Origin of the sequence: Xanthomonas fragariae (assembly GCF_900183975.1) — a bacterium.
In the GTDB taxonomy this organism is placed as follows: domain Bacteria; phylum Pseudomonadota; class Gammaproteobacteria; order Xanthomonadales; family Xanthomonadaceae; genus Xanthomonas; species Xanthomonas fragariae.
Map to the genome: position 1 here is coordinate 3,154,589 of NZ_LT853882.1, position 230,686 is coordinate 3,385,274.

Annotated in this window: 198 protein-coding genes, 5 tRNA genes, 4 other RNA genes, 24 pseudogenes and 1 riboswitch (2 of these 232 cut by a window edge); of the genes and pseudogenes, 94 read left to right on the plus strand and 137 right to left on the minus strand. The window is 62.9% G+C overall.

Annotated elements, in window-relative coordinates; translation table 11 throughout:
* The 17 genes from rplA to PD885_RS14775 form a co-directional block, all read right to left on the minus strand.
* On the minus strand, positions 1–180 hold the beginning of the coding sequence (rplA, locus tag PD885_RS14695; protein ID WP_002811721.1) for a 50S ribosomal protein L1. It extends 519 nt beyond the left edge of the window; 180 of the gene's 699 nt are visible here — the first part of the coding sequence; its start codon is at positions 178–180; its stop codon lies beyond the left edge, outside the window.
* A gap of 3 nt (positions 181–183) precedes the next feature.
* Complete coding sequence (gene rplK / locus PD885_RS14700; protein ID WP_002811722.1) at positions 184–612, minus strand: 50S ribosomal protein L11; 429 nt, start codon at positions 610–612, stop codon at positions 184–186.
* A gap of 199 nt (positions 613–811) precedes the next feature.
* Complete coding sequence (gene nusG, locus PD885_RS14705; protein ID WP_002811723.1) at positions 812–1,369, minus strand: transcription termination/antitermination protein NusG; 558 nt, start codon at positions 1,367–1,369, stop codon at positions 812–814.
* Positions 1,370–1,382: 13 nt separating this feature from the next.
* The gene (gene secE / locus PD885_RS14710; protein ID WP_002811724.1) at positions 1,383–1,793 is read right to left on the minus strand and encodes a preprotein translocase subunit SecE; all 411 of its coding nucleotides are present in this window, start codon (positions 1,791–1,793) and stop codon (positions 1,383–1,385) included.
* Between the two features lie 49 nt (positions 1,794–1,842).
* Positions 1,843–1,918: transfer RNA gene (locus tag PD885_RS14715), tRNA-Trp, on the minus strand.
* A 105-nt stretch (positions 1,919–2,023) separates the two neighbouring features.
* Positions 2,024–3,214, minus strand: a complete 1,191-nt coding sequence (gene tuf / locus PD885_RS14720) for an elongation factor Tu (RefSeq protein ID WP_002811703.1) — start codon at positions 3,212–3,214, stop codon at positions 2,024–2,026.
* Between the two features lie 46 nt (positions 3,215–3,260).
* Positions 3,261–3,336: transfer RNA gene (locus PD885_RS14725), tRNA-Thr, on the minus strand.
* Positions 3,337–3,370: 34 nt separating this feature from the next.
* Positions 3,371–3,444: transfer RNA gene (locus tag PD885_RS14730), tRNA-Gly, on the minus strand.
* Between the two features lie 29 nt (positions 3,445–3,473).
* Positions 3,474–3,559 (minus strand) — tRNA-Tyr (locus PD885_RS14735).
* Positions 3,560–3,715: 156 nt separating this feature from the next.
* On the minus strand, positions 3,716–4,807 hold the full coding sequence (gene ychF / locus PD885_RS14740) for a redox-regulated ATPase YchF (RefSeq protein WP_002811726.1): 1,092 nt from the start codon (positions 4,805–4,807) through the stop codon (positions 3,716–3,718).
* A gap of 74 nt (positions 4,808–4,881) precedes the next feature.
* Positions 4,882–5,466, minus strand: a complete 585-nt coding sequence (gene pth / locus PD885_RS14745) for an aminoacyl-tRNA hydrolase (protein ID WP_002811727.1) — start codon at positions 5,464–5,466, stop codon at positions 4,882–4,884.
* A gap of 51 nt (positions 5,467–5,517) precedes the next feature.
* Positions 5,518–6,150: a 50S ribosomal protein L25/general stress protein Ctc gene (locus PD885_RS14750; protein ID WP_002811728.1), complete on the minus strand. Its 633-nt coding sequence runs from the start codon at positions 6,148–6,150 to the stop codon at positions 5,518–5,520.
* Positions 6,151–6,260: 110 nt separating this feature from the next.
* The gene (locus tag PD885_RS14755) at positions 6,261–7,220 is read right to left on the minus strand and encodes a ribose-phosphate diphosphokinase (protein ID WP_002811729.1); all 960 of its coding nucleotides are present in this window, start codon (positions 7,218–7,220) and stop codon (positions 6,261–6,263) included.
* A 184-nt stretch (positions 7,221–7,404) separates the two neighbouring features.
* Positions 7,405–7,481: transfer RNA gene (locus PD885_RS14760), tRNA-Gln, on the minus strand.
* A 3-nt stretch (positions 7,482–7,484) separates the two neighbouring features.
* Complete coding sequence (ispE, locus tag PD885_RS14765; protein ID WP_002811730.1) at positions 7,485–8,372, minus strand: 4-(cytidine 5'-diphospho)-2-C-methyl-D-erythritol kinase; 888 nt, start codon at positions 8,370–8,372, stop codon at positions 7,485–7,487.
* On the minus strand, positions 8,354–9,007 hold the full coding sequence (lolB, locus tag PD885_RS14770) for a lipoprotein insertase outer membrane protein LolB (protein WP_002811731.1): 654 nt from the start codon (positions 9,005–9,007) through the stop codon (positions 8,354–8,356). The genes ispE and lolB overlap by 19 nt, the downstream gene beginning before the upstream one ends.
* Positions 9,004–10,692: a tetratricopeptide repeat protein gene (locus PD885_RS14775; RefSeq protein ID WP_040762903.1), complete on the minus strand. Its 1,689-nt coding sequence runs from the start codon at positions 10,690–10,692 to the stop codon at positions 9,004–9,006. Before PD885_RS14775 ends, lolB begins: the two co-directional genes overlap by 4 nt.
* A gap of 65 nt (positions 10,693–10,757) precedes the next feature.
* Here PD885_RS14775 and hemA point away from each other — a divergent pair, with 65 nt between their 5' ends.
* The 5 genes from hemA to ppk2 all read left to right on the plus strand — a co-directional run bounded on the left by hemA (position 10,758) and on the right by ppk2 (position 16,228).
* Positions 10,758–12,056 (plus strand): glutamyl-tRNA reductase, encoded by a 1,299-nt coding sequence (hemA, locus tag PD885_RS14780; RefSeq protein ID WP_002811736.1) that lies wholly within the window; start codon positions 10,758–10,760, stop codon positions 12,054–12,056.
* Positions 12,034–13,119, plus strand: a complete 1,086-nt coding sequence (gene prfA / locus PD885_RS14785) for a peptide chain release factor 1 (RefSeq protein WP_002811743.1) — start codon at positions 12,034–12,036, stop codon at positions 13,117–13,119. Before hemA ends, prfA begins: the two co-directional genes overlap by 23 nt.
* Positions 13,116–14,822 (plus strand): O-linked N-acetylglucosamine transferase, SPINDLY family protein, encoded by a 1,707-nt coding sequence (locus PD885_RS14790; protein ID WP_002811745.1) that lies wholly within the window; start codon positions 13,116–13,118, stop codon positions 14,820–14,822. Before prfA ends, PD885_RS14790 begins: the two co-directional genes overlap by 4 nt.
* A gap of 74 nt (positions 14,823–14,896) precedes the next feature.
* Positions 14,897–15,415, plus strand: a complete 519-nt coding sequence (moaB, locus tag PD885_RS14795) for a molybdenum cofactor biosynthesis protein B (protein WP_002811747.1) — start codon at positions 14,897–14,899, stop codon at positions 15,413–15,415.
* Between the two features lie 30 nt (positions 15,416–15,445).
* The gene (gene ppk2 / locus PD885_RS14800; RefSeq protein ID WP_002811749.1) at positions 15,446–16,228 is read left to right on the plus strand and encodes a polyphosphate kinase 2; all 783 of its coding nucleotides are present in this window, start codon (positions 15,446–15,448) and stop codon (positions 16,226–16,228) included.
* On the opposite strand, the gene PD885_RS14805 is transcribed toward ppk2, so the two are convergent.
* From PD885_RS14805 to PD885_RS14820, 4 genes and pseudogenes are all read right to left on the minus strand, one after another.
* The gene (locus PD885_RS14805; RefSeq protein ID WP_002811751.1) at positions 16,210–17,436 is read right to left on the minus strand and encodes a hypothetical protein; all 1,227 of its coding nucleotides are present in this window, start codon (positions 17,434–17,436) and stop codon (positions 16,210–16,212) included. The two genes, ppk2 and PD885_RS14805, sit on opposite strands and share 19 nt — an antisense overlap.
* An 84-nt stretch (positions 17,437–17,520) precedes the next feature.
* Positions 17,521–17,788: pseudogene (locus tag PD885_RS14810) on the minus strand (acylphosphatase).
* Entirely contained in the window at positions 17,788–18,399 is a 612-nt protein-coding gene (locus PD885_RS14815) for a TlpA family protein disulfide reductase (RefSeq protein ID WP_002811753.1), read from the minus strand. The pseudogene PD885_RS14810 and the gene PD885_RS14815 overlap by 1 nt, the downstream one beginning before the upstream one ends.
* A complete protein-coding gene (locus PD885_RS14820; RefSeq protein WP_002811755.1) occupies positions 18,396–19,673 on the minus strand; it encodes a YihY family inner membrane protein in 1,278 nt (425 codons plus the stop codon). Before PD885_RS14820 ends, PD885_RS14815 begins: the two co-directional genes overlap by 4 nt.
* A 51-nt stretch (positions 19,674–19,724) precedes the next feature.
* Between PD885_RS14820 and wrbA the strand changes: the two genes are divergently transcribed.
* From wrbA to ybaK, 4 genes and pseudogenes are all read left to right on the plus strand, one after another.
* A complete protein-coding gene (gene wrbA, locus PD885_RS14825; protein ID WP_172402129.1) occupies positions 19,725–20,381 on the plus strand; it encodes an NAD(P)H:quinone oxidoreductase in 657 nt (218 codons plus the stop codon).
* Positions 20,378–20,722: pseudogene (locus tag PD885_RS14830) on the plus strand (DUF2069 domain-containing protein). The gene wrbA and the pseudogene PD885_RS14830 overlap by 4 nt, the downstream one beginning before the upstream one ends.
* Positions 20,723–20,814: 92 nt before the next feature.
* Positions 20,815–21,300, plus strand: coding sequence for an asparaginase domain-containing protein (locus PD885_RS14835; RefSeq protein ID WP_002811764.1), 486 nt, complete (start codon positions 20,815–20,817; stop codon positions 21,298–21,300).
* A 4-nt stretch (positions 21,301–21,304) separates the two neighbouring features.
* The gene (gene ybaK, locus PD885_RS14840) at positions 21,305–21,778 is read left to right on the plus strand and encodes a Cys-tRNA(Pro) deacylase (RefSeq protein WP_002811766.1); all 474 of its coding nucleotides are present in this window, start codon (positions 21,305–21,307) and stop codon (positions 21,776–21,778) included.
* A 49-nt stretch (positions 21,779–21,827) separates the two neighbouring features.
* Here ybaK and PD885_RS14845 read toward each other — a convergent pair whose 3' ends face one another.
* Complete coding sequence (locus PD885_RS14845; protein WP_002811768.1) at positions 21,828–23,528, minus strand: S8 family peptidase; 1,701 nt, start codon at positions 23,526–23,528, stop codon at positions 21,828–21,830.
* 324 nt (positions 23,529–23,852) lie between these two features.
* Positions 23,853–24,599: a S8 family serine peptidase gene (locus PD885_RS22905; protein ID WP_002811770.1), complete on the minus strand. Its 747-nt coding sequence runs from the start codon at positions 24,597–24,599 to the stop codon at positions 23,853–23,855.
* Positions 24,600–25,404: 805 nt separating this feature from the next.
* Between PD885_RS22905 and PD885_RS14855 the strand changes: the two genes are divergently transcribed.
* Positions 25,405–26,203, plus strand: a protein-coding gene (locus PD885_RS14855) for an IS5 family transposase (RefSeq protein WP_088056738.1) whose coding sequence is annotated in 2 segments (ribosomal slippage) — positions 25,405–25,676 and positions 25,675–26,203 — 801 coding nt in all. Because the reading frame shifts where the segments join, the coding sequence is not laid out codon by codon here.
* Positions 26,204–26,211: 8 nt separating this feature from the next.
* Here the strand turns inward: PD885_RS14855 and PD885_RS14860 are convergent.
* Both PD885_RS14860 and sufT read right to left on the minus strand, forming a co-directional pair.
* Entirely contained in the window at positions 26,212–27,297 is a 1,086-nt protein-coding gene (locus tag PD885_RS14860; protein ID WP_002811774.1) for a branched-chain amino acid aminotransferase, read from the minus strand.
* Positions 27,298–27,361: 64 nt separating this feature from the next.
* Entirely contained in the window at positions 27,362–27,916 is a 555-nt protein-coding gene (gene sufT, locus PD885_RS14865) for a putative Fe-S cluster assembly protein SufT (RefSeq protein ID WP_002811777.1), read from the minus strand.
* Positions 27,917–28,100: 184 nt separating this feature from the next.
* Here sufT and PD885_RS14870 point away from each other — a divergent pair, with 184 nt between their 5' ends.
* Positions 28,101–28,520 carry a hypothetical protein gene (locus tag PD885_RS14870; protein WP_040762904.1) on the plus strand — a complete coding sequence of 140 codons (420 nt, stop codon included), beginning with the start codon at positions 28,101–28,103 and terminating at the stop codon, positions 28,518–28,520.
* A 206-nt stretch (positions 28,521–28,726) separates the two neighbouring features.
* On the opposite strand, the pseudogene PD885_RS14875 reads toward PD885_RS14870, so the two are convergent.
* Positions 28,727–28,849 (minus strand): annotated as a pseudogene (locus PD885_RS14875) (NAD(P)(+) transhydrogenase (Re/Si-specific) subunit beta); the annotation flags it as partial.
* Positions 28,850–29,004: 155 nt separating this feature from the next.
* On the opposite strand from PD885_RS14875, the gene PD885_RS14880 reads away from it, so the two are divergent.
* Genes PD885_RS14880 through PD885_RS14890 form a run of 3 tightly spaced genes read left to right on the plus strand, consistent with a single transcriptional unit; the run spans position 29,005 to position 30,394 of the window.
* Positions 29,005–29,568, plus strand: coding sequence for an RNA polymerase sigma factor (locus PD885_RS14880; RefSeq protein ID WP_002811785.1), 564 nt, complete (start codon positions 29,005–29,007; stop codon positions 29,566–29,568).
* Positions 29,565–29,915: a hypothetical protein gene (locus PD885_RS14885; protein WP_002811787.1), complete on the plus strand. Its 351-nt coding sequence runs from the start codon at positions 29,565–29,567 to the stop codon at positions 29,913–29,915. The genes PD885_RS14880 and PD885_RS14885 overlap by 4 nt, the downstream gene beginning before the upstream one ends.
* A 5-nt stretch (positions 29,916–29,920) precedes the next feature.
* Positions 29,921–30,394: a DUF3106 domain-containing protein gene (locus PD885_RS14890; protein WP_002811789.1), complete on the plus strand. Its 474-nt coding sequence runs from the start codon at positions 29,921–29,923 to the stop codon at positions 30,392–30,394.
* A 449-nt stretch (positions 30,395–30,843) separates the two neighbouring features.
* Here the strand turns inward: PD885_RS14890 and PD885_RS14895 are convergent, their stop codons facing one another.
* Together PD885_RS14895 and PD885_RS22145 are read right to left on the minus strand one after the other, a co-directional pair.
* A complete protein-coding gene (locus PD885_RS14895; RefSeq protein WP_002811791.1) occupies positions 30,844–33,198 on the minus strand; it encodes a DUF1631 domain-containing protein in 2,355 nt (784 codons plus the stop codon).
* A gap of 222 nt (positions 33,199–33,420) precedes the next feature.
* Positions 33,421–33,738: a hypothetical protein gene (locus PD885_RS22145; protein WP_231892715.1), complete on the minus strand. Its 318-nt coding sequence runs from the start codon at positions 33,736–33,738 to the stop codon at positions 33,421–33,423.
* A 97-nt stretch (positions 33,739–33,835) separates the two neighbouring features.
* Between PD885_RS22145 and PD885_RS14900 the strand changes: the two genes are divergently transcribed.
* The 4 genes from PD885_RS14900 to PD885_RS14915 are packed head-to-tail and all read left to right on the plus strand — an operon-like array spanning position 33,836 to position 36,747.
* The gene (locus PD885_RS14900; protein ID WP_002811794.1) at positions 33,836–34,411 is read left to right on the plus strand and encodes a nitroreductase family protein; all 576 of its coding nucleotides are present in this window, start codon (positions 33,836–33,838) and stop codon (positions 34,409–34,411) included.
* A 14-nt stretch (positions 34,412–34,425) separates the two neighbouring features.
* Complete coding sequence (locus PD885_RS14905) at positions 34,426–35,394, plus strand: 5'-3' exonuclease (RefSeq protein WP_087946501.1); 969 nt, start codon at positions 34,426–34,428, stop codon at positions 35,392–35,394.
* Complete coding sequence (locus tag PD885_RS14910) at positions 35,391–35,942, plus strand: NUDIX hydrolase (protein ID WP_002811798.1); 552 nt, start codon at positions 35,391–35,393, stop codon at positions 35,940–35,942. The genes PD885_RS14905 and PD885_RS14910 overlap by 4 nt, the downstream gene beginning before the upstream one ends.
* Positions 35,935–36,747, plus strand: coding sequence for an N-formylglutamate amidohydrolase (locus tag PD885_RS14915; RefSeq protein WP_002811799.1), 813 nt, complete (start codon positions 35,935–35,937; stop codon positions 36,745–36,747). The genes PD885_RS14910 and PD885_RS14915 overlap by 8 nt, the downstream gene beginning before the upstream one ends.
* Here PD885_RS14915 and PD885_RS21475 read toward each other — a convergent pair.
* From PD885_RS21475 to prmC, 3 genes are all read right to left on the minus strand, one after another.
* Positions 36,744–38,246 carry a HEPN domain-containing protein gene (locus PD885_RS21475; RefSeq protein WP_156775346.1) on the minus strand — a complete coding sequence of 501 codons (1,503 nt, stop codon included), beginning with the start codon at positions 38,244–38,246 and terminating at the stop codon, positions 36,744–36,746. The two genes, PD885_RS14915 and PD885_RS21475, sit on opposite strands and share 4 nt — an antisense overlap.
* An 8-nt stretch (positions 38,247–38,254) precedes the next feature.
* A complete protein-coding gene (gene pip / locus PD885_RS14930) occupies positions 38,255–39,196 on the minus strand; it encodes a prolyl aminopeptidase (RefSeq protein WP_002811802.1) in 942 nt (313 codons plus the stop codon).
* A gap of 93 nt (positions 39,197–39,289) precedes the next feature.
* A complete protein-coding gene (gene prmC, locus PD885_RS14935; protein WP_002811803.1) occupies positions 39,290–40,150 on the minus strand; it encodes a peptide chain release factor N(5)-glutamine methyltransferase in 861 nt (286 codons plus the stop codon).
* 198 nt (positions 40,151–40,348) lie between these two features.
* Between prmC and ahpC the strand changes: the two genes are divergently transcribed.
* From ahpC to PD885_RS14960, 5 genes are all read left to right on the plus strand, one after another.
* The gene (ahpC, locus tag PD885_RS14940; RefSeq protein WP_002811804.1) at positions 40,349–40,912 is read left to right on the plus strand and encodes an alkyl hydroperoxide reductase subunit C; all 564 of its coding nucleotides are present in this window, start codon (positions 40,349–40,351) and stop codon (positions 40,910–40,912) included.
* Positions 40,913–41,133: 221 nt separating this feature from the next.
* The gene (ahpF, locus tag PD885_RS14945) at positions 41,134–42,726 is read left to right on the plus strand and encodes an alkyl hydroperoxide reductase subunit F (protein WP_002811805.1); all 1,593 of its coding nucleotides are present in this window, start codon (positions 41,134–41,136) and stop codon (positions 42,724–42,726) included.
* A 90-nt stretch (positions 42,727–42,816) separates the two neighbouring features.
* Positions 42,817–43,758, plus strand: coding sequence for a LysR substrate-binding domain-containing protein (locus PD885_RS14950; RefSeq protein ID WP_002811807.1), 942 nt, complete (start codon positions 42,817–42,819; stop codon positions 43,756–43,758).
* A 187-nt stretch (positions 43,759–43,945) separates the two neighbouring features.
* On the plus strand, positions 43,946–44,377 hold the full coding sequence (gene rnk, locus PD885_RS14955; RefSeq protein ID WP_002811808.1) for a nucleoside diphosphate kinase regulator: 432 nt from the start codon (positions 43,946–43,948) through the stop codon (positions 44,375–44,377).
* 69 nt (positions 44,378–44,446) lie between these two features.
* Positions 44,447–45,415 (plus strand): transaldolase, encoded by a 969-nt coding sequence (locus tag PD885_RS14960; protein WP_088056959.1) that lies wholly within the window; start codon positions 44,447–44,449, stop codon positions 45,413–45,415.
* A gap of 140 nt (positions 45,416–45,555) precedes the next feature.
* Here PD885_RS14960 and msrA read toward each other — a convergent pair whose 3' ends face one another.
* Positions 45,556–46,206: a peptide-methionine (S)-S-oxide reductase MsrA gene (gene msrA / locus PD885_RS14965; protein ID WP_002811810.1), complete on the minus strand. Its 651-nt coding sequence runs from the start codon at positions 46,204–46,206 to the stop codon at positions 45,556–45,558.
* A 35-nt stretch (positions 46,207–46,241) separates the two neighbouring features.
* Here msrA and PD885_RS21480 point away from each other — a divergent pair, with 35 nt between their 5' ends.
* From PD885_RS21480 to PD885_RS14975, 3 genes and pseudogenes are all read left to right on the plus strand, one after another.
* The gene (locus tag PD885_RS21480; RefSeq protein WP_156775345.1) at positions 46,242–46,385 is read left to right on the plus strand and encodes a hypothetical protein; all 144 of its coding nucleotides are present in this window, start codon (positions 46,242–46,244) and stop codon (positions 46,383–46,385) included.
* Positions 46,386–46,491: 106 nt separating this feature from the next.
* Positions 46,492–47,199, plus strand: coding sequence for a response regulator transcription factor (locus PD885_RS14970; protein ID WP_002811812.1), 708 nt, complete (start codon positions 46,492–46,494; stop codon positions 47,197–47,199).
* Positions 47,196–47,597: pseudogene (locus tag PD885_RS14975) on the plus strand (histidine kinase dimerization/phospho-acceptor domain-containing protein); the annotation flags it as partial. The gene PD885_RS14970 and the pseudogene PD885_RS14975, both read left to right, overlap by 4 nt.
* A 168-nt stretch (positions 47,598–47,765) precedes the next feature.
* On the opposite strand, the gene PD885_RS14980 reads toward PD885_RS14975, so the two are convergent.
* Positions 47,766–47,996: a putative signal transducing protein gene (locus tag PD885_RS14980; protein ID WP_002811815.1), complete on the minus strand. Its 231-nt coding sequence runs from the start codon at positions 47,994–47,996 to the stop codon at positions 47,766–47,768.
* Position 47,997: 1 nt separating this feature from the next.
* Positions 47,998–48,639: a glutathione S-transferase family protein gene (locus PD885_RS14985; protein WP_088056960.1), complete on the minus strand. Its 642-nt coding sequence runs from the start codon at positions 48,637–48,639 to the stop codon at positions 47,998–48,000.
* A gap of 234 nt (positions 48,640–48,873) precedes the next feature.
* Here PD885_RS14985 and PD885_RS14990 point away from each other — a divergent pair, with 234 nt between their 5' ends.
* The 4 genes from PD885_RS14990 (at position 48,874) to rlmM (ending at position 52,782) form a co-directional block, all read left to right on the plus strand.
* Entirely contained in the window at positions 48,874–50,613 is a 1,740-nt protein-coding gene (locus tag PD885_RS14990; RefSeq protein WP_002811818.1) for a glutamine--tRNA ligase/YqeY domain fusion protein, read from the plus strand.
* Positions 50,614–50,749: 136 nt separating this feature from the next.
* Positions 50,750–51,142, plus strand: coding sequence for a hypothetical protein (locus tag PD885_RS14995; RefSeq protein WP_002811819.1), 393 nt, complete (start codon positions 50,750–50,752; stop codon positions 51,140–51,142).
* The gene (locus PD885_RS15000) at positions 51,142–51,702 is read left to right on the plus strand and encodes a nucleoside deaminase (protein ID WP_002811820.1); all 561 of its coding nucleotides are present in this window, start codon (positions 51,142–51,144) and stop codon (positions 51,700–51,702) included. Before PD885_RS14995 ends, PD885_RS15000 begins: the two co-directional genes overlap by 1 nt.
* 36 nt (positions 51,703–51,738) lie before the next feature.
* Positions 51,739–52,782: a 23S rRNA (cytidine(2498)-2'-O)-methyltransferase RlmM gene (gene rlmM, locus PD885_RS15005; RefSeq protein ID WP_002811821.1), complete on the plus strand. Its 1,044-nt coding sequence runs from the start codon at positions 51,739–51,741 to the stop codon at positions 52,780–52,782.
* 210 nt (positions 52,783–52,992) lie between these two features.
* Here rlmM and PD885_RS15010 read toward each other — a convergent pair whose 3' ends face one another.
* Positions 52,993–54,102, minus strand: a complete 1,110-nt coding sequence (locus PD885_RS15010) for a Gfo/Idh/MocA family protein (protein ID WP_002811822.1) — start codon at positions 54,100–54,102, stop codon at positions 52,993–52,995.
* A gap of 124 nt (positions 54,103–54,226) precedes the next feature.
* Here PD885_RS15010 and PD885_RS15015 point away from each other — a divergent pair, with 124 nt between their 5' ends.
* From PD885_RS15015 to PD885_RS22155, 5 genes and pseudogenes are all read left to right on the plus strand, one after another.
* Positions 54,227–55,129 (plus strand): SMP-30/gluconolactonase/LRE family protein, encoded by a 903-nt coding sequence (locus PD885_RS15015; RefSeq protein WP_002811823.1) that lies wholly within the window; start codon positions 54,227–54,229, stop codon positions 55,127–55,129.
* Between the two features lie 82 nt (positions 55,130–55,211).
* The gene (locus PD885_RS15020) at positions 55,212–55,934 is read left to right on the plus strand and encodes a hypothetical protein (protein WP_002811824.1); all 723 of its coding nucleotides are present in this window, start codon (positions 55,212–55,214) and stop codon (positions 55,932–55,934) included.
* A gap of 417 nt (positions 55,935–56,351) precedes the next feature.
* Positions 56,352–56,539: pseudogene (locus PD885_RS21740) on the plus strand (enoyl-CoA hydratase-related protein); the annotation flags it as partial.
* Positions 56,540–56,667: pseudogene (locus PD885_RS21490) on the plus strand (aldehyde dehydrogenase family protein); the annotation flags it as partial.
* Between the two features lie 26 nt (positions 56,668–56,693).
* Positions 56,694–56,977: pseudogene (locus PD885_RS22155) on the plus strand (AMP-binding enzyme); the annotation flags it as partial.
* A 169-nt stretch (positions 56,978–57,146) separates the two neighbouring features.
* On the opposite strand, the gene PD885_RS15035 reads toward PD885_RS22155, so the two are convergent.
* Together PD885_RS15035 and PD885_RS15040 are read right to left on the minus strand one after the other, a co-directional pair.
* Positions 57,147–58,148, minus strand: coding sequence for a LysR substrate-binding domain-containing protein (locus PD885_RS15035; RefSeq protein WP_002811827.1), 1,002 nt, complete (start codon positions 58,146–58,148; stop codon positions 57,147–57,149).
* Positions 58,149–58,159: 11 nt separating this feature from the next.
* Positions 58,160–58,542, minus strand: a pseudogene (locus PD885_RS15040) (protocatechuate 3,4-dioxygenase).
* A 253-nt stretch (positions 58,543–58,795) separates the two neighbouring features.
* Here PD885_RS15040 and PD885_RS15045 point away from each other — a divergent pair.
* Positions 58,796–59,471, plus strand: a pseudogene (locus tag PD885_RS15045) (GntR family transcriptional regulator).
* A gap of 264 nt (positions 59,472–59,735) precedes the next feature.
* Here the strand turns inward: PD885_RS15045 and PD885_RS15050 are convergent.
* Both PD885_RS15050 and ubiH read right to left on the minus strand, forming a co-directional pair.
* A complete protein-coding gene (locus PD885_RS15050; RefSeq protein ID WP_002811831.1) occupies positions 59,736–60,917 on the minus strand; it encodes a UbiH/UbiF family hydroxylase in 1,182 nt (393 codons plus the stop codon).
* Positions 60,914–62,122, minus strand: a complete 1,209-nt coding sequence (gene ubiH / locus PD885_RS15055; protein ID WP_002811833.1) for a 2-octaprenyl-6-methoxyphenyl hydroxylase — start codon at positions 62,120–62,122, stop codon at positions 60,914–60,916. The genes PD885_RS15050 and ubiH overlap by 4 nt, the downstream gene beginning before the upstream one ends.
* A 247-nt stretch (positions 62,123–62,369) precedes the next feature.
* Here ubiH and PD885_RS15060 point away from each other — a divergent pair, with 247 nt between their 5' ends.
* The 9 genes from PD885_RS15060 (at position 62,370) to PD885_RS15100 (ending at position 71,685) form a co-directional block, all read left to right on the plus strand.
* Positions 62,370–62,948 (plus strand): hypothetical protein, encoded by a 579-nt coding sequence (locus tag PD885_RS15060; protein WP_002811834.1) that lies wholly within the window; start codon positions 62,370–62,372, stop codon positions 62,946–62,948.
* A gap of 3 nt (positions 62,949–62,951) precedes the next feature.
* On the plus strand, positions 62,952–63,509 hold the full coding sequence (locus tag PD885_RS15065; protein WP_002811835.1) for a cob(I)yrinic acid a,c-diamide adenosyltransferase: 558 nt from the start codon (positions 62,952–62,954) through the stop codon (positions 63,507–63,509).
* 38 nt (positions 63,510–63,547) lie between these two features.
* Complete coding sequence (locus PD885_RS15070) at positions 63,548–64,456, plus strand: histone deacetylase family protein (protein WP_002811837.1); 909 nt, start codon at positions 63,548–63,550, stop codon at positions 64,454–64,456.
* A 128-nt stretch (positions 64,457–64,584) separates the two neighbouring features.
* Entirely contained in the window at positions 64,585–67,014 is a 2,430-nt protein-coding gene (lptD, locus tag PD885_RS15075; protein ID WP_002811838.1) for an LPS-assembly protein LptD, read from the plus strand.
* Complete coding sequence (locus PD885_RS15080; RefSeq protein ID WP_002811839.1) at positions 67,011–68,411, plus strand: peptidylprolyl isomerase; 1,401 nt, start codon at positions 67,011–67,013, stop codon at positions 68,409–68,411. Before lptD ends, PD885_RS15080 begins: the two co-directional genes overlap by 4 nt.
* A 4-nt stretch (positions 68,412–68,415) precedes the next feature.
* Positions 68,416–69,387: a 4-hydroxythreonine-4-phosphate dehydrogenase PdxA gene (pdxA, locus tag PD885_RS15085; protein ID WP_040762905.1), complete on the plus strand. Its 972-nt coding sequence runs from the start codon at positions 68,416–68,418 to the stop codon at positions 69,385–69,387.
* Between the two features lie 116 nt (positions 69,388–69,503).
* Positions 69,504–70,292 carry a 16S rRNA (adenine(1518)-N(6)/adenine(1519)-N(6))-dimethyltransferase RsmA gene (rsmA, locus tag PD885_RS15090; protein ID WP_002811841.1) on the plus strand — a complete coding sequence of 263 codons (789 nt, stop codon included), beginning with the start codon at positions 69,504–69,506 and terminating at the stop codon, positions 70,290–70,292.
* Between the two features lie 36 nt (positions 70,293–70,328).
* Positions 70,329–70,712: a Co2+/Mg2+ efflux protein ApaG gene (gene apaG / locus PD885_RS15095; protein ID WP_002811842.1), complete on the plus strand. Its 384-nt coding sequence runs from the start codon at positions 70,329–70,331 to the stop codon at positions 70,710–70,712.
* A 28-nt stretch (positions 70,713–70,740) separates the two neighbouring features.
* A complete protein-coding gene (locus PD885_RS15100; RefSeq protein ID WP_002811843.1) occupies positions 70,741–71,685 on the plus strand; it encodes a symmetrical bis(5'-nucleosyl)-tetraphosphatase in 945 nt (314 codons plus the stop codon).
* A gap of 52 nt (positions 71,686–71,737) precedes the next feature.
* On the opposite strand, the gene PD885_RS15105 is transcribed toward PD885_RS15100, so the two are convergent.
* The 8 genes from PD885_RS15105 to PD885_RS15140 form a co-directional block, all read right to left on the minus strand.
* Positions 71,738–72,232 (minus strand): dihydrofolate reductase, encoded by a 495-nt coding sequence (locus PD885_RS15105; protein ID WP_002811844.1) that lies wholly within the window; start codon positions 72,230–72,232, stop codon positions 71,738–71,740.
* Entirely contained in the window at positions 72,229–72,516 is a 288-nt protein-coding gene (locus tag PD885_RS15110; protein ID WP_002811845.1) for a hypothetical protein, read from the minus strand. Before PD885_RS15110 ends, PD885_RS15105 begins: the two co-directional genes overlap by 4 nt.
* Before the next feature lie 66 nt (positions 72,517–72,582).
* Positions 72,583–73,377: a thymidylate synthase gene (locus tag PD885_RS15115; RefSeq protein WP_002811846.1), complete on the minus strand. Its 795-nt coding sequence runs from the start codon at positions 73,375–73,377 to the stop codon at positions 72,583–72,585.
* Entirely contained in the window at positions 73,374–74,264 is an 891-nt protein-coding gene (lgt, locus tag PD885_RS15120) for a prolipoprotein diacylglyceryl transferase (RefSeq protein WP_002811847.1), read from the minus strand. The genes PD885_RS15115 and lgt overlap by 4 nt, the downstream gene beginning before the upstream one ends.
* Positions 74,265–74,317: 53 nt before the next feature.
* On the minus strand, positions 74,318–74,809 hold the full coding sequence (locus PD885_RS15125) for a TPM domain-containing protein (RefSeq protein WP_040762906.1): 492 nt from the start codon (positions 74,807–74,809) through the stop codon (positions 74,318–74,320).
* A complete protein-coding gene (locus tag PD885_RS15130) occupies positions 74,809–75,702 on the minus strand; it encodes a TPM domain-containing protein (protein WP_088056961.1) in 894 nt (297 codons plus the stop codon). The genes PD885_RS15125 and PD885_RS15130 overlap by 1 nt, the downstream gene beginning before the upstream one ends.
* A gap of 563 nt (positions 75,703–76,265) precedes the next feature.
* Entirely contained in the window at positions 76,266–77,222 is a 957-nt protein-coding gene (locus PD885_RS15135; protein ID WP_002811850.1) for a ribokinase, read from the minus strand.
* Between the two features lie 90 nt (positions 77,223–77,312).
* Positions 77,313–78,611, minus strand: coding sequence for a NupC/NupG family nucleoside CNT transporter (locus PD885_RS15140; RefSeq protein ID WP_002811851.1), 1,299 nt, complete (start codon positions 78,609–78,611; stop codon positions 77,313–77,315).
* A gap of 322 nt (positions 78,612–78,933) precedes the next feature.
* Here PD885_RS15140 and PD885_RS15145 point away from each other — a divergent pair, with 322 nt between their 5' ends.
* The 4 genes and pseudogenes from PD885_RS15145 to PD885_RS15160 all read left to right on the plus strand — a co-directional run bounded on the left by PD885_RS15145 (position 78,934) and on the right by PD885_RS15160 (position 81,222).
* Positions 78,934–79,902, plus strand: a complete 969-nt coding sequence (locus PD885_RS15145; protein ID WP_002811852.1) for a potassium channel beta subunit family protein — start codon at positions 78,934–78,936, stop codon at positions 79,900–79,902.
* 352 nt (positions 79,903–80,254) lie between these two features.
* Entirely contained in the window at positions 80,255–80,494 is a 240-nt protein-coding gene (hemP, locus tag PD885_RS15150; protein ID WP_172402130.1) for a hemin uptake protein HemP, read from the plus strand.
* A gap of 260 nt (positions 80,495–80,754) precedes the next feature.
* Positions 80,755–81,072: pseudogene (locus tag PD885_RS15155) on the plus strand (TonB-dependent hemoglobin/transferrin/lactoferrin family receptor); the annotation flags it as partial.
* Between the two features lie 74 nt (positions 81,073–81,146).
* Positions 81,147–81,222, plus strand: a non-coding RNA gene (locus PD885_RS15160) — sX9 sRNA.
* 102 nt (positions 81,223–81,324) lie between these two features.
* Here the strand turns inward: PD885_RS15160 and PD885_RS15165 are convergent.
* On the minus strand, positions 81,325–81,678 hold the full coding sequence (locus PD885_RS15165; protein ID WP_002811856.1) for a DMT family protein: 354 nt from the start codon (positions 81,676–81,678) through the stop codon (positions 81,325–81,327).
* An 86-nt stretch (positions 81,679–81,764) separates the two neighbouring features.
* A complete protein-coding gene (locus PD885_RS15170; protein WP_088056962.1) occupies positions 81,765–83,108 on the minus strand; it encodes an IS5 family transposase in 1,344 nt (447 codons plus the stop codon).
* Between the two features lie 227 nt (positions 83,109–83,335).
* Between PD885_RS15170 and PD885_RS20925 the strand changes: the two are divergent.
* Positions 83,336–83,474, plus strand: a pseudogene (locus PD885_RS20925) (IS5/IS1182 family transposase); the annotation flags it as partial.
* A 24-nt stretch (positions 83,475–83,498) separates the two neighbouring features.
* Here PD885_RS20925 and PD885_RS15175 read toward each other — a convergent pair.
* From PD885_RS15175 to PD885_RS15195, 6 genes and pseudogenes are all read right to left on the minus strand, one after another.
* Entirely contained in the window at positions 83,499–84,428 is a 930-nt protein-coding gene (locus PD885_RS15175) for a hypothetical protein (RefSeq protein WP_108772746.1), read from the minus strand.
* Positions 84,425–85,306 (minus strand): HEAT repeat domain-containing protein, encoded by an 882-nt coding sequence (locus PD885_RS15180; protein ID WP_088056963.1) that lies wholly within the window; start codon positions 85,304–85,306, stop codon positions 84,425–84,427. Before PD885_RS15180 ends, PD885_RS15175 begins: the two co-directional genes overlap by 4 nt.
* A gap of 59 nt (positions 85,307–85,365) precedes the next feature.
* A complete protein-coding gene (locus PD885_RS21495) occupies positions 85,366–85,509 on the minus strand; it encodes a hypothetical protein (RefSeq protein WP_159087645.1) in 144 nt (47 codons plus the stop codon).
* A 252-nt stretch (positions 85,510–85,761) separates the two neighbouring features.
* Positions 85,762–86,378, minus strand: a pseudogene (locus tag PD885_RS15185) (TauD/TfdA dioxygenase family protein); the annotation flags it as partial.
* Positions 86,379–86,548: 170 nt separating this feature from the next.
* Positions 86,549–89,032 (minus strand): ABC transporter permease, encoded by a 2,484-nt coding sequence (locus tag PD885_RS15190; protein WP_088056964.1) that lies wholly within the window; start codon positions 89,030–89,032, stop codon positions 86,549–86,551.
* Positions 89,029–89,628, minus strand: a complete 600-nt coding sequence (locus PD885_RS15195; protein WP_002811879.1) for an ABC transporter ATP-binding protein — start codon at positions 89,626–89,628, stop codon at positions 89,029–89,031. Before PD885_RS15195 ends, PD885_RS15190 begins: the two co-directional genes overlap by 4 nt.
* 109 nt (positions 89,629–89,737) lie before the next feature.
* Between PD885_RS15195 and PD885_RS15200 the strand changes: the two genes are divergently transcribed.
* The 3 genes from PD885_RS15200 to PD885_RS15210 all read left to right on the plus strand — a co-directional run bounded on the left by PD885_RS15200 (position 89,738) and on the right by PD885_RS15210 (position 92,630).
* On the plus strand, positions 89,738–90,406 hold the full coding sequence (locus PD885_RS15200; protein ID WP_002811881.1) for an arylesterase: 669 nt from the start codon (positions 89,738–89,740) through the stop codon (positions 90,404–90,406).
* A 92-nt stretch (positions 90,407–90,498) separates the two neighbouring features.
* Entirely contained in the window at positions 90,499–91,212 is a 714-nt protein-coding gene (locus tag PD885_RS15205; protein WP_002811889.1) for a response regulator transcription factor, read from the plus strand.
* Between the two features lie 146 nt (positions 91,213–91,358).
* Entirely contained in the window at positions 91,359–92,630 is a 1,272-nt protein-coding gene (locus PD885_RS15210; RefSeq protein ID WP_002811891.1) for a sensor histidine kinase, read from the plus strand.
* A 350-nt stretch (positions 92,631–92,980) separates the two neighbouring features.
* On the opposite strand, the pseudogene PD885_RS21500 reads toward PD885_RS15210, so the two are convergent.
* Positions 92,981–93,588 (minus strand): annotated as a pseudogene (locus PD885_RS21500) (SGNH/GDSL hydrolase family protein).
* A gap of 182 nt (positions 93,589–93,770) precedes the next feature.
* On the opposite strand from PD885_RS21500, the gene PD885_RS15220 reads away from it, so the two are divergent.
* Complete coding sequence (locus tag PD885_RS15220; protein ID WP_002811893.1) at positions 93,771–94,151, plus strand: diacylglycerol kinase; 381 nt, start codon at positions 93,771–93,773, stop codon at positions 94,149–94,151.
* A 198-nt stretch (positions 94,152–94,349) separates the two neighbouring features.
* The gene (locus PD885_RS15225; RefSeq protein WP_088056965.1) at positions 94,350–94,934 is read left to right on the plus strand and encodes a LemA family protein; all 585 of its coding nucleotides are present in this window, start codon (positions 94,350–94,352) and stop codon (positions 94,932–94,934) included.
* 206 nt (positions 94,935–95,140) lie between these two features.
* On the opposite strand, the pseudogene PD885_RS20930 reads toward PD885_RS15225, so the two are convergent.
* A pseudogene (locus PD885_RS20930) lies at positions 95,141–95,245 on the minus strand (IS110 family transposase); the annotation flags it as partial.
* Between the two features lie 113 nt (positions 95,246–95,358).
* Here PD885_RS20930 and dusB point away from each other — a divergent pair.
* A complete protein-coding gene (dusB, locus tag PD885_RS15230; protein WP_002811897.1) occupies positions 95,359–96,357 on the plus strand; it encodes a tRNA dihydrouridine synthase DusB in 999 nt (332 codons plus the stop codon).
* 28 nt (positions 96,358–96,385) lie between these two features.
* Positions 96,386–97,213: a class I SAM-dependent methyltransferase gene (locus PD885_RS15235; RefSeq protein WP_002811898.1), complete on the plus strand. Its 828-nt coding sequence runs from the start codon at positions 96,386–96,388 to the stop codon at positions 97,211–97,213.
* Here the strand turns inward: PD885_RS15235 and PD885_RS15240 are convergent.
* Complete coding sequence (locus PD885_RS15240; protein ID WP_002811899.1) at positions 97,207–98,307, minus strand: metal-dependent hydrolase; 1,101 nt, start codon at positions 98,305–98,307, stop codon at positions 97,207–97,209. The two genes, PD885_RS15235 and PD885_RS15240, sit on opposite strands and share 7 nt — an antisense overlap.
* A 231-nt stretch (positions 98,308–98,538) precedes the next feature.
* On the opposite strand from PD885_RS15240, the gene metK reads away from it, so the two are divergent.
* Entirely contained in the window at positions 98,539–99,750 is a 1,212-nt protein-coding gene (gene metK, locus PD885_RS15245) for a methionine adenosyltransferase (RefSeq protein ID WP_002811900.1), read from the plus strand.
* 420 nt (positions 99,751–100,170) lie between these two features.
* On the opposite strand, the gene PD885_RS15250 is transcribed toward metK, so the two are convergent.
* From PD885_RS15250 to PD885_RS15275, 7 genes and pseudogenes are all read right to left on the minus strand, one after another.
* A non-coding RNA gene (locus tag PD885_RS15250) (sX9 sRNA) lies at positions 100,171–100,237 on the minus strand.
* A gap of 71 nt (positions 100,238–100,308) precedes the next feature.
* Positions 100,309–100,455, minus strand: a pseudogene (locus tag PD885_RS20935) (histidine-type phosphatase); the annotation flags it as partial.
* A 184-nt stretch (positions 100,456–100,639) separates the two neighbouring features.
* A pseudogene (locus PD885_RS15255) lies at positions 100,640–100,846 on the minus strand (hypothetical protein); the annotation flags it as partial.
* 1 nt (position 100,847) lies between these two features.
* Positions 100,848–101,885 (minus strand): Lnb N-terminal periplasmic domain-containing protein, encoded by a 1,038-nt coding sequence (locus tag PD885_RS15260; RefSeq protein ID WP_002811902.1) that lies wholly within the window; start codon positions 101,883–101,885, stop codon positions 100,848–100,850.
* Complete coding sequence (locus tag PD885_RS15265; RefSeq protein ID WP_002811903.1) at positions 101,882–102,454, minus strand: TetR/AcrR family transcriptional regulator; 573 nt, start codon at positions 102,452–102,454, stop codon at positions 101,882–101,884. The genes PD885_RS15260 and PD885_RS15265 overlap by 4 nt, the downstream gene beginning before the upstream one ends.
* 80 nt (positions 102,455–102,534) lie before the next feature.
* A complete protein-coding gene (gene ppc / locus PD885_RS15270; RefSeq protein ID WP_002811904.1) occupies positions 102,535–105,249 on the minus strand; it encodes a phosphoenolpyruvate carboxylase in 2,715 nt (904 codons plus the stop codon).
* A gap of 107 nt (positions 105,250–105,356) precedes the next feature.
* Positions 105,357–105,596 (minus strand): annotated as a pseudogene (locus tag PD885_RS15275) (hypothetical protein); the annotation flags it as partial.
* Positions 105,597–105,755: 159 nt separating this feature from the next.
* Positions 105,756–105,869, plus strand: a riboswitch (S-adenosyl-L-homocysteine riboswitch).
* A gap of 31 nt (positions 105,870–105,900) precedes the next feature.
* Here PD885_RS15275 and ahcY point away from each other — a divergent pair.
* Complete coding sequence (ahcY, locus tag PD885_RS15280) at positions 105,901–107,343, plus strand: adenosylhomocysteinase (RefSeq protein ID WP_002811909.1); 1,443 nt, start codon at positions 105,901–105,903, stop codon at positions 107,341–107,343.
* A 719-nt stretch (positions 107,344–108,062) separates the two neighbouring features.
* Here ahcY and PD885_RS15285 read toward each other — a convergent pair.
* Entirely contained in the window at positions 108,063–109,022 is a 960-nt protein-coding gene (locus PD885_RS15285; RefSeq protein ID WP_002811911.1) for a sulfotransferase domain-containing protein, read from the minus strand.
* Between the two features lie 460 nt (positions 109,023–109,482).
* The gene (locus PD885_RS15290; protein WP_002811913.1) at positions 109,483–110,166 is read right to left on the minus strand and encodes a sulfotransferase family protein; all 684 of its coding nucleotides are present in this window, start codon (positions 110,164–110,166) and stop codon (positions 109,483–109,485) included.
* 487 nt (positions 110,167–110,653) lie between these two features.
* Between PD885_RS15290 and PD885_RS15295 the strand changes: the two genes are divergently transcribed.
* Positions 110,654–111,244 (plus strand): porin family protein, encoded by a 591-nt coding sequence (locus tag PD885_RS15295; protein ID WP_002811914.1) that lies wholly within the window; start codon positions 110,654–110,656, stop codon positions 111,242–111,244.
* 189 nt (positions 111,245–111,433) lie between these two features.
* Here the strand turns inward: PD885_RS15295 and PD885_RS15300 are convergent, their stop codons facing one another.
* Both PD885_RS15300 and PD885_RS15305 read right to left on the minus strand, forming a co-directional pair.
* The gene (locus tag PD885_RS15300; protein WP_002811915.1) at positions 111,434–111,991 is read right to left on the minus strand and encodes a DUF3228 family protein; all 558 of its coding nucleotides are present in this window, start codon (positions 111,989–111,991) and stop codon (positions 111,434–111,436) included.
* Between the two features lie 58 nt (positions 111,992–112,049).
* A complete protein-coding gene (locus tag PD885_RS15305) occupies positions 112,050–112,595 on the minus strand; it encodes a DUF2058 domain-containing protein (RefSeq protein ID WP_002811917.1) in 546 nt (181 codons plus the stop codon).
* Positions 112,596–112,933: 338 nt separating this feature from the next.
* On the opposite strand from PD885_RS15305, the gene PD885_RS21505 reads away from it, so the two are divergent.
* The 3 genes from PD885_RS21505 (at position 112,934) to PD885_RS15315 (ending at position 113,578) form a co-directional block, all read left to right on the plus strand.
* A complete protein-coding gene (locus PD885_RS21505) occupies positions 112,934–113,086 on the plus strand; it encodes a hypothetical protein (RefSeq protein WP_156775343.1) in 153 nt (50 codons plus the stop codon).
* Positions 113,076–113,207 (plus strand): hypothetical protein, encoded by a 132-nt coding sequence (locus PD885_RS22430; RefSeq protein ID WP_257784596.1) that lies wholly within the window; start codon positions 113,076–113,078, stop codon positions 113,205–113,207. Before PD885_RS21505 ends, PD885_RS22430 begins: the two co-directional genes overlap by 11 nt.
* A gap of 170 nt (positions 113,208–113,377) precedes the next feature.
* Complete coding sequence (locus PD885_RS15315) at positions 113,378–113,578, plus strand: hypothetical protein (protein ID WP_002811922.1); 201 nt, start codon at positions 113,378–113,380, stop codon at positions 113,576–113,578.
* Between the two features lie 189 nt (positions 113,579–113,767).
* Here PD885_RS15315 and PD885_RS15320 read toward each other — a convergent pair whose 3' ends face one another.
* The 3 genes from PD885_RS15320 to PD885_RS22160 all read right to left on the minus strand — a co-directional run bounded on the left by PD885_RS15320 (position 113,768) and on the right by PD885_RS22160 (position 116,523).
* Positions 113,768–114,703 carry a Gfo/Idh/MocA family protein gene (locus PD885_RS15320; protein WP_088056966.1) on the minus strand — a complete coding sequence of 312 codons (936 nt, stop codon included), beginning with the start codon at positions 114,701–114,703 and terminating at the stop codon, positions 113,768–113,770.
* Between the two features lie 433 nt (positions 114,704–115,136).
* Positions 115,137–116,105: an IS5 family transposase gene (locus PD885_RS15325; protein WP_002801490.1), complete on the minus strand. Its 969-nt coding sequence runs from the start codon at positions 116,103–116,105 to the stop codon at positions 115,137–115,139.
* 10 nt (positions 116,106–116,115) lie between these two features.
* On the minus strand, positions 116,116–116,523 hold the full coding sequence (locus PD885_RS22160) for a hypothetical protein (RefSeq protein ID WP_088079885.1): 408 nt from the start codon (positions 116,521–116,523) through the stop codon (positions 116,116–116,118).
* A 131-nt stretch (positions 116,524–116,654) separates the two neighbouring features.
* Here PD885_RS22160 and PD885_RS15335 point away from each other — a divergent pair, with 131 nt between their 5' ends.
* Positions 116,655–118,022 carry an IS5 family transposase gene (locus tag PD885_RS15335; protein WP_088056967.1) on the plus strand — a complete coding sequence of 456 codons (1,368 nt, stop codon included), beginning with the start codon at positions 116,655–116,657 and terminating at the stop codon, positions 118,020–118,022.
* Between the two features lie 32 nt (positions 118,023–118,054).
* Here the strand turns inward: PD885_RS15335 and PD885_RS15340 are convergent.
* The 6 genes from PD885_RS15340 to PD885_RS15365 form a co-directional block, all read right to left on the minus strand.
* Positions 118,055–118,853 (minus strand): IS5 family transposase gene (locus PD885_RS15340; RefSeq protein WP_088056968.1). Its coding sequence is split into 2 segments (ribosomal slippage): positions 118,055–118,583 and positions 118,582–118,853, totalling 801 coding nucleotides; the frame shifts between segments, so codons are not numbered across the junction.
* Positions 118,854–119,049: 196 nt separating this feature from the next.
* Positions 119,050–120,144: a bifunctional diaminohydroxyphosphoribosylaminopyrimidine deaminase/5-amino-6-(5-phosphoribosylamino)uracil reductase RibD gene (gene ribD, locus PD885_RS15345; RefSeq protein ID WP_002811925.1), complete on the minus strand. Its 1,095-nt coding sequence runs from the start codon at positions 120,142–120,144 to the stop codon at positions 119,050–119,052.
* Positions 120,141–120,617: a GNAT family N-acetyltransferase gene (locus tag PD885_RS15350; RefSeq protein WP_002811926.1), complete on the minus strand. Its 477-nt coding sequence runs from the start codon at positions 120,615–120,617 to the stop codon at positions 120,141–120,143. Before PD885_RS15350 ends, ribD begins: the two co-directional genes overlap by 4 nt.
* A 5-nt stretch (positions 120,618–120,622) precedes the next feature.
* Complete coding sequence (nrdR, locus tag PD885_RS15355) at positions 120,623–121,150, minus strand: transcriptional regulator NrdR (RefSeq protein WP_002811927.1); 528 nt, start codon at positions 121,148–121,150, stop codon at positions 120,623–120,625.
* A 101-nt stretch (positions 121,151–121,251) separates the two neighbouring features.
* Positions 121,252–122,505: a serine hydroxymethyltransferase gene (gene glyA, locus PD885_RS15360; RefSeq protein ID WP_002811929.1), complete on the minus strand. Its 1,254-nt coding sequence runs from the start codon at positions 122,503–122,505 to the stop codon at positions 121,252–121,254.
* A 196-nt stretch (positions 122,506–122,701) separates the two neighbouring features.
* Entirely contained in the window at positions 122,702–123,241 is a 540-nt protein-coding gene (locus PD885_RS15365) for an RcnB family protein (protein ID WP_002811932.1), read from the minus strand.
* Between the two features lie 224 nt (positions 123,242–123,465).
* Here PD885_RS15365 and ettA point away from each other — a divergent pair, with 224 nt between their 5' ends.
* Positions 123,466–125,127, plus strand: coding sequence for an energy-dependent translational throttle protein EttA (ettA, locus tag PD885_RS15370; protein WP_002811933.1), 1,662 nt, complete (start codon positions 123,466–123,468; stop codon positions 125,125–125,127).
* A gap of 137 nt (positions 125,128–125,264) precedes the next feature.
* On the opposite strand, the gene def is transcribed toward ettA, so the two are convergent.
* A complete protein-coding gene (gene def, locus PD885_RS15375) occupies positions 125,265–125,780 on the minus strand; it encodes a peptide deformylase (protein WP_088056969.1) in 516 nt (171 codons plus the stop codon).
* A gap of 91 nt (positions 125,781–125,871) precedes the next feature.
* The gene (locus PD885_RS15380) at positions 125,872–126,234 is read right to left on the minus strand and encodes an ArsC/Spx/MgsR family protein (RefSeq protein ID WP_002811937.1); all 363 of its coding nucleotides are present in this window, start codon (positions 126,232–126,234) and stop codon (positions 125,872–125,874) included.
* 631 nt (positions 126,235–126,865) lie between these two features.
* Between PD885_RS15380 and PD885_RS15385 the strand changes: the two genes are divergently transcribed.
* Together PD885_RS15385 and PD885_RS15390 are read left to right on the plus strand one after the other, a co-directional pair.
* Positions 126,866–127,282, plus strand: a complete 417-nt coding sequence (locus tag PD885_RS15385) for a post-PEP-CTERM-1 domain-containing protein (protein ID WP_040762912.1) — start codon at positions 126,866–126,868, stop codon at positions 127,280–127,282.
* On the plus strand, positions 127,275–128,933 hold the full coding sequence (locus PD885_RS15390) for a PA domain-containing protein (protein ID WP_040762913.1): 1,659 nt from the start codon (positions 127,275–127,277) through the stop codon (positions 128,931–128,933). The genes PD885_RS15385 and PD885_RS15390 overlap by 8 nt, the downstream gene beginning before the upstream one ends.
* Before the next feature lie 244 nt (positions 128,934–129,177).
* Here PD885_RS15390 and PD885_RS21510 read toward each other — a convergent pair.
* The 4 genes and pseudogenes from PD885_RS21510 to PD885_RS15405 form a co-directional block, all read right to left on the minus strand.
* A pseudogene (locus PD885_RS21510) lies at positions 129,178–129,458 on the minus strand (cellulose synthase subunit BcsC-related outer membrane protein); the annotation flags it as partial.
* Positions 129,456–129,680 (minus strand): annotated as a pseudogene (locus tag PD885_RS22805) (nicotinate phosphoribosyltransferase); the annotation flags it as partial. The pseudogenes PD885_RS21510 and PD885_RS22805, both read right to left, overlap by 3 nt.
* Positions 129,656–129,916, minus strand: coding sequence for a transposase (locus PD885_RS22170; protein WP_407078462.1), 261 nt, complete (start codon positions 129,914–129,916; stop codon positions 129,656–129,658). The gene PD885_RS22170 and the pseudogene PD885_RS22805, both read right to left, overlap by 25 nt.
* 126 nt (positions 129,917–130,042) lie before the next feature.
* A complete protein-coding gene (locus PD885_RS15405; RefSeq protein WP_002811948.1) occupies positions 130,043–130,882 on the minus strand; it encodes a glycosyltransferase family 2 protein in 840 nt (279 codons plus the stop codon).
* Between the two features lie 505 nt (positions 130,883–131,387).
* Here PD885_RS15405 and PD885_RS15410 point away from each other — a divergent pair.
* The 4 genes from PD885_RS15410 (at position 131,388) to PD885_RS15425 (ending at position 136,222) form a co-directional block, all read left to right on the plus strand.
* The gene (locus PD885_RS15410; protein WP_002811950.1) at positions 131,388–132,545 is read left to right on the plus strand and encodes a phosphotransferase enzyme family protein; all 1,158 of its coding nucleotides are present in this window, start codon (positions 131,388–131,390) and stop codon (positions 132,543–132,545) included.
* 32 nt (positions 132,546–132,577) lie between these two features.
* A complete protein-coding gene (locus tag PD885_RS15415; protein ID WP_002811952.1) occupies positions 132,578–134,740 on the plus strand; it encodes a TonB-dependent receptor in 2,163 nt (720 codons plus the stop codon).
* A gap of 47 nt (positions 134,741–134,787) precedes the next feature.
* On the plus strand, positions 134,788–135,378 hold the full coding sequence (gene pnuC, locus PD885_RS15420) for a nicotinamide riboside transporter PnuC (RefSeq protein WP_002811954.1): 591 nt from the start codon (positions 134,788–134,790) through the stop codon (positions 135,376–135,378).
* Between the two features lie 106 nt (positions 135,379–135,484).
* On the plus strand, positions 135,485–136,222 hold the full coding sequence (locus PD885_RS15425; protein ID WP_002811956.1) for a UTRA domain-containing protein: 738 nt from the start codon (positions 135,485–135,487) through the stop codon (positions 136,220–136,222).
* Positions 136,223–136,452: 230 nt separating this feature from the next.
* Here PD885_RS15425 and PD885_RS15430 read toward each other — a convergent pair whose 3' ends face one another.
* The 14 genes from PD885_RS15430 to PD885_RS15495 all read right to left on the minus strand — a co-directional run bounded on the left by PD885_RS15430 (position 136,453) and on the right by PD885_RS15495 (position 154,632).
* Entirely contained in the window at positions 136,453–137,277 is an 825-nt protein-coding gene (locus PD885_RS15430; RefSeq protein WP_002811958.1) for a glycosyltransferase, read from the minus strand.
* Between the two features lie 482 nt (positions 137,278–137,759).
* The gene (gene gspD, locus PD885_RS15435) at positions 137,760–140,066 is read right to left on the minus strand and encodes a type II secretion system secretin GspD (RefSeq protein ID WP_040762914.1); all 2,307 of its coding nucleotides are present in this window, start codon (positions 140,064–140,066) and stop codon (positions 137,760–137,762) included.
* Positions 140,063–140,851 carry a type II secretion system protein XpsN gene (gene xpsN / locus PD885_RS15440; protein ID WP_002811963.1) on the minus strand — a complete coding sequence of 263 codons (789 nt, stop codon included), beginning with the start codon at positions 140,849–140,851 and terminating at the stop codon, positions 140,063–140,065. Before xpsN ends, gspD begins: the two co-directional genes overlap by 4 nt.
* A complete protein-coding gene (gspM, locus tag PD885_RS15445) occupies positions 140,841–141,494 on the minus strand; it encodes a type II secretion system protein GspM (protein ID WP_002811966.1) in 654 nt (217 codons plus the stop codon). The genes xpsN and gspM overlap by 11 nt, the downstream gene beginning before the upstream one ends.
* The gene (locus PD885_RS15450) at positions 141,478–142,599 is read right to left on the minus strand and encodes a PilN domain-containing protein (protein ID WP_002811968.1); all 1,122 of its coding nucleotides are present in this window, start codon (positions 142,597–142,599) and stop codon (positions 141,478–141,480) included. The genes gspM and PD885_RS15450 overlap by 17 nt, the downstream gene beginning before the upstream one ends.
* Positions 142,596–143,447, minus strand: coding sequence for a type II secretion system minor pseudopilin (locus PD885_RS15455; protein ID WP_002811970.1), 852 nt, complete (start codon positions 143,445–143,447; stop codon positions 142,596–142,598). The genes PD885_RS15450 and PD885_RS15455 overlap by 4 nt, the downstream gene beginning before the upstream one ends.
* On the minus strand, positions 143,444–144,082 hold the full coding sequence (locus PD885_RS15460; protein ID WP_002811972.1) for a type II secretion system protein J: 639 nt from the start codon (positions 144,080–144,082) through the stop codon (positions 143,444–143,446). Before PD885_RS15460 ends, PD885_RS15455 begins: the two co-directional genes overlap by 4 nt.
* Positions 144,079–144,492 (minus strand): type II secretion system protein XpsI, encoded by a 414-nt coding sequence (gene xpsI, locus PD885_RS15465; RefSeq protein ID WP_002811974.1) that lies wholly within the window; start codon positions 144,490–144,492, stop codon positions 144,079–144,081. Before xpsI ends, PD885_RS15460 begins: the two co-directional genes overlap by 4 nt.
* Complete coding sequence (xpsH, locus tag PD885_RS15470) at positions 144,489–144,998, minus strand: type II secretion system protein XpsH (protein WP_002811976.1); 510 nt, start codon at positions 144,996–144,998, stop codon at positions 144,489–144,491. The genes xpsI and xpsH overlap by 4 nt, the downstream gene beginning before the upstream one ends.
* A gap of 9 nt (positions 144,999–145,007) precedes the next feature.
* The gene (gspG, locus tag PD885_RS15475; RefSeq protein WP_002811977.1) at positions 145,008–145,439 is read right to left on the minus strand and encodes a type II secretion system major pseudopilin GspG; all 432 of its coding nucleotides are present in this window, start codon (positions 145,437–145,439) and stop codon (positions 145,008–145,010) included.
* A gap of 270 nt (positions 145,440–145,709) precedes the next feature.
* Entirely contained in the window at positions 145,710–146,927 is a 1,218-nt protein-coding gene (xpsF, locus tag PD885_RS15480; RefSeq protein ID WP_002811978.1) for a type II secretion system protein XpsF, read from the minus strand.
* Between the two features lie 184 nt (positions 146,928–147,111).
* Positions 147,112–148,839, minus strand: a complete 1,728-nt coding sequence (gene gspE / locus PD885_RS15485; RefSeq protein ID WP_040762916.1) for a type II secretion system ATPase GspE — start codon at positions 148,837–148,839, stop codon at positions 147,112–147,114.
* 128 nt (positions 148,840–148,967) lie between these two features.
* The gene (locus PD885_RS15490) at positions 148,968–150,854 is read right to left on the minus strand and encodes a S8 family serine peptidase (protein WP_088056970.1); all 1,887 of its coding nucleotides are present in this window, start codon (positions 150,852–150,854) and stop codon (positions 148,968–148,970) included.
* 223 nt (positions 150,855–151,077) lie between these two features.
* The gene (locus tag PD885_RS15495; RefSeq protein WP_386270995.1) at positions 151,078–154,632 is read right to left on the minus strand and encodes a YadA-like family protein; all 3,555 of its coding nucleotides are present in this window, start codon (positions 154,630–154,632) and stop codon (positions 151,078–151,080) included.
* 31 nt (positions 154,633–154,663) lie between these two features.
* Between PD885_RS15495 and PD885_RS20950 the strand changes: the two genes are divergently transcribed.
* Positions 154,664–155,158 carry a hypothetical protein gene (locus PD885_RS20950; protein ID WP_145954045.1) on the plus strand — a complete coding sequence of 165 codons (495 nt, stop codon included), beginning with the start codon at positions 154,664–154,666 and terminating at the stop codon, positions 155,156–155,158.
* A 58-nt stretch (positions 155,159–155,216) separates the two neighbouring features.
* On the opposite strand, the pseudogene PD885_RS15500 reads toward PD885_RS20950, so the two are convergent.
* The 5 genes and pseudogenes from PD885_RS15500 to xerD all read right to left on the minus strand — a co-directional run bounded on the left by PD885_RS15500 (position 155,217) and on the right by xerD (position 163,780).
* Positions 155,217–156,977: pseudogene (locus PD885_RS15500) on the minus strand (S8 family peptidase).
* A gap of 186 nt (positions 156,978–157,163) precedes the next feature.
* Complete coding sequence (locus PD885_RS21515; protein ID WP_156775341.1) at positions 157,164–157,325, minus strand: hypothetical protein; 162 nt, start codon at positions 157,323–157,325, stop codon at positions 157,164–157,166.
* A gap of 116 nt (positions 157,326–157,441) precedes the next feature.
* Positions 157,442–161,437, minus strand: coding sequence for a phosphoribosylformylglycinamidine synthase (purL, locus tag PD885_RS15505; protein ID WP_002811984.1), 3,996 nt, complete (start codon positions 161,435–161,437; stop codon positions 157,442–157,444).
* 410 nt (positions 161,438–161,847) lie between these two features.
* Positions 161,848–162,648 carry a DsbC family protein gene (locus PD885_RS15510; protein WP_088056971.1) on the minus strand — a complete coding sequence of 267 codons (801 nt, stop codon included), beginning with the start codon at positions 162,646–162,648 and terminating at the stop codon, positions 161,848–161,850.
* A 160-nt stretch (positions 162,649–162,808) separates the two neighbouring features.
* Positions 162,809–163,780, minus strand: a complete 972-nt coding sequence (xerD, locus tag PD885_RS15515; protein WP_002811987.1) for a site-specific tyrosine recombinase XerD — start codon at positions 163,778–163,780, stop codon at positions 162,809–162,811.
* Between the two features lie 383 nt (positions 163,781–164,163).
* Between xerD and PD885_RS15520 the strand changes: the two genes are divergently transcribed.
* The gene (locus PD885_RS15520) at positions 164,164–164,631 is read left to right on the plus strand and encodes an RDD family protein (protein WP_002811988.1); all 468 of its coding nucleotides are present in this window, start codon (positions 164,164–164,166) and stop codon (positions 164,629–164,631) included.
* A gap of 68 nt (positions 164,632–164,699) precedes the next feature.
* Here the strand turns inward: PD885_RS15520 and PD885_RS15525 are convergent.
* The 3 genes from PD885_RS15525 to lptF form a co-directional block, all read right to left on the minus strand.
* Positions 164,700–164,779, minus strand: a non-coding RNA gene (locus PD885_RS15525) — sX9 sRNA.
* A gap of 60 nt (positions 164,780–164,839) precedes the next feature.
* Positions 164,840–165,946 carry an LPS export ABC transporter permease LptG gene (gene lptG / locus PD885_RS15530; protein WP_088056972.1) on the minus strand — a complete coding sequence of 369 codons (1,107 nt, stop codon included), beginning with the start codon at positions 165,944–165,946 and terminating at the stop codon, positions 164,840–164,842.
* The gene (gene lptF, locus PD885_RS15535; protein ID WP_088056973.1) at positions 165,943–167,025 is read right to left on the minus strand and encodes an LPS export ABC transporter permease LptF; all 1,083 of its coding nucleotides are present in this window, start codon (positions 167,023–167,025) and stop codon (positions 165,943–165,945) included. Before lptF ends, lptG begins: the two co-directional genes overlap by 4 nt.
* Before the next feature lie 107 nt (positions 167,026–167,132).
* Here lptF and PD885_RS15540 point away from each other — a divergent pair, with 107 nt between their 5' ends.
* From PD885_RS15540 to PD885_RS15550, 3 genes are all read left to right on the plus strand, one after another.
* Complete coding sequence (locus tag PD885_RS15540; RefSeq protein ID WP_088056974.1) at positions 167,133–168,614, plus strand: leucyl aminopeptidase; 1,482 nt, start codon at positions 167,133–167,135, stop codon at positions 168,612–168,614.
* A gap of 114 nt (positions 168,615–168,728) precedes the next feature.
* Complete coding sequence (locus tag PD885_RS15545) at positions 168,729–169,154, plus strand: DNA polymerase III subunit chi (protein WP_002811997.1); 426 nt, start codon at positions 168,729–168,731, stop codon at positions 169,152–169,154.
* Positions 169,155–169,354: 200 nt separating this feature from the next.
* Complete coding sequence (locus PD885_RS15550) at positions 169,355–172,276, plus strand: valine--tRNA ligase (RefSeq protein WP_088056975.1); 2,922 nt, start codon at positions 169,355–169,357, stop codon at positions 172,274–172,276.
* A 337-nt stretch (positions 172,277–172,613) separates the two neighbouring features.
* Here the strand turns inward: PD885_RS15550 and PD885_RS15555 are convergent.
* The 9 genes and pseudogenes from PD885_RS15555 to PD885_RS15580 form a co-directional block, all read right to left on the minus strand.
* Positions 172,614–173,757: pseudogene (locus tag PD885_RS15555) on the minus strand (IS3 family transposase).
* Between the two features lie 157 nt (positions 173,758–173,914).
* Positions 173,915–174,109, minus strand: coding sequence for a hypothetical protein (locus PD885_RS20960; RefSeq protein ID WP_134656621.1), 195 nt, complete (start codon positions 174,107–174,109; stop codon positions 173,915–173,917).
* Positions 174,110–174,162: 53 nt separating this feature from the next.
* Positions 174,163–174,348, minus strand: a complete 186-nt coding sequence (locus PD885_RS20965) for a hypothetical protein (protein ID WP_145953992.1) — start codon at positions 174,346–174,348, stop codon at positions 174,163–174,165.
* Between the two features lie 99 nt (positions 174,349–174,447).
* Positions 174,448–174,654 (minus strand): SMI1/KNR4 family protein, encoded by a 207-nt coding sequence (locus tag PD885_RS22810; protein WP_386270502.1) that lies wholly within the window; start codon positions 174,652–174,654, stop codon positions 174,448–174,450.
* 159 nt (positions 174,655–174,813) lie between these two features.
* A complete protein-coding gene (locus tag PD885_RS15560; RefSeq protein ID WP_088056976.1) occupies positions 174,814–175,284 on the minus strand; it encodes an SMI1/KNR4 family protein in 471 nt (156 codons plus the stop codon).
* Position 175,285: 1 nt separating this feature from the next.
* The gene (locus PD885_RS20970) at positions 175,286–177,034 is read right to left on the minus strand and encodes an HNH endonuclease (protein WP_159087648.1); all 1,749 of its coding nucleotides are present in this window, start codon (positions 177,032–177,034) and stop codon (positions 175,286–175,288) included.
* Positions 177,027–178,157, minus strand: a complete 1,131-nt coding sequence (locus PD885_RS15570) for a DUF2169 family type VI secretion system accessory protein (protein WP_088056977.1) — start codon at positions 178,155–178,157, stop codon at positions 177,027–177,029. Before PD885_RS15570 ends, PD885_RS20970 begins: the two co-directional genes overlap by 8 nt.
* 121 nt (positions 178,158–178,278) lie before the next feature.
* Positions 178,279–178,716, minus strand: coding sequence for a hypothetical protein (locus PD885_RS15575; RefSeq protein WP_088056978.1), 438 nt, complete (start codon positions 178,714–178,716; stop codon positions 178,279–178,281).
* Between the two features lie 79 nt (positions 178,717–178,795).
* Positions 178,796–181,747 carry a type VI secretion system Vgr family protein gene (locus PD885_RS15580; RefSeq protein ID WP_197685826.1) on the minus strand — a complete coding sequence of 984 codons (2,952 nt, stop codon included), beginning with the start codon at positions 181,745–181,747 and terminating at the stop codon, positions 178,796–178,798.
* Between the two features lie 439 nt (positions 181,748–182,186).
* On the opposite strand from PD885_RS15580, the gene PD885_RS15590 reads away from it, so the two are divergent.
* Complete coding sequence (locus PD885_RS15590) at positions 182,187–183,143, plus strand: IS30 family transposase (protein WP_088056981.1); 957 nt, start codon at positions 182,187–182,189, stop codon at positions 183,141–183,143.
* 37 nt (positions 183,144–183,180) lie between these two features.
* Here PD885_RS15590 and PD885_RS15595 read toward each other — a convergent pair whose 3' ends face one another.
* Complete coding sequence (locus tag PD885_RS15595; RefSeq protein WP_002812019.1) at positions 183,181–184,554, minus strand: alpha-L-fucosidase; 1,374 nt, start codon at positions 184,552–184,554, stop codon at positions 183,181–183,183.
* 111 nt (positions 184,555–184,665) lie between these two features.
* Between PD885_RS15595 and PD885_RS15600 the strand changes: the two are divergent.
* Positions 184,666–185,049: pseudogene (locus PD885_RS15600) on the plus strand (exo-alpha-sialidase); the annotation flags it as partial.
* Here the strand turns inward: PD885_RS15600 and PD885_RS20975 are convergent.
* On the minus strand, positions 184,986–185,309 hold the full coding sequence (locus PD885_RS20975) for a hypothetical protein (protein ID WP_002812024.1): 324 nt from the start codon (positions 185,307–185,309) through the stop codon (positions 184,986–184,988). The pseudogene PD885_RS15600 and the gene PD885_RS20975 overlap by 64 nt on opposite strands.
* On the opposite strand from PD885_RS20975, the gene PD885_RS15605 reads away from it, so the two are divergent.
* On the plus strand, positions 185,308–187,194 hold the full coding sequence (locus PD885_RS15605; protein ID WP_157276340.1) for a disease resistance family protein: 1,887 nt from the start codon (positions 185,308–185,310) through the stop codon (positions 187,192–187,194). The genes PD885_RS20975 and PD885_RS15605 overlap by 2 nt on opposite strands.
* A gap of 156 nt (positions 187,195–187,350) precedes the next feature.
* Here the strand turns inward: PD885_RS15605 and PD885_RS15610 are convergent, their stop codons facing one another.
* From PD885_RS15610 to pilG, 11 genes and pseudogenes are all read right to left on the minus strand, one after another.
* Entirely contained in the window at positions 187,351–188,082 is a 732-nt protein-coding gene (locus PD885_RS15610; protein WP_002812029.1) for a copper homeostasis protein CutC, read from the minus strand.
* Entirely contained in the window at positions 188,079–188,261 is a 183-nt protein-coding gene (locus PD885_RS21745; RefSeq protein ID WP_002812031.1) for a hypothetical protein, read from the minus strand. Before PD885_RS21745 ends, PD885_RS15610 begins: the two co-directional genes overlap by 4 nt.
* Before the next feature lie 310 nt (positions 188,262–188,571).
* A non-coding RNA gene (locus tag PD885_RS15620) (sX9 sRNA) lies at positions 188,572–188,647 on the minus strand.
* A 62-nt stretch (positions 188,648–188,709) separates the two neighbouring features.
* A complete protein-coding gene (locus tag PD885_RS15625) occupies positions 188,710–189,291 on the minus strand; it encodes a GNAT family N-acetyltransferase (protein WP_040762924.1) in 582 nt (193 codons plus the stop codon).
* A gap of 51 nt (positions 189,292–189,342) precedes the next feature.
* Positions 189,343–189,820: pseudogene (locus tag PD885_RS15630) on the minus strand (chemotaxis protein CheW).
* A 33-nt stretch (positions 189,821–189,853) separates the two neighbouring features.
* Positions 189,854–191,041 (minus strand): chemotaxis protein CheB, encoded by a 1,188-nt coding sequence (locus PD885_RS15635; protein ID WP_002812038.1) that lies wholly within the window; start codon positions 191,039–191,041, stop codon positions 189,854–189,856.
* Between the two features lie 7 nt (positions 191,042–191,048).
* Entirely contained in the window at positions 191,049–197,264 is a 6,216-nt protein-coding gene (locus tag PD885_RS15640) for a hybrid sensor histidine kinase/response regulator (RefSeq protein ID WP_002812039.1), read from the minus strand.
* Between the two features lie 115 nt (positions 197,265–197,379).
* Positions 197,380–199,416, minus strand: coding sequence for a methyl-accepting chemotaxis protein (locus PD885_RS15645; RefSeq protein WP_002812040.1), 2,037 nt, complete (start codon positions 199,414–199,416; stop codon positions 197,380–197,382).
* 39 nt (positions 199,417–199,455) lie between these two features.
* A complete protein-coding gene (locus PD885_RS15650; RefSeq protein ID WP_002812041.1) occupies positions 199,456–199,986 on the minus strand; it encodes a chemotaxis protein CheW in 531 nt (176 codons plus the stop codon).
* A complete protein-coding gene (locus PD885_RS15655; protein WP_002812042.1) occupies positions 199,986–200,348 on the minus strand; it encodes a response regulator in 363 nt (120 codons plus the stop codon). Before PD885_RS15655 ends, PD885_RS15650 begins: the two co-directional genes overlap by 1 nt.
* A 17-nt stretch (positions 200,349–200,365) precedes the next feature.
* Positions 200,366–200,767 (minus strand): twitching motility response regulator PilG, encoded by a 402-nt coding sequence (gene pilG, locus PD885_RS15660; RefSeq protein ID WP_002812043.1) that lies wholly within the window; start codon positions 200,765–200,767, stop codon positions 200,366–200,368.
* Between the two features lie 236 nt (positions 200,768–201,003).
* On the opposite strand from pilG, the gene gshB reads away from it, so the two are divergent.
* Positions 201,004–201,954 (plus strand): glutathione synthase, encoded by a 951-nt coding sequence (gshB, locus tag PD885_RS15665; protein WP_002812044.1) that lies wholly within the window; start codon positions 201,004–201,006, stop codon positions 201,952–201,954.
* Positions 201,951–202,817 (plus strand): cell envelope integrity protein TolA, encoded by an 867-nt coding sequence (gene tolA, locus PD885_RS15670; RefSeq protein ID WP_002812045.1) that lies wholly within the window; start codon positions 201,951–201,953, stop codon positions 202,815–202,817. The genes gshB and tolA overlap by 4 nt, the downstream gene beginning before the upstream one ends.
* 111 nt (positions 202,818–202,928) lie before the next feature.
* Here the strand turns inward: tolA and tsaB are convergent, their stop codons facing one another.
* The 4 genes from tsaB to mrcB all read right to left on the minus strand — a co-directional run bounded on the left by tsaB (position 202,929) and on the right by mrcB (position 209,158).
* Positions 202,929–203,648, minus strand: a complete 720-nt coding sequence (tsaB, locus tag PD885_RS15675) for a tRNA (adenosine(37)-N6)-threonylcarbamoyltransferase complex dimerization subunit type 1 TsaB (RefSeq protein ID WP_002812046.1) — start codon at positions 203,646–203,648, stop codon at positions 202,929–202,931.
* 321 nt (positions 203,649–203,969) lie between these two features.
* On the minus strand, positions 203,970–205,970 hold the full coding sequence (yoaA, locus tag PD885_RS15680) for a DNA repair helicase YoaA (RefSeq protein ID WP_002812047.1): 2,001 nt from the start codon (positions 205,968–205,970) through the stop codon (positions 203,970–203,972).
* 196 nt (positions 205,971–206,166) lie between these two features.
* Positions 206,167–206,700, minus strand: a complete 534-nt coding sequence (locus tag PD885_RS15685; RefSeq protein WP_002812048.1) for a tetratricopeptide repeat protein — start codon at positions 206,698–206,700, stop codon at positions 206,167–206,169.
* Positions 206,701–206,713: 13 nt separating this feature from the next.
* Complete coding sequence (gene mrcB, locus PD885_RS15690; RefSeq protein WP_002812049.1) at positions 206,714–209,158, minus strand: penicillin-binding protein 1B; 2,445 nt, start codon at positions 209,156–209,158, stop codon at positions 206,714–206,716.
* 239 nt (positions 209,159–209,397) lie between these two features.
* On the opposite strand from mrcB, the gene PD885_RS15695 reads away from it, so the two are divergent.
* Entirely contained in the window at positions 209,398–211,500 is a 2,103-nt protein-coding gene (locus PD885_RS15695) for a glycosyltransferase (protein ID WP_088056982.1), read from the plus strand.
* A gap of 56 nt (positions 211,501–211,556) precedes the next feature.
* Here PD885_RS15695 and PD885_RS15700 read toward each other — a convergent pair whose 3' ends face one another.
* Positions 211,557–213,074 carry a hypothetical protein gene (locus tag PD885_RS15700; RefSeq protein WP_088056983.1) on the minus strand — a complete coding sequence of 506 codons (1,518 nt, stop codon included), beginning with the start codon at positions 213,072–213,074 and terminating at the stop codon, positions 211,557–211,559.
* A gap of 181 nt (positions 213,075–213,255) precedes the next feature.
* Positions 213,256–215,439 (minus strand): RelA/SpoT family protein, encoded by a 2,184-nt coding sequence (locus PD885_RS15705; RefSeq protein ID WP_040762945.1) that lies wholly within the window; start codon positions 215,437–215,439, stop codon positions 213,256–213,258.
* Positions 215,440–215,530: 91 nt separating this feature from the next.
* Here PD885_RS15705 and PD885_RS20990 point away from each other — a divergent pair, with 91 nt between their 5' ends.
* The 6 genes from PD885_RS20990 to pqqE all read left to right on the plus strand — a co-directional run bounded on the left by PD885_RS20990 (position 215,531) and on the right by pqqE (position 218,925).
* Positions 215,531–215,761, plus strand: a complete 231-nt coding sequence (locus PD885_RS20990) for a hypothetical protein (protein ID WP_145953993.1) — start codon at positions 215,531–215,533, stop codon at positions 215,759–215,761.
* Positions 215,730–215,810, plus strand: coding sequence for a pyrroloquinoline quinone precursor peptide PqqA (gene pqqA / locus PD885_RS15710; RefSeq protein ID WP_002812057.1), 81 nt, complete (start codon positions 215,730–215,732; stop codon positions 215,808–215,810). Before PD885_RS20990 ends, pqqA begins: the two co-directional genes overlap by 32 nt.
* Before the next feature lie 67 nt (positions 215,811–215,877).
* On the plus strand, positions 215,878–216,777 hold the full coding sequence (pqqB, locus tag PD885_RS15715) for a pyrroloquinoline quinone biosynthesis protein PqqB (protein WP_002812058.1): 900 nt from the start codon (positions 215,878–215,880) through the stop codon (positions 216,775–216,777).
* Positions 216,774–217,526: a pyrroloquinoline-quinone synthase PqqC gene (pqqC, locus tag PD885_RS15720; protein WP_002812059.1), complete on the plus strand. Its 753-nt coding sequence runs from the start codon at positions 216,774–216,776 to the stop codon at positions 217,524–217,526. The genes pqqB and pqqC overlap by 4 nt, the downstream gene beginning before the upstream one ends.
* Positions 217,523–217,801 carry a pyrroloquinoline quinone biosynthesis peptide chaperone PqqD gene (pqqD, locus tag PD885_RS15725; RefSeq protein WP_002812060.1) on the plus strand — a complete coding sequence of 93 codons (279 nt, stop codon included), beginning with the start codon at positions 217,523–217,525 and terminating at the stop codon, positions 217,799–217,801. Before pqqC ends, pqqD begins: the two co-directional genes overlap by 4 nt.
* On the plus strand, positions 217,798–218,925 hold the full coding sequence (pqqE, locus tag PD885_RS15730) for a pyrroloquinoline quinone biosynthesis protein PqqE (protein WP_002812061.1): 1,128 nt from the start codon (positions 217,798–217,800) through the stop codon (positions 218,923–218,925). The genes pqqD and pqqE overlap by 4 nt, the downstream gene beginning before the upstream one ends.
* A gap of 189 nt (positions 218,926–219,114) precedes the next feature.
* Here pqqE and hrpA read toward each other — a convergent pair whose 3' ends face one another.
* A complete protein-coding gene (gene hrpA, locus PD885_RS15740; protein WP_088056984.1) occupies positions 219,115–223,236 on the minus strand; it encodes an ATP-dependent RNA helicase HrpA in 4,122 nt (1,373 codons plus the stop codon).
* A 90-nt stretch (positions 223,237–223,326) separates the two neighbouring features.
* On the opposite strand from hrpA, the gene PD885_RS15745 reads away from it, so the two are divergent.
* From PD885_RS15745 to PD885_RS15760, 4 genes are all read left to right on the plus strand, one after another.
* Positions 223,327–223,884, plus strand: coding sequence for a Dps family protein (locus tag PD885_RS15745; RefSeq protein ID WP_002812063.1), 558 nt, complete (start codon positions 223,327–223,329; stop codon positions 223,882–223,884).
* Between the two features lie 479 nt (positions 223,885–224,363).
* Entirely contained in the window at positions 224,364–226,166 is a 1,803-nt protein-coding gene (gene recQ / locus PD885_RS15750; protein ID WP_002812064.1) for a DNA helicase RecQ, read from the plus strand.
* A 138-nt stretch (positions 226,167–226,304) separates the two neighbouring features.
* The gene (locus PD885_RS15755) at positions 226,305–226,787 is read left to right on the plus strand and encodes a hypothetical protein (protein ID WP_002812070.1); all 483 of its coding nucleotides are present in this window, start codon (positions 226,305–226,307) and stop codon (positions 226,785–226,787) included.
* A gap of 78 nt (positions 226,788–226,865) precedes the next feature.
* Positions 226,866–227,270, plus strand: coding sequence for a response regulator (locus PD885_RS15760; protein WP_088056985.1), 405 nt, complete (start codon positions 226,866–226,868; stop codon positions 227,268–227,270).
* 1,021 nt (positions 227,271–228,291) lie between these two features.
* Here the strand turns inward: PD885_RS15760 and PD885_RS15770 are convergent.
* A complete protein-coding gene (locus PD885_RS15770) occupies positions 228,292–229,002 on the minus strand; it encodes an rRNA pseudouridine synthase (protein WP_002812083.1) in 711 nt (236 codons plus the stop codon).
* 251 nt (positions 229,003–229,253) lie between these two features.
* Here PD885_RS15770 and PD885_RS15775 point away from each other — a divergent pair, with 251 nt between their 5' ends.
* On the plus strand, positions 229,254–229,460 hold the full coding sequence (locus PD885_RS15775) for a hypothetical protein (RefSeq protein WP_002812086.1): 207 nt from the start codon (positions 229,254–229,256) through the stop codon (positions 229,458–229,460).
* 176 nt (positions 229,461–229,636) lie between these two features.
* Here PD885_RS15775 and PD885_RS15780 read toward each other — a convergent pair.
* Positions 229,637–230,236: pseudogene (locus PD885_RS15780) on the minus strand (PAS domain-containing protein); the annotation flags it as partial.
* A gap of 440 nt (positions 230,237–230,676) precedes the next feature.
* Between PD885_RS15780 and queC the strand changes: the two are divergent.
* Positions 230,677–230,686, plus strand: the start of a protein-coding gene (gene queC / locus PD885_RS15785) for a 7-cyano-7-deazaguanine synthase QueC (RefSeq protein WP_002812092.1). It continues 665 nt past the right edge of the window; 10 of the gene's 675 nt are visible here — the first part of the coding sequence; its start codon is at positions 230,677–230,679; its stop codon lies off the right edge, out of view.

The following is a 230,686-nucleotide window of genomic DNA, read 5'->3' on the forward strand; positions in this document are numbered from 1 at the left end:
GCCGCGCACCTGCTGGTCGGACTTCTTGGCGTCCACACCCAGGCGCACAGCAACGTCGATCGACTCGACAAACTTGACCTTGGCCACATTCTTTAGGATCTTGATTGCGTCTTCGAAGGCATAGGTCTTGCCCGGAACGACAGCAGCCGCAATGGCCTTAACGCGCTTGCTCTGTGCCATATCTTAGCCCTCCACCGTCAAACCCATGCTGCGGGCAGTGCCCGCAATCGTACGCACAGCCGCTTCCATCTCGGCAGCGGTCAGATCAGCCTCTTTCACCTTGACGATTTCCTCCAGCTGCTTGCGCGTCACTTTGCCCACCTTGTCAGTGTTGGGGCGCTTGGAGCCGGAAGCGATACCTGCTGCCTTCTTGAGCAACACGCTGGCAGGGGTGCTCTTGATAATGAAGGTGAAGGTACGGTCGGAATAGGCGGTAATGATCACCGGCGTCGGCAGACCCGGCTCCAGCTTCTGCGTGGCGGCATTGAACGCCTTGCAGAACTCCATGATGTTCAGACCGCGCTGACCCAGTGCAGGGCCGACCGGCGGCGCAGGATTGGCTTGGCCGGCCTTGACTTGTAAATTGATGTAGCCAACTACTTTCTTAGCCATTTCGATACTCTCCGGGTGCTAGCGCCTTAACTGCAGGCTCCCCATCGGACCGGGAAATCACGCGTCCCGGCTTCACGTTTTTGACCACACGCATATGGCCACCATGCGGCAGCCATTGTTTCCTTGCGATTTACCAAATCAATCAGCCGGGCACTATAACAGTATTTGGTACGGGCGCCTAGGCGGCACCCGACCTAGGTCAGCCCTTCTCGACCTGACCGAATTCGAGCTCCACCGGCGTGGAACGGCCAAAGATGAGCACGGCAACCCGCAGCCGGTTCTTCTCGTAATTGACTTCTTCCACTACGCCATTGAAGTCGTTGAACGGACCATCGGTGACACGCACCATCTGACCTGGCTCGAACAACACCTTTGGACGCGGCTTCTCAACGCCGTCCTGCACACGCTGAAGAATCGCATCAGCTTCTTCGTCACGAATCGGCAAAGGGCGATCAGCGGTGCCGCCAATAAAGCCCATCACCTTGGAAGTTTCCTTCACCAAGTGCCAGCTTTCATTGTCAATGCGCGGGATACCGGCCTCTTCGTGCGTCTCGATCTGCACCAGCACATAGCCGGGGAAAAACTTGCGCTCAGACCGGCGCTTTTGGCCGGCACGCATTTCGATGACCTCTTCTGTCGGCACCAGAACATCGCCGAAACGGTCTTCCATTTCGGTTCGCACGATTCGGTCGCGCAATGCCTGCGCAACGGATTTTTCGAAGCCTGAATAGGCGTGAACGACATACCAACGCTTCACTGCTTGATTCTCCTCACCGAACCAGGAACCACTGCGTGAGCTTCTGGATGACAAAGTCGAAGCCGCCCAACAGCAAACTCAGAATGATCACAACAACAATCACGACCCAGGTGGTGCGGATGGCTTCCTGGCGCGTTGGCCAGACCACCTTGCGAAGCTCGAACCTGGATTCGGACATGAATTCGCGGGTTTCCAGGCCTTTGCCGGTCCCCAAAAATACAAACACACCCGCCACCAGCCCCACGATCACGGCCAACGCACGCAATTGCGGCGTCCAGACCCCGAGCTGGCTGGCTCGCTCAGGTGCAGAAAACCAAAACCAGACAAACAACCCCGCAACCACCAGGAGCGCGGAGATGACGTATTTCACGATATCAGCGCTAGCAGCAGACGCGCTTTTAGAAGGTTCGATTTTGCTATTCATCCGGCTCTAGTTACCGATCTGACCCGAATCGCTGGGCCGGAAAGAGGAGTGGCACGCCAGGAGGGACTCGAACCCCCAACCTGCGGTTTTGGAGACCGCTGCTCTGCCAATTGAGCTACTGGCGTATGTACTCGTTTACCGCAAACCTTATTACAACGAAGGCGGACCGAGGTTCAGCCGGCCCGCCTTCGTTTGAATCCATCCGCCGGAAGGCGGCTGGAAGCAGTTGCTTACTTAAGGATCTTTGCAACCACGCCGGCGCCGACGGTACGACCGCCTTCACGAATTGCGAAACGCAGACCTTCGTCCATCGCGACCGGATTGATCAGGGTCACGACCATCTTCACGTTGTCGCCCGGCATCACCATCTCCACGCCTTCCGGCAGCTTGCAAGCGCCAGTGATGTCGGTGGTGCGGAAGAAGAACTGCGGACGGTAGCCATCGAAGAACGGTGTGTGACGGCCCCCCTCATCCTTGGAAAGTACGTAGACTTCGGCTTCAAACTCGGTGTGCGGCTTGATCGAACCCGGCTTGCACAGCACCTGCCCGCGCTCCAGGTCGTCACGCTTGGTGCCACGCAGCAGCAGACCGGCGTTGTCACCCGCCTGACCCTGGTCCAGCAGCTTGCGGAACATTTCCACGCCTGTGACCGTGGTCTTCTGCGTGGCGCGGATACCGACGATTTCGATTTCGTCGCCAACCTTGATGACGCCGCGCTCGATACGACCGGTCGCCACGGTGCCGCGGCCAGAGATCGAGAATACGTCTTCGACCGGCATTAGGAACGGACGATCAACGTCGCGAGTCGGCTCCGGGATGAAGGTGTCGAGGGCATCGACCAGCTTCAAAATCGCCGGCACGCCGATTTCGCTCTGATCGCCATCCAGTGCCAGACGCGCCGAACCGTGAATGATCGGAGTGTCGTCGCCTGGGAAGTCGTACTTGCTCAACAGCTCACGCACTTCCATTTCGACCAACTCAAGCAGCTCGGCGTCGTCGACCATGTCGGCCTTGTTCAGGAACACGACGATGTGCGGCACACCGACCTGACGCGAAAGCAGGATGTGCTCACGGGTCTGCGGCATCGGGCCGTCAGCAGCCGAACAGACCAAAATCGCACCGTCCATCTGCGCCGCACCAGTGATCATGTTCTTGACGTAGTCGGCGTGGCCGGGGCAGTCGACGTGCGCGTAGTGACGGTTCGGAGATTCGTATTCGACGTGTGCGGTCGAAATCGTGATGCCGCGCGCCTTCTCTTCCGGCGCCGCGTCGATCGCGTCGTACGCCTTAAACTCACCACCGAAACGCTCGGCACCGATCTTGGTCAGCGCAGCGGTCAACGTGGTCTTGCCATGGTCAACGTGACCGATGGTGCCGACGTTCACGTGCGGCTTGGTGCGCTCGAATTTAGTTTTTGCCATGGGTGCGTGTCTCGGTAATCGTTTGGAGTTGAAGACGATTGGGCAATGGTGCTCACGAAAGGAATCGAACCTTCGACCTCCTCCTTACCAAGGAGGTGCTCTACCGACTGAGCTACGTGAGCGTAGTTTTGTATTATGACACGCATTTGCGTTCAATGGAGCGGGAGACGGGAATCGAACCCGCACCATCAGCTTGGAAGGCTGAGGTTCTACCGTTGAACTACTCCCGCGCCGGGAACTGCGTGATACAACGTAAAACTGGTGGAGGGAGGTGGATTCGAACCACCGAAGGCGTAAGCCAGCAGATTTACAGTCTGCCCCCGTTGGCCGCTTGGGTATCCCTCCAGCTTTTACTACCGGACCGGTGCGCAGTGACGCGAATTCGGTTCAGGCTGAAGCAGCCCATTATTTTGTTGCGGGACACACCTAAGTGTCAACAAAAATCTTCAGCCAATCGTCACCGCTAGAAGACGCGCAACCGCAGGGACAACGCGCGACCGGTCAAACGTTGAAGCGGAAATGCAGCACATCGCCTTCCTGGACGCGGTATTCCTTGCCTTCCAGACGTAGACGCCCCGCATCGCGCGCACCGGCTTCACCACGGTACTTGATGAAGTCATCGAAGCCGATCGTCTCGGCGCGAATGAAGCCCTTTTCGAAATCGGTGTGGATCACTGCCGCAGCCTGCGGTGCGGTGGAACCGGCCTTGATCGTCCATGCGCGCACTTCCTTGACGCCTGCGGTGAAGTAGGTCTGCAGGCCAAGCAACCTGTAGGCAGCGCGAATGACGCGATTCAATCCCGGCTCGTCCAGACCCAGATCGGCCAGGAAGGCGTCACGGTCTTCGTCGTCGAGCTGGGACAGTTCTTCTTCGATCGCTGCCGAGACCGGCACCACTTCGGCACCTTCGGTTGCAGCGTGCGCGCGCACCGCGTCTAGATGCGGATTGTTTTCGAAGCCGTCCTCGAGCACATTAGCGATGTACATCACCGGCTTGAGTGTCAACAAGAACAGATCGCGCACCAACGCCTTTTCTTCCTCATCCAGACCGGCTGCGCGCCCTGCCTTGCCATCGGCCAGCGCAGCCTGCAACTTGGCCAGCACCGGCTTACGTGCTGCAGCTTCCTTGTCGCCGCCCTTCGCGCTGCGCTCGGCACGATTGAACGCCTTTTCCACGCTCTCCAGATCGGCCAGCGCCAACTCGGTATCGATGGTTTCGATATCGGCGATCGGGTCGATCTTGTTGTTCACATGGATGATGTCGTCGTTCTCGAAGCAACGCACCACGTGGGTGATCGCATCGACTTCGCGAATATGCGCCAGGAACTTGTTGCCCAGCCCTTCACCGCTCGCCGCACCGGCGACCAAACCGGCGATGTCGACGAACTCGACCGCAGTCGGGATCAACTTCTGCGGCTTGACGATCTCTGCCAGCTGATTGAGGCGCAGATCCGGCACCGGCACGATGCCGACGTTCGGCTCGATGGTGCAGAACGGGAAATTGGCCGCAGCGATGCCGGCCTTGGTTAGCGCATTGAACAGGGTCGACTTGCCGACGTTGGGCAGACCGACGATGCCGCATTTGATACCCATGGGTCACATCCGGGATTTGGGGTTCGGGATTGGAGATTCGTCACGCCGCGCGGCTGCAAATCCCCACTCCCCAATCACGCATTCCTGTTTGTGTGCAGGCGCTTCATCGCTTCATTGAAATTGCCATCCATCGCCAGTGGCAGTACGTCAATGGCAGCGTCCACTGCAGCGCCGATCGCTGCATCGTCGTCGCGCCCTGCCCGCCCCAGCACCCAGGGCACCACACGGTCCTTGTGGCCTGGATGACCGATACCGATGCGCAAACGGTGAAATTTGCCGTGCCCGAGCAGGCCAATGGTGTCGCGCAAGCCGTTTTGGCCACCGTGACCACCGTCGAACTTGAACCGCGCCGTACCCGGTGCCAGGTCCAGTTCGTCGTGTGCGACGAGCAGCTGCTCCGGCTCGATCTTCCAGAACCGCAACGCAGCGGTAATCGATTTGCCACTGAGATTCATGAAGGTGGCCGGCTTGAGCAGCCAGACCCGCCGTCCCGCGATGTCGACCCTGGCGGTCTCTCCGAACAACTTGCCGTCCAACGCCCAGCGCGCGCCGCTGCGCTCGACAATGGCATCGACGAAACGAAACCCGGCGTTGTGCCGGGTCTGCGCGTGTTCCGGACCGGGATTCCCGAGTCCGACGATCAGGCCAAGTGCAGACATGCCAGTCACCGCAGCCGATCCCTCGCGCAATGCGAGAGATCGGCCAACGGATTACTTGGTTTCGGTGCCTTCGCTGCCTTCTTCACCGGCAGCGTCTTCTTCAATGCGCACGTGCTTGGCGGCGACTACAGCCACGTCGTGCTCCTTACCCAGCTTCAGCTCCGGAATTTCAACGCCGGCCGGCAGCTTGAGCTCGGACAAGTGGATCACGTTACCCACTTCAAGAGCACCAAGGTCGACTTCGATGAACTCCGGCAGATCCTTCGGCAAGCAGACCACCTGGACTTCGTTGAGTTCATGGGTAACAACCACGTCGCTCGACTTGCCAGCCGGCGAGGTCGCTTCATTGATGAAATGTAGCGGCACGGCGGCGCTGAGCGTCTCGTTAGCGCTGACGCGCTGGAAGTCGATGTGGATGATCAGCTGCTTGAACGGATGGCGCTGCATGTCACGCAGCAGCACCTGCTGCATCTCGCCATTGAGGTTCAGGTCTAGGATAGACGAGTAAAACCACTCGTTCTGCTGGGCAAGCCAGATCTGCTCGTGGTTGAGCTGGATGCTGACCGGTTCGAGTTCGCCACCGTAAACGATGGCCGGAATGACGCCAGCGCGACGTAGGCGGCGGCTCGCACCCTTCCCCTCGTTCGCGCGGCGCTCGACCTTGATTTCATGTGTCTTTACCATTGAATTTGACTACCTGTTTTGGAATATCGCCTCGCGGCGATTAAACGTCTCACCCGCGACCAGGAGAGACAGATTGCAGCGCCTGGTAGATCCAGACGCCGAATGCGGCGTCAGTCGACGTAGAGCGAGCTCACCGACTCGCCGAAGGCGATACGGCGGATGGTCTCGGCTAGCAGCTCGGCCACGCTCAGCTGACGAATCTTGGCGCAGGTGCGCGCCGCTTCGTTCAGTGGAATCGTGTCGGTGACCACCAGCTCGTCGAGTTGCGAATTGTTGATGTTGTCCACCGCCGGGCCGGACAGCACCGGGTGGGTAATGTAGGCCACGACTTTGAGGGCGCCGCGCTGCTTGAGCGCTGCAGCGGCCGCACATAAAGTGCCGGCGGTATCGACCAGATCGTCGACCAGCACGCAGGTCTTGCCCTGCACGTCGCCGATGATGTTCATCACCGTGGCGACGTTGGCGCGCGGACGGCGCTTGTCGATGATGGCCAGATCCGCATCGTCCAGGCGCTTGGCGACGGCGCGCGCGCGCACCACGCCACCCACGTCCGGCGAGACCACGATCAGGTTGTCGGTGCCGTAGGCGCGCCAGATGTCGGCCAGCAGCAGCGGCGAGGCGTAGACGTTGTCGACCGGCACATCGAAGAAGCCCTGAATCTGGTCTGCGTGCAGATCAACCGTCAACACGCGGTCAGCCTCCATCGCGCAAATCATCTTGGCGGCGACCTTGGCGGTGATCGGCACACGCGAGGAACGCATGCGGCGGTCCTGACGCGAATAACCGAAATACGGGATCACCGCAGTGACCGACGCGGCGCTGGCGCGCTTGAGCGCGTCGATCAGCACCAATAGCTCCATCAGATTCTCGGCGCTCGGCGCGCAGGTCGGCTGAATGACGAACACTTCCTGCCGGCGCACGCTTTCTTCAATCTCGACCTGCACTTCGCCATCGGAAAAGCGCGTGACCAGCGCTTTGCCCATGCGAACGCCCAGCTCCTTGCAAATGCTCAGGGCAAGCGGCTTGTTGGCATTGCCGGAGAACACCAGCAGATTACGTTGGTCTTGCATGGGATCTCTCGGGCGCGGCTAAGAGCTGCGGGTCGATGGTGGAGCGGGTTAAAGCCAAACCAATGCCGGGCTTTTTGTTCAATCCCCGCATAGCTGGATGAGCGGATGTGCGGGGTTTTACAGAGGGAACTGCATTTACGGCTCTTGCAGAAAGATCTGCATCTACAGATCTGCATCAACAAACTGGCAGGGGCGGTAGGATTCGAACCTACGAATGCCAGGATCAAAACCTGGTGCCTTGGGCCTCTTGGCGACGCCCCTGCATCAAAACTTCATCGCGTCCAGTGTATCGAGCAATGGCGAGTGCGCTGCACCCTCCACCACCCACGCTCGCAGGCTATTCGGCAACTGCGCCAAGGCCTGCTCTGCAGCAGCGCGCGTGGCGAACTCGACGAAACACCCACTCCCTGACCCGGTCAAACGCGGCGTCCCGATCCGGGAAAGCGCCTGGAATACTGCCTCGACGGCAGGTTCGCGGCGCCTTAAGACCGGCTCGAACGCATTGTCGAGCAGGGAACCAGAAGCCAAGTCCGCTATTTTCACGGGCGCAGCATCCCGCGTCAATTCCTGTGATTGAAATAAGAACGACGTAGGCACGTGAACGCCCGGATCGACCAGCACGTAGGCCGCCTCTGGAAGGGCCATCGGGGTCAGCTGTTCGCCCACCCCTTCAGCCCAGGCATTGCGACCGCGCACGAACACCGGCACGTCGGCACCCAGCCGCAGGCCCAATTCGGCCAGTGCATCGACCGGCGAGCCCAGGCTCCATAAGGCATTGAGCGCGACTAGCGCGGTGGCCGCGTCCGAAGACCCGCCGCCGAAGCCGCCGCCAGCGGGGATGCGTTTGTCGACCCGGATGTCAGCGCCGGCCTGGCTACCGGTGCTGGATTGCAGCAGGCGCGCGGCGCGGATCACCAAGTCGTCGTCCTCGGCCACCCCCGGCACACTGCGGCCGACGCGCCGGATCAGGCCGTCGCTGCGCAAACGAAGATAAACGGTGTCCCCCCAGTCCAGCAGCCGGAACACGGTTTGCAGCAGGTGGTAGCCGTCGGCGCGGCGCCCGGTGATCTGCAGGAACAGATTGAGCTTGGCCGGCGCGGGCCACGCCGACCAGCTCGCTTGCGGTGCAGACATCAGGGCGAAACCGTCCATTGATCGACCAGCAGGCGCACCTTGGCGTCACCATTGCGGGCTTCGAGGCGCTGCGGCAGCTCCGGCCGACCGTTGTTGGCGGGCGCCCAGGCGAGAAAATCGATGGTCCAGCCGTCTTGTTGCACGGTGCGCGGGCGGCCTGCGGAGTCCAGATCGACACGCTCGGCGCCCGCGTCCGCGATCCGCAGCGCGCGAACCCAATCCGGCATCTGGTTGACCGGGATGGTCCAGCCGGTTGCTTCCAGCAATATCTGCTCGGCGTCGGGACCGCTGCGCGGACCGCCTTCCAGCCCCTCCAGGCGCCCGGCACCACTGGTGGTGTCGCCGGTAAGCACCCAGCTCTGCCTGGTCACCGGCGCGCTGAGTTGCACGCGGTAGCGCGGGCCGTCTTGTTGCCAGTCGATGTGGCCGCTGCCGCCATTGCGGTCCTTGCTGATCGCCACCCGCCCCTGGAACGACCAGTTCGGGTGCGCCTGCAGCCATACCTGGCGGGCGGTTTCGGCCTGGCGGGCGCTATCGGAGACCTGCTCAACCGCAGCCGCACCGCCGCCCTGCCCGCGCGGCATGCTGACGCAGGCCGATAGCCCGACGAGCACCAACCCGCTCAGGGCCAGTGCCCGGATCGCACTGCTCATAGGCCGAACTTTTCCGCGGCGCGTTGCAGCGCGCGGTTATCGGGATCGATGCGGCGCGCCTCATCGAAATAGCGCCGCGCCTCGTCCTGCTTGCCGCTGACCCACAGCACCTCGCCCACATGCGCGGCGATTTCCGGGTCCTTGACCAATGCCCAGGCGCGACGCAATTGCAGCAGTGCTTCCTTGGTGCGGCCCATGCGATACAGCACCCAGCCGTAGCTATCGACGATGGCCGGATTATCCGGGTCGGTGGTGCGGGCGCGGTCAATCAGCGCCAGCGCCTCCTCGTAGCGGGTGGTGCGATCGGCCAACGTGTAACCCAGCGCGTTGAGTGCTGCAACGTTTTCCGGCTCTGCAACCAGGATCTTGCGCAGATCGGCCTCGGCGCGCGCAACATCGTCGCGCCGCTCCCAGGCCAGCCCGCGGGCGTACAAAAGTGCGCTGTCGTCAGGGTAGGCAGCCAGGCCACGCTCGAAGGCATCCAGTTCGCCCCGGGCATCGTCGGCGCGCTGATGCAGTTCGGCTTCGAGCACGTAGGCATCGCGACGCGCGTCGTCGTCAGCGCTAGCGTCGCTTTGCAATGCACGGGCTTCGGCAAGCGCTTCGGGCTTGCGGCCCAGTTCGTACAGCGCACCGGCGGCACGCAAGCGCGCTTCGCTCATCTGCGGGCCGCCAGACACGCCGCGATACCACTCCACGGCTTCGCCGTAGCGCTTGAGGAACTCGGCGATCTTGCCGAGCAGTAGACGCCGGTCCGGGTCGGGCTTGGTCGCGCTGCTGTTGAGCTCGCCGTACAGCGCCTCCAGCGCGGTGCGATCCTTTTCCTTGGCAAGCATGGAGGCGCGCAACCCATAGGTCTGGGTGTCCTGGGGCCCGGTCGAAAGCACGTGCGCAGCGGCTTCGGTCTGGCCCATGGCGTCGTAGGCGAAGGCCAACGCGCCACGCAACTCGGAATCTTTCACCGCCCGCGGTTCAACATTCTTCAGCAGCGTCAGGGCTTGGTCGTTCTTGCCTTCCTGCTGCAGCTGGGTGGCATGCAACAGGGTCACGCGCGGTTCTTCGGGAAAGCGGCGCACCACTTCGTCGACGATGCGCTTGGCCAATGCCGGGCGCTCCATGCGCAGCGCGAGCCTGCCGAACTCCTGCCATGCCTCGATCTGGTTGGGGATGGCACCGGCCTTGACCAGGTCTTCGAGCACGTCGGCCGAGGCTTCCGGCTCGCGCCCGCCGTTGGCCAAGGCGATCAGTGCGAAGCGCCAGCCGCGCGGGCCGGGCTCCTTGAGCAGGCCAAGCAAATCGCGGCGGGCGGTGCGCAAATCGTTGCGACGCAGGGCCAGCGAGGCCTCGGTGCTGCGCATGGACATCGACGACGGCGCGCGGGAACGCCACAACGCCAGAGCTTCGATGGCACGCGGGTCGTCGTTTGCCAGCATGGCAATGCGGGCGGCACGTTCGGCCAGCCCCGCGTCGTCGGCTTCGGCCTTGGCGGCGTCCAGATAGGCGCGGGCGGCAGCGTCCAACTGCCCGGCCTGCAGGGCAAATTCGCCAGCGAGCACGGGTTCGAGCGACGTGGTGTCGGCGCTGCCTGGGGAAGGAGCGGGCAGTGCTTTTTTGGGTGCTGCGATGGAACTGGCGGAGACTGCTACCAGCAAAAGAACACTCAGGATGCGAATCGATACAGGCATCTGGGGCAACCGGGCCGTAAAATGGGGCCCTGAATGGCCGCCAGCTTATCGCAAGCAACTGAACAATGACGTTGTGGGTGCTCGGACTGAATCACCAGACCGCACCTGTGGACCTGCGCGAACGCGTGGCGTTCGCAGGTGACGCGTTGCCGCGCGCGCTTGAATCATTACGTGCGCTGCCGCAGGTGAGCGAGGTCGCGCTGCTGTCCACCTGCAACCGCACCGAACTGTATGCCATGGCCGATGACCCGCGCAGCCTGGTGATCTGGCTAGATACGCATGCGCCTGGATTGAGCGGTTATCTGTATCAGCACCAGGAAGCTGAGGCGGTGCGCCATCTGTTCCGCGTTGCCACGGGGCTGGATTCGATGGTGCTGGGCGAGCCGCAGATTCTGGGTCAGGTGAAAGATGCCTGGGCCGTGGCGCGTGCGCATGGCGCGCTGGGCAGTGGACTAGACCGGTTGTTCCAGCAGACATTCTCAGTGGCCAAGCGTGCACGTACCGACACACGCGTCGGCGCCAATCCGGTCTCGGTGGCGTCCACCGCAGTGCGACTGGCGCAGGAATCCTTCGCCCGGCTCAACGAATCCACAGTGCTGCTGATCGGCGCCGGCGAGACCATCGAGCTGGCCTCCAAGCATTTGAGCGAAGCCCGCGTGCACCGTTTGCTGTTCGCCAATCGCACGCTCGCGCATGCACAGACGCTGGCCAGCCAACACGGTGGCTATGCACTGCCACTGACCGATCTGGAACGCCATCTTGCCGAGGCCGACGTGGTGTTCTCGGCTACCGCTGCGCGCGGGCCGATCGTGACCCGGGTGCAGATGGTGCAGGCGCTGCGTGCGCGCAAACGCAAGCCGATGCTGTTGTTCGATCTGGCAGTGCCGCGCGATATCGAGGCCTCGGTGGCCGAACTGAGCGACGCCTACCTGTACACGGTGGACGATCTGGAACGTGCGGTCGAAGACAACTGCCGAGGCCGTCGTGAGGCGGCCGACCAAGCCGAGGCGATCATCGACCTGCAGGTGGCGCGCTATGTCGAAACCTTGCAAGCCAACGCGCGCCAGGCACCGCTCAAGCGGCTACGCGCGTTCGGCGACAGTACCCGCGACGAACTGCTGGCCAAAGCCCGCCAGCAATTGCATAGCGGCAAACCGGCCGACGAAGTACTTGAACAACTGGCGCATGCGCTGACCAACCGGTTGCTGCATCCGCCGACCGCCGCCCTGCGCGATGCGGCGCTCCACAACGACCTGGAATTGACCAACGCGGCCGACCGGCTATTCCCTGAAAAACCGGGTTACCAACATCCACCTTTAGCTACACCAATCGTGAGGACTGATGACGCCGACCCTGCGCCGTAAGCTCGAAGCGCTGGCCGAGCGCCGCGAAGAATTGCAGCACCTGCTCTCCGACCCCGACGTGGTCAACAACAACGACAAGTTCCGCACGTTGTCGCGCGAACTGTCGCAGCTGGAGCCGGTGGCCGTGGCACTGGAAGACGAAGCACGCGCCAAGGCCGATCTGAGCGCGGCCGACGCCATGCGCAATGACCCGGAGATGCGCGAGCTGGCAGAAGAAGAGATCGCCGCCGCACAGGCGCGTCTGGAAGAGCTCGATGCACAACTGGCACTGCTGCTGGTGCCACGTGACCCGCGCGACGACGGCAACCTGTTTCTGGAAGTGCGCGCCGGCACCGGTGGCGACGAAGCAGCAATCTTCGCCGGCGATCTGTTTCGCATGTACGCGCGCTACGCCGAGCGCCAGGGCTGGAAGGTGGAAATCGAATCCGACAGCCCCGGCGAGCACGGCGGCTACAAGGAAGTCGTGGCGCGGGTGGTCGGGCGCGGCGCGTACTCGCGGCTGAAGTTCGAGTCCGGCACTCACCGCGTGCAGCGCGTGCCGGCGACCGAATCGCAGGGCCGTATCCATACCTCGGCGGCCACGGTGGCGATCATTCCCGAAGCCGATGATGTGGAAGAGATCGTGATCAATCCAGCCGATCTGAAAGTCGACACGTTCCGCTCGTCCGGCGCTGGTGGTCAGCACGTCAACAAGACCGAGTCGGCGATCCGTATCACGCATGTGCCGAGCGGCGTGGTGGTGGAATGCCAGACCGAGCGCAGCCAGCATGCCAATCGCGACAAGGCGATGAAGAGGCTAAAGGCACAATTGGTGGAAGCCGAACGCAGCAAGGCCGCCGCCGCCGAAGCGCAGACGCGCAAACTGCAGGTGGGCAGCGGCGACCGCAGTCAGCGCATCCGCACCTATAACTTCCCGCAGGGCCGCATCACCGACCACCGTGTCGAAGGGCTTACGCTGTACGACCTGCCCAATATCATCGAAGGCGATCTGGATGCCTTGATCGCGAGGCTGCTGCACGAGCATCAGGCCGACGAACTGGCGCGGTTGAGCGATAGCCCGTGAGTGCGCAGGTTCCGCGCGAGCTGTTGCAGCTGCGCGAGGCGGTGCGACGGCAACCCGGCGATTTCGTGGCCTGGTTGATGCTGGCTGATGCCGAGTTGGGCATGGGCGCGATTGCTGCCGGCGAAGCTGCGGTGCAACGCGCACTGATGTTGCATCCGGGTCATCCGGAAGCGGTCGCACGGCTGGGTCGGGTGCGCTGGGCGCAGCAGCGGCATGCCGAAGCGGCTTTGTTGCTGCTGCGGGCATCCAATCTTGTGCCGCACCATCCAGGTATTGCGTTGTGGCTTGGGCATGCCTTGGAAGACGCAGGCCAAGCCGAAGAGGCGGCAGCCGCATATACACGCGCGCATCAGTTGCTGCCCGAGGAGCCGTACATCGCTGCGCAGTTGCTCAACTGGCAACGCCGTCTGTGCAACTGGCCTGGGCTGGATGCGCTCTCCGCGCAGGTGCGCGCTGCGGTGACGCAAGGCGCTGCGGCGGTGGAGCCGTTCGCCTTCTTGAGCGAAGACGCCAATGCCGCCGAACAACTGGCCTGTGCACGGACGCGTGCGCAGGCGATCGCCTCGGTTCTACGCCCGCTTTGGCCAACAACAGTGCGCCGCCAGGGTGCATTGCGGATCGGCTTCGTCTCCAATGGCTTCGGTGCGCATCCCACCGGCTTGCTGACGGTAGCGCTATTGGAAGCGCTGCAACGGCGTCAGCCGGAATTACAACTGCACCTGTTTGCGACCAGCCATGACGATCGCAGCGAGATTCGTACGCGCCTGGCGCAAGCCACGACCTTGCACGATGTCACTGCGCTGGGGCATCTGGCCACTGCGCACCACATCCGCGATCAGGGCATCGATCTATTGTTCGATCTGCGCGGCTGGGGCGGTGGCGGGCGTCCGGAAGTGTTTGCGTTACGGCCGGCGCCAGTACAGGTGAACTGGCTGGCGTATCCGGGCACTTCGGGTGCGCCGTGGATAGACTATGTGCTGGGCGATGGGTTTGCGTTGCCACCGTCGTTGGAGCCGTTTTACAGCGAAAAGGTGGTGCGCTTGAGCCGCGCGTTCCAGCCGTCGGATACCTCGCGCGTGGTTGCCGAACCACCCTCGCGCGTCGAGTGCGGCTTGCCTGAGCACGGTGTGGTGCTGTGCTGCTTCAACAATAGTTACAAGCTCAATCCACGCAGCATGACGCGCACGCTGGCGGTGTTGCGCGCGGTGCCGGACAGCGTGCTGTGGTTGTTGTCGGGGCCGGGTCAGGCCGATGCGCGGTTGCGTGCGGCGGCGCAGGCGCAAGGCGTAGAGGCGCAGCGGTTGGTGTTCATGCCGAAGTTGCCACATCCGCAGTATCTGGCGCGCTATCGGCATGCGGATCTATTTTTGGATACGCATCCGTACAACGCGCATACCACGGCATCGGATGCGTTGTGGGCGGGGTGTCCGGTGTTGACGACGCCAGGTGAAGCGTTTGCTGCGCGGGTGGCTGGGAGTTTGAATCACCATCTGGGGTTGGATGAGATGAATGTGGCTGATGACGTTGCGTTTGTTGCCAAAGCGGTGGAGGTGGCGGGTAATCTGCGGGCGTTGGTTGCGTTGCGGGAGCGGGTGGCGGAGCGTCGGCGCGAGTCGGGGTTGTTCGATATGGACGGGTTTGCGGACGATTTGGCGGAGTTGGTGGGTGAGGTGGCGCGGGAGCATGGTTGGTTGGGAGATTAGGAGTGGACTTGTTGCACCGGCGGTTTCACGCCGTTGTGCTGTACCCGATCGTCCAGGCTCGCTAGGCTGGCGGCATGCCTTCCAATCTCGACTTCATTCCCTTGCGACTGTGCGTGCTGACGGTGTCCGACAGCCGTACGCTGGCCGATGATCGTTCCGGCGATTATCTGGTCCAGGCCCTAATCCACGAAGGTCATGTTCTGCACGAGCGTGCGCTGTGTCCGGACGATCGTTACCGTATGCGGGCGATCGTTTCGGGCTGGATTGCCGATACGCAGGTCAACGGCATCCTGATAACGGGCGGCACTGGTTTCACTGGCCGCGACAGCACGCCAGAGGCAATCACGCCGTTGCTGGACAAGACCATGCCCGGCTTCGGCGAATTGTTCCGCGCCATCAGTGTGGAAGAAATCGGCACCTCATCACTGCAATCGCGTGCGTTTGCGGGGCTGGCCAATCACAGCTTTGTATTCTGCCTGCCCGGCTCCACGCCGGCCTGCCGCACAGCGTGGGAAAAGATCGTGCGTGCGCAATTAGATGCACGCACCAAGCCCTGCAATCTGGCGACATTGCGTCCACGCCTGGGCGAATAGCCTGCGCGTTCCATCGCTGTCGGAACGCCCATGTCGCACCTGAAACGCAAGGCTTACAAAAAGTTGCTGGAGCCGCTGCAGCTGGAACTGGTCGGCATGGCGCATTGGCTGCGCCACACCAATCAGCGCGCGCTGGTGCTGGTGGAAGGCCGCGACACCGCCGGCAAGGGCGGTGTGATCCAGACCATCGTCAGCCATCTCAATCCGCGCCAATGCCGGACGGTGGCGTTGCCCAAGCCCAGCGATCGCGAAAGCACGCAGTGGTATTTCCAGCGCTACGTGACGCATCTGCCGGCCGGCGGTGAATTGGTGCTGATGGATCGCAGCTGGTACAACCGCGCCGGCGTGGAGCGGGTGATGGGCTACTGTACCGACGCGCAGTACGCGGCGTTTTTGCAGCAGACGCCGCGTTTCGAACAGATGCTGGTCGACGATGGCATCCTGCTGTTCAAATACTGGTTATGCGTAGACCAGGCCGAGCAGGAAAAGCGCTTCGCCGAGCGCCACGAAGATCCGCTGAAGGGCTGGAAACTGTCGCCGGTCGATGTGCAGTCGCGCACCAGATACGACGACTACACCGCCGCGCGCGAACGCATGCTCGAAGTGACGCACACGCCCTATGCGCCGTGGACGCTGGTCGATTTCAACGATCAGAAGCGCGGCCGGCTGAGCCTGATCCGCGATCTGCTGGATCGGCTCCCGGACACCTCGATGCCCGAAGAGCTGGTGCAACTGCCGCCATTGCAAAGCGAGCTGCACAAAGAACAGTACGGCGTGCTGAAACCGATCGACGATTACGCCGGCCAGTCCTGAGAAACTCCGTCGCTGGCCGCGGTTGCACGCGGCAGTGGCTGCAGGCCGGCCTGACGTTCGGCCTGCTCCGCTTGCAGCACCAACTGACTCAGGCGCTCACTGAATAGCTGCATGAAACCGCGATGCAACGGACGCATTGCCTCCATGTAATCGACGTCGTCGGCCTGCGGCCCAAGCGGGCTGCAGGACGACAGCAGCATCTCGTCCAGACGCAACGCGCTGTCCGGCAGCCGCACCAGCGCGGCGCGACGCAACCAATCGCGCATGCCTTCGCGATATTCGGCGGCCAGGATGTAAGCCACTTCGACTTGGTCCAGGTCAACGTCCGGGTTCCATGCCAGCACCTGGATGACATGCGAGCGCTCGTCCAACGTGCGGCCTTCGGCGACCAGCGCATGCAGTTGCTGCAACAGGCGCCATTGCACGCTGGCGGCATCGCGCTGCGGGGCCGGCATGGCGCTAATGGCCAGCGCCAGACGGCGCGCGAACAACGCCGGCACGTCGGCCAGCACGATCGGGCCGGCATCGGCGCCGAGCAGAAAACGTTCGGTGCGCAGTTCCGCGGTGTCGGGCAGATAGCCATCCTGCAGCGGGCGCATCACGCCGTGGTCGAGCAAGGACAGCACCACATCCAGCCAGTAGCGACGCTCTTGCTGCAACGCGCGGTTGGCCGACGCGATCTGCCAGGCAGGGCGCAGCTCGTCCAGGCGGGCGATACATGCCTGAGCATCCAATCCATCCCAAGGTGCCCGGCTGGCGTCATTGGGGTCGAACATTTCTACGCTGAGCATGCCATCGCCGAAGCGGTGCCAGATCGCGCCACGTTGGGCGCCGGCCGGGTCAGGCTTGATCGCGACCGGTGCAGCGGTGGCCGGACGCAACAACGCCGCGTAGGCATCGGTCCACGAATCGGGCAAGCGTGCCGATAGGGGATAGCTCGCCGAGGACCGGCCCAGCCTCAGGCGCGCCAAACGCAAGCTCCACAGCAGCGCACCGATCACGATGCCGCCGAAGATCCAGGCCAGCAGCCAGCTGGTGGCCGCCTGCTTAGACTGTAAGACGCGGGTCTGCGGTTGCAAAAACAGCAACCAGCCGCTACCCAGCAGAACACTGAGATACAGCCACGGCGCGAACTGCGCCAACTGGCGATTGCCGCGATGTGCAGACTGGTCGTGCCCATTGTTGTGATCTTGCGTTGGAGCGGCCATTGCATTCCCCTGAACGCCTCATCGCGTTGACAATGATATCGGCGAGGCAACCCAACTCTGTTGCATTGCTGAGGTGACGCAAGCTCAGCCAGTTACAAAGTCTTCAGTCGACGGAACCATGCAGGGCGTGCGCATCACGGGCGCGACCTCAGCCGCTGGCGGGCCCTGCCAGCGGCCATGTTTCCAGTGCATCCAAGGCCGCCTCATTACCTGCGGCAAGCACTCCCACGCTGCCGTCCGTCTGGGTGTACGCATGCCCGCGCAAGCCTAATGCGACGGCGCGCTGGCGGGCGGAGGCCCGCTACTAAACGCCCTTTACCATTACGCCGACGATGAAACGCGCCGCCTGCATCAACCAGCCTTGCCGGTGATGCCGGCCGCGGTTTCGATGTCGTGCGCGGTGATAGGGCCGAGAAATTGTTTGGCGATCTTGCCGTCGGGGCCGATCAGATAGGTCATCGGCAGGCCACGCGGCGTGGCGAAGTCTTGCGGCGGCTGGTACGGGTCGAGAATCGCGATGGGATACGACACCGGGTGGTCTTTCAGGAAGGTCTGCATGTCGGCGCTGGTGATGTCTTCGTAGGCCAGGCCCACCACTTCGACGGTGTCGCGCATGGTGTGCAGCGCCGACAGCTCGGGCATCTCTTTCAGGCATGGCGCGCACCAGGTTGCCCAGAAATTGACTACGACCCACTTGCCGCGATGTGCGGCCAGGTCGTAGGTCTCGCCGGTCAGGGTCGGCAGCGAGAGCTTCGGCATTTCGGCGGTCTGCTGTACTACCGAGACGTTGGGCGCAGTTGCCGGGTTGGCGGCCGCAGCCGACCTGTCCGGCGCCTGGGTGGTCGCAGCGGGCGCAGCGGCATTGCTGGCGGCGGGCGCGCCCTCGCTGGTGGGCTTGCAGGCGGTCAGCAACGACAGCGGCAACAGCAGCGCACAGGCGCCGCGCACAAGACGCACAGTCATGGAGGATCTCCGGGAAGATGGGTGTAAAGTTCACCGACTGGTTGCGCCAGTACGCTGCGCAGCGTTTGCCGCAGTTGTTCCAGCGCCGCGGCGGCGGCATGGCCGTAGGCGTCGTCGCGGCACGGCAACGGGCGGTCTTCAATCGGCACGCGCAGTTGGCAGCTTTCGTAAAGTTCGGCCAGCGGCACCACGTCCAGATCGCGCGCCAGCAGCCATTGGCCACGCTCATCGCGACGCAGCAGGCGGATGCGTTTGAGCTCGCACAGCAACTCCTGCATCAGCGTGTCGGTGAGCATCGGTTCTAGCGCTAGGATGCGGTCTTCGTCGAGCCCGTTGCCGTCGATGCGCGCCTGGCGGAAACGTCCGAGCAGACGCAGCAACACGTAGATTTCAAAGCCCGGCGGTAAACGCATCGCTTCGGGCTGGTAGCGAAACGCCGCCATCGACGACGCCAACGACGCACCCAGCAGCACCGACACCCAACTCAGATAGATCCATAACAACAGGGTCGGCAATGCCGACAGCGCGCCGTAAATACGTTGATAGGTCTGGAAATTGCCGAGATAGAAGCCGAAGCCCCATTTCACGATTTCCATCAGGATCACCGCCATCAGCGCGCCCGGCAGTGCATGCCGCAGGCGCACCGCATGCTGGGGCACCACGCGATAGATCAGCACGATGCAAACGAATTCCACCGCCATCGGCGCCAGGCGCCAAGCCAATTCGGCCAGCCATTGGCCTTCGGTGGTACGGAACAGCGGCAACGCGAATACGTAGGCCGCCATCGCCATCGAGGCGGCAGCCAGCATCGTGCCCAGCGTCAGCACGGTCCAATAGATCAAAAAGCGCGTTACCTTCGGCCGTGCGGCGGCCACGCGCCAGATGCTGTTGAAGGTCTGTTCGATGCTGTGCAGGGTGATCAACAACGAAGCCACCAGCGCGACCATACCGGCCACGGTGAATTTGCCCAGATCTTCCAGCGAGCGATTGAGATAGTTCTGTACCGAGCGCGCCGCGCCAGGCACGAAATTGTTGAAGATGAAGTCGGTTAGCGCATCCTTCCACTGGTTGAAGGCCGGAAACGCCGACAACACGCCAAACACCACAATCGCCAATGGCACCAGCGCAAACACCGTGGTGTAAGCGAGCGAGGCCGCGGCCTGGAACAGCCTGTCATCGAGAAAGCGGCGCCAAAGAAAACGCCTGAAGCTCACCGCCCGCGCTCGGTCGCGCAGGCGTTCTTTCCATTGGTGGATTTTGTTCACACGCGCCATCGCGCAAGGGTACCCGAAGCGCCGTCATCACGGCCTAGCCGCAGGTGCGGCATGCAGCAACTCGCTTGCTTGGCCGATACTGTAGTAACTCTCACAGGGGGTAGATACGCGATGGCGGAGATTTTGGTGCTCTATTACAGCCGGGGCGGTTCGGTGGCGCGGCTGGCGCGACAGATCGCGCGCGGCATCGGTGAAGTGCCCGGCATGAGCGCGCGCCTGCGCACGGTGCCGCCAGTGGCCGCGGTGACCCAGACCAGTGCCCCGCCGGTGCCGGACGAAGGGGCGCCGTATGTGGACCGCGCCGATCTGGCCGACTGCAGCGGTGTTCTGCTGGGCAGCCCCACCCGCTTTGGCAACATGGCCGCGCCGATGAAGTATTTTCTCGACAGCCTGGGCGCCGAATGGGCCAGCGGTACCCTGGCCGGTAAGCCCGCAGGCGTGTTCACTTCCACAGCTTCGATGCACGGCGGCCAGGAATCCACCTTGTTGTCGATGCACCTGCCGTTGCTGCATCACGGCTGCCTGATCGTCGGCATCCCGTTTACCGAGGCCGCGCTGAGCCATACCACCAGCGGCGGCACGCCGTACGGCGCCAGCCATGTCTCCGGCGCCGGTGGCGACCCGCAGCCGAGCGAGGACGAGGCATTACTGGCGCGCGCGCTGGGCCGCCGGGTTGCCGATATAGCGCGCCGGCTAGCCATTCCGTGAGCCTGCGCGCCACGCATTGGCTGCTGACGGTCGCGCTGCTGGCGCTGACGGTGTTATTCGTGATCTGGTTTCACGACGACCCGCGCCGCACTGCGGCGCTGCTGGTGTTCGCACTGCCATCCGCGCTGACCGGCGTGCTGGCAGTGCGCAGCGCGCATGCACGTTTTTGAGCAGGCGTATTTGCATTGGGCTGGTTCAGTCATGGTGTGATGGTGGCTTGGAGTCAGCCCGATGCGAGCACGCTGGCCTGGCTGGAATTACTGCTCGCGCTGCTGGTGGTGGCGTTGGTAAGCGGCCCCGGCATGGCGGCGCGCTTGGGCAAGCACCGAACGCCGCGGTGACGACGGTGCGCTGCAGCGCCATCGCGCCGGGGTCGTATCATCATCACTGCCCCCGCGCGGCCTGCACCGTGCGCTTTAAGGAGATCGCAGCAGTGGAAGACCTCCTGATCGTTACCACCGGTGGCACGATCGACAAGATCTACTTCGACGACAAATCGGACTACCAGATCGGGGACCCGCAGATCGGCCAGATCCTCCAGGAACTGGGCGTTACCTTCCGCTTCTCGGTGATCCCGATCATTCGCAAGGACTCGCTGCACATCAACGATGCCGACCGCGAGCTGATCCGCGCCACCATCGCCGCGCAGCCAACGCGACATGTATTGATCACCCACGGCACCGATTCGATGGTGGAAACCGGCAAGGTACTGCAGTCGTTCGCCGACAAGACCATAGTGATGACCGGCGCGCTCAACCCGGCGCGCTTTCGCGGGTCGGATGCCGAATTTAATATCGGCTGCGCAGTCGGTGCGGTGCAGTCGTTGCCGGCCGGCGTGTATATCGCCATGAACGGGCGCATCTGGAATCCCCAAAAGGTGCGCAAGAACGTCGCCGCCAACCGCTTCGAGTCGGTTTGACGCGATGAGCAAAACCACTCGCGCAACCAAGGCATTGGACGCCGCTGGCGTGGCCTATGTGTTGCACCCGTACGAATACAAGGCCGATGCCGAGGCAAAAGGCTTGCAGGCTGCGCACGCGTTGGGACTGGCACCGCAGACCGTGCTGAAGACGTTAATGGCGTGGGTGGGTAACCAGGCAGTGTGCGTGGTGATCCCATGCGACCGCCGCGTGTCGTTGAAGAAACTGGCCAGGGCGCGCGGCGATAAATCGGCGCGCATGATGGACGTTGCCGATGCCGAACGTCGCACCGGTTACAAGGTCGGCGGCATCAGCCCGCTTGGCCAGCAACGGCAGACGCCGATGCTGATCGAAATAATTAAGTTTAAAGCGTCATCACTGTGGATCAACGCCGGCCAGCGCGGCCTGCTGCTGGAACTGCCCGCCGATCGCATCGGTGCGGTGTTGCAGGCGCGCGCTTGCAGTCTTTGCGAGTGAGTTCCGTGCGATTGCGTCCTGCGCTAGTCGCGCAGGACGCAACGGTCTCTCAATACGTCGCCACAAGATTGACCGCCGAGAACGCCAGCGTGGCCTTCACTCGCACGTAATACACACCCGGCGCGGGCGTGCTCAGCGTGCAACTGTCGGCATTGCCGATCGTAGCGGTACGACAGCTGTAGGCGGTCTCGGTCGGCAACGCACCGGCACGCAGCGACAGATCGGCGTTGCCGCTGCCACCGCTGAGCGCCACCCGCAAGCTACGTGTGCCCGCAGGCACGTTGATCTGGTAATACAGCGAGCCACCAGCCGCTGCAACCAGGCCACTGCGTGCTGCATTGCTGGTCAACGTGGTCGAGGCGATCACTGCAGCCACGGCGCCATCGGCGTTGAGCAGCCCTGCTCCGCAGCCTTGTGTGCACGCAACCGGCAGTTGGCGGGCGCTACTCTTTAGTATGGCTTCCACGCTGGCCGCACTGAGCGGATTGAGCGCCACCGATTGCATCAACGCAATTACGCCGGCCACATGCGGCGCCGCCATCGAGGTGCCGCTGTAGACCGCATAGTTCGCGTTGGCCGCTGCACCGGTCCCACTATTGAGCGTCGCCAGAATCGACTGCCCGGGTGCGGCAATATCCACGCCCTTGCCGAAGTTGGAGAAGCTGGCCTTGGCGCCGGCCGACGTGGTCGCCGCGACAGCAATAACGTTCGGGCAATTGGCCGGCACGCTGTTGGCTACGTCGACATTGCTGTTGCCCGCAGCAACCACCACGCTGGTGCCACGCGACACGGCGCTGGCGATCGCATTACTCAAGGTAGTGGAACAGGTGCCGGTGCCGCCCAGCGACAGGTTGATCACCTTGGCCGGGGTCGGATTGGCCGGCACACCGGACACCGTGCCACCGGACGCCCACACGATCGCATCGGCAATATCGGACAGATAACCACCGCAGCGGCCCAGCACGCGTACCGGCAACACCTTGGCGTTGAACGCCACCCCAGCAGTGCCGGCGCCATTGTTGGCTGCGGCCGCGACGATGCCGGCCACGTGTGTGCCGTGCCAACTGGAATTGGACGCGCTCGCACCGCTGCCACATTCATTGGCGGCGGCCGAGTCGCCGACATCGGCTGCATCGCTATCGCGAGCAGTTCCATCGTGGGCGATGAAGGCATCGCTAATGAAGTCGTAACCGGGCAGCACATTGGCTGACAGCTCCGGATGCACAGTGACGCCGGTATCGATTACCGCCACCACCACACCCTTGCCGGTCGCCTTGTCCCAAGCCGGCCGCACGTTGATGCCGGCGGCGGTCGTGCCCAGCGCCCACTGCTCGGACAGGCGGGTGTCGTTGGGCACCAGCGTCGGCTGCAGCACCATGTCCACTTCCACCCGCTTGACCGACGGGTCGGCCGCCAGCCGGCGCATCAGGGTTTCCGCATCGACCCGGTCCAACGCGCGGTCGGCCACCAGCAATTGCGGCCCGACCCCGAGCCAACGCGATGCCGACAACCCGAGGGCACGCCCGCTCCGCGCCGTCACCGCGCTAGCGATCTCGCGCAGAGAGCCACTCAGACGTCTGCCCTGGTTGCTGGCGGTGCTGTCCTTATAGCTGACGATGAAACGTTGGTGAGTCGATGCCGACCCCAGCCCCTGCAGGCTGACGTCGCCAGCGAATGCAGGTGCAGTGCCGCACAGCAGTGCACTGGCCAGTGCAATATGACTCAAACCGTAGAACCATACATGGCGCATTGAATCCCTCCCCAAGGATGTCGGTCTGCAACCAAAGGCGGGATATAGCCCCAGTTGCGATGAGGCACGCCGGCTGGCGTGGCTTCCCACCTGCAACGTTATCGACAGGGCACGTGCGAAGCTGAGCAGGGATCGGGAGCAACGCGTGGCGTGCCACCGCGTTCGTTAAGGATGGCAGTCGGACAGATAGGCGGTTGCCGCCGTGGCTGCACCGAAGTTATTGCCCGGCCTGGCACGCCGCACATCGCCTTTCCTTGCCTGAAACGACACTGCCCCGCCGAAACGGCGCACTGAGTATTAGCGGGCGTGACGCGGCAAACCGCATCACGCAGATCTGCGCAGCGTCAGCGGACGGGTTGCTGCCGACTGCACTAGCGCGACCACCCTGGCCACATGCGGGGCCGCCATCGGGGTGCCGTTGTACCAAGCGTAATTGGCAGTCCCCGGCGTGGTGGTGCCGCTGTTGCGCGTGGATAGGATCGCCGAGCCTGCGCCGCAGATGTCGATGCCGGCGCCGAAGTTGGAATAGCTGACCTTGGCGCCGGCCGAGGTGGTGGCCGCCACCGCGATCACGTTGGCGCAGTTGGCCGGCAGCGCGCCGGAGACGTTGGTGGAGCTGTCGCCGGCCGCCACCACCACCACCGTGGTACCACGCGAGACCGCACTGTTGATCGCAGTCTGCATGGTGGCCGAACAGGTGCCGCCGCCGCGCGGCATGTTGATCACTTCGGCCGGATTGGCGTTGGCGGGAAGGCAGCTGCCGCCGGACGTCGGACGCCTATACGACGGCATCGGAGATGTCCGACAACGCACCGCCGCAGCGGCCCAGTACACGGACCGGAACGACCTTGGCATTGAACGCGGTGTCGGCCATATGGGTGCCATGTCAGTTGGAATCGACACGGCGCAGCCGCTGTCCGAATGCCAGTCGCCGTCGTCGGCCGGATCGCCGTCGCGGCCATTGCCATCGCGCGCGGTTGCGGCGTCGCTGATGAAGTCGTAGCCGGCCAGAATGTTGACGTTGAGGTCCGGATGGCTGGTGATGCCGGTATCGATCACCGCAACGACCACGCCGGTACCGGTGGCCTTGTCCCAGGCCGGGCGGATATTGAGGCCGGCGTTGGTGGTGCCAAAGCCCCACTGCTCGGACAGGCGAGTGTCGTTGGGCTCAGGGTGCCGTGTAGGATCTGGTCGACTTCCATGTTCTGCAGGTTGGGTCGGCTGCCATTTGGCGCATCAGGGTTTCGGCTTCGGCGCGATCCTGCGCGCGGTCGGCCTCGACCAGCTCAGGCCCCAGTGCCACGCGGCGCACCGAGCTCAAGCCCAGCGGCTTGCCGGCCTTCGCGCGGCGGCGCTGAGAGAGCCGGTCAGCATGGTGGGATTGGACAGTGCAGTTCTGCCGTCCTTGTAGGTCACGATGAATTTTTGGGGGCCGGGGCGGTGGCAAGACCATCCAGATAGACCTCGCCAGCGAAGGCCGCAATCGCCAGCAGTAGGGAGGTAAGCGCGGTCACGCTCAGCACGGTGGGCGCGCGAGGACGCCTGCGGAAAGACTCGTTCGGCATTGAGGTCCCCGGATCAATCCCTTGTTATCGATCCGTCCATCGAACCTAGTCCACTAAAACCAGAATGAACAATAATATTTTTTGTCTTTTTAAACTTTATATTTTAAGTTTTTTTGACGCACCACTGGTCCGTTCAACCTGCTTCCTCCGCTTTTCTGCTTCCTCCGCTTTTTTTGACGGCGCCATCGCTTGCATGCTGCGTCGCAGGCCAAAAAAAACCCCCGCGCTAGCGCGCAGAGGCCTGTTTTTGAAGCGGTGGCGTTGACTCAGAACCTGTTCACGATCTTTCCTGATTGGTGCAGACTCTGCGGATGCGCCAAAAAACCTATCCGAGCGACATGAGCCGGGAGCGTTTCGAACACATCCTCCCGATCCTGGAACAAGCGCGCAAGCGCACCAAGCCACGCCGAGTGGATATGTATGAGGTGTGGTGCGCAGTGTTGTACGTGCTGCGAACCGGTTGCCAATGGCGAGCGCTACCCAGCGACTTTCCGAAGTGGCGGACCGTGCACGCGTACTTTGCCAAGTGGGGCGAGTGCGACGATGAAGGAGTGAGCCTGCTGGAGCGGGCGCTCAAAAAATCAGGTTGGCGTGGCCCGCCAGAAACAGGAGCGCAACATCTTCAGCAGGTTCTTGATCGTGGACGCGCAGAGCGTCAAGAACACGGACACAGCCGGGCAAAAGGGATATGACGCGGGCAAAAAGGTGTCGGGCATCAAGCGGCATATCGCTGTTGATACCCAGGGGTTGCCCCATGCCATCGCGGTGACGACGGCGGAGGTGACCGACCGCAAAGGTGCGCTGCAGGCGCTGGAGCGCTGTCAGTCAAACTTGACGCATGTACAAAGCCTGCTGTGCGACAGTGGTTACACCGGAGTACCGTTTGCCGAAGGCGTACGAGAGATTCTAGGCGAGCAGCTCACGGTGCAGATTGCCAAGCGCAGCGAACTGCACACCTTCAAGGTCATGCCCAAGCGCTGGATCGTCGAGCGCAGTTTTGCCTGGCTGGAGAAAAACCGAAGGCTGTGGAAGAACTGCGAGCGCAAACTCAACACCAGCTTGCAGTTCATCCATCTGGCCTTCTTGGCGCTTCTACTCAAAAGATCGTGAACAGGCTCTCAGAACAGGCGCACCAGCCATCCATGACGGTCCGGGACACGTCCGTACTGGATGTCGGTCAGTTCCTGACGTAGCGACATGGTCACATCGCCAGCCGGCGCCGGCAGATGGCCCACTGCAAAGCCATCGCCCTTCAACTCACCGATCGGAGTGATCACCGCCGCAGTGCCGCAGGCGAACACCTCGGTGATCTCACCCGAGGCCACGCCCTGCTTCCACTCGTCGATGGCGATCTTGCGCTCGACTACGCGCATACCGCGGTCGCGGGCCAACTGAAGGATGCTGTCGCGGGTGATGCCTTCCAGGATGCTGCCTGACAGTTCCGGCGTCACCAGACTGCCGTCGTTATAGACCAGGAACACATTCATACCGCCCAATTCTTCGATGTACTTGCCTTCCACCGGGTCCAGGAACAACACCTGCGAACAATCCTGCGCATGGGCTTGTTGCTGCGGCAGCAGCGAGGCGGCGTAGTTGCCACCGCACTTGGCGGCACCGGTGCCACCCTTCGCCGCACGCGCGTAGTCGGTGGACAGCCAGATCGACACCGGCGCCACGCCATTGGCGAAGTACGGGCCGGCAGGGCTGGCGATCACGTAGTACGCAGCCTTGTGCGCAGCACGCACGCCCAAAAACGCCTCGTCAGCGATCATGAAGGGGCGGAAATACAGGCTGGTCTCCGGCGCCGACGGCACCCAGCTCGCATCCATCGCCACCAATTGGCGCAGCGATTCGACGAACAGATCGACCGGCAATTCCGGCAACACCAGACGGCGCGCCGAACGCTGCAGACGCTCGCCGTTGGCCTGCGGGCGGAAGGTCCAGATCGAACCGTCCGCATGCCGGTAGGCCTTGATGCCTTCGAAGATTTCCTGGCCGTAATGCAGCACCGAGGCGGCCGGATCCAGCTGCAAAGGGCCATACGCGCGCACTTGCGCGTCGTGCCAGCCCTGCTCGTTGTTCCAGGCAATGGCGACCATATGGTCGGTGAAATGCAGCCCGAAACCGGGCGAGGCCAGGATTACGGACAGTTCGTCGGCACTGCGCGGCGACGAAGAACGGGTGGAAGCGAAGGACACGGACACCGGAAGATTCCTATAGGGCGGGCGAAAGGGCGCGGCGCCACCTCTTCGACATGGCGCCTGACGATCAGAGCATACCGGTCTCAAGACGGGCTGCCTCGGACATCATATGCCGGCCCCAAGGCGGGTCGAAGACCAGCTCGACGTCGGCTTCGGCAATCGTCGGGATCATCTCCACCTTGCTGCGCACGTCATCGACCAGGATCTCGCCCATGCCGCAACCGGGCGCGGTCAGCGTCATCTTGACCTCCACCCTGCGTTGATCGTCTTCCGCCCGATGGCTGACCACCGCCTCGTAGACTAGGCCCAGATCGACGATATTGAACGGGATTTCCGGGTCGAAGCAGGTGCGTAGTTGCTGCCACACCAGGGCTTCGACTTCCTCGTCGCCGGCGTTGGCGGGCAGTTCCAGCCCAGGCGGCGGCTCTTTGCCGATCGCATCGCCATCCTTGCCGGCAATGCGGAACAGATTGCCTTCCACAAAAACGGTGTAGCTGCCACCCAGCGCTTGAGTGATATAGCCGTAACTGCCTGCGGGCAGGGTCACCGAATCGCCCTGCGGCACCATGACGGCATCGCAATCGCGTTCGAACTGGACAGGTTCGCTGCTACGGGAGTACATGGGGGTGGATATGGGGCCGCGCCGGACGCGCGCAAGTCGGCCATTCTAGCCGACCGCCGCGGCGGCGGCCTCAACACCGAGCCTGTGACGATGCCGCATTCCATCTACTGCATGTCGTCTGAAGACGCAGTGCATCGCAAAGGGCAGCACGCGTTCTATCATGTGCGCACTGTCAGGAGCTCCAATGCCGCCCACCTCCGCGTCCGCCAGAACCACCCACTGGCTCTGGCCCCCGCTCCTGCTGCTGGGATGCGTCACCGCCCTCATCGCCTGGATACTCATCGCCCTCACCCTTGGCAATCAGGCCGGCTGGATGGCCGTGCTGGCGGCGCTGGAAATCGTCTGGATGCTGCGCCTGGGCACACTGGCAGCCGGCCCGTTGCGCATCGGCGTCGCCCTCGCGGCGACGGCGCTGATCATCGTCGGCGCCAACTGGGGCATCGCCTCGGCGCAACTGGGTGGATCACTTGGCCTGGACCTATCGAGCTCAGCGCAGAAGATGGGCACCGGCCTGGCCTGGACCCTGCTGCAACTGGCCAACAACGGCTTCGACCTGCTGTGTTATGCCGCCGCGCTGTTGCTGGCGTGGTGGGCAGCACGCTGAGTCAGGTGCGTTTTCTGGCAATACGCAAGCGCAGTGATCCTTCGACCATGACGTAGCACGCAACTGCGTAGCAACGTCATTTTTGGATTTTCGTTCCGCTGGCGCGGCAATATCAAAGAGCGGACCGCTAGCGCGCCAAACACCGAGCGCCAGCTGGTCACCACCGTGTTCTTCGGGTTGACCACCTCTAGGATCGGCATGCCCTAGATCGGACTGGCCGGGTCGGTCTTTGCGACCGGGTTGACCACATCCTTGGCGCCGATCACCAGCGACACATCGGTGCTGGCGCATTCGGGATCGATGTCGTCCATGTCGGCAATCGAGTCGTATAGATGTACAGCGCTACGGAACCTTTCGCTCATCGTCTTTCGCTCTACTGGCCGTGCGGCCCGCCGATCACACCCACGCCGTGCGCGCGCTGGCGCGTGTCAACCGAATCGTCGCTCGCCCGTTGACGTCGTATCGTTTCCACGGAAGCTACCCTGTGCTGGTGGGAACCCCTTCGGATCCGCAGCTCTCTGCACCGGCCGCCGCCGCACCGGTTTCGCTGGACGCCTTTCTGGCCGGCATTGGTCCGCGTGCGTTCCGTTTTGCAGAGGCCGGTTTGCGTCACCGCGAAGACGCACTGGATGCAGTGCAGGACGCCATGGTGCGCCTGCTCGGCTATCGCGAGCGGCCGGCTGAGGAATGGACGCCGCTGTTCTGGAGCATCCTGCGCAGCCGCATCGTCGATCTGCAGCGGCGGCGTACGTTTCGTCTGAAGTTCTGGGCACCGGCCGAGCGTTCCGATGACGAAGGCACCATCGAATGGGCCGACCCCGGCACCGGGCCGGTCGACGAACAACAGCATCAACAAGCCTACCTGCGCTTGGTTGAAGCTCTGCGCAGCCTGCCCGCCCGCCAGCGCGAAGCATTCACACTGCGTGTGCTCGAAGGCTTGGATGTGGCCACCACCGCCAAGGCGATGGGCTGCGCGGAAGGCTCGGTCAAGACTCACCTGTCGCGCGCGCGCGACGCGTTGCAAAAACAGTTCGAGGATTTCCTGTGAACCGCTCCCATGATCCGGCCCAATTGGATGCGCACCTGCGTCAACTGCATGCCACCGCGCTTGCCAGCCTGCCGCCGCAAACATTGGCGCGCCTGCGTCAGGCACGCCATGCCTCGGCAACCATGCGCGCACGGCGCGGCAACTGGTTGCTGGCGACCGCATGTTCGGGGTTGCTGGCGATCGGCATCGGCCTGCAGCTGCGCCCAAGCGAAACGGCACCGTCGGGCACCACACCGCTCCAGGCGATCGCCAGCAGCAACGCCACCGCCGATACCGACGACATGCTGACCCAGAACCCGGACCTATACGTCTGGCTCGGGTCCGACACTACCCTGGCCATGGATTAAGCACGATGACCCGCATCACCCGCCTGCTATTGACGCTGTTTATGTGCGCCGGGCCCTGCGCGTCGTTGTTGGCGCAAGACCACCCGCCGGGACCTCCGGTGCCACCGCCATCGGACGGCCCGGTCCCGCGCAACGAAACGCCGATGCCCGAATGGGACCGGCTGACCCAGCAACAGCGCCAGGTGCTGATCGATGCGCTGCGCGAACGCTGGAACGACGTGCCCGAAGAACGCCCGCGCATGTACCGGCACGCCAGCCGCTGGCTGGACATGACTCCGGATCAGCGCATGCAAGCCGAGGCCGGAATGGACCGCTTCCGCAACATGCGCCCCGACCAGCGTCGCGAAGCCAAAGCATTGTTCGAGCACATGCGCACGCTCAACCAACAACAACGTAATGAGCTGCAACACCGCTGGCAGAAGATGACCCCGGCCGAGCGCAGTATCTGGTTGCACGAGCATCCGCCGGTGGACGATTAAGTGCGCGCGCCGCGTTGAACGTGTGTTCTGTAGCAGTGAGCTGCGTGCTGATCGCCACATTGTTGGAATTGTCCGACAATGCACAGTGCCAGTTCCGCGCGTCCGGGATCGCGCCGGGCGCTTTTGCAGCGTTCGAAATCTAGCTGCATCAGCTGGCCGGAAAACGTATCGGGCGATGCGGTTCTTTGGCCCGGCGTCGGTTTGAAACGCTAGAACTCAGCATGGTTGCCGCGACCATCGCTACTGGCCAAGCGGCAAACGCAGCGTCGGCCGTTGGCGCCGAACACGGCCTACCTCAGGCAGAAACTGTAGCCAGGAATGCCTTTCTAACGACGACGCACCCTCGCTCGTCGCGACCTATCGGTTACCCCGCGCGTCTCCAAGATCAGTCGAGGAGTGTTCAACAACTGCGCCGCCTCATGGCGGCCCAGTTGTTGGTCGCATCGCGTTCAGTGCACCGTGCTGTTGTGCAGCGGATCCAGCCGATCGATCACGCCCTGCATCGCGCTATCGAAAGCGCCATCGTTGATGTGCTCGCGCAAACGGCCCAACCGCACCATCACTGCCAGCTCTTCCGGCGAGGCGACGCAGAAGCGCACGCCGCGGCGGTCGACGAACAACAGACGCTGCGAAATCGGGCTCACCCACGACAGTTTGCCGGCCTGCACCTTGCCGTCCTTGTCGACAAAATCCAGCCAGGTGCCGATATCCATCGCGCGGAAACGCTCGGCGTCGGCACTGTCGACGCCCTGCGCCACCGCTTCGGCTCCGAGCACCACGCCGACGCTTTTGGCAGCAGGCGGCGGAAGGTTGACCTGCGGCAGTTCCGGCAACGACTTTTCCAGTTCCGGGCGCGCCTCGGCGATCGCTTGCAAAGTGTCGTGCAGCGCACCGATCGCTACCACCACCGCATCGTCATGCAAACCGACGCTGGCAAACACACGATGCAGCGCCGGCCGCCAGACCTGCAGCCACGGCCTGCCGATGCTGTGGCGACGCGCTTGGGCCAGTTCTTCTAGCACGCCATCGGCCAGGGTCAGCGCCTCGACGATGCCCGGACCTTCGTCACCATCGCGCAGGATCGCCATGGTCAGATAGTGCAACCACGGTTGGCGCAGGAAATCTTCCACTGCCTTGGGCAAGGGTGCGCTGGCCAGCACACGCTGCTCCAGTTCGGACAGCGCGCGGCTGCGCGCCAGCTCGAGTTTTTCCTGACCACGCTGGGTCTCGGTGGCACGACGCTCGGCAATTTCCACCCGGCGCCGGTGCTGCGACAGGAAGTCGTGGAACTCTTCTTCCAGGGTCTGGAAGATCGCCAGGTTTTCGTTGAACTCGGCCACCAGGCGGTCGACGATTTCTTCGACCTTGCCCATCAGCACGCGCTCGGTCGCGCTGTTGCCGTTATTGCCTTCGCAGGCCTCGGCCAACGCATTAAGCAGCCGTCGCGCCGGATGGGTTTTCTGCACGAACATCGTGCGATCCAGTAGCGCGACCTTGACGAACGGCACCACCAAACGGCCGATCGTCTCGCGCGAACGGTTTTCCAGATCGCGTTCGTCCAGCATCACGTCGAACAGCATGCCGACCAGATCGATCGCATCCTCGTCCATCGGATCCAGCCGCGCGCTGGCCGGATCCACGCCTAGTCGCGTGGCGCTGGACAGCATCTCGTTCTTCAGCCGCCGCGCAAGCGACTTGTTGTCGTCGCCGATCGCCGTCTGCAGCGTCGTGCTTGGCGTGGCCTGCAGCAGGGACAGTACCGACATCATTTCGCGCTGGCTCAACGGGCGTTGCTGACCCACTGCAACTGTCGCCGCAGAGGCGGCGTTGTCGCGCACGCTGCGGGTCTGCTGCAGCAGCTCATGCAGCGCTTCGAGCAGCATGCCCTGACTGTCTCCAGGATGAGCGCCGTCGCCGTCCATGCCGTCAGCACTGCTGCCGTCGCCGTGACCCCGTTTGGTCGCCGCCTGCATGCGGCCACGGCTATGCGCCCAGCGGTCCAGAAAACGGTTGGCCCAGGCCGGCGCATTTCGATCGTTTTGATCGTTGCCACCCATATCGGCGTGCGCCCCCTGGCCATCGGCCTGCGCGCGTTCTTCCGGCATTTCGCCACGCGGTTGAATGCGCTGCGGCGTACGTTTGGCCTGCGAAATTTCCGGCATCACCCCGGCCTTGGCCAAGGTCTCGTCCAAGCGCGCATACAACCTGCCGATCGGTTCGGCCAGGTCGCGCTCGCACAGCTTGATCAGCACTAGGCGTACTTCCGGCGCCAAGTCGCAGGTGGCGAAGGCTTCGTGGATCGCCGCACCCAAATTTTCCGGGCCGACCGGATTGGTATCGGCCGTCAATTCCAGACCACCGGCGATCCAGCCCAGGCGGCGGTCGACGCGCGCCAGCACCTGCTTGAAGTCGCGCAGCAGCACGGTGGCCAGATGACGCACCGCCAGCCGAGATTCGAGCACGCGTTCGGGTACCAGACTCAGTGGGCGGGTGCCAATTTCGCCGGCCAATACCACTTCAGCAGACAATGGCATGCCCAGCACCAGTGCCTGCCAGCCGTCTTCCAGCTGCTGGCGAAACTGCGTGGCGACATCGTCGTGCTTGCGGCGCAATTCGCGCATGCCATCGAGAAACAGCAACTGAGACGCGCCAGCGGATTCGGCACGGTCGAACAGCACATCATCGAAATGTGCGACTGCAGCTGCAAATACCTGCACGAGCGCGGGTATAAACACGTCGTACGCCTGTTCGAGCAAGTGCTGGTCACGGCCCGGGTGTCCAGACGCACTGGGCTGAAAAGTCATGCGCAAAGGCTCCCTGCCTCTGCAGGCGTAAAAATTTTCATAAGGAGGAAAAACAGACACGGCCCGACATTCCGCCCTCGCATGGTAGTTTTTTCGCTTGTTGGTTAAGTGTGACGAATTCATCCCTTAAACCGTGACCGCCCTGGGTTTGCGTGTCAGGCCGCCATCATAGCTTGCAACGCCGCGGTGGGTTTGCCAACGCACGTCATAGGCCTGCGGGGGTTAAGAATTCAGCTTGGCGGGCAAGTCCAGGCCGTCGACCACAACTGGCATGCCGCCTATAAGAAAGTGTCGTCTTCGCGATGCAGATGCGGCCGATCCAGCCAGAGCATGATCGCCAGCTCCTCCAGCGAAGACACGCACAACCGCCTGATGCGTAAGGAACGTCCGCCGCGCGGAAATCGGGCTGATCCTGGACAGCTTGCCGGGTTGCACGCCGCCCTTGCGGTCGAAGAAACGCAGGCGGGTGCCGATCGCCATGACCCGGGACAAATCTGCAGTGATGCGATCGAAACGCTCAGAGCGCGCACGGGAGGTCAATCGCAGATGGCAGATGTCGCCTGGCCGGCCAATGATGCGGCGGGCGTTGGGAAGGGCCCGTCTATAATTGTCGTTTCGTTGCTCCGACTCGGAAATTATGCACTCACCGTATTCGCTCCAGGCGCTGGACGCCCGCCGCTCGGTCCCCTCCAAACAACTTGGCGAGCCCGGGCCGGATGAAGACACCCTACTGCGCATGCTCACCTCGGCGGTGCGCGTGCCCGACCACGGCAAGCTGGCGCCGTTCCGCTTCCTGCGTATCAGCGGGGACGCGCGCCAGGCATTGGGCGATTTCCTGGCTGAGCGCACCCAGGCTACCGACCCGCTGGCATCAGCCGCAGCGATCGCAAAAGAGCGCGGACGCTTCAATGATGCGCCACTGGTGATCGTGGTGATCGCCTCGCTGCGCCCCGAACACAAGGTGCCCGAGCAGGAACAACTACTCACCGCCGGCTGCGTGTGTTTTGCGCTGCTGCAGGCCGCGCAGGCGCAGGGCTTCGGCGCGCAGTGGCTGAGTGCCTGGGTGGCTTACGACCCGGCAGTGACCGGCTATCTGGGTCTGCAGAAAAACGAGCGCATCGCTGGCTTCATCCATATCGGCACGCCCCGCATGCAGGTGCCCGAGCGCGAGCGCCCGGATCCGCGTGCGCTGCTGCGCGACTGGACCCCGTGACCACGCACACCACCATGCTCGAAGGTGCGCCGCTTGCGATCCAGCGCCCGACCCCGCTATATCTGGTCGATGCCAGCCTGTATGTGTTCCGTGCCTGGCATTCCATCCCGGACGAATTTCACGACGCGCAAGGCTGGCCGACCAATGCGGTGCACGGCTTTGCGCGCTTTCTGCTCGACCTGCTCGAACGCGAGCGCCCCGCGCACATCACGATTGCCTTCGACGAGGCGCTGGACAGCTGCTTTCGTCATGCAATCTACCCGGCTTACAAAGGCAATCGCACTCCCGCGCCGGATGCGTTGCGCCGTCAGTTCGCGCACTGCAAAGCGCTATGCGCAGCACTCGGATTGAGCGTGCTCGCCCACCGCGATTACGAGGCCGACGATCTGATCGGCAGCGCCTTGCACAGCATGCGCACGCACGGCTTGCGTGGTGTGATCGTATCGGCCGACAAGGATCTGTCGCAGTTGTTGTTCGAACACGACGAGCAATGGGATTACGCGCGCAACGTGCGGTGGGGCATAGAGGGGGTCAAGGCGCGGCACGGCGTGCACGCGCACCAGATCGCCGACTACCTGGCGCTATGCGGCGATGCGATCGACAACATTCCAGGCGTCACCGGCATCGGCGCCAAATCGGCCGCAGTCTTGCTGTCGCATTTCGGCAGCCTGGATGCGCTGCTGGAGCGTATCGACGAAATCCCGTTCCTGCGCCTGCGTGGCGCTGCGCAAATGGCAGTGCGATTGCGCGAACAACGCGAACACGCGTTGCTGTGGCGCCAGCTCACCACCATCGCACTTGACGCGCCGTTGGCGCTGACCAACGCGGGTTTCACGCGAGCGCAAGCAGACCCGGACATGCTGACCGGGTTGTGCGAGAGCCTGCGCTTGGGGCCGCTCACGCGGCGCCGGCTGCTGGACGCGAGCGCAGGCGCGCCCGCACCGCTCCCTCCCGTTTCCCTGGAACAAGGTCTGCACCCATGAACCGACACGACACCCCACCCACCGTGGTTTACGAAGGCAAATATCAGCGCATGGTCGTGCGCGGAACTTGGGAATATTCCGAGCGCGTGCATGCCGGGGGCCTGGCCGCGATCATCGTGGCGGTAACGCCGGACGATGCGATGTTGTTTGTCGAACAGTTCCGTGTGCCGTTGCAGGCGCGCACCATCGAAATGCCGGCCGGCCTGGTCGGCGATGTGCATGCCGATGAATCGATCGAACTGTCGGCCATTCGCGAACTGGAAGAAGAGACCGGCTGGACCGCCGAGCACGCCGAAGTGCTGATGATCGGCCCCACCTCGGCCGGCGCCAGCAGCGAGAAGATCGCCTTCGTGCGCGCCACCGGCTTGCGCAAGGCCGGCGAAGGCGGCGGCGATGCCAGCGAAGACATCACAGTGCACGAAATCCCGCGCGCGCAGGTCGGCGCCTGGCTGGTGCAGAAGATTGCCGAGGGCTATCAGATGGACCCCAAGCTGTGGGCCGGCCTGTATCTGGTCGATCACGCACTGGACGGTACCCCGCGTGGCTGAAGCGACCACCTATCACCTGCTCGGCGCCGAAGATCCCGTACCGTTCAGGGTGCACAACGCACAGGCCGCATCACCGTGGCTGTTGATCGCCGACCACGCCGGCCAACGCGTGCCGGCGCGGCTGAGCAATCTTGGTTTGCCGCAGCACGAACTGGACCGCCATATTGGCTGGGATATCGGCATCGCCGAAGTCACCCGCTTATTGGCCGATGCGCTGGATGCAACCGCCATCACTCAGACTTATTCGCGCCTGGTGATCGACTGCAACCGCCCGCATGGCGCCGCCAGCCTGATGCCGGAAATCAGCGACGGCACGCCGATTCCCGGCAACCTGAAATTGACGCTCACCGATCGGCAGCAGCGTATCAACGAGATCTTTGCGCCGTACCACGCACGCATCTCGGCAGAACTCGATGCACGTGCACAGAGCGATCGACCGACACTACTGGTCTCGATGCATAGCTTCACCCCGATCATGGCTGGCACCGCGCGGCCCTGGCACGCAGGCGTGCTGTACAACCGCGACACGCGGCTGGCGCATCGCCTGTTGCAGGCCCTGCGCGCCGAACCGGAGCTGGTAGTCGGCGACAACCAGCCGTATGCGGTCAGCGATACCACCGACTACGCGATACCGGTCTATGGCGAAGGCCGCGGGTTACTGCATGTGGAACTGGAACTGCGCCAGGATCTGATTGCCGATGCCGCCGGGCAACAGGCGTGGGCACAGCGGTTAGCGCGCATTTTACCGCAGCTGGCTAGCTTTCAGAAGACAAGCAAATACGTTTATAGCAAAGAATGTACCTAACGAATTTTCAGCAGTTTCCTCTCATACTCACTCACAATCCATTCAACTCCATCGACCTGCACTTTGCTTAGAAGCTTTTCAAGAAGTTCGGAAGAAATATTCCCATAGCAGCAAAGAAGCATCGGATAGAGATGAGAGATACAGTGCAAACACAATCTCGCGATATCTTCAGCCTCCTCCGCTACCCTCTTTAAACCAGCATCTCTATGAGAAATCTCACCATGCAGAATGGCAGAACGTGCAGCATATAAACGACTTGCCCGATCACCTATATTAGATGAACCGTCACATTCAAACCCTTCATATAAAGCTTGCAAACGCTTCATAAATGTCACTCGCGTACCCGCTTGGCGGCCAGCAATTATGACACGCTCAATAGCGGAGACATATTTAACAATCTTCGCAGCTGACTCCATATCAGTTGAAGCATCACCAAACCAAGTAACCGAATCGATTAACCGCTGCTGGATATGAGAAACATCCCGCCCTTCAGCCAACGCGAATAAGCTTGAGCCAAAGCTGGTCAAGTAAGGCAAGAATGGCGGTCTAAGAACCTCCTCCCAGTCCATGAGCGCAACCACACCTTTCACGCGAATTGAAAGCTTAACTCTCATGTATCCATTGGAATCAAACCATAAATTAGCATCACGATGAGGCGTAGTGGGAGACCAAGCCACCCCCAAACCAGATGTCACACCAGCCCCAATCACTAGTCGGAGCACATGAATCGCCAAGTTAACAATACGAATAGCCAGCTGCTCGGCGACATCATCCACGTGATGATGAATTTTTACGCAACCCACCCAACGATAGCCTCGGTAAATTCTTATAGCTTTAGCATACATAGCTCGACCATACGCGCGGAATTCGGCCTCATCCTTCATCTGATCAGGCGAGTAGCCTTTAGCTACCCACTCATCTTTTTTTATAAGACCCTCACGAACACCTGCATCAATCCCGCTTTTGAGCGAAATCTTACGCTCTCGAAAAAAAAGCTGTCTACGCATGAACTCAACGGGGCCAACCTGAAATTTTTCAACAAAACCCGCGGCAAAAAGATCGCAAGGGATGCTGTGCTCACTATCTCTTATGGATTTTCCTGCCTCACCACAAGCAAATTCAAGAAGCTCTTTTGCAAGCAAGTTACTTATAGGCTTTCCGAGATCAAGCACTAGACTGACATAACCTCTTTTAATAGCCTTATGCAGAGCTGGACGACCAACTCTTCTTGCGAACTCGGGGCGCTCACTACAAATCAAATCAACCAAATGCGTGAATTTCGCCCATGCAGCTGCCCCACAAACTATTGGGTTTCCTTTGTTCGGATGCTCAAGCTCACACCACATATCTGCTTTGCAGCTACGCATGTGCGACGTCAATTGTTTGAAGCTTAACTTCTCAAATTGTGCGATTTGCTTGCCTATGAATTGGAGGTCGCGAACGGCCTCCCGTAGAGTCTTTGCACCAAATTCTTGTATCTCTTCAGACTGGACAAACATGCCGAAACTCAGGCAAACCCATCGGTCGCACGCACCAGCGCATCGACGTTTTCCGGCTCGAAGCCCGAATGGCCGGATGCCGGGCTGATCTGCAGTGTCGACTTCGGCCACACCTTGTGCAGATCCCATGCGCTTTGCAGCGGGCACACCACATCGTAGCGGCCGTGCACGATCACGCCGGGGATGTCGGCGATGCGGTGCGCGTCGCGCAGCAGCTGATCTTCGACGTCGAAAAAACCGCCGTTGACGAAGTAGTGGTTTTCGATGCGCGCGAACGCCAATGCGAAGTGCGCGTGCTCATGCCCGGTGACGAAATCGTCGTCCACATGCAGGAAGCTGGTGGCGCCTTCCCACACGCTCCACGCCTTGGCCGCAACCAGCCGCGTGGCTTGGTCGTCGCTGGTCAGGCGGCGATGGAACGCGGAGATCAGATCGGCGCGCTCCACTGGCGGAATCGCATTGACATAATGCTCCCAGGCATCCGGGAACAAGCGGCTGGCGCCTTCCTGGTAGAACCATTCCAGTTCGAAGCGACGCAGCAGGAAGATGCCGCGCAGCACCAGCTCGGTGACCTGTTGCGGATGGGTCTGCGCATAGGCCAACGCCAGCGTCGAGCCCCAACTGCCGCCGAAGACTTGCCAGCGCCCGATGCCCAGATGCGCACGCAGCCGTTCGATATCGGCGACCAGATCCCAGGTGGTGTTGTCCACCAGATCGGCATGCGGGGTGGAGCGGCCCGCGCCGCGCTGATCGAACAGCACGATGCGGTACCTGGCCGGGTCGTGGAAGCGACGCATCTTGTTATTGCAGCCGCCGCCGGGGCCGCCGTGCAGCAGGACCACCGGCTTACCCTGCGGATTGCCGCATTGCTCGAAATACAGGGTGTGGCGGTCGTCGACCTGGAGCGTGCCGTGGTCGTACGGCGTGATCTCGGGATAGAGCGTGCGCATGGGTCGGTCCTGCCGGAAATTGCGCATTGTATCGGCAGCCATCGTGAGCACGGGCCGGCCGGCCGCGTCAGCCGAAGGCCGGATAGCGAATGCTCAATCCGTTGCGTGCGACCACCGCGCCAAGCTCACCCGATCGCGCTGTTCCAGATCCTGATGCGTGGCCACCGCATCGAAACCGCGCGCCAGCAATAGCTCGACCACCGCTGCGCCCTGGTCCCAACCGTGTTCGAGCAGCAGCCAGGCTCCCGGTAGCAGATGCGCAGGCGCCTCGGCCACGATCAGGCGGATGTCTTCCAATCCATCCGTGCCCGAGGCCAATGCACTGGCTGGTTCATAGCGCAGATCGCCCTGCTGCAGATGTGGATCGTGCGTTGCGATATACGGGGGGTTGCTGGCGATTAGATTGAAATACTCGCCGGCCAGCGGCGCAAACCAGTTGCCCAGCCGACATTCCACGTTGCGCAACCCGTGGCTGTCGGCATTGCGCCGGGCCACGGCCAGCGCCGCAGCGCTGGCATCGGTAGCGATCACCTGCGCCTGCGGCCGCTCGCTGGCGATGGACAGCGCAATTGCGCCGCTGCCTGTGCCCAGATCGGCAGCGCGACGACCTGGCAGAGTGTCGAAACGCTCCAGGGCAAGCTCGACCAGCACCTCGGTATCGGCGCGTGGAATCAGCGTTGCGGTCGAAACCGCCAGATCCAGCGTCCAGAACCCACGCGACCCGGTCAGGTACGCCACCGGTTCGCCGGCTTGGCGCCGCTCCACCAGTGCCTCGAACGTCTCGACCACCGATCGAGGCACCGGATCGCGACCGTGGGCAAACAACCAGGCGCGGTCGCGGCCCAGTGCGTGTAGCAACAAAGGTTCGGCATCGCGGCGTTCGATCCGCTCGGCTGCCTGCCGCAGTAGTTGATTGGCGGGAATGGCAGAAATGGCGGTGAGATCCTCGGACATACAGGCTGTTCACTTATGCGCAACATCGGCTGACCAGTATCGGCGACGGAATGAAGACGCTGGCGCTAGACGCCGACTGCAGCGTTGATAGCCCAAATCTATCTATACAATTCCACCAATCGATTTGAGAAATCTATCAATCCTGCATACCATAGCGGCCGTTCCATCCCACACCCCTTCACCGCAAGAGGAAACTCAATGTCTCTCATCAACACTCAGGTCCAGCCGTTCAAGGCGAATGCGTACCACAACGGCAACTTCATCGAAGTCACCGAAGCCAGCCTGAAGGGCAAGTGGTCGGTGCTGATCTTCATGCCGGCTGCCTTCACCTTCAACTGCCCGACCGAGGTGGAAGACGCTGCCGACAACTATGCAGCCTTTCAGAAGGCTGGTGCCGAGGTGTACATCGTCACCACCGATACGCACTTCTCGCACAAGGTGTGGCACGAAACCTCCCCGGCCGTGGGCAAGGCGCAGTTCCCGCTGATCGGCGACCCGACCCACACGCTGACCCGCACTTTTGGCGTACACATTGAAGAAGAAGGCCTGGCCCGGCGTGGCACCTTCATCATCAATCCGGAAGGCGTGATCAAGACCCTGGAAATCCACGACAACTCCATCGCTCGCGACGTCACCGAGACGCTGCGCAAGCTGGCCGCAGCGCAGTTCGTGGCCAACAATCCAGGCCAGGTTTGCCCGGCCAAGTGGAAGGAGGGCGCCAAGACCCTGGCTCCGTCGCTGGACCTGGTCGGCAAGATCTAAGTTGACTGTTACCTCCGACCTATTGCCAGGTTGGAGTATCTACGGCCCGGCAACGGGCCGGAGGTGAACCTGAGCCGGTGCCGGCTACCCGCCAGCATGCCAGCCATCGCCAGCACGCACTCCGACCTCAACGCCGGCTACGGTTCACCTCCTTCTTCCCCAGCGACCTGCCTTGCCGCAGCGACGCCACACCTCCCCTTGCCCATCCCCAGGAGTTTTCCATGTTGGATGCCACGCTCAAGACCCAGCTGACTGCCTACCTGGAACGGGTCACGCGACCGATCCAGATCGATGCCTCGATCGACGACACGCCCCAGGCCCGCGAAATGCTCGACCTGCTTGAGGATCTGCTGTTGCTGTCGGACAAGATCAGCCTGGATATCCACCGTGACGACAACCAGCGCAAACCTTCGTTCGCACTGACCACGCCGGGCCAGGATATCTCGCTGCGCTTTGCCGGCCTGCCGATGGGCCATGAGTTCACCTCGCTGGTGCTGGCACTGCTACAGGTCGGCGGTCACCCGTCCAAGGCCACTGCCGAGCTGATCGAGCAGGTGCAGCAGCTGGATGGCGACTACCAGTTCGAGACCTATTTCTCGCTGTCGTGCCAGAACTGCCCGGACGTGGTGCAGGCGCTGAATCTTGCCGCCGTGCTCAACCCGCGCATCAAGCACGTCGCCATAGACGGTGCGCTGTTCCAGGACGAAGTCGAAACCCGCCAGATCATGTCGGTGCCGACCGTGTACTTGAACGGCAAGCTGTTCGACCAGGGCCGCATGACGCTGGAGCAGATCGTCGCCAAGCTCGACACCAACGCCGCAAAGCGAGAAGCCGCCAGGATCGCGGCCAAGGACGCGTTCGAGGTGCTGGTCGTCGGCGGTGGTCCGGCCGGTTCGGCAGCGGCGGTGTATGCCGCGCGCAAGGGCATCCGCACCGGCGTGGCCGCCGAGCGTTTCGGTGGTCAGGTGCTGGACACCATGTCGATCGAGAACTTCATCTCGGTGCCGGAAACCGAAGGCCCGAAGATGGCCGCCGCATTGGAACAGCACGTGCGCCAGTACGACGTGGACATCATGAATCTACAGCGCGCCGAGCAGCTGATCCCGGCCGGTGCCGATGGCCTGATCGAAATCAAGCTGGCCAATGGCGCATCGCTCAAGAGCAAGACCGTGATCCTGTCCACCGGTGCACGCTGGAGGCAGATGAATGTGCCGGGCGAAGACCAGTACAAGAACAAGGGCGTGGCCTATTGCCCGCATTGTGACGGCCCGCTGTTCAAGGGCAAGCGCGTTGCGGTGATCGGCGGCGGCAACTCGGGCGTGGAAGCGGCGATCGATCTGGCCGGTGTCGTGGCGCATGTCACGCTGGTGGAATTCGACGACAAGCTGCGCGCCGATGAAGTATTGCAACGCAAGCTGCGCAGCCTGCACAACGTGCGCATCATCACCAGCGCACAGACTACAGAAGTGCTTGGCGATGGCCAGAAAGTGACAGGCCTGGTCTACAAGGACCGCACCGGTGGCGATATCCAGCATGTCGAGTTGGAAGGCGTGTTCGTGCAGATCGGCTTGCTGCCCAACACCGAATTCCTCAAGGGATCGGTGGCGTTGTCGCCACGCGGTGAGATCATCGTCGACGACCGTGGCCAGACCAACGTACCCGGCGTGTTCGCCGCGGGCGACGCCACCACGGTGCCGTACAAGCAGATCGTGATCGCGATGGGCGAAGGTTCCAAAGCGGCACTGAGCGCGTTCGATTACTTGATCCGCTCCAGCGCCCCGATCAGCGCCGACAAGGTGGCCAAAGCTGCGTAAGCGTACCCAAGCAACCGCCCGGCCAAGCCGGGCGTTAAGCTCGCACCAAGCTTCAGTCGTTCCCCGTCATCGCAATGAAGGCTGCTGCATATGAATCTGCGTGACCTGAAATATCTGGTGGCCCTGGCCGACCACAAGCATTTCGGCCGTGCTGCAACGGCCTGTTTTGTCAGTCAGCCAACACTGTCCACGCAGATCAAGAAACTCGAAGACGAGCTCGGCGTGTCGCTGGTGGAGCGCGCACCACGCAAGGTGATGCTGACCCCGGCCGGACGCGAAGCCGCGGTGCGCGCGCGCAGCATCGTGGCCGAAGTGGAACAGATGAAAGAAGCTGCACGCCGCAGCCAGGACCCCGAAGCGGGCACCGCGCGGCTGGGCATCTTCCCCACATTGGCACCGTATCTGCTACCGCATGTGGTGCCACGCATCCGCGAGCGCTTTCCGCGCCTGGAACTGTTGCTGATCGAAGAAAAGAGCGATCAGCTGGTGCATCAGTTGCGCGAAGGTCGCCTGGATGCGGCGCTGCTTGCGCTGCCGTTGCAGGACGACCAACTGCATACCGAATTCCTGTTCGAAGAACCGTTCGTGCTGGCCGTACCGGAAGGCCACCCGCTGTCGCGCCACGACAGCGTGACGCTGGACGATCTATCCGAGCAGCGCTTGTTGCTGTTGGAAGACGGCCATTGCCTGCGCGAACAGGCGTTGGATGTGTGCCATCTTGCCGGCGCGCTGGAGAAATCCGAATTCCAGGCCACCAGCCTGGAAACCCTGCGCCAAATGGTGGCCGCCAATGTCGGTGTGACCTTGTTGCCGCTGCTGGCGGTCAAACCGCCGGTTGCACGCTCGGACAATATCTGTCTGATCCGTTTTCGCGAAGACAAGCAGCCCAGCCGTCGCATCGCCATGGCTTGGCGTCGCAGCTCGGCGATGACGGCGTTTCTAGAGCAACTCTCGCAGTTGTTCAAGGAATTGCCGGACAGCTTGTTCACACCGGATCAGCCGGCCATCAGCCCCAAGGCCGTCGCTGCCTAAGCGCAGCCACTGCCGCGGCCGCTCGCCGCACAGGTCAACCGATCCAAAGACAGCGCGAGCGTCAGCCCCGATAGACGGGTAAGGCAGCAACCGCATGCATCGCTGCATTGCGATCGCTGCGCATCGCCCTCATCTGTATGAGTGCCGCTCGCACTGTCTGTGAGCTGTTCTTTGTCAGGAGATTGCCATGACCTTGCAACACCACAGCGGCTTGCTGCCTTCCGTCCTTGTCTCCAGCCACGACCTTGCCCGGCTTGAGGCATTGCTCGATTCCCCAGCGTTCAGCAAGCAGACCGCCGCCACCGCGCTGAGCGACACATTGGGCCGCGCACGCGTGGTGCCACCCGACCAGGTTCCCGGCGATGTTGTCACCATGCACTCACGCATCGAATGCGAAGACGAGCTGCATGGCGAACGGCATACGCTCACCCTGGTATATCCGCATGAGGCCGATGTGCTGCACAGCCGCATCTCGGTGCTTGCGCCGGTCGGCAGTGCGCTGCTCGGCCTGTCGGTCGGTCAGAGCAGTGACTGGCGCACGCCCGACGGACGCAATTTGCGCCTGCGCGTGACTGCCGTGCACGCTCAACCCGCAGCTGCGGGCGACCTGCAACGCTGAGCCCGCTAACGCAGAGCGCTGCGTCCTATCCTCGACCCACGACCCGTTCCACGATTCGAGAGAAACCACATGACTGCATCCCCCTCCAAGCTTGCCCAGCTGCGCGAATTGTCCGTCGTCGTTGCCGACACCGGCGACTACGACGCAATCAAGCGGCTGAAGCCGGTCGACTGCACCACCAACCCCACTCTGGTCAAAAAAGCGCTGGACTTGCCGGTCTATTCGGACCTGCTCGAACGCGAACTGGCCTGGGGCCGCGAACACGGCGGCGAAAATCGCACCAGCACCTTCAATGAAGTAGCCGACCGCCTCACCATCGGCGTGGGCGTCAAGCTGTCCGAACTGGTGCCCGGCCGCGTCTCCACCGAGGTCGATGCCGACCTGGCCTACGACACCCAGGCCACCATCGCCAAGGCGCGCAAGTTTGTCGCGATGTATGCCGAGCGCGGTGTACCTAAGGACAAGATCCTGATCAAGATCGCAGCGACCTGGGAAGGTATCGAAGCGGCCCGTCAGCTGCAGTTGGACGGCATCGATTGCAACCTGACGCTGATCTTCAACCGCTCGCAGGCGCTTGCCTGTGCAGAGGCCGGCGCGTTCCTGATCTCACCGTTCGTGGGCCGTATCCTGGATTACTACGTGGCACAGGGGCAGACCCCGGCAAGCATCGACGAAGATCCTGGCGTAGTGTTTGTGCGCACCGTCTACAACACGTTCAAACAGCGCGGCTCGTCCACCGTGGTAATGGGCGCCTCGTTCCGCTCCACCGCGCAGATTGAAGCGCTGGCCGGTTGCGATCGTCTGACCATCTCGCCGGAACTGCTGGAAAAGCTCGAAGCCGAACAGGGCAACCTGCCACGCAAGCTCTCGCCTGCGAAAGCCGACAACGCCCAGGTCACCTCGATCGACGGCGACAGCTTCGCCGCCGACCTGGCCGCCGATGCGATGGCCACCGACAAACTGGCCAGCGGCATCGACACCTTCGCCAAGGACCTGCAGGCACTGCGCAAGACCATCGCCGACAAACTCGCCAGCTGATCGCAACATCGCAGTCACCTGACACCGACGCCTGCAGCCTTGCTGACTGCGGGCGTGATAACGCCGCCGGTCACTGTTGGCTATCGGCACGCTGCCATAATCATATGGATGAGCGCGTTGCAACCCGGTCCGCATTTTTGTCAGGCATCCAGCCCGATCGGGCAACTCACTCCCGTTCCGCCAAGCCCGCAATAACCATTGGGATGCTTGGCGAGATATTGCTGGTGATCGTCTTCGGCGTAATAAAACGTGGGCGCCGGGAAACGGATCTCCGTGGTGATTGCGCCATATCCTGCGGCGTCCAGCTGCTGCTGGTACGCATCGCGGCTTGCAAGCGCGGCGTCGTATTGCGCCTGTGCCTTGCAATAGATCGCCGAACGGTATTGCGTGCCGACATCGTTGCCTTGCTGCATGCCCTGGGTAGGGTCGTGGCTTTCCCAGAAAGTGCGCAGCAATTGCGCGAACGACACCGACTGTTCGTCGTAGACCACCAACACTGCTTCGGTATGGCCGGTCTGTCCGGAACATACTTCGGCATACGTCGCATTGGGTGTTTCGCCACCGGCATACCCCACCGCCGTGGTGTACACCCCAGGCACGTTCCAGAACTTGCGTTCCGCGCCCCAGAAGCAGCCAAGCCCGAATTGCACCTGGGCCATGCCGATGAAGTCCCCGCGCAACGGATGGCCGTTGATCAGGTGCGTGTTGTGCAGCGGCAGCGCTTGCTCACGGCCTGGCAGAGCTTCGCCTGGACGTGGCAGGCGTTGTTTGAAGGCGCCGATTCCCAGCATGGGGCAACTCCGCAATCGTGAGGATTGCCTGATGGATGGCGCCGGCCGGCGCGGCTTTCAAGCCTGCACGGCCGGTCAGTAGCGGCTTCGCCTTGGCTTACGCAACCGCTGCACGCGTAGCCACTTCCGGCATCGCCGAGCTATTCAGCGTGCGACGCATGGAGAACCTGCGCGTGTGATTGATGGGGTCCATCAGCGCGCGAGCTCGGTATCGAAATCGAGCAGCCCCGAAAATTAGGCCGAGTGGCATATTCTAAAATACGCTGATCAGCTTAGAGCGACCTTATGGAAACCTCGACCACTGCTGGCGATGGGCGCCTGACCTTACGGCGTGAAGCGTCCGACAGCGCGCGTTGGCAGGCGCTGTCGGACGCCGCGGTGGCGCTGCGTCAGGCGCAGACACCCGAGCAGGCCTGCGATGCAGTGTTGGGGCGCGTGCTGCTGTTGCTGGGTCTGGAACATGGCGCGGTGCTGGCGCAACGCGGGCCACGCGCCCAGGTGCTGGCCAGCCGCGGCCGCGCATTGCCGCCTGGCACCAGTGCAGCCGGCGACAGTCATGAGGCGGTCTGGCTGATGCCGCCGCGCCCGACCGATATGCGCGAGGTCAAGGTGCCGATCCATGCACTGGGCACCACCCATGGCAGGGTGTGCGTGGCCTGGAACGATAGCCGCCCCGCACCCGGCAACGACGATGTACAGGCGGTGCAGGCGTTCGCCTTGCTGCTGCCGGCGATGGTGGCCGAACCGGCCAAACCGATCGCCACGCGCCGGCGCAAACCGGTGCAGGACGATCGCCTCAGCGCGCTGAGTAAACGCGAAAAACAGGTGCTGTCGCTGCTGCCACGCGGGCTGACCAATGCCACGCTCGCAGCTGAACTGGGGATTTCGCCCGGCACTGTGAAAGTACATGTGGAGCGAATCCTGCAGAAACTTGAGGTAAAAGATCGCACCCAGGCTGCGGTGTACGCAGTCCAAGCCGGACTCGCGCCATGACTGCCTTGGTGAAGCACGACATCCTGCGCGCCAAATTGCGCAGATTGCGCAGATTGCGCAGTTACGAAACCACGCACTTGCAGGTCCGCACCACCAGAGCGCAGGGGGCTGCGTTAGCGCAACCTCATCATCCCCTTGAGCGCGGCGATGCTTGGCGGCCTGGGCGCGGTGTTTGCGGTAGCGTGGCTTGCCTCGGCGTTGCGCGCACGCCGTTCAATGCAATCCGGGGCTATGTGCAGGCGCTGGAAATGGGCCTGGCCGAGCCTGGGCATCGCCGTCATTTGCAGCACATTCTCGGCGCCGGTCGGCATCTGTTTGGGCTGGTCGCCGAGCTGCTGGACATCACGCGCATCGAAGCCGTTCAAGGATCGATCGATCAGCCTCGATCGGTTGCCGCCAACCGATTACCGTCAATCACTGCGGTATCGGCGACCGACGCACCTAAAGACCGCACTCTGCGGTGATGCGATCCACAAAGCCATCGCGCGCCCGGCGACTAGCGGTCTGATATTCCTGCACACATGCGTGCCTTGCAGCACAGGTTCCGCAGGTCCGCGGACCGCGCCTCACACCGCGCGCGTGACCTGCCCGCACAAGCCAATCTGCGCAAGCACCGCCTGTGCCTGGCTCAGATGCATGTCGGCCACACAGACCTGCAGCACGCCGAATGCAGGCAATTCGCCTGCACCGCCCAACAGCGATTCGCCGAACACGAACGCGGTGATACCGGCATCTTCCAGCGCGTGCTTGGCCAGATGGGCGTCGATGATGTGACTGGCGCGATAGGCGATCTGCATGTCAGCCGCGGCCCAGACGCTCGCGCTCAGCGCCTTGCTTCCACTCGCACAAGGCGGGCAACGCATCAAGTGCGGCCAGGTAATGGCCCGCGGCTTCGAACAGCGGCACGCCGTAGCTGGCCAAGCGCAGCGCGACCGGGGCGAACATCGCGTCGACGATGCCGAACTCGCCGCACAGGAAATTGCCTGCATGCCCATGTTCAGCGCGCAGGCTGGCCCATAGCGCCTGGATCCGGGTGATGTCGCGCTCGGCAGCTGCGTCCCAGTGTGCGGAGCCGGGTTGGCGGGCGAGATTCATCGGCAGCTGGCTGCGCAAGGCGGTAAAGCCCGAATGCACTTCCGCCGCAGCGGCGCGCGCCTGCGCCCGCACGGCTAGGTCGGCCGGCCGGCCACGACCATCGAGCCAGCGCTCGTTGACGTATTCGTAGATCGCCAGCGAATCCCACACATGCAGGGCGTCGTCCCACAACACCGGCACTTGGCGGGTCGGCGAATAGCCGGCGATGCGCGCCTGGAATTGAGGCGTATTGAGCTGCAGCGCGACCTCCTGGAACGGCACCTGGAAGTGCCGCAACAGCAGCCACGGCCGCAACGACCAGCAGGGCAGAGTCTTGTCACCGATCACTAGGCGGGGCAGTGGCATGCGTGGCGCGCTCCAAAGGGGGTCGCCGCAGCGTAAGCGCCGCGACCGGCGTCGACCAGCCCGCAGTCTGATCGCAACGCGCCCTGCCCTGCCCGCAGAGTGCCCGCCGGCATCACCTGCACGCGGCCAGGGACGTGCGCATGCAGGCAAACCCCGGCACGCCACCCGCACGCCGCCTACCCCTAACCGATGCCCACCGCCTAAACTTGTGGTTTACCTATTGCTGATGCGCGCATGTCCCAGACCCTAGCTACCGATGCCACCGCCCCGGCGGAGAAGAAAGACTTCATCCGTCAGATCGTCCGCGAGGATCTGGCCAGCGGCAAGCACACGGTCATCCGCACCCGCTTCCCGCCCGAGCCCAATGGCTATCTGCACATCGGCCACGCCAAGGCGATCTGCCTGGATTTCGGCCTGGCTGCCGAGTTCGGCGGGCTGTGCAACCTGCGCCTGGACGACACCAACCCAGCCAAGGAAGATCCCGAGTTCGTGGTCGCCATTCAGGACGACGTGCGTTGGCTAGGCTTCGAGTGGGCGCAGCTGCGGCATGCCTCGGACTACTTCGAGGTGTATTACCTGGCCGCGGAAAAACTGATCCGCGACGGTCATGCGTTTGTCTGCGACCTGTCCGCAGAACAGGTGCGCCAGTACCGCGGCACGCTGACCGAACCCGGCCGCAATTCGCCATTCCGCGAGCGCAGCGTTGACGCAAACCTGGACCTGTTCCGGCGCATGCGCGCCGGCGAATTCCCCGATGGCGCGCGCACGCTGCGCGCCAAGATCGACATGGGCAGCGGCAACATCAACCTGCGCGATCCGGCGCTGTACCGCATCAAGCACGTCGAGCACCAGAACACCGGCAACGCATGGCCGATCTACCCGATGTACGACTTCGCACATTCGCTGGGCGATGCGGTGGAAGGCATCACCCATTCGCTGTGCACGCTGGAATTCGAAGACCACCGCCCGCTGTACGACTGGTGCGTTGACAAGGTGGATCTGGCCGCGCATCCGGAGTTGCTGCAGCCGCTGCTGGACAAGGGCCTGCCACGCGAGGCGGCCAAGCCGCGCCAGATCGAGTTCTCGCGCCTGAACATCAACTACACGGTGATGAGCAAGCGCAAGCTCACCGCGCTGGTGGAAGAGCAGCTGGTAGCCGGCTGGGACGACCCGCGCATGTACACGCTGCAGGGCCTGCGCCGTCGCGGCTATACGCCAGCGGCGATGCGTTTGTTCGTAGACCGTGTGGGTATCAGCAAGCAGAACTCGTTGATTGATTTCTCGGTATTAGAAGGCTGCCTGCGCGAAGATCTGGACGCCGCCGCCGCACGCCGCATGGCAGTGATCGACCCGCTCAAGCTGGTGCTGACCAATCTGCCGCAAGGCCACAGCGAAACACTGAGTTTTTCCAATCATCCCAAGGACCAGAGCTTTGGCACGCGCGAGGTACCGTTCTCGCGCGCGTTGTGGATCGAGCGCGAGGATTTTGCCGAAGTCCCCCCCAAGGGCTGGAAGCGCCTGGTGCCCGGTGGTGAGATTCGCCTGCGCGGTGCCGGCATTGCGCGCGTTGATGAGGTGATCAAGAGCGTTACCGGCGAGATCGTCGAGCTGCGTGGCTGGCTGGATCCGGAATCGCGTCCGGGCATGGAAGGCGCCAACCGCAAGGTTAAGGGCACCATTCACTGGGTCAGCGCCGCGCATGCGGTGGAAGCGGAAATTCGCTTATACGACCGTCTGTTTGCGGTCGAGAGGCCCGACGACGAATCCGAAGGCAAGACCTACCGTGACTATCTCAACCCCGAGTCCAAGCGCAGCGTGCGCGGCTATGTGGAGCCGAGTGCGGCGCAGGCCGCGCCCGAGCAGTCCTTCCAGTTCGAGCGCACCGGCTACTTCGTTGCCGATCGCCACGACCACAGCGCTGCCACGCCGGTTTTCAATCGCAGCGTGACCCTGCGGGACACCTGGGCCAAGTGAGTCAGGTCCGCATCGGACCTCAGCCAGGACGCGAAGGTCGATCCGGGCGCCGCACCGCCGGGCATACTAGCCTGGCCACGCCCCGCACAGCGCGGGCTTACCATGGCAGCTCATATGTTCTGATCGGAGCAGCCGCATGTCCCGTCTTTTGTACTGGTGTTTGAGCAGCCTGTTGTTGATGGCGTGTCTTGTGTCAATCGGCTGTGTGGCCGCACCACCGACCGAGGCGGCCACACCGCCTGCGGGGACCGGCAAACCGCTCACCGTCACCACCACCTGCCGCACCGATGCCGATTGCACGGTGAAGAACGTCGGCAACTGTTGCGGTGCGTTTCCGGCCTGCGTCAACGTCAACAGTGCCACCGACCCCAAGGGTGTGATGGCGCAGTGCCAGGCCGGCGGCAAGATGAGCGTGTGCGGCTTCCGCGAGATCAGCGCCTGCCAGTGCGTGACCGGGCAATGTGCCGCGAAGGACGCGCAGGCCGATACACTGCGCCCCGCCCCTCCCTCTACAGAAACGGTCCACTGATGCTTTCTGTGCAAGTCCACCTCACGCTACCCGACTGGATCCACGCACATGTCGACGACAGCCGTGCCTATCCCGGCGATGAGTACAAGGTGGCACTGGCGATCGAGCTGTCGCGGATGAACGTGCAGGCGCGCAGCGGCGGACCCTTCGGCGCGGTGGTGTTCGGCCCGGACCACCACATCATCGCCGCAGCAGTAAACTGCGTGGTGCGGCAGACCACCTCGCTGGCGCACGCCGAAAACATGGCCTACATGCTCGCCCAGCAACGCCTGCGGACGCCGCGCTTGAACGATGCGCTGTCGCCGGTGACGCTGGCCACCTCCGCGCAATCGTGCTGCCAGTGCTACGGCGCCACCGTGTGGGCGGGCATCGACCGCCTGTTGATCGGCGCACGCGCCGAAGACGTGATGGCACTGACCGAATTCGATGAAGGCCCATTGCCTGCCGACTGGGTGGGCGAGCTCACCCGCCGCGGCATCGACGTGGTGCGCGATGTGCATCGCGAACAGGCCTGTGCGGTGCTGCGCAACTACAACGAGGGCGGCGGTGCCCATTATTGATCTCGCGCGGACTGATTGCGCACACCGGGCGCAACGATGAGCGGCCTGCTGTGTTATTGCCGCCAGGGCTTCGAGCCCGAGCTGGCTGCAGAATTGAGCGCGCGCGCCGCATTCATCGGCATCGCCGGTTATGCGCGCACCCAACGTCACGATGGCTATGTGCTGTTCGTCTGCGACGAGGCCGCACAACTTGCCGCCAAGTTGCACTGGCGCGAGCTGATCTTCGCGCGGCAGAAGTTGGTAGTGATTGCAGAGCTGAAGGGCATCGACCCCAAGGACCGCATCACGCCAATCCTGGCCGCGCTGGAAGGGCAACAGCGCTTCGGCGATCTGTGGGTCGAGCATCCGGATTCGGATGCGGGCAAGCCGTTGGCAGGCTTGGCGCGCAGCTTCGGCAATGCGCTGCGTCCGGCGTTGCGCAAGGCCGGCCTGCTCACCGACAAACCGCAGCTGCGCCAACCGCGTCTGCATCTGTGTTTTCTCGATGGCGACCACGCGTTGCTCGCGGTTGCCGACAGCACCGACAGCGCACCGTGGCCGCTCGGCATTCCACGCTTGAAGCTATTGCCCGATGCGCCGTCGCGTTCTGCGCTCAAGCTCGACGAAGCACTGCTCACCCTGCTCACTGCGGAAGAACGCGCAGCGCTGATCAAACCCGGCATGCGCGTAGCCGATCTGGGCGCCGCGCCCGGTGGCTGGACCTGGGTACTCACACGTCAACATGTGCATGTCACCAGCGTCGACAACGGCCCGCTACGCGAGCATGTCCTAGACACCGGCCTGGTCGAGCATCTGCGTGCCGACGGGTTCCATTGGAAGCCCGCGCAGCCGCTGGACTGGATGGTCTGCGACATGGTCGAACAGCCGCGCCGTGTGGCCGAACGCATGGCCACCTGGGTGCGCGAGGGCTGGTGCCGCAACACCATCTTCAACCTCAAGTTGCCGATGAAAAAGCGTTTGGACGAGACCCGGCTGTGCCTGGATCTCTTCGAGCAAAAGGCGGAGAAATCGCTGATCGTGCGCGCCAAGCAGCTGTATCACGATCGCGAAGAGATCACCGTACTGGCGATGCGCGGCTGATGTGAGGGAACAGGGATTGGGGAATCGCACAAGTGGGTAACTGGCGGCGGCAACGATGTGGTCGCTGGCGCAGCAGCGTCGCAGCGGCAGTCCGGTGTGGCTGCATCGCAACTGCTCCACCGTCGACTGCACAGCTTCTTCGTGATCGTTGCTGGTGGCTGGCGCAAGCCAGCCTGCTCTCTCTGCTCAGTTCGCCGCAGCGGGCTGAATTCACAGCACGATCCGCTTGCTACCCTCGCGTGCCGAGCGGTAGATCGCGTCGACAATCCTAATATCGCGCAGGCCTTCTTCGCCGGGTGCACGCAGCGGCGTGCCATTGATGATCGCAAGCGCGTCTTCGTCCATCTGTAGCGCCTGCTGGTTCAGCACCCTGGCGTCAAATACACGCCCGTCGCTAGCCTTGCCGGTCACGCCCTGGTAGCTCTGGAACGGCGACAACTCGTACCAGCCACGCTCGCATTCGGCGCGCAGCACATTCATATTTTTTCCGAAACTGGTCTTGCACTCGGCACGCACCGCATTCGGAAATTCCAGGGCGAAGTCCATATGCTCGTCGACTTCATCGAATAGGTCAGGGCGATCGGTCCAGCGCCTGGCCGTCACCGCCAGCGGCTCGGTGCCCACGGTGTAACGCGCTGCGTTGAGCGGATAGACACCCATGTCGTACATCGCCCCGCCACCGAATTGCGAACGCAACCGCCACGGACGGGCTGCCTTGGTCGCACCGTGATAGCCGTTGTAACCAGCCTCTGCAAGCACGCGCTGCATCGCACCGAACGGCTTCTCGCTGGTCATCGAGATCAGACGACGGGTATTGGGCTCGTGCTGCATGCGGTAACCGATCGTCAGCGCCACCTTGTTGCGCTTGCACGCGGCGATCATGGCTTCGCACTCGCCGGCATGCAGGGCCATCGGCTTTTCGCACCACACATGCTTGCCAGCGGCAGCAGCACGCAAGGTCAGCGGCGCATGCAGATAGGTCGGGGTCACGACATACACCACATCGATGTCGTCGTTGTCGGCAATGCGATGGAAATTTTCGTAGTTGTAGACGTTGCGATCGGCAATGCCGTACTTGACCTGCCACTGCCGAATCTTGGATGGCGTGCCGGTAACGATACCGGCCAGCTTGCAGTGCTTGGTCAATGCCAGGCCCGGCGCGAGTTGTTCGCTGGCATAACTGCCCAGTCCCGCCAATGCCACATTGAGGGGTTTTCCAGGCTTTTTCTTCGGCAGCGCCCAGGTGGGTGCCGCGAGCAGGACGCCTGCACCACCGAAGGCGGCAAGCAAGCGGCGACGTGTCAACGATTCCGCGGGCATGCAAAGCTCCTTTGCGAGATTGGGGCGTGCTGCTCGCGCACCTTACTTGATCGCAGGTGATTACCGCCATGGTGACTGCGCATGTTCTGGCACACTGCTAGCGATCCCATCTGGAACGTGCCGCATGAGTGCTGTTGTCCGTCTTCGTTTTTTGCCATTGACGTTACTGTTGTCCAGTTCGCTGGCGAGTGCTGCCGATGCTACGTTCGTTGCGCGCGACCTGGTCGGCGATGGCGCATTCACCAATAATGCCGAAGGTCCTGCCGCTGGACCGGATGGGGCGATTTACGCAGTGAATCTTGGCAAAGACGGCACTATCGGGCGCCTCACGCTGCAAGCGGACGGCAGCGCGAAGGCAGAGGTCTTTGTCACCTTGCCGAAAGGCAGCACCGGCAATGGCATCCGCTTTCGTGACGGGGTGATGTATGTGGCCGATTACACCGGCCACAAAATCCTGCAGGTGAATCTGCAAACCCGAGCGGTCAGCACGTTCGCTTCGCTGCCAGGGTCCGATGGGCCGAACGATCTTGCGCTTGCGCCCGATGGCAGCTTCTACGCAAGCGACCCAAACTGGAACGACAACAGTGGCCGCCTGTGGCACGTCAGCCACGATGGTGAGGTGCACTTGCTGGAAGCCGGCATGACCACCCCCAACGGACTGGATGTCAGTCCCGACGGCAAACATTTGTACGTCAACGAAAGCATGTCGCGCAGAGTATGGGTGTACGACCGCATCGATGGGGGCGTGCGCAACAAGCGTCTGTTGATCGCCTTCTCTGACTTCGGCATGGACGGCATGCGTTGCGATGCCGACGGCAACCTCTACATCGCCCGCTACGGCGCTGGGCAGATTGCCGTGGTGTCGCCGCAAGGCACATTGCTGCGCACGGTCGCGCTGACCGGCCGCAAGGCCAGCAACGTCGCTTTCGGTGGCAAAGATGGTAAACAGGTGTTCGTCACGCTGCAGGATCGCGGCGCAGTCGAAACGTTCAGGTCCGATCGCGCCGGGCGCGAAACCGGGCACTGAAACTGCTGCGCGCGTCGCACTGGTTCTCAGGCCGCCCACCAGCGTCCTGGCATCCTGCAGGTCACCTGTTGAGGAACTCCTCATGCAACCGATCGAACTGAATGATGCGGCCGCCTTTGGCAGCGAATTCCTGCGGCTGACCCTGTTGCAGGGATTTCAGTCGTTGACCAAACGCGACCTGGAATTGCTGATCTTCGTGTTGCTTGAACGCGACGGCGCCATCTCGCGTAATAGCTCCAACGCGCTGGTCGCGCTGCAACTGCGGGTGACCTCGGCCAAGGTCAAGGCACTACGTCGCGACGGCTATGCGCGCTGGCGCTCGCTGGTGCCAGAAGAAGGCGACGCGGCGATGCAGCGCATCGTCGCCACCGTGCTCACCGAAGACAATCTGCGCTCCGGTGCCAAGCACGTCAGCGAACGCAAACGTAAAGAAGGGTATCTGGCGGTGCGCATCGAACACCCCGATGACGCGCAACAATTCGAGCAGGCCATTCTCGATGTAGGCGCGCTGCCGGTGTTCGAGCGCAACCGCGAAGTGGTGGCGGTGCGTTTCGATACGCTGCTGCAAATTGCCGAGCGCTGGGGGTATCTGCAGCAGGATGCGCAAGCCACCGTACGCGAGCTGCAAAAGCTCACGCCCACTGCGGAAGAAGTGGTGGATCTGTTGAAGAAGGACATCGCACAGCTGCGTTGGGACGATGTACGTCGCACGCTCAACAGTCTCGGCGCCAAGGCCGTGGCCAGCACCGCCGAGGGCGGCTTGAAGGGCTTGTTGAGGATCGTGTTTCCCTTCATCCCTGGCTGAGGGAAGGCGCCATCGACAGCAGAGTGCAGTTGCAGGCGTTGCTGCCCTACGCTGGCTGATCTGGCGGCCAGCCTGGGCAACGCGCAAGCCTTATCGCCACACGCCAAAGCCCGTGGCACGCAGCTCAACGTGCCCGACACGCTCTATGCGTGCCGGGGGTTCCACATCAGGGGGGACCTGATGACTACCGTTCGTATGACCTGGTTCTCCGTGTTGCCTGCTGCTCGGCAGCAACGCATTCGCGCAACAGTCGCCTACCCCGGCTGGCAACATGCCGCTGACCGACGTGTCCAGCGTGATTCGCACCCAGCCGCCGCCCAGCGCGAGGTCACCCATCAAGCCCAGTTGGAGCGCACGCGCCGCCGGCATGAAGATCGCCAGTGCGTTGGCCGAGCGAGCCTTGATCGAACGTCTGGATTCGCGTGCGATCTGGCGATTGCCGCCGACGAGGCGCAGTTCGGCCTGTCGGAGGTCAACTAGGGCATTCTATCCTGCCCGGCAGTGGCGTCGCCAAAGTCGCAGTGGAATTGCTGACCATGCGCGGGGCGATGTGGATGACGCCGACCGGCGAAATGGTGGACGGCAAGAAGGCCCCGGAATGGCGTTCGGCGGCCATCGTGCTCGACGATGCCGACGTCGTCCAGGTGCTGCCCAACCTGTGCCCTACTCCATGCCGATCGCCGGACAGGTGCGCCTTTCGCTGACCCGCGTCTTGGCGCCGGCACAGCGGCGCTACGCACCGAGCCCGGTTTCGATGCGGCATCGCTTGCCTTGCAGCCGCGCGTGGTCGATGGCAATGGCGATGACTGTCCGGTTGGCGTAGCTTGCGAACTGCTATTGCGCCGCCCCAATCAATGGGGAGAAGTGTGGGGTATCTGGCAATCGTGCCCGTCGATGAGACGCCGGACCTGGAGCAGATCCGCAGCTATCTGATCACCCGCCTGACCGAGTATGAGGCACCCAAATACCAGCGCGTGGTTGACGCATTGCCGCGCACCGCAACCGGTAAATTGCAGAAACGGATTTTGAGGGATGCATTATCTCGCTTTGAATCGGCCAGGCACTGCATCGCACCTACTCGACCCTCAGCCCTCGACCTATTGACGCACCCTCCCGCCCGAAATCGAACGGGCAGCCTAAGCTGCCCGTTATTCAATTGCGCTGGACCGACAGCACACCACGTCGCCGACGAAGCATTCGGCCATCAAGCCATCACGCAGACTCGTCCAGCAGGATGTCGTCTTCGCCGATCTGGTCATCCACCCACACCGCACCCTGCTCGGCCATGACCGCCAACTGGCGTTCCAGCTCGCGCATCAGCAGCCGCACGCCGGGCTTGTGAACGGCACTGCCATCGCGATAGATCACCCCACCTGCGCGCGCCTGTGAAGGCTGCTGCAGTTGGAAGGCGCGTAACTCGCCGCGCGCGATATCGCCGGCCACCATCATGCTCGGCATCACTGCGATGCTGTCGGTGCCGAGCAAAATCTCGCGAGTGAAACAGGCCGAGCTGGAACGCAATTGGTCGCGCGTGGCCAACCCGTGCTCACGCATCACCTGCGCCACGTCACGTTCCACATGCTGGCTCAGCGTCGGCAGTACCTGCCGGTACGCAGCCGCTTCGCCAATGCGCACCGGGCCGTTAGCGAACAACGGATGGTCGCTCCGCGCCACCAGCGCAATCGGATCCTGATACAACACTTTGCGGATCAATGCATCGTAGCGGGCCAGCGGATACAACCGACCTACGACGAGATCGATTTCGTTGCCGGCCAACTTCGGTAGCAGCTCGTCGGTACGGCCGTGCAACAGGCGCACCCGCAACGTCGGCTCGGCACGGTACAACCCGGCCAGCACAGCCGGCAGCAATCCGCTTGCCGCCACCGGCAGTGCGCCCACATTGATCGTGAGCGCATCGTTCTGCAGCAGGCCTTCGAAGGTGTCCTGTGCACGACGCAGCTGGCCAAGCACGACGTGCGCAGTCTGCACCAGCACCTCGCCCATCGCGTTGGGGCGCACGCCGCGCGAATGACGCTCAAACAACGGTGCCCCGACAATCTCTTCGATCTCCTGCAAGGCACGCGTGAGTGCGGGCTGGGTGACATTCAATACGCGTGAGGCGCGGAGCAGGCTTTTCTGCCGGTCCAGCGCCTCGATGACACGCAGATGCCGGACCTTGATGCGGTGTTCGAAGAACACGGAGGACATGGTCATGGGGGTGGACCTTACGTTGGGAAGTCGGGTAACACAGCGATACGGCATATGGTCGATGCGATCAGACGGCGTGCATCCGGCTCACACCGCGTCTGCGTGAAGTCTTCAAAGGATTCGCCGCGCATGATCGCGTAGACCTGCAGATTGGTCGCCCGCACCACGCGGGCGATTTTTCGATGACGAAGAATTTGACGCCGTATTGAACCAGACCAAGCAAGTCGCGCGTACGGATCAGCGCCTTTTCGTACTTGGTGAGTTCGGCTTTCTGCATCAACACTTCCGCATCCGGCAAACAGCGCTCGCGCAAAGGGGCGCGGATCATGTGCCAGAAAAAACGGTTGATACGCAGCGCACGATTGCTGGTGCGGAGATCGAATAGACAGATACCGTCGATATTGGATGCTTGCCATGCTGCACTCCTACGGTGCGGGCCGGCCACTTTTTTTGGGGGCCGAACGCGCATCATTAATTGAGTCGGGATCAGCGATGCGAGGGATCCCAACAAATGACGACCAACGGCTCAGGATCGCCAAAACGGTATCCTTGGGATCCAAATTGCCATCAAGCGATCTCATCTGCAAGGCTTTTATTCAGGTATTGCGAGTTTTCCCTTCCGAGGAACGTGCGCCGCGGTACGGCGCGAGAGAATGGAGCCAATGGCGAACAACCACCGATTGCAAGCGGTCCAACAGCTGCGCGAATTAATCCTGTGCGGCACCTTCGCCCCTGGCGAGCGCATCACCGAGGCAGCATTGGCCGAGCGCCTGTCGATCTCGCGCACGCCCATCCGCCAGGCCCTGCCGGCGCTGTGCCAGGAAGGTTTGCTGGTGCAAGCAGGCAGTCGAGGCTACGCAGTGCGGCGTTTCAGTCAGCAGGAAAGCCTGGATGCACTGGCAGTGCGCGCCTTGATGGAAGGTATGGCCGCGCGCGCGGTCGCCGAACAGGGCGCCTCGTGCGCATTGCTCGCCACCTTGTAAGGCTCTCTCGGCGAAGGTGACCGGATCCTGGCAAAGCGCAGCCTCGGTGCTGACGATGAACAAGCCTATGGCGCCATGAATGCCCGTTTTCCATCGCGCCATTGTGGTGGCGGCCGACAAACCAATCCTCACCGAGACCGTGGACCGCTGCACACTGGTGCCTTTCGTCAGCCCGATCAATGTCGTGTTCGGTCAACGCTCGGCCACCCTGGCCTACGACGATTTGTATTACGGACATCGGCAACATGGCGTCATCGTCTCGGCGATCGAACAACGCGATGGCGCACGTGCAGAGCTGTTGTTTCACGAACACGCTAATACCCAGCGGCATAGCATGGGAATTTGATGGCATCGGTTGCAACGCTTGGCGAGTCGTGTGAGGTAGCGGTAGTGACAACGCTGCGCAATCGCAACGGACTATCGGCCGCAGATACGGTGCCGTAATTGAGCCCCAGCACGATGGCATTGAAGCGCAACGAACTGTCTTTACAGGTCTAGGGCGTGAAGTAGATCAGCTGCGTCAATACTGCCGCTGCCCCTACTGTCGAGTTGCGGCAATGCCGGGCAATCGTTGCCGCGCGCGTGTTTGATCGCATTGGAATGATGTCGATCACATGCCGCCGGAGGCGCGCTTCCATAGCACATCGACCAACGGCGGCACCTTGCCGGCCAGGCCGAGTACCGACCCGCGCAGCAAGGTCAGATGCATCTGGTCGTTGGAGAACACCGTATTGATCGCATCCAAGCCGTAAGCGGCCAAGGTGTTTTCGCTGCGTCGGGTGCGTGCCCAGCGCTGCAGCCGATGCGGGGCCGCCCACTCCGCACGTTTGGCGAGCGCGTTGCGCACCTCATCGCGCAGCGCAGCGACATCGCGCAGGCCCAGGTTGACGCCCTGCCCGGCCAGCGGATGCACTACGTGCGCAGCATCGCCCAAGGTCAGCACGCGGCCGCTGACGTATTGCTCCACCAACTGCCGCTGCAGCGGGAATGCCGCACGCGTCGATACCACGCGCGCTTGGCCTAGTCGCGCCGCAAAGGCCTGGGTCAGCTCGCGCGAAAATGCAGCATCATCGAGTGCCAGCACGCGCTCGGCCTCCGCGTCCGGCAAGGTCCACACGATCGAACTGCGGCCATCGGCAAACGGCAGAAATGCCAATGGACCGGTGGTCAAAAACCGTTGCCAGGCAGTGGACTGATGCGGCTGCTCGGTCTCCACGAACGCGACAACGCCACGCTGTGCATACGCATGCCGCGAGACCGGCAGCCCGGTGAGTTCGCGCAAGGTGGAAGCCGCACCATCGGCGGCGATCGCGACCGACGCCTCCAGCCGGCTGCCATCGTCCAGGCGCAAGCGTACGTAATCGGCGTCCTGTTCCAGTTCGACCACGCGCGCCGGGCAATGCACTTCGATGCCGGCGGCGTGCACGGCAGCCCACAGGCGGTCGACCAGCGCATCGTTTTCGACGATCCAGCCGAGTTGTTCGCGACCCAGCGTATCGGCATCGAAGCTCAGCTCGCCGCCACCGCCTGCATCCCACACCCGCATGCGCCGATATGGCTGCACGCGCGCGGCCCGCACAGCCTTCCATACACCCAGGCTGTCCAGCAGCGCAGCGTTGTCGGCGGCGAAGGCATACACGCGCAAATCGGGTTTGTCGGCACGCCAACGTGCGGGCTCACGCCCTTCCACCAAGGCAACGCTCAGGCCGGCATCGGCCAGGGCCAGTGCGCAAGCGGCACCGACGACGCCGCCACCGACGATCAACCCGTCGCGCGTACTGCGGCGGCTCATGCGATCCCCCGGCACAACTGCGGCACGTCGCCATGGAAGCCCATTGCCCCGCCCACCAACAGCGATTGCAACGGCACTGCCTGTGAGGTTGCGAACAAACCGAGGCTGCGCAATGGCCGCAGCAACGACGCCGGATTGCCGGTGAGCCGCGCCAATCCGCTGGAAAAACCGATCGTTTGTTCGCGGTCCACGCGGCGCCGTGCCAGATACTCGGCCAGCAACGCACTTGCTCCGGCATCGCTGCGATCGTGTTCGATCAATTCGGCCAGCGTCAGTGCATCGCGCAGCCCCAGATTGAAGCCTTGCGCGCCGATCGGATGCAGCGTTTGCGCGGCGTTGCCGAGCAGTATCACGCGCTCGGCGACCAGGCTGTTCGCCAACACCTGCACCAGCGGATAGGCACTGCGCTCGCCGCTGGCGATAAAGCGCCCGGCGCGCCATCCGGCTGCACGCTGTAGCCGCGCAAGCCAACCGGCGTCGTCGAGCGCAGCCACTGCCTCGGCATCGGAACGCGCCACGCAGTGGATCGCGCCGTAATGGCGATCACCCCGCGGCAGCAGCGCGGTCGGACCGTGTTCGCCAAAACGCTCCCATGCAGTGCCGTCCGGTGGCCGCGACGCACGCACCCTCGCTACGAACAACGTCTGCAAAAAGTCATGTTCGTCGGTACCGATATGCAGCAGCTCGCGCACTGCGCTATGGCTGCCGTCGGCGCCGACCACCAGCTTGGCATGCACGACTTGCTCGCCCTGGTCGGTAGCGATCCGCAGCGCGCGCGCGCCGTCCTGCGCTGGTCCGACTCCGATGCAACGCGCCGGGCGATAGCGGCGCAGATGGGTCAGCTCGCCCAGCCGTGCCTGCAACGCCTCACCGAAGTCGCGCGCCACCACCACTTGGCCGAAACTGTCGCGACCGTAGTCTGTAGCGTCGAGCTGCACCCGGCCAAAGTCGCCGGCGCGGCTGACATGGATGCGCCGGATCGGCCCGGGCGGGCTGCGCAGCTTGTCCATCACCCCAAGCACGCCGAGCGCGTTGACGGTAGCGGCGGCAAAACTCAGATTACGTTGGTCGAACACCGCAGGCGGTGTACCGGTCGGGGCGGCTTCCACCAGCCCGACATCCAGGCCGAGGCGGTCCAGCGCAATCACCAGGCTGGAGCCGACCAGGCCGCCGCCAACGATCAGAACATCATGTGGGTGTGTCATTGCCACATGATAATCCTTCGGCCCTGGCCCGTTGGAGCGATCGGGAGGACAGCTTGCCGCGCCCTGACCGCATGGCACCGCCGCTCTCTCAGCCGGCGCGAGTGTCCTCCAACGTCGCGTCCGGGGCGGCGGAACCGTGCGCAAAGCGATTACCCGGGGCAGCCGAGTCCCCAAACGCCCACAACGGCGTGGGCATGCTCAAGTTCCACGCTACACTCGACGGCTTGTGACACGGCAACCTTCGCACATGACTGCTCGTTCGCACGACACCCTGATTCTGAGCTTGCTGGCCCTCCTGATGGCGGCCACACGGATCAATCACTTAGCGCCGGTCCCGGACGCGTCCTGGGCGGTGTTCTTCATCGGCGGCTTTCACCTGGCTGCGCGCACCAAGCTGGCGTTTCCATTGCTGATGGTGCTGGCGGTAGCGGTGGACTGGCTGGTGATCACCCAGCAGGGCCTGAGCTTTTGGCAGCACTACTGCGTATCCCCGGCGTACTGGTGCCTGATCCCGGCGTACTTCGCGCTGTGGGCCGGTGGGGTCTGGCTGCGCCGGCACTATCACGGCGCGCGATGGAGCGCGCTGGCCAGGCTGGTGCCCGCGTTTTTGATCTCCGTGGCGCTGTGCCAGCTGATCGCCCAGGGCAGCTTCTACTGGATCAGTGCCAGCGTGGCCGAGCCGACCGTGGCCGGCTGGTTCAAGAACTACACCGACTGGCTGGGGCCTTACCTGCGCAGCGCCGCGATGTATCTTGCAGCAGCCGCCATGATCCAGGTCGCTGCCGAGCGGCTGACCAGCTCGCACGGCCAGACGCAGGCCGGCTGAACGATGGGCAATCGGCTCTCACGCATCTATACGCGCACCGGCGACGACGGCAGCACCGGTCTGGGCGACGGCAGCCGCACCGGCAAGGACGCACAGCGCGTCGATGCCTACGGCACCGTCGACGAAGCCAATTCGGCCATTGGCGTGCTGCTGGCCGCGCCCGGTGTGCCGGAGTCGATCGCCGAACTGCTGACCACCGTGCAACACCAGTTGTTCGATCTGGGCGGCGAGCTGTGCATCCCCGGCCATGCGGCCATAGACCCCGCAGACATCGACGCGCTGGAGCGCCAGTTGGATCACTTCAACGACACGCTGCCGCCATTGAAGGAGTTCATTCTCCCTGCCGGTGGCGAAGCCGCCGCACGCTGCCATCTGGCCCGCACCATCGTGCGCCGGGCCGAGCGCGAGACCGTTGCGTTGTCGCGCCAGGAAGCGGTGCGCAGCGAGGCGATCGGTTACCTGAATCGGCTGTCCGACCTGCTATTCGTGTTGGCGCGCGTGCTGGCGCGCGTCGATGGCGGGCAGGAAGTGCTGTGGCGGCACGACCGCCGCCGCGGTTGAACATGCGTTCGGCACGGCGCAGAGGCTAGATTTGCCCCATGTTGGTCTTCACCCATTCCGCCTGCCTCGGCCACAACGCCGGCCCAGAGCATCCCGAGAGCCCCGCCCGCCTGGAAGCGGTGGTCCAAGCCCTACGCGCCGCATTCCCGGACCTGGACTGGCGCGAAGCGCCGCTGGCCAAGCTCGGCGACCTGTACCGGGTGCACGAGCGTGAACAAGTGGATGCGGTGCTGGAAACCGTTGTGGAAGGCCATCACCGGCTGGACGTGGACACCGTGATGTCGCCCGGCTCGCGCGCGGCAGCATTGCGCGCGGCTGGTGCCGGCATCGCAGCGGTGGACGCAGTGATGCAGAACCTCAGCCGCACGGCCTTTTGCGCTGTCCGCCCGCCCGGCCACCACGCTACTGCGCAGGTGTCGATGGGCTTTTGCTTGTTCAACAACATCGCCGTGGCCGCCGCCCACGCGCGCGACCGGCACGGGCTGGAGCGGATCACCATCGTCGATTTCGACGTGCACCACGGCAACGGCACCCAGGCTATCTTCGAGCGCGACCCGACCGTGCAGTACCTGAGCACCCACCAGTCCGGGCTCTATCCGCACTCGGGCAGCGTTCACGAACGCGGCACCGGCAACATCCACAACCTGCTGCTGCCACCAGGCTGCGAAGGGCTGCGCTTCCGCAATGTGTGGGAAGACCAGATGCTGCCGCTGATCGATGCCTTCCGCCCACAACTGATCCTGATATCCGCCGGCTTCGATGCGCATTTGCGCGATCCGCTGGCCGATCTGATGCTCGATGACGTCGATTTCGCCTGGCTGACCAGCGCGCTACGCGCCCTGGCAGATCGGCATGCGCGTGGCCGCGTGGTGTCCATGCTGGAAGGCGGCTACGACCTGCAGGCGTTGCGCGAGAGCAGTGTGGCGCACGTGGCTGCACTGCGTTGAACCCCGACGGCGCGCCAGTCGCGCTGCCGGTTGCGATGAACCTCACCCTTACCTACGCCAAAGCTCTTCATTGCCCCTATGCGGGGTATGCGGCAAGCTAGTTGCCATTTTATTGGTTGAACCCACGCGTGCTCCGAGCTCTCCGCCTGTTCCCCCTGCCTTTGAGCATTGCCATCTGCCTCCCGGCCATGGCTGCCGACAAGCCGCTGAACTGGGGATTGTGCCCGGCCGTGGACCCGCTGCCCGGTTTCGACGGCGCCCCCGACGCCGACGCCAAGGCTGCCGAGATACGCCAGCAGTTGCCGACCGACATCGAAGGCGACCAGTTGTCCGGCACCAACACCACCCCGCAATACCAGGGTAACGTGGCCCTCAAGCGTGGCGACCAGTTCCTGGGCGCGGACAACCTGCGCATGGACACCGAGACCGGCAACTACATCGCTGAAGGCAATGTCCGCTACCAGGACACCTCCTTCCGCATGGTCGCCGACCGCGCCGAGGGCAATCAGGACACCGATGCCCACAAGGTCACCAACATCCGGTACCAGTTGGTGGACCGACGCGGCAATGGTGCAGCCGAATCGGTAGACCTGCAGGGCCAGGTCGGGCAGATGCATCGCTCGACCTACACCACCTGCGATCCCGCGCAACCGATCTGGCGCGTACGCGCACCGGAGATCGACGTCGACAACGAAGAAGGCTTTGGTACTGCACGCAACGCCGTGCTGCAGATCGGCAAGGTGCCGGTGCTGTATTTCCCCTGGTTCAAGTTCCCGATCGACGATCGTCGCCAGACCGGTTTACTGTTTCCGCAGTTCGGCCTGTCCGGCCGTAACGGCTTCGATTATCTGCAACCGATCTACCTGAACTTGGCGCCGAACTACGACGCCACCTTGTTGCCGCGCTACATGAGCAAGCGCGGATTGATGTTCGGCACTGAGTTCCGCTATCTGTACGAGGGCGGTCGCGGCGAAATCACCGCTAACTACCTACCCAATGACAAGCTGCGCGACAAGGACCGCGGCAGCGTCTTCTACAGCGGCTATCACAACCTCAACGACCACTGGCAGGCGCGTAGCAGCATCTCCTGGGTCAGCGATACGCGCTACGTAGAAGATTTCACCAGCCGCCTGAACGGCATGGGCTCGGCCTCCAGCCTGCAGAGTACCGTGGGCATCTACGGCACCGGCGAGACGTGGACCGCCGGCCTGATGGCCGACCGCTGGCAGCTCACCGATTACACCCTGGATGAGCAGGCGCTGCCCTACAACCGGCAGCCGCGCGCGTATTTCACCTGGGAAAAGCCGTTGGGCATTTTCGAGGCGGGCGTGTACGCCGAAGCGGTGCGATTTACGCATGACGACTCCTACTTCGTCCAGCCCCCCAGGGGCGGAAATACTAACGAGGACGATGGAGACGATTACGTCCGCACCAACACGCGCAACAAGGAATACGGTAGTGGCGCGCGCCTGGACATCAAGCCCTATATCTCGATGCCGTTGTCGGGCGCGGCGTGGTTCGTGACTCCCACCGTGGCATGGCGCTACACCGCGTATCAGCTGGATTCGACGTTGGCCAACACCGCGCCGCTGACCGGCGATCGTTCGCCCTCGCGCAGCCTGCCGATCGCCTCGCTGGATGCCGGTCTGTATTTCGACCGCGAGACCTCGGTATTTGGCACCAACTATCTCAATACGTTGGAGCCGCGCATGTACTATCTGTACGTGCCGTACCGCGACCAGAACGACCTGCCGGTGTTCGACACCCGCCCGTTCACTTTCAGCTATGGGCAGCTGTTCCGCGACACGCGCTATACCGGTGCCGACCGTCAGAACGATGCCAACCAGCTGACTCTGGCGGTGACCTCGCGCTGGCTGCGCCAGGACGATGGCCGCGAGAAATTGTCTTTGAGTGCGGGCCAGATCCTGTACTTCAACGATTCGCTGGTGACCATCAACAACAGCACCAATTCCGCTGCCGGCAGCGAGCAGCCCATCGCACAGGGCAAGTCCGCCTGGGTGGCCGACGCCAATTACATGATCAACGACCGCTGGTCGATGGGCGCCACGTACCAGTGGAACCCAAACTCGCGCAAGGAAGATCTGGCCAGCCTGCGCACGCGCTACCTGCTCAACAACGACGGCATTATCAATCTGGCGTATCGCTACCGTCGCAACCTCATTAACGGCAGCGACCAGCTCAAGCAGGCCGACTTCTCGTTCCTGTATCCGATCAATCCCACCTGGAGTGCGGTCGGTCGGTACTACTATTCGCTGCTGGACCGTAAGCCGCTGGAAATCATCGGTGGCGTGCAGTGGGACAGCTGCTGCCTAGCCGTGCGCGCGTTGGTACGCCGGTTCGTACGCAACCGCGATGGCGAGTTGGATAACTCCATCCAGTTCGAGTTCGTGCTGAAGGGCTTGAGCTCGTTCGGTCAGAACACGGACCGCACTTTGCGCCGTGCTATTCTCGGCTATTACCGTGACGACCTGTACCTGGTCCGGCCCAGCAACACCACGACCAATCCGGACGATTACGATCCGAACCTGATTCCATGACCAAGCCTTTTTCTGTTCTTCTTGCCTCGTTGCTGGTTATCACCAGCACGGTTTCGCCGTTGGCCTCGGCACAGCAATCCCAGCCTCTGGATCGCATCGTCGCAATTGTCGACGAAGACGTGGTGCTGCAGAGCGAGCTTGATCGCGCCGTGCGCAACGTCAAGTCGCAGTACGCCGGTCGCGAAAACCAGCTGCCGCCGGACGATGTCCTGCGGCGGCAGGTGCTTGAGCGTGTGGTGCTGGTCAAGCTGCAGGTCGGCCGCGCCGATGGCAGCGGTATCCGCGTCAGTGACGAGGAACTCAACCGCGCCATCGCCAGCATCGCCCAGCAGAACGGCACTACTGTAGATGGCCTGCGCCAGAAGCTGGCGGCCGACGGCATGGGTTACGGCGATTTCCGTGCATCGGTGCGCGATGAAATCGTCGTGCAGCGTCTGCGCCAGAGCTTTGCGCTAAGCCGCATCAGCGTGAGCGAAGGCGAAGTGGATACCGCGCTAGCCCAGCAGGCCAATACCGGTAGTCAATATCACCTCGCGCACATTCTGGTCGGTTTGCCGGAAGGCGCCACTGCCGAGCAGATCGCCACTGGTCAGAAGAAGGTCGATGGCGTCAAAGCCTTGATCGACAAGGGCGAGCTGGACTTCTCAGCGGCCGCAGTGCGTTATTCGGATAGCCCCAATGCATTGGAAGGCGGCGACCTGGGCTGGCGCAGTCTGGACGAAATTCCAAACGCTTTCGCCCAGCTGATTCGTGACATGCATCCGGGCCAGGTTGCAGGACCGCTGCGTGGTCCGAGCGGTTTCCAGCTGCTCAAGCTGGTGGAAATGCGTGACGCCAATGCCGTCGGCGAGAAGAAGGTCGTCACCGAGTACAACGCACGCCACATCCTGGTGCGTGTAGGCGACAACCAGACCGAAGCGCAGGCCAAGGCCAAGATTGACACGCTGCGTGCGCGCATCGCCGGCGGCTCCGACTTCCAGGCAACAGCCAAGGAGTCCTCCGAGGACGCCAACACCCGCAGTCAGGGTGGCGATCTGGGCTGGTTCCCGGCCGACGCATTTGGCCCGGACTTCGGCAAACAAGTCCAAGGGCTGGCCGATGGCGCGGTGTCCGAGCCGTTCCGTACCCAGGCAGGCTGGCACATCGTGCAGCGTGTCGGCAGCCGCCAGACCGACGTCAGTGCAGAAAATCAGCGTGCGCAGATCCGTGAAACGATCGGTCGTCGCAAGCTGGAAGAAGAATACAACCGCTACCTGCAGGAACTGCGTGGCGAAGCATATGTGAGCTACCGCACCGGCGACCGTGCCGATGGCACTGCCGCACCGGCCAAGTCGGCGCAACCTGCTACGGCTACGCCTGCGGCACCGACTCCGCCGCCTGCAAAGCCGACACCCTGAGTCGATGATGGTCCCGTCGCTCGCGCTGGTGCCGGGCGAGCCGGCTGGGATCGGGCCGGAACTCTGCGTTCGGCTCGCCCAACAGCCGCGCGCCGATGCGCACCTGATCGCCTACGCCGATCCGGACACCCTGCGCAGCGCCGCAAAGGCGTTGTCGCTGTCTGTGCGCTTGCTCGATCCCGATCAGCCTGCGCGTGCACCGGGCAATCTGCCACTGCATCCGGTTCGCCAAGCCGTGCCCACCCGCTTTGGCATACCCGATCCTACCAATGCAGCAGCGGTGATTACGGGCTTGCTTGGTGCAGCTGGTGACTGCCTGGCCGGCCGGCTGCAGGGGATCGTTACCGGCCCCGTGCACAAGGCAGTCATCAACGCCGGCGGCATCCCCTACACCGGCACCACCGAGTTGCTGGCCGAGCAGGCCGGCTGCCCGGTAGTGATGATGCTGGCCAATACGATCGTGCGGGTCGCACTGGTGACCACCCATCTGCCATTGCGCGCGGTGGCCGATGCGATCACGGCCGAGGCTGTCGCGCGTTGCCTGCGTATCACCGACGCGGCGATGCGTCGCGACTTCGATCTGGAACATCCGCGCATTGCCGTGCTTGGCCTCAATCCGCATGCCGGCGAAGACGGGCATCTTGGGCGTGAGGAACTGGACATCATCATTCCGGTGCTGGAGCAACTGCGCGGCGAAGGCATGCGGCTGATCGGCCCGTTGCCGGCCGACACGGCGTTCCTGCCGCAGAAATTGACCGGTTTCGACGTGGTGGTGGCGATGTATCACGACCAGGGCCTGCCGGTGCTCAAATACAGCGGCTTCGAGCAGGCGGTGAACATCACCCTCGGCCTGCCCTATCCGCGTGTGGCAGTGGACCATGGTACTGCGCTGGAACTTGCCGGACGCGGGATTGCCGACCCGTCCAGCCTGATGGCGGCCACTGACGTGTGTGCGCACCTGGCGGCACGCGACTGAGCGACACGTTATTGCGTGCGATGGGGTCGCCGCATCGTACACGCCGCCCACCTGCCGAACCATCAGCGCGTGGAAACGACGCCGCGTGTAAGCGCCGCCTCCGTTAAACTGCGCGGATGAATTCTTCTTTCAGCGCACCGGCCAAGAAATCGCTTGGCCAGCACTTCCTTGCCGACCGGTATTACATTGACCGCATCGTACAGGCAGTGGACCTGCGCGCCGGCCAGCACTTGGTCGAAATCGGCCCTGGCCAAGGCGCGATCACCTTCCCGCTGCTGCGCAAGCACGGCGCATTGACCGTCATCGAGTTCGACCGCGATTTGATCGCGCCATTGACCGAGGCCGCTGCACCAATCGGCGAACTTAGCATCATCCATCGCGATGTGCTCAGCGTGGACTTCACCGCACTGGCCAATGACACGCCGATCCGCCTTGTCGGCAACCTGCCCTACAACATTTCTTCACCGATCCTGTTCCATGCGCTGGACCATGCCGCCGCCGTAGTCGACATGCACTTCATGCTGCAAAAAGAAGTCGTCGACCGCATGGCCGCCGGCCCCGGCAGCAAGGTCTACGGGCGGTTGAGCGTGATGCTGCAGGCGTATTGCGAGGTGACTGCGTTATTCATGGTGCCGCCGGGTGCGTTCCGGCCGCCGCCGAAGGTGGATTCTGCGCTGGTGCGGCTGGTGCCACGCGACCCGGCCACCGTGCTGATCAAGGATCGCCGCCGCTTCGCCGATGTGGTGCGCGCCGGCTTCGGGCAGCGTCGCAAGACCTTGCGCAATGCCTTGTCCCACGTCTGCGAGCCGGCCCATTTCGAAGCCGCGCAGGTGCGCCCGGACATGCGCGCCGAACAGCTCGAGGTCGCGGATTTTATCCGTCTGGCCAATGTCGAGCTGGCTTGAGCGCCGCTCCCACACGCTTTTATCTAGACTTTTGCCATGCAAGATGATCCGCGCTATCGGGTCGAGGTCGAGGTGTCGCCCCGCTTCCTCGCTCATCAATCCACACCGGACAAAGGCCGTTATGCCTTTGCCTACAGCATCCGCATCCAGAATGCGGGCGCCTTGCCTGCGCGCCTGATCGCGCGTCATTGGCAGATCACCGACGCCAACGGCCGCACCGAGCAGGTCGACGGCGAAGGCGTGGTTGGTGAACAGCCATGGCTGCGACCGGGCGAGGTCTTCCATTACACCTCCGGCGTGCTGCTGGAGACCGAGCAGGGACAGATGCAAGGCCACTACGACATGGTGGCCGACGATGGCACCGAATTCACCGCCCTGATCGCCGCCTTCGTGCTGAGCGTACCCAGGACGCTGCACTGATGGATGTTGGATTGATGGAGCGCGCGCAATGAGCGTCTGGGCAATCGGCGACCTGCAAGGGTGCTACGACATCACCCAGCGGCTGCTGCAAAAAATCAATTTCGATCCCGCACAGGACACGCTGTGGTTCTGCGGCGACCTGGTCAACCGCGGCGGTCAATCGCTGGAAACGCTGCGCCTGGTGCATTCGCTGCGCGACCACAGCGTGGTGGTGCTGGGCAATCACGATCTGTCGCTGCTGGCGATCGGCGCACGTTCGGAAGAAGAACAGCGCAAGGTCAATCCGGATCTGCTGCGCATCGTGCTGGCCGAAGATCGCGACGTGCTGCTCGACTGGCTACGCATGCAGAAGCTGGCGCATGTGGATCGCTCGTTGGGCTGGATGATGATCCATGCCGGGCTGGCACCGAAGTGGACCACGCAACTGGCCGAGAAGCATGCACGCGAGGTCGAGCAGCAACTGCAGGGCGGCGGCTATCGCAAACTGCTACGCAATATGTACGGCGATCAGCCGGGCTGGTCGCCGGGCCTGAACGGTTACGACCGCAGCCGCGCAATCATCAATCTGTTCACGCGCATGCGCTATTGCACGCCGCGCGGGCGCATCGCCACCGACGACAAGGGCACGCCGGGCACGCAGGCGCAGGGTCTGTACCCGTGGTTCGAAGTGCCGGGCCGGGTCGAGCGCGATCTGAAGATCGTCTGCGGGCATTGGTCCGCGCTCGGGCTGACCATCACCCAGGGAGTGCATGCCATCGATACCGGCGCGGTGTGGGGCGGCAAACTCACTGCCTTGCAGCTGGATATCGACGAATTGCGGGTGGTGCAGGTGCCGGGACGCGAGGTAACCGGGCCGGCGCCTGTAGCACGCGCGCCAGGTGGTCCACGCGAGCGCCAGGGGCGGCAGCGCTCACGCGGCAACCGTGGCAATGCCAATAACGCCGCACCACCAGCCGACGCGTCACAGGAATGATCGGCATGTCGCCCAAGCCCGCGCTGACGGTGGACTTGGCGGCATGCATTGCTCAGCGGCGCAGGTAATCGATGAACGAAAACGCAAACGCATGTCGGTCATCGGCAGGATGCAGTTCGCGATTGGTTGGCACCCACACGGCCGGGTCGATCGGCGGAAAATGCGTGTCGGCACCATCCACTGCGGTAGCCACCTCGGTGACGGCCAGCAGATCTGCACGCTCCATCGCCAGCCGATACACCTCACCGCCGCCGATGACACACAGTTCCTGCGTGCCATCCTGCTCAGCGCGTTCGATTGCCTGCTCCAGCGACGCCACCGGCTGCATGCCTTCGAACGGCACCTGCCCGGAACGGGTCAGCACCAGATTCAACCGCCCGGCCAATGCACGCCCCAACGACTGCGCGGTCTTGCGCCCCATCAGGATCGGCTTGCCCATGCTCAGCGCCTTGAAGCGCTTGAGATCGTCCGGCAATTTCCACGGCAAGTCGTTATCGCGACCGATGGCGTTGTTATGGTCGAAGGCGACGATGAGGGTGATTTTCATGCGTCAGCATAAAGGCTGTTATAAATTTTTATAGCAGCGCGCCGGCCAAGCATTACAAAGAAAAGGGTTGCGAGATAGCAAACAAAAATGCCCCCCATAGCAACAGACGAATTTTCACCGAAAAAATTCATCAGATCCAAACGTTCGCCTTTGTAAATCGAAACACTGAAAAATCCGATCGGTGCAATCAGAACGACGCTTGTCACATTGACAAATAGACTTGCCTGCATCGCCATCAGCGAGTCAGCCAATTTTTCTCGTGCTTTGATCGAATTCTTAGCCATGACACGTCCTCTCTCAAGTGAAGGTCAGCGTGCCATGCTCACGTCTCACTAATCGAGATGAGTCGTTCACACCGCCACCGGTGCCTTGATCGCCGGATGCGGGTCATAGCCCTCGATGGCAATGTCGCCGAAGCGGAACGAAAACAGATCGGTCACGTCCGGATTCAAACGCAGGGTCGGCAGCGCACGCGGGGTGCGTGTCAGCTGTTCGCGCGCCTGTTCGAAGTGATTTGAATAAAGATGTGCGTCGCCCAGCGTGTGCACAAAATCGCCTACCCCCAGGCCGGTCGCCTGCGCCACCATATGGGTCAGCAGCGCGTAGCTGGCGATGTTGAATGGCACGCCGAGAAAGATGTCGCCGCTGCGCTGATAGAGCTGGCAACTGAGCTTGCCGTTGACCACATAGAACTGAAACAAGCTGTGGCATGGCATCAATGCCATCTGCGGCAGGTCGCCAACGTTCCAGGCGCTGATCACCAGCCGGCGCGAATCGGGATTGCGCTTGATCTCGTCCACCAACCATTGCATTTGGTCGATCTCGAAGCCGTCCGGGCCGGTCCAGCGCCGCCACTGCTTGCCGTAAACAGGGCCGAGATTGCCATCGGCATCGGCCCACTCGTCCCAGATGCGGACCTGGTTGTCCTTGAGATAACCGATATTGGTGTCGCCCTGCAAAAACCACAGCAACTCGTGAATGATCGAGCGCAGATGCAGCTTCTTGGTGGTGACCAGCGGAAAACCTGCGTTGAGGTCGAAGCGCATTTGCCAGCCGAACACGCTGCGCGTGCCGGTGCCGGTGCGGTCGGCCTTGTCTGCACCGTGTTCCAGCACATGCCGCAACAAGTCCAGATACGGCTTCACTTCGCGGCCTCCGCCATGGCTGCGTCTACCACGACCGGCTGCAACACCGGCGCGCGGCGCGACAGTGCCAGCAACACCAGGCCACCGATGATCAGCGGCAAGCTCAGAATCTGCCCCATCGTCAGCCAATTGAAGGCCAGGTAGCCGATCGGCGCATCAGGCACGCGGACGAATTCCACGCTGAAACGAAATGCGCCATACAGCAGCGCAAACACCCCCGACACCGCATAGCGCGCACGCGGCTGCATTGAGAACGCCCACAACACCACGAACATCACCACGCCTTCGAGCGCGGCTTCGTACAGCTGCGAGGGGTGACGCGCGAACTGGTCTAGCGCACCGGCCGCGTACAGCGCCTGGAGTTGTGCCGGCGATTGGTCCGCCAATTCCGGCGCATGCGGAAAGATCACGCCCCAACCGGCCTGGGTGAACTGGCCCCACAACTCGCCGCCGACGAAATTGCCGAGCCTCCCGAAGCCCAGGCCCATCGGCACCAATGGCGCGACAAAATCCATGACGTCGAAGAAGTGCAGCCGATGCTTGCGCGCCCACAGCCAGCAGGCGAACAACACGCCAAGCAGACCGCCGTGGAAACTCATACCGCCTTCCCACACCTTGAACAGGATCAGCGGATTGGCCAGCAAGCTGTCGAACGCATAGAACAACATGTAGCCGATGCGCCCGCCCAGCACCACGCCGAGCATGCCGTAGAACAGCAGGTCGGAGAATCCGTCCATGTCCACACTGGGCAGGCGACCGCGCAGGATGCGCGAGCGGCCCAGCGCCCAGGCGGAGAAGAAGGCCGCCAAATACATCAGGCCGTACCAATGCACCTGCACCGGGCCAAGCGAGAAAGCGATGGGGTCGATGGCGTGCAGATAGATCATGCGGACCGCGGATCAAAAAAAACGAGGCAGCTATTCTGACACCTCGCGCGCGCTCAGCCTAAGCGCTGTGGACGATCGGGCAGCTCGTCTTCATGCTGCGCGCAGGCATCGGCAGGGAAATGCTCGGTCAACAGCTCAGTCACCGCCTCGATCCCGGCCAATACCGCCGCTTCGTTTTGGCCATTGCGCAGGAACTGCTGCATGCGCCGGCACACCTCGGCCCAATGGGTGTCCAGGACACGACTGCGCAGGCCACGGTCGGCGACCACTTCGATGGCTTGATCGGCCAGCAGCAGGTAGATCAATACGCCGTTATTGGCTTCGGTGTCCCAGGTGCGCAATTGCGCGAAGGCCTGTTCTGCGCGCTGGCGGGCGGTCTGCCCGTGCCAGAGCGGGCCCAGCGGCAGATCGGCTTCCACCGCGACCATAATTTGACCGGTATGGGCCCGCTCGCTGACAGTCACCGCCGCTGCGATGGCCGCCATGCAGGGGGCTGGAAAACTGCGCTGCGCCGACGGCGCGAAAACATGCCTGAGCCACCGCATTACCAGCTCCCCGAGGCGCCACCGCCTCCCGATAATCCCCCACCCCCACCCCAGCCGCCGCCCCCACGGCCACCGCCTCCAAACCCACCGAACCCACCACCGCCCCAGCCACCGCCGCCGACAAAGCGCCCCGGCGAACCGGAAGCCAGGCCCGCCAGCAAGCCGATCACTGCCGAACCAACGCTGGCAAACAGCAACGATGTAAACAGAAAGGCGACGCCACCGGCAGCAATGCCGGTCAGCAACGCGCGCAACGGGCGCGGCAAGGCGCCCAAAATACCGCGCGCCACCATCGAGACCACAAACCCAATGAACAAGGCAATGATCCAGCCGCCTGCGCCACTGCCCAAACCTCCACCGGCATGCCCACTGACCGGCTCCGGCAAGGCCTCGCCTTCGATAAGGCCAGCCAGGGTCGCTGTCGCATCGCGGATGCCGCCGCCGTAGTCGCCCTCACGGAAGCGCGGCGCAAGATACTCCTGGATGATGCGGTTGGCCACGATGTCAGGGATCGCACCTTCCAGGCCGTAACCGGGTTGGATCCGCACCCGGCGATCATCCTTGGCCACCAGCAGCAGCACGCCATCATCCACGCCTTTGCGGCCGATCTTCCACTGGTCGAACACGCGCTGGGTGTACTGCTCGATCGCCTCAGGCTGCGTCGTTGGCACGATCAAAATCTGCAACTGCGCGCCCTTGCGTTGCTGCAAGGCCAGCGCTTGCTGTTCCAGCTGCTGGATCTGCGCCGCATCCAGCGTGCCGGTGACGTCGACCACCGGCGAGCGCAGCGGCGGAATGGCTGCCAGGTCCTGCGCCAGCAACGAGGCCGGGAGCAGAAGCAGAAGCAGAAGCAGCACCATCATCCACAACACCCAGCTGTGCTTTTGTCGCATTACAAAACTCCTAGTTGATTGGCAACGACATGCAGCTGTTTCTTCTCCCTCTGGGACCGTGGCCCCCTTCATGGGAAGAAGGTGCCCCGTAGGAGCAGAGTAAGGGTTACGAGCGAAGCTCGTGCAGTTGGAACGACGCGAGAGCTACGCCCCATACCCTCCCCCAACCCCTTGTCTGTTGGCGATGTGCCAGATGGGTGCGTCGAGAGCCGGCGTGGTCGACCGACGATCCACTGGTCTGAGCGACTGCGGGAGAGCGAGGTCGCCACGCCGGACTCCCCAGGCAAACTCCCGAACAGTTGCTGGAGTTGGCACGCGTAACGATCAGGCTGGGCAGCCGCAGGAGAACTCTCGACCCTTCGAGCATAGCGGAGTTTTTTATGCCTCACGGTGTTGGGATCGATGTCAGCAAGCAATGGATCGCCCGACAGGTGACTGTGCGTGCCGAGCGGGATGTGCTGTGAATCAGGCCAAGTGCGTCGGCTATGCGGGCCACACCCTCGACGCAGAAGGCGACCGCATGGCTGCGACCGCCTTCGTCGATGAACTAACGCATTTGCGTATCAGACTGCTGCGTCAGGCAGCAAGCGCGGCATCGACGATGCAGCGCCTTCCACTTCGGTGGTGCGTGCAGCATAGCGGGTGGCAAAGCGCACATGGGTGATGAAGCTGGCGTTGGCCGATTGCGCCAGCGAGGCCACCAGCGCGCCGTTGAATGCATCGCCAGCACCGGTGGTGTCCACCGTCTGCGCGCTTTCCGCACCCACGCGGTAATGCGCCGCGGTATCGCCACGCAGCTGTTCTTCGGCGTGCGAAATAAAGGCGCCTACCGCGCCCAGCGTCACCACCACGGTGCCGCCTGGCAGTAACTTGCGGCACAACGAGTGCAGCGTGTTGCCGTCCAGCGCTGCTACATCATCGGCATTGATGCGCTCGCCGACATGGCGACCGAGCAGTGCGGCGAATTCGGTTTCGTTGGGCGTCAACACATTCGACAGCTTGAGCAAACCGATCGAGGTCGGTGCATTGGCCGGCGCTGCGTTTAGTACGGTCAGCACGCCGCATTCGCGCGCCAGTGCCAGGGCCGACTCGACGGTTTCTGCCGGCGATTCCAACTGCGCCAGCAGTACGCGTGCCGAGGCAACCAGCGCGCGTTGGTTGTCGACAAAGCCCGGGCTCAGCACCGAATTGGCGCCGGCACCGATCACGATGGTGTTGCGTCCGTGCCCATCGACGTAGATGCCACCGGTGCCGGTCGGCTCATTGCTGGGCTCGGCGATCAGCGCGAACCCATCCTGCGCGGCCAGCGAACGCGCCAGCGCACCGCCGGCATCATCGCCCAGCGCGCACAGGAAGTGCGTCTTGGCGCCAGCACGTGCAGCCGCGACTGCCTGGTTAAACCCCTTGCCGCCTGGACCGGTGCTATAGCGACCGGCGATGGTGGCGCCCGGGGCGGGCAGGACATCACAGCGCCACACGTGATCGACATTGAAGGACCCGACAACGACGACCGAACTCATAAATACCCTTGCTTGAATGACTGACTTGAATGAATGGAAGAAACGTGGCGTGCGGCGATTAGACCGTCACACCGATGAACCCGCGCCGCTTTAACCGAACTGCGAGAGGACGCCGGCAATGGTAGCGGTCATGAAGGTGGCGATCGAACCGCCGAGCACCGCACGCAGACCGAACTTGGCCAGATCGTGACGACGTTCCGGCGCCAGCCCGCCGATGCCGCCGATCTGGATCGCAATCGAGCTGAAGTTGGCGAAGCCGCACAGGGCATACGTGGCGATCAACCGGCCTTCAGCGCTCAGGCCCACGCCTGGCGCTTCGCCCTTCACGATCCGCGACAACTCGCTGTAAGCGACAAACTCGTTGACCACCACCTTCTGGCCAATCAACGAACCGACTGTCGTCGCATCCACCCACGGTGTGCCGATCACCCAAGCGATCGGCGCCAGCACGTAACCGAAGATCGTCGACAGGTTGGTCGGACGGCCCAGCACTGCGGCGGCGCCCGTGATCTCGCCCAGCCAGGTCAGCGGTGCGTTGATCAATGCGATCAGCGCGATGAAGGCCAGCAGCATCGCGCCGATGTTCAGTGCCAGGCGCAGACCATCGCCAGCACCGGCCGCAGCCGCATCGATGACATTGCTGGTGGTCCTTTCGACTTCCATCTTGACCGTGCCGCGGGTCAACGGGGCGCCGGTTTCCGGCACCAGCAGTTTGGCGACCACGAGCGTGGCGGGCGCGGCCATGATGCTGGCGGCAAGCAGATGCTTGGCATAGAACGCCTGCTGCGCCGGATCGCTGCCGCCGAGCATGCCCACGTACGCGGCGAGCACACCGCCGGCGATGTGCGCCATGCCGCCGATCATCATCGTCAGCAGTTCGGATTGGGTCATCTTTGGGATGTACGGGCGCACCGTCAGCGGCGCTTCGGTCTGGCCGATAAACACGCTGGCGCACACGCTGGTGGTTTCCGCACCGGACACGCGCATCACCTTGGTGATCGCCCACGCCATCGTACGCACCACCAGCTGCATCACGCCCAGGTGGTAAAGCACGCCCATCAGCGCGGAGAAAAAGATGATGGTAGGCAGCACCTGGAACGCAAAAATAAAGCCGTAGCTGTCGATGTTCATCAGGTTGCCGAAAATGAAGTTAGACCCCTCATTGACGAAGCTCAGCACCTTGACGAAACCCCTGCCCAGCGAGTCGAACGCATCGCGTCCACCCGGCACCAGCAGCACCAGTGCGGCGAATGAAATCTGCAACGCCAGACCAGTGGCGACCAGCTTCCAATCGATCGCGCGGCGGTTGGTCGAAAACAGCCAGGAGATGCCGATAAGCACCGCCAGACCGAACAGGCCGAAACCGATCCGTCCCAAACCTTCGACCATTCCAATCCCCGGCGACTACTGACGACAAAACGGCAAGCCTAGAGCAGGGGGTGACAGCGGGCAAGGCGACCAGTATTCAGAAGCTCGCCATCGGCCCGCGGCCGAAATGCGGCGAGGGCTACGTGCGGCGTGTCCCGTGCCGGTACACGTGCAAGCGCCCTCAGTGACCGAAGCATTCGCACAACATCGGCAGACATCGTGCATGGGGTTGGTCTGTGGTCGGTGCCGCACACACCACGCCCTGTCGCCCCGGCAACGCGACGTCCTACACTGCGTACGCCGATCCGTGGCAGGGCGCCGCGGAGGTTGTTGGAGTCTGCCAATGCACTACCGTCGTCTGGGTTCCACCGGGCTGCAACTGTCGGCTTTGTCGTTCGGGGCCTGGGTCACCTTCGGCGAGCAGATCGGGCGCAGCGAAGCGCGCAACCTGATCGCCGCCGCTTGGGACAACGGCATCAATTTCTTCGACAATGCCGAGGTCTATGCACGCGGTCGCGCTGAAGAAGTCATGGGCGATGTGATCGCCGATCTGCGCTTGCCGCGCGACGGCTATTGCGTGTCGAGCAAAGTATTTTTCGGTGCGGTGGACAGCCCACGCCCGACCCAGCGTGGGCTCTCGCGCAAGCATGTCACCGACGCCTGCCATGCCGCGCTTAAGCGCCTGCGGGTGGACTATCTGGATCTGTACTTCTGTCACCGGCCGGATCCGGACACGCCTATACAGGAAACCGTGCGCGCCATGGATGCGCTGATCCGCCAGGGCAAGGTGCTGTACTGGGGAACTTCCGAATGGAGTGCAGATCAGTTGCGCGCCGCCATCGCCATCGCCGAGCAGGAACACTTGCATGCGCCAGCGATGGAGCAGCCGCAGTACAACCTGCTCCACCGCGAGCGGCTGGAACAGGAATACGCGCCGCTGTGCGAGAACGGGCTGGGCACCACGATCTGGTCGCCGCTGTCCTCGGGCCTGTTAACCGGCAAGTACAACGCCGGCGTGGATGCCGATAGCCGGCTGGGTCAACCGGGCAATCAATGGCTGCAGGACGAAGTCCTTGGCGCACCGGAAGCGCGCCGGCTCGAACGCGCCCGCACGTTCTGCACGCTAGCTGCCGAACTTGGCCAGTCGCCGGCACGTCTGGCCATCGCCTGGTGCTTACGCAATCGGCATGTATCCACGGTGATCCTCGGCGCCAGCCGAGTGGCCCGGTTGGAAGAAAACCTGGGCGCACTGAAGACGTTGAGCCAGGTCGATGAAGCTAGCTGGGCGCGGGTGGAGGCTGCAACGCGCTGATCGAGCGCACTTCGGGTCGGCTACGCCGGAGGAAGCTTGTGCCCGATGGCAGTCTTGTCGGCCATTGCGCGCAGATTGTCTGCTGGGTGTTACACGCACGCCTGAGCGTAGAGGCATCCAAAGCGTGGCATTGCGATGCGCTGCTGCCTTGCCAGCAGTTGTCTCTAAGAGGCCGGGCAAGTCTGGATTACGCGACGCTTCGGCTAGAGGCAAGGCCCTGACGCTTTGCGCGCGCTGGACAACGTCAGCATCACAGGCGCGACGGATCAATTGATCACACGAATCGAAAACTATTGTTCCATCCAGAGATTCAGCGAATTAAGTGAGAATAGCTCTTGATCAATAAATGAGAATGGTTATGATTTATATCGCCAACCGACTGGAGATCACGATCATGACCGCTCAACCCGTGCTGCTTCGCTCCGAACCGGTGAACCTGCGCGACCGCGCTATTGCACGTGCTGTCCCCGCAGAAGACCTCATCAGCAGCGAGGCGCTGCTCAAGGGCCGTCGCGAAGTGCTAATCCAGCATGGCGACCGCATCTATCGCCTGCGCAATACCAGCAACGACAAGCTCATCCTCACCAAGTAACCCAGCGAAAAGAACGGTTGCGCGCCGCCAAGCGGGCGTGGCCGCTGCTGAGGTCGGCGCCTCTCGCGTGAATGACCGCCCTTTTCGCATTGCCCGCGCGCAACGTTCTGCCAGCCACTGCGAGCCTTACGGCCGATAGTGCGCCAAGCGCAGGTGTCCGCTGTCTGCCACGGGCACGGCCGCCCAACTCTCCACCCTGGGCTGCCGCGCGGTCCGTGCCGCAATGCGCGCAGCCGGGATTTTTGCTTCAAAGGTTTCCGATGATTCGCCTGCATCCGCTGGTTGGTCGTGTTGTCGCTGGCGCTGCCGGCTGTTCCGTTGTTAACCCATGCTGCCGTACCCGATGCAGGCGGCAATACTGCCCGGTGCACGACTTGGACCGGCTGCAGGTCACCGCCACGCGCACTCAGCGCGCGTTGGTCGATGTGCCGAGCACGCTGGATGTGATCGACCGCGAACAGCTCGACAACCAACTGGTGCGCGAGCTCAAGGACCCGTTCCGCCATACGCCGGGCATGTCGGTGACCAGTAACAGCGGCCGCTTCACCGGTGCCGGGCGCACTGCTTTGGCCAGTCTGGCCGCTAGAGTAGCTAACAAAATTACTGCGCAGTCGCCAGGTGCGCGAGACCGGTGCTCGGAATCGGAATCGGAATTTATCGAGCTTACACTGTGGTTCCTCCGCACCGTCCGCACCCAACTGGTGACTGCTCGCTACTTTTTGTTAGCCACTCTAAACAGATCGCCTGATGTGTAGAAGCGCACTGGCCCGCGGTGAAGCGTTACCGGTAACGCCTCATCGCACGCCAGCGCGCTTCTACAGAAGATGCAGTTATTCCTTGAACATCAAGAACGCCGCCACCAGAATCAACCCGAATGCAGCCCAGTGATTCCACTTTAACGACTGCCCCAGGTAAAACGTGGAGAAGCCGGCGAACACCAGCAGCGTGATCACTTCCTGCATGCCCTTGAGCTGCGGCGCGGAGTAAACCGCGCTGCCCAGTCGGTTGCCTGGTACCTGCAGGCAATATTCGAAGAACGCGATGCCCCAGCTGACCAGGATCGCAATCATCAGCGGCGTACTTTTGTACTTCAGATGCCCGTACCAAGCGAATGTCATGAATACGTTACTGGCGAGCAGCAGCAGGAGCGGATACAGGTAAGCGGTGAAGGGTGCGGTGGGCATGACGGCGGAAGACAGGTAAGGAGCAGGCAGCATAAGCTAGCCCCGGTAGAGCGTGTTATGTACTTTGGGATGAGATGCGCTGGTGGTCAGCGGTGCGGAGCGAAGGATGGCCCTGCCATCGCCCGCATCCAGGCACGCAAAAACGCGATCCAGCGCAGCAGCCAGCGCAGGTTGTAGCCGGCGGCGCAGCCGAGCACGTGCAGCGCATCGCCTTGGGCACCTTTCAGCCTGCAGCGACGCAACCTGCAGTCGTCTTTCAGATGTCCGATCACCGGCTCCACCGCCTGCCGTCGCTTGATCCAGCGCCATTGCCGTCGCGTCAGCGTCTTGGCCTTGCCGCGATGCAGGACCTGCACGCCATCGACCTCGCGCCCGCGATCGCCCAGGTCCACGATCGCCACCGTCGGTTCTACGCTCACATCCTGCAGCAACCCGCGTGTCTGCTCCAGCTGCTCGGCCAAGGTATCGCCGTCGTACGGGTTGCCCGGGAAGCTGCGCGCACCCACGACCAATCCCTTGCAGGCGGTGACCGCAATGCCGACCTTGACGCCGAATTCGTACGCTTGACGCGCCTTGCCCTTGCCGATGCATTCCACTTCCGGGGCATGCAATGCGTAGAGTTTTTGTTTGTCCTTCGGACGCTGCGTGTACAGCCGTTGCGCACGTTCCAGCCAGACAGCGATGCGCTCGCGCACGCCGGGTTCCACCTGGTCCAGCTTGCGCTCGATATCGCGCAACACCCGCCCCAATACCGTGCGTTGACGTCGCAGCACGCGCTGCATGCGCTTGAACTGGCGCGCATGCGCATACCGACCTGCCTTGCGGCTCAGGGCCAGGCCTTGCCGCGCGTAGCTCTGCCGCAATCCGATGCCGTGCCGCTTGGCCAGTAACACCAGCTTCTTGCGTGCCACCTCCAGCAAACGGCTGTCGGTCGGATAGGCGATCGCCTTTTCCTGCACCGTGGTGCCCACGATCACCCGCGACAACTCGCGTGCGTCCACCGCCTGCATCGCATGCGCGGCGTTGATGGTGTGCGCCAGCAGCTCTTCCATCCCGGCCTCACCCAGGCGCTGCCGCCAGCGCGTCAGCGAGCTGGCATCGCTCGGCAAGCGCGTCTGGAACACGACCTCACCGGTGAAGAACTGCCAGTACGGATTCTCCAGCCAACGCTCGCACACCGCTTCATCGGACAGGTCGTAGGCGTGTTTGAGGTAGAGCAAACCGGCAATCAGCCGCACCGGCAATGCCGGCCGACCGCCACCGGCCTGGGTGGCCGGCAAGCGCGATGAAAGTGCTTGCTCCAACGCCGTCCACGGCATCCGTTGGCTCAGCCGCGCCAGCGGATGACGCAGATCGATCTGGTTCTCCAGCCGCGAACGAAACAACTCGTCGGCAGGCATGTGCTCGGCAGCAGGACGGCGTGTACGCATGACTGAAAATTGCCAGAAACCAGCCTTCAGCGTAGCGAACACCGGTAGTTTTGGCACGCCGGTGCAGACATCAAGGCCTTGCGGTCGTTGGGTGGTTGGGGTTTTTCAGGGGCGACTAATTGCAACAAACCAGGCCTCAGCGTAGCGAAAACCGGCAGTTCTGGCACGCCTGTGCGGCCTATAAAGCGTTGCGGTGATTGGGTGTTGAGGGTTTTTCAAGGATGACTAGTTGGTTCAACCGATTCCGCAAACTGCTCGTGCGCTTCGAAAAAACGCGAACGCAGTCTCCTCGCACTCAACCATCTCGCCGCGGCGATCATCGCGTTCCGCAAGGTGCCTTTGAGCGTTAATATAATTTACGGATGATTTATAAGTAGCAATCGACGCTGGTCAGAGGACTTTTAATGCATGCTTCATAAGCGGAGAAAGTTTCCGATTACGGTGGTTAATCGCTTCATACTCGATTCCGAGTTGCTTGAACCATCCCAGCAGAATGAGCAGACTAGGCTCGTTCTGATCGACACGGTCAAGCAATCTTCGATAAAGATCCAGCATTATCTGCATGGTATTCGCATTCGCAAACGATCCGCATATATTGATGAGGTTTTGGGTTGCCGTTAAATTTAATTGGGATGTATAGTGGATGGACTTTATTCTTAGCCTTTGAGAATCAATCCTGTCGAATATATACTGCCTGGTGAGGGATGAATGAGGTTGAAAAATCAGGTTGAGCGAAACGGAAGGCTCTTCGGGGGGTAGCTGCGTGTGAATTGTCTTGTTCTTTTCCATAAACAGAGCGCTTTCCCGCGTCAGCTGAAGTACTTGGTATGCTGACGTATCTACCTCTTCATCTCTTAACCCGACGCAGGTATTGAAATCGTACTCGCAGATTTCGGTTCTGTACCCTGGTCCAAGTAAGCCTGCGGTAAGCAGATGAAAGGAATGGTCATGCAACAAATCTTCGGCGAAGAGATTTTTCCCAGCATTCTTTCGTAAGGAATCTGTTACCGGCAGCCAAACATTTGCTCTCACTAAAAATAAGAAGGGTTTCGATCTTTTTCCCAGTGGCTTTCGTTCAAGAACGAATGAATTTGATGTATATGAATTTCCATAAACATCATCGCTTTCGAAGTTACTCTTGAGTTGCTGGTTAAGGTATTCCAAAAACCATTGGGGATTCACACATAAGCCCTGCAACATGTGGCTCATTGACTTTATAGACTCGACGTTCAAGTCATCTTCCGTGGCCTTTACGATCTCGGATAATTCTTCCAGCGAAATCTCCCTATGCGCTTTTGCTTTAAAAAATTTCGTACTCATGCGCATTCGTGCCTTTTCATGAGTTTTTCACATGCCTCACGGATATCTTTATTGTCATCACAGGCGCCTTTCTGAAGATAGACATTTTTTTTCTTCGGATCCAGGCGAATCATTGCTCTGAGGGCAAGCCAGCGAATCGTATGACGGCCATCTTCTGACGCGGCCATGAGGGCTGGCAGAGACGATGTATTGCCATATTTTTCCAATATCCGAATTGCTTTTTCCTTTCTGCTTATTTTAGGTTCGAATTCTGAGATGCGAGAAAGCTGTCCGGTCTCCTTCTTGAAGTGATATTGGTAATTTGATTTTTTTTTTGGATTGCAAATTACCAGTGCTACTGATGGAGAAATCTCATCCCGCACGATAATCGTATCTCGCCGGTCTTGTACCAGGATATCACCCGCTTTTAATGTCTTACATTCGGGTGCCGACAAACGAAGTTCTTCATAGATGTCGCGACTTCTGATTTGACTGGGGAAATCAATGTTTGACTTGTATCGCGTATGCGAGAGGTTGCCCTGTAGCACCTTGCTGACGGTCGAAAAATTGGATGTCGAGACGGTTTTCTTAGAGTTGTGAAAATCTGTCGTGCCATGCGGCAGACCGAGGTGTAGCAGGCTGGAAGAGATGGTTCCGGTAAAAATAAGGCAAACGAACGGTTCCCTGTAATTTTCCCCTGTCACGAGAGGTATCGCGCGCTGCGTCACCAGGGAATTTAAGCCGGCGCTGGCCTTAATTTCAGCAGCGGTATCTGAGACCAACTGCCAGTGGTCTATATTCCCAAGAGAATCAAATTTATAATTACAGTAATCAATGAACGCAGAGTCGTCTTCACAGACGTCCAAGATCTCATCTTTGATTGCTAGAAGCGGGGACATATCTTCTCCACTAAAAGAGGCGGACGAATCTACGTTCGTCCGCCTCGATCAACCATCACTCAGCCGTGGGTGGCAGCATATATAATTACCGCTGGAGTAATGATCACAGGGGAACCCGAGTCACAGCTGTCAACAGCTGAATCAATCTCGATATTCTCAATTTCATCTGTGGCACTCATAATCGATTCTTCAGTAATATTCATGATTATCCTTTAATTTTAGAAATTTATTATTTATAGCCCAAGAAATAAATTCATTAGGGCGATTCGACGGTATCATGCTTGCCTTTAAAAAAATCCCATGCGTTGCGAGGGTAAGGATCGTTATGCGAATTTTTTTGTGTCGCCTACGAGCTTTCTCGCAAATCTGCCGGTTCCAGGCGCCAACTGCGTGATTTTTGAAAAATTTGTCTTGTGGCTGCACCCGTGGGCTGGAAAAGCTGCCGGGTCAACCGTATCGCCTTCGATGGTGATACGGTTGACCCGGCGGCGCAGGTAGTCGGGCGTGCCGGCGGCAAGATGCATGACCGAGCGGTTGTCCCAGAACACCATGTCATGCAGCTGCCAACGATGCCGATACACCAGCGCCTCGCGCATGCTGTGCTCGAACATCGTCTGTAGCAATGCCCGGCTTTCGTCATCGGGCAAGCCACTATGCGGGTGGTGAAATGCTTGCTGACGAACAGCGCCTTCTGGCCGGTTTCCGGACACGTGCGCATGATCGGGTGCTGCACCGGCTTCACTTCGGCAATCTGTTCCGGCTTCAGTGCCAGGCGCCACGGATCGCGCGCACGCAGCTGCTCGAACTTGGCCAGATTGCTGTGTTCGGCACGCATGTTCTGCACAGTGCGCTTGAGCGCGTCGGGCAGGGTCTGCCATGCAAGATGCTGATTGGCGAACAAAGGTGTCGCTGCCTTCACCGAGGGAGTTCCTGGGCATGCAGCAGCGAGCCAAGGCTGGGCGTTGCCTTGTACGAATGGTCTGAGCCAGTAGTGGCCGGCATCGCCCAGGCCGATCGGTTCAACGTTCCCCTTGATGTTGGATACCACCAGCGCTTCCGGATGCCCGCGCAGCTAGAAATTAAGCAACACGGAATCTGCAGCGGGGCAGCGAATGGCACAATCTGAACGCCCTGAAAGCCGAAAGTTTTCACGGCCGAAGTCGCGTCGCGCGGCGCTGCGGCAGTGACGCTGGCCATAACGGTGGCGCCTCGACGGCAACGAAAGGCCGCCTAGGCCCGCGCTTACTCCGTACGCAACGCCAACGCCGGCGGCGTGGACAGAATGCGCCGCGTCCCCGACCAGCCCGCAAGCAGACTCAACGCCACTCCGAATGCACCGCCGATCAGCAAGCGCGGCCAATCCGGCGTCAACACCATTTCGAAGGCTTGCCGCCCGACCACCGCGCCGATTACGGCCGCGGCGCTCACCGCCAACATCGCTGCGAGCAAGCCGAGCGCACCGAATTCCACCAGCATCGCGCCACGCAATTGGCCGCGCCGCGCACCCAGCGTGCGCAACACCGCGCTGTCGTAGCGCCGCTCGCCCGCAGTGGCCTGCAAGGCCGCCAGCAACACCAGCACACCGGCCAGCAGGCTGAAGCCCATCACCAACTGCACCGCCTGCGCCACCTGGTCGATCACCTCGCGCACGCGGCCGAGGATGGCGTCGATATCCAGCACCGAAATGTTGGGGTAATCGCGGCTCAACGACGCCAGCTTGGGCGCATTGCCGGGCGGCAGGTGGAAGCTGGAAATCAGGTTATACGGTGCATCGCCGACTGACCCCTGGTTGAGCAGCAGGAAGAAGTTGACCCGGAACGAATCCCAGTCGGCCTTGCGGATGCTGGTGACGGTGAAGCTGCGCTGTTGTTCGCCCAGCAGCAAGGTGATGCGATCGCCGAGTTTGAGCTGATAGCGCTGCGCCCAGCCTTCTTCCACCGATGCCTCCGGTGCAATGCTGTCGGCTGGCCAGAATTTGCCCTGCAGCAAGGTATTTGCCGGGGGGAATGCATGCCGCCAGGAGAAATTGACCGGGCGGTTGTCGCCGTCGCCATCGTCGGCCGGATCACGGTCACCGCGCACCGGCCGCTTGTCGTTAATGGCGACTAGTCGCCCGGTCGAAAATGGCTCCGCCGCCGCACCTTGCACGCCCCATCCCCGCAGTGTCTGTAGCACCGGTTCGGTTTGTTCGGGCTGGATGTTCATCAGGAAGTAGTTGGGCGTATCCACCGGCAGGCGCTCGCGCCACTGGCCAAGCAGGCCCGGGCCGACCACGGCCAGCAGCAACAGCGCGCATAACGACAACGACAGGCCGACCAACTGCACCACGCTCAGCGCGCGCCGCCGCGTCAGCGAGGCCAGACCCAACTTCCATGAGCCGCGCAGGCGATGCTGGATTGGCCGCAGCAAGGCCAGCAGGCTCAGTCCCAAGGCCATCGCGACCAGTGCCAACGCGGCCAGGCCGCCCAGTACCCAGCCGGCGAGCACAAGGTTGCCGGTGGCGTACACGGTCAGTGCCAGTGTGGCGACCAACGCTGCGGCGTAGACCAGCAAGGAACTCGGCGGCACCGTGGCAAAGCTGCGGTTGAGCACGCGCATTGGCGGCACGTTGCGCAGCCGCAGCAGCGGCGGCAGGCCGAAGCCCAGCAACAGCACCAGCCCGATACCCGCGCCTGCCAGGGCCGGGACGGCTTGCGGCAACGGCAACCGGCTCGGGATCAAGCTGCCTAGCGCCTGTACCAAACCTTCCTGCGCAAGCATGCCCAGTCCGACTCCGACCAGGCAGGCCGGGATGGCGGTCAGCAGCAGTTGCAGCGACAACATCGCAAGGATGTCGCGCTGGCGTGCCCCCAAGCAGCGCAACACCGCCACAGTGTCGATGCGGCGCATTGCAAACCGGTTCGCCGCCAACGCGGTCGCCACGCCGGACAGCAGCACCGCCAACAATGCCGACAGGGCCAGAAAGCGTCCCGCGCGATCGAACGCCGAACGCGTGCCGCGCTGGGTGTCTTGGATGCCAACCAGGCGGTATTCGCTGGCGCGCGGTTTCAGCCAGGCGCGCAGATCTGCGATGGCGTCCGGCGCACCGGCGAACATCAGCCGGTATGAGGCACGACTGCCGGGACCGAGCAGGCCGGCGCGATCGATATCGGCGCGGTTGACCAGCAATGGCGGCGACAGTTGCATTAGCTCACCGGCGGCATCCGGCTCGGCGCGCAGCACGCCGGTGATGGTGAGATGGCCGGCACCCAATTCCAGTTGATCGCCCAGCCCAAGGCCCAAGGTTTCGAGCAGACGCGGGTCGGCATAAACCTGGCCCGGCGGCGGTGCGCTGGCAGGCTTGCCGTCCGCGCCCGCGCTGTCTTTGGACACCAGCAATTGACCACGTAGCGGATAGCCAGCGCCGACGCCGCGGATATTGGCCATCTGGCTGGCGTCACCATGGAACAGCACGCTGGGGAAGCTGACCATGCGCGTGCTCTGCAAGCCGCGTCGTTGCGCTTGCTCGGCGAAGTCGGCCGGAATGTCCTGCCGGCCGGTCACGCCCAGGTCGCCGCCGAGCACGTCGGCCGCGCTGGAGGTCAGTGCCAGCGTCACCCGATCGACCAGCGTGCCTACTGCCGTCATAGCCGCCACGCCCAACACCAACGCGGCGAACACGGTCAGCAGATCGCCGGCCAGGCACTCGCGGCGCACCGCACGCGCGGCTTGTCGCAGCACGTTCATGCCGCCGGACCGGTTTGTGCGTGCAGGCGGCCGCTGTCGATGCGGTAGATGCGATGGCAGCGCTGCGCCAGCGTCGTGTCGTGCGTGACCAGCACCAGCGTGGTGTCGCTGGTGGCATTGAGCGCGAACAGCAGGTCGCTGATCTGCGCGCCGGTGGTCTGGTCGAGGCTACCGGTGGGTTCGTCGGCAAACAGGATGCGCGGCTTGGCCACGAATGCGCGCGCCAGCGCCACACGTTGCTGCTCGCCACCGGAAAGCTGCCGCGGATAGTGGCGCGCACGTGCGCTCAGCCCCACCGCCTCCAGCACCTCGCGTACCCGCGCCGGATCTTCGCGCCCGGTCAGCTCAAGCGGCAGCGCGATATTTTCTTCGGCGGTCAGCGCCGGCAACAGATGGAAGCTTTGGAACACGAAACCAACCTCGCGTGCGCGCAAGGTGGCACGGGCTTCTTCATCCAACTGGCCCAAATCCTGGCCGGACAGCGCAATGCTGCCGCGGCTGGGTAGATCCAGCCCGGCAAGCAGACCGAGCAAGGTGGTCTTGCCCGAACCGGACGCGCCGACAATGGCGATGCTGTCGCCTTCACTGACCGTCAAGCTCACGTTGTCGAGGATGTGGAGCGTGCCCTCCGGTCCACTGACGGACTTGCCGACCTCACGGACGTCGATGGCGGTGCGGGTGCTGGAGCGAGGGGCCGGACTGTCGATGAGGAATCTCCGAATGCGTGAAAGAACACTGCGATATGCCGCGCTGGTGCTGTGGCTGCTGGCACTGCCCCTGCTTGCGCCGGGAATTGCCTCTGCCAAAGGCCCGGTGTCGACTGCACCGATTCTGGTCGTCGGCGACAGCTTGAGCGCTGCGCATAACATCCCGGTGCAGTCCGGCTGGGTGACTCTGCTGGACCAACGTCTCAAGCGTGACATGGCGACGCCACCGGCAGTCGTCAATGCCAGCATCAGCGGCGAAACCACTTCCGGCGCGTTGACCCGGCTGCCTGGCCTGCTGGAAAAGCACCGGCCTGGCGTGGTGGTGATCGAGCTCGGTGGCAACGATGCGCTGCGCGGCCTGACCCCTGCCCAGCTCAGGGGCAATCTGGAAAAGATGATCCAGCTCAGCCAGCAGGCCGGCGCCAAGATGCTGCTGCTCGGGATCGATGTGCCACCGAACTACGGCCCGGCCTACCGCCAGCGCCTCAGGGCGACCTATGCCGACCTGTCCAAACAGTACAAGACTGCGCTGGTTCCGTTTTTTCTGGAAAACGTCGCGCTGCAACCGGGCCTGATGCAGGCCGACGGTTTACACCCGACTGCCGCAGCGCAGCCCAAGGTGCTGGAAACGGTCTGGCCGGCGTTGCGTCCGCTGCTCAGGCGCTAGGGCGCAGTGGTCACACAACGTTAGAGCGGTCTTCACACCCTTTCCACCGTCGATCGGGCATGTTTCACAAAGCTGAAGACCGAGGAAAGTCCATGCGTCAGACCAAGGAAACGTCCGGCCTCGTGCTGGTCGTCGAAGACAATCGCAATATTTCCGAAATGATCGGCGAGTACTTGGAAGGCCGTGGCTTCGAGGTCGACTATGCGCAGGACGGGCTCGACGGTTACCGTCTGGCCGCCGAGAACAGCTACGACGTGGTCGTGCTGGACCTCATGTTGCCACGTCTGGACGGGATCGAAGTATGTCGCCGCCTGCGTAACGACGCACGCAAGTCCACCCCGGTGTTGATGCTGACCGCTCGCGACACGCTGGACGACAAGCTCACCGGCTTGGGCTTCGGCGCCGACGATTACCTGACCAAGCCGTTTGCCATTCAGGAACTGGAAGCGCGTCTGCGTGCTTTGATCCGCCGCGAGCGTCGCCAGGTGGGTTCGGAAGTGCTCAAGGTCGCCGACCTGGTGCTCGATCCGGTAAGCATGCGCGCCACCCGTGCCGGCACCGAGCTGCAGCTTTCGCCCATCGGCCTGCGTCTGCTCACCATCCTGATGCGCGAATCGCCGCGTGTGGTGACCCGCCAGGAAATCGAGCGCGAGATCTGGGGTAATGGATTGCCGGATTCGGACACCCTGCGCAGCCATCTGTACAACCTGCGCAAGATCATCGACAAGCCGTTCGACCGCCCGCTGCTGCATACCGTGCAGAGCGCCGGCTATCGCATCGCCGACATCGCCCAACCGATGGCCTGATGTTATGGGCTGGTCGCCTTCTGGCGGCCGGCCGGTCCCGTAGGCGCCCACGCGCCGCTCGTTATCGCGTGCTGCCGGCTGGTTACACAATCAATGGACTCACGGAAGCGTTGCCTATAATCCGGCGCTCTCCCCTGGATGCAGCAATGCCACACGGGCTACCCCGAAAAATACGTCTTGCCTTCCTGCTGCAGGTCGCGCTGGCGAGCCTGACCATCGTGCTTGCCGGCTATCTGGTCTCCCTCGTCATCAGGTACAGCTTGGTGCGCACCGTGCTCGCCGACGAGGCCGTGCATTTCTGGCGCCTGCAAGCGAGCGTGCCGGACAATCGGCCGCCGAACACACGTAATATCCAGGGCTATTTCTCGCCTGCCGGAAGCGGCAACGACAACGTACCGGTCGCGCTGCGGCAGGCGTCGCTGGGTTTCAGCGAAGTGGCTGCCGCAGACGCGCTGGTCTATGTCGATCAACGTCCGGAAGGGCGGTTGTATCTGGTGTTTCCACGCTCGCGGGCCGCGCATCTGACGCTGTGGTTCGGGGTGGTGCCGGCGATCATCGTGTTGCTGGCAATCTACGGTGTTTCCTGGTTCACCTATCGCGTTTCCAAACGTCTGGTATCGCCGATCAGCTGGCTGGCGCGGCGCGTGTCGCAATGGGATCCGCGCAACCCGGATGTGGACGAACTGGCACCGGAGCGATTGCCGGTAGAGTTGCAGGGCGATACGCGTCAGCTGGCCGCTGCCTTGCACGCACTGGCGCAACGGGTCAGCGACCACGTTGCACGCGAGCGCAACTTCACCCGCGATGCCAGCCATGAATTACGCACGCCGCTGACTGTGATCCGTGTCGCCAGCGACATGGCCCTGGCTGACGACGAATTGTCGCCACGCACGCAACGCAGCCTGCGCCGCATCCAGCGTGCCGGCCATGACATGGAAGCGGTGATCGACGCGTTTTTGATCCTGGCGCGCGAAGCCGAGATCGACCCACAAAGCGAAACCTTCGATGCCGCCGAACTGGTCAGCGAAGAAGTCGAAAGCGCTCGCGAATTGCTAGGCGACAAGCCGGTGTCACTGCAAATGTTGGGCGAGCGCAGCCTGCAGATGTTCGCGCCGCCACGGGTGATGCGGGTGGTACTCAGCAATCTGTTGCGCAACGCCTGCGCTTACACCGATACCGGAAGTATTGAGGTCGAAGTCACCCAAGACCGCATTGTGGTGCGCGACACCGGCATCGGCATGAGCGAAGAAGCTCGTGCGCGCGCCTTCGAGCCATTTTTCCGTGCCGATCCGACCCGCCCGCAAGGCACCGGCCTGGGCTTATCGATCGTGCGCCGGCTATGCGACCGCTTCGGTTGGCGGATCGAATTGCATAGCCAGACCGATGTCGGTACTTCCGTTGCGGTGGTGGTGGCCTGAGGCTGAGGACGGTGGCCTGGCACGCGCTGAAGCGCGCTTCGCCGCTGGCTACGCGGCCATGACAGCAGGTGTCTGGAATTACTCGCGAACACCGCTGCTGCGTGCCGCTGGCACCTGACTGATCACTCCGGCGTTGATAACTCTGCGCAGCGTTCTGTAAGCCGCTCTCGATGCGACTGAGCGTTACTGCTCGCGCCGCCGTATCTCACGTACCGCAGCAGTAGATAGACGACCACTTCATTCACGCGCGATAGCGACGGCAGCGTATTGCCCTCGCGCATGAATGCGCGTGTGCCGATGCAGCGACGGCACACGCATCACTTGCAAGTTGATCGATCCGGCAATCGAGATCAGCGGATCGGTTCCGTAACGTCCTGGTCCTGCTCCAACACCGGTGCCACGAGCTTGCGCCAAATGGCGTAACCATCGGCGGTCATATGCAGCCTGTCTTTGCGGAACAGTTCCGCGCGGCTTGCCGGTGGCATCGAGCATCGGCGTGTAGACGTCCACGTAGTCGACCTTCGCCAGGGGTGCGAGTGCGTCCTTGATCAAACGATTGGCGCTGATGACAGCCGGCAGCAACTGCGCGCGCGACGGGCTCGGTTTGATCGACAGATACCTGATGCGTGCGTTAAACAGATCGCGACGGATGCGCGTCACGAACGCCAGCACATCGTCACCTACCTGTATTAATCACGGGTTTGCCTGGGAAATCCTGCGCCAGCGTGTCCCAGAAGCGGATCGACGAACTGCCGACGAACACGATCCCATGGATCCCATGCCTGGGCGGTGGCTGGCGCGCATCCCTGGCGGCGAAGCGCTGCATGTCCTCTTCCCGCGCGGCGTTGCAGACCTGCGCCAGCACGACAGGCGCAGTGCGCGGAGTGTCGGCGTCGACTTGGTTGGAGACAGCATGTACGAGGGTGCACAGCAATGTGCGCAAGTACTGTCTGGTCATACGCGAACCTGCAGCAATGGAACGAGCAGCCATGGTGCGGCAGGCTGCAAGTTGAGGGCAAACCGCCTGGCAACTGGCGGCGCACTCCATCACGGTGCAAGATTCGCACTTTCCTCAGCAGCGACCATGCCATGCGTTCGATGTGTCCCCGCACACGCCCATGCGAACGGAAGCCCTGACGCATGGCCGATCAACTGGGACACGTGCCGCGCGGTCCGCGCCGCATGCTCAAGGCGGCGATCTGGTCGTGGCAGGGGTTACGTGCGGCATGGCTGCATGAATCGTCGTTTCGACTTGAAGTCTGCCTGGCTGTGATGCTGGCGCCGCTCGGGCTATGGCTCGGCCGGTCCGGCCTGGAGCGCATCGCGCTGATTGCACCGCTGCTGATCGTGCTGGCCGCCGAGCTGTTGAATTCGGCGATCGAAGCAGTGATCGAACGCTATGGTCCGGAGCACCACGTGTTGGCCGGGCGTGCCAAAGACATGGGCTCGGCAGCTGTATTCTTGCTACTGCTCAATGTGCTGCTGTGCTGGGGACTGATTCTGCTGCCGCGTTTGTTTTGAGAGTTGCCGCCGGGTGGGTTTGTAGGCCGCTTTGCACACCACCAGTGAGTGCGGTTTGGTATGCGTGCGGCAATGCAGATGCACGGGGTGATCCTGGTGTGTGCGTGTCGGGCACGACATGACAGGCGGACGCATGTGCATGCGCGCTTGACCTGGCACATGGCATGCTGTGGCTCTCTATTCAACGGAATCGCCTGCATGCCTGTCCTGATTCGCGCCGTGGTGTTGCTGATTCTGACCGCCTCGCTGTCCGGTTGCGGCTATAACGCGATTCAGCAGAAGGAGGAGGGAGTGAAGGCCGGCTGGTCAGAGGTGCTGAACCAATATCAGCGCCGCGCCGATCTGATTCCCAATCTTGTTCGCACCGTGCAGGGCTACGCCCAGCAGGAGCGTCAGGTGCTGACCGAAGTGACCAATGCGCGCTCGCGCGTCGGCCAGATTCAAGTAAATGCCGACGACGAAGCATCGCTGAAGCAATTCCAGCAAGCGCAGGGCGAACTGGGTAGCGCGCTGTCGCGCTTGTTGGTGGTCAGCGAGAATTACCCGCAGCTGAAATCCGACCAGTCGTTCCGCGATCTGCAAGTGCAGCTGGAAGGCACCGAGAACCGCATTACAGTGGCGCGTGGCCGTTATATCCAGACCGTACAGGACTACAACACCTACCTCCGTTCGTTCCCGCAGGTGATCACCGCCAAGATCTTTGGCTATCAGCCCAAGCCGAATTTCAGCGTCGAAAACGAAGCGCAGATCTCGCGCGCACCGCAGGTGGATTTCGGCACTTAGCAGGTGCCGCAACAACAGTCACAGCCTGCGCGGTAATGCGGTAATCAGGTACTGCCTGGCGCACTGTAAGGTCATGCCGAGGCAAATGAATTGGTGGGCCATGTCAAACACCTTCATGGCGTACTGGATACGTACAGCGCTGTTGGCACTCGCGCCAGCTAACGGCGCCAGCCTTCCAGCGGCTGGTCGAGCGTCATTGGCAATAGCGCATCCAGAGTATCGGTCTTGGCCAGTTGACCGGCGGCCTTGGCCACGTCGCGCGCCTGCCGTGGGTTGACGCCCACAACAAGCAAGCCGGCCGCGTGCAGCGCATCCAATGCGGCCAGAGTGTTCGGACGTTTACCAGGAGAGTCCGGCGTAACGACCTCGCTCCCCCGCAAACGCTCTTGCGATTCCCGATTCCCGCCCCAGCTACAATGATGCCATGCATATTGGCCCCTACTGCATCGCCCCAAGGGTGATCCTCGCCCCGATGGCGGGCGTCACCGACAAGCCGTTCCGGCTTTTGTGCAAGCGGCTGGGCGCCGGGTTGGCGGTGTCAGAGATGACCATTTCCGATCCGCGCTTCTGGGGCACGCGCAAATCGCTGCACCGCATGGATCATGCCGGCGAGCCGGACCCGATCAGCGTGCAGATCGCTGGCACCGAGCCGCAGCAGTTGGCAGAGGCGGCGCGCTACAACGTCGACCATGGCGCGCAGCTGATCGACATCAATATGGGCTGCCCGGCCAAGAAGGTCTGCAACGCCTGGGCAGGTTCGGCGCTGATGCGCGACGAAGAGCTGGTGGCGCGCATCCTGCGTGCGGTGGTGCGGGCCGTTGATGTGCCGGTGACGCTGAAGATCCGCACCGGTTGGGATTGCGATCATCGCAACGGCCCGACCATCGCGCGCATCGCGCAGGACTGCGGTATCGCCGCACTCGCCGTGCACGGCCGCACCCGCGATCAGCATTACACCGGCACCGCCGAGTACGCCACGATTGCCGAGATCAAGGCAGCGCTGCAGATTCCGGTGATCGCCAACGGCGACATCGATTCACCGCAGAAGGCTGCGCAGGTGCTGCACGACGCCGGCGTGGATGCGGTGATGATCGGCCGCGCCGCGCAAGGGCGCCCCTGGATCTTCGGCGAAGTGGCGCATTACCTGTCCACCGGCCAGCTGTTGCCGCCACCGTCGCTGGCCTTTGTGCGCGACACCTTGCTGGGTCATCTGGAAGCCCTGCATGCGTTCTACGGGCAGCCGCAGGGCGTGCGCATCGCGCGCAAACATCTGGGCTGGTACGCCAAGGATCATCCGCAAAGCGCCGACTTTCGCGTGGTGGTCAATCGCGCCGAAACACCGGAGACGCAGCTGGCGTTGACCCGCGATTATTTCGACGCCTTGATTGCCGGCATGCCGCCGCCGCTGTCGAGTGCCGCTTGAGTTTTCTTGAAGTGTCGGAGCTGCACACATGCGCACACCCAGCGATACCCCTACCTACCTGCACGGGTTCTCGCCCACCGAACAGGCGCGCCTGCTCAGACAAGCAAGACTGCTCGAAGCCACCTTGTTCAATCAGATCGACTACAGCGGCGCGCGGCGGTTGCTGGAAGTCGGCAGCGGCGTCGGCGCACAGACCGAGATCCTGCTGCGTCGTTTCCCCGACCTGCATGTCACCGGCGTGGATCTGAGCGAAGCGCAGTTGGGGGCAGCGCGGGCAAATCTCGAACGCCTGGCGTGGTGCCGCGAGCGTTACACGCTGCAGCAGGCCGATGCGACCGATCTCCCGTTCGAGGCGCCTCAGTTCGATGCAGCGTTTCTGTGCTGGGTGCTCGAACACGTACCCTCGCCCGCACGCGTGCTCAACGAAGTACGGCGCGTGCTGCTGCCCGGCTCGCCGGTGTACGTGACCGAGGTGATGAATGCTTCGTTCCTGCTGCACCCGTACTCGCCGAATCTGTGGCGCTACTGGATGGCGTTCAACGACTTCCAGCACGACCAGGGCGGCGACCCGTTCGTCGGTGCCAAGCTGGGCAATCTGCTGCTGGCCGGCGGTTTCCACGATGTGCACACCAAGATCAAGACCCTGCATCTGGACAACCGCGAGCCGGGCCGGCGCAAGACCATGATCGGATTCTGGGAAGAAGTGCTGCTCTCGGCGGCCGACCAATTGCTGCAGGCCGGGGCGGTCAACGCGGAAACCGTGGACGGCATGCGTCGCGAACTGGCGCAGGTGCACAGTGACCCGAACGCGGTGTTCTTCTATTCGTTCGTGCAGGCGCGCGCAATGGTCTATTGAGTTACGGGGGCAGGCGCAGGTGCGGATGTGCCGGCATGTTCCAGATCGCCAGTCAGCACGGTACCGCTCGGCTCGTGCCAGATGCGCTGCCACATCTGCGCCAGCACTGCACCGATCTGATCGCGTGCCACCGGCGCGCGGTAGGCGGCCTGGATCTGCCGCGGCGCGATCGGCTGCCACTGCCCGTCTTCGCGGCGGGCAACGACGAAGTTGAAGTTGTAATCCGGCTCCAGACCCATGCGCAGGTCGCTGAGCATCAATTCGTCATCGACCAGACGTGCGCGCATGAACCCGCGATTGAACCAGGTCAGCCGGCGTACCGCGTCGAAGGTCGCCACTTCGCCCAAGGCCTGGGTGTTGCTGGAATAACCACGGAAATGCATCGGGCCTTTGTCGGCCACCAGCGAGCGCTCGCCGATCACATAGCCGTTGGGTGTCATCGCCACCACCCGCCACAGCAAGGTGTTGAGCGGCATCGGCACCGAGAAGCGTGGCGCGTCGCCCAGGCCAAGTGCGGCCAATGCACGATCGGCCTCGCGATCGACCAGATGCTTGGCCAGCAACGACCAGCCCAGGTAAGCGGAACTGACGACCAGGCCAATCACCAGTACGTGTTGCGCGATCGGGCGCGCGCGCGCAAACCACGCCACCGCACATGCCAACAACAGCCACAGCGTGTAGGCCGGGTCGATGATGAAGACGCTCGACCACATCACCGGATGCGGCTGCAGCGGCCACCATAGCTGGGTGCCGTACACAGTGAACGCATCCAGCAGCGGGTGAGTGATCAGAGCCAGCTGGATCGCCCAGAACCAGCGTTTGGGCGCACTGGCCACACGCCCACTGCCATAGCGACGGAACAGCCACCAGATCAGCCAACCAAGCAACGGCAGCACGAACAACGAATGGCTGACGCTGCGATGCACCGTCATCAGCGTGACCGGATCGTCGGTCAGCGGCAGTAATACCACTGCATCGAGATCGGGCAAAGTGCCCAATACCGCGCCGGCCAACAAGGCGGCGCGCCGCTGTCCGGGCGGCGCGATGGCGGCAGCGATGGCGCTGCCAAGAACGATCTGGGTTAATGAATCCATCGGCCGATGCTAGCAGGCCGGACATGCACGGGCGGGTATCTTTTCAGATGCGTTTAACGTGCTGCCGTCGGCGTCTCAGCGGGCAGTTGATCGCCTGGCATCGCGCCCGACCGGCGCCCCCCGACATCGACTAACCCCAAAGCGGTCCGTTCAGGCGCGCGATACAATCGGCACCCGCGGCGTGTATCATCCGCAGCCATCTTTTCATCCGAATAAAGGGATATAAGCCTGATGTCCAGCTACCTGTTCACCTCCGAATCGGTCTCCGAAGGCCATCCGGACAAGATCGCCGACCAGATCTCCGACGCAGTGCTGGATGCCATCCTGGCCCAGGACAAGCGCGCCCGCGTGGCATGCGAGACGATGGTCAAGACGGGCGTTGCGATCGTGGCTGGCGAAGTGACCACCAGTGCCTGGATAGACCTGGAAGCGCTGACCCGCAAGGTCATCCTGGACATCGGCTACAACAGCTCCGACGTCGGCTTCGACGGCGAGACCTGTGGCGTGCTCAACCTGATCGGCAAGCAGTCGCCGGACATCAACCAGGGCGTTGATCGCAAGAATCCCGAACAGCAGGGGGCTGGCGACCAGGGCCTGATGTTCGGTTATGCCACCAACGAGACCGACAGCCACATGCCGGCTGCGATCCACCTGGCGCACCGTCTGGTCGAGCAGCAGGCCAAGATCCGCAAGAAGAAGAACTCGGCGCTGTCCTGGCTGCGTCCGGATGCCAAGTCGCAGGTCACCCTGCGTTACGAAGACGGCGTTGCGACCGCGATCGACGCGGTGGTGTTGTCGACCCAGCACGATCCGGGCATCAAGCAGAAAGATCTCGTCGAAGCCGTGCGCGAGGAAATTCTCAAACCAGTGCTGCCGGCCAAGTGGCTGCACAAGGGCACCAAGTTTCACATCAACCCGACCGGCAAGTTCGTCATCGGCGGCCCGGTGGGCGATTGCGGCCTGACCGGTCGCAAGATCATCGTCGATACCTACGGCGGCTGGGCGCGTCACGGTGGCGGCGCGTTCTCGGGCAAGGATCCGTCCAAGGTCGATCGTTCCGCAGCGTATGCCGCGCGCTATGTGGCCAAGAACGTCGTGGCTGCCGGTCTGGCCGACCGTTGCGAAGTGCAGGTCTCCTACGCCATCGGCGTGGCCGAGCCGACCTCGATTTCGGTCACTACCTTCGGCACCGGCAACATTGCCGACGAGCAGATTGAAAAGCTGATCCGCAAACATTTCGACCTGCGCCCATTCGGCATCATCCAGATGCTCGACCTGATCCACCCGATGTACCAGCAGACCGCGTCCTACGGTCACTTCGGCCGCAAGCCGAAGGACTTTACCTACACCGACGCGACCGGCGCGCAACACAACGCCACCGCGTTCTCGTGGGAAAAGACCGACCGCGCCGACGCACTGCGCGCCGATGCAAAGCTGAAGTAAGCCAGCCCCGCTCCCGCGAGCGTGCATGGTGAGTTGCGACTGGGCCGCTGACGCGGCCCAGTCGCGTTTTGGCGGAATGGACGCCGCCGGCGAAACTGCATGGATGGATTCACGAAGTGTCCCGACACCGGATGCGGTGCCGCGCAAGCATCCACCCCGCGCACCACGACATCTACCGGTTTTGTGCGGATACTCCGGTCATCTGATGGCGCTTGCACGCGTGCCGGCGCGGGATACGCCGCACATACGTCCATGCAGGCTCTTATGCGGCATCCATGCCGCATAAGGTTCCACGCCTGGACGCGCACAAGCATTACTCGCTGCCGACGAACACCGAGACTTTGTCGTGTCTGCGCGTCGCCGAAACTTTGCAGCACTTCGCGCACCAGCGGTGCGCCCGAACGCGAGACCATTTAGAGGCGCTAACAAAACGTAGCGAGCAGTCGTCAGGTGGGCGCAGAGGAACCGGAGTGTACGCGTGGTACATGCCGATTCCGAGCACCGGCCGCGCCCGCCTGGCGGCGGCGCAGTAGTTTTGTTAGCCGCTCTTAGTGCGGTCTTGTTTAGATATCGAACAGCAATGCGTGCAGCCGCGGCACCTGCGCCAAGCGCTCTGGCGTGGCCCCAGCCGACCTGCGACAACGACAGGCCTTCGGCGTATTGCAGCAGCAAGACCTGGCCGGTACCGGAAGTCAGATCGACAGGCGTACGCGGCGTGCAACCGATGAACAACAGCGCGGCGAACGCAATTGCGGGCATCGCCCATCGCTGCCGAAGCACTGTCTTCAACGGCTGCGTGACACCGGCATGCGATGGTCTGCCCCTCTCGCGCGACGGCAACAACCCGATCCCCATCGCGTCGCTGCCGTCATTGCCTGCACGCGACCTTTCACTCCCCTGCCCCGTTCACATTACGCGCCAAGAACACATACTTTGCAGTCACCAGACTGGTCATGCTGGAATCGACGATATCGGAGATCGCATCGGTGTCGTGACCCACATGCGCCCGGTCACTGTGCTGCTTGGTCGGATTGGCAACGGACAGATCCAGCCACAGGTGATCGGTCGGCGCATCGCCCAGACGCAGGTCGACGCGGTTACCGCGGTGCGTTCGTCATCGCGCCGGGCGCCGGAGCCTGCGGCATGCCGGCACGGATACGCTTGGAGAAATCCGCTGCTTTATCGGCTGCAATCGCGCGTGCAGTGAAGTGCCCGCGCTGCTTCAAGGTGGCGAAATCGTAGCCGGGCATCAGGCCTTGATGATCGTAGGCATATTCGTCTGCGTAACCGGATAGCAGCAGGCGGTGATCCCGCGGCAGCGCCGGCTGCAATTGCCGCACCAGCGCAAACACAATCATGTTGAAGTTGCTGGCGAGCGTGTTGTAAAACGCCGGCGCGCGATTGAGATCGTTGGCCAGCCCCACATACCCCATGAACATACGGCGCAGCCCGGCTTTTGGAATTGCCAGGCGATACAAATACATGTCTTCGCCGCGCACGTTCGTGCGCACGCGCAGGATGTCGCGCTCGTCGGCAGCCACCAGGGTTTCTTCGAAGCTGCGGAAGAAACCGCCCAATGCGGAAAACGACTCGCTGCGCTCTTTGCGAATTTCCAGCGAGAAAACCACGTGGGAGCCGTCTTCAAAACCGAATGACACCAACGTGTGCGCGATCGCCGGACCCATCCAATACGACAGTGCCAGATCCGCGCTGACCAGCCGGTCCAGATCGTAGCGGCGGGTTTCCCAATGCGGGACGTAATCGGTTTCGCTATGCCAGTCGAAATTGCGCACGTTGCGCAGGGTGACGATATTGCCTTGCACCTGCGGCTGCAGGCGCTGGGCGACATCGTCGGCCCAGTCGCGGTCCTGGCTGGGCGGCATCATCCACCACGACACCGCCAGCACCGCAAATGCGGCACTGAAGATCCCCACCAACGCCCAATTCTCGCGGCCACGACGCAAACCCCACAACGCCGCGAGGGCCATCGCGCACCACGAACCCACCCATGCCGCACGCACGAATGCATTGCCGGTGAGCGCGAAGTAGATCGCCAGCCCCCCCCACAGCGCGGCTAGCACCAGCGCAGCGCGCAAAGCCCAACGACCAATGCAGGCGCGCGTGGCCGGTTTCATCGCATGCCGCCTTCCGGCACCGGCATGCCCAATGCGTGCATCAACAGATCGGCCGAGCGATGCGCCAAGCGTTTGCGTTCGGACTCATCACTGCCACGCAGGCAACTGCCCAGCATGTCGATCACCAGCACCAATTGCTCGTCGTCCAGATCGGCTCGGCACAGACCGGCGGCCTTGGCGCGCTGCACGAATGGCAGAAAGATGCGCGCCACGCGATGATCGGCTGCCTGCACGGACGGGTGCGCGCGTTCGATCGAGCGCCAGAAATCCACCATAGGTGCAGACTGGGCGATATGTTCGGCCAAATCGTGCAGTAGCACGGCAAGGCCATCTGGACGCGCGTCCAGATCAGCCGCCAGCCGCTCCAGTCCATCCAGCCCGCGCTCGATCAGTGCGATCATCAACGCCACCCGATCCGGGAAATGTCGGTACAGCGTGGCGCGCCCCAGGCCAGCGCGATCGACCACCAGTTCCAGCGGCGCATTGACGCCATGTTCGCTAAACACTTCGTCGGCGGCATCGAGAATCTGCCGGCGGCGCAGCGCGGCATCGGGGCGGGAGGTCGTCATTGCGGCATTATTGGACAGATTTGTCCGGTAATGCCAGAGTCCGCTTGAAGATTCCACGCCCTCTCCGACAAACGGTCGGATCAGCCGGTGTTCTGCACGCCTTGCGAGACGCCGTTGACGCAGGCCACCAGCGCCCGCAGCAGCTCCTCGTCTTCGCCATCGGTGGCACGCCAGCGTTGCAGCAAATCCACCTGCAGCACGCTGATCGGGTCGATGTACGGGTTACGCAAGCGGATCGACAACGCCAGCCGCGGGTCGTGCTGCAATAGCGACTGCTGCCCGGTCAACGCCTTCACCCAGCCCTTGGTTAAGGCCAGTTCGTCGCGAATGCCCGGGAAAAACCGCGTATGCAGGTCGCCCGACAGCCGCGAAAACAGCTCGGCGATCGTGAGGTCGCCCTTGGACAACACCATTGCGACGTCGTCCAGGAAGGTGCGGAAGAACGGCCAGTCCCGCGCCATCTCGCGCAAGCTGTCTTCATGCCCGGCGTCCACCGCCGCCTGCAGACCACTGCCCACGCCGTACCAGCCGGGGATCACCGCACGTGCCTGGCTCCATGCAAACACCCACGGAATCGCGCGCAAGTTGGACAACGCCGCGTCCTGGCCCAAGCGCCGCGACGGGCGCGAGCCCAGCGTCATGCGTTCGATCACATCGATCGGGGTAGCCAGCCGGAAGTACTGCATGAAATCCGGCGCACCCACAAACGCGCGATATGCGACCGTGCTTCGTTCGGCGACAAGATCCATCACCGGCCGCCAACGATCCTCGCGCGGCTCAGGAGCACGCGGGCGCAGGCTGGACAACAGCACCGCACCAGTCATCTGTTCCAGCGAGCGCAGCGCCAAGGCACGGATGCCGTACTTGCGATGGATCACCTCGCCCTGCTCGGTGACGCGCAGGCGGCCATCGACGCTGCCGCGCGGGGCGGCATCCAGCGCACGACTGGTCTTGCCGCCGCCACGGGCGATGGAGCCGCCACGGCCGTGGAAGAAGGTCAGCCGCACGCCAAGCTCGGCGGCCGCTTCCAGCAGTTCGACTTGCGCGCGCTGCAGACCCCAACGCGAGGCTGCGATGCCGCCGTCCTTGCCGCTGTCCGAATACCCCAGCATGACCATCTGGGTGTCGCCGCGTGCGGCCAGATGTTGGCGATATACCGGGTCGGCGAGCAGGTCCTGCACGGTACCGGTGCCGCCACGCAGATCGGCCACGGTTTCAAACAACGGCACGATATCCAGCGGTACTGCGCCGGCGTCATCGACCAGCCCCCCGCGCCGCGCCAGTGCGAGCACGGTTAGCACGTCGGCGCGGTTGTGCGCCATCGAGATGATATAGCTGCCCAGCGCATCGGCGCCGTGGCAGGTGCGCGCATCGGCGAGCGCGGCGAACACCGCATCCAGCCGCGCATTGCCTTCGTCCTGCACGCGCGGCAAGGCCTGCTCGCCGGATGCATAGGGGCCGAGCAATGCTGCGCGTTGTTTGGCGTCCTGCGCGTTCCAATCAGCTTGACCCAATGCATCAGCCACCGCGCACGCATGCACGCTCGATTCCTGGCGCACATCCAACCGTGCCAGATGGAAACCGAAAGTCCGCACCCGCCACAACAGACGGCGCACCGCGAACCAACCGGCGTGCAATCCCTTGTTGGCCTGCAGGCTGTCCAGAATCAGTTGCAGATCGTGTTCCAGCTGCGAGGGAGCGCCGTAGGCGCCCTCGGCATCGTCCAGCGTGGCCTGCAGGCGCGCGCGCATCAGGTCGTTGAGCAGGCGGTATGGCATGTCTCCATGGCGCGGACGCGAGCGGGCGGCGGCATCGGGCAGCAAGGTGCGATAGCGCTCCAGCTGCTCGCTCAATGCCGGGCTGACCGCCACCAGCGTGGTCGACTGACTGAGCAGGCTGGCCAGTTGCCAGAGTTCTTTTCGATACCGGTCCAGCACCGCGCGCCGTTGCGCATCCAGCGTGCCGGCAATGGTGGCGGCATCCACGTTGGGATTGCCGTCCATGTCGCCACCTACCCAGGTACCGAAGCGCAGCAGGCGCGGCAAGGCCCGCACGCTGCCGTAGGTTTCTTCGATGGCGTGTTCGAGGGTCTCGTACACCACCGGAACCACGCGGTAGAGCACCTGGGTGAGATAGAAACCCACATGCTCGCGCTCGTCCTCCACGGTGGGGCGCACCGGCGAGGAATCGGCGGTCTGCCAGGACGCGGTCAAGGCCATGCGGAAGCGCGCCGCGTCGGTGGCGCTCTCGTTGGGCGTGCGCATGCCATCCAGATTGGCGACCAGGCTGGCGACCATCAGCTGTTCTTTTTCCAGCAACGCGCGTCGCACCGCTTCGGTGGGATGCGCAGTGAATACCGGCTCCACGTCGATGCGCGGCAGCCAGTCGCTGAGTTCTTGCAGCGTCACGCCCTGCGCCATGAGCCGACGCAACGCATCGTGCAAGCCGTCCGGCTGCGGCGTGTCGGTGCTGCTGCGCTGGTATTGGCGGCGGCGGCGGATGCGATGCACGCGCTCGGCGATGTTGACCACCTGAAAATAAGTGCTGAAGGCCCGCACCAGCGCCTCGGCCTGCCGTGGCTCGCGCCCGCTCAGCTGCGCGCTCAGCGTGGACGGCGGCGCATCGCTCTCGCGCCGCGAGATCGCGGTGGTGCGGACGCGTTCGATCTCTTCGAGAAATTCCATAGAAACCTGCTCGGCGAGCAGATCACCGACAAGTGCACCGAGCCGACGCACATCGTCGCGCAGGGGAAGGTCGGGGGTAGCGAACACAAGACTGCTGCGGTATTCGTTCATCGGAAACGCCCCCCCTCTTCAAGCGCAAAGTCGTCGAAGACTAACCCAAAAGAATTAGATGATCGCGACATGCACCACTGTTTCATCACCAACCATCGCGCGTAGAAATAGTGGGCCGGCTCCTCGGACGATTCGCGACTGAGCAGCAATCGCGTGCCCTGCGCATCCAGCAACGCCAGGGTCGCGGAATACGTCAGCTCCTGCCAATGGAACAGGCATGTGGCGCGTTTGCTCTGAAGATCAAAGCGATCCACGAACGGGCTGGCGCCGTCCGGCGATGCACCCTTGCCGAGCAGCAACAGGCTGTTGCCGTTGCGACTGGTCTGCAGCAGCGGGCCGCTGCCATCGGGTTACCAGCGCAGATCATCGTTGACGCTGGTGTTCGAGCCAGCGGCCTCGATCGACCCTGGACCATAGCAGTCGCTCGTCGGCTGGTCCCCTGCAGTTGATTGGGGATGGGCACCAAATTCATGCCGGACGGGGGTGCTGCCGCTATACTCGGCGCTCTCGTCGAGGGGCGCTGCGACCGGCATGGCGGACTGATCTGTCAACTGCACCGAATGTGCAGGCACTACGGCCAGGCTCGACCAGCATTCACCGTTCAACGGCGCCCGGAACTGCAGACATTTGTTTGCCTACCGGAGCAATTGCATGAATGCTGTCACGAAAATCGCCTCACATACCGATTACAAGATTGCCGACCTCTCGCTGGCCGATTGGGGCCGCAAGGAGCTGGACATCGCCGAGCACGAAATGCCAGGCCTGATGTCGATCCGCCGCAAGCACTTGCAGACCAAGCCGCTCAAAGATGTGCGCATCACCGGCTCGCTGCACATGACCATCCAGACCGCTGTGCTGATCGAAACGCTCAAGGATATCGGCGCCAATGTGCGCTGGGCCTCGTGCAACATCTTTTCGACCCAGGACCACGCCGCCGCCGCCATGGCCGCGGCCGGTACGCCCGTGTTCGCCTGGAAGGGCGAGACGTTGGAAGAGTATTGGGATTGCACTCTGGACGCACTGACCTTCACCCTGCCCGACGGTACCCAAACCGGCCCGGAGCTAGTGGTGGACGACGGCGGCGACGTCACCCTGCTGATCCACAAGGGCTATGAGCTCGAAAACGGCAGCACCTGGGTCGACGAACCGGCGTCTTCACACGAAGAAGGCGTGATCAAGGCGTTGCTCAAGCGCGTGGCGGTCGAGCGCCCAGGTTACTGGACCCGCGTGGTCAAAGATTGGAAGGGCGTCTCCGAAGAGACCACCACCGGCGTGCACCGTCTATATCAGATCGCCGACGCTGGAAAGCTGCTGATCCCGGCCATCAACGTCAACGACTCGGTCACCAAGAGCAAGTTCGACAACCTCTATGGCTGCCGCGAGTCGCTGGCCGATGGCCTCAAGCGCGCGATGGACGTGATGCTGGCCGGCAAAGTTGCGGTGGTCTGCGGCTACGGCGACGTCGGCAAGGGCAGCGCGGCATCGCTGCGTGCCTACGGTGCCCGCGTCGTCGTCACCGAAATCGACCCGATCTGCGCCCTGCAGGCGTCGATGGAAGGCTTCGAGGTCAATACCATCGAATCCACGCTGGGTCGCGGCGACATCTATGTCACCACCACCGGCAACAAGGACATCATCACCGTCGAGCACATGCAGGCGATGAAGGATCAGGCCATCGTCTGCAACATCGGCCACTTCGACAACGAGATCCAGGTCGATGCGCTGAATGCATTGAAGGACGTGCAGAAGATCAACATCAAGCCGCAGGTCGACAAATACGTGTTCGGCAACGGCAATGCGATCTTCCTGCTGGCCGACGGCCGTCTGGTCAACCTGGGCTGCGCCACCGGCCACCCAAGCTTTGTCATGTCCAACTCCTTCGCTAACCAGACTCTGGCGCAGATCGACCTGTGGGAGAAGCGCGACAGCTACGAGAAGAAGGTCTACATCCTGCCCAAGCACCTGGACGAAGAAGTCGCGCGTTTGCACCTAGAAAAGATCGGCGTCAAGCTGACCACCCTCACCAAGGATCAAGCCGACTACCTCGGCGTGGACGTGGCCGGCCCGTACAAGCCGGATCATTACCGGTACTGAGTCTTTTTACAAAATCGTCGCAACAAAGAATTACGACAACGGGTGCCGCAAGGTGCCCGTTGTCGTTTATGCCTTCGGCATCGCTGCGCCAGAATCACGTTACCCCTTCGCCGACCAGCGCCCTGCTTCCAGTCGGACCAGCGGGCCTGCACTTTAGGGCCAGCAATTCAAGACCGCACTATACGCCATCAAATCCATTTCAGAGGGCCAGACGTAGCGGTAGCGGTCGTTGAAGATCCGTGGTCCCGTTTCGTCGATCGCTGCGATGCGCTGGTCGACAAGTCCAAGGGCGACATCATGGTCTGAATAATAAACATCCCTGAATGTGCCGGTCGCTGGCGTACAGCAATTAAACAACGCACTTGCTGGCTCTTCTCAAGCAAATAGCGAAAGAGAGTATGAAATAGATCAGCTCGGACGGTCCTGACAAGGGCGAAACCAAAAAATTGTCACACAACAACGCCAGACGCTCAGACCCGGACTTGACCTTCAGCCTGTCCAGCATCGCCTCCGATTAATCGACGCCAAAAGCCGTCGCGCCGCACCGCTATCCGCCAGCGGCAACGCAATGGGCCGCGTACCGAATCCTGTGGTGCCGGAGCCAACCCATGCAGCAAATGCGTCCGCACAGTGAGTCCCGTAGCCCACCGCGTAATGGTCTTGCAACTAATCGTAATACTGTACAACGAGATTATCATCGCGCACGGCAGTCTGTTGCATCATCGCGCCACGAAAGGAACAGGAGGTTCAATGGCGCAGACCAGGTTCGAGCGCTGCCCATGCGGCCACTCCGCAGTGGCAAGCCACCGTGCGCAATCTGGACCGAGTTCTTTTTCAGCACGCTGCAGATAGCGATCGTTTGCCGATGCAGAAAGCACTGCTTGCCAGCGCCCGTTTTGACCTCGATTGAAGAACGCTCTTCCACCATCACGCCAGAAGCCAGCACCCTGAGGAACATAGCGCGCAGCATGCTCGCGCATGTACTCGAAACTGCAATGCTCCAACACTGCAGCCCGGCGCGACTCGGGCAACGAGATATCAAGGAATCTGCAGATACGGCGCACTTGCGCCGGTAAATCGCCCAGCAGCTGTGAAAAATGTACAAACAGCACATTAGGAAAATCGCGCAACGCCCACCACGAACGCGCTCCTTCCCAGAAAGGCCAAAGGGGAGTGCCATCGCGCTCCAGCCAGGTATCGAAATACTCTGTCACCGTACAGGTTGGAGGCGGCATGACCTTTAGACGGCTGCCATTTTGTGTCTGTGCGTCGAGCCGCGCCTGCGCGTCCGCGCTCACCCCTCGTTGATGATCATAAAGACTCCATACGATATCTCGTCCATCGCGCCCTACATAAATGTAGCGTGCCTGTTGGCTAAGCACCAGCGCATCCGCAGGCAGATGCGTTTTCAAGAAGCGCCGATGCGTTTGACCAGACAACAATTGATATTTTGACGTTTTGTCGGGATACACCGAATCGACCCAGGGCGAAAGCCTGGCGACTTCCGTCTCCGGCTCGCCCGCAAAGAACAGTTGCGCAACAATCTGCTGCATCCAGGTCGTCCCTGCCTTCGCGTAACTGGCAATAACAACGTCGCCCGGGCGATAGATAAATTCATTCCATACCGTCGAGTCAAAAAAACGGTTGGCGTACTCCCGCTGCTTGATAGGCATTTCCACTGAATAGCTCCTGTCGAAAATCGCCGGGGCACGAGCAAATCATCTGACTTACGGAGCTGCAGCCTACTCAACTACCCACCAACTCCCGTAGTCACTCTGCGTCACCCCTATCGCTAGAAATTTTGCACACAAGAGTTGCAGCATCTTTTAACCAGAAGAAAGCGAAAAAATAAATCAACGAAAGCAGTGACGTGGAGGCATACGCCCCCACGCTCTTCGCAAGAGCCGCTGAGATTATGGTATGTAGATGTAAGCGACACCACGGGCACCGCGCAGCTTCAGGAAACGAGAAAACAGACGAATGATTACCGCGGAAATTTTCATGACAATCTCCTAGTTGGTTACGCATTCATGAAACATTGTGACCCCACGGGGATGGAGTCACATTCAACGTAGCGAATCCAATCGCCGAAATCAACAAGAAAAGAGTAAAGCAAACATAAGACATTCTTTAGATTATTTATTTTAAAGTATTACGAAGATGATTAATATAATTATGAATAATTTTTTCACGCGACTCGATCTCCTTCGGCAAGGGTAAGCCACGAGTGAACCAGCGCAATTTTGGCCGAGCATGGAAGTGCGGGTATGTCTGAGCAGGAACGTCTACGCCAAGAAAAGTACACAAGGGTTCCCAACCATCGGTGGAAGCAAACACCAACAATCGCTCTGGCGGTACCGTGTCGATCACTCGCTGATTCCAGCGATTGAAGAAATCGGTCATGAAGGCGCGATCGTCCATATGATCGACGAAATGCTGCTTCAGGAAGCTACTGAACGTTTCACCCTCCGGGCCAAGAAACGTGCTTTTGCGATTGGGTGCCAGGATCGTATGAGTTACCGAATCGAACCAGCTATCGGGATCACGCACAGTCAGGATCACCTTGGCTTGGTCGTAAACATCCATCAGCTGTTGCCAGTAATAGCAGCCTGGATGATCGGTGGTCGATCGATAGCCAGCGAAAATAGCCTTCCAGTCAGGCACTCCGCGTTCGGCTGCGTTCCACAGCGGCACCGACCTTCGCATGGTCGCGGCAACCTCGGTCGCGTGGTAGCAGGGACCGAACCCCAGATGTTCGAGCGCGAACTTCAACGACAAAGTGCCGGTTCGACCAAGGCCGGCGCCGATGACTTGCAAGCTCATGTGATTCTCCTGTTTCAATGCTCGCTCACAGTGCGACCCGATACATCGCTTCTCTCCAGGGAAGCTCTGAACAACGCTTGCATGAGCTTTCGATCAACAACTCAGACAATCGCCACTATGCATAAGCGCTTGAGTTTCAGCATGGACGGTTGTCGCGTTTGAGCAACATTCTGAGTTCACTCGCCACGTCGTGAGTTGTTCAGCGCTTCCCTAAAGCCTTGTGCAACTGCTCTATACCTACCGCCATCCCAGATGAAATTGTACTCCCTGCGACGCAGAGCGCAGCTGTATGCGTAGCGGCGAAGCAACCGGCCAGGGCGCTCCCACCCAAAGACATTTTTGAGGACACCGGCTGCCCAGCGCCCGTGACTGCGCCTAATAACTTTCCAAACTCAGCTGGATAACGTTCCGTCGCCACGCTCATCCTCTGTCATCGGATACCTGCGTGCATCACTCCCCGTACTCGCACACTCATAGAGAAATGCTCATGAAGAACACCATGGTCGCGTTGGCCCTTTCGGCGCTGGCAATGACGGCAGCACCCGATGTGTTTGCACAGACCTACGGCGACGGTGCAGGTTGGTTCGTCAACGGTGGCGCCGGCCGTACGTCGCTCAAGAGCGGAGCCTACGATGGAGGCGATACCGGTTACAGCATTTCTGCCGGTTATCGCTGGAACGTTTTATTTCCGTGGTTGTCGATCGGCATTGAGGCAGGTTACAACGATCTGGGCAATATCCAGGCAAGCAATCTCTTCAACGGCGGCTCGGTGATCGAGGATGAAAGCGAGCTTCATGGCTGGACCGTTGGCCTGAACCAGCGATTCGCACTGGGAGACAAGTGGTACGCCGGCATACGCGGCGGACTCTACGGCTGGAAGGGCCATGGCCTGAGCGAGGACACAGTGTCCGATCGCTCCGATCTGGACAAGCTGTCGTGGTATGCGGGCGCAGGCGTCGGCTACAACCTGGGCGAGCATTTCAGCCTCGGCGTGAACTACGACCATTACAACGCCAAGAAATTCGATGTAGACCTGAGCACCGATATGGCGTCGGTGAATGCCGAATATCGGTTCTAGAAAGCCGGCCAAATTACGATCTGCACCGGTGTGGTCCGGGAACAAGCGACACGCCTCCCGGCTCTTCGCTGCGACCTGTACTCTCGCTGCAGCAACACGGCACCGCACTGCGTCGCTGTGCAGGTGAGCGCCGGCAAGCACCTCGCTCACTGCGCGAGAAAACTGCGCGGGGAGCCAGACGCATACCGGCTACGGCCGCCAATTCGCGTTGCGCTCCCAAAACGCCACGCTGCGCCGATACGCCTCACGATCCAGTGGAACGCCGGAGCCGCCTTCTTCCACCCCCAATGCATTACGCAACATGGTGATCGGCGCCATCGGGATTTCGTCCGGCTCGGCGGTGTAGAGACAGCCGACCACGCCCCACTCCGCAGCGATGGGGGAGCCTTCCTTGGCCAACTGATCGCGACTGTAGAGGATGGGCAGCAGGTATCCGGCCACCGGGGGCTCGACACCTTCGAACCAACGCACCAGCACCGGCAATTCCTGGCTGCTGCGCGCTTCATAACCGGAACGCAACAGGTGCCGATTGTCGTCGGTGATGGGCGCAGTGAGGCAGCGGGTCGGGGTCCAGTTACGGTGCACATGCAACTGGCAAAACGGTGCATAGCCTTCGATCACGCGCAGCGGCATTTCGTCATTGAGCCGCTGGACGAATTGCTCGGGCGTGCAATCCTGGATGGCAGTGCGACGGCCATCGCGCGGAAACAAACGGGTACGGGCGAACGGCGTAAGAACGATCGACATAACCAGATGAGTAGTGACAAAGAACGCCAGGGTAGCGCGCAGCTTGACGCGCGGCCACTTACCAGATCAGATCGTCCGGCACCTTGAACTGGCTGTAATAGTCGTCGTCGCTGTCCGCCAATGTCGGCGCGCTGTTGCGGCCATGATCCAGCACCACGGTCTCTGCATCGCGGCTATAGACCTTGTCTGCGGCCGCGCGCGGGATCAGCTCGAAGCCATCGCCGTGACGCACGATCACCAATGCGCCACCGGCCAACTGGCTGCGCAGCGTGGGGTTGACCAACACGCTGCGGATGACGCTGCCGTCGTTGAAGCGGTAGGCGATCTCGCCTTCGCGCTTGACCTTGCTGGTCTCCACGATCTGTCGAACCTGGGCCAACGCTTCCTGACGGCGCAACTGGACATTGCGCTCTTCGGCCAGCGCACGATCGCGTTCGGCGCGTTCGGCCTGCAGACGCGCCGCATCGACCTTGTCCGCGTCCGCAGGCTCCACCGCCGCACCCTTGGCATGACGCTGCTTTACCTGCTCGCGCGCGACCTTGTCCACCTGGGCTTTTTTGACCAGCCCAGCCTTGAGCAGCTGTTCTTGCAGTAGATTGCGCATGAGCATCAGTGACCGGTGGGTGTGCGCTCAGTTTAGCGGCCCGCGCGCGATCCTGGCGTGCTGGCTGAGCTCGCGCATCGTCCAGTACGCAGAGCGCAGAGACGACGACAGATGCACAGTCGTTTCACCGCTCATCCGCCAAGCTACTGCATCGGCTGTCGTGCGCTTGCAGCCTGAATGCCGCTCGGCAACACTGGCATCGCACATGCATCCGCGACGACACACCGCTTCAACATCCAACCAGGCATACGTTTATGCGCTTTTCCGCAGTGAATACGTATGCACATCACCGATGTTGCGGTGCGATACGCGCCTGGCATCACCGCGCGCTGCACGCCATGCGCGCGTTGTACGGGACCAAGCACATCACCTTCGATCATCTCAATCGCATCTTCGATGCAGGCATCCGCTCCGGGGTGTATGCGTTCGGCCAAGTGATCACCGGCGGCGACACCGATAGCGGCGATGACGATCAGTTCCTTGCGCCGTAGATGCCAACCCGATGACGAACACTGGATGGGCGTCTACGCGCGCTGCAAGCGCTTTGACGACAGCGTGCTGGCGCCGCTGGATCGGCAAGGCAGGCAGGTTTTGGTGGTGGCGCACAAGTAAATCGTCGAGGTGTTTGCGTTGATCGCCTCCGGGCTGCCGCCAGCCCACTACATCGACTTCCGCTTGGCCAATGCGTGACTGCTGTCTCGGGATAAACTCAAACGCATGACCGCGCGCAGCCCTTCGCGCATGAACGACCTTGGTGAGCAGACCGAGATCCGCCTACTGCCGTGGATGCCGATCGCCGCGATAGGCGACTTTGCGCTGTCGTGCCCGGCACCTTTGCGCATGTGCCGACGCTGGTGGCTGACAACTTGCTTGGCTTTTTTGTCTTTGCACTGCTGGACGAGGCCTGGCTGGTGACGCGCTCTCGCGCGCAGATCGCGCCGGCATTGCGCCACTCAGGCCAGTCAGCCCACCGCGGCCGGTGATGTCAGCGCTCCGATCATTGTTGTACAGAAGGAGCTGGCCCTGGAAAGCCGCTGATGCAGGTCGGCAGCCACCGCCTCGATCGCAGACGGTGGCGTTGCAACGCGTTGTTGGGGGCGCAGGCTCGTCAAAAAAACACAAGCGTAACGCCAGTATTTTCAATGCCGTGGTGACCTGGATCGATCAACACCCTACCAGGCAAACGGTGCCGTGACCGTGCGTGCGCCGAGCAAAAATGCATCGGCCACATGCACGAACGGCGCAACATCCACCTCCGACTCGCCAGCGCGCACCAGCTGCACAAAGCGCCGATACAGGCCATCGTATTCGCTGGAAGCAGGTAGCGTTTGCGGTTGCCCATTGATACGCAGCTTGGCACCGCCTTCGCTAAGCGTGAGCAAGCCGCCGGTGGTTTCCACTTCGATCTCCCAGCGCTGATCGTCGGTCTGCAGGAAGTCGAATTCGGCGGTCACCGGCACGCCGGCGGTGTCTACAAAAGCGAGCTTGGCATACAGCGGAGCTTGACGATTTTCCGGCGTGTGCAGTTCCGCTTCGCGCAGTGCAAACGTACGCGGCAGCAGATGAGTGACGATAGAGAGCGCATTGATGCCAGGATCGAACACGCCCATGCCACCGGGTTCGAGAATCCAGTCCTGTCCCGGATGCCAATGGCGAATGTCTTCTTTCCAAGTGATGTGCGCACGCAGGATTTGCTTGTGGGCCAGCCATTGCCGTGCCGGCTGCACACCGGCTGCGCAACGCGAATGCCAACTGGTAAACAGGCTACGTTGCGCACGTTGCGCCACATTGCGCAGATCGTGGATTTCAGCGAGCGTTGCCGTCGGTGGCTTTTCTAGAAACACGTGGCGACCGGCACTCAGCGCAGTCTGCGCCAGCGCATGCCGCCCGACCGGCGGCGTGCACAATGCCACCGCCTGGATCTGCGGCTGCGTAGCAAATGCCTCTTCCAAGGTCTGATAGGCGGCCACACCTTCGACCGTGCCATGTCGGCTCACGGTAGCCACCAGCTGCACGTCATCGCGCGCGGCGATGGTGGGCACGTGCTGGTCGCAGGCGATCTTGCCGATACCGACAAGGGCAATACGCAATGCGTCTGGATGCTTCATCGAAACCTTCGTACTGATAAGGGAGTAACTGCCCGGCACGGTCCCCCGATGAGGCGCGCGCCAGGCCAACGCAGCAGTGCGCGATGCAGGAGCGCACGCGACGGCGCAGTGTACGGTCAGGGCCAGGCCCGCCGCGAGACATCGCGCTTGCTTGTTTTGCTATACCTTTGCGTCAACCGACAGGTGCGAAGCCCGTCTTGACGGCATCACCGTAACGCGATGGGATGGATCGCTTTCTACAACTGCCAAACGCTGAAGATGATGACCCCGGATGCGGCCTATGCCGCTACAACAACCGCCTGACCTAAGGAAGGTCTGAACAACGCACCAGACCTCTAAAATTCGAGCCTGCTGCGTGCCAATAGCGCACAGAGTTGATGCGTACGATACGATTTCTACGGTTTCTTGCGGCGTTGGCTGGCGCCAGGCAGCATTATCCCCTGGCCGGCAGCAACTGCCGGCGCACCATCCACAGATTGGATAGTGCGAACAGGGTCAGCACATGCGCGGTGTTCTTGGCCAAGCCGCGATAGCGGACCTTGGTGTAGCCAAACTGGCGTTTGATCACGCGGAATGGATGCTCCACCTTCGCACGCACACTTGCTTTGAAGTATTCCCAACGTTCTTCCTGGCGGCGCTCGCGTTTGTTGCCAATGGCTTGAATCGTCGAACGCTTGGCGGCAATGAAAAAACCAGCCTTGCAGGTCTGCAGTTCTTCGCGTTTGTCCGCACCGGTGTAGCCGCTGTCGCCGAACACACTGTCTTCTTTGCCGTGCAGCAATGCGTGGGTCACCGTGACATCGGCCACATTGGCAGCCGTACAACGGACGTGGTGCACCAGCCCGGAAAACTCATCCACGCCGATGGGTGCCTTCATCCCGAAATACCACTGATTGCCTTTCTTGGTCTGATGCATTTCAGGGTCGCGCGCGCGGTCGGTGTTCTTGGTCGAACTGGGCGCAGCGATCAGGGTTGCATCGACGATCGTGCCGGACCGCAGGCTCTGACCCTTGCGCACCAGATCCGCGTTGACGGCCTCCAGCATCCGCGCTGCAAGGCCATGGGTTTCCAGCAAGCGGCGAAAGTTGAGAATCGTGGTCTCGTCGGGAACATTGTCCAAACCGCCGAGCCGGGCAAAACGGCGCAAGGTCGGGATCTGGTGCAACGCTTCTTCCATCGCCGGATCGCTCAACGCATACCACTGCTGCAGCAAATGAATCCGCAACATCGTCGCCAGTGCGTACGGCTGTCGACCAGGCCGCCCCGACACCGGATAGTGCGGCGCGATCAGTCCGAGCAAATGCCTCCACGGAACCACCTGCTCCATCTCGGCCAGGAAGATCTCGCGGCGAGTCTGCTTGCGCTTGCCCAAACCTTCAGCGTCACCGAACGTCAGTTGCATGGATGACTCCTCAACGTAGGTGTGTAGTGTCGCGCATTTGAAGTGCGTTGTTCAGAGGTTCCTTAGAGCCTTCATCGTAAGCATCGGTCGCTATGCGGCCACCGAACCTATTGGTGAACTCCGAGCTCCCAGCAGCACGATCGAACGTTGAGATCGCGAACTCACTAGAATCGAGCTGACCCAAAGCTTGAGAATTGAGGAGCCCGTCAACGCGAAGGCGTGTTAATAGCTTGTAAGTTCCGGTGTCTTCAAACCTAGCTTGTTGCATCGGCGACCAAGCACTTCTACCAGCCCCTTCAAGCGCACCAGTGTGCTTGAGGCGGATAAATGGACGAGCTTCTTCTCGTGATTCAGCGAGCGCAACGTCAATTCGCGCCGAAATCTCGTCGATCGGATATTCGTTTCGGAGCGCATGCATCCGACGATTTAATGAGTCGCCCCTGAAAAACCCCAACCACCCAACGACCGCAAGGCCTTGATGTCTGCACCGGCGTGCCAAAACTACCAGTGTTCGCTACGCTGAAGGCTGGTTTCTTGCAATTTCCGCCCATGCGTACACGCCGTCCTGCTGCCGAAGACAGACCCGCCGACGAGTTGTTTCGTTCGCGGCTGGAGAACCAGATCGATCTGCGTCATCCGCTGGCGCGGCTGAGCCAACGGATGCCGTGGACGGCGTTGGAGCAAGCACTTTCATCGCGCTTGCCGGCCACCCAGGCCGGTGGCGGTCGGCCGGCATTGCCGGTGCGGCTGATTGCCGGTTTGCTCTACCTCAAACACGCCTACGACCTGTCCGATGAAACGGTGTGCGAGCGTTGGCTGGAGAATCCGTACTGGCAGTTCTTCACCGGTGAGGTCGTGTTCCAGACGCGTTTGCCGTGCGATGCCAGCTCGCTGACGCGCTGGCGGCAGCGCCTGGGTGAGGCCGGGATGGAAGAGCTGCTGGCGCACACCATCAACGCCGCGCATGCGATGCAGGCGGTGGACGCACGCGAGTTGTCGCGGGTGATCGTGGACACCACGGTGCAGGAAAAGGCGATCGCCTATCCGACCGACAGCCGTTTGCTGGAGGTGGCACGCAAGAAGCTGGTGTTACTGGCCAAGCGGCACGGCATCGGATTGCGGCAGAGCTACGCGCGGCAAGGCCCGGCCCTGAGCCGCAAGGCAGGTCGGTATGCGCATGCGCGCCAGTTCAAGCGGATGCGGCGCGTCCTGCGACGTCAACGCACAGTGCTGGGACGGCTCATGCGCGACATCCAACGCAAACTCGATCAGGTAAACACCGGCGTGCGCGAGCGCATCGTTGTCTGGCTGGAACGTGCGCAACGGCTGTACACGCAGCGTCCGAAGGACAAACAAAAACTCTACGCATTGCATGCCCCGGAAGTGGAATGCATCGGCAAGGGCAAGGCGCGTCAAGCGTACGAATTCGGCGTCAAGGTCGGCATTGCGGTCACCGCCTGCAAGGGATTGGTCGTGGGTGCGCACAGCTTCCCGGGCAACCCGTACGACGGCGATACCTTGGCCGAGCAGTTGGAGCAGACACGCGGGTTGCTGCAGGATGTGAGCGTAGAACCGACGGTGGCGATCGTGGACCTGAGCGATCGCGGGCGCGAAGTCGATGGCGTGCAGGTCCTGCATCGCGGCAAGGCCAAGACGCTGACGCGACGGCAATGGCGCTGGATCAAGCGACGGCAGGCGGTGGAGCCGGTGATCGGACATCTGAAAGACGACTGCCGGTTGCGTCGCTGCAGGCTGAAAGGTGCCCAAGGCGATGCGCTGCACGTGCTCGGCTGCGCCGCCGGCTACAACCTGCGCTGGCTGCTGCGCTGGATCGCGTTTTTGCGTGCCTGGATGCGGGCGATGGGATGGTCATCCTTGAGTACCGCGCCGCTGTCACCGACGGCACTTGGCGCTTGAAGGGGATTTTTCAGGGACGACTAAGAGCCTGTTCACGATCTTTTGAGTAGAAGCGCCAAGAAGGCCAAATGGATGAACTGCAAGCTGGTGTTGAGTTTGCGCTCGCAGTTCTTCCACAGCCTTCGGTTTTTCTCCAGCCAGGCAAAACTGCGCTCGACGATCCAGCGCTTGGGCATGACCTTGAAGGTGTGCAATTCGCTGTGCTTGGCAATCTGCACCGTGAGCTGCTCGCCTAGAATCTCTCGTACGCCTTCGGCAAACAGTACTCCGGTGTAACCACTGTCGCACAGCAGGCTTTGTACATGCGTCAAGTTTGACTGACAGCGCTCCAGCGCCCGCAGCGCACCTTTGCGGTCGGTCACCTCCGCCGTCGTCACCGCGATGGCATGGGGCAACCCCTGGGTATCAACAGCGATATGCCGCTTGATGCCCGACACCTTTTTGCCCGCGTCATATCCCTTTTGCCCGGCTGTGTCCGTGTTCTTGACGCTCTGCGCGTCCACGATCAAGAACCTGCTGAAGATGTTGCGCTCCTGTTTCTGGCGGGCCACGCCAACCTGATTTTTTGAGCGCCCGCTCCAGCAGGCTCACTCCTTCATCGTCGCACTCGCTCCACTTGGCAAAGTACGCGTGCACGGTCCGCCACTTCGGAAAGTCGCTGGGTAGCGCTCGCCATTGGCAACCGGTTCGCAGCACGTACAACACTGCGCACCACACCTCATACATATCCACTCGGCGTGGCTTGGTGCGCTTGCGCGCTTGTTCCAGGATCGGGAGGATGTGTTCGAAACGCTCCCGGCTCATGTCGCTCGGATAGGTTTTTTGGCGCATCCGCAGAGTCTGCACCAATCAGGAAAGATCGTGAACAGGTTCTCAGCTGTCCGGGTGCAGGGACGGGGCAAGCACTACGGCAGTGCTTCCGCGTTGAGCTGCGGTCAGCAGATCAGCAGTTGGCATGCGCCGTAGAAACGCTGTACCCACCCAAATGGAGGGCTACTGGGCGGGTGCGCCATCATGGCGCCAGCGCTCACACAACCGCTAGTGGTGCGTAACGCAAGCGCAGGTCCTGCCCCAGTTGCCGCACCTCGAGCAGTTGCAAGGCATGGCGCTGCGCCATCGTCTCGATGCCGAGCCCGGCCAGCAGCGGTCTGGCCGTATCGCCTAGTAACACCGGGGCCATGTAGACCAGCAGTTCGTCGACCAGGCCCGCCTGCAATAGCGCGCCGCTCAACGTTGCGCCTGCTTCCACATGCACCTCGTTGATGCCGCGCTCGGCCAGCAGCGCCAGAACGGCCGTGAGATCGAAGCGACCCGCATGCAGCGGCATGCCAACCGATTGCGCAGCGTCCAGCACTGGCGGCGTCACATCGTTGCCATGCAGATACAGCGTGGGCGCATCGCCCTGACGAATGTTCTCGCACGCCAGCGTGCGCAATCCGGCATCGAGCACCACACGCATTGGCGGTACGAACGGGGCGTCGTTTTCCAGCCGCACCGTCATGGAGGGGTTATCGGCGAGTACCGTACCTGCGGCGGTGAGGATCGCACCGGCACGTGCACGCCAACGCTGCACATCCGCGCGCGCATCCGCGCAGGTGATCCACTTGGATTCGCCGCTGGCCAGCGCGGTCCGCCCATCCAGACTGGCGCCCAGCTTGACCCGCACCCATGGACGGCCACGCTCCACCCGCGACAGAAATCCCTGATTGAGCGCGCGCGCCTGCGCTTGCATAACACCGCTGTGCACGTCGATGCCCGCATCACGCAGCAGCGCGAAGCCACCGCCATTGACCTGCGGAAACGGGTCGGCCATTGCCGCGACCACACGCGTCACGCCAGCCTCGATCAAGGCCAACACACACGGCGGCGTGCGCCCGTAATGCGCGCACGGCTCCAATGTCACATAGGCCGTCGCACCACGTGCGAGTTCGCCGGCTGCGCGCAGCGCAAACACTTCCGCATGCGGTCCACCAGCGCGCTGGTGGAAGCCTTCGCCCACGCAGACGCCATTGCGCACGATCACGCAGCCGACCATCGGATTCGGCCGCGTGGTGTAGGCGCCACGCTCGGCCAGGCGCAGCGCCTGCGCCATCCAGCGATGATCGTCGGCGGTGACGTTCATTGCGGTGCCGCTCCCGGGTTGATGCACATCACCACGATCCGCATCGGCCCAAGCAACAACGCGGCGTGCGTGTGCCAACCCAGCCGCCGATAGAACGGCGCCAGCATCGGCTGGCAATAGAGATACAGGGCATCCACGCGCCATTGCGCGGCGACCTGCACGCAATGCGCCACCAGTGCTTCGCCAATCCCCTGCCCGCGCGCCTGCGGTTGCACATACAACGAGGCCAACCAGGGCGACCATTGCCGAATGCGGGTGTCGTCGTTTTCCAGCAGGCTCACTGAACCGATCCACTGTGTCTGGTCGAGCGCCACCCATGTCATCGGGATCACGCCATCGCGCGTGTGGCTATGCAATTCGCTCAACGCCTGATGGACGTTCCATTCCGGCAGCAACGTGCCGAAGGCCTGCAAATGCGCCTGCGCGATGGCAGGAAGATGCTCCGGCGCGTCAGCCACGCAGGCGATCCGCATCGCCTTCAACGCTTGTTGGGCTTGCTGCCGGCACGTTCTAACGCCGCTTCCAGCAGTGGCAGTTGATCACTGCCAACCGGGAGTTCGCGCTCGAGTTTTTCGATTTCCTCGCGAAAATCGGCCACGTCCTGAAAACTGCGGTACACCGAGGCAAAGCGCACATAGCCGACATGGTCGAGCTTGCGCAGCTCGACCATGACGTACTCGCCCACCCGCAGCGAGCCCACTTCGCGCTCGCCGGACATGCGCAGCTGATGCACCACCGCACGCACTGCCGCCTCGATCTGTTCTTCGGAGACGGGGCGCTTCTGCAGCGCGCGGTCGAAACTGGTGCGCAACTTGCGCGCATCGAATGCCTCGCGCCCACCGTCGCTCTTGACCACGGCCGGCAGCTTGAGCTCGATTGTCTCCAAGGTGCTGAAACGCTCGCCGCACGCCTCGCACTCGCGGCGCCGACGGATTGTCGTGCCGTCTTCGGACACGCGCGAATCGATCACGCGGGTGTCGTTGTGCTGGCAGAAGGGGCAGTGCATCAGGCGGCCGGGAATAAGGAGATGGGAATAGGGAATCGGAACAGCAGAGCTATCAAAGCGTTATTTTTACCATTCTCGTCTCCCTATTCCCCATTCCCGCATCAGCCATACACCGGATATTTCCTGCACTGCGCAGTCACCGCATCGCGCACCTTCGACAGCACCGCTTCGTCGGTCGGGGCGTCGAGGACGTCGGCGATCCAGTTGGCGAGGTCGATGCTATCCTGCTCCAGATACCCACGCGTAGTGATGGCAGGAGTGCCTAGACGCAGGCCGGAAGTGACGAACGGCGAGCGCGGGTCGTTCGGCACCGCATTCTTGTTGACGGTGATGTGCGCCTTGCCGAGGGCGGCTTCGGCGTCCTTGCCGGAGACGTCGCGGCCGATCATGTCGACCAGCATCAGGTGGTTTTCGGTGCCGCCGGAGACGATCTTGTAGCCGCGCGCGATCAGCGTGTTGGCCATCGCCTGGGCGTTCTTGACCACCTGCTGCTGGTAGGTCTTGAACTCCGGCTCCAGCGCTTCCTTGAAGGCGACCGCCTTGGCAGCGATGACGTGCATCAGCGGGCCGCCCTGGATACCCGGGAACACGATCGACTGCAGCTTCTTCTGCAGCTCTTCGCTGGCGCCCTTGGCCAGGATGATGCCGCCGCGCGGGCCGCGCAGGGTCTTGTGGGTGGTCGAGGTGACCACGTGCGCATGCTCGATCGGACTCGGGTACACACTGGTAGCCACCAGGCCCGCAACGTGCGCCATATCGACGAACAGATACGCACCGACGCTATCGGCAATGGCGCGGAAGCGTGCCCAATCGATCTTCTGCGAATAGGCAGAGAAACCGGCGATGACCATCTTCGGCTTGTGCTCGGTGGCCAGGCGTTGCACTTCTTCGTAATCGATCAGGCCCTGCGCGTTGACACCGTACTGCACCGCGTTGAACAGCTTGCCGGAGGCATTGACCTTGGCCCCGTGGGTCAGGTGACCGCCGTGCGCCAAGCTCATGCCCAGAATGGTGTCGCCCGGCTGCAGCAACGCCAGATACACCGCTTGGTTGGCCTGCGAACCGCTATGCGGCTGCACGTTTGCGTAGTCGGCTCCAAACACCTGCTTGATGCGGTCGATCGCCAATCGTTCGGCAATGTCAACGAATTCGCAGCCGCCGTAGTAGCGCTTGCCCGGATAGCCTTCGGCGTATTTGTTGGTCAGCTGACTGCCCTGCGCCTCCATCACCAGTGCACTGCAATAGTTCTCGCTGGCGATCAGTTCGACGTGATCCTCCTGGCGGCCGACTTCAGCGGCGATGGCCTTGGCCAGTTCGGGGTCGTAGGTTTCCAGTCGGACGTCACGCGAGAACATGCAGAGCTCCGGGGCAGCTGTGGCTAGTAGGGGCGCAGATTGTAAGCCCCCGCGTACACAGGTGACCAATCGCCATGCTGTCGAGGGCGGCATGCGCTTCATCGATGCCCATGCGCGCGCAACAAAGGCGCACCGAAGTGCGCCTTTATGTGATAGCCGGCGCGATGCCCAACCAAGCCAAGCAGATATGCGCCGCTTAGTGGTGGAGCACCAGGTCGGCAATGACGCCGGTGGCGATGGCGACCAGCAGCAGATTGCCGGCGTCGTCACGCTGCCAGCGGTAGCCATACGGCGGACGACGCAGGTTGTAGCGGTCGTAATCGTTGATCACGTAGTCCGGGCCGTGGTAGCGCTGACCACGCGCCCAGTAGGGGGGCGGCGGCGGGCCGGGACGGTAGACCGGCGCCGGGTAGTAGGCATAGCCCCGGCCGCGATCGTCATAACGCTCCTGATGGCGCGCCTCGCGATAGCCCTCGCGGTAGCCATTGCTGTAGTAATGACGGTCCTCACGCCACTCGCGACGGTCGGCCCGGCGTTCGTCTCGCCATTCGCGACGATCATCACGCCATTCGCGGCGGTCATCATGGCGACCGTTGCGCCAGTCGCCGCGCTGATCGCGGTCAGGGCCGCGGCGATCGTGGTCGCGGTCCCAATCCCCGGCGAATGCCGCCGGTGCGAAGGACCCCAGCGCAAGGATGGAGGAAAGCACAACGGTAACGATGCGTTTGCGGTTCATGACAGTTCCTGTTTGCGAGGTCGCGTTTTCATTAGTGCGCTAATCGCCTTAACGCATTCTGGCTGGAATCGATTACGAAAATACCTATTCAGGTGACTAGTAAGCTGCCGTTTAGCTGCAGCGTCGCCGACGCGGTGCAAGTCAGTTGCCCGTATAATCTGCGTCATCCCTTTTCCGCTGCCTCCGGCTTCGACCGGCGGGCTGCCTGCGTCCACGGAGCACCCATGTCGCAATATATCTACACCATGAACCGCGTCAGCAAGGTGGTCCCGCCCAAGCGGCAGATCATCAAGGACATCTCGCTGAGCTTCTTCCCGGGCGCCAAGATCGGCCTGCTCGGCCTGAACGGCGCGGGCAAGTCCACGGTGCTGAAGATCATGGCCGGCGTGGACACCGATTTCGAAGGCGAAGCCCGCCCGCAGGCCGGCATCAAGGTCGGCTACCTGGCGCAGGAACCGCAGCTCGACCCCCAACACACCGTGCGCGAAGCGGTCGAAGAAGGCGTTGGCGACGTACTGCAGGCCCAGGCCGCGCTAGACGCGGTGTATCTGGCCTATGCCGAAGAAGGCGCCGATTTCGACGCACTGGCCAAGGAACAGGAACGTCTGGAAGCGATTCTGGCTGCGGGCGATGCGCACACGTTGGAAAACCAGCTGGATGTGGCAGCCGATGCGCTGCGCCTGCCGCCGTGGGATGCAGTGGTCGGCAAGCTCTCCGGTGGCGAGAAGCGCCGCGTCGCGCTGTGCCGCCTGCTGCTGCAGAAGCCGGACATGCTGCTGCTTGACGAACCGACCAACCACTTGGACGCCGAGTCGGTGGAGTGGCTGGAGCAGTTTCTGGCGCGCTACACCGGCACCGTGGTGGCGGTCACGCATGATCGCTACTTCCTCGACAACGCGGCCGAGTGGATCCTGGAACTGGATCGCGGCCGCGGTATTCCGTGGAAGGGCAACTACACCGACTGGCTGACCCAGAAGGACGAGCGCCTCAAGCAGGAAGACAATCAGGAAAAGTCACGCCAGAAGGCGATCCAGAAAGAACTGGAATGGTCGCGCCAGAACGCCAAGGGCGGCCGCACCAAGGGCAAGGCCCGTCTGGCCCGCCTGGAAGAGCTGCAGTCGGTTGACTACCAGCGGCGTAACGAGACCAACGAAATCTTCATCCCGCCGGGCGAGCGCCTGGGCAATGCGGTGATGGAGTTCAAGAACGTCTCCAAGAAGTTCGGGGACCGCCTGCTGATCGATAACCTATCGATGATCGTGCCGCCGGGTGCCATCGTCGGCATCATCGGCCCCAATGGTGCCGGTAAGTCGACCCTGTTCAAGATGATCACCGGTCAGGAAAAGCCCGATTCCGGCGAAATCGTGGTCGGCCCGACCGTGCAGCTGTCGTATGTGGACCAGAGCCGCGACAAGCTGGAAGGCAACCACAACGTGTTCCAGGAAATCGCTGGTGGCCTGGACATCCTCAACATCAACGGTGTTGAGATCCAGTCGCGCGCCTATATCGGCCGCTTCAACTTCAAGGGCCAAGACCAGCAGAAGATGGTCGGCTCGCTGTCCGGTGGTGAACGTGGTCGTCTGCACATGGCCAAGACCCTGCTACAGGGCGGCAACGTGCTGCTGCTCGACGAACCGTCCAACGACCTGGACATTGAAACACTGCGTGCGCTGGAAGACGCGTTGCTGGAGTTCCCGGGCAACACGTTCGTGATTTCGCATGACCGCTGGTTCCTCGATCGCATCGCCACGCACATCCTGTCGTTCGAAGGCGACTCGCACGTGGAGTTTTTCCAGGGCAACTACCGCGAGTACGAAGAAGACAAGCGCCGCCGCATGGGCGATGACGCAGGTCCAAAGCGTCTGCGCTTCAAGGCGCTGAAGTAAGCACGACAAGGGCGCCGAAAGGCGTCCTTGTTGCATGCATGTTCCGTTACCGGTTTGCGTCTTTCGTCCAGCGTGCTTGTCTCGATGCGGTGGGGTCTCTGGCGATGAACGCGGCATGCAATCGCGTGAGAGGTGCGCTACAGGTCGTATGACAACACGTCTTCAAAGCCGAAAGTGTCGAAGTTTTCGATGCGAGAGGGATACAGACGGCCGACCAGATGGTCGTATTCATGCTGGACCACACGTGCGTGGAAGCCCTCGGCCTCGCACTCGATCGGGCTGCCGTCCGGCGCGAAGCCGCGGTAACGAATAAAGCGATAGCGTGGAATGACTGCGCGCAGGCCGGGAATGGACAGACAGCCTTCCCAGCCGTTTTCCATCTCGTCCGATAACGGTTCGATCTGCACATTCGCCAACGCGGTGCGCGGCACCGCCGGCGCTTCAGGATAACGCGCGCTGGCTTCGAAACCGAACACCATCAGTTGCAGATCCACCGCAATCTGCGGTGCGGCCAAACCGACGCCGCGCGCATCGTCCATGGTCTCGAACATGTCGACCACCAGTGTGTGCAACTCGGGGCTGCCCAGGTTGGTCACCGGTGGCGCCACGCGCAACAGACGCTTGTCGCCCATGCGGATAATCTCGCGAATCATACGGGTACTCCTGGAAACATTGGGCTGATCTTAGGGCGCTGTGGACAGATGCGCACTGCGGGCCGAGCAGATGACCTGCAATGACGCGCTTTCAGCGCAGATAGCACGGTTGAGTTGGAGCGATTAACCAAAAAACTGCGCTGCGGCCAGGCGGGAACCTCAGTCGCCGACACGCTGCCCGGTGTCGTCCAGCACGCGTTGACCATGCGCTCAGCAGGCTCGCGTCGTCCAGAGCGGGATCGTCGAGTCCGAGCTCCACATACGGGGTGCCCTTTTGGCGGATGGCATCGCGTACCGAGATGCAGGCGGCGGCAATCAGTGCCTGCAGCGTTTGGCGTGTTGGTGGGTGCTGAAGGTAATCGATGATGTGCGGTTCGATGCCTACGTGGCGGATCAGGGCCAGGGTGTTGCGGGAGGTGCCGCAAGCGGGGTTGTGGTAGATAACGGCGTGCATGGCTGACCTGGTGTTTGGTTCGGCTGAGAGTGACTCACAACGCGTAGCTGGCACAGTGCCAGGCATGTGGGGGGGGCTACCGCACCGCCGCGTATGGGGACTCGCGAAGCAGAAAGCAGAAACAATCTTTGAGTATGGGAGCACGGCTGCTCATAACAGTTTTCCAGCCTTTGAACGAGGCTACTCGCAATGCCTTTCGTTGTTTACAGCCCAGCCAGCTGAGCACTTGAACGCACGAACCCCTTTCCTGTGGAAGAGGGGTTGGGGCGAGGAGACGGGGCGAAGCCACCTCGCGTATTGGATGTCACCAGGCTTCGCTCGTACCTTTATCCAGCGCTACGCGCCACCGGTTTCACAAAACAATAGCGGCCTCGCCCATCAGCCCGACCCGCACCAAGAATCTGACCAATCCGTGCGACCAGCCGCCGCGCATACGCAGAAAAATGGTCCAGCACAAGCGCGACGACGACTTTTTCAGGTTACTGCTTCGTGTTCATCGGCCCATGTCAAAAGACCGACACAAGTCACTGATTCATGGCTGAGTCATAAACAGACTAAGCGGAACAGTTCTCCCGAACGCTGGTGTCAACACGGCGTTTTTCACCCAGTTGGACTCAAGGAAACCCGAACGATGATGAGCTTTCGCAAGCCAGAATGGATGTTGCCCGGTGTTTTATGTGTCCTCTGCCTGCCGGCATTGGCAGCGGCGCAGGAGGTTGCCACCAGCAGTTCCAAGGTCGCTATCGATCCCAGCACCGGCAAGCTGCGCCCGCTGACTGACGCCGAAAGCGCGGCGCTGGATCAGCAGGCCACCTCGGCGGCCCGCAGCAGCGGCGCGCGTACCAAGGTTCCGCAGACCGAGGCGGCCGCACGCGCCACCGAGCGTCGCCTGCCCAATGGCACCGTGGCGCGCAAGTTGCCGGCCACGCAAATGAGCTCGTTGGTTGCGACTCGTCAAGCCGACGGCCGCATCGTCATCGAGCACAGCGAGGACGCCGATGCCGGCCAAACCGCCGACGCCGAGCAGGGAACGCTGCCGCATGAATAAGCCCATGTTTCTGTTGTCTCTGGCCGTGGCGGGCGCATTGGCACCGCTGCATGCATCGGCTGCCAATGTCACGCTGATCAATGGCGATGCCGGCACCGTGCTCGGCTTGAACGATCCGACGCCCGCCGCACCGTTGGGCGGCAATCCGGGCCGTTCGGTCGGCGAACAACGCCGGATCGCTTACCAGTACGCGATGGATCTGTGGGGCGCGGTGTTGCAGAGCAATGTTGAGATCAAGGTGTCTGCCTCGTTCGCGCCCCTGCCCTGCAGCGCCACCGCCGGCGTGCTAGGCCAGGCCGGCCCGAACTGGATCGTCAACGACTTCCCCGGTTCCAAGCCCAATACGCTGTATCCGTCTGCATTGGGCGATGCGATCGTCGGGCAGGATCTGGTGCCGGATCCGAGCGATCCAGCCGATGTGTCTTCGCAGTTCAACGGCGATCTGGGCAAGGACGATTGCTTGGCCGGTTCGAGCTGGTATCTGGGCCTGGATGGCAAAACGCCAGAGGGCCAGGTCAATTTCCTCAACACCGTGATGCACGAGCTGAGCCACGGTTTGGGAGTAGCGGGTTTGCTTGACGAGACCACCGGTGTACTCGGTTCGGGTAGCAACCTGACCGATGTCTATACCGCGCAGGCCTTCGACAACGTACAGAACAAGCGTTTTGACGATCCGGCCATGACCAATGCCTTGCGCGCCAAAGCTATGCGCACGCCGGGTCGCACGGTGTGGGCCGGGGAGCGCGTCAATCGCGAGGCGGCGCTAATCCTGGATCCGCGCACCTTGTTGCAGGTGACTGCGCCGTCCAGCGCGGCAGGTAAGTTCGACGTGGGCTTTGCCAGCTTCGGGCCACTGGCCACCGCGGCCAACTTCCCGGCCCGCTCGGTGGTGACGGTCAACGATGGCGTGGCTGCATCGTCGACCAGCGATGGCTGCGAAACGCCGTTCGCCAATGCGGCTGCCTTGGCCGGCAACGTGGCAATCATCGACCGCGGCAGCTGTGCGTATGCGATAAAGGTGAAGAACGCTCAGCTCAATGGTGCGGTAGGCGTGATCGTTGCCAACAACGCCGCTGGCGTGCAGACGATGGGCAACACGACACCGCCAGTCACCGGCATCACCATCCCGGCCATCATGGTGTCGCAGGCCGACGGCGTGCGTCTGAAGCGCAGCACTGCAGTGGTGGCGGGGTTGTACCAAGATCCGCAACTGCTGCAAGGTACCGACAGCGCAGGCCGTACGCGGTTGTATGCACCAAGCGTGGTGGCCGGGGGTTCGACGTTCTCGCACTTCGATAGCGATCTGCAGCCGAACGCGTTGATGGAACCGTTCGCCACACCGGAGGTGCAGGCGCATCTGAACGTCGACCTGACCCCGGCGCTATTTGCTGATATCGGTTGGACCTTGAACAGCGCGCCGGCCAAGTTGGGCAGCTGCAACACGCTGGTGCCGACCGTGGAGAGCGGCGGTTTGATTCCCGGTGCGAATATCTCGGCTGAAAGCAGCCTGTGCAAGAGGCAAAATGCTGGCAACCGTCTCGGCTACCTGACCTGCATGAACGAGCACGCGCGCGAGCTGCAAAGCCAGGGCGCGATCAGCCGCATTCAACAGGCGGCGGTCTTCATCTGCGCGACCAAGGTACGGCCTTAAGCGAGGATTGTTGTGTGTAGATCTAGGTCATGCGAACGGCGCCGAAAGGCGCCGTTCGCTTTCTCCGCAATTGCGTTGTTCGAAGCAGACCAAACGATCTGCACTGCGTCAGAGCGCCTCGTCCAACGTCGCTGGCAATCGTTGCTGGTACGGGACGGCATGCAGATTCGGATGTACGCGTTCCAGGCCACTGCGCGCACCTGCTGCTTGCCGTGTTGGCAACGCAGCAAGCGCTCCATACGCCTCAATGATCCACAGCGTATGGCGAGGTCAGCACCTGCGGCGCGCGAACCAACGCAGCGCCCAAGCGATCCATCACCAAGCGCAGCTAGAAATTGCTGCTGAACTGGTTGTCGTTGCGCGCATTGTTGAAGGTCATGCGCCCGCCCAGCAACAAACGCCACGCAGTGCGGCCAGCGATGCGGCATCGTAGGCTGCCTGCTGCAAGGCCAGGTCGGTGGGGAAATACGGCGAAACATCGGTGGTGAAGTGCTCCACGCCGATACTGGCGTCTACCTTCCAATCCGGGATCGGCGGCAGACCGAACACATCGCGCAGATAGCGCAGATAGCCGATGTCTTCGCACATGCTCTTGCCGCGTGAGTCGCTGAGTTTTGCCACCAGCTGACCATTGCAGCGGACCATCTTGCGGCGGTCCGTTGTTCGGGGCTTTCCCACGGCGCGGCCAGACTGCCGCGCGCCGAATACAGACCTGGAGCGTGTTATAAACTTTGGAGAAGTGCGGAGGCGTTGCCGCGCATGAAGATGGCAAAAACGATGCAATGCAGTCCGGATAATGTTTCCGGCAAGCGCTTATCGTCGTGTGTGAGGTGTCGGAAACGATTGGCCCATCCGAAGCTGCGCTGGACCACCCAGCGATGCGGCAGCAACACAAAGGCTTTCTTCGCCTCCTGCAGCTTGATCACGTGGAGCTCGATACTTTTTTCCTGGCCGCTTGCGCAGGTTCCTGCCCGGTGTCGCACTGATCAGCGAACGCCACTTTCCCCGTTTCGCCAGCGACATGTTGAACCTCTTGCGCGAGCGATCGCACTTGCGCGCGCTCCTGTTCGTTGGCAGGCGCGACCTGCACAGCGAGCACGCGGCAAATGTCACTTCTTCTGCAACAACCGCGGTACCTGAGCGGCGGCATGGGTCCAGATCGCCAGCCATACACCGAGCCGAGTGATCGCCCCCCGCTGGCTCGCCTCGAACTTGCGGAAATAGCGCCACAGACCGCGGTGTTTATGCCATTCCACGAAGAACGGCCGCGCGCGGCTGGACACCCCGCGCACGTGCACCACCTGCAAATCGTTGGCCACCGCGACCAGCGCGCCGGCCTGGCGCGCTCGCCGGCACAGGTCAAGATCTTCGGCATGCAGCCGGTAGCCCCCGTCCCAGCCATCGAGCCGGTCGAACAGGCTGCGCTGCATCAACATCAACGCGCCGGAAATGGCATCCACCGGCTGCAGGGCCAGCGACAAGTCGGCCGGCACCGCCAACTGCGCGGCGGCGCGCGGCGCCCGCAGCATCGCGGCAAAGTCCGGGTCGCGGCGGCGCACCGCTGCATCTGGCCGGCCCTGCTCGTCCACCTGCTCCACCCCGAGCAGCACCGCCGCATGTCCAGCCGCGCGTGCGCATAACTGCAGCAAGGTGTCGCGCTCGACCAGCAGGTCCGGGTTGATGAAGACCAGCCAGGGCGCCTGCGAATCGCGCGCGCCCTGGTTGCAGGCAGTGGCGAAACCGGGGTTTTCCGGATTGGCGATGAAGTGCAGCCGCGCATCGGCCAATGCATGCCGTTGCACCAGCTCCAGGGTGTCGTCGCTGGAGGCGTTGTCGACCACCCGGATCTCGCTGATGCCCTCGGCCGCACGCAATCGCGACAGGCACGCATCGATGGTGCTGCTGCTCTGGTAAGTCACGACGACGGCGGCGATCTGGACGGGATTCATCCGGTCATTATCCGGTGCCAAGGCAGCGCAGCGCTATCTCAGGCAAGACGCTCTGGGCTCTGGGTGAAGGCGAAGCGCCGCCACGGCTGCGATAAACGCGCGCAGTGGCGCAACGGCGCACCTCAGGAACAGCGCGATTGCGCCGATTGCAGGCCTGTGCAATATCGCGCCCGCCAGAACCGGCATGACGAGCGGTGGCCGCAGAGGGCATACTGCAGCCTGGACTGCGCGCCCGGAGCCGCCAAGCGGCCTTTCGTTGGCGCCGCCCACGGCGCACCCCCACACCTGATCTTTGAGATGACGGCCAGCGACCTTTCGGTTTCGCGCTGCCCTTCCATTCCATGCGTCGCGACCGCCTGATGGTGCCTGCGACGCTGCGACGGCCCGGCAGCGCCGTCTTTGGTTTTGCTGGCGCGCGCGCCGGGTCCCTGGCATCGACCTCGGCCGCTTGGTCTATACCACCCACTTACACAGCGGGCCGCGCGGGCTTGCCGAACGTGCGTCCATGAGTGTGCCGCACCAGGTGCATGGCATGAGCCTGGAGCTGGCGCTGCCGGACTGGCCGGTGTTGACCGCCGACGAGATCTTTCGCGTGTTGCGGCACTTTCCTGCCCTCGGCCAATGCACCGCAGTGCGCTGGCACAGCGCGCGTCCGTTTTCCGCAGCCGCATGCGTGGACACCGCCACCGGCCCCACGATCATCAAACGCCACCACTGCAGCGTGCGCAGTGTCGCTGCGCTGCGCGAGGAACACAGCTACATGGCGCATCTGCGCTGGGCAGGTGCGCCCGTGGTCGAGGTGCTGCACGATGCACAGGGCCGCACTGCATTGGCTCAAGGCGATTGGGTCTACGAAGTGCAACGCGTCGGCACCGGGCATGATCACTACCGCGATGCGTTGTCGTGGACACCGTTCGTGGACGTCGCACATGCGCATGCCGCAGGTGCCGCATTGGCGCAACTGCACCGCGCCGAGCAGAGCTTCGATGCGCCCGCACGCACCACCAGCGTGCTGGTGGCCAACCTGCGGCTGTTCGCACAAGCCGACCCGGTGCAGGCATTGCAAGACGTGCTGCCAACCCGTCCGCGCTTGGCCGCGGCCTTGCAACACCGCCCCTGGCGACGCGACCTGGCCACCCATGTGCTGCCATGGCATGCGCATGCATGGCCGCTGCTGTCGGCGCCGGGCGCCATGCCGCCGCTGTGGACCCATGGCGACTGGCATGCCTCCAACCTGCTTTGGGAAACCCGCTACGGGTACATCCAGGTCAGTGCGATCTTCGATTTCGGATTGAGCGATTGCAACAGCGCGCTGTTCGACCTGGCCACCGCGATCGAACGCAACCTGATCCCGTGGTTGCGACTGGACACTGGCGCGCGCGCGCAGGCCGAGCTTAGCCAGCTTGATGCCCTACTGGACGGCTACACGCTGCATCGCCCGCTGGACGCGACCCAATTGCGCTGCTTGGCCGCACTGTTGCCCATCGTGCATACCGACTTCGCCCTGAGCGAAATCGAATACTTCGCCGGCATCACCCACTCGCCTGCAAATGCCGACATCGCCTATCACCGTTATCTGCTTGGTCACGCGGACTGGTTTGGCAGCGCCGATGGCCAGCGCTTGCTTGAGCATCTGCACGCGCGTGCGCGCCATCTGCCGTGAGCGTTTACGTCTGCACTTTTGGAGTCTTGCGCATGCCTGTCTCTGCCACCACCCTGCTCTCCCGCCGCGCGCTCGCGCTGGCGCTGTGCTGCGCCACTCCTGCGTTTGCCCAGCAGCAACCCGATGCCGATGCGGTGGAACTGGATGCGGTCAATGTGCGTGGCGAGCGCAGCGATGCCAACACGGCTTTGACTGGATTTGGCGCAACGCGCCTGCTGGATGCGCCCGCCTCGATTGCCGTCATCGATCGACAGCAATTGCTCGACCGTCAAGCGCGCGTGCTCAGCGAGGTGCTGCGTGCGGATGCGTCAGCGGGCGATGCGTACGCGCCGATCGGCTATTACGAAAATTTCGTGGTGCGCGGGTACTCGCTCAATGCCGCCAATAGCTATCGCATCAATGGCATGAGCGCGGTGGGTGAGCAATCGATCGCGCTGGAAAACAAGCAGCAAGTGCAGATCCTCAAAGGCTTGGCCGGGCTGCAGTCCGGCGTCAACGAGCCGGCCGGATTGATCGACTACCGCGCCAAGCGGCCCGAGCATGTGCGCAGCGTGATTCTGGGCACCGACGCGCAAGGCGCGCGCTATGCCGCCGCCGATCTGGGCGACTGGTTCGGTGCCGGGCGCACGCTGGGCCTGCGCGTCAACGCCGCGCGCGAAGACATCAACAGCTACGTCGACCACGCCGATGGCTATCGCAATTTCCTCTCCCTGGCAGGCGACTGGAAGATCACGCCGCACTCGCTGCTGCAGCTAGACGTGGACTACCAGCATCGGCAACAACGCTCGGTGCCTGGTTATCAATTGCTGGGCGGCACACAGGTTCCGCGCGATATCGATGTGCATCGCCTGCTCGGCTATCAGCCTTGGTCGCGGCCGTTGGAGATGGATTCGATCAACGCGCAGCTGCGTTACGCCTACCAATTCAACGACGACTGGCATGCCACCGCCGACGCCTCGCGTAGCCGTTCGGTGATCAACGACTTCTCTGCGTTTGCGTGGGGTTGTTATGGCGCGACGAGTTGCGCTGACATCGCCACACCCAACTTTTTCAGCGCGCAGGGCGAGTACGACGTCTACGACTACCGCAGCCCCGACGACACCCGCGTGCACGATCAAGTGCGCGCCACGCTGGAAGGCCATGTGGTCACCGGCGCGCTGGCGCATCACCTGAGCATCGGCGGCGATTGGCTACGCCGCACTATCGACCGTTTCGGCTCGGTCAACGCATTCGTCGGCAGCGGCAGGATCGACCGCGACCCGGAGGTGTTCGCGCAAACCGACGTCGCACTGGAGCCGAAACAACGCCGTCTGGACAGCCGTCAGCGCGCCTTGGTGTTGGCCGACCGCATTGGCTTGGGGTCGCAATGGGAGGTGTCGCTGGGCGCACGCTATGTACGCCTGGACGAGCGTGCGTTCGATCGCGATGGCGTGCTGGAACGTCGCACGCGCAAGAACGCCGTGCTGCCGCAGGCCGCGCTGCTGTTCAAACCGCAACAGCAGACGTCGGTGTATGCCAGCTACGCCAAGAGCCTGGCCGCTGGCGGCACCGCACCGTGGTTTGCCGACAACGCCGACGCGATCCTGCCACCTACCCACGCGTATCAGCTGGAAACCGGCGCAAAAATCGAGCTGGATGGCCTGCGTCTGGGCGCGGCGTTGTTCGACATCCGCCAGGCCTACCAGTTCACTCAACCGCAGGCCGATGGTGGCTTGCTTTATGTGCAGCAAGGCCGCCTGCATGACCGTGGTCTGGAGCTGTCTGCCGATGGCGCAGCGACCGAACAGCTCCGCATTTTCGCCAGCGTCGCGGCGATCCGCGCACGCGCCGAAGACACCGACATTGCCGAGTATGAAGGCCACCAGGCGATCAACGTGCCCAAGTTGCGCGCCAGCGTGCAGGCCGATTACAACCTGCCCGGTGTCGATGGCTTGGCGCTGTTGGCCGGCGTGCAGTACAGTGGGCGCAAGTACGCCGACCAACGCGGCAATGCCAGCGTGCCGGCGTATACGGTGGCCAACCTGGGCGCGCGTTATGCCACTGCACCGGGCGGTCTTGCGACCACCTGGCGCTTGAACGTGGACAACATCTTCGACCAACGCTACTGGCGCGATGCCGGCCAATACCTGGGCGATGCGTACCTGTTCCCCGGCGCGCCGCGTACGGCGCGTTTGACGGTGCAAGTGGATTTCTGACCCCTGCGCCTACCGCTCGTTTCCAGCACTTTCCCTCCAGGCATTCCATGTCACTGCTCGAATCCATCGCCGTCGTGATCAACCTGCTTGGCGTGTGGCTGACTGCGCGGCGTATTTACTGGTGCTGGCCGGTCGGTATCGTGGCGGTGGCGCTGTATGCCTGGCTGTTCTATCGGTGGAAGCTGTACTCGGATATGCTGTTGCAAGGCGTCTACGTGCTGACCCAGCTCTACGGCTGGTGGCACTGGCAACCTGGGACAGCTGCAGACGGCACAGCTGCAGACATGCGAATTCGCCCGTTGCCGATACCACGCGCTGAGCTCTGGGTCTGGCTATGTATCGGCGCTGCGTTTGCCGCCGCACTCGGGACCTACATGCATCACCGCACCGACGCGGCGCTGCCGTGGCTAGATGCGGCGTTAGCCAGCTTCAGCCTGGTAGCCAGCGTGTGGGCTGCGCGCAAACGCATCGCCAATTGGGTGCTGTGGATCGTGCTCGATTGCATTTACGTGGGCGTGTTCGCCAGCAAGGGCCTGTATCCCACCGCCCTGCTCTACGCGGGCTTCGTGCTGCTGGCAGTGTATGGATGGCGCAGCTGGAAGACCCGACAGAACCGGAACCTGGCGGGTGCCAGCTGAGCCAGGCGCTGTTTGCGCACGCGTTCTTCTTTACCATCGCCCCCATGCACCTCTTTGCCCTCACTGCCTCGTCCATCGTTCGCGTCGTGCGTCGGCGGTTGTCGGCATGAGCGTCTCGCGCCAACACGCCATCACCGAAGTGATTTCCGCGCAGATCGCCGCTGGCGAATGGGGTCCGGACCAACGCCTGCCGGTGGAACGCGCGCTTGCCGAGCGTTTCGGGTGCACCCGCATCACCTTGCGCGAGGCCTTGCAGCTGCTGGAAGCCGAAGGCCGTATCTACCGCGAGAACCGCCGCGGCTGGTTCGTCAGCGCACCGCGCGTGCGCTACGACCCCACCAGCATCGCCGGTTTCATGCAGTACGTAGCCGCACAGGGACGTAAGCCACGCACCGAATTATTGAGCGCTACCCGGCAACCTGCGGGCGCTGCCTACGCTGCGGCGTTGCGATTGGATAGCCCGCATCAAAACGTGTTCGTCTTGCAACGTCGGCGCTGGATCGATCGTCGCTCAGTCTTGCTGGAAACCAACGTGGTGCTCGCGGCGTGGGCGCCGGGCCTGCTCGAACACGATCTGGCTGGGTCGCTGTCGAGCGTGTTCAACCAGAAACTCGGGTTGTTCCTGAGCCGCGCGAAGGTGTCGATGCATCCGGCCGGGCTGGATGCCGCGCAAGCCATGCTGCTGCAATCTACCCCCGGCACGCCATGCTTCCGTCTGCAGCGGATCAGCTTTGCCGAAGACGGCCGCGCCGTGGAGCTGGATATCGAATCCTGGCGTCACGATGCGCTAGAGGTAGTGGTGCGGACCGAGGCGCCGACGCGCGCGGCGTCGCAGAGCCGCTGACAAACGACTGCGCGGCGATCAGGCGAGCGCTGCTGTGCCCGGAGCGGTAAAGCACCGCGCATGCGCTGCGGCGTTGAGCGCGGCGCCCCATGAACCTCTGGACCACTCACCACGTGGCGAGTGAGCTTAGAATTTTGCTCAAACGCGACGTTCGTACATGCTGAAAATCAGGCATTTACGCATCCTCAGTTGTTGATCGAAAGCGCTTGGAAACGTTGTCCAGAGCTTCCCTAACCGAACAAGGCCCGCTGCGGATCCGGCGGCGGCAGCTCGGCCAGCAATTGCGCCAGATGATCGCGCTGCGCACGCAGCGGGTCGTGCATCAGGAACTTGGCAAGGCGCGCATGCCAGGCCGGCCAACGGGTAGCCAGCGCATCCATGTCGCCATCGGCAGGCTGGCCTTCGCGTGGCGAGGCAACAAAGGCGGTGTCGCAGAGGACATTTCGCCACCCCAGCCCGCCCATACGCAGACTCAGATCGACCAATGCGGCGTGCCACGAGCCATAACTGCTGGCATCCAGACCACCGGCCTTGCGCCGGGCACTGCCGCGTAGCAATACCGCGTGACCGATCGCCGATGGCAGCTCCGGATGCAGCGGCGCCATTGCCGCACATGCGGCTGCGAGCCGCTCCGGCGCGTCGGGCATCGGATTGAGTTCGCCCAGCCGCGGCCAGGCGCAGGCTTCGCCCATATTGCTCCACGGCGTGGCAGTGGCAATCGCGGCATCGCGCGCAAAGCACGCGTCGAGTTGGCTCAACCAGCCCGGCAACGGGCAGGCATCCGCACCCAGCACCACTACGTCGGCATCGCCGCACGCACCGAGCATTTCGTCCAGATGCGCCACTTCGCCGAGCATGCGTTGGCGACGTGTGTGATGCGCCTGCAGCTGCGTGCGCGCCAGCCAGTGTTCGATGATGGCGCGACCGCGCGGGCCGGCCTGTGCGTCGTCGGCCAACCACACCCGCGTGCCTGCGGGTGTGGCTGCATCCAATGCGGCCAGACAGGCATCCAGTGCCTCGTCGTCGGTGCCAACCGGCACCAGCACGACGGGCAAGTTTATTTCCGTAACCAGTTTTGCAACACCTTGGACATAAGCATCGACCCTACTAGCCAATCATCTAACATAACCATTATATAGATAAAACTCAGATGGAACGACTGCGAGCTCACCAATACTATTGACGTAACTAGAGATATAGCCAGAGAAAGTGAGTTCAACCTAACTTATCGGCATATTTTGAAAAATCAGCACCTGCTTGGCCTGATGCAACGCTCCATACCCAACGGCTAACAGGCCTGCCGAAGCTTCCGTTCACAACTTGGCAGAACGCATTAAAACGAGAAAATCATGCATATGCAAGCTATAAATGACGAATATACCTTCTTGCACATGGCACCACCCTCACAAGAAATAGTCGGATTATAAAAAATCTTAAATTCCAATTAAAGCACACTACGCTACCGTGCCACTCCCATCGAGAGGAGTGGGAAAATGAAAATAGTCACACATTTTTTAATTAATCATAATGAGCCAAATCACTTACCAATTGACTTTTTAATGGGCGCCATCGATTCAAACCGCCGACCATATTCATCTGTCAGATTTCGTGCCTCTAGCGGATTTCGGACGATGCTGGGCGTCAATAAAACGATTACTTCGCTGCGCCTCTTACTTTGATTCTTTAGCCCAAACAAAGAACCTACAACTGGAAGCTTACTTAGAAACGGAACACCGTCTGAACCGTCGCCGGTGCTGTCTTCAATAAGGCCAGCCAGCATGATCGTGTCGCCACTTTGAATTGCTGCCTCCGTCTTAATACGGCGAGTATTTATGTCCACATTACAGGCAACCGCGTTGACCGTCGTCGTTGCGGACGTGCAAGCAGCTGGTCTATCACTTGGACTGCTTACTTCCTGCACGATATCCAGGAACACCATGCCGTCTTTAGTAACGCGTGGACGCACCTTTAAGATGACCCCAGTATCAATATACTGCACCGAGGAATAGCTGCTATCGCTACCTAAGCCAGTATTGATAGATGTGGAGTTGATCGGGATGCGCGACCCCACATTTAATGTCGCCTCTGCGTTGTTACGCACGAATACCGACGGTGTTTGTAGCAAGCGCACATTGCTCACATGATCCAGAGCGGTGATGATCGCAGCGGCGTTCTTGCCTAGGAAGCTCCAGGCAAGCCCTCCGCTGCCCACTTTGCCAGCGATATCACCCCAGATGTTGCGACCCGCGGCGCTAGCCAACCCAGCTCCCCCATCAAAGCCAGGCCCATTACTCGTCGAATCAGTTGCAGCATTGACCGCATTTTCAAAGTACCAGTTCACGCCATACTCAAGCTCACCACTCAAATTCACCTCAGCCACCTGCGCTTCGATATGCACCTGCATCGGCATCACATCGAGCTTTTCAATGACGTCGCGAATCGAATTCCACGACTGCGGCGTGGAGCGCACCAGCAAGGTATTGGTTTCAGCCACTGCCGATACGCCGACCTTGTCGCCTTCCACTTCCAGCGTTACCGCGCCATTGCCATTGCTGCGCGGCGAGAGCTGCAGGCTGCCGTTGCCCAAGCCTCCACTGCTGCCGCTGCCACTGCCACTGCCGCTACTGCCACCTAACGAGCTGCCATCGCTGCTCTCGCCGAGGCTGCCGCCAGTCATGCCCGAGCTGCCGCCCATGCTGCTGTCGCGATTGCCCATTGCTCCACCCAGCACGCTGGTTTCCGACCCCGGTGCCAGCGAGGCATTGGAGTCGTTGCCATTGCCACGCCCGCCGAACACTTCCGACAAGCGATCGGCCAGCTCCTTGGCCTTGATGTACTTCAACTCGTACGAGAACAAACGCACGCCGCCGCCGGCGCTATCGATGCGGTCCAGCCACTGCTGGATCTGGTCCAGATAGCGTGGCTGCGGGGTGATCACCAGCACTGCGTTGGCGTTTTCCAGCGGCATGAAACGGAACATGCCGGCGCTGGGCGTCTTGCTCTGTTCGCCGAAGACTTTGTCCAGATCGGCTGCGACTTTCTCGGCCTTGCCGGACTGGATCGGAAACACGCCCACCGACATGCCCGACAACCAATCCACGTCGAAGATCTGCACCGTGCGCAGGTAGTTTTCCAACTCGGCGCGGGTGCCGCCCAGGGTGATCACGTTGCGCGCGGGGTCGGTGCCGACGATAGCGTTGGGCCGCGCGTAGGGCTCCAAGACCTTCTTCATTTCGCTGGCGGAAATGAACTTCAACGGCACCACGCGCACTTCAAAACCGCGGGCGGCCGACGGCGATGCGTTGCTGGGCGCGACGGTGCCGGCCAGCGCCTGGTCGGCCGGCACGATGTTGTAGCGGCCACCGTTGAACACCATGCGCGCGTTGTTCCAGCCCAGTACCATTTCCAGCAGGTTCAAGGCCTGCGCCGGCGACACCGGCTTGGGCGTGGCCAGAGTCACGGTGCCTTGCACGCCGGGGGCGATGACGTAGTTCTGGCCGAGCATGTCGCCCAGGATCGCCTTGACCACGGCCTGCACCGATTCGCCTTCGAAATTGAAGGTGGCGCTGCCGCTACTGGCCATGCCGAGCGTGGGCGACGGTGCGGCAGCCGCGCTCTGGTTGATCATGGTGCCGCTGCCGCGACGGATCACCGGGCTGGGCTTGGCGCTGGTGTTGCCGTCCGTGCGCTGCTCGGCAGTGCTCTGGGTGGCGCCGGCAGCGCCGACGTGCGGGTCCAGGCGCGCGTCGCGGCGCACCTCCGGCGGTGGAGTGGTGGCGCAACCGGCCAGCAGGCCAATCAGCAGGGACACGGGAAACAGGCGCGGGGTCATGCATTCACTCACTGGGTCTGACCGGGGGTAGAGCCGCTCTGGCGCTGCTGTTGCAGCTGGCGGCGTCGGGCTTCGATGCGTTCGCGGATGGCACGCATCTGATCGTCGGAGGGGCGTGGAGCTTCCTGGGCGCCGTCGCTGCGCTGCGGCGGCACCGTCGGCGCTGCCTGCCCATCGAGCTGCTGTGGCGGCGCGGCGGGCTGGGTCTGCGGCGGCGGCACCAGCGCAGCGGCAGCGTCGGCCGGCGGTGGCGGTGGGGTGGCGCCGGGGGCGCCGGGAGCGACCGCATTGGCGGTCGGCGGTTGTCCGCCCTGGCCGTTGAACACCTGCAGCTCCAGTGTCTGAGTGCCGCCAGGGCCTTCGATGGTTGCGCTGCGCGGCTGCAGCGCGAGCAACCGCCAGCCCTTGACCGCCTCGCCGCCCAGTTGTACACGCACCGAGTCCTGCGGGTCCAGGGTCAGCGTAGCCATCTTGAAGTTGGGTGTGAGCAGCACGCCGGTCAGGCGTACCGTCGATACGGCGCTGCTGGCATCGTTGCCGGACAGGAAGAACGGATGCGGCAGGCGGTCTTCGGCGAAGGCCGGATGCGCGGCGATTTCAGAATACTTCTCGAACGCTCCCAAACGTTCCGGTGCCGGTGCCGACAGCGTGGGCAGACGCTGCACCAGTGCCGGGTCGTCGGGCAGCAGCTCGACGCGCTTGCCCAGACCGGCGACGGCCAGCACGCACACCAGCAACGCCCAGCCGACCACAGTTGCCAACAACCAGGTGCGCAGGCCGATCATGTCAAGGCGCATTGCTGGCCTCCGCGGCGGCAGGAGCAGCGGGCGCGGCGTCGGTGTTCAGCGGTGCGGCACTGGCGCCCGGCCGCAGATAACCTGCCAGTTCGAAGGCGATGTCCAGGCCGTTGCCGCTTTCGTTGGGCGAGAGTTGGTAGCGCTGGGCCATCACGTTGAGGTTGTCCACGAACAGCCGCGGCGTGCCGTTTTCCAGGCTGTACAACACCGAGGCTAATTCCGGCGTGCCGCAGCGCAAACGCACCTGTACCGCGACGCGGGTGAAGCGGTCCTTGCTTTCCGGCTGCAACGGCGAGCGGTTGCTGATGGCGCAGCTGCGGTTGCCGGGACTGCCCTCCACCACCGCGCGCTCCAGACGCTGCACCAAACCTGCCGAAGCCAGTTCGGCGGACGTTTCCGGCAAAAAACCTGGGCGGCTTTCCAATGTCTGGCGCGCCTGGCGCAGCCTTTGGCTGACCTGCGGGGCCTGCTGCAACTGCACGCGCACGCGCAACTCGCGCTCGCGCAGCGATTGAAGATCGTCCTGCACCGCAATCATCGGTTGGGTAAACCACGGGTGCACCAGCACCAGATAGGCCACACCGGTCACCAGCAACAACAGGCCCAAAGCGATCCAGCGATCACGCTTAACGCTGCGTGGCATCAGCCGCCTCCTTGGCGTCGGGGCCGACCAGCTCAGCGGTGATGGTGAAGCGGTCGACGTTGCGGCCGGAATCGCTCTGCAACACGCCGGTCAGCGACGGTGTGCGCCACAGCGGCGAGCCTTCCAGACGACGCACCAGCGATGAGGCTTCGTTGCTCAATCCAATCAACTGCAATTGCCCGCCTTCGACCGAGAATTTTTCCAGATAGGTGCCTCCAGGAAGACGCCGGCTCAGCTCGTCCCAGATTTCCACAGAGGTCGGGCGGGTGGTGCGTTGCTGCTGGAAGAACGTCGCACCTTCGACCAGATCCAGCAATTGCTGGCGTTCGGCGGCGACCTGCCGCGCGCGCGCGGCATTGGCCTGCACCTTGGCACGCAGGTCGTCGGCGGCCTGCCGACGATTGTCGAGCAGCAGCCAACCGGCCACCGCCAGCAAGACGAGCGCGGCGGCAGTGAGCAACAGATTCCAGCGCTGCATCGGGTCGCTGCGACGCAGACGCCGCGCAGGCGGCAGCAGGTTCACGCCCAACGGCAGGCCGTGCGCATCGGCGACATCGATGCCCGACAACGCAGTGCTCCACACCTCTGGCACACCGGCCAAGCCATCGATCATGCGCCGCGGCACCACCACCAGTTCGGCATCGAGTTGGCCGTCTTCGCGCACGTCGAGCACGCGTGCGTCGAAATACACCTGGTCGGCAGTGAACGGGGTTTGCCGATCGATCTCGAAGCGCGCCACGTCCTGCAAGCGCGCCGCTGCCGCTGCGGGCAGGCGCAACGGCCGGCGCAATGCATGCGCCGCTGGCAACAGCCAATGCCGCGGCAGCCCTTCAAGCGCGGGCGGTAGCACGGCATTCACTTCCTGCGGTTGCACCGGCCACGGCAGACTTGCGATGGTGTCGCTGCTGTGATCGCGCTGGCGCAGCAACTGCAACGCATCACCATCGGGTTGCAACAACAGGCGTGCCTGCGACAAGCCCAACTGCCACTGCCAACGCTGCGGCAACCAGGCCAGCAGCGATTGTTGCCACCAACGCCAAAAGCCACCGGCTCCCGGCATGGCGCGTAAGCCGATGCGACCCAAGGTATCCCGCCATGCGGTCATTGCACTGCTGCTCCCTCTTCCCAACGCAATACGGTGTAGGCCGACCCTGGTAATGGGGACGCGCTGGTGGACACGACCGCCCGCAACACCGCCTCGCGCCCCTGACTAAGTCGTGCCCGGCTCTCGATACTATAAGTGTCCGAGCCACCCACCGTCGCCTCGCTGCCCGGCAAACCCGGCGGCGCGTCACGCTGCGCCATCAGTTGCTGCGCATCCAGGCCCATCGCGGTCAACACCGGGCCCGGCGCAAAGCGCGCTTCCGGCCGCGAACGTCCGCTGTACAGCGTGAGATTGGGCAACAGCTTGCCATACAGTTCGCCATTCATACCCAACACCAGTCGCAGCTCGCCCTGGGTTTCGAACGGGCTGTCTTTTGCGCCGTACGGCAGCCCGGCATCGGCATAATCGCGGTCTTCCGCGCCGCCGCCCGGCTGGCTCAGCGAATCGCCATCGCGCCAATCGACGATGGCCCCGGCAATGCGCGCGGCGCTGGCCTGATCGCCGCCGACCGCGCGTACCAGGCCGGCCAGCAAGTTGGGCTCGGCCATGTTCAGGTCCACCTTGCCGCTTTCGTCGGTGATGCGAATTTCCACGGTGGCATCGTCCATCTGCCAACGATAGCGTCGACCGTCTGCGCGCCAGCGTGCCTGCGTATCAGTGCTTCGCAATCGAGACAGCGCATACTCCAGGCCAGACCGCGCATACTCCTGCGCTTGCGCGCCATTGCGCAGCATGCTGCCTTGCAACGCTTCCACGCGCGCGGTCAACGCGTACGCACCGATCATCACGGTGAGCAGTGCGATCAACCACAACACCAATACCAAAGCAGCGCCGCGCATCTGGCTCATTGCCCCATCGCCCCAGCGTTGCTGGATTGCGGCAGCGCCACCACCAGCGGCGGCCAAGCAGCATCGCCGCTGCGGATCTCGATGCGCACCAACAAGGGCAGGCGGTCATGCCATTCCCATCGCGGCAACCAACCGCTCAGACGGCCGCTTTGTGGATCCATGCCGCGATAACGAAAGCCCACCTGCTGCACGCCCTCGGCGAGCTTTTCCGGCGGCAGCGTGGTGCCCTCTTCGATCGACTTGCCCGATTGCAGCATGGTCAGCGCGATCAGCACATTGCGCTGCTCGCCATCGCCGGCCACAGAGAGGTCATGCAGATACGGTCCGCCACGACCCAGATAATCCGGCACATCGGCAGTAAAGCGCATGCGCTGCGACTCACCGACGAACAACATCGGCTGCTGGCTCTGCGGGTCGATGCCCATCGCAATCGGCAATGCGGCCGCCAAACGCCGCCGCAGGAACTCTTCCACCGCACGCACGCGCTCGCTGCGCTGGGCGATTGCTTCGCCGCGCTGACTGACCACACTGGCCGAGCGCAGCGTAGCGAATGCCAATGCGAGCCCGCCGACCAGCAACATCGTGGCCAGCAGCACTTCGATCAATGTGAAACCCGCGCTGCGCGAACGGCTCACGGGGCGCTGCCTTGGGTTGCAGCTACCAGCCGCAAGGTGCGCCATCGCAGCATCTGATTGGGCTGCTCACCCCAGCGCACTACCAGGGTCAGTTGCAGCAGCGTAAGCGCGCCAGGCGACAGCGGCGCCTGGGGATTGCGTCGCGGTTCGTCGTATGGGCGCACATCCATCGACCAGCGGAAATGCCCGTCTTCGAACGTGCCTTGCTGCTGCTCGGGCATCAGCGGTTTATCCATGCCTTGCAGCGCGAGCAAGGATTGTGCGTGCAACGTGGCGCGCGTGCTTTCGTCGGCTGCGCGCACCTGGCGTGCGGCACCGGACAGCGATCCCAGCAAGAGACTCAATGCCAGTGCGAGCAACGCAAAGGCGACGATCACTTCGATCAACGTATAGCCGCACTGACGCTTCATGGCGATGGCGTGCGCACTTGCCCGGAGCGCACTTCGCCGGTAATCCAGCCTACGTCGACACGCCAGGTCGCGTCCTTGACGCGCAGATCGATGCGCCCGCCGGTGGAGGCGCCATCGGGGAAGAACTGAATCGCGCCTTGATCCTGCCGCGACTGCACCTGGCGCGCGCCGGTGAAACGCACCTCCAGCGACGACGGCAGATCGCCGTGATGGCCGCCGGGGGCTTCCCAGCGGCGTTGCTGCGGATCGATCAAAAAGCGCTGCGGCGTACCGCTGGCAATCGCCTGGGTGCGCGTGTAACGCAGCTGCGCGGCGATCGCCTTGCCTGCGGTGCGCAAGCGCATGCCATCGATCCCGCCATTCAATGCGGCGGCGGCGAGCACACCTGCCATCGCGATCAGCGCGATGACCAGCAGCATCTCCAGCAACGAAGTGCCGCGCGTACGTGTACGGCCAGGGCGGACTAGCGCACGTGGATGACGCAACGGCTGATACGCAACGCGCATGGCGACGGCTTATTGGTACTTGATGTCCGAGTCGTAGCTGCTGCCACCGGGACGACCATCCTTGCCCAGGCTGATCAGATCGAACGGCTGCCCATCGCCCGGCACGCGGTATTCGATGGTGTGGCCCCACGGATCGTTGAGTTCGACCGGCTTGGCGTACGGGCCCAGCCAACCGCTACTGCCGCCCGGCTGGGTGACCAGGTCATCGAGCTTGATCGGCAACTTACCGGTGTCGAGCTGAAAGTTCTCGATCTTGCCGGCCAGGGTCTGGATTTGCGACTTGGCCAGATTGGCCTTGCCGCGATCGGCACCGCCGAGCACGCGGCTACCGACCAGCGTAAGCACCGCGCCGATCAGCACGATGACGATGATGATTTCCAGCAAGCTCATGCCGGCCTGGCCTGCGCGCGACGGACTGCGAATGATGGAGCGCTTGATCATGAACGATTTCCTTGTACGTCGATGAAGGATGCTGCTGCCAGAAGATGACATGGCGGGCATCGCAATGGTTCCCGCGTGTGCGTTGCGCAGTCACCGCAAAGGTGTCGTGAAGACGTTGCCCAACCGATATAACGGCTGGCAACACGTCGCGAGCAGCCTGTAGGTGACTGCGCACGGCGCACAACACCTGGAGTGTACGAGTGGTACGTGCCGATTTCGAGCGCCGGCCGCGCCCGCCTGCCGGTGAGCGCAGTCGTTTTGTTAGCACTCTTAGCCGATCGCATTGGTGAGGTCATACAGCGGCACCAGCACCGAAATGATGACCAGTCCCACCACCGAGGCTAGGACCAACGTAATCAGTGGCACCAGCGCGGCCAAAGCGCGATCGATGGCTTGTGCGGTTTCCAGCTCGAAGGTGTCGGCAGTCTTGAGCAGCATCGTATCCAGCGCGCCGGACTCTTCACCCACCTGAATCATCTGCAAGGCCAGCCGTGGAAACCGCTTGCCGCGCGCCAACGATATCGCAAGACCATGCCCGTTCTTGACGTCGTCGGCGGCGGTGGCCACATCCTCCACCAACGCAAGATTGGACATGACATTGCGTGCGATGCCGATCGCGGCAAGCAGCGGCACACCATTGCGCAACAACGTGCCCAAGGTGCGTGTCAGCCGGGAGGTTTCCAGGCGTGCGATCAGGCTCCCGACCACTTTCTGCCGCAGCAGCCATTCGTCCAGCGCCGCACGAAACACGGCGTTGCGACGCTTGCGATCCAGCCACAGCCCGAGCACACCGGGCACCACAACCAGCACGACCCACCAGTCGCGCACCAACAAGCCCACGCTCAACACCGCCTGGGTGAACCACGGCAAGGCCACGTCCAGGCTTTCGTACATCTGCGCAAATTGCGGCACCACGTAGCCGAGCAGGAACAACAACGCACACCCCACCACCGCCAGCAGGATCGCCGGGTAAATCAACGCGTTGATCACCTTGCCCTTGAGCGCGCGGCTGCGTTCCAGATAATCAGCCAAACGCTGCAGCGTGTCCTGCATGCTGCCGCCGGCTTCGCCTGCGCGCACCATGTTGATGTACAGCTTGGAAAACAGCCCGTGCTGGCGTTCCAGTGCCGACGACAGCGGCGCACCGCCGCGCACGGTGTCGCGGATATCACCGATCACGCGGCGGCTTTTTTCGTCGTCGGGCAGATCCATCAGGATCGACAGCGCGCGATCCAGCGGCTGTCCGGCGCCGATCAAGGTCGCCAGCTGCTGGGTGAATTGCACCAGCGCCGCATTGTCGAACGGCTTCTTGCGCAGCAGCACGCGCAACGAAGGCGAGTCGTTTTCGCCGTTAGCCAGACGCGTTTCCACCGGCAGATGGCCCTGCTCCTGCAGACGCAGCGCAACGTCCGCATCGCTGGCCGCTTCCATCTGGCCATCGAGCATTTCGCCGTGCGCGTCGAGCGCTTTGTAGCGGTACAGCGGCATCAGGTTGTTGAGCCGGCAATGCGGAATCGGGAATCGGGAATCTGGACAAGCGTTTTACTACACGACTGGAACCTGGCCGCGCTACGGTCGGCACGTGCGGAAGCCGCAACCCTGCCGCTACCTTGGCTGTTCCCGGTCCCCGGTCCCGAGCACGTGCTACCCGACCACACAGTCACCTCACCGCTCACGCATCCTCCGTGACGCGCAGGACTTCTTCGATGGTGGTTTCGCCACGCAGCGCTTTGGACAAGCCGTCTTCGTACATGGTGCGCATGCCGGCCTTGCGGGCCAGTTGTTCGATCTCGCCCATGCCGGCGCGGCGCATTACCGCACGCCGCAGTTCGTCGTTCATCACCAGGAATTCGACGATGGTGGTACGGCCCAGATAGCCGGTCGGTGCGGCTGCCGAGGGACGCGGACGATACAGATAGATTTCGCCATCCGGCTGCAGACGCCGCAGATTGAACTTGGCGATTTCCTCAGGCGAGGCGGCGTAGCGTTCGGCGTTGTCCAGGTCGAGTTTGCGCACCAGCCGCTGCGCCAGAATGCCGTTGATGGTGGAGGTGAGCAGATAGTCTTCCACGCCCATATCCAGCAAACGGGTGATGCCGCCGGCGGCGTTGTTGGTGTGCAGCGTGGACAGCACCAGGTGGCCGGTGAGCGCAGACTGGATAGCGATGCGCGCGGTTTCCAGATCGCGCATTTCGCCGATCATGATGATGTCCGGGTCCTGACGCACGATGCTGCGCAGCGCGTTGGCAAAATCCAGGCCGATCTGCGGCTTGGCCTGAATCTGGTTGATGCCCTCGATCTGATATTCCACCGGGTCTTCGACGGTGATGATCTTCACGTCCGAGGTATTGAGCTGGCTCAACGCGGTGTACAGCGTGGTGGTCTTGCCCGAACCGGTCGGGCCGGTCACCAGCATGATGCCGTGCGGTTGCTCGAGCACCTTGCGGAACTGCGGCAGAAAATCTTCGGTAAAGCCGAGTTTGTAGAAGTCGAACACCACCGTTTCGCGGTCGAGCAGACGCATCACCACGCTTTCGCCGTGGGCGGTGGGCACGGTGCTGACGCGCAGATCCAGTTCCTTGCCCTGCACGCGCAACATGATGCGGCCGTCCTGCGGCAGCCGGCGTTCGGCGATGTTGAGCTTGGCCATGATCTTGATGCGGCTGATCACCGCAGCGGTGAGTTTGGCCGGCGGGCTTTCGCCTTCCACCAGCACGCCGTCCACGCGATAACGCACCTTGAGCCTGCTTTCGAACGGTTCGATATGAATGTCGGAGGCGCGCAATTCCACTGCGTGCTGGATCACCAGATTCACCAGGCGAATCACCGGCGCTTCGGAGGCCAGATCGCGCAGCGCTTCGATATCGTCGCTACTATTGCTATCGCCATCGGCGGTTTCCACGATCGTGCCCATTGCACTGCGGCCCTGACCGTACCAACGCTCGATCAGATCGTCGATTTCCGAGCGCAGCCCAACCTGCAGAAACAAGGGACATCCGGTAGCAAGGCGCACCGCATCGATGGCGTAATCGTCGTACGGATCGGCAATCCACAGTTCCAGCCGGCCATCGCGTTCGCCGACCGGACACAGATGGAATTGTTTGAGAAACCGGAGCGATAGGCCCTGCACTTCAGGCAGCATTTCCGGTGGGGTGTCGCCGAGTTGACGCGCGTCCACCAGCGGCAGGCCGAGCACGTCGGCGCAGGTCTCTGCGTGATCGCGTTCGGAGACCAGTCCCAGACGGCCCAGCAAGGCGAGCAAGCCCATGCCGGATTCGGTCTGCAGTTGGCGCGCGCGCAGCAGATCGGTGTCCTTGAGACGACGGCGTTCAAGCAGCGCTTCGACGATGCGCGTCTCCGCACTTCGATGCTCAATTGGATCGACGGCAACCGCGTTCACACTCGTCTCCACTGGTCCGACGCTGACTGTAGCAGTTTGCCGCGACGATCAACCGTTCGCATTTGTACCGCCCCCAAAAACGATGCCCCCGGTGATTGGCGGGGGCATCGGTCACACAATTTGGCTATTTACTGTCGTGCAACGAGCGTCAGCTTCGTATAGTCCTTCACACCCATCAACTTGATGTAATACGTCCCTGCCTTGGGAGCAGTGAAGCGCACGGTTTCGCTGTTGCCCCGGCGGGTCGACTTGGCGTCGTAACTGGTCGCGCTGGGCTCGGCGCCAAAGCTGACGTAGACCGACACATCGCCGGTACCGCCGTAGGTCATGAAGCTGAGCACGGCGCCGGCCTTGGCTTCGAAGCTGTACAGCATGGAGCTGGCATAGGCACCGCTCAGGTCGGTCACCGGCACCTTGTTGGTCAAGGCGATGGCGGGCGGCGCGCAGCTCTCGGTGGCCGGATCGCATGGCTCAACCAGCACCGCTTCCAGCGCAGCCTTAGCATCGACGATACCGCTGCCGACCGGAGTGCTGGCCATCGGAGTCACCGTGAAGTGACGGCTGGTCTGCTTGAGCAATGCGTCGACCGCGGCCGGGGTCAGCGGGCCATCGCCCAGACCGATCGATGCACTCTGCACCAGGGCGACGACGCCGGCCACATGCGGGGACGCCATCGAGGTGCCACCTAAGCCCATATAGTCATATTTCCCGGAGGTCGGCGTGGTCGCACCGGTGTAGCCGGCCTGCCAGATGTAACCGCCCGGAGTGCCGTCCACGCTGCCACCACCGCCCGGGCCAGACAGGTCGACCTTGCTGCCGTAGTTGGAGTAGTAGGCAATGCCGCCGGTAATGCGCGTGGCACCTACGGTGATCGTATTGTCGCAGCTGGCCGGCGAATAGTTGGCCACATCTTCGCTGCCGTTGCCGGCCGACACCACCACGGTGGTGCCGCGCGAGACCGCATCATTGATCGCCAACTGGGTGGCCGAATCGCAGGCTTCGCCGCCAGCGAGGCTCATGTTGATCACTTCGGCCGGGTTGATATTGGCCGGCACGCCTTCAACGGTACCGCCGGAAGCCCACACGATCGCATCGACGATGTCGGAGGTGTAGCCGCCGCAACGGCCGAGCACGCGCACCGGCAGGATGGTCGCCTTCGGTGCGACGCCTGCCATGCCTAAGCCGTTATTGGTTGCTTCGGCGATGGTGCCCGAGACATGGGTGCCGTGCCAGGAGCTTCCCTGCGCCACCGAGCCGCCGTAACACACGTTGTCGGCTTCTTGCCAGTCGCCGTAATCGAGCGCGCCAGGGACGCGGGCATCGGTCGGGCGACGCGAGACTTCGGCATCGGTGATGAAGTCGTAACCCTGCAGCAGGTTGCCGGCAAAGTCAGGGTGATCCGGCAGGATGCCGGTATCCAGCACCGCCACCACCACACCGGCGCCTTGCGACAGATCCCATGCGGCCGGCGCATTGATGCCGCCGTTGGGATTGCTCAGATGCCACTGGCGCTGCGCATACAGCGGGTCGTTGGGAACCAGCTGCGAGCTCACATCGGTCGCTGCAAGATGCTTTATATCGATATCGACCGGATGCAGCATGCGGTCGATATGCACGTCGGCCACGGACGGGTCGTTCCTAAGCTCGACCACCACCTTGTTCACCTGCGCGGCGGTCAGCGTGCTGGACAGCTTGATCAGGTCCGAACCGATACCAAGCTTGCGTACATAGGTCGCCTTGGCGGCGGCTGCGCTGGCGCGCGCGCCGCTGCTCGCACCGACCCGGCCGACTGCAGCCTGCACGGTGCTCAACTTGCTGGCGCGATCGGTCGCGGCAACGGTGTTGTCCTTATAACGCACGATCAACCGGCTACTGGACGCCGCGCTGGCCGGCACTGCCTGGGTCGGTTCCTTGACCAGCAGTCCGGGGGCTGCAGCGAGGGTGCCCGAAGCACTGAGGGCCATCATCAGGATGGCACCGGCCAGCGGCTTGAGACGGAAATTCTTGTCAATCACGGTGAAGTCCTCTTCGTGTTTTTCGTGGATCAGGCTTGGAGCAGCTATCGAAACCGCTACGCAACCGCCAAGCGGTTCGCTACGTTTTTTCGACCACTCCTGCTACGGCCATCACTCATGCGGATCCGTTGGCCGGCCTAGCCACAGTCCTTGCCCACACCCTCAGGCCTTGCTCTACCGCGACGGCGCACATCGGCGCCGCCGCGTTTCATGCAAACGCGCGTTACCAGCCGAAACCGGCACCCACACCAATCGAGCGGTCCTGGCCACTGAGCGCGCCACCAACAGTCACCGTGGCGCGCGGGTTGATCGCACGCTGATAGCCCACCGACAACGCCGACTCGCCGTTCTGGAAACCAACGCCAGCACCGACGCGGTTTTGCGAGGCAATACCGGCCACGCTGGCGGACATGTTCAACATCGCCGAGCCCATCGCGCCCTGACGATCCAGACGACGGTTCTGCCGACGCAGGCGGTCTTCGATATCGCCCTGGTAGGTTTCGAAGCTGTCGGCCATCGCGCTGTAGCGGCTGTCGGTATAGCTGTTGGCAGCGGCAACGCCGTTGTCCAACTGGCCCTTGTTGACCGCATCGGTGGCACGCGTACCGGCCGCCACATTGGCCACCTGACGCTCGCCGCCGACGCTGCCCACCGAGACCGTATCGGCACGATCGGCGACCGAGCCCTGGCCCAAGGCAACCGCACCTTGGGCACTGGCGCGTGCACCTTGGCCGATGGCCGTACCGGATGCCGCGGTGACCTGCGCCCCTTCGCCCACCGCCACTGCATTGGTTGCCACCGCCGCAATCTGCGTGTTGGCCCCAACTGCGGTGCTGCCATCGGCGTTGACGCGTGCATTGCTGCCGATCGCAGTGTCGTTAGGACCGTGCGCATAGGCGCTGCCGCCAATGGCAGTGCCGGTGACGTCGTTGGCCAGTGCGGCAGTGCCAACCGCCGTCGATGCTGCAGCTGCAGTGGTGCCGACCACCGCTGCGGTCGGCGTGCCTTGCACGCTTGCCGTTGCATCGGCGGTGTCGTCAGCGACGGACTCGGTCACTGCCGCAGCGGCCACCGCAGGCACCGATGCCCTGCTAGCGGTTGCGGTGCCGCCACCCGCCGCCGCATCCAGCTCGGTGAACTTGCTGTCCAGCGCGGTCAATGCTGCACCCACGTTGTTGTAGCTGGCGCCCTGGATCACGTAGGTCGGTGCCACGAACACGCCTTGCGCACCGATCGCCGCACCACCGCCGAGGAAGCTGGCCGCGTTGCTCAGCGACTGGAACAACTGGCCGCCAGTGATCGCATCGCTGCTGGCATCGGCAATCGCACCGGCGCCCACATTGACGATGCGACGCGTGGCCGGGCCACCGCGGCCATTGCCGCTGCCGATCGACACCGTGTCGGCTTCGTAGGTGCGCGAACCCGAGCCCAAGGCCACCGAATCGGCACCGCTGGCGCCGGCATTGGCACCGAGTGCTACACCGTTGACCGCGCTTTGGCGCACAAACGACTGGTAGCCCACCGAGACCGCGTTTTCGCCAATGACGTTGACCTGCCGACCAACACCAGTGCTGTTGATGCCGGTGGCCGACGCATCCACACCCACCACACTGGCGCCGACCGCATTGGCGCGGCTGCCGCCGCCCAGTGCCAGCGCGTTGTCGGTCAGTGCCCCCGCACTCTGGCCCAATGCCGTGGCATTGACGCCGTCGGCATACGAATTCCAGCCGATGGCAGTAGTGTAGTCGGCCGTGGCCCGGGCACCGGCACCGAATGCGGCCGCACCAGTGCCGGACGCACGCGCCGGGATGAACCCGAAAAACGTGCTGCCGCCGACGGCGACGCTTTCTTCGCCAGTGGCTTCGCTGAGTTCACCTACTGCCACGGCATTGGCACCGGAGGCCAGCGATGCGGCACCAACTGCGGTGCTGTAGTCGCTCGATGCGACTGCACCGTAGCCCAGTGCCGACGCCAACTGGCCGCTAGATTCGCTGTAACCACCGAAAGCGGCACTGCCGACATTGGACGCGTCACTGCGGAAACCCGCAGCGGTTGCCAGGTTGTCGGAGGCTACCGCTTCGCTGCCGAGCGCGGTGCTGCTTTCGCCCAGCGCCTGGGCGTTGCTGCCCACAGTTGCCGCGCCGATGCCGCTGGCCAGGGCGTTGACGCCCACCGCAGTTGCGCTATCGACCACCGCTTGCGCGCCTGCACCCAACGCAGTGGTACCAGTGCCGGTTGCATTGGCGCCCTCGCCTGCAGCCAAGGCGTTGTCGCCTTCCACGTAGGCGCCGGCGGCGCTGTCGGCGCTGCCGCTTGCCTGAAAATACTTGCTGGTGGATTGCGCGGTTTCGGCAACTGCGTTGAGCTGGTCCAGATTCACCGCATCGGTGCCTTGCGTGCCGGCAGCGACATTGGTGATCTGACGCTCATTGCCTGCACTGCCGACCGACACCGCAAACGCGCGGTCGGCCACCGAGTCGGCGCCCAGTGCCACGCTGCCTTGGGCAGTGGCTTCGGAGAAATTGCCCAGCGCGGTGCTGCTCAGGCCCAATGCCCTTGCCGCACCGCCAAGTGCGGTGGAGTAGTCGCCAGAGGCTTCGGTCGACGATAAACCGAATACCGCGCCGCCGACCGATACGCTGTTGTAGCCGCTGGCCACACTGCCCTGGCCTGCCGCAATGCTGTCGTCGCCGGTGACAGTCGCATCGCCGCCCACGGCCACCGTGTTGGAGCCGCCGGCGGTGCTGAAATTGCCCAGCGCCGTGCTGTTGAAACCGGTCGCGCTGGAATAGTCGCCCAAAGCAGTGGTGTAGTTGCTGGTGGCTTTAGCGCCGAAGCCGAATGCAGCGGCGCTGGTTCCATCGGCAACGCTCTGCGCGCCGACCGCAGTGGCCGATTTGCCACTGGCGCTGGCGAAGTAACCCACCGCAGTGGTTTCGCTGCCATCGGCAACGCTCAGCGTGCCCGCGGCCAACGATCCGTCGCCGTAGGCAACCGCGGCTGCACCGAGTGCGGTGCTCTGCGCACCAGCCGCTTCGCTCTCACTACCCACGGCGATGGCGAAGTCGCCGCTGGCCTGGCTGTAGGCACCGGTGGCCACGCTGCTATAGCCGCTGGCCGCGGCGTTGTAACCCGACGCGCTGGCGAACTGCGCGGCGGCGCTGGCACCACTGCCGACCGCCAGGGCACCGGTGTCGATCGCCTGGCTGCTGGAGCCGAACGCGCTGCTGTAATCGCCCTCTGCGCTGGCGTTGGAGCCGGCAGCGGTGGCGTCCTCACCCTGAGCATCGGCAGTGCCGGTGCCGGTGCCCGCGTACAGACGCGCGGTGGTCTCGGCGGTTTCACCGACCGCATTGAGCTGGTCCAGATTCACCGCGTCGCTGCCTTCGGTACCGGCAGCAAGGTTGGTGATCTGACGCTCATCGCCGGCCGCACCGACCGACATGGTGTTGGCGCGCGTGGCCACCGAGTTGGCACCGGTCCCGCCAGCGTTGGCACCGAGCACTACGCCGTTTTCGCCGCTCTGGCGCAAGAAACTGTTATAGCCGACGGCAACGGCGTCTGCGCCAATTGCGGTGGCCTTGCCGGCCGGTGCCGATGCACCGCTGCCTTCGACCGATTGCGCCATCGCGCAAAGAGGGATTGCGGTCGCAGCGCTACCCAGCGCCATGGCGATCGCGGCGGCCAGCCCTCCCCCGCGGCGATGGTCGATCGACATGGTCGGGCCCCCTGCACCCGGGCTGTCGCCGCGGGCCAATTGCGATGCCACGGCCCACACGCTCAACGATTTGTTCCAAACCTTGCGATAAATGCAATTCATCAACGCACGACTCCTGACGTTTTGGACTGGATTTTGGCGAACCCCACCGTCGCGAGGCCTTACCCAGCCACTACGATTCCCCGGGGTTATTGACGCCATAGGCCTGCTGGTGATGCGCGGAAAGCTGCTCCCTGGGCAGTCAAAAAATGAACGCTACCCAACCAGAGAGCTTAGCGAAGTGTTAACCGCAGTCAAATCAGGCGTCAAGTTTTTGACAGAAGGCGAATCGATGCGTGACTTTCGCTACAGTTCCGCTTGCTTTTATTATTTTTTTGATAATTATTTGGAAAACAGCAACCTAGATGATGTCCTGCAGGGCATTTCAATCCTGAACACGCATGTCCACAGCGGACAAAAAAAATCGCTGGCAGGACGCCAGCAGGCTTGGTTGCGCAGAAACAGCGTTGGTATAGGTCAGGGGGCAGGCCAACGCGCGCGGCGCGGACACGTCGGGCCGGACCGGCGCGTAGCGAACCGGTTGTGACAGCTAAATGCGCCAAGAAATTAGCGACGCTGCGCTCGGTGCGCCGTCGTGTGTCGGATCACTGACGCGCCAGCAGGCTCACTCCATCGAATCGCGCACCATCGAGCTTGACGATGTAGGTCCCCGCACGCGGCGCGGTGAAGCGCACCGTTTGGCTGGTGCCGCTGCGGCTAGACACGCCGTCGTTGTCGGTGGCGGTCGGCTCTCGCCCCAACGCCACAGACAACGATGCCTGCCCGCTACCGCCATAGCTGATGAAGCTCAGTACCGCGCCGGCAGCCGCATCGAAGGTGAAAAATCCGGTGTCGCCAGCCGCGTTGGACAAGCCGCGCTTGGGCACGCTGTTACGTAGTGCCTGTGCATCCAACTGGCACCCCACATCGCCCCTGTTGCAATGACGCAATGCACGATTGACGGCAGCGCCTGCATCCACGATGCCGCTACCAGCCGGGGTGCTCAACGGCAGTTGCACCGGAAACGCCCGTGCGCTGCGCTTGAGCAGGCGCTCTAGCGCCGTTGGCGTCAGCGGCGACTTGCCATCGGCGATCAAGGCGCTTTGCACCAGTGCAGCAGTGCCCGCCACGTGCGGCGCCGCCATCGAGGTTCCGGCAAATCCAGGCCCGATGTAAGTGAACTTACCGGAGGTCGGCGTGGTTTTTCCGGTGTAGCCGATCTGCCAGATCCAGCTGCCGATCGGGCCGTCGTACAAGGTCCTGGTTTTCATATCGCGCGCGCCGCCGCCGGGTGCGGCCAGATCGATCAACGCACCGAAATTGCTGTAATACGACAGCCCGCCAGTCAGGCGAGTGGCCGCCACCGAGACCACATTGGTGCAGTTGGCCGGCATCTCACTGGACACGTCGGAGCCATCGTTACCGGCCGCCGCCACCACGGTCGAGCCACGCGACACCGCGCCGTTGATCGCTGCCTGCGTCACCGCATCGCAAGGCCCGGAACTGCCCAGGCTCATGTTGATGATTTCGGCCGGATCGCGATTGTCCGGCACCCCGTCCACATGCCCGCCGGACGCCCACACGATGGCATCGCTGATATCCGATAAAGAACCTCCGCAATGGCCGAGGACGCGCACCGGCAGCACCTTGGCTTTGCAGGCCACACCGGCACCGCCACTGCCGTTGCCGGTGGCTTCTGCAATCGTGCCGGCCACGTGCGTGCCGTGCCAGGTACTGTCATGGGCGCCCGAAAAAATGCCGCATTCGCCGTCTTTGGCTTCCCAATCGCCGCGATCCAGCGCGCCGGGCACGCGCGCATCGGTAGGACGTCGCGATCTGCTCGCGCTGCTGATGAAGTCGTAGCCCTGCAGCAGATTGCCGCCCAGATCCGGATGCGCCGGCAAGATGCCGGTATCAATCACAGCAACCACCACACCCTCGCCTTGCGCGGTGGCCCAGGCTGCAGGCGCATCGATGCCGCCGACCGGATCGGTGAGATGCCATTGATTAGTTGCCAGCAGCGGATCGTTGGGCAAGCTACCGCCGCTGCTCTGCAACGGATAGGCGCGTGCATCGATCTGTGCATATTCCACCGCAGGATCTGCCGCAAGTTCGCGTACCAAACGGTCGGCGTCGCTGCGACTGAGTTGTGCAGGCAGCTTGAGCAACTAACCGCCCACTGCCAGCGTGCGCACATGCTTCGGTGCGGCCTGCACGCCGCTGCGCGCTGCCGCCGGTGCCAACTGCACTGCAGCGCGCGAGGCAGCTGCGGTGAGCGTGGCCGCAGAGGCACTGCCAACGCTGCGTGCAGTGACCCTGCCACTGCGATATTTGACGATGATGCCGTCGACCGGCGCATCGCGCATGGCCTGCTGACGTTGCGCGTTGGTGACGGTGGAATCGAACGTGGCCGCAATGGCACTACCGCAGCCGAGCGAAAGTACGGCACCGCACGCAAGAGCGAGTGTCCGGGAACGATGGGGCTGAATCACGATGACGTCCTCTTCAAGATCAGATGCAAAAACGAAGCGGTACGCGTAGGAGTGCGCACCCTAGGCAACCGCGCCGGAAGCCGCACGATTCCAGGCGTCGTCGACAAAGCCGACTACCCGCGCGCCATAGCCGATTGCCACCGCATCGACCCCATTGGTCTGCGCATCCGCACTGATGGCGGTGTTGTTGCCGTTGAACCACGGAGCGAGGTCAGCAGACACGAGTGTTCTGCAAACCGGCAGGCTTGCATAGAACAATTCCAAGCACCGACTGCACTGCCTTGCAACGGTGCAGTCGATCGCCGCGCGCCTGCCTCACCGCGTGCGACGAGCTACCATTAACCGCACCATACCCGCGCATTGCGGAATATCCGCAGCCATGGCGAGTCATCGCCCCAACCAGCCGGATACCAGCTCAGATTTGCGCTGCGCGGGGTACGCTCGGGATGCGGCATCAAAATGGTGGCGCGACCGTCGCTGCTGGTCAGGCCGGTAATACCGTCCGGCGAGCCGTTCGGATTGAGCGGGTACTGCGATGCCACTGCGCCATCGCCATCGATGAAGCGCAACGCCACGCGTGCAGCAGCCTGATCCACGGCGGTGTCGAACTCGGCGCGACCTTCGCCATGCGCCACCGCCACCGGAATCCGCGAACCGGCCATGCCGCGCAGGAAGATCGACGGCGACTCCACCACTTCCAGCAACGCAGTGCGCGCTTCGAACTGTTCGCTGCGATTGCGCAGGAAGCGCGGCCAGTGCTCGGCACCGGGGATAATCTCCTTGAGCTGGCTGAGCATCTGGCAGCCGTTGCACACGCCCAGCGCAAACGTATCGCTGCGTGCGAAGAACGCGGCGAATGCATCGCGCAAGGCCGAACGCTCCAGGATCGAAGTTGCCCAACCACGGCCGGCACCCAGCACGTCGCCGTAGCTGAAACCGCCGCAGGCAGCGACGCCTGCGAACTGCGCCAGATCCACGCGACCTTCGATCAGGTCGCTCATGTGCACGTCGTAGGCGCGGAAACCGGCGCGTTCGAAGTTGTAGGCCATCTCGATCTGCCCGTTGACCCCCTGCTCGCGCAGGATCGCCACCTTGGGCCGTGCACCGGTCGCCACAAACGGCGCTGCCACGTCCTCGGACGGGTCGAATACCAGCTTCGGACGCAATCCCGGCGCCTGAAAATGACGCGCCAGCGCGCGCTCTTCGTCAGCGGTTTCCGGGTTGTCGCGCAACTTTTGCATGGCGTGCGTTACCGACCACCAGGCATCGAACAATTCTTCCCAACGCCATTCGGCCAGTACACGCCCCTGCCCGCTCACGCGAATGCGCGGCGTGCCGATTGGGCGAGCAATGCGCTGCGCGCATTCGGTCAGCGCGTGACGCTCGACCAGATCGGCAAACGCGGCGCGATCTTCGCTGGCGACCTGCACCACCGCACCAAGCTCTTCGTTGAACAGGCTGCGGAAAGCATCGTCGCCCCATGCATCGAGCGTGATATCCAGTCCCTGACGCGAGGCGAACGCCATTTCGCACAACGCTGCAAACGCACCGCCATCGCTGCGATCGTGATACGCCAGCAACAGCCCGCTCCCACGCGCATCGCCAATCAGCTCGAAGAAACTACGCAGCCGCTGCGCATCGTCCAGATCCGGCACCTCACCACCGAACGCAGGCAGCGCCGCATCGTCGGCATATACCTGCGCCAGCACCGACCCGCCCAACCGCTGTTTGCCGCCACCCAGCCCGATCAACCACAGCTCGCTCTCTTCGTCGTTGCGCAGCAACGGCGTCAGCTGAGTGCGCACATCGCCCACAGGCGCGAACGCACTGATGATCAGCGACACCGGCGAAACGCTTTTGTGCGTGACGGGATTGGAGAGCCTGGATTCGGGATTCGCAGAAGCTGAGGGCTCTGGCGTTTCGCCAATCCCGACTTTTGAATTAGCAATCCCGGTTTCAACCCACTGCGCCTGCATCGATAGCGAGTCTTTGCCTACCGGTATGCTCAGCTCCAATGCCGGGCACAATTCCATACCGATCGCGCGCACTGCGTCGTACAACAAAGCGTCTTCGCCGGCATGGCCGGCGGCGGCCATCCAGTTTGCCGACAGCTTGATGCTGTCCAGCGTCTGCACCGGTGCGGCGCACAGGTTGGTGATCGCCTCGCCCACCGCCATGCGTGCCGATGCGGCAGCGTTCAACAGCGCCAGCGGGGTACGTTCGCCGATCGACATCGCTTCGCCAGCGAAGGTATCGAACCCGGCCATGGTGATCGCGCAATCGGCAAGCGGCAGCTGCCACGGCCCGATCATCTGCTCGCGCGCTGTCAACCCGCCAACGCTGCGATCGCCGATGGTCACCAAAAAGCTCTTGGACGCCACAGTCGGATGCGCCAGCACGCGCAGACCGGCCTGTTGCAGATCCAGCGTCGCGGTCTGCAGCACCGGCCAACGCGGCGCCAGCGGATGCATCGCATCGCGATGCATCTTCGGCGCTTTGCCGAACAGCACGTCCATGGGCAGATTGATTGAGAGCGGGGATTGGGGATGGCCAGGCTGCGGCTGGCCATCCCCAATCCCGTCACCAAACACGCCATACCCGACAACCAGCCGTTCCTCCGCAGTGGCCACGCCGACTTCGGCAAACGGACAGCGTTCGCGGGCGCAGATGGCAGCGAATTCTTGCAGGCGCGCTTGCGGCACGCCAAGCACGTATCGCTCCTGCGATTCGTTGCACCACAGTTCCAGCGGCGACAGCGAGGGGTCGTCGGTAAGCACGCGGCCCAGGTCGATGATGCCGCCCACGCCGGAGTCGTGCAGCAGCTCTGGGATGGCGTTGGACAAACCGCCCGCGCCCACGTCGTGGAACCAGCGGATCGGGTTGTCGGTACCCAGCGCAACGCAGCGGTCGATGACCTCCTGGCAGCGGCGCTCCATCTCCGGGTTTTCGCGCTGCACGCTGGCGAAATCCAGTGCCTCGGCGCTGTCGCCGGCGGCTACCGAGCTGGCCGCACCGCCGCCCAGGCCGATCAGCATCGCCGGGCCGCCGAGCACGATCACCGCATCGCCCGGCTGCAGGCGCAGCTTTTGGACCTGATTGCGATCGATCGCGCCGAGGCCACCGGCCAGCATGATCGGCTTGTCGTAGGCACGGCTCAGGCCCGGGCCTTCAGCCAGTTCGAAACTGCGGAAATAACCGAGCAGATTCGGGCGGCCGAATTCGTTGTTGAACGCGGCGCCGCCGAGCGGGCCCTCAAGCATGATGTCCAGCGCCGGAGCCATGCGCGGGTTCAGCGTGCGCGGCGCTTCCCACGGCTGCGGCAGGGTCGGAATACGCAGGTGCGAGACCGAAAAACCGGTCAAGCCGGCCTTGGGCTTGCCGCCACGGCCGGTGGCGCCTTCATCGCGAATCTCACCACCTGCACCGGTCGCTGCGCCCGGAAACGGCGCGATCGCGGTCGGGTGATTGTGGGTTTCCACCTTGATCGCAAACGCCGACGGCACCACCGTCTCGCTGCGGTATTCGCCGGTGACCGGATCCGGGCGATAGCGCGCAGCCGGCACACCTTCCACCACCGCCGCGTTGTCGCTGTAAGCCGACAAGGTGTGCTGCGGAGTCTGCTGATGGGTGTGCTTGATCATGCGAAACAGCGAGCGCTCTTGCGGCTTGCCGTCGATGGTCCAGCTGGCGTTGAAGATCTTGTGCCGGCAGTGCTCGGAGTTGGCCTGGGCAAACATCATCAGCTCGACGTCGACCGGGTCGCGGCCCAATTCGGCGAAACGTTCGCGCAGGTAGTCGATCTCGTCCTGCGCCAGGGCCAGACCCAGGTTGCGGTTGGCCTGCTCCAGCGCATCCAGCGGCACGCATTGCAGATGGCCGCGATCGGGCACGTTGAACAATGCATCGGCGGCGGCGGCCGAGCCGAGCAGCGACTGCATCATCGGGTCGTGCAGCAGCTTGGCCACGGCGGTCTGCTCGGCCGCATCTTCCGGCCAGCCGGCCAGATCGATGCGGGTGCCGCGCTCCACCCGCTGGATCGGCTGCCCGGCCCCGCGCACCAGTTCGGTGGCCTTGCTCGACCATGGCGACAGCGTGCCCAGACGCGGCACCACGTAGCGCGAGGAAGCGTCATCATCGCGCGGCGCAGGGGCGGCTTCGGCCTGCAGGATCCGCTGCAAGGTGGCCTGATCGGGCGATTGCCCGGCCTCGGCGCGGATGAAGTACACGTGCCAGGCGCCGGTGATGTGCAGCGCGGGGACTAGGGTTTGCAGGCGGGTTTCGAGCCGAGCGCGGCGGAACGGCGAAAGGGCGGAAGCGCCCTCGAGGACCATCATGTCCGGGGAACCGTGTCAGAAACGGGGCTGAAGATTGTAACGGAGCCGGTGGGGTCAGCGCCGGCCGCGCGTGCGTCGGCTGGCAATCGGCTGGGTGATCATCCGCCACAGCCCTGCCTAGATCCGCTTCGACATGGCAGTGGCGATGCCAGCAGCAATGCCGCCGAGTGCTTATCGGTCGTCGCTCGAAAACTGCCATCGGCTCAGATGCCAGGGCAATGGCAGGGTACGCAGCGTTAGTCACAGCCGATACGCAGCCGTGCAGTCACCCGGACAATCGATGCCACCCGCCTGCCCTGCGATACATGCAAAAGGCCGGAATGCATGCGCATCCCGGCCTTCTGAGCAATTACACCGACCGTCGAAGCGGCCAGCGCTAAAGCGGCATTACACAACCGCTTTTTCGTGGATCAGCGGCTGCCGCCCGCCGTGGTCAGCGCGCGCTTTTCCAACGCCTCACGCAGCTGCGCCGGCGGCAGGTAGCCACCAAGCTGGGTGCCGTCCGGTGCAAAGATCGCTGGGGTGCCGTTGACGCCCAAACGCTGGCCCAAGGTGTACTCCATCGACACCGGATTCTTACAGTCCCTGGAATTCACCGGCTGCCCGGACTTGGCAGCCGTCAGCGCTTGCTTACGGTCTGCAGCACACCACACCGCAATCATCTCCTTGTGGTCCTGGCTGCCCAGGCCCATGCGCGGAAACGCCAGATATTCCACCGCAATCCCCTGCTTGTTGAGTTCGCCGATCTCGCTATGCAGCTTGCGGCAATAGCCGCACTCCACATCGGTGAACACCGTCACGGTGTACTTGGGATTTACCGGCGCGAACACGATGCGGTCGGCCTTGGGAACAGTCTCCAGCTGCTTGCGCCGATAGGCCAGAAGGCCGGGACTGACAGCGAACTGCTTGCTCTGGATATCGAACGGCTGCGCCTGGATCAGGTAACGACCGTTGTCGCTGACGTACAGCACCTGCCCACCAACCACCACTTCGCGGAAGCCGGGAAACGGTGCGGCGCCGATGTAATCGGGCTTGGAGTCCGGGTCCAGCGCCTTGAGCGCCGTGCTCACGCGCTGATCCACGCTGCCGGTGACTGTGGCAGGCGCGGCGGCTGACGCGGCGCCGGCATTGCTTGCCGCAGGTTGCGACGATTGCGCGCAGGCGGTAAGGCTGATCGCGCCCAGCAGCGCGGCGATGGCAAGACGATACATTCACGCATCCGGATGGAATGGGGTGCACGGATTCTCGCACAGCGCGGATGAAGCCAGGCAGCGGCCGTGACAGTTCGTTCGGGTGTCAGAGGCTGGATTCGTTGCGCCCGGCGGCGCAGTCGTGGCTGGGCAAGCAGAATGTCGCAAGGATCACCCGCCGTTACCCTCGCGGATGATGCGTGGCGTGCAGCTTCTGCAGGTGTTGCCGCGCCACCAGCGTGTAGATCTGGGTGGTCGACAGCGAACTGTGACCGAGCAGCATCTGCAGCGCGCGCAGGTCGGCGCCGTGGTTGAGCAGATGGGTGGCGAAGCTGTGGCGCAGCCCGTGCGGGCTGACGGTGGCCGGGTCGATGCCGGCCACGGCTGCGTAGCGTTTGACCAATGCCCAGAACCGCTGACGGCTGAGCGGCCGACGCGTGGCATCGATGAACAGCGGCACCTGCCCGTCTACCGGCGCCACCGGCTTGTGCTCGGCCAGCAGTGCGCGCGCATCGCGTAAATAACGCTCCAGCCAATGCTGGGATTCCTCGCCTAGCGGCACCAGCCGATCCTTGCTGCCCTTGCCGGTCACTCGCAGCACGCCTTGACGCAGGTTGACCCCCACCGCCGGCAGATTGACCAGTTCGCTGACGCGCAAGCCGGCGGCATACATCAACTCCAGCATGGCGCGGTCGCGCAGACCCAGCGGGGTGTCGATGTCGGGCGCCGCCAACAGCGCCTCGATCTGGCTTTCGGTCAGCGCCTTGGGTAGCGAACGCGGCAAGTGGGGCGGATCGATCAACGCGGTCGGATCGTCGCTGCGTACCCCATCGCGCAGACACAGTCTGTAGAACGCGCGCAAGGTCGACAGCAGCCGGGCAGTGCTGCGCGGAGAGTAATGGGCCTGCGAGCGCCAGCGCAGATAATCGAACAGTGTCGCACGATCAAGGCCGAGCAACCCGCCGCCGGCACCGTCGCGCCAGCGCGCCAGCCCTTCCAGGTCGCGCCGATAACTGTCCAGGGTCTGCCGCGCCACGCCTTGCTCGGCCCAGAAACGGTCGAGAAAGCGCTCGATGGTGGCGGCATCGGCTGCCTGCACCGGTGGCAGTTGTTGGACAAGTTGGCGGCGTTCGGCGGGACTGCTGGCAGACATCGCAACAGCATAGAACGTGGCGCCTACTTTGGATCGAATGCGTTGCTTGCCAGCCATGCGGCTTGCCTCAATACCCAGCCAACCGTTCTACCTTGAGTGGCTGACAAGCGTAACGAACGGTCATACAGATACAGAGGCGAACCTCGCGCACGGAACGTGATGACGAGACCATCACTTGTCGTCTCTGCGGTCAGTCGATGATCGGAAGACTGAATCGCCATTGCCGAAATAGACGCATGCCGCACGAGCCCTGGCCATACCGTCTGGCGGCCAGCGCAGGCGTTTGATAGCCGCTCGTACTTCTAGGTTAGCCACCCCAGGTGCGACTGGCCGCTGCCGCAGCGCGGCGTTGCTCGATCGTTCGCGCCCGCTATGCTCGCGACATGACCTCGCCCCCCTCCCCTTGCGTTGTACGCGCTCCTGCCCTGGTGGGCTGGCGGCTGCTGGCCATGTGCTACGACGCTTGGCCGGTGCTGGCGCTATCGATGTTGATTTCCGCCGCCTTCACGCTGGCCTTCACGCTTGCCGGGCACCCGGCACGCCAGAACATCACCCCTTTCAGCGGCTGGCAATGGGTGCTGTGGCTGTGCTGCTGGATCGCCGCCGGCGTGTACGCCACCGTGAGCTGGCGCCACGGCGGCCAGACCCTGGGCATGCGCCCGTGGCGGCTGTCGTTGATCGGCGCGCAAGCTTCATGGCGCACGCTGTGGATACGCTATGCGGTCGGCACTTTGTCGCTGGCCTTGGCAGGCGCAGGGTTCTGGTGGGCCTGGGTGGATCGCGATGGACTGGCGTGGCACGACCGAGCCAGTGGGACGCAGTTGCGGAGAATTCCCAAACCGAAGACCTAAACGGCAATCACGCGAGGCGATAACTATCGCCACAAGCTGCATCTGCAACCCGGATCGCGAGTAAAAGCCGCTAACAAAACGTAGCGCGCGCGCGTCGGGTGGCTGCGGACGGCGCGGAGGACCCGGAGTTGTACGAGTCACGGTACATGTCGGTTGCGGGCACCGGCCGCACCCGCTTGGTGGCCGCGCAGTAGTGTTGTTAGCCGCTCTAGCTACTGCGCCGCCGGAACAACCACGCCGACACGCCCATCATCACCATCGGCGGCAGCGCGTAGGCGATGCGGTAATCGAGCTTGAGCGCGCCGGCCATGCGGCCGAAGAACAGCTGCAGCAGCCAGAATCCGAGCGCGAACAGGATGCCAAGGAACAGGCGCTTACCCAGCCCGCCGCTGCGCAGCGACCCGAACGAAAACGGGATAGCCGCCATGCACAACGCCAGCACGTTGAGCGGATAAAACCAGCGGCTCCAATACTGATCCTCGTAATCGCGCGCATCCAGCCCATTGCGGCGACGGTATTCGATGCTCTGTTCCAGATCGTGCGCGGACAGATTGCGCGGCTTGGCCAGGCCGGCTGCCAGCGCTGCCGGGCTCAGCTTCGATTGCCACGGCAGCTCAGGGAAGGTTTCGCGCTGCACCGAGCGTTCCTGGAAGATATCGCGGCGCACGTTCCGCAGCGTCCAGGTGCCACTGCGGTGCTCGGCAACGGCTGCATAGGTCAGCTGCTGCAGGCGGCCGCCTGGATCGAGGTGATACAACCGCACATCGTGCAGATCCAACGCGGTGCCGCCACCGTCGAGCAGTTTTTCTTCGCCGCTCAGCGCATTGAGGAAGGTGTCGCCCTCCCGCGCCCACAGGCCGGAATAGCGCGACGCCGCCATATTGCTGTTGTAGCGGGCGGTGGTTTTCAGCGTATCGGCCTGGTTCTGCGCCCAGGGGCCCACAGTCTCGCCACTGATCACCATGATGGCGGTCAGCAGCGCCATCGCCGCAACTACCGAAGCTGACATGCGCTTGCGCGACACGCCCAGCGCGCGCAAGGCGGTCAATTCGGACGTCGCTGCCAACTGGCCCAGGCCCATTAGCGCGCCGATCACCGCGGCCGTGGGGAACAAGGTATATGCCCGGCGCGGCACGGTGTAGGCCACGTAAGCCACCGCATGACCGAAGCTATAGCTGCCCTGGCCGATGTTCTTGGCCTCGCTGGCGAAGGCGTTGACCAGGTCCAGGCCCAGCAATACCGACCAGGTCAGCAGCACGGTGAACAACACCACGCGGCCGACGTACACATCGTGTACTCGCGGCATCAGCCTCATGCGCGTGCCCTCGGCCGACGCACGCGGCCATCGCGCGCATATGCCCAGATCGCCACCGCCAGCAGTGGCAGCGTCAGCCACCACAGACCCAGCGCAGCAGACGTCTTGCCGTTGGCGATCCACTGTGTGCCGACGATCATCAGATTGGTGCCGACCATGTAGGCCAGAAAGGCCACCATGATCCGGCCGTAGCGCTGCTGCCGCGGCGCGCTGCGCGACAACGGCAGGGTCAGCAGTGCGAACGCCAGCGCCAGTAGCGGCGGCGCCAGGCGCTCATGCAGCTGCGCACGCGCGGCTGGGCGCTCGTCGGAGAGCAGCTGTGTCGTCCACATCACTTCCGGATCGTTGGCGTCGTGTCCCCGGGTGCGATCAGGCAAGGCCACGTCGTTGCTGGCGAACTTCATCAGCCGGTAGTCCAGGGTGTCGCCGGCAGCCGGGCCTTCGATGCGGTAGCCGTCCTCCAGGCGCAGGAAACGGTCGGTCTTGCCTTCGAAGAACATCGCGCCGCGATCGGCAGTGACCACATCGATGCGGTCGTCCTTCTGGCGCTGCATGAAGACCTTGCCCAGGCCCTTGCCGTCGGCGGAAATCGTCGCCAGGTAGACCACCCCGCCTCCGGACAGCGGCGTGAACTTGCCCGACTCCAGGCCGGCCATGAGCACGCTGCGGTTGGCGTCTTCCAGCATCGTCTCGGCGGTACGGTTGGCCCAGGGACCCAGCCACAGCGAGCACAGCCCGATCACCACCACAACTGGCACCACCAGCATCAACATTGGCCGCAACATGCGCCGTGGGCCAACGCCGATGGCGGTTATGACGGCCATTTCCGAATCGCGGTACAGGCGCGCCAGTGCCAGCAGCAGGCCAAGCATCAGCGCCAGCGGCAGGATGATGGGCAAATAGGCCACAAACTGCAGGCCAACCTGAGACAGCAGCAAGCGCGCCGGGATGCGGCCATCGGCGATGTTGCCGAGGATATCCACCAACACACCGCCGACGCTGACGACCAGCAGCACGATCAAGGTGGCCAGGAAGCTCTGGGTGAAATCGCTAAGCAGGTATCGATCGAGCTTCGGCATGAGGTGGGCTTGTCTTAAACTCTCGGATTCGTTCGCGGCGTCGCCAGCCTAGTCCGGTTGGCGTAAACAGCCCGCGATTGTACGGATTTGCCTACGGAATCTGATCAATGGCCCTGCAATTCATCCTGAACCAAGACGCGCCGGCAAGCACCCACGTCGACTGCATCGTAGTTGGCGTGTTCGCCGACAAGACTCTTTCGCCTGCTGCCCAGGCGCTGGACCGCGCCAGCCAGGGCCGTTTGACGGCATTGGTGGCACGCGGCGATGTGGCCGGCAAGACCGGCAGCACCACCCTGCTGCACGACTTGCCCGGCGTGGCCGCACCGCGCGTGCTGGTGGTCGGCCTGGGCGAAGCCGGCAAATTTGGCGTGGCGCCCTACCTCAAGGCGATCGGCGATGCGACCGGCGCACTGAAGACCGGCGCGGTCGGCACTGCCCTGCTCACCCTGACCGAACTCCCCGTCAAGGCCCGCGATACCGCCTGGAACATCCGCCAGGCTGTGATCGTCAGCGACCACGCCGCCTACCGTTACACCGCCACGGTAGGTAAGAAAAAGGTCGATGAGACCGGCCTGACCACCCTGGCGATCGCCGGCGCCGACGCGCGCGCATTGGCCGTTGGCGTGGCCACCGCCGAGGGCGTGGAGTTCGCCCGCGAGCTGGGCAACCTGCCGCCGAACTACTGTACCCCGGCCTACCTGGCAGAGACTGCCGCCGCGTTCGCCGGCAAATTCCCCGGCGCCGAAGCGCAGATTCTGGACGAGGCGCAAATGGACGCACTGGGCATGGGCTCGCTACTGTCGGTGGCGCGTGGCTCGGCCAACCGCCCGCGCCTGATCGTGCTGAAGTGGAACGGCGGCGGTGACGCCCGCCCGTACGTGTTGGTCGGCAAGGGCATTACCTTCGATACCGGCGGCGTCAACCTCAAGACGCAGGGTGGCATCGAGGAAATGAAGTACGACATGTGCGGCGGCGCCAACGTCATCGGCACCTTCGTGGCCACGGTCAAGGCCGAGCTGCCGATCAATCTGGTGGTGGTGGTGCCGGCGGTGGAAAACGCCATCGACGGCAATGCCTACCGCCCGTCGGACGTGATCACCAGCATGTCCGGCAAGACCATCGAGGTCGGCAATACCGACGCCGAAGGTCGCCTGATCCTGTGCGATGCGCTGACCTACGCTGAACGCTTCAACCCTGAAGCACTGGTGGACGTGGCCACGCTCACCGGCGCCTGCATGGTGGCACTCGGCCACCAGACCGCCGGCCTGATGAGCAAGCACGACGACCTGGCCAACGAGCTGCTGGCTGCTGGCGAGCACGTGTTCGACCGCGCCTGGCGCCTGCCGCTGTGGGACGAGTACCAGGGCCTGCTGGACTCCACTTTCGCCGACGTCTACAACATCGGCGGCCGCTGGGGCGGTGCGATCACTGCCGGCTGCTTCCTATCGCGCTTCACCGAAAAACAGCGCTGGGCGCATCTGGACATCGCCGGCGTGGCCAGCGACGAAGGCAAGCGCGGCATGGCGACCGGGCGCCCGGTGGGCTTGCTGACGCAGTGGTTGCTGGACCGCGCCGCAGGTGGGAATTGAGCATCGGGAATAGGGAATCGTGAAAGCCCTCTTCTCTCAGGCATCGCCGCGACCTTCGAGGTCACAGCGATGCTGTGACCATTCCCGATTCCCCTCTCCCGATTTTCTGCCCTGATGCCCCGTGCCGATTTCTACCTGATCGCCAAACCGCGCTTTCTCGACGAACCGCTGCGGCTGGTCTGCGAGCTGGCGCGCAAGGCCAACGACGCCAATCTGTCCACGTTGATCCTGGCGCGCGACGCCGCGCAGGCGGAAGCATTGGACGATTTGCTGTGGGCGTTCGACGACGAGGCCTACGTCCCGCACCAGATCGCCGGCACCGATGAGGATGACGAACTGACCCCGGTGCTGATCGCCGCGCCCGAGTTCGCCGCCCCCTCGCGTCCGCTGGTGATCAACCTGCGCGACGACCCTTACCTGGGCGCCTGCGACCGCGTGCTGGAAGTCGTCCCCGCCGACCCCGCCGCCCGCGAACCGCTGCGCGAACGCTGGAAGCAGTACAAGGCCCTCGGCCTGGAACTGACCAAGTACGACATGTGAGTGTGGTTGGGTTGGGAAGTTGGGATCGGCGGTTGGTAGAAGTGGTTTTTCCGCGCACCCACAGGCTCCATCCAACGACGAATCCCGAACAGCCAATCTCCGCTCCACAGCGCCACCGCTGACGTTGATGCAATGGGTTGCCGGTGATACTTGCCGGTACCACTACTCAACAAATTCCGAATCACGAACCCCGCCCCACTATGACCACACTCGCTTCCAGCTACGAACCCTCCTCCTTCGAATCGCGCTTGTACACTCAGTGGGAGGCTGCCGGTTATTTCGTGCCGTCTGGTGAGGGTGAGCCCTACACGGTGCTACTACCGCCGCCGAACGTGACCGGCACACTGCACATGGGCCACGCGTTTCAGCAAACGCTGATGGATGCGTTGGTGCGTTATCACCGCATGCGCGGCTTCGACACGCTGTGGCAGGTGGGCACCGACCACGCGGGCATCGCCACCGAGATGGTGGTGTCGCGCAATCTGGCGCTGGCAGCCAATGGCGACACGCGCGATTCGCTAGGGCGCGAGGGCTTCATTGCCAAGGTATGGGAGTGGAAGGCAGAATCCGGCGACACCATCGAGCGCCAGATGCGCCGTCTGGGCACCTCCAGCGATTGGTCGCGCAGCACCTTCACAATGGACCCGCAGCCGTCGGCCGCGGTCAACGAAGCGTTCGTGCGTTGGTACGAGCAGGGCCTGATCTATCGTGGCCAGCGGCTGGTCAATTGGGACCCGGTGCTGAAGACCGCCATCTCCGATCTAGAAGTGGAAAACGTCGAAGAAGACGGCTTTCTGTGGTCCATCCGCTATCCGCTGGCCGATGGCGTGAGCTACGAACACATCGAGCAAGACGCCGACGGTGTTGAGACCCTACGCGAAACCCGCGATTATCTAGTGGTCGCCACCACGCGCCCGGAGACCATGCTGGGCGATACCGCGGTGATGGTGCATCCGGAAGACCCACGCTACGCCACGCTGCATAACGCGCATATCGTCCTGCCGCTGACCGGCCGGCAAGTGCCGGTGATCACCGACGATTACGTCGATCGCGCGTTCGGCACCGGCGTGGTCAAGGTCACGCCTGCGCATGATTTCAATGATTATCAGGTTGGTGTGCGGCACGACTTGCCGATAATCAACATCCTCACGCCAGATGCAAAAATTATCGGTTTCTCTAGCTATCGTGAGCGACGCAACACTGAAAATCCCCGCGACCCGATCCTCACTCAGGAGCGCGATGCGCTACCTTTCGATATCGGAATTCCTGAGAAGTATTGGAATCTCGACCGTTACGAAGCCCGCAAACTTATCCTTGTCGATCTAGAAAGCGAGGGTCGATTAGTCGAAACCAAGCCGCACAAACTACAGGTGCCGCGCGGCGATCGCACCGGCCAGGTGATCGAGCCTTACCTCACCGACCAGTGGTTCGTGAAGATGGAAGCGCTGGCCAAGCGCGGGCTGCAGCTGGTGGAAAGCGGCCACATCCAATTCGTGCCGCCGAACTGGATCAACACCTATCGCCACTGGATGCAGAACATCCAGGATTGGTGCATCAGCCGCCAACTGTGGTGGGGCCACCGGATTCCGGCATGGTTTGACGACGCCGGCCGTTGCTATGTCGGGCATGACGAAGCGCAAGTGCGCGCGAAGCATGGCCTTGGTGCAGAGGTTGCCTTGCACCAGGACAGCGACGTGCTGGAAACCTGGTTCTCCTCGCAGCTGTGGCCGTTCTCCACGCTCGGCTGGCCAGATGCAAGCGCGATGGCCGAGCGCGGTTTCGCGCGCTATCTGCCGTCGTCGGTGCTGGTCACCGGCTTCGACATCATCTTCTTCTGGGTGGCACGCATGATCATGGCCACCGACAGCTTCACCGGCCAAGTGCCGTTCCGTGATGTCTACATCACTGGTCTGATCCGCGATGCGCAGGGCCAGAAGATGTCCAAGTCCAAGGGTAACGTGCTCGATCCGCTCGACATCATCGACGGAATCAGCTTCGATGCGTTGGTTGCCAAGCGCACCAGTGGCTTGATGCAGCCGCGCATGGCCGAGAAAATCGAAAAAGCCACCCGCAAGGAATTCCCGGACGGCATCATCGCGCACGGTGCCGACGCGCTGCGCTTCACCATCGCCGCGCTCGCCACGCACGGCCGCGACATCAAGTTCGATCTCGGCCGCGCCGAAGGCTACAAGAACTTCTGCAACAAGCTATGGAACGTCACGCGCTTTGTGCTGATGAACACTGAAGGAGCGCGCTTTGTCGGCGTACCGCAACCGCGCACTGAAGCGGAGAAGTGGATCCTGTCACGACTGGATAAAGTCACCGCAGAAACGCATTCCCACTACGCCAGCTATCGCTTCGATCTGCTCGCGCAGTCGCTGTACGAGTTCGCCTGGAATGCGTTGTGCGACTGGTTCGTCGAACTGGCCAAGCCTGCGCTCAATGGTCAGGACATCGAAGCTGCCGCCAGTACCCGCCACACTCTGCTCTACGCGCTCGAAGCGCTGCTACGTCTGCTGCACCCGCTCACTCCATTCGTCACCGAAGAATTGTGGCAGCAGGTTGCCCCACGCCTGGGCATCACCGCCGCCACGATCTCGTTGCAAACGTTCCCACAGGCAGGCGATATCGACATCGGTGGCTACAACACGGCGGAAGCCGATGTCGAATGGTTGAAGTCGATGGTGTCGGCGTTACGCCGCGTGCGCAGCGAATTGAACGTGCCGCCGTCCAGGCAAGTGCGCCTGCTGCTGCAGGCAGGCACGGCCGATGATCGCACTCGCGTTGCCCGCTTCGCCTCGCAGCTATCGTTCCTGCTCAAACTCGAAGCGATCGCCTGGCTGGAGGCCGGCCAAGATACACCGCCGTCGGCCGCCGCCATCGTCGGTGAGCTCACGCTGCTGGTGCCGCTGGAGGGCCTGGTCGATATGGATGCCGAGCGCACGCGACTGGACAAGGAAATCAAGCGCGTGGAAGGCGAGATCGGCAAGTGCAACGGCAAACTCGGCAACGCCACCTTCGTGCAGAACGCACCGGCCGTGGTGGTCGAACAGGAACGTACGCGCTTGAACGACTGGACCACGCAGTTGACTGGTTTGCGCGAGCAACGCGCCAAGATCTGAAGCGGTTGATCATTCCAGCGCGCCGCTTGGCGGTCACGCTCGCTGTTCGGAGAGACAACCGATCCGACCGAAGAATCTGATCGGGCGCGCCATCGTCCGATCGACGCAGGTCACACACTGCATGCAACCATGCACACCGACATCCTCAAGTTCACTCGCCGCGTTGTGAGTTGTCATAGGCTTCCTTGTGCACTCACTGTGATCACCAGGACGAGCGCGATCTACCAAACCAAAGTCAACCCTAGTGGACTTCTGAGATTGATTGCATGGTTCTTACGTTCTGCTGCAGTGACCCGAAGCCTGGTGATGTTTGATACGCCCAGGGTTCCGTAGACACTCAAGACCCTCGTTGCGCGTAGCGCCGTTCAAACTCTACAGGGGACAGGTCGCCAGTTGAACCGTGGCGGCGGTTGGGGTTGTAGAACATTTCGATATAGTCGAACACCTCAGCGCGTGCGGCTTCTTTGGTGGGATAGATCCGCCGCCTGATCCGCTCGCGTTTGAGCAGGCCGAAGAAGCTCTCCACGGGTGCGTTGTCGTGGCAGTTGCCACGCCGACTCATGCTGCACACCACGCCATGGGACGCCAGGAAACTGCGCCAGTCATCGCTGGTGTAGACAGACCCTTGGTCCGAATGAACCAAGCAACCAGCGTTGGGTTTGCGCCGCCACACCGCAGACAACAAGGCCTGCACGACCAACTCGGTGTCGGCCCGATCGCGCATCGCCCAGCCGACGACCTGCCGGGAAAACAGATCGATCACAACAGCCAGGTACATCCAGCCTTCATGCGTGCGGATGAAGGTGAAATCGCTCGCCCAGGCTGTGTCCGGCTCAGTCACGTCGAACTGTCGGTCAAGCAGGTTGGCCGCCGCCTTGCACTGCATTCCTCCATGGAAGCGCGGTTTGCGACCATAGCCCACCTGGGCACGCAGTCCCTCGGTGCGCATCAGCCGATGCACCCGATGGCGACTGCAACGCTCACCCAGATCGCGCAGATCCCTGGTGATCTTGCGATGCCATAGACACTGCCGCTGGCCAGCCAGTGGTGCTTGATCAGTCCAAGCAAGCGCTCATCTTCCTTGGCGCGCTCACTGTTGGGCGAGCACAATCAGGCGTAATAGCCCGACCGGTTGACCCGCAATACCCGGCACATCGCACACACCCTGAATTCCCCACAGTGGGCTTGCATGAAGGCGTACTTTGCCCTTACCCCTTGGCAAAGTACGCGGCGGCCTTTTTTAGGATGTCGCGCTCCTCGGTCACTCGACGCAACTCTGCCTTCAGCCGCCGAACCTCGGCGCTCTGGTCCACCTCGGCGCGCTGCACCACGCCAGGCTTGCCGAACTTGCGCAGCCAGGCGTAGAGGCTGTGCGTGGTGACACCCAGTCGCTCCGCGACTTCTGCCACCTTGAAACCACGATCGGTCACTTGCCGGACCGCCTCGATCTTGAATTCATCCGTATACCGCTTGTTGCTCATAGACACCTCCGAATTGACCATTTTCCATGGCCTTGAGATGTCTAGGAAACCCTGGGCGTATCATTGCGACGCTAAGCGCGGATGTGCGATCAGGCCAACGCCCGTCGCGACGTCAGAAAACTCCTATGCGTACCTGAGATTTCGCCTTGCATAGCCTTCACTTTTTGCAAGTCAAATAAGCTCTTTTCTCAAAATTTACATCCAGGCGCACGCTCTTCTTCAATTCATCGATCGCGCGGCAATCAGGGATCAAACCATTGGCCGGGAACGAGTAAAATTCTTTTTCTTTACTCAATTGGTTCAACGCCCCCCAAACACGCCCCCCCCGCTCGGAAACGCACAGCACTTTCATCCCCAATCTTCGCGATAAGCAGATCACTTCTGTTTTCCGCTAGCCACTTGCTATCACTGTTCAATTTCACTTGCCTGCTGACCCAGCAGATCATCGCGATAGCCCGCAGCCAAGATACTCACCGATTCAATTCGATTGTCAAGAATGTCGAAATTGATCCACAACAAGAAATCCGGCAGATACCATCTTGCCACTCCCCAGGTAATATCTTCCTCCCAATGATTTGGCTGAGCCCCCACTTTCTCGATGAGGACTGACGGCGAGTGATCAAAACTCAGGCCAAAGGGAAGATCTCCGCGCCAGCATTGGTAGTCGGATATCCGCTCCGGCTGCGCCGCTTATCGAAAAAAGTCAGCGATTGATGTCAGGGAACGTACAGTGTCTAGCCCAGCATACTCAAGCATATCGGGGATCGGCCTGTGGCCACCATTACATCGCCGGAGAAATGAACGGTAATCGTCGGGTAATACCGACCCGAGCGTGACTTCCAACTGGTTGATGCGCTTCTTGTCGAGCCCTGCTCCAGTCTTTTTGAAGGTAATCATTGATGAACCTCCTTTCCCGAGCTCGGCGTGTCGGTCGGCGCCTCTACAGGAAAATCTCGCTGACCACTCTCTCGTTGGAGAAATCAAAGCGCATGAACCTACCCGCTGGCAACTCGCGTATCGCTCAATTTCACGCGCAGCGTTCTAAGCGGGAAAAGTTTAATGCAGCTTTTCAAGTAATTCAGAGAATGATGAGGCAACTGGGACCGTAACCGGCGTAAATTCCTCCGAGGCATTGTGGTCCCAAATCACAACCTGAGGATGATCTGAATCATTCCTGAAGTCAAAACAAAGGAAGTCCCCCGCGAAGAGCGTCGCAAAGGGCAGGATGTTGCAGCCCACTTGATCTGGATCGCTAGCCAAGCGCTCCCCTATCTGAGTCTCTACGACGCTGATTTCATACTGCCCATTGGCGGGATCACTTTCAGGATCATCCATCAAAGGCAGGAACCGTTCAATGATCCGGTCGCCCCCTTCAGCTTTGAAAGATTGCTTGTGCGGGATGCCGCCGTTTCCGTAACTGAGAAATGACTTAAAATCCTCAGGGAGCTTTGCACCACAATACTCTTCAATCGAGGTTATGCACTCAGCGCTTGGTTCAGCAACAGCATTCTTCACGTCGATAACCATTTTATCTACTCCCTGCAGCCCAAAGACCGGGGGACCTACCGCCCTGGTGATTGATGATGTTATGCGGCCCAAAAGGCACCAACTCCATTCTACCGGGAATTTCTGAGTGGTGCCAAGTGAAGCCCTCCGGTTTACCACCCGGAATACGAGAATCAAGCCACCTGAATTGTGCGGGGTCGCCAGATTTCCAGAGCTCTTCCGGCAGGTTGTCCACCTTCTCTATAAGTCCAGCTTTCTCGAAGTCTGGGAACTTGGTGCCCTCCTTGAACTGAACATCGGGGATCAGCCCCTTTTCGATGGCCTCTCGTTTGATAGCGGCTTTCTCTCCCGCCGTTAGCTTCTCCCCATCCGGGAAGTCCTTTTTCCAAGACCACGGTTTGTTAGACTTAATGAGTTGAGCATAACGCTCTGCGCGACTCAGCTGCGCCACATGCACGCCGGCGCTTGCGGCATCAACCCCTTTTCCTAGTTCATCTGCTTTGCCAGCATCCGCCAAGCTCTCCGTGCCGCGACCGATATCAGCTGCAGCTTCCAAGCCGCGGGCCGCATCCGCGGCTTCGTTCAAAGCCCGCGCACCCCGCGCAGCCTTGCCCAAAGCGCCCGCCCCTTTTGCCACCGCACCCACCGGGACGAACATTGACAAAAATGAACCGCCCTTCTGGGCATCATTCTTGAGCTCGAAGATGTCGTCCACATAGCCGGAGGACATCATCTCGCCGGCACGGCCAGCCAGCGCATTCGCCTTCGCGATGTCCCCGGCCTGGTAGGCGGCTCGTGCCGCCTGGTTCAGGCTATCGGCGACCGTCGCGGTGCTCGCGATCCCGCCGATCGTGGCGTACTTGGAGCCCACCACACCCAAGTTCCACAGGTCCGATGGCAGGTTACCGATGCCCTTGAGAACACCGACCCCCGTGTCTGCCGGGTTGTTCCAGCTGGCTTCCGCGATGCGTTGGGTGCTGGCCCAGGCGCCCGAGGTGGCATCCTTGGTCTTCTGCCACCAAGAACGCTGATCCTGATCCTCATCCAGCAGCGCCTGCAACTGGGCGTTGGGCTTGCCCGAGGGCTCCGCTTCGCTACGCGCGGACTTCTCGACAGTGACCACCCGGCCCAGGGCACCGCCCACGCCGGCAGCGTCGCAGTTGACCTTACACAAGCTGTCCTGGCGCACCACCGGCTGATTGTTGACCTTGACATTACTCTGACCAGTGAGGAATTGAACGTGACCGCCGCCTTGCGAGGTACCGGCCACCACATGCGCGCCCGCATCGCCCTTCACACCTTTGTGCGTATCGCCGACCCGGTAGACCGGCGTGCCTTGCGCCTTGACGTCGGGAGACGCCTTCACGTGCTGATTGATGTCGGCATAGCTATCGAACGGCACGACCCTGTTGCCGACCTTGCAGAAGTCCGGCTCGCTACACACCGCCTTCCAATCACCCTCATGGGCAACATGTTGCGAGCTACCGGTCTGATCTTCCCCGTCTTTGTGTGGCTTGGAGGCAGCGAGTTCGCCGTCCTTGTAGATGCCCTTGTCGAAGCGCCGTTTGGTTTCCTCCGCCGCCCAATCGAATACATCGCGGCGGGATAGCCTGCCTGGCTCGTCGGCCCAGGGATGTCCCCCTGCGGCGAAAAGCCCATCGACGTTGGATGCTGCCTCCGCGGCCTGTTGCGCGCTGTCGATATTGAAGTGGCTGCGAAAGGCGCTCGCAGCATCACCGCGGACATTGACACTTAGAGGGGTGTCAGCCATGTCCTTTCTCCGCGGCCAGCGGGCTACCGCTGACCTCGGCAAAGATGATCGATCCCAGCGAGACGTGCTGTATTGGATCCTCTCTCTCAAAAGTACCTCGCCACACCAAGTGCACCTGGCGCGCATCGAGGTCGACGCCGACGGTATCCAGGACCAGCGGACCTGCCTGCTTCTTGCCGCTAGCCCCAGTGGCCGCTGCCAACACGGCCTCGCCCGGCAAGCGCATTACCGCCGCCCGCTCCGGCAGCAACCCCATCATCGCGATGGCCTCGTCACCTTTCAGAAACCCAGCGCAGATCAGATCTGGGTGGGCGCTCTGGTAAAAGCGCGCGTCGAAATCCTCCGGCAGCAACGGGTAGCGTTCGGACTGCCAGCGCTCGTCGTAGGTGCCGGCATATTGCAGTCGAGGCTGGCACCAACGGGGGAGAGGGCCGAATCCCTGAGCGGCCAAGGGCTGATCAGGATGGCGGACCGGCTGGTCCAGGGCCTCGATCTGCGGTGCCTGTAGCCGCTTGAGGCGAGATAGGTCGGCCTGCAACTGTTTACGCGCCGGCTTAGACAAATCCTTGACATCCACCGGTCCTGGGAGCCAACCACAGCCTGCCGGATTGTCCAGTTTGTACACGTGCGTGGCCGGCGCTCCTTCCTCTTCCTGCAGCGAAAAACTGCCTCCGAACGCATGCCGGTAGTCCAGTGGCACCGAATCGGTAGGTTCGGCAGGCGAGAGCCGCCAGCGGCCCCAGGCGCGCTCGAAGCTGCGTGGCCCGTGCAAGCGAAGCACCTTGCGCACTGGGCCCACCCGCAGGCCTGCGATCCAGGTGCGCTGAGGGATGCCGTTGGTCGCGCGGGCCGTGCCAGTAAGGTAGACGTCCGTCGCCGGCTTGAGCAAGGCGAGGTCACCTTCTCGGCGCAATACCGAACGCAATGGTTGCTCGGCGGCCGCGCCATCATATTCGTCGCCGTATACGATCGGCATCTGCTGCGGGGAGCGCGACACCGCGCCCTCGCCCGCGGCAAAATCAAAGGTGCCGCGAACGGCCAGCATGTCGTAGACAATACCGCCCGGACCGGTCTTTTCCACCCAGGCATGGGGAAAGCCACTGCGGTTGTCGATGGTGGCCATTCGCGAGAAGTGGACTGCTCGTGGATCGACTGTGGAGGGGATGCAGCCAAGCGGCGTCGCTAGCAACAACCGCGGCGCGCTGAACGGGCGCTTGGAGGGCTTACGTCACCGAGTGCCGGCTCTACGACTGCGGCGGGCGTATGCCGACCCGGTACAAGCAATCCGGGTTGCCGGCACGGAAAGCAAATGACAGGCTCCCCCACGGCTGGCTCGACACGTGCACCGTCGATTCCTTGTCTGAGCGCCCCCGGGGTGTTTGGGTAATTTTCAGCGCGCCATAGTGCTCGCGCACCTGGTCCAAGGTGACGCATGCGCCGCCCAGTTCCAGGCTGAGCCCGCTTTTATCATCGAACTCACCCTGCGGTCCGAGCGCGAGGCTGCTGTTCTCGATCCGCACGTTGCCACCCAGCGGAATGCCCGCCCCCACGTACTGAATGAGTTGCGGCGTCTGCTTGTGCGGCTGTAGCGGCGTGCCAATGGTCGCAGCTACTTTTTCCGGCGTCAGTGGCATCTGATGGGTGAGATTTTCGATCAACTGCCAGATGGTGGGTGCGCTCATGGTGGAGTCCTCAAAATTCTTAGCTTGACTGCTGGCGCATCCGGTCATTGCCAGCGCATAGAGAAAATACGCGGCTCGCCTACGGACCGCTGTTGTGGTCATACCAGTCACCATAGTAATCGTGATAGTTGACTTGCTGGCCGTTGACTAGGACAGAAGATCTCTCGCCAGTGCCGAAGATCCCGCCAATGGTCTCTCGGGCCTTGGCTGCATCCCCATCCACCAGAAATTGTTCATAAGCCGCGTTATAGGCCGCGTGGTTCGAACTGTTGCCCGCGATACCGATATCGGTTCCCTGCTGCGTGGCGTTCAGGATTTCCCGCTGCACTTTGATGTTGTTCAACGTTGCCGCGCCCTCGTCGGCCAAGGCACCATTGACGTAAGCATCCTTCGTCGAGAAGTCCGGCTGGTAGTCGTACATGGCATGTCCGACCTCGTGCGACAGAGTCTGCGCGGTCTGCGCAGCATTGCCTTGTTGCGCTCCGTCGATGACGATGACGGGAGGGGTGGCATCGCGATCAGCGTACGATCCTCCGCCTGCGGGTCCGTGTTCGATGGTCCAGCGATCCGCCTGCAACGCCTGCAGATCTGATTGCAGCGCGGGTGAGTCGGCGGCGATCCTGTCCACATCCGCGCCCAAGCCGGTGGTTACCGGTGCGGGCGGCGTGGCGGTGCCGGCGGCTGGTGCGGGTGCCGTGCGGTCCAGTACGCCGCTGATCGCGCCATCGGGTGCGGCGGCCTTGGCATTGTTCTCGGCTATGCGCTGGTGATCCTTGCCCAGGGAGCCAGCCATACCCGCGATACCGAGGGCGGCACCGGCAACGCCCGCAACCGCACCACCAGTACCGTTAAATCCGGGAGCGGGCTGGGCAGTGCCGCTATTGAGATGGATGTCCTTGGGCGCATCGGCGTGTACAACCTCCTGCGCCTTGAGGTGGATGGTCTTAGCCGTGAGGTAGATTGCGTCCGGAGTCAGCGTCAGCTGGGAACTGCCAACCTTCAACTCGATCTTGTCGCCAGCCGACAGGGACCAGATCTTACCAATATGATCGCTTCGGTTTAGCCCAACCACCGAAATCATCGCCATGCCGACGTTGCGGTTGTAGCCCATGCCGATATTGGTCATCTTGCCCAAGCCCACGTTCTGAAGGCTGGCCATACCGATGCTTTCGCTTTTGAAGCGGCCGATATTGATCGTCTGATTGTTGCCGATATGACTGCGCTCGGAGAGGCCGACGTGCTTGGTCCGGTTCAGGCCAATCGAGAGCTTTTCGTTCTGGCCCACATCCTCGGTCCGATTGTCGCCGATGGATATCCGCTCGTTGTGGTCCACCCGTTCCTGGCGATCGTTGTGGACCGTGATATTCTCGTTACGATCTACCGTTTCGGTACGATCACGTTTGACGTAAACCGTCTCGTCTCGATCGATCGTCTTCTTCCGGTCGTTTCCCACCCAGTGCGATTCATCGTTCTCGACTTCGATGTCCTGGTTTTTTTCCGCGTGGAGCCACACTTGCTCCTCGCCCTTCTTGTCCTCAAACCGCAGCGCGTTGGCGTTCTCATATCCTCCACCCTGCGTGGAGCGCGTCAGAATGCCGGTTTGAGTCTTGTTGTTCGGCAAGGTCCATGGCGGCATATGCTGCTGGTTCGATACCACACCAGTGATCATCGGCCGATCCGGGTCGCCATCAAGAAACTGCATGATGACTTCCTGACCAATGCGCGGAACCGCTTGGAAGCCGAACCGGTCGCCTCCCATCGGCGTTGCAACCCGCACCCGGTAGTAGCTCTTCTCGTTGTACTGGCCGACCCGGTCGTTGAGGAACTGCACCGCAACTCGCCCGTACTCGTCGCAGTCGATTTCCTCTCCCTCCGGCCCGACGACGACCGCGCTGTGCAACCCATATGCCCGCGGCCAGTCGCTGTTATAGCCCCGGCCTGGTCGCCAGGGCACATTCTGCCGGATCGCAACTGCCACGTTGCTGTACCGGGCGGGTTCATCGGCGAGGTGATTGTTGACGACCTCGTGGCGCACGCTCACGACAAAGAAACGGCGATCGTCTTCCGCATCCTGATCGTGCTCGAAATGCTCGATCAGGTCGAAGTGGCGGTTGGGTTGCAGCCTCGGTGAATTGCTGCGGCCCTCGTAGTGCTTGGCTTTGGCCTCGATCGCCTCCATGCTGAGCTTCGCACGTTGCTCGCCATCCTCTACCGTCCTAAAGCCGTAGGCGCCGGTATGCTCGTAAACCTCCAACTCGGGCACGTCGCCCTGCTGGTTGATCGTGGGAACAAGTGCCGTCAGGGGGCGCTGAGGATTCTTGAAATCGAAGCTGCTCACCGAATAGTGCGTTGAAGACAAGCGGCGCGCCGGCGACCATTCGGCGATGGCATCGTCATCGTCCGGTCCACCTTCGGTGAAATAGCGCACCTGCGATCGGCCATCGATTGCCCGCGCCTGCGCTGAGTCATCGCACAACACTAGCGTATGGCCGTCCGCTCGGTGTTCGTAGCCATAGTACCAACCCCTTACTTCCCACCAGCGGTGCAGGAAATTTGCGTCGGACTCACCCCACTGCATGACTGCGGTTTGTGTCAGATCAGGGACGCTTCCCAACTGGGTCCGATAGTCGTGGAATTGATAGCGACCAAGAATCTCGTCCGTGAGGGCAGCGATCGTTGTTTGTTGAATAGGGCCACTGTTCTGACGGAAGTGCAAAAACGCCATCCACGGGCGCAGCACCATGCGGTAGTGCGCAATGCCACCGTCCGTGCTGATGCGCCCGAACTCGAAGACGTAGCCGTTGAAGTAGCGCGGGCCGCCGTCGCGGCGCACCAACTCGATGGTGGCCATCTTGCCTATCAGCGACTTGGCGGGGATTGCTGCGTCCTCGGAGAGGAGCGTCAACGTGTACTCGAAATCCCGGGACAGCGCCTCGTCTGCAACCAGCTTCTCAGGGAGCAGGACCGCGGAAGGACCGTCGTCGTTTGGAAAGCTCAGTCGCATCAACCGCGAGGTCTGGCGTTCCAGCAAAGCGGAGAGCGCTGTAGCTGCAGTGGGGAGCCACATTGTTCGCTTCTTCCATGGGGAACAAACGTTTCCACTATAGCGCGACGGCCGGCATACAAACCTGAACTTAAAATGACTCCATGACTGAATCGATCGAGATTGGCCCGTAGCCCAAAACCCTGCGAACTCGGCGCCACAATGGGTACGCGGGGGGCGGGATCGGAATCTCGCCACAGTAATTGTCTACGCAATGCGACGCACAGGGCGACGGCGGCGCCCCGGTTCAGCTCCAGAGCCGAGGCCGCTATTCCGGCGGTTTCCACTCGCCAGCAATGCGAAACGCTCAATCTCACAGGAGTCGATTTTTCGCTTGGCGAATTCAACTCTGAATCGCAACACCAACGGTTGTGAAGCAGTCCAGGCGACCTGACCTGAGCGACTTCACCACCAAGTGGAGGTGCCCATGTCATCCAGCCGCCTGGACCTGTCAGAACGATACCGTCTACATGCGTTATACGAAACCGGCATGTCGCTGCGCGCCATGGCCGATGCGTTGGAGCGTGCGCCCAGCACGATCAGCCGCGAACTGCGTCGCAACCAGCACGCTCGGCAGTATCTGCCAGATCACGCGCAGCGCCTCAGCGAGCATCGGCGCACGCAGGCCAGCCGGCGTCCACGCATCGACGCTGAGCGCATCACACAGATCGAGGTCTTGCTGGGCGAGGACTTCAGCCCGGAACAGATTGCAGGTCGCACCGGCTTGGCCAGTCAGGAATGGATCTATCGGCACATCTACGCCGACCAGAAGCGCGGTGGTCAGTTGTTCACGCATCTACGCAAGCGCCGGCGCAAGCGCCGTCGGCGGGGCATGCGCGATGGCCGCGGGCAGCTGACACATCGGCGCAGCTGGACACAGCGCCCAAGCGTGGTGGAGCAACGAAGCCGTATCGGTGACTGGGAGCTGGATATCATCAGGGCCTCACACGGAAAGGCCGTGGTGGTCAGCATGACCGAACGCCGCAGTCGCCTGCATCTGCTGGCTTACTCGTCTGACGGCACCGCCGAGAACGTACGCAACGCCATCGTCCAGCGGCTGGGTGGCCTACGCCATACAGTGCACACCCTCACCGCCGACAACGGCAAGGAGTTTGCTGATCATCGGCTCATTGCCGTCTGCTTGCAGAGAGATTTCTACTTTGCAGATCCGTACTGCGCATGGCAGCTAGGCAGCAACGAAAATGCCAACGGGTTGACGCGCCAGTCCTTGCCACGACAGACCGATTTTAGCACCATCACCGATGCGCACCTACGATGGATCGAGCAGCGGCTCTACAATCGTCCGCGCAACATACTCGGATTCAAAACGCCCCCCGAAGTCTTCTCCGAGGAGGTCCTCAACAGCGTTGCGAATCGGAGTTGAATTCGCCGCCCCACTCCATACACACAATCAAACAAACTCAACGCGCCCCGACCCCAGTATTAAATAACTGAAACTCACGAATATGCACAGCGGCCGCACTGGACTGAATATTCAACCGCACCCGTGAAGCAGTCATTGGCGCGAAGTGATCGATCTTCATCCGCCCGATCGCCTGCGCCTTCGCCAACGGCACCCACTTACCGTCCTGCCACGCTTCAACGGCATACTTGTGCACCAACTGCCCGTCGTTGATCCACTCCATACTCAACGCACTGTCGAACGTCACCGGTTGCTTGAATTGCAGCTCCAGCACCGCGCTATGCGACCCCGCCGGCGCGCTCCAGAACGTCTCGCGATCGCCATCCACTGCTGCGTCGATGCCATCGGGCTTCTTGAGGTTGCCCTCCACCAGATTCTTGCCCGCACCGTAACGCGCCTGAATCGCCTGCCCGAGTTCCTGCAGACGGCTCACATCTGCGTCCGGCAATACACCACGCTTGTCCGGCGCAATGCCGAGCACCAACTGGCCGCCCAGGCCCACGCTCTTTTCCCAGATTTCCACCAGCTCATCCACGCTCTTGAGCGTCTGATCGCTGTTGGGATGCCAGAACCATTGCAACTTGTGCAGCGGCGTATCCACTTCCACCGGGCGCCAACGCAGATAACCGTGGCGGTCGATCACGTTCCAGTTTTCGCCTTCGATGAAACCGGCCTCATTGCCTACCCAACGCACATCGCCGTACTCGAACAAGGCGGTGTCGGCGAACACCATCGCGTTGGCCTGATAAGTGCGCAACTCTTCCATGTACTTGTCGAAGTTGTACACGTGCCCGGCACTGCCGGCGCCGTCCAGCCACCACTCTGTGATAGGACCGTAATGCGAGGCAAGCTCCACCAGCTGCGCGGCATAGAACGTGTCATAGGCCTTCGAATCAGCGTACTTCGGCTCGTGGCGATCCCATGGCGACAGGTACACGCCAAAGCCCATGCCTTCCTTGCGCACCGCATCGCTGGTGAGCTTGACCAGGTCGCCCTTGCCACCCATCCACGGACTGTTCTTGACCGAGTAATTGCTCTCGGCAGTAGGCCACAGCGCAAAGCCGTCGTGGTGCTTGGCCACCAGAATCACGTAGCTGGCACCTGCCGATTTGGCCGCGCGCACCCACTGGCCCGGATCCACATTGGTAGGGTTGAAGGTCTTCGGGCTGGCCGTGCCGTCGCCCCACTCCCGATCAAGCCAAGTGTTGGGATTGAAGTGCACGATCACGCCGAATGCCAGATCCTGCCAGGCCACCTGCTGCGGCGAGGGTTTCACATCGGCGAAATTCTGCGCGATGGCAGTAGGCAAGGTCAGTGCGGTCAGACCGATTGCGGCCAGCCAGCGCAACGGTGAGAGCAGGTGTGATGACATCGAGGGTCCTCGCAGTGGTCGGCAACCAGGGCCGCCTGGGATGACCAGAGCATATGGTATTTAATAGATTATAAATAGGTATCTTTAAAATCCGCACAGGACCGGACCACGCTGGATCCGCCACACCTGCCGAGCCGCCTGATTGCGAGCCTTGCCGCTGTCGTCGCCCACGCGGAATCGCCGGTTGCCTCGCCCTTTGTCCTCAGGCCGCCCGACACGACGCCGCAGGCGCATGTCTCCACGCTGCTGGAAACACCCGACGGCAGCCTGTTGGCGGCGTGGTTCGGTGGCGCGCACGACGGTGCGGCAGATGTCGGCATCTGGCTCGCGCAACGCGGCCCACAGCGCTGGCAGACACCGCGACGCATCGCCGACGGCACATCTGCGGGTCCCGATGGCGCGGCACTGCCAGCCTGGAATCCAGTGCTGTTTCAGTCCACCACCGGGCCGGCGCAGCTGTCCTGCAAACTCGGCCCCACTCCGCGGCAATGGTGGTGCACATCAGCTACACCTGACTTAAGCGCCAACGCATCAAGCACGTGGTGATCGCCCACGCGCTGCGCGGCGGCGGCATAAATGAAAGCTCCACACGCTGGAATCCAGCACGTCACCAGCATGACCGTCGCCCATCTCTTCTGCAACAGGGCGCGCTGCCGCTTCGCCCCGTCGGCAAGTGTTTCGCGCCAAGCACCTTGCCCGGTGTGCTCCAGGTTGATCATCCCCTTCGTACAGCAGCGATGAATGAGGAATGCCATGCAACGCATTACCCGGGCACGCACATCGGAAGGGCCGAGCCAGACCCCGCAGCAGGTCGCTTCCAATACATCCGCACCACACCGTGACGGGACACCGGCACGTGGCCAGAGCGCAGGCACGCTTGGCCTGCTGAGTGGCCTTCTCAGGCGTTTACCTGGCAACCGCGCGCGGCGCCGCGCATCCCCTGCTGGCACCGAAACCTTCAGTGATCGGCCTGAAATTGCAGGTCGCCTACGTCCACGCGGCGCAGGCACGCCAATGGTGCTCGATGAAGAGCTTGTAGATGCTTTACTGCCAGCAGCGCTACCGCAGTTTGACAGCAGCGAGCGCGCCCGATTCCCCTTTACTGCTACTACAGATTCACCACAACTCCTCAATGCACCGTCGGCCGCCAGACCGATGCTGGTCGGCGCGCAATTACAACGCAGTACGCAGTTGCGTTCGTATGAGAACGCCCTGGCGCAGTGGCGAGACGAACGCTCAGCCGACTTGCGCTCGTGGCATGACGCATGGTTTGATGCCAGCATAGGCTTGACCACCGAAATAACGCCACGTAACGCCCTGCAAATAACCGTAGGGCTGCTTGCCGATGCCGCCAGACCAGATGCCGAATTGCTGAGCATCGACACAACTCCTCTTCCGCAATTCCCGGAGCAGACGACATTCCGTCTTTCTCATCTGCAGACGATGGACATCACAGCAGCAGGCTTGCAGGCGCTTCCGGAAACGATGCATGAACTGAGGAACCTGCAATCGCTGTCGCTGCACAACAACCCCATTCAGAAACTGCCTGCGTCCATCGCGAACATGATCCAGTTGCGTGAGCTCTGCATCACATCAAGCCCGCACTTGTCGCAGTTGCCGTGCCTTGCCACCAGCAATGCCTCTGGTGAGCCCGAAGGGCTGATCAACCTGTCCACTCTGAAGCTATCGAGGACAGGGTTACGCTCTCTTCCAGAATCCATCAAGCACCTGAAGAAACTGCAACACCTGGAGGCCAGCAGGTCACAACTTAACGCGCTGCCCGTCGGTATCCATGATCTACCCATGCTGCAAACACTGAATTTACGAGGCTGCGAACAATTACGTTGCTACCCGCCAATTTTTGCAGGGCGCGCGCCATTAAAGAAACTCAACCTGCGCGATTGCATCAATCTGCGCTCACTGCCGGCAGACATCCACAAACTCGCACAGCTTGAAGAGCTTGATCTGCGAGGTTGCCGCAATCTGAAAAATCTGCCGAGCTCGATTACCAAGCTACCTGCCACGTGCCGCATCCACGTACCACCTCATCTACGAGAAAAACTCAGCGAACTCCGGCCAGCACAGACGCCTTCAGCCAGCGATCTCAATTACGCGAAAAACATTATCGAGAACATCGCGCACGATCTGCTGGATCTAGTCTTGCAGGAGAGGAATCCGTTCACCGAAGGCGCCCCGTTTTACCCACGGGGAAAGCGGCCGGCTGGAACTCCTGCCACGCTTGGACAGGTACCAGCCCTGAAAACCCTGCTCGACGAAAGCAAGGGTGAACGTTGGCATGAAATACTGGAGTTCGTTAATCCCGGACCGGAATTCGATCCCGAAATATATCGGACGGAGGAAGAGTTCGATGACGCAAGAACCGAGTGGGAGTCCGACAAGAATGCCAACCTGAGCGACGTTATCTATCAGTACGACAGCGAAATCAATGTGCAGAACCTCTGCAAGGCCGTTCAGATGTGGAAGTTGCGGGAGATGCTCCTCGCCAAACACCCTGTATATGAAGAATATTTTCCTCTGGTGGCAACTCACATACCCGATGATGCGACCGAAAACACACAGCCTGCCGAGGCGCACCAAGGGTCTCTGCATGCCGATATGACACCGCCCGCGAGCACGTGAAGCGCTCCTGCAGAAGCGAGTAGCTGGCGACTTGCAAGAGCGACAAGGGCATCGGCAACACAAACCCGACAGCGCCTTGCATCCCCGGTCTTCAGTCCGGCGTTCGTGTGCGACCAGACATGCATGCATCGCTGCCCGACGCATTCGGTTGCCACATCAACTGACATGCAACAACTCCACCATCCGCTGCACCCGGACCGCATCGGTGCGTTGATAGTCCCCGCCCAGGTCGCTGATGTAAGGATGCGGAGCCTGCACTTGCGCGGCGATCGTGCTGCGCAAGGAGGCATGAAATTCGTGTGCGCAGGTGCGTTCGCGCAAGAGCAGAAGGTTGTGCTCGCAGACGCCAGCCCCGGGCATCACGCTGATACGCTCCCCGGCCTGGCGCACCAATGCGGCAATGGCGTCGATGCCCGCGAGGGCGCTTGCACGCGCACCTGAGGTCAACACGCGCTGGCATCCCAACGTGATTGCGTCTTCCAATGCGCGCGACGGATCAGCACTGACATCGATCGCGCGATGGAAGGTCACGCCGAGCGAACCTGCGGTCGCGATCAACACCCGCATCGTGGCCATATCCACCTGCCCGCCCCGGTCCAGTGCGCCCAGCACCACGCCGTCGCAACCTAGCCGCACGCATTGCTCCACATCGCGCCGCATTACCTCGACCTCGGCCGCATCGAACACGAAATCGCCCACCCGTGGACGAATCAGCACATACAACGGAATCTGCAAGCGCTCGCGTGCCACCGCCAGTGTCCCGAACGAAGGCGTCAGCCCGCCGCCATCCAGGCCGCCGCAAAGCTCCACGCGCATTGCACCGCCCTTTTGCGCAGCAAGTGCCGAGGCTACCGAGTCGGCAGCCACTTCCAGTCCCAAGGTATTCATAGAGCCGGCTCGCGGATGTAGCGGCTTTCATCGCGCACCAGCAGATCCTGCCGCTGCGCATCGCACACCGCGTAACTGAAACCCTTCTGGATCGCGAACACCCCCACGTCGCAACCGGCCAAACCGGAAGCGATCGCGCCAAACGTGGTGCTCTTGAGGAAGTGACGACGTTGGATCATCCGGGCAACTCCATGATGGAAACAGGTGGCCGCGCAATGCGGTAGCAGCCTTCCATCATGCGACAGCACCGCGTGCGGATAAACCGTCTTGCGGTGCTGACGTGTGCGGATCCGCGCAAAGCAGCGCTTGTGCGCGCCGGGTGCTTGTGCAGGTAGCCGAGGCAGTTCACGACAGGAATAACGCACCTGCCAAGCCCCGGTGCTCCCGGACCAGGTCCCGAAGAAAGAATGGCGATATGAAAGCCCCTCTCCTGCCGGCAGATGCATCGGGCTGAGGGGACGGACTCTGATGCGCATGCCGGTTTAGATTGGCTAACAAACCGTAGCAAGCAGTCGCCAGGTGGGTGCGGATGGCACGGAGCAACCGCAGCGTAAGCCTGACACATGCCGATTCCGAGCACCGGCTGCGACCGCCTGGCGGTGAGCGCAGTCGTTTTGTTAGCTACTCTTAATGCTCGTCGACACCCTGCCCCCAATCGTCCTCGCGCAACCTGCTGGTCAGCACATGGTCGCGCCAGACGCCGTTCAATTGCAGATAGCGGCGCGCGTAGCCTTCGATCTGGAAACCCAGCCGTTGCAGCACACGCGCACTACGCAGATTGTCGGGGACGTATTGCGCCATCACTCGATGCAAGCCGAGTGGGCCGAACGCGAAGGCGATGCCTTGCGTGGCTGCCCACTGGATCAAACCACGCCCCTGCTGCGCCGCGTCCAGGCCGTAACCCATGTGGCAGGCCTGAAATGCGCCGCGCTGGATCTGGGTAAAACCGGTCGTGCCGATCACTTGCTCGCCGTGCAACAACACCAGTTGCAACTCACGTTCGCCGGGCACCGCGCTGCGATACGCGATACACAGGCGACGCCAACCTTCGGTGGTGTAGAACGCAGGCGGACGCAGCGGCATCGCACCGGCCAAGCGAGCGCGATTGCGCGTGTGGTAGTCGGCCATCGCAGTCGGATCGACCACCGCCAGGTCACACAACACCACACCATCGGGATGCCGGACCGGTGCGAATATAGGAATGCTCATGACAAACGCCCGTACAGGGGCCTGCCGCCGCGGCCGTGGGGATTACAACTCTTAGGCAGCGGCCGCCGCAAATGCCTGACTGACCTGCGCCTCGATCGCGTCCAGATTCGGCAGCAGCGCATTCTGCTTGCCCAGCAGTACGCGCATATGCACGCCATCGGGCAACGCATCTTCCGATGCGTCGGCCAGCAGGCCATCGCGCGGCAGCGAGATGAGCTGCGGGAACGACGCGGTCAACAGCGCGAAATACGGCAACGCCGGATTGCCGCCCAGTGCCTTCAGCACGATCACCTTGTTGTTGACTGCGGTGGGCTCTTCGCCTATGCCGCTGAAGCGCGCGAACGACAGCAGTGGCACCTTCCAGCCATACCAGTCGATGCGCCCGACTACCCAGCGCGGCATGTCGGGCAGCGGCTCGACCGGCACGCGCGACATCACCTCGGCCACCGTTGCATTGGGCAGCAGCACGCGCTCCTGTCCGGCCTGGATCAGGACGCCGCGGATTTCGTCATTAGTTGGCATAGCTCATCGCATGATTCCGATTGAAGAAGAAGCGCCCGGCTTACGCCGGCCAACGCTGTGCCAAGGCCTGCGCCAACTGCGCTGGGTCGCCGGTCAAAATGCCTTGGAGTGCCAGACGCGCAGCCGCGGCCGGGTCGTAACAACCGTCGGCGGACTGACCCGCCAACCAGCCGCCCTGCTTTGCCAGCGCCAGCGACGCATCGACCAGCGCCTCGTTGGCGCCGCTGAGCATCAGCACCGCACTGTCGGTCGGCGGCAGCGCGGCAATCAGCCCGACAGGATCGGCCTTTGCCACGAAGGCCAGCGCACCTGCACGCTGCTGCACACCCACCTCTTCAGGCAGCACATATACCTTGCCCGCCACGACCATCTGGCCAACTTCACCCAGTTCTACAGGCAGCGCAGACACCCGGCCTATCTGTCGCACCAGGTTGCCGTACTGGCCACCATCCAGGCTCATGCGCACCAGCACCGCGCGCGGAAATTCCGGCGGCAATGCAGCCAGCAGACGCCGGATCGCATCCGGTCCCCCGATGCCGGCCATCACCAGCACCGCACCGGTGGTTGCGCCGGTCTGATCCAACTCCACCAGCGACAGACCGCCGGTTGACAGCGCGGCCAGATCCAGCTCGGCACGCGGGCGTACCACCACAGCGACATCGTCGACCAGACCCCAGGTGCTGGAATCGGCCAGCGTCAGGCCCGGCGTGTCTTTGGCCACCGCTGCGTCGGCAGAACCGGCAGTGCGCATGAATAACGCATCGCTGGGCATGCTTTCGAATGCGTGCGCGGCCGCTTGCAGATGTTGACCAAGCTGCAGATCCAAGTGCCGACGCGGCGCGCGCTCCAGACCCGGCTCAGGCTGCAGCGACGGTTCGCTTTCGGTGCCCGGCGGCAACACGTCTGAGTGGCCGTGCAGTTTGGCGGCCAGATGGCGCACCCAACGCTGCGCTTCCCAGCCCTCGCGACGCACGGTCAGCTCGGCCTCGTCGAAGATCACCGTAACTCCGGGCAGATTGAAGGCAGGTTCCAGCGCCTCCAGCGCGTCCTCGATCGACGGTTCCAGCGAGACCAGTATCGCTACCGGCGCGGCGTCGCGCAGCATCTGCACGTCCACCGCCGACGGTTCGTCTTCCAGCACCACTTTCGCACCGGCAAGGCCGAGTGCTTCACGCAGGCGCTCGCGCGCCTGACCGGGCCGGCCCAGCAGGGCGACCGGAGTTCCCATTGCGCCATTATTCTCGGACACGGGCGATCCCCAGCAGGTCGTACACGTTTCGCATCAGATCCAACTCCTGGTAAGGCTTGCCCAGGTAACGCTGCACGCCGATCTCGAAGGCACGCTGGCGATGCTTCTGGCCACTGCGCGAGGTGATCATCATGATCGGCACCGCCTTGAAACGCGGGTCGGCGCGCATCGCGGCCGCCAGTTCGTAGCCGTCCATGCGCGGCATTTCGATATCCAGCAGCATCAGGTCGGGCACGCGCTCTTCGAGCAATTTCATCGCCTCGACACCATCGCGTGCGGTGGTGATGTCCAGGTTATGGCGTTCCAGCACGCGGCTGGTGACCTTGCGCATGGTCAGCGAGTCATCAACCACCATTACCAATGGCACCTGGCGCTGCGATTCGGCCTGGGTTTCCAGTGCCGGACGCGCGGGCTGTGCGAGGTAACGACGCACCAGTGGAGCGATGTCCAGGATCACCACCACGCTACCATCGCCGGTGATGGTAGCGCCGTAGATGCCCGGCACCGAGGCGATCTGCAGGCCCACCGGCTTGACCACGATTTCGCGGTTGCCCAGCACCTGGTCGATCGCCACGGCCGCGCGCAGATCGCCCGCACGTACCAGCAACAACGGCACCTGCGCCTGACCATCGGCACTGGCCGCGGCCTGGCCGACCAGCGAGCCGAGGTCGTGCAGCACGTATTGCTCGCCAGCGTAGTGGTAACCGCCCTCGCCGGACTCGTAACGGATGCGCGAGATGTGTCCGATACCGCTGACCGAACCCACCGGCACCGCAAACACGGTGTCGCCGATGCGTACGAACACCGCCTGGGTGACCGCCAGCGTCTGCGGCAGGCGCAGGGTAAAGGTGACGCCCTGGCCGCGCACCGAGCGGATATCCACCGAGCCGCCGAGCTGACGCACTTCGTTGCCCACCACGTCCATACCCACGCCACGGCCAGCCAGCTGGCTGACCTGCTCGGAGGTGCTGAAACCGGAAGCGAAAATCAGGCCATCCAGCTCGGCATCGCCAAGCGCCTGGCCGGGTTCGATCAGGCCGCGCTGCTCGCCGCGGTGACGGATCGCCTCGCGGTCCAGCCCGGCGCCGTCGTCGGCCACTTCCAGCACGATTTCCGAGCCTTCGCGGCGCAGACGGATCGCGATGCTGCCTTCTTCCGGCTTGCCTGCGCTACGCCGTTGCTCCGGCGTTTCCAGGCCATGCGCTACCGAGTTGCGCAGCATGTGTTCCAACGGCGCAATCATGCGATCCAGCACGTTGCGATCGAGTTCACCCTGGGTGCCTTCCAGCAGCAGATGCACTTGCTTGCCGGTGTCGCTGGCCGCCTGGCGCACCACACGGCGCAGACGCGGCACCAGCCCATCGAATGGCACCATGCGCGTACGCAGCAGGCCGTCCTGCAGCTCGGAACTGACGCGCGACTGCTGTTGCAGCAGGCCGTCGTACTGACGCGAGAGATTTTCCAGCACCCCTTGCAGGCCGCCCAAATCGGCGGCCGATTCGTTCAGCGCGCGGCTGAGCTGCTGCAGGGTGGAGAAACGGTCCAGTTCCAGCGGATCGAAGGTGCGGTCGCCCTGGTCCTGCTCGCGCTGATAACGCGCGACGATCTGCGCTTCGGTTTCAAGATCCAGACGCCGCAATTGGTCGCGCAGACGGGCGTTGGTGCGATCCAGTTCGCCCATGGCGCCACGAAATGCGCCCAACTGCTGTTCCAGGCGCGAACGGTAGATCGCCACTTCGCCAGCGTGGTTGACCAGGCGGTCCAGCAGGTCGGCGCGCACGCGCACCTGTTCCTGCTGAACGCGCGGCAGGACGTCTTCTTCGGTCTGACCCTCGACCGGAATCGGTGCGGACAACGGTGCCGGTTCCACCGACGCCTTGGCGATTGCACGCACATCGGCATCGCTGGGCGGTGCCGCGTTGCGGCCACGGGTGCGGGTTTCGAAAGCTTCCACTAGGTCGGTCGGCATCGCCACGGCACGGTGCATGCCGGTGCGGGTCAGCAACTGGTGCAGACGATCGAAGCCGCGCTCGAACAAGCGCACGTCATCACGATCGATGTCGGTACGGTTGGCCGCCACGGCTTCGAGCAGCGATTCGATCGCATGGCCGAGATCGCCGATGGCATTGATGCCAGCCATGCGCGCGCCGCCCTTGAGCGTGTGCAGATCGCGCTGCAGTCCGTTCAGGACATCGCGGTCGTCCTGCACTTCGCGCATGCGGGCGATCAGACCATCGCAATGGTCCAACAGATCGCGGCCTTCCTCGACGAAGATGTCGACGAGTTCGCCATCGAGCTGGTCAAAGTTGAGCGGGCCGGTATCGAATGCTGCGCCAGCATCGTTGGCAGTGGTGTCGGCCGGTGCAGCTTCTTCAACTGGTGCGCTGAAGGCTGCAGCGGTGGTGTCTTGGTGTTCGGTGGCGAGCTCGCTCTGTCGGGTCTGCTCCGCGTGCTCGACATGATCTGTCGCCGCAGTCGCTTCGAGCGATGCGTATGCATCGCCGTGCTGTGCGTCGGTAGCGACACCCGTCTCGGCATGCAGCTCCGCCGCGGTTTCAGATTGCCGATCGCCAGTCTCTTCGACCTGATCGGCCACCTGCGCCATCTCGAACGCCTGTACCGACTCGATGGTGTCGTCAGGCAGTGCCTCGGCGGTGTGCTCGGCGTCGGTTGGCTCGGCTTCCACCGCATGTTCGTGCAATTGCCCGTCCGACTGCGCTTGCCTGCCCGAATGGGCCTGCTCGTCGGCAGGCTGCTCCTGCGCGGCCACCGCATCGTGCTCGTACGAAGCAGCCACGTCTGCGTACTCGGCTTGGTCGCCCGAATGGCCGTCCTGATCGGTCGATACGCTGTCCAGCGCCGCGGTTTCCGGCGTCCAGTCTTCAGTAGTCGCCACTTGCGCATCTTCGGCCGACGGCGCCTCGGCATGCTGTGGCTGTGCTTGGTCGGCACCATGCGTCGGCACGGCAGCATCGGACAGCTGTTCGCTCGCATCGATATACGGCGATAGATCCTGCGCGCCGGTCAGTCCGACCGCCGCGTTGCTGGCAACTGCAGCATCGCTGGGCGCGTCGAGATCGTCCAGTTCGTCCGGGAATACCTGTGGCGGCCACTGCGCTTTCGGCAACGTATCCACCAACGCGCGCAAGCGCTCCGTCAATGCTGCGAACGACGGAATCAGCGGCGCATCGGCGCGCAACGCGGTCACGGTCGTGACGATCGCAGCGGCGGTTGCCGCGATCGCTTCGACACCTTCCGCAGACGGCGTTACCGATGCGGCAAGCAGACGCTTGACGTAACTTTCGGCTGGCGTGGTCACCAGGGTGATTTCCGGCACGTCGGTCATCGCGAACGCGCCACTCATCGTGTGCACGGCGCGCAGCAATTCTTCGGTGGCCAACTGCGGTTCGGCCTGGCTGGCCTGCAACCAGGCGTTGACCGTGTCCAGATGCGCTGCGACTTCGGCTTCCAGAATCTCGCGCAGCACGCTGTCGACCAACGCAGGCGTCCCGCCACTGGCAGCGAAGATGCCGGCGGCAGCCGGAATGACGGCCGCATCTGCGGCCACCGGTGTCGCGGTTGCGGGCACGTAGTAGATTTCTTCGCCCGCAGCAACGCGCTCGGCAACTGCCTGGATTTCCGGCAGATCGGCGCTGATGCGGCCCTGGTCGCGCAGCGCGGCAGTGAACTGCGGCAATACCTCGTAGGCCAGCTCGACCGCCGCCACTACGGCCGGACTGGCCGGCCGTGAGTTGTCGAGCACGCGGTTGAGCATGCTCTCGATCTTCCAGCTGAACTCGCCCAGCACATGGGCGCCAACCAGACAACCACTGCCCTTCAAGGTATGGAAGACACGGCGGATCGGACGCAGTTTTTCCGGGCTGTTCGGGGAGGCACGCCATACCGGCAGCAGTTGCCCAAGGTTGACCAGTTCTTCGTCGAATTCTTCGAGGAAGACCTCGCGAATATCGTCGTCGATATCGCTGTCGCCGAAACCTCCAAAGATGCCGGCATCGGCACTGGCTGGCAAAGGCTCGCTTGCTGCTTGCTCGGGCGCTGCCTGCGCAGACTCGGCGTCGGCATCCGTGGTCAGCGGCCCTCGCGGACGTTCCACATCAAACTGCGCAGCGGCAGCGTCTAGCTGCGCCAGAAACGCAGCCGATGCGTCATCCAGTTCGAACGCGCTGACCACGGCCTGCTGTACGCGCGGCGTGCTCTGTTCGGGGGCTTCTTCGGCAAGCGCATGCTGCGGCTCAGGCGCGGATTCGACGAACGGGTCGTCCAGTTCCTGCGGCGGAACGGGCGGCAAAGACGGTGGCGAGAAGGCATCTTCGATGCCGGTCTGTGCGCGGTGGATTGCGGTCTCGGCGATGAAGTCCAACGGAACTTCAGTCTGATTCGCATCGCCAGGCACATCGATGCGTTCGATCTGCAACGGCGCTTCATCTGCAGCAACCAGCGTTGCGACTTCGTCCTGCTCCAGCGCACTGAGATCAACGGTATAGCTGACCTGCGCGGCATCTGCCGACACGTTGCCGTCCTGCTCGGCCGACACCGGGTCGAACGCGGAGGTGGCGAACGGTGCAGCCTGCTCAGCGGTTTTCAGCTGCCAGTCGCCTGGCGCTTGCGCACCGTCGTCGGACAGGTCCAGCGGCGCAACCGTAAACGGCACGTGCGCCTGACCGGACACGGTTTCTTCGGCGGCGACCGGGTCGAAAGAAAACACCGTATCGGCGGCGGCAGCGCCGGTGTCGTGCACCACGCTGGCAGCAAACGGTGCCTCGACCAAGGTTTCGTTGGCCCATTGCAGCGATGGCGTGAGCGCGGCATCGTTGGCCGCAGCCCCCGGCGTGGCGGCGTGCTGGACGAGCGAGCCGGCAACCGGCTGCGGTTCGACCACAGTGTCCGGCTGGTCGGCACCGACCGGCAATTCGGACGGCCGGCCCGACGGCAACGGCCAGTAACGGAGCGTTTCCAGGCTGTTGCGGGTAATGTCTAGAATCTCTTCGCGGCCAGGACGGCGTTCGCGCAGGGCTTCCAGGTAGTACTCAAGGCTGGCCATCGCATCGGCCAAGGTATCCAGCTGGCGCCCGCTGGGCACGCGGTGTTTGCCGATCAGTTCCAGATCAACGTAACGACGCACACCTTCCAGATAATCAGCGGCCTGCGGCAGTTCCAGTATGCGCAACGCACCACCGACTTCGCCGAGCAGATGCGGCACATCGGTCAGACGGGCGTGATCCCAATTGGTTTCGATGAAGGCGACGAAATGCTCGCGCGCCGCGCCGAAGTTGCCGATCGCTTCCCGCGCCAGCACGTCCACCGTGCGTCGCATTTGCGCCGAATCCGCATTGCTGCTGGCTTCGTTGCCATCGCCAATATCGGCGCCAAGACTGGCGACCTGGTCGTCCAGCGCGGCATCGACGTACAGCAGCGCGCCGGCGATATCCAGCAGCACGCCTTCGTCCATCTGCATATGGCCACCGACCACGCGCGCCAGCGCATCGCGCTGCTGCACGACGACGTTACGTGCAACGCCCAGGCCCATCATGCCCAGCGTGTCGGCAACGCTGCCGAGATCCTTGACCTGGGTCTGCAGTTCGGCGATGTCGCCGCCGATGCGCAGGTGCAAATCCAGCGCATCTTTGACCCGCAGCAATTCTTCCTTGACCGCATTGCCGACGGTGTCGAGCAATTCGCGATTGCGTCCGCTCAGACTGCCGCGGGCGTGATTCAGCTCGGCCTCGGTGGCGACACCGGCCTGCGGGTCGAACGCGAACAACACGCTCTCGTTGAGACCCGGCTGGCCACGCGTGGCGCGGATTTCATTGAGCAGCGGCAGTAGCACGATCGGAATATCGCGATGACCATTCTGCAGGCGCTCCAGATAATCGGGCAGCAGCACGGTACCGCGCATCAGCATGGCGCAGGCTTCATCGCGGTCGGCTACTTCACCGACCTGCACGGCCTGGGCGAGCAGCTCAAGTTCCTCGGCCACCATCGCTGGCGCGTACAACTCGACCATGCGCAGCGTGCCCTGCACCTGGTGCAGATAGCCGGCGCACAAACGCATCCGACTGGTGTCGGACGGTTCTTCGGCGAAGTATTCGATCTCGTTGCGCGCCTGGCGCAACGTCTCGTCCAGCTCCGGCTTGACCCAGCCTAGTGCGGCATGACTCATCGCATCGCGAAGCGCGCTCATCGCAGCCCCCTGACGACGACCGACTTGCCGCCAGCGCGGCAACCGGTCACTTCCTGCATCGACGTAACGCTACTACGCGCCATCTGCTGTGATCCTTTCCCGTTCCGCGTCGTGGTCACGCCGGCAGCTTGAAGTCGGCGACCGAACGGCGCAGATCGGCAGCGAGCTCGGCAAGGTTGCCGATCGAATCAGCCGTCTGCTCCGCACCTTGCGATGTCTGGCTGGTGATCTGACGGATCACGCCCATGGTATGTGTGATATCCGTCGCTGCGGCCGACTGCTGGTGCGCGGCGATGGAAATGTTCTTGATCAGGTTGTTCAAGGCGTTGGACACGCGCTCGATTTCGGTCAGCGCGGTCCCGGCTTCTTCGGCCAGACGCGCACCGGACACCACTTCGGACGTGGTCTGCTCCATCGAGCTGACCGCTTCGTTGGTATCGGCCTGAATGGTCTGGACCAGACCTTCGATGCGTCGGGTCGCACCGGAGGTGCGTTCTGCCAAACGCTGCACTTCGTCGGCCACCACGGCGAAACCGCGACCTGCCTCGCCCGCCGAGGCGGCCTGCACCGCAGCGTTAAGCGCCAGAATGTTGGTCTGCTCGGAAATGTCGTTGATCAGCTCCACGATCGAGCCAATCTCCTGCGAGGATTCGCCCAGCCGCTTGATGCGCTTGGAGGTTTCCTGGATCTGGTCGCGGATCTGGTCCATGCCCTGAATCGTCTCGCGCACTACGCCGGCACCTTCGGCGGCGATGACCACAGAGCGCTGCGCCACTTCGGCCGACTCGGTTGAGGTGCGCGACACTTGTTCGATGCTGGCGGCGATTTCGCTGATGCGTTCGGAAGCAGTGTTGATCTGATTAGCCTGCTGGCCGGCCGCTTCGGCCAGCTGCATCGCGGTGGCCCGGGTTTCCTGCGTCGACACGGCAACTTTCGCCGAGGTGTCGTTGATCGTGGTCACCAAGTGGCGCAGTTCGTCCACGGCATAGTTGATGGCGTCCGCGATCGCGCCGGTCATGTCCTCGGTCACCGATGCCTTGACGGTCAGGTCACCCTCACCGAGCGAGCTGATTTCGTCCAGCAACCGCATAATCGCCTGCTGGTTGCGGCTGCTGAATTCCACCTGCGCCTGGTAGCGTACGTCCTGCTCGCGCGAACGCACCCGCACCCAGCTCCAGACGAAACCCACGATGGCCAGCAGGGCCACCAGGCCGGACACCACGCCCAACCAGAAGTTCGGAAACAGGCGCGTGTCGCGAACCGAACCGAACGCCGAGAATGCATCGAACAGCTTCTTGCTGTCGTCAAGCATCCTGTTGGAGCCGGCGGTCAACGCTGCGGCCGAGGACTGCGCGGCGAACAGATTGCGCGAGCTGGCGAGGATGTCGTCGACGTCATGCTTCATCGTCGTCCACTGCGCCTGCGACTGCTCTAGCGCCGACAGCGCGGCCGGGTTGCGCACCGCGGCGATACCGAGTTCGTCGTTGCCTGCGCGCAAGCCTTCCAGCATCTGCGTGAACACCACCGAGTCGCGAGCCAGCGCGTCGCCGGAAGCGACCGCATCGGCGCCACCGGCGCGCATTTCAGTCACCCGGAGCGCCATGGTGCTGGCGACCACGACCTGCTGCAGCGTGTTGTAGATCTGCGAGGAAGGCGCGCCGCTGACCGTCATTGCGCGCACCACTTCGTTTAACTGCGCCTGCAACTGCGGCACGCTTGCGGAGAAGCGTTCGGCGTTGCCGGCCAGACCGAGCACCGCCGGTTCGCTGGCGATGACCTGATCGGCGTTCTTGCTGAGCGGCACCCAGGTCGCCTTGAGCTGCGCAATCGCGCTGGCCACCGAACCTTCCTGGCCGTAGCGGCCATCCAGTTCGCCAACCGTGCTGTCGATGCGGCTCTTGGTCGCCTTGAAGGTTGCAAACGCCTTGGCGTCACCGGAAATCGCGTCGCGGGCCTGGTTGGCCAGCTGCTGGGAGAGCACCTGCAGATCGGCCGCGCCAGTGCCGGCACCGGCAAGGCGACTGCCCTGCCAGGTAGCGACGCCGGTGTTGGCGCCGAACACGATCATCGACAACACCAGCAAGCCAAGCCAGAAGCTGGTACTGACGCTGCCAAGCTTATTGGTCTTGCGGGCGTCTGGGGCGTTACTCATGGTTCGACCTCGATCTGTATGACATGGCGGGGTCGCAGCTTAGGCCGCGGCCTGCCGGAATTCAGGAGTGCGCGACAGCAACGCCAGGGAAAACACACCCCAGTCCTGCGTCTCGTTGCGGAAGGCACGATCGATGAATTGGACGTAGCGCCCTTGCGCCAACTCGCCGGGTTCAACCGCCTGGACCTGCTCAAAACTGCGCTGACCGTACAGCTCATCGATGGTCAGAGCGACGTCGCCGCCGCTCTGCCGCATGATCAGCACACGCTGACCTTCCTGCAGCACCGTACGCCGGCCCTCCAGGAACTGCTTCAGATCGATCACCGGGAACAGATTGCCGCGCAGGTTGCCCACGCCCAGCAGCCAGGGCTGTGCGCCCGGCACTGGCGTGACCGGCGGCATCGGCACGATTTCCGCAACTTCGCGGAAGTCAGACACTAATCGCCGGGTACCGACGCGATAACCGACGCCACGCCAGATATCGGCTGAGAACTGGCGTTCCGGCAGCGGCGTGGCGTGCGCAAGACTGCGACGCTCATAATCTTCAAGAATATCGAATGGAGAACGCATCAACGCACCAGTTGTTTGATGCGGGCGATCAGATCGTCTTCGCGCGGCGGCTTGACGATGTAGTCGCTGGCACCTTGTCGCAAACCCCGGGCCCTGTCGGTTTCCATGCCCTTGGTGCTGACCAGCAGCACGGGGATGTCCTTCGTAGCCTGGTCGCGTGCGAGTGCACGCGTTGCCTGGAGGCCACTCATGCCGGGCAACACCACGTCCATCAGCACCAAATCGGGCGTCTGGCTGCGAACCAGCTCAAGTCCCTTTTCTGCATTGTCGGTGGCGACGACCGTATGGCCTGCTTTTTCCAACCATTGACTGGAGACTGCCCGATCGGTATGCGAGTCCTCGATCAACATAATTCGAGCCATATTGCCTTTCCCTCTGGTCAGGCGTGGACGTACGTGCGAATCACGCTCAGTAGTTCTTCACGGGTGAATGGCTTGGTCAGATATTGCTCGGAGCCGACGATGCGGCCGCGTGCCTTGTCGAACAGGCCATCCTTTGAAGACAACATGATCACCGGCGTCGACTTAAAGACCTGATTGCCCTTGATCAACGCGCAGGTCTGGTACCCATCCAAGCGCGGCATCATAATGTCGACAAAAATGATCTGAGGGTGTCGGTCCGCAATTTTGGCCAGTGCCTCGAAACCATCGGTCGCTGTCACTACTTCACATCCTTCTCGCTTGAGCAGCGTTTCGGCGGTGCGGCGAATGGTTTTCGAATCATCGATCACCATCACCTTCAGTCCTGCGAGTTCCTTACCCGCAGCAATGTTTTCATTCATGCGAATGTCCCCGGGCGCGCGACGCGTCACCCCTTCGACGTCGCTACCAAACTGCATGTATATCCCAAGATCCGCATTGACTGTCAAGGGCGCATTGCCGGGCCCCCGCCAAGCGGACGTTACGACCACGTCTGACTGCATCCCGCCCGGCAAGTCGCGCACTGCGACCCGCCAGGCGCCCCCGTCACCCACCGCTTGAAGTTACCATCGGCAGCTTGTTCGAAAGGGTTAGCCCAATGTCGCTCGACGTCGTTGTGGTGATGGATCCCATCGCCTCCATCAAGATCGCCAAAGACACCACCTTCGCCATGCTGCTGGAAGCCCAGCGCCGAGGCCACCATTTGCATTACGTACGTCCCCGCGGGCTCGGCTTGCGCGAAGGATGCGCGGTGGCGCAGGTCGCGCCATTGACCGTGCGCGAGGACAAGACCAGCTGGTGCACGGTGGGCGAGTTTGCCGAGCTGGCGTTCGGCCCCGGCCAGGTGGTGCTGATGCGCAAGAACCCGCCAGTGGATGCGGAGTTCGTCTACGACACCCAGATGCTCAGCGTCGCGCAGCGCGCCGGCGCGCAGGTGGTCAACGATCCGCAGGGTCTGCGCGATTACAACGAGAAGCTGGCTGCGTTGCTGTTCCCGCAATGTTGCCCGCCGACGCTGGTCAGCCGCGATGCTGCCGCCTTGAAGGCCTTCGTGCTGGAACAGGGACAGGCGGTGCTCAAGCCGCTGGACGGCATGGGCGGGCGCTCGATCTTCCGCAGCGGCACCGGCGACCCCAACCTCAATGTGATCCTGGAGACGCTGACCGACGGCAATCGCAAGCTGACCCTGGCGCAGCGCTTCATCCCCGACATCAGTGCCGGCGACAAGCGCATCCTGCTGGTGGATGGCGTTCCGGTGGACTACTGCCTGGCGCGGATTCCGCAGGGCGATGAATTTCGCGGCAACCTGGCTGCCGGCGGACGTGGCGAAGGCCGGCCACTGTCCGAACGCGACCGTTGGATCGCCGCGCAAGTCGGCCCGGAAATGCGCCGGCGCGGCATGCGTTTTGTCGGCCTGGATGTGATCGGTGATTACCTGACCGAAGTCAACGTGACCAGCCCCACCTGCGTGCGAGAGCTGGATGCGCAGTTCGGTTTGAACATCGCCGGGCTGCTGTTGGACGCGATTGAGGCCGGCGCTGCGCAATGACGGTGGTCGCGGCGCTGCCAGTTCCCATGGACGACCGCCGACGGCTGATCGCCATGCTGGTGATCTCGCTGCTGCTGCACGGCATGCTGATTTTGGGCGTCGGTTTTGCGGTCAACGAAGACGCGCCGTTGGTGCCGACGCTGGATGTGATCTTCAGCCAGACCAGCACCCCGCTGACGCCCAAGCAGGCAGACTTTCTGGCCCAGGCCAATCAGCAAGGCGGCGGCGATCACGACACCGCGCAGCACCCGCGCGACAGTCAACCCGGCGTGGTGCCGCTGAACCGTACCGGCCTGGCGCCGCAAGCGCAACGCGCGACCAGCGTGCAGGCATCGGAGCCCATGCAGACCCGCGTGGTGAGCAGTCGTCGTGGCGAGCAAAGCGCGCCGACACCGCAACCGAATCCGCAAACCGGCCCGCTCTCGCCCAACGATGCGCAACGCGCTGCGGAAATGGCCCGGCTTGCGGCGGAAGTGCATCTGCGCTCGGAGCAATACGCCAAGCGCCCGAACCGCAAGTTCGTCTCAGCCAGCACGCGCGAATACGCGTATGCCAACTATCTGCGTGCCTGGGTGGATCGCGCCGAGCGCGTCGGCAATCTCAATTACCCGGATGAAGTGGGTCGCCGCCGGCTCGGAGGCGAGGTGGTGATCAGCGTAGGCGTGCGCCGCGATGGCAGTGTGGAAAACAGCCGAGTACTGGTCTCCAGCGGCACCCCAACCCTGGATGCCGCAGCACTGCGCGTGGTGCAGCTGGCACAGCCGTTCCCGCCGCTGCCCAAGACCAAGGACGACGTGGATATCTTGCAGGTCACACGTACCTGGTTGTTCTTGCCCGGTGGCGAGCTGCACGACGATCGTTGATGTTGGTGTTTGATCGATGTGCATCTAGCGGCTCGCGGCATTTAATTGCCCAAGCCGGCGACGAATCACTGCCGCATCCGCGCCGACTTATGTCGACAACACACCATGCCACTACGGTGGAACGCCGGCCGCCTTCGCTGCGCGTGCGGCCTGTTGTTCGGCCAGGGTCAGTGCAACGTTGTTGCGCAGATAAGCCGGTTCGACCCGCTCCGGCGCCACGCCTTCGCCGCGCAGCAGCGCCGGCACCGCGAGTGTGAGTAGATCGGCGGCATGCGGCAGCGCGGCAGCGTCGACGCTGGTCAGCTGCCTTGCAAAGTGCTGTTGCAGGAGTGCATCGGCCGCGGCGAATCCGGTGCCGACACCGGCGAAGCGCTGCGCGGCATCGGGCGGGACGAACGCGTCCGGCGCGCACACCACTTCTGGCCCTGATTCCAGCAACCACTCGCCGCGGCGTTCGAAGACACCGGCATACACCTCACCCATGCGCGCATCGATGCAGGCCAGTACGTGCGTCGCATCGTCAGGCGCGCGCAATGCCAGCACCTGCAGCGTGGAGAGCGCCAGCACCGGCAGGTCCAGGCCCAACGCGATGCCTTGCGCGATGCCGATCGCCAGACGCACGCCGGTAAAGGCGCCTGGGCCACGACCGACGGCAATCGCATCGAGCTGGCGGCGTGCGATGCCTGCATCGGCCAGTAGCTGTTCGGCCCACGGCAATACCAGTTCGGCATGGCGGCGCGGCGCCAGTTCGAAATGCTCGATCACGCGACCATCCACGTGCAGCGCAACGGAACAGGCTTCGGTGGAGGTCTCGAACGCAAGGACTTTCATTGGAGAGCCGGACCCCGGAACCCGGGGCCGGAGACTCGGAACGGCGCAAGGCGTGAGATCGTGAAGATGAGCAGTTTCATGGCGGAGCCGGAACCCGAAAGTGACGAAAATTTTAATGCATTGGCCCGGCGCGCTGCAGCGCTGACCGCTGCGCGAACTAAGAGTGGCTGACAAAACCTAGCGAGCAGGTGTGGACGGCGCGGAGCAACCGCAGTGTTCGCCTGGCAAATGCGTTTCGACGCACCGGCCGCGCCTGCCTGGCGGTGAGCGCAGACGTTTTGTTAGCCACTCTAAATACCGCGACAACACGCTGACCAACGCTTACCCCGGTCCTGGGTTCTGGGTCCCCGGTCCCGAGCTCTCCGCACCCAGCCCAAAAAACGCACGCACGTCGCCGATCTCGCGGGTACGCGCAAATGGAGGCAGCGAGTTCATGAAAGTACGGCCATAGCCTTTGTTCACCAACCGCGGATCGCACAGCACCAGCACGCCGCGATCGTTCTCGCTGCGGATCAACCGGCCCACGCCCTGTTTGAGTGCGATCACTGCCTGCGGCAATTGTTCGTCGCGGAACGGATTGCCGCCCTCGCGGCGGATCGCATCCAGGCGTGCTTCAAACACCGGGTCGTCGGGGGCGGCAAACGGCAATTTGTCGATCACCACCACGCTCAAGGCATCGCCGACCACGTCCACACCCTCGCGGAAGCTTGCCGAGCCCAGCAGCACGCCGTTGCCGGAATCGCGAAAGCGTTGCAGCAATGTCGCGCGCGGCGCTTGGCCCTGCACGAACAAGGGCCACCGCGCGCCACGCAACGCTTCGGCGGCTTCGCGCAGCGCGCGGTGCGAGGCAAACAGCAAAAACGCGCGGCCGTTAGATGCCTCCAGCACCGGCGTCAATACGGCGATCAACGCCGTGCCGAAGCCGCGCGCTGCCGGATCCGGCAGATTCGGCGGCAGATAGCACAAAGCCTGACGCGCCCAATCGAAGGGGCTGGGTTGCAGCAAGGTCACCGGATCGCTCAAACCCAGGCGCAGCGCAATGTGATCGAACTCGCCACCTACCGCCAACGTGGCCGAGGTGAACACCCACGCCGCCTGCGATTTTTCGCGATGCTCGCGTAGCGGGCCAGACACATCCAGCGGGGTGCGCTGGCAGCGGAATCCGCGCGGATTGAGCTCGTACCAGAGCACATCGTTCTCCACGGTGTCGGGCAACTCCTGCTCGAAATCCAGCACCGGCGCGTCTTCGCCCAGCCAGCGCGACAAGCGCGCCAGCGCTTCCTGCGCGCGTGCAGTGCAGCCATCGAAACCCGGCGAAGCCTCGCGCAACGGCAGCAAGGCTTCGCCCAACCGCGCCAGCGACGACAGCACCGCATCGAAACCTTCGCGCACCTGCGGCTTGGCCAGCGCACGCCATTGCGTGCCGCGTGGCGGCAGGCCTTCCATACCGGCGCGCAGGCCACGCAAGGCTTCGTCCAACGCCAGGATCGGTTCCTGCAAACTGGCTTGCGCACCGGCGACCGGGCGCGCTTCGACCATGCAGTCGCGCGCCAATTCCTGCCACGGGCGCATGCCGAAACTTTCGCCGAAGAAATTGGCCGCCAGTTCCGGCAGTTGATGCGCTTCGTCGATAACGAAGGCCTGTGCGCCGGGCAGGATCTCGCCGAAGCCTTCCTGCTTGAGGGCCAGGTCGGCCAGCAGCAGATGATGATTGACCACCACCAGATCGGCAGCCTGCGCGCGCTGACGCGCCTGCATCACGAAGCATTCGCTGTAGAACGGGCATTCGGTGCCCAGGCAATTGTCGACAGTGGAGGTCACCAGCGGCAGCAACGGCGAATCGTCCGGCAAAGCGTCCATCTCGGCCATGTCGCCGAACTGGGTGCGCCCGCTCCAGGCCACGATGCGCTGGAACTGCGAGATCTGTTCAGGCGTGGCAAACCGCGGCTCGCCGCGCGCCTGCTGGGTGCGGTATTTGCACAGGTAATTCGCGCGCCCCTTCAGCAACGCGCTGCGCAGGCCAACGCCCAAAGCGGCGCGCACACGCGGCAAATCGCGGTGGAACAGTTGATCCTGCAGCGCGCGCGTGCCGGTCGAGACAATGGTCTTGAGTCCGGACAGCAGCGCCGGCACCAGATAGGCGTAGGTCTTGCCGGTGCCGGTGCCGGCCTCGGCCAACAGCACATCGCGTTGCTCGAACGCCTCGGCGATGGCGCCGGTCAGGCGCAACTGCGCAGCACGCGGCGCAAACGCATCGAGCTGACGCGCAAGCGCACCTCCCTCGCTAAGCGCCTCGATGCTGGCAGTGGCAAGTTGGGACATGAGACCAGACGAAAAGCGGACAGGAAGCACGACAGCCTAGCGCGTTCGCGGTGATGCTGGCTTGGGTGCGCCTGGCCGGTAGCTGGACGCAGCCGGGACCGGAGTATCCGCCTCTCGACCGCAGCGCTCGCCGACGCCACAGTGCTGTCATCGGCGAGCGCGCACCTCTGGAACGATGCGCACCGCGTGGAGTGCTTCAATACCGCTTCACACCAGGCACCGTGCAGCCGGCGATCTGCGATGTGGCCGAGGCAGCGTTTTCTTTCTCGCCCCGCGCGAGCCTCGACTGTTCGATGGTGGCCCAATGACGACGACACAGCGGCCCAGTCTTGGACCCCAGTTCGATTGCCTGCTTGGCGAATCGCTCGGCGGCCGGCCAATCGGCCTGCAGCACCGCCACTTCGGCACGTTCCTGCAGGATCGCTGGGTCGCCGGACACCAGACCCAGCGCCTGATCCAACGCCGCCGCCGCGCCGGGCAGATCGCCGGCCTGGCGCTTGGACCTGGCAGTCTCGCGCAGATCGTCCACCTGCGGGTCGCGTAGCGGCTGCACCGACAGCTCGGTTTCGTCGACGCCGGCCTCGCGTTCGATCAGCAACAACCGTTGGGTGGGCGTGGTCGGGTCCACCGGGGGCCGCCGCGGCGGCGGCGGCGCAGGTGGCGCGCTGACACACCCGGCGAGTGCGGCAAACACGCCGGCGAGGACAAGCAAACGGTGCAATCGGGGCATGGGGTTACTCCAGTCAATGCGCAGGTGGAGCCGTGGCAGGCGCCGGTGCGGGTGCTTCGGGCTTCTTTTCCAGACCGAAGAAACGGCGCCAGCCACCTCCGCTGGATTGCTCGGCAGGTGCCGCAAGATCGCCGGGCGGGGCTTCGATCGACGGTGCATTGCCGGCACACGGAGCATAGGCCGGCGTGAAGCCGACCACGAACGGGAACTGGCGCGCGCCCGGGCAACCGGCATCGGTCACGCCGGTACCGGACGCGTCCACCCACTGCCAGTCCAGGCCCTTGCCGCTGACCTTCAACGGCGCGCTCGGCAGGCGCGCGAAAATGCTCGACCACACCCGCATCGCGCCGGTGGCGCCGTACAGACCGGTCTGCTCGTTCTGATCGTTGCCCATCCAGATTACCGCCAGGTGGTCGCCGGTGTAGCCGGCATACCAGCTGTCGCGGCCATCGTTGGAGGTGCCGGTCTTGCCGGCCGGCGCCAGGCGGCCAAAGCCATCGTCCAGCAACTGCCGCGCGGTACCGCCGCTGACCACCTGCTGCAAGGCGATGCTGATCAGGTTGGCGGCCACCGAATCGCCCTCCTGCGCTGGGGCCGGGGTCTTGTCGTAGCGCTTGAGCAGCTTGCCTTGCGGGTCAAGCACGCCGCGCACCGCATGCAGCGGCTGGATTTCGCCGCCGGCGGCCAGGAATTGGTACAGCTGCGCCATGCCATACGGGCTCTGGTCGGTCGCGCCCAGGATCAGCGACGGATTGGTGTCGGCATTAATACCGGCAAGCACCTGGATCAGTTGTGCGATGCGCTCCGGGCCGACCTGCAGGCCCACGCGCACCGTGGCCTGGTTGTAGGAATGCGCCAACGCATCGATCAGCCGTACTGTACCATGACTGCGGTTGTCGGAATTGCCCGGCGACCAGGTCTTGCCGCGGCTGAGCTGCACCGTGACCGGCGAATCGTCGACCCAACTGGACAAGGCCCAGCGATCCGGCGACGCCAGCGCCAGCAGATACACGAACGGTTTGATCAAAGAGCCGACCTGCCGCTGCGCTTCCACCGCGCGATTGAAGCCTGGCTTGGCGACATCGCGGCTGCCGACCACCGCCAACACATCACCGTTATGCACGTCGGTCAGTACCAGGCCGGCTTGAAGCGGCGGACGCTTCTTGTTGTCCAGCCGCTTGATGGCACCGGTCACTGCGCCTTCGGCATAGGCTTGCGCAGACGGCGACATGCCAGTCAGCACACTCATACCAGCACCTTGCAGCACGCCTTCCGGGTAATCGTGCGCCAGTTGCCGCCGCACCAGATCCACATAGGCCGGGAAGCGATTGGCCGCAACCAACCCGGGCTCGGTGGGTACGCCCAACGGCGCGGCTAGCGCGCGCGCGTATTCGGCGGCGTCGATGAGGTTGTTTTCATGCAGCTTGCCGAGCACGAAATTGCGCCGATCCAGCGCGCGTTCCGGGTTGCGTCGCGGGTCGTAGTAGGACGGCCCCTTGACCAGCCCGATCAGCAACGCGATCTGCTCGGGGGTCATCGAATTGAGCTCGCGACCGAACCACAGTTCGGCTCCCGAGGACACGCCATGAATCGCCTGCCCGCCACGCTGGCCAAGATAGACCTGGTTGAGGTAAGCCTCCAGGATGGTGCGCTTGTCGTAGCGCGCCTCCATGATCACTGCGTACAAAATTTCGTTGAACTTGCGGGTGAATGTCTGTTCCTTGCCGATGCCGAGCAGGCCGCTGCGTGCCAGCTGCTGGGTCAGCGTGCTGGCACCCTGACGCACATGGCCGCCGGAGCGCGCCATGATCCAGGCTGCGCGCACCATGCCGCTGAGATCGATGCCGTGGTGGCTGTTGAAGTCGCGGTCTTCGACCGCCTGCAGGCCGGTAACCAGCAGCTCGGGCACTTCCTCCATGCGCACCAGGCGGCGTTCTTCCTGCTTCTGCCCGTACAAGGTGGCGATGCGCGCCGGGTCCAGACGCGCGCTGTTGAGCACCTTGCGGTCGCCGGCATCGCGCAGGCTGGCGATACGCCCGCCGGACACGCTGACCTCGACACGTCGCGCAGGCACGCGCCCGTCCACGTCGTTGTAGCCGCGGCTGGCGATGGTGAAGCGGCTGCCATCCTGCTGATAGGTACCGGCCAGCTTGGCTTGACCATCGTCGCGGTACGAGGCCGCGTCCAATTCGGTCTTTAAGGTGGCCGCATCCAGCGCATTGCCCGGCACTAGCACCAATGGCCGCCCGTAGACGCGGGTCGGGATCTGCCAACGCAGTTCGCCGAAGCGCTGGGTGACCTGCTTGTTCAGATACACCGTGTAAGGAATCAGGAAACCGAGCGCCAGCGCGATCGCGGCGACACCCCAGACGATCAGTCTGCGTTGCCAGCGGGAGCCTTGCTCGTTGGTGTCGTCCTCGAAATCGTCGGGAGCGTCGTGGTCGTGGCGTCGGGGCACAGGGATGCGAGAATGTAGAGTCCGGCAAGTCTAGCGCAGCGCTGTCATGGCTGTGACCCACCGGGCCCTTAGAACTTAAGAGCGGCTAACGAAACTAGCGGGCTCACCGTCGGTGGGGCGCGGCCAGTGCTCGGAATCAGCATGCACCACTCGTACACTGCGGTTCCGGGCGCACCGTCTGCGCATTCGACGACGACGCGTTACGGTTTACTGCCATGCCACGCTGGAGTTCCAACGCAATGTCGATGTCTTTGGCCGATGCACGCTATCTGTTCAATCGCGTTCTCGGCCTGATCCACCGCAGTGTGGCCAGCATGCGCACACGCGGTTGGCGCGCCACCTGGCAGCGTATTCGCGTGCACACGCAAGCACCGCCGGTCGCGCTCGGCACGCCGCTGTGGTTGCCGGATGCTGCGCCGTTCGCCGCATTTGCGGTGCCGAAAAGCGCCGCGCCACGCGTGACGCTGGTCATTCCGGTCTACAACCACATCGCGCACACGCTGGCCTGTTTGCGCGCGCTGGCCGCGCACCCGCCGCAGTTGAATGTGGAGATCGTCGTTGTCGATGACGGCAGCAGCGACGCCACCGAAGCGCAACTGCCGCAGGTGCAAGGGCTGCACTACCACCGACGCGCAAGCAATGGCGGCTTTATCGCCGCCTGCAACGACGGCATCGTGCTGGCGCGCGGCGACTACGTGGTGCTGCTCAACAACGACACCATTCCGCAGCCCGGTTGGCTGGATCGGCTGATCAACACTTTCGCCCAGCATCCGAGCGCCGGTTTGGTCGGTGCGCAACTGGTGTATCCGGATGGGCGCCTGCAGGAGTCCGGCGGTGTGGTGTTCGGCGATGGAAGCGCCTGGAGCTATGGTCGCTTCGAATCGGCCGACGACCCACGGTATGCGTATGTGCGCACGATGGACTATTGCTCGGGCGCGGCAATCGCGCTGCCGCGCGCGCTATTGCAGACGCTGGATGGGCTGGATCAGCGCTATATGCCGGCGTATTACGAGGACACCGACCTGGCGTTTGCAGTGCGTGCGGCCGGCCATCAGGTACTGGTGCAGCCGGCTAGCGTGGTGGTGCATGACGAAGGCACCAGCAACGGCACCGACACGCGCACCGGGGTGAAGGCGTATCAGGTGCGTAACCAACGCGTGTTCGCCGAAAAATGGCAGCAGGTTCTTGCGATGCAACCGCCAGTCGGCACGGTGCCCGGGCCTGCGCTGCTGCATCGCGGCCAACGCCAGGTGTTGATCCTGGACGAATGCGTCCCGGAACCGGACCGCGATTCCGGCTCGCTGCGGCAATTCAACCTGATCCGCCTGCTACGCCAAGAAGGCGCGCATGTGGTGTTCGTGCCGACCCGCCGCGAACACGCAGGGCGGCACACGCACGCGCTGCAGCAACTGGGGGTGGAAGTCTGGTACGCGCCATTTCTTGAAGGCCTTGGCAGCTGGTTGCGCACGCACGGCCCACGCTTTGCGGTGGTGCTGCTGGTGCGTCACCACGTGGCGCATGCCTGCCTGCCATTGCTGAAGCAGTACGCCCCGCAGGCGCGCACCTTGTTCGATACCGTGGATTTGCACTACGTGCGCGAACGCCGCGGCGCCGAGTTGGCCGGCGATGCCAACCTACTGCGTGCGGCGCAGCGCACCCGGCTGCGCGAACTGGAGATCATGGCCACCACCGACGTCACCGTGCTGGTATCGGCCGCCGAACAGGCGCAACTGCGTCAGGACGCGCCACACATCCGCACCGCCCTGCTGTCCAACCTGCATGACGTGGCCGGCAGCGGCCACAGCTTCGAGCAACGCCGCGATCTGGTGTTCGTCGGCGGCTTCCGGCATCCGCCCAATATGGATGCGGTGCAGTGGTTCATCAGCGCGATCTTCCCGCAGGTGCGTGCGCAATTGCCGAACGTGATTTTTCATTGCATCGGCGCCGACCTGCCGGATGCGCTGAAACTGCTGGCCGATGAATGCCCCGGCGTGCAACTGCACGGGCACGTGCCGGACTTGGTGCCGTACCTGGACAGCGCGCGGATTGCGGTAGCGCCGCTGCGCTTCGGCGCCGGCGTGAAAGGCAAGATCAATCTGAGCATGGCGCACGGACAGCCAGTGGTCGGCACCACCTGCGCGGTGGAAGGCATGCATTTGCGTGATGGCGAAGATGTATGCGTGGCCGATGACGCCGATGCGTTCGCCAGTGCGATCGTGCGCCTGTATCAGGATGCGGCGCTCTGGCAGCGCTTGGCCGACAACGGATTGCGCAACGTGGCCCGGCATTTTTCGCTGGATGCCGCGCGTGACACGGTACGTGAGTTGTTTATTGCCGGTTGAGTAGATACCTCGGCACGCGGGTCGCGCGCATCACTGCGTGGCAACGTGCCGCCGCCTCAACGCTGCTCAACCACAGCCTTGACCCGGCGCGTGAACTCGGCCAGTTCCGGCAATCTAGGATCCAGCTGCTGCGCCTGGTCCTGAGCGTGCCGGGCGAACGCCGCATCTTCCTGACCCAGCCGTTCGTTGCCAACCGCAATCCAGCGCTGCGCCATGCGTCGACGCGCACCGGCCAGCGCGTCCGCGCTCGAGGTCAGCGCCTGCCAGGCATCCAGGCACCCACGCGCGGCGCGCAGGCGGTTGTTGCGTAGTTCGTCTTCGAAACAGCGCTGGCTTGCCGGCGCCACGCGTGCGGCAGCCTGTAGCACGCGCCGATCGCGCGGTGCCAGCGCCTGGGCTGCACGCACCGCGTCATAGGCGCTGGCGCCAGACGGAGTCATCCATTGCTGGCGCATTTCGGCATCGGCCACACGTTGCAGCAGCGCACGCAGACGGAGCTCACGGGCGCCGCGCGACAGGCCGGTTTCGGGGCTGCGCTCGGCATCGCGCGCACGCGCAATCGCCTGCTCGACCTGCGAGATCGACGCAGCGTCTGGCACCAGGATCCGCGCCTCCTGGAGCGATTGCAGTGCAGCATCGAAATGGAAATCTGCCGCCTGGCGACTGGCCTGCGCGGCATATTCGCTTGCCACCTGCTGACGCCCGCGCTGGGCGCTTGCATCGTCCGGTTCGGCCGCCAGCACGGCAGTCAAATCGCGCGCGGCCGGCGCCAACCGACCGCGTCGCAGCAAGGCCTGCGCACGTTGCCGGCGTTGTTCCAGCACGCGGTGGTAATGGCCTTCGGTCAGCGGCAGATCGACATGCCCGGCGTCGTAGCGCCTGGCTGCAGCCAGCAGCGCCGCCGCCTCGCTAAGTGCATCGCGCGCCAACGCGTGGCGTGCCTGCGCCAGTAGATCGGTCAACGCATCCTCGCGCCCTTCCAGCGCATCGGTCCGGTCCGGCGCCAGGGTCAGGATGCGTTGATACAACGGCAGTGCGCTGTCCGGCGTGCCATCCAGGCGGCCTTGTTGTTGCGCGGCCATCGCTTGCGCGAACAAGGCGTCCAAACCGGCGCGACGCGCCTGTAACCCACGCAAGCGCACTGCAACCGGAGCGATCTGCGTCTGCGGCACCTCCACTGCGTTGGCCAGCGCCAGCGCGCGTTGCGCGCTGGCTGCGTCACCAGCCGCGATCGCGGCACGTGCCTGCACTACCGCAGCGGCGCCGATACGCGCCAGTCCGGCACGCGCTTCGCTGCGGTCGCTGTCCAAGGCAAGCGCAGCGGTAAACAGTTCGCGTGCACCACTGCCATCGGCAGCACTGAGCTGGCCGCGCGACAAAGCCGCATCGCCACGCTGTAGCAGTTGCTGGATGCGCGTGTCCGGCCATACCCAATCGGCCAGCGGCTTACGCAGGGCGATGACAGACAACACTAGGCATGCGGACAGCACCAACACCGCGCGCCAGAGCAAACGGCTGCGCAATGGCGCCCGGGGGCGGGGCGGCGATCTGGCCCAGCGCGGAAGCGGGAACATGCGGTGGCGTGCATCCTTGGCGCGACCTGACGGGGACGCGTTTACCGCATTATGGTAGCTGGCCTTACTGCGAAGGCGAGGTGCGTTTTTAGGATTTGGGATTCGTCAGGCAGGCACAGGCACACTCCTGATGTGCCGCCGTTTTCCGACTGACCCGGTGCTGCCAGGACGCGGTCTGCGCTCAGCCTAGCCGCCTCACCTCGTTGACGCCGGGCAACGCATCCAGCTTGCCAAGCAGGCCGGACAATTGATCGAAATCGCTGACCTTCAGCCGCAACCGCAGCTGCGCTCTGCCGGTGTCGCGCACGTTGTCGCTGTTGATTTCCAGCACGTGCGCATCCTCCTGCGCAATCAGGTTGGTGATGTCCTTGAGCAACCAGCGGCGGTCGACCGCGCGCACCTGCACATCCACTTCGTAGCCGCTGCCGGCCTGGCCCCACTCCACGGGAAGCACGCGCTGCGGATGCGCCGCCGCCAGCCGCGACAGTTCCGCGCAATCGGTGCGATGCACAGTGATGCCGCGGCCGCGGGTCAGATAGCCGGCGATCGGCTCGCCCGCCACCGGCTGGCAGCAGCGCGCCAGTTGCACCAGCAGATTGCCCACGCCCTGCACGGTGAACTTGGACTTGCCCAGGCCCTCTCGGCGTGCGGTGGGCCGTGGCGGCGCTGGCACCGCGGGCTGCGAGGCGGCCCGTTCGGCCTCCAGCAGGGCGCGGCTGACCTGGTTGGGCCCGGTATCGCCCAGTGCCACCTGGATATACAGATCGTCCACGTTCTCGGCGTGGAATTTGCGCGCGGCCACGCTCAGATCGGAGTGCTGCAGGCCCAGACGCTTGAGTTCGCGATCGAGCAAGTCCTTGCCGGCCTGCACGTTGCGTGCGCGGTCGAGTTTGTGGAACCACGCGCGCACCTTGTCGCGCGAACGCCCGCTGGCCAGAAAGCCGTTGGACGCCAGCAGCCAGTCGCGGCGCGGGTCGGCTTCTTTGGCGGTCATGATCTCCACGCGGTCGCCGCTGCGCAGCCGATAGGTCAGCGGCACAATGCGATCGTTCACGCGTGCGCCGCGGCAGCGATGGCCCACCATGGTATGCACGTGATAAGCAAAATCCAGCGGCGTGCCGCCTTGCGGCAGATCGATGACCTCGCCCTTGGGCGTGAGCGCATACACGCGGTCTTCGATCAGCTCGGCATCCAGCGCACCGGCCAGTTCACCGTGGTCGCCCTCCTGCACCTGCTCCAACAACTGGCGCATCCACAGAATCTTGCGGTCGAAAGCCTTCTCGCCGCCCTTGCCGCCTTCCTTGTATTTCCAATGCGCGGCCACGCCGAGTTCGGCCTGGGCATGCATTTCATGAGTACGAATCTGGATTTCGATCGTGCGCCCTTCCGGGCCGACCACTGCGGTATGCAGCGAGCGATAGTCGTTGGCCTTGGGCCGGGCGATGTAATCGTCGAACTCGCTCGGCACCGGCGCCCACAACGAGTGCACCGCCCCCAGCGCGGCATAGCAGGCGGCAACGTCGTCGACCATCACCCGCACCGCGCGGATGTCGTACAACTGGTCGAAGGACAGCCGCTTTTTCTGCATCTTCCGCCAGATGCTGTAGATGTGCTTCGGCCGCCCGCTCACTTCCGCGCGCAGGCCCTGCTGGGCCAGCGTCGTCGACAAGGTGCGCTTGACTGCATCCAGGTAGCGCTCGCGCGCCACGCGGGTTTCGTCCACCTCGCGGGCGATGCGGCGGTAGGTGTACGGCTCCAGGTGCCGGAACGCCAGGTCTTCCAGCTCCCACTTCACCTGCCAGATGCCCAGCCGGTTGGCCAGCGGCGCATGGATGTCGCGGGTAAGCTGGGCCAGTGCGCGGCGCTGCTCTTCGCTCAGGCGGTCAGCCACGCGCATGCGCGCCAACTGCCGCGCCAGCAGGATCGGCACCACCCGCAAATCGTGGATGATGGACAGTAACAGCCGCCGCAGGCCTTCGCTGTTGCGCCCGGCCTCGCGACCGGCATGCAGGGCCCAGACCTGGTCGGCCGCATCCAGCCCGTCCAGCAGTCCTTCGACCGCCACCCGGCGCTCCGCCGGTTGCCACGGCAGGCTGGCGATCGCGCCGCGCAAGGCCGGCAGGTCGAACAACAGTGCCGCAATCAAGGTGGCCTCGTCGGCGGCCAGCAACCCCAATGCGTCCAGCGTGTCGGCGAGCAGCGACCAGGGCACGTTCTCGCTCTGCGCTGGCAGCTGCTGCCAGGCCTGCGCCAAGGCGTCACGCAGGTCTGGCGCGATAGATGCGATGGCGGGACGCTGCAGCAAGGTCTGCAGGCGCTCGAATGAGGAACTGGTCGCAGCGGTGGACACGGCAATGGGCAACAACAAGGGGCTGACAGCTACGGTAACGTGCGCGTCACCTTCTCCACAACGCGCGAGTGGCTCGCGATAGGCGCAATGCCGCACGCTTGCGCTTATGGTCGGTTCACCCGCCAAGGTCTTGATTCGCAACCGCTACGCGCCCGGATTGGTGCAGCGCCGCAGGTCAATCGGCACGCTCAATCGGCTTTTTACGCGCTTTTTACAACTCGCCCAAACCGCCTGCCTATCCTCCAGTGGCGTTGTCGCTGCATCCTGCCGCGGCGACGTCACTCCAACCAACTGCGAGGTAGCCGATGAAGACCTGGAAGAAGCCTGTCGTTCGTGAAGTCAACTGTGGCGCCGAGATCAACTGCTACGTCTCCGGCGAATTCTGAGCGTACCTGCCGCCCTTCCTCCCGCATGCATGACCGGCAATCGCCGGCAGATAGGTAACAGTTCTCCATGCGCATCATCGTTCTGGGATCGGCGGCCGGCGGTGGGCACCCGCAGTGGAATTGCCACACCCCCGCCAGTCGGCGGGCATGGCAACAAGCGGGCGGTGCCCAACGTCGTACCCAGGCCAGCATCGCCGTCAGCGCCGATGGCCAGCGTTGGGTCCTGATCAACGCCTCACCCGATTTCCGTCAACAAATTCTCGCAACGCCCGTGCTGTGGCCGCAACACGGTCTGCGGCATTCGCCAATCGAAGCAGTGCTGCTGACCAGCGGCGAGATCGACCATATCGCCGGGTTGCTGTCGATGCGCGAGAGCCAGACGTTTTCGCTACATGCGAGCAGCCGCGTGCTGGACCTGCTGGCGCAGAACCCCATTTTCGATGCGGTCAATCCAACGTATGTGCAGCGCCAGCCGTTTGCGCTCGACACGCCGGTGTCGCTGCTGGGTCTGCAACTGACGCCATTCTCGGTGCCCGGCAAGGTGCCGCTGTTCATGGAATCGCGCAGCGGTGGCGACCTGGCCGGCTCCAACGAAGAAACACTCGGGCTGACCATCGACGATGGCCAGCACCGCGTGCATTACATTCCCGGCTGCGCGGCAATGACCGATGCCTTGCGCGCGCGCCTGCAGGGCGCCGAACTGGTGTTCTTCGACGGCACGCTGTGGCGTGACGACGAGATGGTGCAACTGGGCGTCAGCCAGAAGACCGGCCAGCGCATGGGCCACATGAGCATCGACGGCCCCGACGGCACCATTGCCGCGTTTGCCCCGCTGGAGGTGGCGCGCAAGATCTTCATCCATATCAACACCACCAATCCCGTGCTCGACATCCACTCGCCGGAGTACGCCAGCGCGCGTGCCAGCGGCTGGGACGTCGCGCACGACGGCCTGGAGATCACCCTGTGACCACCCTGCTCACCCCGGACCAGCTGGAAGCGGACCTGCGTGCCATCGGCGCCCGCCTGTATCACGACCAGCATCCCTTCCACGCGCTATTGCACGAAGGCAGGCTCGATCTCGGCCAGGTCCAGGCCTGGGCGCTGAATCGCTTCGAATATCAGCGCTGCATTCCATTGAAGGACGCCGCGATCCTGGCGCGCATGGAAGACCCGGCGTTGCGACGGATCTGGCGGCAACGCATCCTCGATCACGACGGCAACAGCCCCGGCGATGGCGGCATTGCGCGTTGGCTGCACCTGACCGACGCGCTCGGCTTGGATCGTGCACTGGTGGAATCCGGCCGTGCGCTCCTGCCCGGCACCCGGTTTGCGGTGCAGGCCTATCTGCAGTTCGTGCGCGAAACAAGCCTGCTCGAAGCGATCGCCTCCTCGCTCACCGAGTTGTTCGCCCCCAACATCATCGGCCGGCGGGTGGCTGGCATGCTCAAGCATTACGACTTCGTTTCGCCCGAAGCGCTGGCCTATTTCGAGCATCGCCTGACCGAAGCGCCCCGTGATTCGGATTTTGCGCTGGACTACGTCAAGCAACACGCCGATACCGTCGAGAAACAAGACCTGGTCAAGGCCGCGCTGCACTTCAAGTGCTCGGTGCTGTGGGCGCAACTGGACGCATTGCACGTGGCCTACGTCGCCCCGGGCATCATGTGGCCGGATGCGTTCGTGCCCGCCCGCGACGCCAGCCGGGCCGCGGCGTGAGCAGCATCACCCGCGACAGCCAGCCGGCCCTGCGCGCAGGCGTGCGCCTGCAGCACGACCGCGCGCGCGACCAATGGGTGCTGCTGGCGCCGGAACGGGTGGTCGAGCTGGACGAGATCGCACTGGTGGTGGCGCAGCGCTACGACGGCGCGCGCTCGCTGGCGCAGATCGCGCAGGAACTGGCGGGCGAATTCGATGCCGACGCGGCCGATATCGAGGTTGATGTAATCGAACTCACCAACACCCTGCATCAGAAGCATCTGCTGCGGCTATGAACATCGCCCCGCCGCCGCTGTCCGTGCTGCTGGAGCTGACCCATCGCTGCCCGTTGGCCTGCCCGTATTGCTCCAACCCGATCGCATTGGCGGCGCTGCGCGAGGAAATGGATACCGCCGGCTGGTGCTCGCTGCTGCAGCAGGCTGCCGACATGGGCGTGCTGCAGGCGCATTTTTCCGGCGGCGAACCGATGCTGCGCAAGGACCTGCCCGAGCTGGTGGCGCATGCACGCGCGCTTGGGCTGTACAGCAACCTGATCACCTCCGGCGTGGCCGGCGGTGAGCCGATGCTTGATCAATTGCAGGCTGCAGGACTGGAGCATGTGCAGCTGAGCGTGCAGGACGTCGACCCGGCCGGTGCCGACCGCATCGCCGGCTATCGCAACAGTCTGGCGAAGAAGCGCGAGTTCGCCGCCGCGGTACGTGCGCGTGGCCTGCCGCTGACGCTCAATGCGGTCCTGCATCGCCATAACGCCGAGCGCGTGCCCGGCATGATCGCGCTGGCGCTGGAATGGCAGGCCGAGCGCATCGAAGTGGCGCATACCCAGTACTACGGCTGGGGCCTGCGCAATCGCGCCGCGCTGATGCCCAGCCGCGAGCAGCTGATGGCCACGATTGCCGCGGTGGAAGCCGCGCGGCGCGAGCTCGGCGACCGCCTGGCGATCGACTTCGTCACCCCCGACTACTACGCCCGCCAGCCCAAGCCGTGCATGGGCGGCTGGGGCCAGCGCTTCGTCAACATCTCCCCGCGCGGCGATGTGCTGCCCTGCCATGCGGCAGAAACCATCGACGGCATGCGCTTCGACAACCTGCGCGAGCGTTCGCTGGCCGACATCTGGAACAACGGCGAGGCCTTCGTGCGCTTCCGCGGCACCGCATGGATGCCGGACGTGTGCCAAGGCTGCCCCAAGCGCGAGATCGACTGGGGCGGCTGCCGCTGCCAGGCCCTGGCGCTCAGCGGCGATGCCGCCACGTTAGACCCTGTCTGCGAACGCTCACCGGTGCATGCACAGGTGCGCGCCACCGCCGAAAGCGAGGCAGCAGCTACTCCGCCGGAGTTCATCTACCGGCGCCCGCGTCGTCCCGAACGCGCCCCGTCGGTCACCGCAAACACCCAGGAATAAACAGCTTCGGCCGACGTTGACAACGCCTGCAAACGACTGGCTGCAGGGCAAGGTCGCCAAAGAGGCCGCGGTCGTGGTCGAACAGGCCAAAGAAGCCAGCTGTCAGGAAATCATCGTCAAGAACCGCGGCTTCGTCGACTTCGGCAGCAAGAAACCGATCGCAAGCAACAAAAGATCACCACGCGCAGCTCAACTCCGCAACGCCGCCACTCGCTGCGACAACTTCTTCGCAGACACGCCCGACTTCGCACCCAGTTCCTGCGCGAAGACCGACACGCGCAGCTCTTCCAGACCCCAACGCAGCGCTTGCCATTCCTCACGTTGCTGCAAGCCGCGCGCGGCTGCGTCGTCCAATGCATCCACGAACGGCTTGAGTTCGAGCATGCGCACCTGGTCGCGGACCGGATCGCGCTTGGCCCGCTCGGTGCGCACGATCATCGCCTTGAGGTAACGCGGATAATTGGCCAGCGCCTCGGCAGGTGTCTCGCGCAGGAAGCCGGCGTGCACCAGCGCGCGCAACTGCTGCTCCATATCGTCCAGATTGCCGCGCGCCCAGCCCATCAACGGCGCCTCCAGCAGCGGCTTGAGTTCGGCGACCTCACCGAGAATGCTTTCGGCCAGCTTCAGCCGTTCCATCGCCTCGCCGAACAGGCGCTTAATCGCATCGTTGCGGCGTTGCGCAAAGGCGCCCGGTTCGCGGATGGCGCCCAAGCCCTCAGCCAATACCGCATTGAGGGCGGCATCGACCAGATCGCCACGCAGGCGTTCGTGCGATTCGATTGCCGCATACAGCAGCCCGGTCTTGGGCGACACCGGCAATTGCTTGCGTGCCTGCTTGATCTTGTCGGCCAGCGCGATTTCCAGCAGCCGGCGCACGCCGTGTGGATGCGCCTTTGCCGCCTCATTGCGATCGGCAAAGATGCGTAGCGCCGCATCTTTGCCCTGATCCACCAGTGCAGGATACGCCGGCACACCGGCCTCGCCCGCCACCTGCTCGGGGATCGGCGTGGCCGGAAAATCACGCAAGCCTTCAGCGGCCAAGGCACGGCCGGCACGCGCGGCAAACGCCTGAGCGGCACGCGCGCCGAAGCGCGCGCGAAGCCCGTCCAGATCGCGCGATTCGGCCAGCACCTTGCCGTCGTCATCGCGCAGGCGCAGGTTCATCAGCAAGTGCGTGTCCAGCGATTCTTCGTCGAAGTCCAGCGCCGCCACCTGGGTGCCGGTGGCCCTGGTCAGAAAGCGTGCCAGCTCGCCGCGGATATCGTCGGCAGAGGCGATGCTGTAGGCCTCATAGAACGCACGGCCGAAATCCGGCGCCGGCACATAATTGCGACGCTGCGCCTTGGGCAGGCTGCGGATCAATGCCGATGCCTTATCAGCAACGAAACCCGGCGCAAGCCACGACAAGCGTGCCGGATCCAGCGCATTGAGCAGGTGCAGCGGCACATCCAGGGTGACGCCATCATCGATGGCGCCCGGCTCGAAGCGGTAATGCAGCGGCAGCCGCGCATCGCCAAGCGGGAAATACTTCGGAAAGCGATCTGCCTCGCTGCCTTCGCCCGGCAGCAGATCGTTCAATGACCAATGCAGGCTGCGGCGCTTGTCCGGCGGCAATGTCTTCCACCACGCATCCAGGCCGCTGGCCGAGTGCAGTTCGGCCGGAATGCGATCCAGATACCAGCGCGCCTGCCAGCCCTCATCGGCGACGATGCCGGCGCGACGCAACTTGGCTTCTTCCTCACGTGCCTGCTCCAGCACCTTGAGGTTGTCAGCGATAAACGCTGCGTGCGTATTGATTTCCCCGGTCATCAGGCCCTGCCGCACGAACAAGTCATGCGCAGCAGCCGGGTCAATCTTGCCGAAATGCACCGGCTTTTTCGGCGCCAGCACCAGCCCGAACAGACTGATCTGCTCGGACGCCAGCACCTGCCCCTGCGCACGCGACCAATGCGGGTCGAAGTGCTTGCGCGCGAGCAGATGCGGCAACTCAGCGATCGCCCAATCCGGCTCGATTGCCGCATTGGTCATGCCCCACACTTTTTGCGTATCCAGCAGCGTGGCGGCCAGCATCCACGGCGGCGGTTTACGTGCCAATGCAGAGCCGGGGAATGGCACGAACCGGCGTTGCCGCGCTGCCAAAAAATCGCCCTTCTCGCTGCGATGGCCGATCTGCGTGGGCAAACCCGCCAACAGCGCGCGATGCAATGCCTGATACGCGGCGGCGCGTTCGCGCTCGCTCGTGCGTGCCGACACGTCGGCGGCCTCGGCCTGCTTGTTCGCAGCCGCCACCGCCTGTTGCACGGGCGGCGCACTCGGATCCGGCTTGCCTTCGCGCGCCAGACGTGCGGCGCGATGCAGCTGCCCGCGCGTCGGCCGGTTGGCGTTGTGGCCGTCCTCGCGCGCCGGCGCGTTGGCACCGGCCAGCAACGGCGCCAACATCACATTGGCCGGCTCTTCGCTCCAACCGAGCTCCTCGCATAGCAGCCGCAACTGCCGATGCAGCTCTCGCCACTCACGCATGCGCAAAAAGCCCAGAAAATGCCGATTGCACCACTCACGCAACTTGGACTGGGTGAGATCTTCGTGCACCTGTCGGTACGCCTCCCACAAACGCAGGATGCCAACGAATTCCGAGCGCGCATCGGCAAACAGCGCATGTGCGTTGTCGGCGACCTCGCGTGCCTCGGGCGGGCGCTCGCGCGGATCCTTGATGCCCAGGAACGCGGCGATGACGATCATCTCGCGCAGGCAGCCATGTTGCTGCGCGGCCACCAGCATGCGTGCCAGCTTGACGTCCACCGGCAGGCGCGCCATCTGGCGGCCAATCGCAGTCAAGCGTCGTTCGGCATCGATCGCACCCAGTTCCAACAATTGCTGCCAGCCATCGGCGACCGCACGCTCGTCGGGCGCTTCCAGGAATGGGAAATCCTCGATCCGCCCCAGGCCCAACTGCAGCATGCGCAGGATCACGCCCGACAACGATGCCCGCCGGATTTCCGGGTCGGTAAACGCCGGCCGCGCGGCAAAGTCCGCTTCGGCATATAGGCGGTAGCAGATGCCCTCGGAAATACGTCCGCAGCGACCCATGCGCTGATTGGCGCTGGCCTGCGAGATCGGCTCGATATGTAGACGGTCCAGCTTCTGGCGCGGGCTGTAACGTTTGATGCGCGCAAAACCGGGATCCACCACATAGCGGATGCGCGGCACCGTCAGCGAGGTCTCGGCAACGTTGGTGGCCAGCACCAGGCGCCGACGCGGGCCCGGGTTGAACACCCGATCCTGATCGGCCGCCGACAGCCGCGCGTACAGCGGCACCACTTCGGTTTCGCGGTATTTGCGCCGTTCCAGCGACTGGTGTGCATCGCGAATCTCACGCTCGCCCGGCAAGAACATCAGCACATCGCCGCGCGGGTCGATGCGGGTGATTTCGTCGATCGCCGCCACGATCGCATCGTTGACAGTGCGCTCGCCATCGCGGCCGTTGCTCTGCTCGCCATCGCCGCTATCGCCCACCTCGCCTTCGAGCGGGCGGTAGCGTACTTCGACCGGGAAGGTGCGGCCTTCCACATTGATCACCGGCGCGTTGTCGAAATGCTGCGCAAAGCGCTCGGTATCGATGGTGGCCGAGGTTACGATCAGCTTGAGATCGGAGCGCTTTTGCAGCAGCTGCTTGAGATAGCCCAACAGGAAATCAATGTTGAGGCTGCGCTCGTGCGCCTCGTCCACGATGATGGTGTCGTAAGCTGAAAGCCAGCGGTCGCTGGCGATCTCGGCCAGCAGGATGCCGTCGGTCATGAACTTGATCCGCGACTGCTCGCTCACCCGGTCGGTGAAGCGCACCTGGAAGCCGACCGTCGTACCCAACGGCGTCTTCAACTCGTCGGCAACCCGCGCAGCCACCGCACGCGCGGCGATCCGGCGCGGCTGGGTGCAACCGATCATGCCGGCCGCACCGCGCCCGGCCGCCAGGCACAGCTTGGGCAGCTGAGTGGTCTTGCCCGAGCCGGTTTCGCCGGCAATAACCACCACTTGATGGTCACGGATCAGCGCGATGATGCGCTCGGCCTCGCGCGCGATCGGTAGCTGCATGTCCAGCGCGATGTCAGGCTGCTGCTCGGCACGCGCCTGGCGCTGCGCCTGCGATGCCGCCAGCGCCTGCTCGAAGGCTTCGCGCACCTGCGGGTTGCCGGGCTTGCCCTGCCAGCGCGACCATAAACCGAGCAACCGGCCGCGGTCACGGCTCATCGCGCCATCGACGGCACGGCGGCGCTCACGCAAGGTGTTTGCAAGGTCGGTGTCGATAGCGCTCATTGATTGAAAAATGTGAAAGATTGAATGACAGGTGATCCTTTAGGTTGTCTATTGTGACGCCACATCAGTTCCCTCAGGAGAATCATCCCTATGTCCAAGAAAAAGAACGCCAACAAGCCCGTCGTCATCAATGAAGCATTGGACGCGCTGCCGGTTGCTGCTGCGTCGGCGCCACATATCGATATCGGGATCAAGGACAGCGATCGCAAGCAGATCTCCGACGGTCTGGCCCGCTACATGGCTGACGCCTTTACGTTGTATCTGAAAACACACAACTTCCATTGGAACGTCACCGGGTCGATGTTCAACTCGCTGCACACCATGTTTGAGACCCAGTACACCGAGCAGTGGGCCGCGCTGGACGAAGTGGCAGAGCGCATCCGCGCTCTGGGCTATAACGCACCGGGCTCGTACCGCGAATTCGTCGCACTGACCTCGATCACCGAAGAGCCGGGCCAGAGCGACAGCGCCGACTGGCGTGAAATGGTGCGCCAGCTGGTCAGCGGCAACGAAGCGGTATGCCGCACCGCACGCAAGGTGCTGGGCACCGCCGACGACGCCGGCGACGACCCGACCGTAGACCTGCTGACCCAGCGCCTGCAAACCCACGAAAAGTACGCGTGGATGCTGCGCTCCTTGCTGCAGTAAAGCGCCGCTTTTGGTAGCGCGCGGCCATCTCGGGTACTGATCAGCGCAAACGTTTTCTGATCAGCAATGGCTTTCAGCCGCCGGGCGGCCACTCTCCCGCTCCGGCCCTCGGTCACCTTCATTGGGAGAGCCACTGTCTTGATCAACTGGCGGCGCTGGCCGCCAGTTGATCGCGCAGCTTGGCGTTGAGAATGACCATCTGGTTGCGCTTGGCCGCCACAATGGCGACCTTGCCCGCTTTGCCTCATGACCTTATGCACTTAGCAGCTGGTAAAGGGCGCCCAGGGCCGGGTAAAAGCGCACCGCCACCAGCTGCGCCGCCGGATTGGGATGAGGGTACGGGCGACGCCTCGTGCTCTTCAATCACACAACGCTTGACGCGCACCCTAATCCCCCAACCCGCCGCATCACGGCAATCACTGACGCGCCAGCACACAACGCCGCCGACCAGGACCCGACCCGCGCGGTATCCTAGGCGGATGTCTTCCCCCGCCCACGAACTGCTCAGCCGCGTCTTCGGTTACGACGACTTCCGCGGCCCCCAGCAGGCCATTGTCGAGCACGTCGCTGCTGGTAACGACGCCCTGGTTCTGATGCCCACCGGTGGCGGTAAATCGCTGTGCTACCAAGTGCCTGCGCTGCTGCGCGACGGCATCGGCATCGTGGTCTCGCCGCTGATCGCACTGATGCAGGATCAGGTAGAGGCGCTGCGCCAACTGGGCGTACGCGCCGAATTCCTCAATTCCACGCTGGATGCCGAGAACGCGCAGCGCGTCGAACGCGCTTTGCTGTCCGGCGATCTGGACCTGCTCTACGTCGCGCCGGAGCGGCTGCTGACCCAGCGCTTTCTGTCGTTACTTGAACGTAGCCCCATCGCACTGTTCGCCATCGATGAGGCGCATTGCGTCTCGCAGTGGGGCCACGACTTTCGCCCGGAATATCGCCAGCTCACCGTGCTGCACGAGCGCTGGCCGCATATCCCGCGCATGGCGCTGACCGCAACCGCCGATCCGCCAACCCAGCGCGAAATCGCCGAGCGGCTGGATCTGGTCGACGCGCGCCACTTCGTCAGCTCGTTCGACCGCCCCAACATCCGCTACACCGTGGTGCAAAAGGACAACGCGCGCAAACAGCTGCGGGAATTTCTGGGCCGCTACCGCGGCTCGGCCGGCATCGTCTATGCCATGTCGCGGCGCAAGGTCGAAGAAACCGCGCAGCAGCTGTGCGCGCAAGGCTTCAATGCCCTGCCCTATCACGCCGGCTTGCCGGCCGAGATGCGTGCAGAAAACCAGCGTCGTTTCCTGCGCGAAGACGGCATCATCATGGCCGCTACCGTCGCCTTCGGCATGGGCATCGACAAGCCGGACGTGCGCTTCGTGGCGCATGTGGATCTGCCTAAATCGCTGGAAGGCTACTACCAGGAAACCGGCCGCGCTGGTCGCGATGGCGACCCGGCCGAGGCCTGGCTCTGCTACGGCCTGGGCGATGTGGTGCTGCTCAAGCAGATGATCGAACAAGGCGAGGCCGCCGAGGAACGCAAGCGCCTGGAGCGCGCCAAGCTCGATCACCTGCTCGGCTACTGCGAATCGATGCAATGCCGCCGCCAGGTACTGCTGGCCGGATTCGGCGAGAGCTATCCCAAGCCCTGCGGCAATTGCGACAACTGCCTGACCCCAGCAGCGGCATGGGATGCCACTCTCGCCTCGCAAAAGGCGCTCAGTTGCGTGTATCGCAGCGGCCAGCGCTTCGGCGTCGGCCATTTGATCGACATCCTGCGCGGTAGCGAAAACGAGCGCATCAAACAGGCCGGCCACGACCAGCTGAGCACCTACGGCATCGGCCGCGATCTGGACGAGCGCACCTGGCGCGGGGTGTTCCGCCAATTGGTGGCAGCCAGCCTGTTGGAGGTCGATAGCGAAGGTTACGGCGGCCTGCGACTCACCGATGCCAGCCGTCAGGTGCTCAAGGGCGAGCGCCAGGTGATGATGCGACGCGAGAACCCGGCCGCCGGCCGCGAGCGCGATCGAGGCGTGCAACGTACCGGCCTACCGGTGCAGCAGCAGGATCTGGTGCTGTTCAATGCCTTGCGCGGCCTGCGCGCGAAACTTGCTAAGGAACAGAACGTACCGGCGTTCGTGATTTTCCACGACAGCACCCTGCGCAACATCGCCGAACAACGGCCGACCAGCATCGATGCGCTGTCGCGCGTGGGCGGTATCGGTGGCGGCAAACTGGCCCGCTATGGTGCGCAGCTGATCGAGATCGTCCGCGAGCAAGGCTAATGCAACCGCGTGTGTCAGCGCAGTGCCAACGCTGGCATAAAATTCCGCAGGATCGACAGCGCGCATTCAATCAGCCGTTGCTAGCTTCACTCTGCGAGCTGGCACGCGCTGCCAGGCCCTCTTAGTAGAGTCCAACCGATGAAACGCAGCCTGATTTTCTTGGTCACTCTGTTCGCCGCCGGCAGCGCCCTCGCCCAAGCCGGTGATCGCAGCGCCGAGCCGGTGACGCCGCGCTCGCTGGACCTGAGCGTTCCGCAAGCGCCGGTGCAGTACCGCTCCGACCCCGAATACAGCACCGACCCGCCAGGCACCTTCTACGGTGACAAGAGCGGACCCAAGCCTGCATTGGCACGCCCTAGCGCTGCGTCCATCGCCGCCGAGCGCGCCGAGCAATGTCAGGGCAAGCTGCACGGCGCGGTCGAAACCGGCATGGGATACTCAAACCGCCTTGGCAACAGCAACTGGCAGGCGGTCAATCTGAACTCCTGCAAGACCTATTACAGCGACGATGGAAAGGCGCACCAGATCGGTGTCAGCATCAGTGTCGGACGTGGCGAAGGCTCAATATTCGGCCCGCGCTACGCGCACTGCGGTTATGGTTCGGGTCCGTTCGGCTGGTAATCACACGGCTCCGTCTGCGTTGACGGAGGGTTCACTGCCGCATCGCTGAAGATGCGGTTTGACTTACGAGACGTGCTCATGTCGCAGATCAAGGAACGGCCGGTCGTATTCGTTGTCGAAGATGGCGACGGCACCCGGCAACTTAGCTGCCTTGTGCTGGAAAGCTACGGTTTCACTTGCCGCAGCGCCGGTTCGGTCGAAGAGGCGTTGACTTTGATCGAAAGTGACCCACGCGTCGATGTGTTGTTCTCCGATATCCACTTTCCGGGTGGTCTGACCGGCGTGGATCTGGCCGTCAAAACCGCGCACGCGCCATACAACCTGCCGGTGCTGCTGACCTCCGGTCTGGCGATCGAATATGTGGAAGAGATCCTGCCCGACGGCGTGGCCTTCCTGGAAAAGCCCTACACTCCCGAACAATTGCTGACCGCAATCCGCAGCGTGATGGCCAAGCACCGGGTGATTGCTACCCCGGTCGCGTAATACTGGAAGCGGCGACTGGACGGCAGTCCACAGTCCCGGTACGAGATGCCAAATGCTAGGACCGATTCGACCGTGGTGCGCGCCCAGAGCATCAGCAGCGGCTTGAATTGCGGGCTGGTTCAGGCCACCAGTGACACGCGATCTAGTGGCGTCTGCAACACTTGTGTCGTCTGTCTCTGAGCGCGCGAGATTCAACCAATGTTTGCAAAAGACCCGCTGGCGACCGCTCACTATCAGGGCCCTAAAGTCGAGCATATGTTTCGAGGGTCTCCTGCCTGTTTGCCGATCTTTGCAATCCAGCGTCGTTGTGGATGCCTGACGCATCCTCTTTGCATATGCGCCAAATTAGCTTAAGAAAGCCTGCTTGACCGATGCCTAAAACGCAGCTGTTACGGCAATTTTCAGACGGGAAACTCACAAACCCCGCGATTGCCTCACCACCGGCATGGTTCGATCGTGTCCCCATCAAAAGACGTGGAGCAAGCCGACTCTTGCTGAGCAAACGCCATTGCATCCGTGACGCAGCGCTCTTGCGTTGCTGCAGACGCACCGCGTCGGAGCACGAATGCAGCGTATTTCACACGATCAAGCAGGCCGCTCGCTAGGCTAAAGCGAGCGCAGCGCTCGGCTGCGGAAGACCTTCAGGAGAACTTTATGGGAGACAATTCGTTTCTATCGTCGGCCTTCATCATTTTGGTCATCGGTGTGATTGCCGTTGTGCTCTGGCTGGTGACGCGCGCGAAGAAAAAACGCAACAAAAAGTAATCGATTCGGCATCGCACGCGCGACTCATCTCGCTCCATACGCAGTGGCGGTGCAATGCAGATCAGTGATGCGTTGGTCCACTCATGAGCGCTGCTCTTTACTGAATCGGCGCAGCGTGAGCACAGTGACTGAACGGGCTCATCCAACAGCGGAGAGCGCTGTATCGAGATCACGATTGCTCGCTACATCCGAAGCATCTGCATCGTCGGCATGCCACGGCGTGCTCACTGCTTTTGTACCCGATCCAGCGCCACAATCAAAAACGTTGGCCTGTCGGCAGGTAGCGCCATTGGCCGATCGCCAGCTTGCCTAGCGACACCCCGCCTATGCGTAGCCGACGAACGCTCACCACCTCCAGCCCCACTTCACCGCACATGTAGCGGAGCTGGCCTGGCTGCACGTGCTTGATCGCAAATCGCAGCCGCTCTTCGTTTTGCCAGCTCACCTTGCACGGCGACAGACTGCGCTGTTGATAGATTAGGCCATGCGCCAGCCGCGCCATGCCGTACGGGCCCAGTTCGCCGCGCACTTCCACCAGGAATTCCTGCTCGATGGAACTGGCATCGGCGCTCAGCCTGCGCAGCACGCGACCATCCTGGCTCAGTACCAGCAAGCCGCTTGCCTCATCCTCCAGCGGCAGCGGCGCGTTGAGGCGCAGAAAGTGCTGTTTCAACACGCGCATGTCGGACTGGTCCAACGCGCTACGGGTCACCGGGGTCACCAATGCCAACGCCACCTCGGTCGACATGCCGGCAGCTTTGTGCAGCAGCAACGTGGCAGGTTTGGCATGCTCAAGCACTGCGTTCGGGGCCAGGGTTACCTGCGCTATGGTCGCCAAGGCCTGCGGCTCTTCGACTACCACCCCGTTTACACTAACCCAGCCACCCTCGATGTACTGCCGGGCCTCGCCACGCGAGCAGCCAAACGCGGCGGCAACGCATTTATCGAGACGGATCGGATCGGACATCGCGCAAGCTCAGCATCAGGGGACGGCAGTGTACGTGCTGGGTCCATGGCGACGCGAGCCGAACGCACTCGATGCCACGCGCTGTGCCGGCACTCGTGCGTGGCTGCATTGCCAATGGTCCGAGCCGACGCAGAATCGCGTCGGCGACGCGGTGATTGGTGTCCTTGTCGTTCCTGTACACCCGTATCGCCACAACGCTACTGCGCCGCCCGACAAAGTGGGAAACTCAGCGCTCACACAGGAGATTGCAGATGTTCATCAAGTTCGGCACCACCCAGGTCCGCCTCAACCATATTTCCGTCATCAGCGATCCATTCAACGCAGGCGAAAGCTTCGGGTCGTACTGCCACTCGGTCCGGGTTGGACTGATCTCCGGCGCCGAAGTCTTTGCACGCTTCAACAGCGAGAGCGGCGCCGAGCAGCTCCATGCCGAGGTGCTTGCTGCGCTGGAAGGCTGAGCGCAAGAGCACGACAGTTGCGCCACGCTTGTTGCACGCGATGGATTGATGGCTCGATAAGCATTGGTATTTCGGCATGAAGGCGCATCGTGGCGTAGATGCGGTCTTCGGGCTGGCTCACCATGTCCGTTGCACAGTCGCCAATGTCACGATGACGTACGCGATGATGCATTGAGCGCTGAGACATCGCAGGTCAGCCCCAAGATATCAGCGCTGACCCGGTTCTCCCGGATCAGCCTGTCGTGCGTCCGCGACTGCAGGAGCAAACGCGCAGCCGCAAGGCTGGTGGCATTGGTAAAAAACTAACGCGCCAACGACTGCACCATGACCAGCGAATTCTTGACCCTGTGGTTGAGCTCGTTGATCAGCAACTGCAGATGCTGCTCTGCTGTCTGTGCTCGGTGATATCACGCGTGGCGCCGGCGATCACTTCGAGCTTGCCATCGGGCTCAAATACGAGGAGGAGGAAGATGTAGTTGTGACAGGCAGACCCTTGGTCGTACATAGAAACGGCACCTCCCCACGCACTGGCTTACCCGTCGCGATCACACATTCGATCTCTTCATCATGCATGGCCACATGCCAGGACTCGTTGCCGAGCTCCAGACACGTCTTGCCGCAGGCGTCTTCACAGCGCATGCCCCACATCGTCAACAACGCCTGATTAGCGTAGACGAAACGGTGTTGGGTATCGAACACATACAAAGATCCGGCGTTGCCCTTAACAGAGCTTCGTAAATGCACGACTTCGCTGCGTCTTCCTGATGCTCGGCCATTACGTCATGGCCCTGAAGTTTGACCGCGCAATAAATCGACGTACATGAACGTGGTCTTGCAAATCTCACATGCGGGTGGATGCCTTTGCAGACCTTTTGCACACGACAAGAGTCAGTAGTATCGGCCTAGCCCCCAAAGTATTAGCCGCGACGCATGCCATGGGGCGTGCCGTGAGTGCACGGCGAATGCGCAATGCTGCAGCTAAGACGCGCTCGTCGCACACAACTAGCGCATGCCTTATCACGCTCGTGGATCAGCATCAGCGTTGGCGAAAACAAGAGCCCATTCCCGCTTTGCGCCTTAACCAACACGCGAAACCAAGCATGCGCGCATCCGTTGGCAAGGCCACTTTTTACGTCCAGCGGCTGGCTAGCTTATCGCCCTCCATCTCCGTCCCTGATAGCCTTTCTACCTATTCCGCTGTCATCGCTGATCCGTCATGAAAAAAG

Excerpts from the sequence above, each read along its gene's own strand:
- ettA (WP_002811933.1), top strand. The coding sequence starts at position 123,466 with ATGTCGCAATATATCTACACCATGAACCGCGTCAGCAAGGTGGTCCCG.
- pdxA (WP_040762905.1), top strand. The coding sequence starts at position 68,416 with ATGATGGTCCCGTCGCTCGCGCTGGTGCCGGGCGAGCCGGCTGGGATC.
- hrpA (WP_088056984.1), bottom strand. The coding sequence starts at position 223,236 with ATGAGCGCTATCGACACCGACCTTGCAAACACCTTGCGTGAGCGCCGC.
- ispE (WP_002811730.1), bottom strand. The coding sequence starts at position 8,372 with ATGGACGGTTTCGCCCTGATGTCTGCACCGCAAGCGAGCTGGTCGGCG.
- PD885_RS15545 (WP_002811997.1), top strand. The coding sequence starts at position 168,729 with ATGCCCCGTGCCGATTTCTACCTGATCGCCAAACCGCGCTTTCTCGAC.
- rplK (WP_002811722.1), bottom strand. The coding sequence starts at position 612 with ATGGCTAAGAAAGTAGTTGGCTACATCAATTTACAAGTCAAGGCCGGC.
- PD885_RS15145 (WP_002811852.1), top strand. The coding sequence starts at position 78,934 with ATGCACTACCGTCGTCTGGGTTCCACCGGGCTGCAACTGTCGGCTTTG.
- PD885_RS22810 (WP_386270502.1), bottom strand. The coding sequence starts at position 174,654 with ATGATTACCTTCAAAAAGACTGGAGCAGGGCTCGACAAGAAGCGCATC.
- PD885_RS15100 (WP_002811843.1), top strand. The coding sequence starts at position 70,741 with ATGAGCGTCTGGGCAATCGGCGACCTGCAAGGGTGCTACGACATCACC.
- xerD (WP_002811987.1), bottom strand. The coding sequence starts at position 163,780 with ATGTCTGCCAGCAGTCCCGCCGAACGCCGCCAACTTGTCCAACAACTG.
- PD885_RS21745 (WP_002812031.1), bottom strand. The coding sequence starts at position 188,261 with ATGATCCAACGTCGTCACTTCCTCAAGAGCACCACGTTTGGCGCGATC.
- prmC (WP_002811803.1), bottom strand. The coding sequence starts at position 40,150 with ATGTCCGAGGATCTCACCGCCATTTCTGCCATTCCCGCCAATCAACTA.
- dusB (WP_002811897.1), top strand. The coding sequence starts at position 95,359 with ATGCATATTGGCCCCTACTGCATCGCCCCAAGGGTGATCCTCGCCCCG.
- recQ (WP_002812064.1), top strand. The coding sequence starts at position 224,364 with ATGTCTTCCCCCGCCCACGAACTGCTCAGCCGCGTCTTCGGTTACGAC.
- PD885_RS15010 (WP_002811822.1), bottom strand. The coding sequence starts at position 54,102 with ATGCCCGCGGAATCGTTGACACGTCGCCGCTTGCTTGCCGCCTTCGGT.
- nrdR (WP_002811927.1), bottom strand. The coding sequence starts at position 121,150 with ATGCACTGCCCCTTCTGCCAGCACAACGACACCCGCGTGATCGATTCG.
- PD885_RS15200 (WP_002811881.1), top strand. The coding sequence starts at position 89,738 with ATGAGGAATCTCCGAATGCGTGAAAGAACACTGCGATATGCCGCGCTG.
- ppk2 (WP_002811749.1), top strand. The coding sequence starts at position 15,446 with ATGTCGCACCTGAAACGCAAGGCTTACAAAAAGTTGCTGGAGCCGCTG.
- PD885_RS15065 (WP_002811835.1), top strand. The coding sequence starts at position 62,952 with ATGGGCAATCGGCTCTCACGCATCTATACGCGCACCGGCGACGACGGC.
- PD885_RS15015 (WP_002811823.1), top strand. The coding sequence starts at position 54,227 with ATGAGTGCTGTTGTCCGTCTTCGTTTTTTGCCATTGACGTTACTGTTG.
- wrbA (WP_172402129.1), top strand. The coding sequence starts at position 19,725 with ATGCAGCAACTCGCTTGCTTGGCCGATACTGTAGTAACTCTCACAGGG.
- PD885_RS14895 (WP_002811791.1), bottom strand. The coding sequence starts at position 33,198 with ATGACTTTTCAGCCCAGTGCGTCTGGACACCCGGGCCGTGACCAGCAC.
- PD885_RS14960 (WP_088056959.1), top strand. The coding sequence starts at position 44,447 with ATGACTGCATCCCCCTCCAAGCTTGCCCAGCTGCGCGAATTGTCCGTC.
- PD885_RS15110 (WP_002811845.1), bottom strand. The coding sequence starts at position 72,516 with ATGGCTAAGAATTCGATCAAAGCACGAGAAAAATTGGCTGACTCGCTG.
- PD885_RS14870 (WP_040762904.1), top strand. The coding sequence starts at position 28,101 with ATGCCGCCCACCTCCGCGTCCGCCAGAACCACCCACTGGCTCTGGCCC.
- PD885_RS15385 (WP_040762912.1), top strand. The coding sequence starts at position 126,866 with ATGATGAGCTTTCGCAAGCCAGAATGGATGTTGCCCGGTGTTTTATGT.
- tuf (WP_002811703.1), bottom strand. The coding sequence starts at position 3,214 with ATGGCAAAAACTAAATTCGAGCGCACCAAGCCGCACGTGAACGTCGGC.
- rnk (WP_002811808.1), top strand. The coding sequence starts at position 43,946 with ATGACCTTGCAACACCACAGCGGCTTGCTGCCTTCCGTCCTTGTCTCC.
- msrA (WP_002811810.1), bottom strand. The coding sequence starts at position 46,206 with ATGCTGGGAATCGGCGCCTTCAAACAACGCCTGCCACGTCCAGGCGAA.
- lptF (WP_088056973.1), bottom strand. The coding sequence starts at position 167,025 with ATGCCGAAGCTCGATCGATACCTGCTTAGCGATTTCACCCAGAGCTTC.
- PD885_RS20975 (WP_002812024.1), bottom strand. The coding sequence starts at position 185,309 with ATGGCATTCCTCATTCATCGCTGCTGTACGAAGGGGATGATCAACCTG.
- PD885_RS15770 (WP_002812083.1), bottom strand. The coding sequence starts at position 229,002 with ATGTCCGATCCGATCCGTCTCGATAAATGCGTTGCCGCCGCGTTTGGC.
- PD885_RS15540 (WP_088056974.1), top strand. The coding sequence starts at position 167,133 with ATGGCCCTGCAATTCATCCTGAACCAAGACGCGCCGGCAAGCACCCAC.
- PD885_RS15550 (WP_088056975.1), top strand. The coding sequence starts at position 169,355 with ATGACCACACTCGCTTCCAGCTACGAACCCTCCTCCTTCGAATCGCGC.
- PD885_RS15290 (WP_002811913.1), bottom strand. The coding sequence starts at position 110,166 with ATGAGCTTGCAAGTCATCGGCGCCGGCCTTGGTCGAACCGGCACTTTG.
- PD885_RS21475 (WP_156775346.1), bottom strand. The coding sequence starts at position 38,246 with ATGTTTGTCCAGTCTGAAGAGATACAAGAATTTGGTGCAAAGACTCTA.
- PD885_RS15300 (WP_002811915.1), bottom strand. The coding sequence starts at position 111,991 with ATGTCGATCGTTCTTACGCCGTTCGCCCGTACCCGTTTGTTTCCGCGC.
- PD885_RS15020 (WP_002811824.1), top strand. The coding sequence starts at position 55,212 with ATGCAACCGATCGAACTGAATGATGCGGCCGCCTTTGGCAGCGAATTC.
- PD885_RS15000 (WP_002811820.1), top strand. The coding sequence starts at position 51,142 with ATGCTTTCTGTGCAAGTCCACCTCACGCTACCCGACTGGATCCACGCA.
- PD885_RS15560 (WP_088056976.1), bottom strand. The coding sequence starts at position 175,284 with ATGGTTATCGACGTGAAGAATGCTGTTGCTGAACCAAGCGCTGAGTGC.
- ahpF (WP_002811805.1), top strand. The coding sequence starts at position 41,134 with ATGTTGGATGCCACGCTCAAGACCCAGCTGACTGCCTACCTGGAACGG.
- rlmM (WP_002811821.1), top strand. The coding sequence starts at position 51,739 with ATGAGCGGCCTGCTGTGTTATTGCCGCCAGGGCTTCGAGCCCGAGCTG.
- pip (WP_002811802.1), bottom strand. The coding sequence starts at position 39,196 with ATGCGCACGCTCTATCCCGAGATCACGCCGTACGACCACGGCACGCTC.
- PD885_RS15235 (WP_002811898.1), top strand. The coding sequence starts at position 96,386 with ATGCGCACACCCAGCGATACCCCTACCTACCTGCACGGGTTCTCGCCC.
- PD885_RS15625 (WP_040762924.1), bottom strand. The coding sequence starts at position 189,291 with ATGAGCATTCCTATATTCGCACCGGTCCGGCATCCCGATGGTGTGGTG.
- ubiH (WP_002811833.1), bottom strand. The coding sequence starts at position 62,122 with ATGACACACCCACATGATGTTCTGATCGTTGGCGGCGGCCTGGTCGGC.
- PD885_RS15125 (WP_040762906.1), bottom strand. The coding sequence starts at position 74,809 with ATGCGGTGGCTCAGGCATGTTTTCGCGCCGTCGGCGCAGCGCAGTTTT.
- PD885_RS15350 (WP_002811926.1), bottom strand. The coding sequence starts at position 120,617 with ATGCGGATCGCCTGCGTGGCTGACGCGCCGGAGCATCTTCCTGCCATC.
- PD885_RS15135 (WP_002811850.1), bottom strand. The coding sequence starts at position 77,222 with ATGAGTTCGGTCGTCGTTGTCGGGTCCTTCAATGTCGATCACGTGTGG.
- PD885_RS14985 (WP_088056960.1), bottom strand. The coding sequence starts at position 48,639 with ATGCCACTGCCCCGCCTAGTGATCGGTGACAAGACTCTGCCCTGCTGG.
- PD885_RS15035 (WP_002811827.1), bottom strand. The coding sequence starts at position 58,148 with ATGACCATGTCCTCCGTGTTCTTCGAACACCGCATCAAGGTCCGGCAT.
- PD885_RS14815 (WP_002811753.1), bottom strand. The coding sequence starts at position 18,399 with ATGACTGTGCGTCTTGTGCGCGGCGCCTGTGCGCTGCTGTTGCCGCTG.
- PD885_RS14820 (WP_002811755.1), bottom strand. The coding sequence starts at position 19,673 with ATGGCGCGTGTGAACAAAATCCACCAATGGAAAGAACGCCTGCGCGAC.
- PD885_RS15170 (WP_088056962.1), bottom strand. The coding sequence starts at position 83,108 with ATGCGTACACGCCGTCCTGCTGCCGAGCACATGCCTGCCGACGAGTTG.
- PD885_RS15405 (WP_002811948.1), bottom strand. The coding sequence starts at position 130,882 with ATGAATCCCGTCCAGATCGCCGCCGTCGTCGTGACTTACCAGAGCAGC.
- lolB (WP_002811731.1), bottom strand. The coding sequence starts at position 9,007 with ATGAGCAGTGCGATCCGGGCACTGGCCCTGAGCGGGTTGGTGCTCGTC.
- gspM (WP_002811966.1), bottom strand. The coding sequence starts at position 141,494 with ATGCCACGCAGCGTTAAGCGTGATCGCTGGATCGCTTTGGGCCTGTTG.
- PD885_RS14750 (WP_002811728.1), bottom strand. The coding sequence starts at position 6,150 with ATGGTAAAGACACATGAAATCAAGGTCGAGCGCCGCGCGAACGAGGGG.
- PD885_RS15700 (WP_088056983.1), bottom strand. The coding sequence starts at position 213,074 with ATGTTCCCGCTTCCGCGCTGGGCCAGATCGCCGCCCCGCCCCCGGGCG.
- PD885_RS15650 (WP_002812041.1), bottom strand. The coding sequence starts at position 199,986 with ATGCGTTCTCCATTCGATATTCTTGAAGATTATGAGCGTCGCAGTCTT.
- pnuC (WP_002811954.1), top strand. The coding sequence starts at position 134,788 with ATGTCACTGCTCGAATCCATCGCCGTCGTGATCAACCTGCTTGGCGTG.
- PD885_RS15635 (WP_002812038.1), bottom strand. The coding sequence starts at position 191,041 with ATGGGAACTCCGGTCGCCCTGCTGGGCCGGCCCGGTCAGGCGCGCGAG.
- PD885_RS21495 (WP_159087645.1), bottom strand. The coding sequence starts at position 85,509 with ATGAATATTACTGAAGAATCGATTATGAGTGCCACAGATGAAATTGAG.
- PD885_RS15190 (WP_088056964.1), bottom strand. The coding sequence starts at position 89,032 with ATGAACGTGCTGCGACAAGCCGCGCGTGCGGTGCGCCGCGAGTGCCTG.
- PD885_RS15050 (WP_002811831.1), bottom strand. The coding sequence starts at position 60,917 with ATGAGCCGCCGCAGTACGCGCGACGGGTTGATCGTCGGTGGCGGCGTC.
- PD885_RS15605 (WP_157276340.1), top strand. The coding sequence starts at position 185,308 with ATGCAACGCATTACCCGGGCACGCACATCGGAAGGGCCGAGCCAGACC.
- PD885_RS20970 (WP_159087648.1), bottom strand. The coding sequence starts at position 177,034 with ATGGCTGACACCCCTCTAAGTGTCAATGTCCGCGGTGATGCTGCGAGC.
- pilG (WP_002812043.1), bottom strand. The coding sequence starts at position 200,767 with ATGAATGAAAACATTGCTGCGGGTAAGGAACTCGCAGGACTGAAGGTG.
- lptG (WP_088056972.1), bottom strand. The coding sequence starts at position 165,946 with ATGAGGCTGATGCCGCGAGTACACGATGTGTACGTCGGCCGCGTGGTG.
- ychF (WP_002811726.1), bottom strand. The coding sequence starts at position 4,807 with ATGGGTATCAAATGCGGCATCGTCGGTCTGCCCAACGTCGGCAAGTCG.
- PD885_RS15265 (WP_002811903.1), bottom strand. The coding sequence starts at position 102,454 with ATGACGACCTCCCGCCCCGATGCCGCGCTGCGCCGCCGGCAGATTCTC.
- PD885_RS15260 (WP_002811902.1), bottom strand. The coding sequence starts at position 101,885 with ATGAAACCGGCCACGCGCGCCTGCATTGGTCGTTGGGCTTTGCGCGCT.
- PD885_RS15295 (WP_002811914.1), top strand. The coding sequence starts at position 110,654 with ATGAAGAACACCATGGTCGCGTTGGCCCTTTCGGCGCTGGCAATGACG.
- PD885_RS15450 (WP_002811968.1), bottom strand. The coding sequence starts at position 142,599 with ATGACCGCATGGCGGGATACCTTGGGTCGCATCGGCTTACGCGCCATG.
- PD885_RS15325 (WP_002801490.1), bottom strand. The coding sequence starts at position 116,105 with ATGCAACTGACGTTCGGTGACGCTGAAGGTTTGGGCAAGCGCAAGCAG.
- PD885_RS14910 (WP_002811798.1), top strand. The coding sequence starts at position 35,391 with ATGAACCGACACGACACCCCACCCACCGTGGTTTACGAAGGCAAATAT.
- PD885_RS15240 (WP_002811899.1), bottom strand. The coding sequence starts at position 98,307 with ATGGATTCATTAACCCAGATCGTTCTTGGCAGCGCCATCGCTGCCGCC.
- PD885_RS15210 (WP_002811891.1), top strand. The coding sequence starts at position 91,359 with ATGCCACACGGGCTACCCCGAAAAATACGTCTTGCCTTCCTGCTGCAG.
- tolA (WP_002812045.1), top strand. The coding sequence starts at position 201,951 with ATGACGGTGGTCGCGGCGCTGCCAGTTCCCATGGACGACCGCCGACGG.
- PD885_RS14890 (WP_002811789.1), top strand. The coding sequence starts at position 29,921 with ATGACCCGCATCACCCGCCTGCTATTGACGCTGTTTATGTGCGCCGGG.
- hemA (WP_002811736.1), top strand. The coding sequence starts at position 10,758 with ATGACGTTGTGGGTGCTCGGACTGAATCACCAGACCGCACCTGTGGAC.
- def (WP_088056969.1), bottom strand. The coding sequence starts at position 125,780 with ATGATTCGCGAGATTATCCGCATGGGCGACAAGCGTCTGTTGCGCGTG.
- PD885_RS14970 (WP_002811812.1), top strand. The coding sequence starts at position 46,492 with ATGGAAACCTCGACCACTGCTGGCGATGGGCGCCTGACCTTACGGCGT.
- PD885_RS15365 (WP_002811932.1), bottom strand. The coding sequence starts at position 123,241 with ATGAACCGCAAACGCATCGTTACCGTTGTGCTTTCCTCCATCCTTGCG.
- PD885_RS15180 (WP_088056963.1), bottom strand. The coding sequence starts at position 85,306 with ATGTCCCCGCTTCTAGCAATCAAAGATGAGATCTTGGACGTCTGTGAA.
- pqqE (WP_002812061.1), top strand. The coding sequence starts at position 217,798 with ATGAACATCGCCCCGCCGCCGCTGTCCGTGCTGCTGGAGCTGACCCAT.
- glyA (WP_002811929.1), bottom strand. The coding sequence starts at position 122,505 with ATGTTCTCGCGTGACGTCCGACTGGAAACCTACGACCCCGAACTGGCC.
- PD885_RS15755 (WP_002812070.1), top strand. The coding sequence starts at position 226,305 with ATGAAACGCAGCCTGATTTTCTTGGTCACTCTGTTCGCCGCCGGCAGC.
- ribD (WP_002811925.1), bottom strand. The coding sequence starts at position 120,144 with ATGAACGTCACCGCCGACGATCATCGCTGGATGGCGCAGGCGCTGCGC.
- PD885_RS15320 (WP_088056966.1), bottom strand. The coding sequence starts at position 114,703 with ATGAAGCATCCAGACGCATTGCGTATTGCCCTTGTCGGTATCGGCAAG.
- pqqB (WP_002812058.1), top strand. The coding sequence starts at position 215,878 with ATGCGCATCATCGTTCTGGGATCGGCGGCCGGCGGTGGGCACCCGCAG.
- PD885_RS15610 (WP_002812029.1), bottom strand. The coding sequence starts at position 188,082 with ATGAATACCTTGGGACTGGAAGTGGCTGCCGACTCGGTAGCCTCGGCA.
- PD885_RS15745 (WP_002812063.1), top strand. The coding sequence starts at position 223,327 with ATGTCCAAGAAAAAGAACGCCAACAAGCCCGTCGTCATCAATGAAGCA.
- hemP (WP_172402130.1), top strand. The coding sequence starts at position 80,255 with ATGGTTATGATTTATATCGCCAACCGACTGGAGATCACGATCATGACC.
- PD885_RS20960 (WP_134656621.1), bottom strand. The coding sequence starts at position 174,109 with ATGAAAGTGCTGTGCGTTTCCGAGCGGGGGGGGCGTGTTTGGGGGGCG.
- PD885_RS15410 (WP_002811950.1), top strand. The coding sequence starts at position 131,388 with ATGAGTGTGCCGCACCAGGTGCATGGCATGAGCCTGGAGCTGGCGCTG.
- pqqA (WP_002812057.1), top strand. The coding sequence starts at position 215,730 with ATGAAGACCTGGAAGAAGCCTGTCGTTCGTGAAGTCAACTGTGGCGCC.
- PD885_RS20990 (WP_145953993.1), top strand. The coding sequence starts at position 215,531 with ATGGTCGGTTCACCCGCCAAGGTCTTGATTCGCAACCGCTACGCGCCC.
- PD885_RS14845 (WP_002811768.1), bottom strand. The coding sequence starts at position 23,528 with ATGCGCCATGTATGGTTCTACGGTTTGAGTCATATTGCACTGGCCAGT.
- PD885_RS15305 (WP_002811917.1), bottom strand. The coding sequence starts at position 112,595 with ATGCGCAATCTACTGCAAGAACAGCTGCTCAAGGCTGGGCTGGTCAAA.
- prfA (WP_002811743.1), top strand. The coding sequence starts at position 12,034 with ATGACGCCGACCCTGCGCCGTAAGCTCGAAGCGCTGGCCGAGCGCCGC.
- PD885_RS15775 (WP_002812086.1), top strand. The coding sequence starts at position 229,254 with ATGTTCATCAAGTTCGGCACCACCCAGGTCCGCCTCAACCATATTTCC.
- xpsI (WP_002811974.1), bottom strand. The coding sequence starts at position 144,492 with ATGAAGCGTCAGTGCGGCTATACGTTGATCGAAGTGATCGTCGCCTTT.
- PD885_RS14805 (WP_002811751.1), bottom strand. The coding sequence starts at position 17,436 with ATGGCCGCTCCAACGCAAGATCACAACAATGGGCACGACCAGTCTGCA.
- PD885_RS15590 (WP_088056981.1), top strand. The coding sequence starts at position 182,187 with ATGTCATCCAGCCGCCTGGACCTGTCAGAACGATACCGTCTACATGCG.
- metK (WP_002811900.1), top strand. The coding sequence starts at position 98,539 with ATGTCCAGCTACCTGTTCACCTCCGAATCGGTCTCCGAAGGCCATCCG.
- purL (WP_002811984.1), bottom strand. The coding sequence starts at position 161,437 with ATGATGGTCCTCGAGGGCGCTTCCGCCCTTTCGCCGTTCCGCCGCGCT.
- PD885_RS15175 (WP_108772746.1), bottom strand. The coding sequence starts at position 84,428 with ATGAGTACGAAATTTTTTAAAGCAAAAGCGCATAGGGAGATTTCGCTG.
- gshB (WP_002812044.1), top strand. The coding sequence starts at position 201,004 with ATGTCGCTCGACGTCGTTGTGGTGATGGATCCCATCGCCTCCATCAAG.
- PD885_RS15595 (WP_002812019.1), bottom strand. The coding sequence starts at position 184,554 with ATGTCATCACACCTGCTCTCACCGTTGCGCTGGCTGGCCGCAATCGGT.
- PD885_RS14755 (WP_002811729.1), bottom strand. The coding sequence starts at position 7,220 with ATGCAAGACCAACGTAATCTGCTGGTGTTCTCCGGCAATGCCAACAAG.
- rsmA (WP_002811841.1), top strand. The coding sequence starts at position 69,504 with ATGAATTCTTCTTTCAGCGCACCGGCCAAGAAATCGCTTGGCCAGCAC.
- PD885_RS21480 (WP_156775345.1), top strand. The coding sequence starts at position 46,242 with ATGGCGCCGGCCGGCGCGGCTTTCAAGCCTGCACGGCCGGTCAGTAGC.
- PD885_RS15220 (WP_002811893.1), top strand. The coding sequence starts at position 93,771 with ATGGCCGATCAACTGGGACACGTGCCGCGCGGTCCGCGCCGCATGCTC.
- PD885_RS15080 (WP_002811839.1), top strand. The coding sequence starts at position 67,011 with ATGACCAAGCCTTTTTCTGTTCTTCTTGCCTCGTTGCTGGTTATCACC.
- lgt (WP_002811847.1), bottom strand. The coding sequence starts at position 74,264 with ATGATCTATCTGCACGCCATCGACCCCATCGCTTTCTCGCTTGGCCCG.
- PD885_RS15575 (WP_088056978.1), bottom strand. The coding sequence starts at position 178,716 with ATGAGCGCACCCACCATCTGGCAGTTGATCGAAAATCTCACCCATCAG.
- PD885_RS15105 (WP_002811844.1), bottom strand. The coding sequence starts at position 72,232 with ATGAAAATCACCCTCATCGTCGCCTTCGACCATAACAACGCCATCGGT.
- xpsH (WP_002811976.1), bottom strand. The coding sequence starts at position 144,998 with ATGCGCGTTGCGTATCAGCCGTTGCGTCATCCACGTGCGCTAGTCCGC.
- PD885_RS15570 (WP_088056977.1), bottom strand. The coding sequence starts at position 178,157 with ATGGCCACCATCGACAACCGCAGTGGCTTTCCCCATGCCTGGGTGGAA.
- PD885_RS15165 (WP_002811856.1), bottom strand. The coding sequence starts at position 81,678 with ATGCCCACCGCACCCTTCACCGCTTACCTGTATCCGCTCCTGCTGCTG.
- ppc (WP_002811904.1), bottom strand. The coding sequence starts at position 105,249 with ATGAACGAATACCGCAGCAGTCTTGTGTTCGCTACCCCCGACCTTCCC.
- PD885_RS21505 (WP_156775343.1), top strand. The coding sequence starts at position 112,934 with ATGCGCGCGTTGTACGGGACCAAGCACATCACCTTCGATCATCTCAAT.
- PD885_RS14900 (WP_002811794.1), top strand. The coding sequence starts at position 33,836 with ATGCACTCACCGTATTCGCTCCAGGCGCTGGACGCCCGCCGCTCGGTC.
- PD885_RS14775 (WP_040762903.1), bottom strand. The coding sequence starts at position 10,692 with ATGCCTGTATCGATTCGCATCCTGAGTGTTCTTTTGCTGGTAGCAGTC.
- PD885_RS14990 (WP_002811818.1), top strand. The coding sequence starts at position 48,874 with ATGTCCCAGACCCTAGCTACCGATGCCACCGCCCCGGCGGAGAAGAAA.
- PD885_RS20950 (WP_145954045.1), top strand. The coding sequence starts at position 154,664 with ATGCAATTCATCAACGCACGACTCCTGACGTTTTGGACTGGATTTTGG.
- PD885_RS15415 (WP_002811952.1), top strand. The coding sequence starts at position 132,578 with ATGCCTGTCTCTGCCACCACCCTGCTCTCCCGCCGCGCGCTCGCGCTG.
- pth (WP_002811727.1), bottom strand. The coding sequence starts at position 5,466 with ATGTCTGCACTTGGCCTGATCGTCGGACTCGGGAATCCCGGTCCGGAA.
- gspG (WP_002811977.1), bottom strand. The coding sequence starts at position 145,439 with ATGATCAAGCGCTCCATCATTCGCAGTCCGTCGCGCGCAGGCCAGGCC.
- sufT (WP_002811777.1), bottom strand. The coding sequence starts at position 27,916 with ATGTACTCCCGTAGCAGCGAACCTGTCCAGTTCGAACGCGATTGCGAT.
- PD885_RS14950 (WP_002811807.1), top strand. The coding sequence starts at position 42,817 with ATGAATCTGCGTGACCTGAAATATCTGGTGGCCCTGGCCGACCACAAG.
- PD885_RS14905 (WP_087946501.1), top strand. The coding sequence starts at position 34,426 with ATGCTCGAAGGTGCGCCGCTTGCGATCCAGCGCCCGACCCCGCTATAT.
- PD885_RS15070 (WP_002811837.1), top strand. The coding sequence starts at position 63,548 with ATGTTGGTCTTCACCCATTCCGCCTGCCTCGGCCACAACGCCGGCCCA.
- PD885_RS15425 (WP_002811956.1), top strand. The coding sequence starts at position 135,485 with ATGAGCGTCTCGCGCCAACACGCCATCACCGAAGTGATTTCCGCGCAG.
- PD885_RS14980 (WP_002811815.1), bottom strand. The coding sequence starts at position 47,996 with ATGCAGATCGCCTATCGCGCCAGTCACATCATCGACGCCCATCTGGCC.
- apaG (WP_002811842.1), top strand. The coding sequence starts at position 70,329 with ATGCAAGATGATCCGCGCTATCGGGTCGAGGTCGAGGTGTCGCCCCGC.
- PD885_RS15655 (WP_002812042.1), bottom strand. The coding sequence starts at position 200,348 with ATGGCTCGAATTATGTTGATCGAGGACTCGCATACCGATCGGGCAGTC.
- PD885_RS15390 (WP_040762913.1), top strand. The coding sequence starts at position 127,275 with ATGAATAAGCCCATGTTTCTGTTGTCTCTGGCCGTGGCGGGCGCATTG.
- PD885_RS15510 (WP_088056971.1), bottom strand. The coding sequence starts at position 162,648 with ATGTATCGTCTTGCCATCGCCGCGCTGCTGGGCGCGATCAGCCTTACC.
- secE (WP_002811724.1), bottom strand. The coding sequence starts at position 1,793 with ATGAATAGCAAAATCGAACCTTCTAAAAGCGCGTCTGCTGCTAGCGCT.
- PD885_RS15140 (WP_002811851.1), bottom strand. The coding sequence starts at position 78,611 with ATGGTCGAAGGTTTGGGACGGATCGGTTTCGGCCTGTTCGGTCTGGCG.
- PD885_RS15380 (WP_002811937.1), bottom strand. The coding sequence starts at position 126,234 with ATGCACGCCGTTATCTACCACAACCCCGCTTGCGGCACCTCCCGCAAC.
- tsaB (WP_002812046.1), bottom strand. The coding sequence starts at position 203,648 with ATGAAAGTCCTTGCGTTCGAGACCTCCACCGAAGCCTGTTCCGTTGCG.
- PD885_RS15685 (WP_002812048.1), bottom strand. The coding sequence starts at position 206,700 with ATGCCCCGATTGCACCGTTTGCTTGTCCTCGCCGGCGTGTTTGCCGCA.
- ahpC (WP_002811804.1), top strand. The coding sequence starts at position 40,349 with ATGTCTCTCATCAACACTCAGGTCCAGCCGTTCAAGGCGAATGCGTAC.
- PD885_RS15640 (WP_002812039.1), bottom strand. The coding sequence starts at position 197,264 with ATGAGCGCGCTTCGCGATGCGATGAGTCATGCCGCACTAGGCTGGGTC.
- PD885_RS15520 (WP_002811988.1), top strand. The coding sequence starts at position 164,164 with ATGACCTCGCCCCCCTCCCCTTGCGTTGTACGCGCTCCTGCCCTGGTG.
- PD885_RS22160 (WP_088079885.1), bottom strand. The coding sequence starts at position 116,523 with ATGCATGCGCTCCGAAACGAATATCCGATCGACGAGATTTCGGCGCGA.
- PD885_RS15335 (WP_088056967.1), top strand. The coding sequence starts at position 116,655 with ATGCGTACACGCCGTCCTGCTGCCGAAGACAGACCCGCCGACGAGTTG.
- PD885_RS15645 (WP_002812040.1), bottom strand. The coding sequence starts at position 199,416 with ATGAGTAACGCCCCAGACGCCCGCAAGACCAATAAGCTTGGCAGCGTC.
- PD885_RS15695 (WP_088056982.1), top strand. The coding sequence starts at position 209,398 with ATGTCGATGTCTTTGGCCGATGCACGCTATCTGTTCAATCGCGTTCTC.
- xpsF (WP_002811978.1), bottom strand. The coding sequence starts at position 146,927 with ATGCCGCTGTACCGCTACAAAGCGCTCGACGCGCACGGCGAAATGCTC.
- xpsN (WP_002811963.1), bottom strand. The coding sequence starts at position 140,851 with ATGCGCCTTGACATGATCGGCCTGCGCACCTGGTTGTTGGCAACTGTG.
- PD885_RS15225 (WP_088056965.1), top strand. The coding sequence starts at position 94,350 with ATGCCTGTCCTGATTCGCGCCGTGGTGTTGCTGATTCTGACCGCCTCG.
- PD885_RS15205 (WP_002811889.1), top strand. The coding sequence starts at position 90,499 with ATGCGTCAGACCAAGGAAACGTCCGGCCTCGTGCTGGTCGTCGAAGAC.
- PD885_RS15130 (WP_088056961.1), bottom strand. The coding sequence starts at position 75,702 with ATGCGACAAAAGCACAGCTGGGTGTTGTGGATGATGGTGCTGCTTCTG.
- moaB (WP_002811747.1), top strand. The coding sequence starts at position 14,897 with ATGCCTTCCAATCTCGACTTCATTCCCTTGCGACTGTGCGTGCTGACG.
- yoaA (WP_002812047.1), bottom strand. The coding sequence starts at position 205,970 with ATGTCCCAACTTGCCACTGCCAGCATCGAGGCGCTTAGCGAGGGAGGT.
- ahcY (WP_002811909.1), top strand. The coding sequence starts at position 105,901 with ATGAATGCTGTCACGAAAATCGCCTCACATACCGATTACAAGATTGCC.
- PD885_RS15060 (WP_002811834.1), top strand. The coding sequence starts at position 62,370 with ATGACTGCTCGTTCGCACGACACCCTGATTCTGAGCTTGCTGGCCCTC.
- ybaK (WP_002811766.1), top strand. The coding sequence starts at position 21,305 with ATGAGCAAAACCACTCGCGCAACCAAGGCATTGGACGCCGCTGGCGTG.
- PD885_RS14995 (WP_002811819.1), top strand. The coding sequence starts at position 50,750 with ATGTCCCGTCTTTTGTACTGGTGTTTGAGCAGCCTGTTGTTGATGGCG.
- PD885_RS15455 (WP_002811970.1), bottom strand. The coding sequence starts at position 143,447 with ATGAGCCAGATGCGCGGCGCTGCTTTGGTATTGGTGTTGTGGTTGATC.
- PD885_RS15760 (WP_088056985.1), top strand. The coding sequence starts at position 226,866 with ATGTCGCAGATCAAGGAACGGCCGGTCGTATTCGTTGTCGAAGATGGC.